Source organism: Geminicoccaceae bacterium (genome assembly GCA_020638465.1).
In the GTDB taxonomy this organism is placed as follows: Bacteria; Pseudomonadota; Alphaproteobacteria; order Geminicoccales; family Geminicoccaceae; genus JAGREO01.
The window spans coordinates 288,358-519,043 of sequence record JACKIM010000002.1 but is presented as its reverse complement, the minus strand read 5'-3'; the positions used below and the strand labels follow the sequence as shown (position 1 = coordinate 519,043).

Sequence of the window (230,686 nt, the reverse complement as noted above, 5' to 3'; positions counted from 1 at the left end):
CCGATGAACGCGTTTTTGATCCTGCAGGGGGTCGAGACGCTGCCGCTCAGGATGGAGCGGCATGTCGCCAATGCCGACAAGGTGGCGGCCTGGCTCGCCGATCACCCGCAGGTCACCTGGGTCTCCTATGCGCGGCTGCCGCAGAACCGCACGCCCCTGGTCGACAAGTATTGCCCCAACGGGCTGGGTGCCCTCTTCACCTTCGGCGTCAAGGGCGGCTACGACATGGGGGTCAAGGTGGTGAACAACTGCCAGATGATCAGCCACGTCGCCAATATCGGCGACACGCGGTCGCTGATCATCCATCCCTCCTCGACGACCCACCGTCAGCTCACCCCCGAGCAGCAGGCCGCGGCCGGTGCCGGGCCCGATGTCATCCGGCTCTCGGTCGGCATCGAGACGGTCGACGACATCATCGCCGACCTCGACCAGGCCTTGTCTTCCGCCAACTGACGACAGACATCACCGCATCGACACGACAGCCGGGGTGGGCGCCTTGCGCCTACCCCGAAACCTTTTCGAGCAAGTCGGCCATCGATTGCTCCGGACGCGCACCATATTGCGCGATCACCCGAGATGCCGCATGCGATCCCAGACGGCCACAGACATCGAGATCATGCCCCCTGCACAGGGCGTGCAGGAAGCCGGCGGCATAAAGATCACCTGCCCCGGTGGTATCGAGGACGCGCGCGGGACGGACCGGATCGATCACATGGACCTCATCGCCGCGCACGATCACCGATCCACGGGGCCCGCGCGTGAGAACCGCCAGTTCGACATCCTCCCTCACTCGGACCACGGCCTCATCGAAATCGGTGATCTGATACAGACTGAGAATTTCGCTCTCGTTGGCAAAGAGAATGTCGACCTCGTTCGACACCAGTTCGCGGAATTCGTTGCGCCAGCGATCGACGCAGAACGCATCGGACAGCGTCAGCGACAGGCGGGTGCCCGCCTCATGGCAGATATCGGCGGCCCTGCGGCAGGCGGCCTTCGCATCCGGGCGATCCCACAGATAACCTTCGAGATAGGTGACCGACGACGATCGCACGAGCTCGGGATCGACATCGCCTGGCCCCAGTTCGACGCAGGCGCCCAGATAGGTCTGCATGGTCCGCTGGGCATCGTCCGTGACAAAGACGAGGCAGCGCGCGGTAGCGGGACCATCAGCGCTCGGCCTGCTCTGGAAGGTGACGCCGGCGGCACGGATGTCATGGGCGAATACCTGCCCGAGCTGATCGTCGCGGACCCGGCCGATATAGGCTGCATGGCCACCCAGTGCCGCCACCGCCGCCACGGTGTTGCCGCAGGAGCCGCCCGAAACCTCGCGTCCGGCCGGCATGCGCCCGTACAGCTCTTCCGAGCGCCGTTCATCGACCAGCGTCATGGCACCCTTTTCAAGGCCGAGTTCAACGATCAGGCTGTCGGGTACGTTGGCAATGACATCGACGATGGCGTTGCCGATGCCCAGCACGTCGAAACGCCGATCACAGGCGGCATGTTCTGCCATGGGATATTTTTCTCCGGATATTGATAAAGGTGGCCCAGATCTCGACATGAGCCCCTATCGGAAGCCCATCGAGGACACAAGGACCCAACCGTCGGATGTCGCCACAGAACGTACACGAGCCCGCACGACCATGATCGATGACATCGTCAAGGCCGTCGAACAACTCGCCGATCGCCGCAGTCGCGGGCAAGTGCTCACGGCAATCGGTGCGGCACTGACCGTACTGATCGTTCTGGTGGTCGTCCTGTGGCAGGTCCTGCAGGTCTTCACAGCAACAGGATATGGCTGGCTTGACGGCTTCATCCAGGGTGCAGGCATCCTGGCGGCGAGTTTCATCGCATGGATCGCCTTTCCCTTCGCCGTTTCGACAACGCTGGGCTTTTTCGCCGACGACCTGTGTGATGCCGTCGAGGCGAAGCACTATCCCTCCCTGCCGCCGGCCCGGCATCAGCCGTTGAGTGAAACGCTGGTGGAAAGCCTCGGGTTTGCAGGTCTCGCCATCCTGCTGAACATCGCGGTCCTGCCCCTCTACCTGATGCCGGGACCGAACATCGTCATCTATCTCGCGTTGAACGGATGGTTGCTCGGAAGGGAATATTTCGATGTGGTCGCGATGCGTCGCGCGGCACCTGGCGAGGTCGCAAAATTACGCTCGAGGCTGCGCGCCGGAATATGGATCTCAGGAGTCGTTATCGCCTTCTCGTTGACAATCCCCATTGTCAATCTGGTCGCGCCATTACTGGGTGTGGCGTTTATGACGCATCGTTATCACCGACTCTTGACACCACCTGAAATCAACCAATAGTTGCTTTCAATCGGCCATCACTTTCACTAACATGCTCTCTAGCGTTATGGTTTGACTTGCTTGGCCCCTTGGGTCTAATTCTTTTTTCATCTTTGCCGGGTTATGCTCTCCCAATGCGAGAGCGCTCTGCGGCAGCTCTGCCCACCAGTCGTTCAACGGGAACAAACAATGTTTCGCAGGAAAGACAACGATCCGGTCAGCCCGACTGACGGAAATCAGGACGCCGCGTTCGCTCGTCCCCAGACCCAACCCGATCTGCCACGTCGGCAACCCGAGATTCCAGTGAACCCCAGCGCCAGCGCACCAACTGCCAATCCGACAGCCACAGCTTCCACTGCTCAGTCCCAGCGCACGGCGCCCGTGACCGACGCCCAGGGCAAGCGCCTGATCGTTGGCCAGGGCATCAGCCTTTCCGGTGAGATCACGGCTTGCGACCGCCTCGTCGTCGAAGGCAGCGTGCAGGTAACCCTGAACGAGACCCGCGCGATCGAAATCGCCGAGTCCGGCCGCTTTACCGAAGGCAAGGCCGAAGTCGAGGAAGCCGAGATCAGCGGCATCTACGAGGGTGAGCTGACGGTACGAAACCGCCTGTTCATCCGCAGCACAGGTCAGGTCAAGGGCACGGTTCGTTATGGCGAGCTCGAGATCGAGCGTGGCGGCAGGCTGCAGGGCAGCGTGTCGATGCTCGACCGGGGCGGCGACTGATTACTGTTTCTCCAGAGGAGTTCCAGTTCCGTGGCAAGTTGGCGAGTGCAATCGAAACTACAACCGGAGCGTTGGCTTCGTGTTTGCTCGGTCGCCATGCTCGGCACGCTGACGGGGTGTGCCGAACAGAAGGTGGATCTTTCCACCTATCTTGCACCCGGTGATACGGGCTGGGACTCCGCGTGGAACTCTTCCGCGCCTCCGGTTCTTGAAGAAAACATCCAGTTGATCGGCATGGATGCCAGCAACGTTGTCGCCCTGTTCGGCAAGCCAAGCCTGCAACAGCGTGAAAGTGAAGCGCAATATTGGCGCTACAGCTTTGGTGACTGCGTGGTTGACATCTACGTCTTCAAGGATGACCACGACAAGCGTGACGAGGTCGTCCATTACGATGTTCGCGACCACATGCGCGCACCACGTGGTATCCGTGGTGGCCAGGCCAACAGTTGCGCGTCGTTGGAAAAGCATCTTGTCCGCGCGCCGGATTTCACCGGAGACAAGCGACAACGACGGATCGAGACTCACTGACAGGTCCCGTTGGGCAGACTGCTGACGAAGGGAGACCGTTCGCTCGTTGAGCGGAGTGCCCCGCGCCTGCCTGTTCAGCTCGTTGTCTTTCCCAAACCGTCAAGAAAGTGCAGTTTGGCCGATCCCGGACGAAGTGGAGCAGGCTGGCTTTCGTGGGGCACCCAGCCGGTCATGAATACCAGCTCAATGGTGACCTTCGCCCTTCCACGATCATCGCACAATTCAGTTGAATAGATGCGCATGAAGTGTTCGAGCACCGAACGGACCACCGGTCGATGCACCGTCTCCATGAGACAACTGGTTTCCGACAGCGCCCTCAATTCGGCAACCAGTGCCAATGGGTGGGCATATGTCAGTTCGATACGATCGATATCCGCTACCGGCAGCGCGAGGCCGGCTCGCTGCAGCAACGCTCCGGCATCACGTACATCGACGAATGGCATCACCCGTGGCGCAGCTCCTCCACCTTGGGCAATCTCCGCCTGCAACATGGCATAGCGCAGCTGCCACAAGGTCTCGCCTCCGGGAAATACCGAAAGCAGCAGCCCATCCGGCTGCAATATCCGTGTCAACTGCGCCAGCGACCCCGGCAGGTCATCGACGGCGTGATGCTCCATGACACATAGCACGAGATCGAAGGCCGACGCTGCGAACGGCACATGTGTCACTCCCGCGCACAGTTTCGCAATGGAACCTTGGCCATCCCAAAGGGTGTTTCCCTCCTGCATGTGAAACAATGCCGCATCGGGGTAAAGACGCCGCAGACCGTCGAACAGGCTGCTTGCCGACGATCCGGCGACAAGAATACGTTCAAAGCGCCGCTTCACACCTTCCAGCCGCCCCAGCAGCCGGTCACCGATATCATCAAGGACTTCCCTGCGCAGGGAGGACTGTCCTCTGGCAGATGAAGCCCGGAGACGACGAAGACGGCGGTCGAACAGAAGAGGCGGCGTGCTCATACGTCCCAGATGACCGCTCGGTTCGCAGATGGCAAGCCGTTCGTTCCTCAGGTCAGCGGCGGCGGGCCAAGAAAGGCAAATTGCGCCGCCGCCTGGTGCTCGACCATTGGCCGCCCGCCGACCACGCGCGCCCCGCGGGCCGCTGATGCTGCCATGAGTTCGGTATCGCGCACGGCGATGATATCGAACAGGCGACTGTCGGGCCCGAAGCTCGAAGGATCCATCGGCAGGGGATCCTCGGCATGAAGGCCAAGCGAGGTGCACTGAACGACGAGGTCCTGCCCTTGCGCCGAGGCTTCGCCAACCCGGACATCGAACCCCGGGAATGCCCGGGCGATATCGTCCCGCAGGTCATGTGCGGCCTGTGCGCTGCGATTCCACAAGGTCAATGACCGGGCACCGGCATCGGGCATGGCAAAGGCTATGGCCCGCCCCGCACCCCCGCAACCCAGAACCAGAACGGACCGGCCGCGCGGATCCATGTCATGCGCCCTGGCACCTTCGACGAGACCGAGCCCATCGAACATATCGCCGGTGAGCGTGCCATCCGGCTCGATGCGCACCGTATTGGCCGTACCCGTCAGTGCCGCCGCCCGCTCCAGCCGCTGACACAGGCGGGCCATCGCGGGCTTGTGCGGGATGGTGACGATGAAGCCCCTCAGATTGCGCAGGCGGACGAGATCGGGAACAAAGCTCCCGATATCCGCGGGGAGAACGTGGAATGGCACGACGAACCCGTCGAGCCCGGCCGCCTCCATCATTGGATTGAGGAATTCCGGTGCCCGGACATGGGCGATCGGATCGCCCAGAATGCCATAGATATGCGTGTGTCCCGTCGGATAGCGCATGCTGCCTGTTTCTCCCATCATGGTTATCGTCAAGAGTCGGCAGAAGATCGCCGGAACAGGAAAAGATCAATGACGGCACGCAACTTCACACGTTCAGGATGTGCCGACGACTGCCGTCAAGGCATGACGGGTTCAAGACGACATGACGAATGAAGGCTGTTAGCGGGTGGCAAGATCGCCTCCCGATCAAATCGACCCGGGCGGCGAGTCGCCTCGCCGCCCGTTCCCTCCCCCAAGTCTATTGGCAATGCACAGGAACCGACGCCCAAGGAGCCATGATCCCCTGCCCGGGCATCTCGACCAACCCACTCCAGCCGAGAAGCCTCTTTGCCAACAAGGGGAATTTTGCAGACGCGAAACGTTAACGCAACGTTCACTTTCATCTATTCCACATCGCGGACAAAGCGCAACATCGTAGCCGAAACGGATCCCGCCACCTATGATCCCGCAACCGGTCCCGGTGGGCCACCGAACAACAATCGAGAACAAGAGCCTCGTCTTGACGACCGAGAACAATCGCCGAACCTCCGGGCCAGTCAGGGCCACCCTCGCCGATGTCGCACGCGCGGCAGGCGTTTCGATCAACACCGCGTCGCGGGCCTTCCGCGCACCGCAGACCGTTCGCCCGCAACTTCGCCAGGAAATCGAGGCAGCAGCCAACGCACTGTATTACCTGCCCAATCGCCTTGCCGGCGGACTGGCCGGAGCGCGCACCGACATCGTCGGTGTCATCATCCCCTCGCTATTCTATTCCGAGTTCGCCGAGACGCTGGAAGCCATGCAGACCACCCTTGAGGCGGCCGGTCTCGTCGTCATGCTCGGCAACAGCAGTTTCGACCCCGAGGAGGAACTGAGACTGGCCAGGGCGATGCTGAGCTGGCGACCCGCCGGGATCGGCCTCGTCGGCGTCGACCACCATCCCGAAGTCAAGCAACTCATCAAAAGGGAACAGTTGCCACTGGTTGAATTCTGGGATGTCTGCGAAGAGTGTCAGGACTGTGCCGTGGGCATGGACCATCGGGCCATCGGTGTCCAGCAGGCCGACCACCTCATTGACCAGGGCTGCCGCCGCATTGCCTATATCGGCTGCATTCGTTCCGGCGATCACCGTTCGCAAAAGCGTCTCGATGGCTGTTCCGCTTCGGTGCGCGAGCGTCTGGGGACGGAAATCCACCGCGCGATCGCCGCCGATGCCGCGTCACCTGCGGCGGGGAACTGTCTGGCCGGCGCCCTGCTCAGACAGCATGGGGATGTGGACGGCATCATCTGCAATGGCGACGTCGTCGCCTATGGAGTCCTCCATGCCTTGCGCGAAGCGGGCCGTGCCGTCCCCCGGCAGGTCAAGGTCATCGGTTTCGGCGACCGCAGTCCGTCCGAATATGTCCTGCCGTCGCTGTCCTCAATTCGCCCTCCACGCACCGATATCGGCATAGAGGCCGCCAGGATGCTGTTGCAGCGGATCGACACGGGTCAATCCGCCATCCGGACCTTCGAGACAAAACTGGTCGCCCGACAGAGCACGGCACAAACGGACGGTGTTTCCTGATGGGATCATATCATCGGGTGACTCAACGTCGCTTGATCAGGCCACCCAGAACACCGCGGACCAGGGTTCGGCCGAGCTGGCTGCCAACGCTGCGGGCAACCGACTTGGCCATGGCTTCGGCAACACCCTGTCGCCGACCGCCACCACCCATGAGGATCTGCGAGAAGAACCCGCCGGCACTACCTTCCGATGCCGGTGCAGCAGCAGCCCGATCCTTGCGCACCCGCGATGACGATGTCCCTTCGGCATTTCCACCGATGCGCCGGGCGGAGTGGAACTCTTCATCGACCTGATGCCGACGGGCCAGTGCCGCCTCGAATTGTGCCGCCGCAGCCTCCTCGGCATGCCCTTCAGTGCGCGCAGCCAGCGTCTCATAGGCCGACTCCCGATCAACGGCCTCATCATAGACGCCACGCACCGGACTGTAATCCATGGTCTGACGACGCTCTTCAGGCGTGATCGGCCCCATCCGTGACCGCGGTGGCCGGATTTTCGTGCGCTCGACCATCGACGGAATTCCACCCGGCATCAGGGTCGACACCAACGCCTCACCGACTGCCAACTGGGTAATGACATCTTCCGTCGAATAGGCAGGATTCGGTCGGAACGTCTCGGCAGCCACGCGCACCGCCTTCTGGTCGCGCGGGGTGAAGGCGCGCAGCGCATGCTGCACCCGATTGCCCAGCTGGCTCAGAATGTCGGGCGGGATATCGATGGGATTCTGGGTGACGAAATAGACACCCACTCCCTTGGAACGAATGAGGCGGACCACCTGTTCAACCTTGTTGATCAAGGCTTTGGGAGCATCGTCGAACAGCAGATGGGCTTCATCGAAGAAGAATACCAGTTTGGGTTTTTCGGGGTCTCCCACCTCCGGCAGTTGTTCGAACAGCTCCGACAGCAGCCACAACAGGAAGGTTGCGTATAATTGCGGGTTCTGCATGAGCCTGTCCGCGGCCAGCACATTGACGATGCCACGCCCGGAAAGATCCTGCCGCATCAGATCGTTCAGATCGAGCGCCGGCTCGCCGAAGAAATGTTCTGCCCCCTGCTGTTCGAGAACGAGCAGGCGCCGGAGGATGGCTCCGATCGAGGATTTGCTGACATTGCCATAGCTGGTGGTCAGGGCATTGGCGTTTTCGGCGATCAGGTTGAGCACCGCGCGCAGATCCTTGAGGTCGAGGATCAGCAACCCCTCATCGTCGGCCACCTGGAAGGCGATGTTGAGTACACCTTCCTGGGTGTCGTTCAGCTCCATGAGTCGCGCCAGCAGCAAAGGTCCCATTTCGGAGATCGTCGTGCGAACGGGATGGCCCTGTTCACCGAACAGGTCCCAGAAAACCACCGGAGAGGGCTCCGCACGGTAATCCGTGTCTCCCACCTCGACAGCGCGCCGGGTGAGCGAATCCCTGGCCTCGCCCGGCCGCGACAGCCCCGACAGATCACCCTTCACATCAGCGCAGAAGACAGGCACGCCCGCGCGGCTGAAGCCTTCCGCCAGGATCTGCAATGTCACGGTCTTGCCCGTACCGGTGGCACCGGCAACAAGGCCGTGCCGATTGGCCAGCCTGAGTGTGAGACTCTGCGGTGTCTCACCTTGACCGATCAATAGCGATGTTGCCTGGTCCACGCGCCCGATCCCGCTTTTCCTTCGCTGGTGAGCCAGTCATAATGGCAAACACCGCTTGTGAAAACGCTTCGATCCAGTCAGATGCACAGGGGAGCCGCTCCGCATCGGGAAACCTGATGTTGCCGATGATGGGAAATCGAGCATCTGCACCATGACGAGGAGACGCCCGGCCATGCCTGCCCCCACGCTCAATCCACAAATGGCGATCATCCTCGATCGGATGAAAGCAGCCGAACTTCCGTCCTACGCGACCATGTCGGCACCCGATGCCCGTGCGGAACAGGAAAGACGCAATGCCTACTGGAACGAGAATCCGCTGGAAATTGCACGTGTCGAGGAATTCACCGTACCGGGACCGTTCGGCGCACGAAGAATGCGCCTCTACGACAATGCCCCCTCGACTGCAACGAGACCCGCGCTTCTCTACCTGCATGGCGGCGGCTGGGTGATCGGCTCCATCGACAGTCACGACGTCATCGCACGTGAACTGGCGCGCCGTTCGGACTGCATCGTTGCAGCCTATGACTACAGCCTCGCCCCGGAGCATCCCTTTCCGCAGCCCCTTGAAGACTGCATCGCCGGTTTCGACTGGCTGATCGAAAACGGACGAAAGCTGGGAATTGACGCCGACCGGATCGCCGTGGGCGGCGATTCGGCCGGCGGCGGCCTGACCCTCGGCCTGGCCATGCACCAGCGTGACACCGGCGGCGTGAAGCCATCCTCACTGGTCCTGATCTACCCCACGGCCAGTGCGAGACTCGACCGGGAGAGCTTTTCGCGCTTCGGTGGCGGAGAATATGTCCTGTCGATGGAGCTGATGCACTGGTTCTGGAACCACCATGCTCCGGATCCGGCACAAAGGGCCGATACGCGCATCGAACTGGTGGATGCCGTCCTGAACGGATTACCGCCGATCTACATGGCCATAGCTGAATTCGACCCGCTGCGCGACGAGGGCGACCTGCTGCTCGACCGGCTCAAGGAAACCGACACACCTGTCGAATACCATATCTGGCGTGGTGTCACCCATGCCTGCCTGCCGATGATTCGCGATCTTGACCCGTGCGACACGTTCTTCCAGCAGATCGCGGATTTCCTCAGGCGCTGTCATTCACGACGCTGACAGGGTCCAACTTTGGGAAACAAGCCGATCAGGGACCCTTGCGCCTGCGGCCTGCACCCCGCCTGCGGTTTTGTGCCTCGCGGCGCTTTTCCTCACGTGTGCTGGATGGCCGCCAGGGCTTGAGGTCACCCTTGGTCGCGACCGGCTTGCCCATCAACTCGCCATCTTCCAGCCGCTTGATCTCGTCGCGCAGCCGAGCGGCTTCCTCGAACTCGAGATTGGCCGCGGCATCGCGCATCTTCTTTTCAAGTTCGCCAATATGCGCCTGCAGGTCGAGGCCAGTGAGCTGGACCGCATCCGGCCCGATATCCACGGTGACGTAATCACCATCACTTGTCGACTGTATGATGTCGTTGATCGTCTTGCGGATACTCTGCGGCGTGATCCCGTGTTCCTCGTTATAGGCCAGTTGCTTGGCACGACGCCGCTCGGTCTCGTCGATGGCGGCCTTGAGCGATCCGGTCATGGTATCGGCATACAGGATGCAACGTCCGTCGACATTGCGCGCGGCCCGGCCGATGGTCTGCACCAGTGATCGCTCCGAGCGCAGATACCCCTCCTTGTCGGCATCGAGGATCGCCACCAGTCCACATTCGGGGATATCCAATCCTTCGCGCAGAAGATTGATGCCAACCAGGACGTCGAACTTCCCCAGCCGGAGATCGCGGATGATCTCGATACGTTCCAGCGTGTCGATATCCGAATGCATGTAGCGCACCCGCACACCTTGCTCATGCAGGTATTCCGACAGGTCCTCGGCCATGCGCTTGGTCAGCGTGGTCACCAGCGTGCGCAATCCGCGCTCGCGCATGTCGCGACACTCGGCCAGCAGATCGTCGACCTGATGCTCGACCGGCCGAACGATCACCGCCGGATCCACGAGACCGGTGGGGCGGATGACCTGCTCGGCGAACACGCCGCCGGTACGCTCCAGTTCCCAATCGCCCGGCGTTGCCGAAACGTAGATGGTCTGCGGCCGCATCGCGTCCCATTCCTCGAACTTGAGCGGACGGTTGTCGCGGCATGACGGCAGACGGAAGCCGAACTCGGCCAGCGTGTTCTTGCGGGCAAAGTCGCCCTTGTACATGCCGCCCACCTGCGGCACCGCCACATGGCTCTCATCGACAAACAACAGCGCATTCTCGGGGATATATTCGAACAGGGTCGGTGGCGGCTCGCCGGGATTGCGACCCGTGAGAAAGCGCGAGTAGTTCTCGATGCCGGGACAGCTACCCGTTGTCAGCATCATCTCCAGGTCGGCGGTCGTCCGCTGTTCGATCCGCTCGGCTTCGAGAAGTTTGCCCTCCGCCTGAAAATCCGCGAGGGTGGTCTTCAGTTCGGCCTTGATGCCCTCGATCGCCTGCTGAAGCGTCGGTTTCGGCGTCACATAGTGGCTGTTGGGGTAGAGCTTGATACGTTCCAGCCGCTCGACCTTCTTGCCGGTCAGGGGATCGATGGCGTGGATGTCCTCAATATCATCGCCGAACAGGGAAAGTCTCCAGGCCGTGTCATCAAGATGGGCCGGGAAAATCTCCAGCGTGTCGCCTTTCGAGCGGAAGGTTCCACGGGAAAAATCCAGTTCATTGCGCTTGTATTGCAGTTCCACCAGCGCCCGCAGCAAGCGCTGGCGCTCGATCTTCTGCCCCTTGCGCAGGGTCATCGTCATCGATGCGTAGACTTCCGGCGATCCGATACCGTAGATGCATGACACCGATGCCACGATGACGACATCATCACGTTCGAACAAGGCACGGGTCGCCGAATGCCTCATCCGGTCGATCTGTTCATTCACCGAGGAAGTCTTCTCGATATAGGTATCCGACCGCGGTACATAGGCTTCGGGCTGGTAATAGTCGTAGTAGCTGACAAAATACTCGACCGCATTGTGCGGAAAGAAGCTTTTGAACTCGCCATAGAGCTGGGCGGCGAGGATCTTGTTGGGGGCGAGAATGATCGCCGGTCTCTGCATCTGCGCGATGACATGGGCCATGGTGAAGGTCTTGCCCGACCCGGTCACACCGAGCAGCACCTGATCGTTCTCGCCGTCCCGCAACCCTTCGATCAGCGCCGCAATGGCCGCCGGCTGGTCTCCCGACGGGCTGAACCCCGAGACCAGCTGGAAGGGCTGCCCGCCTTCCGGACGCTGGATCAGGTCCGGTGCATGGGCCACCGCGCGAAGCATGTCGAGTGCCGTGGTATTATCCTGCTGCATGGACGGAAAATGGCTTTTCCGACCGGCAGGCGCAAGAGCTTCCGGCCGCCCCCTTCCGACAAACGGACACATCGCATCCCCCGGTCTTCCATCAGGCGGGATGGCAAGCCGCATGCGGCTTGCCTCGCCGGTGGCATGATCGTACCGTCGCTGCGTCATGCCACTTTGATCTTGCTGGATACGGGGAGAGAACATGCGCAAGAACAGACTTCGCCAGTTGTGGGCCGAAGGCAAGGGGACGGTCAACGCCTGGTGCTCCACACCAAGCAGTTTCACTGCCGAGATCATGGCCCATCAGGGATGGGATTCGGTTACCGTCGACTGCCAGCACGGCCTCATCGACTATCAGGTCGCAGTGACCATGCTGCAGGCCATCTCGACCACCGAGACCGTGCCGCTGGTGCGCGTTCCGTGGCGCGAGCCGGGCATTCTCATGAAGATGCTCGATGCCGGCGCCTACGGGGTCATCTGCCCCATGGTCAATACCGTCGAGGAAGCCCGAGAACTGGTCGAGCACTGCTCCTACCCGCCGTTGGGCCAGCGCAGCTTCGGCCCGATCCGGGCAACGATCTATGGCGGTGCCGACTATGCCAAGCACGCCAATGACGAGGTACTCGTGATCGCCATGATCGAGACCAAGAAGGCGCTCGACAATGTCGACGAGATCATGGCCGTCAAGGGGCTGGACGGGCTCTATATCGGCCCCGCCGACCTTGCCAACTCGCTGGGCGTGGCGCCGGGTTTCGATCCCACCGACAAGGGCGTGCTCAAGGCGATTGCCGACATCCTCGCCGCCGCCAAGAAACACGGCAAGTTCGCCGGCATTCATTGCGGCTTCCCGGCTTTCGGCCGCCGCATGGTCGACGATGGTTTCAACTTCGTCACGTTGATGAACGACACGCGTATCATGACGCTCAAGGCGCAGGAATTCCTCGAGGAATTCCGTTCCGCACCCGCCGGCGGTCCCCAGAGCTCGACCTACTGAAACGGGGGATGCCACGCACGTGAAGAAAGTCCTGGTCGTCGGCAAGGTGTGTGAGGAAGCACTTGACCTCCTGCGCGCCCGCGCCGACATCGAGATCGCACAGGCGCCCGATGGACCGTCGGAGAGCTTTGCCGACAAGGTTCCGGGCATTTCCGCGATCCTGTTGCGCACCTCGATGTTCGGCCGGGAGCTGATCGCCAGCGCACCCGACCTCGAAGTCGTATCGCGCCATGGCGTCGGCTATGACAATGTCGATGTCGAGGCTCTGAACGAGCGTGGCATCCCTCTTGCCGTGTCGGCCACCGCCAACAACATCTCGGTGGCCGAACACGCCCTCTTCATGATGCTGGAGCTAGCCAAGGCGGGCCGCCCCCACGATGCGGCCATTCGCGCCAACAACTGGTCCATCCGCCTCCAGACCCGCGCCATCGAACTCAGCGGATCCACACTCCTGCTGGTGGGATTCGGCCGCATCGGCAAGGCGGTGGCACCACGGGCACTCGCACTGGGCATGACGGTTCTCGTCCGCGATCCGTACGTGAACGATGCCATCATCCGCGCCGCCGGCTGCGTCCCCGCGGAGGACCTCGAATCCGGGTTGCGGCAGGCCGACATCGTCAGCCTGCACCTGCCGCTCGATGCCGGTACCCGCAACATGATCGACGAGGCGGCCCTTGTTTCGATGAAGCCCGGCGCGATGCTGATCAATACCGCCCGTGGCGGCCTCGTCGACGAGCACGCCCTGGCGCGCGCCCTGCGGGCCGGGACGATCCGCTCAGCCGCCCTCGACGTGCTGCTGGAGGAACCCCCGCCAGCAGACCACCCCCTCCTCGACATCGACAACGTCCTGCTGTCGCCGCACAGTGCGGGCGTCACGCAGCAATCCATGCTGCGCATGGGAACCGAAGCCGCGCAGAACATCCTCGACATTCTCGATGGCAGGCGCGACCCCGGCGTCATCGTCAATTACGAACGGATCGGCTGAGGCGGTCAGACGGCCTCGTTGCGTTCGGCGCGCGGCGTCTTGCCGAACATCTGCCGGTAGCAGGTCGAGAAATGCGAGGCGGAGACGAAGCCACAGGCGCAGGCGATGCTCATGATCGGCAGGTCGGTCTGGTAGAGCAGGTGCCGGGCGCGTTCCAGCCGCAGTTCGAGATAGTATTGTGCCGGTGTCCTTCCCAGATGCCGGCGGAACAACCGTTCGAGCTGGCGGCGCGACAGGCCCACATATTTGGCCAGCAGTTCCTGGCTCAGCGGCTCCTCGATATTGGCCTCCATCAGTTCGATGGCCATGATGAGCTTGGGGTGATGCACCCCCAGCCGCATGCGGATCGGCATGCGCTGACGATCCTGCGGTCCACGGATGCGGTCGAGCAGGCACTGCTCGGAGACCTTGGTCGCCAGTTCCTCGCCATGCGACGTGCCGATCCGGTTGAGCATCAGATCGAGTGGTGCGGTGCCGCCCGAACAGGTGAAACGGTTTCGGTCGACCTCGAAGAGATCGGCGGCGACATCGAGGTCGGGGAACGCCTCGACAAAGCCCGGCAGATTCTCCCAATGGATGGTGCAGCGGTGATCCGATATCAGCCCGGCGCGCGCCAGGATGTGAGCGCCCGTGCACAGGGCTCCGATCATCGCGCCGTGGCGATCGACCCGTCGCAGCCATGCCATGACGTCCTTGTCGCAATAACGTTCCGCCCCCACGCCGCTGCACACGATCACCGTCGGCATGCCTTGTCCGACCTTGAACTCGAGTTGCTCCATGGCAAGGTCGACCTGGACGGCGGCACCATTGCTCGCACGCACGGGCTCGCCATCGCGCGATATCAGCAGCCAGCGATAGAGCGATCTGCCCGATACGCGGTTGGCGATGCGCAAGGGCTCGATCGCAGACGAGAAGGCGATCATCGAGAAATCGGGAACAAGCAGAAAGGCCATGACTTCGCTTTCATGCGAAGCTCCCCTGTCTGCCAACACCATGTTCGAACTTGATGCGTCCATGGTCCCCGAGGCCCGCTGCTGACTCGATCCTCACATCGTGATTGATTCAGACCTAGCACGGATTTCAGTGCAGACCTACAGAATGAGGGTACGCAAAAGCCGTTGGCAATGCTTGACGTCGTCGTGCCTTTACGTCACAAAGCGCCCGTCTCGTGGCGGGCGTAGCTCAGTTGGTTAGAGCGCCAGGTTGTGGCCCTGGAGGTCGCGCGTTCAAGTCGCGTCGCTCGCCCCACTTTTCCCATCGACCGGATATGTTCGAACGAGCCGGACCATGATAACGGTCGCATGGCGCAACTATCGCTCGACGAGCGCCCGCAGCAGGACCGATGGCTCGATCATGCCGATGACCTGCCCGTTATCATCCTCGACATGGAATGGCCCGTGACCGGCTGCACTGCATCTGACCAGGTCTTGCATGGCCGTCCGCGTTCGGCAGAACACGGCCGACGGAGGCGATCCCGGTTCGCTCATCAGCGTGTCGATGTTCACGGCATCCGTCGATGACGGCGGACCATCCGCCGGACACATCAGGGATCCCGCCGTCAGGACACGCAACGGGTTCACATTGTTGACAAAACTGCGCACGTAATCGTTTGCCGGCCGGGTGATGATCGTTTCGGGCGTACCCGACTGGACGATGCGCCCCCCTTCCATGATGGCAATACGATTGCCGAGCTTGATGGCCTCATCGAGGTCGTGGCTGACGAAGATGATGGTCTTGCCCAGCTGTCGCTGCAAATCCAGCAACTCGTCCTGCAACCGGTCGCGGATGAGCGGATCAAGCGCCGAGAACGGCTCGTCCATCAACAGGATGTCGGCGTCCGTGGCCAGCGCCCGCGCCAGCCCGACACGCTGCTGCATCCCGCCGGACAACTCGTGTGCATGCTTGTCCGCCCACTCGCCCAGATGCACCAGCTCCAGCTTCTCGCGAACGATGCGCTCGCGCCCGGCCGGATCGATACCGCGCAGCTCCAGGCCAAAGCCGACATTCTCGGCGACCGTGCGCCAGGGCAGCAGTGCGAACTGCTGGAACACCATGGCAATGCGCCGGGTGCGCAGGCGCCGCAGGGTTGCCCGGCCGCAGCGGACGACATCGGCAGGCCGTCCCTCGTCCTCGATCAGGACTTCTCCCCGCGTCACCTTGTTCAATCGGTTGACGGCCCGCAACAGGGTCGATTTGCCCGACCCTGACAATCCCATTAGGACAAATATTTCACCGCGCTCGACGGCAAGGCAGCATTGCGCGGCACCCAGCACCTGTCCCGTCTTGTCGAGAATCTCCTCGCGGCGTTTGCCTTCGTCGATGAAGGGCAATGCCCGTTCGGGTCTGTCGCCGAAGACAATGTCGACATCGCGAAATTCAACAGCAGCTACAGAACTCATCGTTCAGGCTTCCGACAGACGCGGTCGAGTACGATGGCAAGAATGACGATCGCCAGGCCCGCTTCGAACCCGTTGGCGATATTCACCGTATTGAGAGCGCGGACCACGGGTTTCCCGAGCCCGCCCGCCCCGACCAGCGCCGAAATGACGACCATCGACAGTGAAAGCATGATGCACTGCGTCAGCCCGGCCATGATGGTCGGCATGGCATGCGGCAGTTCGACCTTCCACAACAATTGCGAAGAAGTCGCTCCAAAGGCCTCGCCCGCCTCGATCAGCGGCTTCGGCACGTTCGATATCCCCAGATGAGTGAGCCGTATGGGTGCCGGCAGCGCGAAGATCACGGTCGAGATCAGCCCCGGCACAACTCCAAGCCCGAAGAGGATCAGCGTCGGAATGAGATAGACAAAGGTCGGTATCGTCTGCATCAGGTCGAGTACCGGTCGCAGACCGGCATAAAGCCATGGCCTGTGGGCCGCGGCGATCCCGACGGGCACTCCCACCAGCATGCACAGCGCGGTGGCGAATACCACCAAAGCGAGCGTTTCGATGGTCTCGTCCCAATAGCCCAGATTGACGATCAACAGCAGTCCGAGAAGAATACCAACGGAGAGTTTTACCGATCGCTGCAGGATATAGCTGCCGCCTGCCATCAAGACGACCAGCACCGGCCATGGCAACCATTGCAGGATGTCGATCAGCCCCTCGATGAGACCACCAACGACATCGGAAATGAAGTTGAACAGCCAGGCAGCATGATCGTTGAGGAAGTCGACCCCACTCTCCATCCATTTGCCGAGCGGGATCTTGTACTTCTGGATAAAATCCAACGATCAGAGCCCGAGATGCGAGGTCACGGCCGTCAGCCCCTCATTGCCGTCGACAGTGGTGACGTCATCGAGCCACGCATCGAGAACTTCGGGATGCTCCTTGAGCCATGCGGTGGCCGCATCGGCCGGTTCCTTCCCGTCATCGAGAATGCCGGACATGACCTCATTTTCCATCTTCAGGGAAAATTTCATATTCGTCAGCAACTTGCCGACATTCGGGCATTCATCGAGGTAGCCTGCCCGGACATTGGTATGCACCGTCGCGCCACCGTAATCGGGCCCGAACCAGTCATCGCCGCCTGACAGATAGGTGAGATCGAAATTGGCGTTCATCGGGTGCGGCTCCCACCCCAGGAACACGATGGGATCCTGATTGCGGGCCGCTCTTGCCACCTGTGCGAGCATCCCCTGCTCGGAACTCTCGACAACCTCGAACTGTCCCAGTCCGAAGGCGTCCTCGTCGATCATCTGCTGGATCAGGCGGTTGCCGTCATTGCCCGGCTCGATGCCGTAGATCCTGTCATCCAGCCCGTCGGCAAATTTCCCGATATCGGAAAAATCGCGCAATCCCTGCTCGGCCAGATAAGTCGGCACCGCCAGTGTATATTTCGCACCTTCGAGATTGACGCCCAGATCCTCAACCGAACCATCGTCCAGATAAGGGCGGATATCCGCTTCCATCGTCGGCATCCAGTTGCCGAGGAAGACGTCGATATCCTTGTTGCTCAGGCTCTTGTAGGTGACCGGGACGGCCAGTATCTCCGCACTCGGCTGATAGCCCAGCCCCTCAAGGACGGCGGCCGCAAGCGCGGTGGTGGCGGTAATGTCCGTCCAGCCCACATCGGAAAAGCGCACCTGATGGCAACTCTCCGGATCGGCGGCCGACACCGGTGTGATCATGGCAGGGGTAACCAGAAGGCTCAGGCCCAGGCTCAATGACAGGACAATCTTCAAGATGCCTCTCCCGACTGAGTGTTATCAGCCCCACTGTGCAGCCTGAAGGACATGCTTGCAAGTCGGCCCTCCGGCTACTGGTCTTCCTCCTCAGGCGACAAGACGGGCAAGCCGGCGGAGATCTTGCGGTGTCGTCGTCGGAAAACCGAAAAATTCCAGATAGGCCGGGATCTGTTCGAACAGCATGTCGGTCCCCACCTGGGTGGTACAGCCGCGTGCACGACAAGCCGCGAGAAAGGGTGTTTCCTCTACCGTCAACACGACCTCGCCGACAAAGGTCGACGGATCGATACGATCCACATCCAGCGGCAAGGGATCGCCGGCATTCATGCCGAGCGGCGTGGCATTGGTGACGATGTCCCATCCCGAAGGATCCCTCGTTCCGCAAACGATCTCGACATCGGGATAGTGAGCGGCAATCCGTGCAGCCAGCGCATCGACCGCCGGCGCACGCAGGTCGCACAGGCCGATGCGCGAGACCCCGGCACCGGCCAACGACGCGGCTATGGCCGAACCGGCGCCGCCGGCGCCGATCACCAGCGCGGAAGCTCCCTCGGCAGTGGGTCCCTTGCGCCCGAGGCCGCGCACGAAGCCTTCGCCATCGAACATTTCGCCCACGAGCCGACCCTCATCGTCCCGGCGCACGGCGTTGCAGGCCCCGCAGATGCGCACGGCGGTGCTCGCCTCGTCGAGAAGCTTCACCACCTCGACCTTGTGCGGCATGGTGATCAAGGCCCCCGCGAAGTTCCTCAGGCGGGCCACATGACGCATGAAGATCGGGAAATCCTCGGGCTCGCAACCCATCGGCACGACAACCGCGTTGATGCCGACATTCTCGAAATAGGGATTGTAGATCATCGGCGCACGAAAGCTGCTGGTCGGAACTCCCAGATGGGCGATTACCTGTGTGTGGCCGTTGATCTCGACCGTCATTATTCCTCCACAACGCCGAAGTCATCAATCCGGCAAAACAATCAGCCCGACAGGTTCCCCCGGACGGAACTATACGCCAATCACCTGGGCGATCCGCCGCAGCGCAAGGCCGTAGCCCTGCGTGCCGAATCCGGCGATCACCCCGTCGGCGCGCAGGGAAACGTAGGAATGGTGGCGGAATGCCTCGCGCTTGTGGACGTTGGAGATATGAACCTCGAACACGAGCCCGTCGAAGGCATTCAGCGCATCGAGAATGGCCACGGATGTATGGGTGTAGGCGCCGGGGTTAATGATGATCGCCGCGGCATCCTCGCGCGCCTCATGGACCAGGTCGATGAGGCGATGCTCGGCATTCGATTGCTCGAAGCGGATGGAAAGGCCCAATTCGCCCGCAAGTCCGGCACAGACGGCCTCGACATCTGCCAGCGTCTCGCGGCCATAGATCTCCGGCTGGCGCTTGCCGAGAAGATTGAGGTTCGGGCCATTGAGGATGTAGACGAGCTTACTCACGATTCGTGGTCTTTCATGATGTTCTCTCCCCGGACGGGTCGGCACGGCTCAAAGGCCATCCCGCCTCGCCAATCCGCTCTCAGGTGTCCAGCCAGGCCTGTTCGCGGCTGGACAGATGAATGGCTTCCACCAGTTCCTGAATGCGAAGACCGGCACGGAAGTTGAAGGGTTCCGGTTGTTCGCCGCCAATGGCGCGCGCAAAGCCGGCAACCTCGATGGCCTTGAGGTCGTTGAAGCCCAGTTGATGGCCAGGTGCAACGCAGAACTGGCCGTAGGGCTGATGCTCCGGTCCGGCCTCGATGCGGGTGAAACCGCACCGTCCCGTTCTCCCGCCCGCCGAATAGACATGCAGTTCGTTGAAGCGTTCCTGGGTGAAGAACAATCCACCCCTGCTGCCGTAGACCTCGAAATCGTGCTGCATCTTGCGACCGGTGGCCATCCAGTTGGCTTCGATCGTGCCGCTGGCGCCATTGGCGAAACGCAAAAAGGCACGGGCCATGTCGTCGACCTCGACGGCCCGCATGCCGCCCTGTACGTCGGGCCGCTCGCCGATCACGGTCGTGACGTCGCCCATCACCCGGCTGATCGGCCCGAGGAGAAACTCGGCGGTCGCAAGCGCATGGCTGCCGATATCCGCGAGCGCTCCCCCGCCTGATGGATCGTGACGGAATGTATAGGGGGATCGTGCGTCGGCCATGTAATCCTCGGCATGGATGCCGCGATAGCTGCGGATCTCTCCGAGTTCACCCGCGGCAATCATCTCGCGGGCGAGCGCGAGCATGGGATTGCAAAGATAGTTGAACCCCACCTGCGTACGCACACCAGCCGCCTCCGCCGCCTCGGCCATTTCGCGCGCGTCCGCGGCGCGCGGTGCCAGCGGTTTCTCGCAATAGACATGCTTGCCGGCGGCAATGGCCGCCAGCGCCATCTCCTTGTGAAGGGCATTGGGAGCGGTGATGTCGACCATATCGATTTCGGGATCTTCCACCATGCATCGCCAGTCGGCGGTCGAACGGCCGAAGCCCATACGGGCGGCCGCTACCCGGGCGGCCTCGTCGCTGATGTCCGCCAGTGTGTGCAGTTCGAAATCGAATGGCAGGTCGAATACCTTGCCGGCAGCCGCGAACCCGAATAGATGGGCCTTGCCCATGAAGCCCGAGCCGATCAGGCCGATGCGCAGTTTCGGTTTTGCAGCCATGTGGCGAAGCTCCCTGAAAGCCCCGGGACGTCCTATGTCAATAAACCCCGGTTGACGGCATCGGCTCCAGATAGAAATAACCGACCGCCGCACCGATAGCGGCGATCAGCAGGACCAGCAACAGGATCTTCCACATGCTGTAAGGACGTTCACCCTGCACCTCGCCGTTCTGGCCGTTGACCGACACATGGTAGGACTTTCCCCCATAGCGGAATGCACCCAACCACAACGGCAACAGGATGTGCTTGAAGGTCGTCTCGCTGTGGCGAATGTCCATCTGGCTGATCTGTTGCAGATCGCCACCGATATCCATGCGGACATCGGACGCGATCCGGTTCTTCATCTTCTCGCGCGCGACGCTGAACCCGTCGCCGAGCTCGATGCGGTAGGACTCAGCCTGAAAGCCGGTGACATAATGTGCGGAATAGGGCTTGAGACCGCCGAGATCCCACGGTTCCAGCCGGTCGGTCATCCATGTGGGCAGCGATTTCGAAGCCAGCACCAGCACATCGTCGAAATGCCGCCTGACACGTCCCCGCGCGGGATACCAGCGCACCTTCTGCACCATCTTCGTCTGGACCACATCGCGACCATTGACGCGCGTGCGGACCTGCACGGGTTCCAGGTAGATCTCGCCACGACGGCCGACATAATCGGTCTGCGTATCGCTGTCATACGTCCAGTATGGCAGATAGACACCGTGCAGCGCACCGCTCACCTGTCCCATGCGGCGAAGCCTGTTCGGCGCGAACCAAAGCCCCTGCAACCACGAACGGACCCGCTCGCGCGCACGTGCTTCGGGAACCTCGAACGGCAGTACCGCCTGCGGCTTGATCTGGCGTTGAACACCGGTGTCGGTGACGATCGACTGGCCGCAGAACGGGCACTCGCCGGCGTGCCGGTTGGCATCGAAGGTGAAACTCGCATTGCAGCTCGAACAGGTGACAAGCTGGACATCTTCCAAGGGCGCGGAATGTCCACTTCGGCGAAGTGCCGCCTCCAGATCCTGTTCAACAATCGCCACATCGACCGTCTGGATGCGGTTCACGTGGCCGCAATACTGACACTCCAGCTCTCCCCGACCGGGGGCATAGGACAGCACCGCGCCACAGCTCTCGCAGGTCAGTTGCGCTTCACGCAAGGCATGGTCACTGCCGGGCTCGACCGCAGGCTCGACTTCCCGACGTCCCCAGGGACCGATACCCATCGATCAGGGAGTGCCTCCACCGGGAATGGGCGGCGGGGTAGAGCCGAAAAGACTGGCAAGATCGCCCCGCTTCGAGGCAGCCTCCCAGCCAGCCATGCCTTCGGTCCACACCAGCGTGTCGCGGGTCAGCTCGCCACGGGCACTCATCGCTTGCAGGGTCGCGACATCGAACGGCCCCGTCGCCTGCCCGCCCTTTGCCACGTGATAGCGCGTGGCCGACGGCAGTGGCGGCGGTGCCGCCGCACCGGCTGCCGGCATACCCGAATTTCCCTGCTGCTGCATGGCATTGGCCATCTGCTGTGCCATGGCCATTCCCATGCCCATGCCGAGCCCCGCGGCAGCTCCCCCGTCTCCCGGATTGGCTGCCGCCGTGCGCATCGCCTCGGCTGCCTGGAACTGGGAATAGCGTGACAGGTCGCCGACCATGCCTATCGAGGTCCGTCGGTCCATCGCTTCCTCGACTTCCTTCGGCAGCGAGATGCTCTCGACGAGCAGCTTGGTCAGTTCGAGACCGTAATTGGCAAATTCCGGCGCAATCCGCCCCGTGACGAAATTCGACAGGTGATCGTTGTTGGCGGCTAGATCGAGCAGCGGAATGCCGGAACTGCCGAGCACGGCCGTGAAGCGCGTGACAATGACATTGCGCAGCTGGTTGCTGATCTCGCTGGTGGTGAAATGCTCGTCCGTGCCGACAATCTCGCGCAGCAGCACCGCCGGGTCCGTGATACGGATCTCGTAGGTACCGAACGCGCGAAGCCGAACCATGCCGAATTCCGGGTCGCGCACGATCACCGGATTCTTCGTTCCCCACTTGAGGTCGGGATACCGGCGCATGTTGAAGAAATAGACCTCGGCCTTGAACGGGCTCTCGAAGCCGTGACGCCAGTTCTGCAGGGTCGAGAGAATGGGCAGGTTGGCCGTCAGCAACTCATACATGCCGGGACCGAACACATCGGCCACCTCGCCCTCGTTGACGAATACCGCCATCTGACCTTCACGCACGGTCAGCTTGGCGCCATGCTTGATTTCGTTGCCATAGCGTTCGAAGCGCCAGACGAGCGTGTCCGGACTGGAATCGGTCCATTCGATGACGTCGACGAATTCGCCGAAAATCTTGTCCATGAGCGCCATGGCAAATGCTCCATGATTGAGTGAAAGCCCGACCGGCGACGGCTACCGGCAACAGCGGCAGCCGAACGCCGTTTCGGGCTTCATGTCAGGCCCGCCGCCGGCAGGGCCTCATGCCTTCGGCAGTTCCTTGCCGACTGTTTCGGCGCGTGCCGATGCCGCCTGCAGGGCCTCTTTCAGCTGATGCTCGGCCTCGGCAAGCTGGTGTTCGGCCTCGCGCCGCTTGACCTTGCCCTCGTCAGCGATGCGCAGGCTGTCCTCGATCGTGGCGATCAGCTGCTCGTTGGCCGCCCGAACCGTATCGATGTCGAAGACCCCCCTTTCGACCTGTTCGCGAACCTGCTGGTTCACCTGCCGCAGATTATCGGCATTACTCTTTAACAGATCGTTGGTGAGATCCGTCGCAGCCTTCACCGCATCGGCGGCCTGCCCGGAACGGTAGACGGTGATCGCCTGGGCAAGCTGCTGGCGCCACAGCGGCACGGTATTGGCAAGGGTCGAATTGATCTTGGTGATCAGCGACTTGTCATTCTCCTGCACCAGCCTTATCGATGGCAGGCTCTGCATGGTGACCTGCCGCGTCAGCAGCAGGTCATGCACGCGGCGTTCGAGATCATCGCGGGCCGAACGCAGGTCCCGCAGCTTTTGCGACTGGATGACATCGTCCTGGTTCCCGACAGCTTCGGCGAGCTTGGGAATGATCGTCTCGTCCAGTTCCTTCAGCTTCGCCCGTCCCGCAGCGACATAGATCTCCAATGTGCGGAAATAGTCGAGATTGGCATCGTAGAGCTTGTCGAGCTTGGTGATATCGGTGAGCAGAGTGGTCTTGTGCCGCTCCAGATCGTTGGTGATCCCGTCGATCTGCTCGCGCACCGTCTCGTACTGGTCGAGATAGTCCTGCAACTTGTTGTTGCCCATGCCCAGCATGCGCTCGAACCAGTTGGGCTTGTCGGTAGGATCGATATCCTCGAATTTCAGCTCGCGCAGCTTGCTGACCATGGTGTTGAGTGCCTGTCCGGCCGGCCCCACATCCTTGGTGCGAACCTCTTCGAGCATCGAATCCGAAATGGTCGTCAGCTGCTGCTGAGCCTTGGAACCGAAGAAGATGATCGAACTGGTATCGCCCATGTCGATTTCCTGCACGGCCTGGGCCACGGCCTTGCTGGCGTCGCCATCGAGGTCGATCTGCAGGTCATGGGCCAGCTCACGGGACAGCACCTGGATGCTGTCGGCGAGTTCGGCCGTCGCCACCGGCAACGGCGGAGGTGCGGTGCGCTGCATTTCGGGTTGTTCACTCATGGCTCACTTTCCCTCCCTCGGGTCGATTGTTCGCATTGAAATCCTGGCAATGGCCAACGTTCGCCAACGGACTGTCATCCGGCGATGCGCCGTCAATGGACACCTTCCTTCTCAAGCTGGGTGCGCAGCACGTCGATCTGTACTTCCAGATCGAGACTGTCATTGCGCTTGAGAACTTCTTCCTGTTCGCCGAACACCTTCTCGACCGTCTCCAGAACGTGACGGAAGCTCTCGGCCAAAGGCGTATTGGCGAGGTCATTCTGCTGTTCGCGATATTTGCGCACTACATCACGGGTGCCATCGAGGTAGGTGACGAAGAACCGGCGCGCCCGGCGCAGATCGCCGGGCGTCCTCTCCACCTGGGCGAGCACGGCCCGGGCCCGGGCCGCGATCCTGCCGAGACGCTCGCTGAGTTCGCGATTGTGCAGTTCGCGGGCGTTCAACTCGATCTCGCGGATCTTGTTCTCGGCCTCGCTCACCGCCTCGATCACATCCTCCGAACGCAGGCCCGCGCGCGCGGCCAGATCCTCGTCGATATCCTTGCGTCCCATCGGATCGAGGCCATAGGCCATGACGCAGCCGCCCCCGCCCAGAACGGCATAGAGTATCGACATGAAGAGGCCGGAGCCATGCGACAGCCAGGCCAGACAGAAGACCGAGGCGGCGACCAGCGCGGCGCCGAACAGCTTGCGTGGACCGGGAGGACGCGCAATCCGGCGGGCATTGTAGGAGGCTTCGGCTTCGAGCCCCTTCTGCACGAAGGTTCCGGCGACGATCAGCAGGCCGAAGCTCGCGACGGCACCGAGCGTGCGGAAGAAGCTTCCGGTCATCAGCCCCGAAATCGCCGGCAAGGCGATGAACAGCGGCAGGATCCGCAATGCCATCGGCTTGGCCACGACCGGCAGCGAACCCGGTTGCGGCGATTGCTGCGCCGGATCGACGCCCGACCCGACCCGTCTCGAAAACTGGCTCATGACGACCTCCGGCCCGTCTGCGGATGCCGGATCATCAAAATACCGATCCGAGCGAAAGAATGACGATGATCAGTGTCATCAACGCAATGCCGAGCGTATTCGATGCCTTGTTCAACTGTCCTCTCGCTCTTGCCCGACCTTCCCCTGCCGACCACGAAACGTTCAAGGGAGGAGGAAGGTCGCCGGTTGGTAACTCCAAGTATCAGGGGCATGACCGTGGAAACATGCCCGTTAGACATGGTGGCAATGTTCCCGCGACGCAATATGGATGGTGCGGCCGACCCACCATTATGCACCTCACGCCCGTGGAATACGACACCGAAAGTGTCGAATCATCACCGGGTGTGTGCAATAGGGAATGTCCCGTTCATTTCACAGCAGGAACATGCGTATTAATACGGACTCGAACCCCATGATATTCCAGGACTTGTGCACATTCCCGATACCGGGACCCTTGCCATAGCGGCAAAATACGCCGCACGCAGTGTGGCGTGGCTATCGGCAAGCTCGCGATACGCTGCTAGGATCGGCCCGCGCGTCATGATCAGCGCCCTCGGTGGCGCTTGCGAAATCTACGGGAGGTTGACTGATGAAATCCGTCCTTTGCGGCGTCGCCGCCGTCGCCCTGCTTGCCGCCACATGTCAGGCCCAGGCGGCCGACCGTGTCTATGGCGTCCTGATGAAGACCCTTTCCAATCCATTCTGGGGTGCCATGGAACAGGGCGTGAAGGATGCCTCGCAAGCCGAGGGTGTGGAATACTACCTTCAGGCCGTCGAAAGCGACCAGGCGGCCGAGCCGCAGCTCAACGTCTGCAACACCATGCTTGAGCACAACCCGACGGCGATGATCACTGCTGCCATCAACTCGACCAATCTTCTCCCCTGCCTCAAGCAGGCGACCGAGCGCAATATTCCTGTCGTGGACCTCGATGCCAATCTCGACCGTGAGATTGCCGCCGAGGCCGGTGTCGACGTCGCATTCACGATCGGATCGGACAACGAGGCGGCCGGTGCGCTGGGTGCGGACTACCTGATCTCGGAACTGGGCGGCGATGCCACCGGGGCGGTGCTGGTGATCGAGGGATTGTCCGGCAACATCACCGGACAAAAGCGTGCCCGCGGCTTCACCGACAAGCTCAAGACGGCAGCACCGGGCCTTGAGGTGGTCGCATCGCTGCCGGGCGACTGGGACCGCGGCAAGGCGGCCAACATCACCACCGACGTCCTGACCCGTTTCCCCGACCTCAAGGCCATCTTCGCCGCCAATGACGGCATGGCGCTGGGTGCCGTCGAGGCCGCCTACGCCGCCGGCAAGGGCGACGACATCGTCATCATCGGTGTCGACGGCAATGTCGATGCGGTGGAGAGCATCAAGGAAGGCCGGCTGAATGCCTCCGTCGCCCAGCTTCCCTACCTCATCGGCAAGGAAGCCGTCGAAAATGTCACGAAGCTGCTTCAGGGCGGCAGTGTCGAAACGACCATCTACGTGCCGACGCTGGTGCTGACCAGGCAGGTTCTGGAGGACAATACGGATCCACTGCTCGACTACGTGAAGTAACCGATACCCACACGCAGTCGCGGGAAACGCATTGGGCCGGCATCTCCATGCCGGCCTTCTCCATTCCACACTCCACGCGGCGACAATGCCGGCTTCAGTTCACGTAATATCGCTGGTACTTGCCATAATATTGCCCGACATCGCCATAGCCGTAATAGGCATGCTTCCTGACATTGACCTGGGTGAGCACCGAACCGGCAACGCTGGCGTTGATCTCGCGCAGATGGGCAAGTCCGTTGCGGGCTGCCTCGATCCGGGTCTTTTCCCATTGTGTCGCAAAGATCACCTTGTCGACCAGAAGCGCGACGATCTTGCTGTCGGTAACACCCAGCAGCGGTGCCGAATCGATCACGACATAGTCGTAGTGGCTGCGCAGGACACTGATGAGCCGGCGCATTCTGCGGCTGGAGAGGATATCGGTGGGGTTGGCCGTCTGGCGGCGGACCGGCAGGATATCGATGCCACTTTCCTCATCGTGGAGAATGACTTCGCTCAGCTTCCTTTCACCGGCCATCACCTCGACGAAACCGGCTTCCGGCTCGAGCGGCAGGTCGCGATGCACGCTGGGATGGCGCAGATCCAGGTCGACCAGAATCACCCTTTGCGCCGAACGGGCGGCAAAGGTGGCAAGGCTCAGCGACAGCGTGGTCTTTCCCTCCTGCGGCAGTGCCGATGTGACCATGACCACCTTGGGGGGACTGTCGACATCGGATAGCTGCATCGACGTGTAGATCGCCCGCATGGCCTCGGCATAGGCCGAGAGCGGCTTCTTGATCAGATACTGGTGGGGATATTCGCCGCGGCGGAGCCCCTTGATGCCGGGCACCAGCCCGAGCGCTGCCAGCCCCAGTTCCTCCTCAACCTGCCTCGTGCTGCGCAATCCGTTGTCGAGCCGTTCGAACAGCAGCGCCAGCATCAGCCCGATCATCACCGACGACCCGAAGCCTGCGGCAGCGAAGATCTTCGGGCCGGGCGAACTCGGCTGCTCCGGAGGGGCGGCGCGCGAAATGACCCGCACGTCGTTTTCGATGATGCCCTGCTGCTCACGGGTCTCCTTGTAGCGCTGCAGAAAACTCTCGTAGAGCTGGCGGCTCGAATCGGCCTCGCGTTCCAGTTCGCGCAGATGGACCTGCCTCGCCCTCTCGTCATCGTTGACACCGGACAGGTCGGCGAGCTGGCGCTCGGTGTCGGCGACCCGACTGGCAATGACATTCACCTCGTTGCCGAGGTTCTTGATGATCCGCTCGACCTCGGTGGCGATCTTGGCCTGAAGGTTGGCCTTCTCGGCCACGAGGTTCTGGATGCGCGGATGCTTCTCGCCGAAATAGGTGCGCAGTTCAGCTTCCTCGCGAAGCAGATCGCTTTCCTGCTGGCGCAGGTTCATGATCGTACCCGACTGAAGAACTTCAGCCACCGTGTCGAGCCCTTCCCCCCGCGCGCGCAGTTCCCGGATGAGTTCGAGCCGCGCCCGCTTGTCGGACAAGTCGGCGCGAGCCGTCATCAACGTGCGGGAAAGCTCGCTGAGTTCCTGTTCGCGAAGTCGCCCCGCCCCCGTGTCGACAAGCCCTTCGCTGGCGCGGTAGCTTTCGACCGCCGCCTCCGATTTCTCCAGTTCGTCGCGCAGGCTCCGCAAGCGGGTGGCAAGCCAGCCGGTTGCCTTGCTGGTGGCGGCGAGCCTCGCGTCGAACTCGCGCCGGACGTAGAGATCGGCCACCTCGTTGGCAATCCGTGACGCCTTCGCCGGATTGACGGAGGTGAACTCGATGGCGATCACATGGGACCGGCCATCCTGACGCACGGCCAGCTGATCGGAAAAGGTGTCTATGGCCGTTTCCACCTGAAGCTGCTGGTCGCGGTAGGCATCGTCGGCGAGTTGCTCGCGGGCAAGTCCCAGGGACAACAGCAGGCCATCCGGCAATATCGAGAGCCAGGGGCGCAGCGGACCGGCATCGGCGAGCTTGACCGTCCGTCCGGTATCCGTCAGGCGGGGATTGAACTCCGGATCCTCGAACAGATGCAGGCTGCGCATCACCGCTTCCATGTGGGAGCGCGATCCGAGCACCTTGATCTGCGTCTCGACACTGGCGGCATCCGCCCCCATTCCCTGCATCACCGCTTCGACATCGACCACCTTGCTCTCGCGCGGATCGATCATGACGAGGGCGGTTGCCGTGTAGCGCGGTGTGAGTTGCAACCCGATCAAGGTCGACAATGTGGTAAGAAGGACAATCGTCGAGACGATCGCCCAGCGTCGCCGCTTGATCACCGCGATCAGCTCCGAGGCGTCCAGCCCGTCTCCCGGGGAACTGCGGGTGACGGCCTTGACCTCGACCTGACCGGGATAATGCGGGGATTGGCTCATCCGATATTCTTCCACCTTGGAGATCGCGCTTGTCACGATTGCGGCGGATGATCGGTCGTTAAGGTTAAGAAGCCGTTTACATCAGGCGGAATTCAAGAAGGCGAGAACATCCTGATGCAGTGATTTCCCACCATCGGCAAAGTCCTCGAGGATCGTGAAATGATCATGGCCGTCGAGGATCCGGCACCTGCCGTCATTGCCGGCGGCATTCCACGCTTCCGTGAAACTGCGGCTCTGGCGGTGGAATTCTCCGGATTCCACACCTCCGACCATAGCCATCAGCCGCGTCGGCGACGGACGAACATGCAGGATCGGGCTGTTGCGACGCACCTGTGCCCAGTCGAGTTGCAGCTTCGGCTGCAGGTAGGTGTAGGGAAAAGGGTGCAGGTCGAACAGGCCGCTGATCGGCATGCCGGCCTTGACCGTATCGGCTGGCAGCGCGTACCGCCCCTCCCAGTCGGTCACGGCGGCCATGCCCACGAGATGCCCGCCTGCCGAGTGGCCCGATATCGTGATGCGGGCGGGATTGCCGCCAAGACCGGAAACGTTGCGTGCCGTCCAGGCAATGGCTGCGCGAATCTGTCGGCTTATTTCGTCAATCGTCACGTTTGGACAGAGAGCATAATCCACGATTCCGACAAGATACCCGGCTGCGGTGAAAGCCGGCGCGACGAAATCGTGGTCATTTGCCGAAAAAGCCCGCCAATACCCCCCGTGAATGAACAGGTGCACCGGAGCACCCGCGCTTGGAACCGCATCGGGACGATGCCAGTTGATGGCCTCCTCGACGGTCGGACCGAAGGGAATCCGGCGAAAGCCCTCGCGCCCCCGCACGACAGCGCTGCGAGCAGCCCAGCCGGATACCGATGCGAGCCCCCTTGGCTCGCCGAGGCTTGGATTGTATGCCTTATCCAGTGACTCCTGGTCGGTGAACTCTCGATAGAGGGTCATGGCTTCTTCGTTCGCAATCGGATCCCGGCGACAATGAACGCGCTCCTGTATCTCATCCCCATCGCGCTCGCCATGGGAGGACTGGGCCTGGCAGCCTTCCTCTGGTCCCTCAGATCCGGCCAGCTCGACGATCTCGACGGCGCCGCGGAACGCATCCTCTTCGACGATGACGACCCGCCGCCGGAAGATACCGCCCGGACCTCGTGACCCCGGGGCCAACGCCTGCAACGCAGCCGCATGTCTACAGCTGCCGCTGCTTGAGGGCCTCGCTGCTGTCCAGTTGCAGGCCTATGAAGACCTGCCAGCCGGGTGCGCTTGATACGCCGACATCGCTGACCTGCTGCTCGATGCTTTCGCGTATCGTTCGGCGTTCCCCCGGAACCAGCGGCAACGTGGTATCGATCACCGTCTTGTCGATCGGTTCGCCATCCTCGTCCACCAGCACGACAAAGTAGGAGGCCGGCCTGTCACCGGCAGCCGCTCCGGCGGCACCGTCGATGGTCAGGTCGACGGCGAAACGCAGCAGCATCCCGTCGTCTTCGAGCGAGCAGCGCCCGTTGATGTTGCCAATGGTCAGATGCGAACCATCGTCGAACGTCTGGCGGTCGAGACCATTGACAATATGGGCTGACGGGCACGAGAAGGACGCCTGCTGGCCAGACTGGCCGCTGTTGCATCCGGCGATCGCCAGCGGCGGAACGAGAACGAGCCCGATCGCGACGAGCCTGCGCGCGTTGCCGGGCATCACAGCTTCTTGTGGGCACCGTCGCACAACGGCTTGTTGCCCGAATGCTTGCAGCCGCAGAAATAGACGTCGCCATCCTTTTCCGCGGTGTATTTGAGCGGAGCGAAACCGCTTCCCTTGTGGGAGCCGTCGCAAAAGGGCTGGCTGGTGCTGCGACCGCAGGCACACCAGAAATAGGTCCTGCCCGATTCCACTGCTACCTTGTAGGGCGCCTTTTGCGCAATCGTCGGTTCACTCATCGCCGCATCCGATCCCATTGCTTGAGAAGTCAGCGGCCACGACATACCTGGATATTGTCCCGGCGCGTGCCACCGCTTCATGCTGGTAGCAGTCCACCAGCATGCCAGCAAGGGCCGAGCGCGGCATTTACGGCTTCCGTGCGAACGAGTGGCGCGCCGGCCGCATCGGCGAGATGCCCGACAGTACCCGTTCGAAACCCTTACGGCTCTTGCGCACCGGACATCGGCGTCTAGTATGCCTGTCAGCAGGGCAATCGGGCTCTTCCGCCCGTTGTCAGCCTGGATAGAACCGGTGAAAAACCGACCATGCCCTACGGGTGAACCGCGCTTTGCGGCACTCGACCTGGGAACAAACAATTGCCGGCTTCTGGTGGCCGAACCGCGTTCCGATGGCTTCGCGGTGGTCGACAGCTTCTCGCGCATCACCCGACTGGGCGAAGGGCTGGCGGCCAGTGGTTGTCTGGCGGAAACGGCCATGGCCCGCACGATCGCCGCGCTCAAGATCTGCCGGCGGATCATGCAACGCAACGATGTCATCATGGCCCGCTGCGTGGCGACCGAAGCCTGCCGCCGGGCTGCCAATGGCCCCGAATTCATCGAACGCGTACAACGTGTCACAGGCGTATCACTGGAAATTCTCGACCACGAGGAGGAGGCCCGCCTGGCCCTGCTCGGCTGTCTCCCGCTGATCGACGACGATGCCGACCAGTTGCTCATGATCGACATCGGCGGTGGAAGTACCGAGGTGATGTGGCTCGATCGCCAGCACCCCGTGCGCAATGACAGCATCGGCCGCTCGATTTCCCTGCCGATTGGGGTTGTCACCCTTTCGGAGAGCTTCGGCGACAATCACGGGGAGGCCCGGGTCTATGACCGCATGGTTGGTCATGTCCGGGAAATGCTGGCGGTGGCGGGCAGCGGCAGGAGTTCGCCACCCCGGCTCAACGGTTCACGCGTGCAGATGCTCGGCACCTCGGGTACGGTCACCACCCTGGCGGCGCTGCATCTCGGCCTCGAACGTTACGACCGCAGCAAGGTCGACGGCATGCGCCTCCCGTTTTCGGCCATATTCGAGGTCACCATGGGCCTGCGCGAGCTTGATGACGCGCATCGCGCGGCGCATCCGTGCATCGGCGCCGGCCGGGCCGATCTGGTCGTGGCCGGTTGCGCCATTCTTGACGCCATCCATGCCTGCTGGCCAGTCGGCAGCCTGAGAGTGGCCGATCGCGGCGTCCGCGAGGGCATTCTCAACGCCCTCATGGGCCGTTCGCTGCATCAGGCCCTTGCCGGCGTGACCGGAGATTTCGATTGATCCGCACCGAGAACAAGCAACGGCTGCGACGCAGCAAGAGCCGCAAGGACAGTTCGACCCGCTGGCTGCAACGCCAGCTCAACGACCCGTTCGTCCAGGAAGCGCGCAAGCAGGGCTATCGCGCCCGTTCTGTGTTCAAGCTGCAGGAGATCGACGAACGCTTCAAGCTGATCACGGGCGGCATGCGCATTCTCGACCTCGGGGCGGCACCGGGAAGCTGGAGCCAGTACGCGGCCCGCAAGGGCGCGCACGTGATTGCCATCGACCTGCTGGAGATGGAACCCATCGATGGCGTCACGGTACTCAAGGGCGATTTCCTCGACCATGCCATGCAGGACCGGTTGCGCAGGGAACTCGGGGGGCCGGCCGATCTCGTGCTGAGCGACATCGCCCCCGATGCCACCGGGCGCCGTATTGTCGACCGGCTTCGTGCGGAACAGGTGGGCGAGACCGTGCTTTCCTTTGCCGCCGAGGTATTGCGCACCGATGGCAAGGCTTTCCTCAAGCTGGTCAAGGGAGCCGAACACGCGGTGATGGAAACGGCACGCCCCGATTTTCGCAGCCTCAAGCCCCTGCGCCCCAAGGCCACACGGTCGGAAAGCTCCGAAATCTTCATAATCGCCGCAGGCTGCCGTCACGATGGGACATCCGACCATGAAGGCTGAAGGGCTTCCCCGATCTTGAAATTCCACCTCATCTCCGGACTGCCGCGTTCCGGATCGACGCTGCTGGCAGCCATTCTCCGGCAAAATCCCGGATTTCATGCGGACATGTCAGGGCCGCTCGGTCCGCTGTTCAATGCGATGCTGGCAGCCATGGGACCGAACAACGAGACAGCCCAGTTCATTGACGGCGACCAGCGCCGGCGGCTGCTGCGCTCGTTGTTCGACACGTTCTACCACGACCGGCCGCGCAATGGCGTGGTGTTCGACACCAACCGGGTGTGGACGAGCCTGCTGCCGCAAGTGGCCGAGGTCGTGCCGGACGCGAAGGTGATCTGCTGCGTGCGCTCTCTTGCGTGGGTCATGGACAGTCTCGAACGGCTCACTCGCGAGAACGCGTTGATCCCTTCAAGGCTGTTTTCTTCGGCCGAGGAACGTCTCACGGTCTTCACCCGCACCGAGGCACTTGCGAGACGCGACCGGCTGGTGGGATTCGCCTGGAGCGCACTGCAGGAAGCCTATTACGGCGACCAGTCGGACCGTCTGCTGATTCTCGAATATGACATCCTCAGCCAGCGCCCGCGCGAAACGCTGCAACTGGTTTACCGCTTTCTGGACGAACCGTGGTTCGAACACGATTTCCAGAATGTGGAATATTCCCGGGAACAGTTCGACGCCGGGCTGGGCGTACCCGGGTTGCACACGGTGCGTCCTGTGGTTCAACCCGTTGCCAGGCGGTCGATACTTCCGCCGGAGCTCTTCCGCAAATACAGTGCCCTTTCCTTCTGGCGCGAGCAGGGCAGCTCGAAAGCTGCCCGCATCACGGTTGAACAGCCCGCCGGGGCAGCCCGTGAACCCCCTCAATCCACGGGAATGCCCGGGGACGACAGCTCACGGGAAACCCTCTGACTTCCATTCACGCCGCCCCCATCGACCGAGGAAGCTTTACAGGGTCATGGTCGGCGTGGAAAAAGGCGGCCATGCGCGTATATCGAGGTTATTCCAGTCTCTTGCCGGAGCTTGAGCCGAAGTCCGGTTTCGGCGCGGCCGTGGCGATCGGCAATTTCGACGGCGTCCATCGCGGTCACCGTGCGGTCATCGATCGTGCCCGTCAGCATGCGCGGAAATTGAACGCTGCGCTGGGTGTCATCACATTCGAACCCCATCCACGCGAACTGCTGCAGGGCGCTCAGGCTCCCTCACGACTGAGTCCGTTGCGCCGCAAACTGGAACTGCTGCGTTCGATCGGTGTGGATCAGGTCCACGTCCTGCCCTTTACCCGTTCGCTCATGGAGATTTCCGCGCAATCCTTCGTCGAGGATATCCTGATCGGTCGGCTTGGCGTGCGGGCTGTCATCACCGGAGACAATTTCCGCTTCGGCTACAAGCGCCGGGGTGACGTCGACCTGATGCGAAGGATCGGCAGCGGCCTGGGTGTCATCGTCGATACCGCGCCGGCCGTCGAAGAGAACGGCCAGGTCATTTCCTCGACGCGCATTCGCGAAACGCTGCTGGCCGGGCGGGTAGCGGAGGCGGCACTCCTGCTGGGCTACGGATACGAGATCAGCGGCAGGGTGCGACCCGGCGACCGGCGCGGCCGCACACTGGGTTTCCCCACGGCCAACACCTATCCGCTGGGCCGCAGGACGGCCATGCCGGGCAAGGGCATCTATGCCGTGCGAACCGCCATCGAGGAAGACGATGACGGCCGTTGGCATCCGGCCGCCGCCAGTATCGGAACCAACCCCACCTTCGATGGTCGGGAGACACGTCTTGAGGTGCATCTTCTCGACGGAATGGACTATGATCTTTATGGACGTCGTCTGCGTGTGTCATTCATCGACTGGCTGCGTGACGAGGAACGCTACGAAACCGTCGATGCGTTGACAGCGCAGATTCGGATCGATTGCGACCGCGCCCTGGCCCTGACCCTGCCCGGCCAGACCTGAACTGACCCTTCCTGAACCCGGTAACCGAGAGCCCGATGAGCCGAGACTACAAGAGCACTGTGTTTTTGCCCCGGACCGAATTCGCCATGAAGGCGAGCCTGCCGCAGCGCGAGCCGGGCCTGCTCGAGCGCTGGGAGAAAATCGACATCTACTCCCGTCTGCGCGAGATCTCGAAGGGACGCGACAAGTTCATCCTGCATGACGGCCCGCCCTACGCCAACGGCCATCTGCACATGGGCACGACACTCAACAAGATCCTCAAGGATGTGATCAACCGCAGCCAGCAGATGCTCGGCAAGGACGCAGCCTACGTGCCCGGCTGGGATTGTCACGGCCTGCCGATCGAATGGCAGATCGAACAGGGATACCGCAAGAAGGGCCGGAACAAGGATGAGGTTCCGATTGCCGATTTTCGCAGCGAATGCCGGCAATTCGCCGAAAAATGGCTCGATATCCAGCGCGGAGAGTTCAAGCGCCTCGGCGTTTGCGGTGACTGGAAGAACCCTTACACGACGATGAGCTTTGCCGCGGAGGCGGGCATCTTCCGCGAACTGGGCAAGTTCCTGCTGAATGGGGAACTCTACCGGGGCAAGAAGTCCGTCATGTGGTCGCCAGTGGAAAAGACCGCGCTGGCCGAGGCCGAGGTCGAATATCAGGACCACACCAGCACGACGATCTGGGTCGCCTTCCCGCTCCGCAAAGCATCGACGAATGCGCTCGAGGGAGCTTCGGTGGTGATCTGGACCACCACGCCATGGACCATCCCCGCCAACCGGGCGGTCGCCTATGGCGACGACATCGACTATGTGCTCGTCGAAGCCGATGGTCGCAAGCTGGTCATGGCCGAAGCGCTGGTCGAATCGGTGATGCAGGCCGCGGGCATCGACAGCTGGACGGTGGGCGAGAGCTTCAGAGGCAGTGCTCTCGCGGGCTCGGTGGCCGCCCATCCGCTGGCAGGGTTCGAGGGAAGCTACCTTCATGACGTGCCGCTGCTGCCCGCCCCCTTCGTGACCGCCGATGACGGCACGGGTCTCGTGCATATTGCCCCCTCGCATGGTGCCGACGACTTCGACCTTGGCCAGAAGCACGACCTGGAGGTGCCCGACACCGTAGCCGAGGATGGTACCTATACCGACATGGTCGCCGGCTTTGCCGGACAGCATGTGTACAAGGCGGCAGAACCGGTCATGGAGGCACTGAGCGCTCAGGGAAGTCTTCTTGCGCATGGCAGGCTGACACACTCCTATCCGATGAGCTGGCGCTCCAAGGCACCTTTGATCTTTCGTGCAACCGCGCAGTGGTTCATCCCCATGGACGGAAACGGCCATCTGCGCGAGATCGCCCTCAAGGCCATCGACGAGACCCGCTTCGTTCCCGCCCGCGGGCAGAACCGCCTGCGCTCGATGATCGCCGAACGACCTGACTGGTGTGTCAGCCGTCAACGTGCCTGGGGTGTGCCCATCGCGGTATTCGTCGAGAAAAGGACCGGCGAGGTCCTGCGCGACCCGGATGTCGTCGAGCGGATCGCCCGGGCTTTCGAGGAAAAGGGAGCGGATGCGTGGTGGACCTGCGATCCGGCCGTTTTCCTCGGCGAAGGCCGGAACATCGACGATTACGAGAAGGTCAACGACATTCTCGATGTGTGGTTCGACTCCGGTTCGACACATGCAACCGTGCTGGAAAAGCGCCCCGAATTGAAATGGCCCGCGTCGCTTTATCTCGAAGGCTCCGACCAGCATCGCGGCTGGTTCCATTCGAGCCTGCTGGAGAGCTGTGGCACACGGGGAAGAGCGCCCTATGAGACCATCCTGACCCATGGCTTCGTGGTCGATGGCAAGGGCGAGAAGATGTCGAAGTCGAAGGGCAACGGCATTGAACTTGTCGATCTGATCAAGACCGTCGGTGCCGATATTCTCCGATTGTGGACCGCCACCAGCGATTTCAGCGAAGATATCCGCATCGGCGACGAGATTCTCAAGGGCCAGGCGGACAGCTACCGCCGTCTTCGCAACACGCTGCGCTATCTGCTGGGCAATCTCGACGGCTTCACCGAAGCCGAGCGCCTGCCGGTGGCGGAAATGCCCGAGCTGGAACGCTGGGTATTGCACCGGCTCACCGAAATTGATGCCCTGGTGCACAGCTGCAATCACAGTTTCGATTTCGCCCGTCTCTATGGCGCTATTCACCAGTTCTGCGCTGTGGATCTGTCGGCCTTCTATTTCGATGTGCGCAAGGACAGCGTTTACTGCGATGCTCCGGACAGCATCCGCCGGCGGGCAGCGCGTACGGTACTCGATACGCTGTTCGAGTGCCTCGTGCGCTGGCTGGCGCCCGTTCTGGCCTTCACCTGCGAAGAGGCGTGGCTCACCCGGCATCCCGGCGAGGATGGAAGTATCCATTTCGAGACATTCCCCGAAATCGACCCTTCCTGGCGTGATGATGCCCTCGCCGCGCGGTGGGAGCGCGTGCGCCGGGTACGCCGGGTCATCACCGGTGCGCTGGAGGTGGAGCGCCGGGAGAAACGCATTGGCGCCAGCCTGCAGGCGGCGCCGACGGTCTGGGTCTCGCTTGAGGACAAGGAGGCCATCGGCGATCTCGACATGGCGGAACTTTCGATCACCAGCGCAATCACTGTCGAAGTGGGAGTGCCACCGGAAGGCGCCTTTATCCTCGAAGATATCAAGGGCGTGGGCGTCGTCCCGGCCAAGGCCGAGGGCGAGCGCTGCGAGCGCTGCTGGCAGGTGAACGACACCGTCGACACGGACAGTGGCCTGTGCGAACGCTGTGCATCGGTCGTCAGCCTCCCGGCATCAGGCTGAGCGATCCGACATGCGGCTTCCCTTCCTCGTCTTCGCGGCCGCCCTGCTCGCCGCCGACCAGCTTACCAAGGCCCTGGCACTCAAAGGGTTGGCTGGCCAGGGAGTGGTTGCGGTCACATCGTTTTTCAACCTTGTTCTGGTGTGGAATACGGGTGTCAGCTTCGGCATGTTCAGCGGGTCGGGCGATGCGGGACGCTGGGCGCTCACGGCCATGGCCCTGCTGGTCGGAGCCGGCCTGATGGTCTGGTTCTTCCGCGAGAGGCGCAACCTGCCCCGGCTCTGCATCGCAATGATCGTCGCCGGTGCGCTGGGCAACGTCATTGATCGCCTGCGTTTCGGTGCCGTTGTCGATTTCCTGGACTTTCACGCCATGGGCTACCACTGGCCTGCCTTCAATATTGCCGATTGCGCAATCGTGGCAGGTGCGGTTCTACTTTTGGTCGACGGCTTGTTTTTTTCGCAGGACACGCCAGATGAGAAGCGAAGCGAGGTGAAATGATGCGTGCGGCCATGACATCGTTGCAAGGCCCCCTTGCCCGGATCCGTCGGTTCGGGCTCGCCTGTGCGTCAACCCTTGCCCTGATCGCTCTCGCGGCCTGCAGCGGCACGGTGCAGGAAAAGCTCGGTATCAACCAGCGCGCTCCCGACGAGTTCCAGGTGATACGCCGCGCACCGCTGGAACTTCCTCCCGACTATCATCTGCGGCCGCCGGGACAGGTCGAGGGCACGTCGAAGACGACCCCGGCCGAAGCCGCACGGGCCATCGTGACGGGGTCCCGCGAGCCTTTGCCGGAGACGGCGACACCTGGCGAGCAGGCCCTGCTCGATGCGACCAGGGTCCAGGCCGACCCGGATATTCGCACCAAGCTGCTGGAAGAGAACACCGAGCTTACCCAGGTGGACGAGAGCCAGTTCCTGTTCATGCTCAACTGGCAGAGGGAAAACATGGCATATGCCGACGCGGTGATTGATCCCGACAAGGAGGCAGCACGCCTTCTCGACGAGAAAGCCGCAAGTCGCGTCACCACGAGACGTGTCTCGCGTGAGGCCGTCAACAACGGCGGAGGTGGACAGGAGTGAGAATTGCGGGAGCCCTGATGATGGCAGCCGGTCTGACACTCGCAACCGGTAGCCCGGCAAGATCGAGCATCTTCAATCCCGAGACCTTCATGCTCGACAATGGCATGCAGGTGGTGGTGATCCCCAATCATCGCGCACCCGTGGTGGCCCACTGGGTCTGGTATCGCGTCGGCACGGCGGACAGCCCGCTGGGCAAGTCCGGCCTGCCCCATTTCCTCGAACACCTGATGTTCAAGGCCACGGACAAGATCCCGCAAGGTGAATTCTCGAAGATCATCGCCCGCAATGGCGGCAATGACAACGCCGTCACGTCCTATGACTTTACCGCCTACTATCAGATGATCGCCCGCGACCGTCTGGAACTGGTGATGGGCATGGAAGCCGACCGCATGGTCAACCTGCACCTGACCGACGAAGCGGTGCTGCCAGAGCGAGACGTGGTCATAGAGGAGCGGCGTTCGCGGGTTGACAACGAACCCTCCGCCCTGCTGGGCGAGCAGCTCAATGTCAGCCAGTATCTGCACCATCCCTATCGCCTGCCGGTGATCGGCTGGATGCACGAGATGGAAAGCTATACCCGCGAGGACGCGGTCAATTTCTACAAGACGTGGTATGCGCCGAACAACGCCATTCTCGTCGTGGCGGGCGATATCACGGCCGATGAGCTGCGCCCCCTGGCCGAGCGTACCTATGGGCAGATTCCCGCTCGTGACGTCCCCGCGCGGGTGCGCGTCACGGAACCGCCGCAGCGCGCCGAACGCCGAATCGAGATGCGTGATGCCCGCGTGCGCCAGCCGAGTTTCGTGCGCTCCTACCTTGCCCCGAGCTATGATCAGGAGGATCAGAAAACCGCCTATGCGCTTGAGGTCCTATCAGAGCTGTTCGGCGGCGGTGGGACAAGCCGGCTCTACCGTTCGGTGGTGGTGGATCAGGCGCTCGCGTCGGGCATCGCCGCCTACTATCGCGGCAGCAGCCTCGACGATACCACTTTTCGCATCTATGCCTCGCCACGTCCCAATGTCTCGCTCGATGACATCGAAAAGGCGATCAACGAGCAAATCGCCACCCTGCTGGCCGATGGCGTGACCGAGGATGAGCTCGCCCGGGTGAAGAAGCGGATGCTGGCGGATGCGGTCTATGCCCGCGATTCGCTGAGCGGTGCCGCCCGGGCGTTCGGTGCGGCACTGACCACGGGCCAGACGGTGGACGATGTCGAGGCCTGGCCCGATCGCATCAGTGCCGTGAGTATCGAGGATATCAACAACGCCGCGAAGCTGGTCTTCGACATCAGGAGATCGGTGACGGCGAAGCTGTTGCCGGAAGAAACGGAACCAACCGGATGAGGGAGCACGCGCCTACCCGATTTTCGTGGATCTCAGCATGGGGGGCCTGTGCATTGACGATTGCAACCGCCGTCAGCGGCATCCAGACAGCCAACGCCGCCAATGTCGAGGAAGTCGTTTCCCCGGGGGGTATTCATGCCTACCTGGTCAACGAGCCGTCGATCCCCTTCCTGTCCATGGCCTTCCAGTTCTCCGGTGGTTCCTCGGGCGATCCGGACGGCAAGGAAGGTCTCAGCTATATGGCGTCCGGCCTGATCGACGAAGGTTCCGGTCCGTATGACAGTCAGGCTTTCCGTGCGGAACTCGAGGACAATGCCATCCAGTTGTCCTTTGATGCCGACCGGGATTCCTTCTCCGGTTCGCTGAAGACCCTCACCGAGAATCGTGACCACGCGTTCGAGCTGTTGCGACTGGCGATCACCGAACCGCGGTTTGATGAAGAGCCTGTCGAACGTATCCGCCAGCAGATCATCTCCGATCTGACAAGGCGCGAGTCCGATCCCGAATATCTCGGCGCCCGCCGGTGGTTCGACATTGCCTTTGCGGGGCATCCCTATAGCAAGCCCACCCGTGGAACGATCGAGACGATCAAGGCCATAGGCAAGGATGACCTGCGGGAACTGGTGCGAACCCGCCTTGCCCGGAACAACCTCACCATCGGCGTTGCCGGCGACATCACGGCTGACGAACTTGGCCCTGCCCTCGACGAGGTGTTCGGCAGTCTGCCGGCAGATGCCGCGGACGTCGATCTGCCGAAGACGACACCTCAAGGCGACGGCGAGACCGTAGTGATCGACCTCGACATCCCGCAAAGCGTGGTGATCTTCGGTCATGGCGGCATCGCCCGCAACGATCCTGACTACTACGCCGCCTATGTCGCCAACTACATACTCGGAGGCGGCGGGTTCAGTTCATGGCTCACCGAGGAGGTGCGCGAGAAGCGCGGCCTTGCCTATTCGGTCTATTCCTATCTCTACGACACCGATCTCTCACCCATGTGGATGGGCGGTGTTGCCACTCGCAACGATCAGGTGATGGAATCGATCCGCATCATCAAGGAACAGGTCGCGCGCATGGCCGATGGCAACGTCGATGAAAAGAACCTCGACGATGCCAGGACCTACCTGACCGGCTCCTTCCCGCTGCGCCTGACGAGCAACGACCAGATCGCCCGCATGCTGGTCGGCATGCAGATCTATGACCTGGGTGTCGACTATCTCGACAGGCGCAACGGCTACATCGAGGCCGTGACCCTCAATGACGTCAGACGGGCGGCGAAACGACTGTTCAACGAGGACATGCTGGTGACCATCGTCGGATCGCCCTCGGGCGATGGCGACGGGACGGTTCCCCGGCTGGAAGGCATCGATGCTCCTTCCTCGGGGCCGCACGAGGACAATATCGGCGACTGAACTGAAAAGCGGGGCCGGAAGTCCATCGTGCCGGCCCGCTTCGCATCGGAATTTTATGGTGCGCCCTGGCCAGTGGGTTGTGCTGTCCGGCATATCCGCCCAATCTGCCGCGATGTCCCAACTCCAGCCTTTCATTCCGGGAGCCGGTCTTGTCCGCTGTCACCATCCGCCGCCTGCCGGAAGCGATCGTCAACAGAATTGCCGCAGGTGAGGTCGTCGAACGCCCCGCCTCCGCGGTCAAGGAACTGGTCGAAAATGCCATAGATGCCGCGGCATCGCGGGTCACGGTGAGCGTGGAAGGTGGTGGCGGCGGCCTCGTCCTCATCGAGGATGACGGTCACGGCATGTCGGCCGACATGCTTCCGCTCGCTTTGGAGCGTCACGCAACCTCCAAGCTCACCGATCATCAGCTCATCGACATTCGCACGCTGGGCTTTCGCGGCGAGGCGCTGCCGTCAATCGGTTCGGTAAGCCGCCTGCGCATCACCAGTCGCGAGGATGGCTCAGACACGGCCTGGAGCATCGCCTGCGAGGGAGGAGCCATGTCCGGCGTTCAACCGGCAGCAGGCAGCGTCGGAACGCGGGTCGAGGTTCGCGACCTCTTCTACAACGTCCCTGCCCGGCGCAAGTTTCTCAAAAGCGAACGTCGCGAAGTGGAACTCATCTCCGAGATCCTGCGACGACTTGCCATGGCCTCGCCCGCCGTTGCGTTCAGCCTGCGCGTCGACGGTCGCGATACCTTTCGCCTGGAGGCTTCGCCGGGCGACCCGTTGGCCCGCGCTATTCAGTTGATGGGCCGTGAGGTTGACGGCAACGTGCTGGAAATCGAGGCCGAGCGCGAGGGTGTGCGCCTGTGGGGTCTGGCTGGCCTTCCCACGCTGTCACGCAGGGACACAAGACACCAGTATCTTTGTGTCAATGGCCGCCCCGTACAGGACAAGCTGCTCAAGGGTGCGCTGCGCGGCGCCTACAGCGACCTGCTGTTTCACGACCGGCAGCCGGTTGTCGCCCTGTTCCTCGACCTGCCGACCGACGCCGTCGACGTCAATGTCCATCCGACCAAGGCCGAGGTACGCTTCCGCGATCCGGCCATTGTCCGCGGCCTCATCGTCGGCAGCATCAAGCGGGCCATGGCCGAGGAAGGTCATCGAACCTCGACCACGGTATCCACGGCTGCCCTGGGGCATTTCCGCCCGGGCAGCCTGCCGCTTCGTCCTGCCTCCGCCGGCGGCAGCGGATACTCCAACCCGTCACCATTCGCCGGCAGACCCACCACTGCCAGCGAATGGCCTGTCGGTCTCGGTGAGGCCGCACGGGAATTTCTCGCACCGGATCCCCCTTCCTCCGGCTCCCATACCCCGCTCGAACTGGATACCGGACCGCCCAGTGCCCGAGGTGCCGGGGATGCCATGCCCGATGCCGTGTCCGCCCATCCGTTGGGAGTGGCGCGGGCCCAGCTTCTCGAAAACTACATCGTCGCCCAGAGCGACCAGGGCATCGTCATCGTCGATCAGCATGCTGCCCATGAACGGATTGTCTACGAACGACTGAAGTCCCAGAAAGCGGAAGGCAGCATCGCCCGTCAGGCACTTCTCATCCCCGAGGTGATCGAGCTTGAGTGCGACGAATGCGCGCGGTTGCTCGACCATGCCGAAGAACTGGCCGGACTCGGACTGGTCATCGATGCCTTCGGCACCGACGCCGTGGTGGTGCGCGAGACCCCGGCCCTGCTCAAGGGCAGTCTCATTCCCCGCATCGTCAGGGATCTTGCATCGGAGCTGGGGCAGCTGGGCGGCACCCAGACCCTGTCGGATGCCATCGACAGGGTCCTTTCGACCATGGCCTGCCATGGGAGCGTGCGTTCCGGCCGCAGGCTGACGCTTGACGAAATGAATGCCTTGTTGCGCCTGATGGAGAACACCCCCCATTCGGGTCAATGCAACCACGGCCGGCCGACCTTCGTCGAACTCCATCGGGACGATATCGAAAAACTGTTCGGGCGGCGCGGCTGAACGACTGGCGTAATGCGCCAGGTTGGATTAGTTGTTCCACACAAGACAGGCTCAAGGCAATGGAGGAACAATGACCTACGTCGTCACCGAGGTCTGCATCAGGTGCAAGCTGATGGACTGCGTGGAAGTTTGCCCGGTCGATTGCTTCTACGAAGGCGAGAACATGCTCGTCATCAATCCCGACGAGTGCATCGATTGTGGCGTGTGCGAGCCCGAATGCCCGGTCGAGGCCATCCTGCCCGATACAGAATCGGAAGCGGAAAAATGGCTTGAGGTCAATCGCGAATATTCGACCGGCACGTGGCCCAACATCACCCGCAAGGGCGAGCCCCCTGCCGATTCTGATGATTATCGCGATGTGCAGAACAAATTCGAAAAGTTCTTCAGCAACAAGCCAGGTAGCGGCAGCTGATCATCCCGCAACAGTGATCGGAAACGCGAATTTCACCCGATCGCTGCATTTGCGGTGGGTTGTTGGCGCGTTTGCTGCAGCGCGAAAATAAGCCTCTGGAAAATTAGCAAAAATTGTGCTAGGTCATGGGCTGTAAAGTTTGTGAGGGTCACAACTCCACCTTTAGGTCATATCGGACATTGCTGCAATACACACGCTCTTTTGGATGGCCAATCTGGAAGGTGCGTGTTTTTTGTGTCAAAAACGAGCGCAGCGAGTCCCGCTGACACAAGGTGTTTGCGCTAGGAGAACAACTTGATGGCAAAGGATCTCGCCTACGCCGCTGGCGATTACATCGTCTATCCAAGCCACGGCGTCGGTCGGATTATCGGCATCGAGAAGCAGTTGATAGCTGGCATCGATCTCGAAATGTATGTGGTTTCCTTCGAGAATGAAAAACTCATCCTTCGGGTACCCATCGACAAGGTGCACAAGTCCGGAATGCGCAAGCTGAGCAGCCGCGAGAAGATCCAGTCGGCGATGGATGCTCTCAAGATCCGCACCCGTCCCCGCCGGAACATCATGTGGAGCCGTCGGGCCCAGGAGTACGAGGCCAAGATCAATTCGGGCGATCCCGTCTCCATCGCCGAGGTGGTGCGTGAGTTGCACCGCGCAGACGATACCGACCAGTCCTACAGTGAGCGGCAGATGTATCGGGCAGCACTTGAGCGCCTCGCCCGGGAGGTTGCGGCCATCGAGCGTGTCGATGAGACCGAAGCCACGAAGAAGCTCGAAAAGGTGTTGCTGGCTGCGGCCTGATCACACCCGTTGACCATGACAGGATCGAGCCCGGATCATGCGGATGACCCGGGCTCGGTTCTTTTGGCTTCCCGCGTTGAGCGGTTCTCTCCCGATTTATGCACTTGTGATCTTGTTTGACGGCGATAGATTTTATCGCAAGTTATAAGAATGACAATCGTGGCAAGGGAGGCCAAAACGCATGCGACGCATACATATCGACCACGAGAACCATGAACAGACGGGTCCGCGATGGTCGCGACGCCGGGTTCTCGGCACGGCAGGAACGGCATCGGTTGGTCTTGCCGCCGCGGCTGTTGGCGGTCGCGCCCGGGCAGCCGATCCCGTCGCCCCGCCCAGCACAATCAGCGATCCGCCTCGCCAGTGGGGACCGGATGCCGAGCCCAATGTGTATTTCTGGGATGCCGATGTCATCGCCGTGGATCCGTCATTCAACGGTCTGGCCCAGCCCAATGCGCCGATCCAGCGGCTATGGACCGGCGCACTCTGGGCCGAGGGTCCAGCCTGGAACAGCGTCGGCAAGTTCCTTGTCTTCTCCGATATCCCCAACAACCGGCAGATGCGTTACATTGAGGATGATGGCCGCGTGACGGTCTTTCGCGTGCCATCCAACAATTCCAACGGCAATACCTTCGACTTCCAGGGGCGCCAGATCTCCTGCGAGCATCTGACCCGCCGTGTCGTCCGCTACGAGCTCGACGGATCGATCACGCTCATCGCGGACAACTTCGAAGGCAAGCGGCTGAATTCGCCCAATGATGCCGTTCCCCATCCCGATGGCAGTATCTGGTTCACCGATCCGCCCTATGGCGGCCAGCTCTATGAGGGCACGCCCGATGCCGCCGGTGGCCCGACCAACCCGCAGGGGCTCGTCAACAACAGGGTCGGTCAGCCGCTCGGCGTCAGTGACGACAAGCGCGAGCTGCCCACGCAAGTCTACCGCTACGGTGCCGACGGCACGCTCACCGCGGTCGTGAAGGACGACGCCGTTCCCGATCCCAACGGTCTCGCCTTCAGTCCCGATTACAAGCGGCTCTATATTGCCTCCACCGGCAAGGGTCCCGGCGACCAGGGCGATGGCGGCAAGGGCGAGGTCATCGTTCTCGACGTCAACGACGACGGCACGCTGAGCAACCAGCGCGTCTTCAGTGACTGCATGGTCGATGGTGTGAAATGCGGCCCCGACGGCATCCGTTGCGATGTCTACGGCAATGTCTGGGTGTCGTCGAACGCCGGCCGTGCCGTCGGCTACAATGGCGTCACCTGCTGGAACCCCGACGGCAAGCTGCTCGGTCGCATCCGCCTGCCGGAAGTCTGCGGCAATGTCTGTTTCGGCGGTCCCAAGCGCAACCGCCTGTTCATGTGCGGCAGCCAGTCCATCTATGCGGTCTATACCGCTACGCAGGGTGCGGCCCCCGGCTGACACGGTGACCCGGCCGGGTACTCGCCAAGGTACCCGGCCATTCTCCATGGGAGACTGTGGCCTTCCAGGACAGGAGCCGGATGATTGGATGATCCCGGGTCACCCGGCAGGATATCGAGCCCCTCCCGTCACGCGGAGACCTGCTCCATGAAGCGGTGGCGGATGACGACGGGAGGCAGGTCGATGACCGGAACGGGGATATTGCCGGACTGGCACTTGCTGACGATGACGGTCATCCGTCCACTGTCGAGGGCTGTTTGCAGTGCGGCGGCGGTATCCTCCGCTTGACACTGGATGACAGTATCGCAACCGCACGCCTCGGCGACCTTCTTCAGGTCGGTCTTGCGTCCGGCATAGGTGGGCTGGTCGCCCGTGGAACCGTAGGAGCCGTTGTCGATGATCAGCAGGACGAAGTTGTCCGCCGTGTTGTTGCCGATAGTCGAGAGGGTGCCAAGATTGGTCAGCACCGAGCCGTCGCCATCGATGGCAATCACGGGCTTGGGTTGCGAGAGGGCAAGACCGAGGCCGATGGAGGAGCACAGGCCCATGGTGCCGAGCATGTAGAAGTTCGAAGGCTGATCGCCCTGCATGAACAGTTCCTGCGAAGGCAAGCCGATATTGCAGACGACGAGTTGGCCCCTGATGACCGGCAGGATCGACCTGATGACGTCACTTCTGATCATGCGGCGGAACTCCAGAAACGGGCATCGGTGAGGATCGCCACGGGTTTTTTCGACATCTGCGCATATTTGAGAATGCCATCGAGTTGATCGACTTCGCTAGCATGCGAGAAGTGGTAGGTGGGGATCTTCAATTCGCCGAGCAGGGCCTTGGTATGCAGGGCCATCTCCACCTGGCAGGCGATGCGCTCGCCAAGTTCGCCGCGATAGCTGATGAGCATGGGCAACGGGATCTGGTAGAACTGGATCAGTGTGGCCAGCGTGTTGACAGTGACGCCGATGGCGGTGTTCTGCATGATGATGCAGGGGCGCCGGCCACCCATATAGGCACCGGCGCACAGGCCCATGCCTTCGTCTTCCTTGTTGCAGGGCACGTGCAGGACACGTTCGTCGCGCTCGACAGCATCGATCACGCCGCCCAACTGCTTGCAGGGAACGCTCGTGACGAACGCGATCTCGTTTTGCACCATCGTCTCGACGATGCGGGCATTGATATCCAACGGCCAGTTCCTCCCGATCTGCCTCTCAGCATGAGGTATAGGATCGTGCAGGACGGAGGGCAAGAGAACCGGAACAATGGCAGCCAACCGCCGACCCATGCGCCGACGAATTGTATGGAAGAGACCTTTTTGCCCGAACGGGTTTAAGCGTTCGATGCCGGCCGACCTCCTTTGGCACGGCGAAGCCGGAAACCCGGGCATGATGGCTGGCTGGCAAAAGGGCGGGATACCCGAATCCCCCTGAAGGGTCCGGGCATCCCCCGTCTGCGGACCGTCAGTCCAGTTCGGCGTCGACCATCAGCTCGCAGTCGGAGATGGCCGATGACAAACGGTTCAGCCACTCGTCGCCATATTGCTCGGCAAACCAGTCCCTCATGCCCGTCGTTGCATCCTGGAACTGCTTCTTTTCCTCGGCCGTCGGGACATAGATCTCGCCGCCGGCATCGCGGAAGGCCTGGTAGGCGGCGATCGCGTTGCGCATCGGAGCTGCCCGGGTCACGTCCTTGAGTGCCTGGAAGGCATCATAGACGATACGTTTCTCCTCGTGGGTCAACCCTTCCCAGAAGTCGTTGTTGAGCCACCACAGGGCGGCCATGTAGGCGTGGCCATCGAGCGTGATGTATTTCAGGTGGTCCTGAAAATTCATCGAAACGATGTCGGTGATACCGTTTTTGGTCCCCTCGACCACGCCGGTGGCCAGCGAGGTGTAGACCTCGGGCCAGGCGATCGGTGTCGGGTTGCCGCCCAGCATCTTGACCATTTCGATCTGGATGTCGGCCGGAATGGTGCGGATCTTCAGCCCGGCTACATCGGCGGGCGTCCGGATCTGCTTGCTGACGGTGGCAAAATTACGCCAGCCCCCCGTATTGCCGATGGCCATCAGCCGCAGGCTCGGGATCTCGTGCAGGACGGCCTCGCGCAGTTCGCGGGTGAACGGCCCGTCGAACACGCACTCGGCGATGCGATCGTCACGGAACATGTAGGGAATGTCGAGCACCTGCCCGGCGGGAAAGATGTTGCCGAAGCCGCCGATCGTCGAGATTGTCACCTCCAGCGTACCCGCCTGTACACCCTCGATGCATTCGCGAAAATTGCCGCAGAACTGTGCGGAGGGATAGATCTCGACGGCAATGGCACCGTTGGTGTGGCTCTCGACATAGTCCTTGAAGACGATCGAACCTTCCCAATCCTCGTCGGTCTCCGAGCCGAGGAAACCGATCTTGATCGTCTTGTCCTGGGCCTGGGCCATGCCCGACACCGCCGTGACCACGGCCATGGCGGTCAGACAGGCCCACCGTTTCCAGCTACTCATGTTGAATGCCTCCCGTTGGCGTTATTCTTCTTTGGTAAATGCCAGTCCTGTCCGTGGCGGGCAACCCCGCGTGACCGGCCGCAACAGGAGGGGAGAAGTCGGCGTGCGCCAGTCCTCAGACCGTTGCCGCCCGACGGTCGCGGATCGCATCTTCGAGAAATTCGCCGATCCAGCGGGAGACATTGTCGGCATCCCGGGCCCGGCCCCCGTCTGGGCCGAGTCTCGCCAACCCGGCATCGGCGACTGGTCCGGGCACGACTGAACCGCGACGCCCCTCGATCAGGGCATGCTCGTAACTGTTGTCGAATTCGGGATGTCCCTGAAACGACAGACCGTTATCGCCGAAAGCGAGCGCGGCGACGGGGCAGAACGGCGAGCTGGCGATCACGCGGCTATCCGCCGGTGCATCGAGCACCTGATCCTGATGCATGACATTGATCTCGATCACAGCCTTGTCCAGCCAGCCGGGAGCTTCCAGGAGCTGGTATTCGTGCGGTCCGACACCCCAGCCGGCCGCTGCCTTCTCGACGCGTCCGCCCAATGCCTTCGCCATGATCTGGTGGCCGAAGCAGATCCCCACCATCGGCACCCGTTGCGCAAAGCCATCGCGGATGAAGCCCTCAAGCCTGCGGATCCACGGGATGTCGTCATAGGCACCGAAACGCGAACCGGTAATCACCCAGCCGTCGCAACTGTCGGAAGATTGCGGGAAGTTGCCATCGATCACCGGGAAGATCTCGTAGGCGAAGTCCTTGCCGCTGCGTGCCACCATATCGCGCACCATCACGCCATAACTTTCGAACCGGTCAGCCAGTTCAACCGGCGTATGCCCCGTCTGAAGGATACCGATACGCTTCATTGTCGCTTTCCAACTCGCTGAAATGTCGGCGATGAACGGTTGTCCACGGCGAAGCCCCGTGCGCTGCTGTCTATAGCGCCGGGCGCGGTCGTTTGGAATGGCGATGATGATCCCGACAACCGGCTTGTGGCCGCCATCCCGCCGGTGATACGACAGGGGCGACGTCAACAATCCGCCGCCGGTTCCTGCCCTTTCATGCTTCCGACATGAGTGACCGACAGAAAACCGCCCTCATCGATGCCCGTGGGCTTTCCTGCCCCATCCCGCTGCTCAAGGCACGCCAGGCGCTGATGCTGATCGCCTCCGGCGAGCGTATCACCGTAATCGCCACCGACCCCGCCGCCCCGGCCGATTTCGAGGCGTTCTGCGAGGAGAGCGGCCATGAGCTGATCGAAACAGCCGAAGCTGCCGGCCTTTACCGCATCACCGTCCAGAAGAAGGTATAGCGGACCGGCGATTCGCTCGACGGCCTCGGGCAGGACCGACAAATGCATCCTGCATCAAAACGGTTTCGTTTTGATGGCTAAGCGAATCGATATCCACATCGCAAGATGCGTGAACCGGTGAGTTCTTTCCAATTTCTGCGTGAATACAAGTAAATACACCATTTTTATGTACACTGGGGTTCCAATATTATCCATTAATAGGAATGTTGTAACATTTTATACAATAATGGTTGATAAGCCTTTAGTCATAGGACTATATTTTTCTGGATGACAGTACTTCCGACTGAAGTTCATATTGTGAGGTTGTCACACATGAGTTGGCAATGTCGTCCGGTGAAGCTTCGAAGCCTCCTGTTCGCCACAATTTGCCATTTCATGCTTTTCCCGGTCCCAACCTGTCTTGCCGACGGGGAACCGACTGCGATGCCGTCTTTCGACGGATGGCTCGAACTGGGCGGATACAAGAGTTTCGGGGAAGACTCACGAGGAGAGATCGTCGGATTTGTGCCGCTCGCCAGAAGCGAAACTACGCTCGCCTTCGGTGAAATCCGTGGAAAGCTGTTCGAAGGCTCGGTGACGGAAGGGAATTTCGCCTTCGGGCGGCGAGAGATGCTGCGCAACGGCTGGAACCCCGGCGGATGGCTCGGGCTCGACGTTCGCGAAGCGAGCGTCGGAGGATATCATACCCAGATATCGGCCGGATTTGAAATGCTCGGCGATTCGTTCGACTTCCGCGTGAACGGTTACAAGCCCTTGCAGTCGCGGCAGAACAGCAACGATTCCCTCATGCACACGACAACGACCGTGACCGGTTCGACGATCGCACCGACAATTGTGACCGATGGCAACGATCTCGCCATCGGCAGCGGCGGCTTCGTCACGACGACAGTCCGCAAGGACCGGGTGAAGCAGAGCGAACTGGCCCTGTACGGCTTCGATGCCGAAGTGGGCTGGCGAATTCCCATCGAGAAACTTTTCGCCCCCGTCAATCGGGGGCGTCATGAGTTACGGGGATTTGCGGGTGCCTACTGGTTTGACCATGAAGATATCGACAAGCCGATGACCGGCCCCAGAGCCCGTCTCGAATGGCGGATCCATGACATCTTCCCGGCGATGGCAGGAGCCAGCGTGAGCCTCGAAGGCGAGTGGTATCATGACCGATATCGTCATTCCGTGTTCGAAGCGGGGGGACGGTTGCGGATTCCCCTGAGTTACGCCAATTCATCCGCCACGAACGGCGGACGGGAACACGATGCACGCTTCTACCAGGCGCGGCGTATGACCGAGGCGCTCGAGCGCGACACGGACATCGTGAACCGTAACTCGACCAAGACTGTCTCCCGCTCGGTCGCGGCAAGCCAGACCGGTGTACCCTACGTGGAAGAGCTCGTACTCGATGATGAGACCTTCTCGGATCTCGCGCACATTGTCTTCGTCGATGGAACGGGAGACCTGCAGGCGGCGGTCAATGCATCGGGCAGCAATACGCTCTACGTCGTTCAGGGCGGCCGGGGCGATCTCGCGGGCGCGACATTACCCGATGACGTGACGATTATCGGCGGCGGTACGACAATCCAACTCCGAGGCGCTTCAAGCGGTATCGTTCTCAACTATACGGCACCCGGCACGGTCGCACGCATCGTTGAAAGCGGCTCGGGCACCGCCCTCACCCTGGGAGGGCACAATCATGTGAGAGGGCTTGAAATCGCAGGCGGTGGCGGGCGGTCGCTCGACATTGCCGGAAACAACGGCATCATGACGATACCGGATGCCGACGGGGTGGCGATAATCTCCAATACGCTCTCCGGCTTCGGTGGCAGCGCCATCGAAGTTGGCGCGCGCTCGAATTCCGCCAAGGTCAGTGACAACATAATTTCCGACGTTTTTGCCAACGGTATCGAAATCGGCCCTCAGGCCTTTTTTGCCGAGATCACCGGAAACATCATTTCCAATGCGGGGCAGGGAGTGATGACGGGCACTCAATCCGATTTTACCCTCGTTGCGAACAATACCATCAGAGACACGGATATCGGGATATTGAACGTCAACAGCAAGCTGTCGACGACAATCGAAAGCAATACGATCCGCGATGCCAGCGAAGCCGGCCTGAAATTTGCCATCGCCACCAACGGCGGGACAGCCGTCACAGACAATCTCTTCGGTGGAAGCATGCCTGTCGGAGTCCTGTTCGCGGATGGTGTGCATCGAATCAGTTTCGGAAACGGCAATGCGACCGAGCCCGGATCATCTGTCGCCGACGCATGCTCGCTCACCCCTGCCGTCGGTACACCGGGGAACATATCGATCGGCGACTCAATCGAAATCGACGGTTCCAGCTACAACAACAGCGATTGCTGAGAAGCAGCATTCCGTTGCCTGACCGCGTGAAACGGGCGTCCCGTGCCGACAGGCCGGCCATACCCGACCAGACCTTGTTCCGGTACGGGACGCTGTGTTGTTGGCGTCAGGCGACGCGAACAGCCTGCAGGTTCTCGTCGGTGGCGGGCACGGCCTCATTGTACCATGCCCCGTCATCGACAAAGACAACGCTCGATTTGCCCATGCCGTTGAAATCGGTACCCAGCGAGTTCGAATAGGCGCCCGTCATGCCGATCTCGACCCAGTCACCCTCGATGACATCCTCGGGCAGCCAGTGCGGCCCCGGCATGCTGTCGATGCTGTCGCAGGTCGGACCGTAAAGGTCGAAGGAACCGGCGCCGCGGCGGGGCTCCTGCCCTGGACGGATGAGACGGGCCGGGAATTGCGGACCGATCCACTTGAGCTCGGCCAGGTTGCCGTACACGCCATCGTTGATGAACAGGCTGCGCCCGCGCCGCATTTCGACACGTGCCAGCACCGACGCACCATCCGCCACGAGCAACCGGCCAGGCTCGCATTGCAGGTTGCAGACAAGCCCGGTTTCCGCCACCGCATCCTCGATCGCAGTCACGAAACGGTCGAATTCCGGTTCGTCGCCGATGTATCGGGCAGGGAAACCGCCCCCCACGTCCAGGTGATCGAGACCTCCCGCACGCTCCGCAACCTCGGCGGCGCGACGGATGGCATGGACGAAGGCGACCGGTGACAACGACTGCGACCCGACGTGAAAGGTGATGCCCGCCGAGCGGGCTACGGCCCGTGCGCGGCGCAACAGCGACACGGCTTCGTCCTGGGTCGCCCCGAACTTGCCTTCGAGACTGAGGACAGCCCCATCGCCGCAGACCGCGAGACGCACGAAGACTTCAAGGTCTTCCCCACCGTCGCAGATGTCGAACAGCTTTTCCAGTTCGCTCACGTGATCGACGACAAAACGCCGGACACCATGCTCGTGATAGGCTTCGCTGATGGCCCGGCGGGACTTGACCGGATGCATGAAATGACACTGCGCATCGGGCAGCAGTTCCCGCACCAACCGGATTTCGGCAATGGATGCCGTATCGAAGTGCCGTACGCCGCCCTCGTAGAGGGCTTCGAGCACGGCCGGATGGGCATTGCATTTCACGGCATAAAGGACGTCGCCCGGAAAACTCCGGACAACTTCGCGCGCGCGCTGGATCAGAATGTGCCGACGCAGGGCGAGAACAGGTGCGTCGACCTGCAAGGCAGAGATCAGCGCCGCAGCGCCGCCGAAGGACTGGATCATGCCGACCCCCCAACCCGTTAGAGTCAAGTAGATCAGAATGCCGCCGCCGCGCGTGCCGCAGTGCATAGGCTTACTGATGACGAGGTCGCGCTTATGGAGGAACAAAAACCAAATGTCCAGTCCTTGATTCCCCCGAAAGCGCATATGAGGTATGCCACACAAACTGTTAACGAATGACAAACCTTGCGCCGATGTTCGATGCGGAGTTGAACCTTTGGCGCATGCCGGCAATGGGGAGAAATTGACTTGATCGACCTGTACACATGGACGACGCCCAACGGGCGCAAGGTCTCGATCATGCTGGAGGAGTGCGGGCTGCCGTATGAAGTCCACGAGATCGACATCGGCAAGGACCAGCAGTTTGACCCGGATTTTCTGGCGATCAGTCCGAACAACAAGATTCCGGCCATTGTCGACCGCGACAACGGCCAGAGCGTATTCGAATCGGGCGCCATCCTCATCTATCTGGCCGAAAAGACGGGCAGGTTCATGCCGGGCGACCCGGCCCACCGGATCGCGACGCTCGAATGGCTGATGTTCCAGATGGGCGGCATCGGGCCGATGCTGGGTCAGGTGCATCATTTCAGCCGCTTCAATCCCGGCAAGGCTCCCTATGCCCAGGAACGCTACCGGAAGGAGGCCGGGAGGCTTTATGGCGTCATGGACAGGCGCCTGGCGACAAGCGGATATCTCGCGGGCAACGAACCGACGATCGCCGACATTGCGACATGGCCATGGATTTCGCGCTTCGAGTGGCAGGAGATCGACATGAACGAATTTCCCCATGTGAAGAGATGGTACGAAGCGCTCGCGGCGCGGCCGGGCTTCCAGCGTGGCTATGACGTGCCGCGGCGCGACCAGTCGATCCCGATGCCCGCATGAGCCTGCTGGAACGGGACACCGTGCGCCGGGTGCGCGACGCGCTGGAGGCGGCAGGAAGCGGTGCGAGGGTGATCGAGCTGGATGAAACGGCGCGAACGGCCGAAGATGCCGCACGGGCGTGCGGCGTCGAGGTCGGCGCCATCGTCAAGTCGCTGGTGTTCGATCATGAGGGGCAGGCGGTCATGGCGCTGATCGCCGGCGACCGGCGCTGCGATACCGGGGCCCTGCGACGGACCCTGGGCCTGCCCGGGAAGCTCGGGCGGGCCGATCCGGACCTGGTCAAGCGGGCCACGGGTTTCACCATCGGTGGCGTGGCGCCGGTGGGGCACCCCCGCCCCCTGCCCACGGCCATCGATGGCGCCCTTGCCGGACATGGGCGGATCTTTGCGGCCGCGGGCCACCCGCACTGCGTGTTCGGGACTGATTTCGACGAGCTCGTGCGGCTCACCGGCGCGGTTCTCCTGCAGCCTTCATGACGACATGAATCCGGCAAGGGTCAGTCAGGGGCGACCACCAGCACGATCTTGCCTGAATGGGTACTGCTCTCCATGAGGGCGTGAGCCCGGGCCGCGTCATTTAACGCGAATGTTTCGTGAATGACCGGCCGCACCCTGCCGGCCTCGATGAGCGGCCAGACCCGGGCCTCGACCTCCTTGGCGATATCCCCCTTGTCGGCAATGCTGCGCGAACGCAGGGTGCTGCCGGTCCAGGTCAGGCGCTTGAGCATCAGGCTGCCGAAATTCGCCGAAATCTTGGGTGACTTCAGCCAGGCGATCTGCACAAGTCGCCCTTCGGGGGCCAGTGCCTTGAGGTTGCGTTCGACATAGTCGCCACCGACCATGTCGAGGATGACATCGACGCCTTTCCCGCCATTTTCCTTTTTCGCCACGTCGACAAAGTCCTCGTTGCGATAATTGACCGCAACGTCGGCGCCGAGCTCCGTACAGAACTTCGCCTTCTCGTCACTTCCGACTGTCGTCAGAACTCTCGCGCCAAGGCATTTCGCAATCTGGATGGCCGTCGTGCCGATACCGGATGAACCGCCATGCACGAGGAAAGACTCCCCTTCGGCCAGATGTCCGCGCTGAAAGACATTCGTCCATACCGTAAAGACCGTCTCGGGCAGTGCTGCGGCCTCGACCATGGAAAGCCCGTCCGGCACCGGTAGAACCTGCACCTCGGGAGCCGTGCAATATTCGGCGTAGCCACCGCCGGTGAGCAAGGCGCAGACCTTGTCGCCTCCGCGATAGCGCGATGCGCCCGCACCGGACGCGACCACCTCGCCCGACACCTCGAGCCCGGGAATGTCGCTCGCACCGGGCGGCGGCGGATAGTTGCCGGCACGCTGGAACACATCGGGCCGGTTGATGCCGGCGGCAACAACCCTGATGAGTACCTCGCCCTCGCGAGGCTGAGGCACGGCTCCCCGCTCGGGAACCAGGACATCCGGACCGCCCGGCTCGCGAATTCCGATATAGTTCATCTCGCTCGGCAGGCTCATGCGTTCTTCCTCCAGGACTGGCTCTGTCATGGCGCGGATAAAGCAGAAGTGCGAATGGCTGGCCAGCCTTGCCGCATCGCCCGATTGAGGGCAACACTTCCAGCAGCAACGGTTGAAGGTGCCATGGAGGAACGACAAGGCATGAACGGGGATCTCGAAGGACTATTGGTCGTTTCCGTGGAACAGGCCGTGGCGGCTCCCTATGCCGCGTGCAAGCTCGCCGATGCGGGAGCGCGGGTGATCAAGGTCGAGCGGCCCGAAGGAGACTTTGCCCGGCGCTATGACAATCTCGCAGCAGGGAACAGTGCCTATTTCGTATGGCTCAATCGAGGCAAGGAATCGATCTGTCTCGATCTGAAGAATGATGGCGACCGGGAGTTGCTCAGGCGGATGATCGCCCGCGCCGACGTCTTCATCCAGAACCTTGCGCCGGGTGCGACGGAGCGCCTGGGACTGGGCGCTGAAAGCCTGCACAGTCAGTTTCCCCAGTTGGTGATTTGTGGAATTTCGGGTTATGGCACGGAGGGACCGGGCAAGGACCTCAAGGCCTACGACCTGCTCGTGCAGGCCGAAAGTGGACTCGCGCAGATCAACGGAACGGCCGAGGGGCCTGCACGGGTCGGGGTCTCGGTCTGCGACATTGCGGCAGGCATGACCGCCTTCCAGGCCATTCTGCAGGCCCTGTTCGCCCGCGAACGAAGCGGGGCGGGGCGGATCATCGAGGTGTCCCTGTTCCATGCCATGGCCGACTGGATGAATGTGCCCTATCTGCAACACAGATATGGCGGCCATACACCGCCACGCATGGGCCTCAATCACCCGACCATTGCCCCGTATGGAGTTTATCCCTGTGGCGATGGTCGCGAAGTGCTGATCTCCATCCAGAACGAGCGGGAATGGGCCAAGCTGTGCAGCGACATTCTCGGCGATGGGACAATCGCCACCGATCCCAGATTCGGCGACAACAGCGCCCGCGTCGCCAACCGCCCTGCCCTCGATGAGGTCATCCGCAAATCCTTCGGCCTTCGAAGCCGCGACCAACTGGTCGAGGAACTCAAGACGGCCGGTATCGCATTCGGCCGCCTGAGTTCGCTGGACGACCTTGAACACCATCCGCAGGCGCGATTCCTCGCGGTTCGAACCGAAGGGCAGGAACTGCAGCTGCTCTCGCCGGGTGCCGTCGTGCGCGGCGAGGCGATGAGCGTCGGTCCCGTGCCGCGGCTGGGCGAGCACGGTGACAAGGTGCGCTCCGAATTCTCCTGAATGCAGGCGATATGGAAATCCTCCATATCGCTCAACGGTCCTCGCCAAGATCCCGATAGAGTTCTATCGTCATTCAGGTCAGGGAGAGGTCGCGCATGAATTACGAGGTCTTCATCACCGCTGCCCTTACCGGTGCGGGAGATACCACAGACAAGAGCGACAAGGTGCCGGTGACGCCTGGGGAAATCGCCCGCGATGCGATCGAAGCGGCACGGGCCGGGGCAGCCATCGCCCATTGTCACGTGCGGGATCCGGAGACCGGAAAGCCATCCCGACGGGTGGAACTCTACCGCGAGGTCGTCGATCGGGTGCGCTCCGCCGATGTCGATGTCGTCCTCAATCTCACCGCCGGGATGGGGGGCGACCTGATGCTGGGCGGGGTCGACCACCCCCTGCCGCTCAACGCCGAAGGTACGGACATGGCGGGGGCAGAGGAACGCCTGGAGCATGTCAGCGAGTTGCTGCCCGAGATCTGCACGCTCGACTGCGGCACGATGAACTTCGCCGAGGGCGACTACGTCATGACCAATACGCCCGCCATGTTGCGGGCGATGGCCGCACGCATCCAGAAGGCCGGCGTCCGGCCGGAGGTCGAGGTGTTCGACACCGGCCATCTGGTCATGGCCAGACAATTGCTCAAGGAAGGATTGATCGACGAGCCGTTCCTCGTCCAGCTATGCACCGGCATCCCCTACGGCGCGCCCGACGATCCCGGCACATTGCTGGCAATGGTCAACCAGCTTCCCCCGGGTACGGTGTTCTCCGCCTTTTCCATCGGCCGGATGCAGCTTCCCTTCGTTGCCATGGCCGCCCTTGCGGGAGGCAATGTCCGTGTCGGCCTTGAGGACAACATCTACCTTTCGCGCGGCATCCTGGCTACCAACGCCCAGCTGGTCGAGCGGGCGGCGACGATCCTGACCGCCATGGGCGCGCGGATTGTCGGCCCTTCCGAGGTCAGGGAGAAACTCCGCTTGAGGAAATTCGCATGACCAGGATCGGCCTCATCGGTGGCGGAGTGATCGGTGGCGGCTGGGCGGCGCGCTTCTCGCTGCACGGACATGACGTGAAGCTGTTCGATCCTGCGGCGAATGCCCGATCCATGATCGACAGACAGCTGGCCAATGCGCGAGGGGCCTACGGGCAATTGGGCTGGCTCGACCGCGAAGCCGGAAAGGTCGACCTCGTCGACAACATCGCCGCTGCCGTCGGTAATGCCGGTTTCATCCAGGAATCGGTGCCCGAGCGGCTGGAGCTCAAGCAGGAGATACTGGCTGAAATATCGCGGCATGCTCCGGCTGACACCGTGATCGCATCATCGACCTCCGGCCTTCGTCCCAGTGATTTGCAAAAAGATATGGTTCACCCCGGGCGGTTCGTTGTCGGCCATCCGTTCGTGCCTCCCTACCTGGTGCCACTGGTCGAGGTCTGCGGCGGAGCGGCAACCTCGAACGAGGCAAAGGAGAAGGCCATCGCGCTCTATCGCAGCGTCGCCATGCGGCCGCTGCACGTGCGCAACGAGGTCGACGGGTTCATTGCCGACCGCCTGATGGAGGCGATGTGGCGCGAAGCGCTCTGGCTCGTGCATGACGGGGTCGCTACCGCGGAAGAGATCGACGACGCGATCCGCTTCGGGCCGGGTCTGCGCTGGGCGTTCTTCGGACCCTTCCTCACCTACCGGGTCGGCGGTGGCGAAGCGGGCATGCGGCATTTCATGGAACAGTTCGGGCCGAGCCTGAAATGGCCATGGACGAAGCTGATGGATACTCCGGAACTCGATGATGCGTTGCTCGACCGCATCTGCGAACAATCGGATGCCCAGGCCGGCGGCCTGCCGGTGAGCCACTTCGAGACGATGCGGGACAACTGCCTGGTCGAGATCATGAAGGGTCTCGCCACCCGGGACTTCGGCGCCGGCGAGGTCCTGAATGCCCGGGCGGGACGTCCATGAACCTTGCACTCACCGATGAACAGGAGCTGATCGTCGATACGGTGCGTAACTTCGTCGAACGGGAACTTTATCCACTCGAAGCCGAAGTCGAGCGCACCGGAAAAGTACCGGTCGAGATCGGTCGCGATATCCAGCGCAAAGTCCGGGAACTGGGCTTCTACGCACCCAACATCCCCGAAGCGTTCGGCGGCGGCGGGCTGGACAACCTGGCATTCACGCTGCTCGAACGCGAACTCGGGCGTGCGTCCTATGCCCTGTCCGTGTTCTGGGGGCGTCCTTCGGGGATCCTCTGCGCCTGCGACGACGTTCAGCGCGAACGCTACCTTGCGCCCTGCGTGCGGGGCGAGAAGATCGACTGCCTGGCCATGACGGAACCCGATGCAGGCTCCGATGTACGCGGCATGCGCTGTTCAGCGAAACCCGACGGGTCGGACTGGATCATCAATGGCACAAAACACTTCATCAGCCATGCCGATATCGCCGATTTCGTGATCCTGTTTGCCGCAACCGGCGAGGACGACTCGCCACGCGGCCCCAGGAAGCGCATCACCTGTTTTCTCGTGGACAAGGGAACTCCCGGATTCGAGATTCTCCCCGGCTACAACTCGGTTTCGCATCGCGGTTATCACAACTGCGTACTGTCCTTCGATAACTGCCGTGTGCCGGCCGGAGCCATTCTCGGAGAGGAAGGCCGCGGCTTCGATCTGGCCAATGAGTGGCTGTTCGCGACCCGCATCACCGTGGCGGCCATGAGCGTGGGTCGGGCACGGCGGGTCTTCGACCAGGCCCTGCACTGGGCAGCCGGGCGCCGGCAATTCGGGCAGCCCATCGGCAGGTTCCAGGGCACCTCTTTCAAGCTTGCCGACATGATCACCGAAATCGACGCTGCCGATCTCCTCACGTTGATGGCGGCATGGCGTCTCGATCAGGGGCTCGAATCCAATCGCGAGATTGCCTCGGCCAAGCTCTACGCCACTGAAATGCTGGCACGCGTCACCGATCACACCCTGCAGATATTCGGCGGAATGGGGCTCATGGCCGAAACCGGCATCGAGCGCTTCTGGCGCGATGCGCGGGTCGAGCGGATCTGGGAAGGAACCTCGGAGATCCAGCGGCACATCATCAGCCGGGATCTCCTTCGCCCTCTGGGGGCATGAAATGGACAGACCATCGCTCGACCGGCTGCTGCATCCCCGATCGATCGCGGTAATCGGCGGCGCGATCGCGGCGTCCGTCATCCGCACCCTGCGCCGGAGCGGCTATGGTGGCCAGATCCGCGCCGTCCACCCCGACCATGACGAGATCGAGGGCATTGCTGCAGTCCCCGGTATCACCGATCTCGACATCTCGCCTGATGCTGCCTTTGTTGCCGTCAACCGCAAGGCCAGCATCGACATCATGGCCGAACTTCGCGTGAAGCGTGCCGGCGGCGCAATCGCCTACGCATCCGGCTATCGCGAGACAGGTACGATCGGTGCGGTGCTCGAACGCAACCTGGTCGAAGCCGCCGGCAGAATGCCGGTCATCGGTCCGAATGCTTACGGCTTCATCAACTATCTCGACGGTGCAGCCCTGTGGCTGGACCATCACGGCGGCAAGCCTTGCCGACGCGGCGTCGCCATCATCGGCCAGTCGAGCAACATTCTCATCAACATGACCATGCAACGGCGTGGACTGCCGATCGCCTTTGTCATCGCACTGGGCAATCAGGCCAGCGTCGATGCGGCCGATCTTGTCGAAGCCCTGCTCGACGACGACCGGATAACGGCCATTGGCCTGCATCTCGAAGGGATATCCCGGGCGACCGCCCTAGCCGGTGCCGTGGAACACGCGCGATCGGAGAATCGCCCCGTGGTAGTCCTCAAATCGGGGCGCAGCGAAGCCGGAGCGCGGCAGGTGGTGAGTCATACCGCAACGATCACCGGCAGCGACGACGTGCTCGACGCCTGGTTGCGGCGTATCGGTGCGGCCCGTGTCGACTCGATCGGCGCCTTCCTCGAAACACTCAAGCTCCTGCATGTACATGGTGCCCTGCCCGGCCGCAGCCTGGTATCTTTGAGCTGTTCCGGTGGCGAGGCGGCGCTGGTGGCCGATGCCGCATCATCGCGGGACATCGACCTCAGTCCCTTCGACGATGACGATGTCGAGCGTATTGCAGCGACGACCAATCCGCTCGTGACGATCGGCAATCCCTTCGACTATCATACCTTCGACTGGCTCAGGCCGGAGCGTCTCGAACGAACCTTCGAGGCGACAATGCGAGGTGGCCACGCCCTCGCAGCACTCGTGCTCGACATGCCGCGCACAGACCGTTGTCCCGATCAAGAATGGCGTGCGGTGCTCGATGCGTGGATCAGGGCCGGCGACGCGGCCGGCAAGCGCATTGCCGTGGTCTCCAGCCTGCCGGAAGCCATGCCCGAAATGTTGGCGGAAAGCCTCGTCGAGCGCGGTATCGTCCCGCTTTGCGGCATCGAGGACAGTCTCGACGCGGTGGCGGCGGCGGCATTCATCGGCAGCCATGCCGGATCGCCGGTCATCAATCGCGATGACGGGAACGAATGCGATGGGCCGCCATCCCCGGCTGATGAAGGACGTCCCGTGCGCAGCTTCGACGAGGCCGAGGCCAAGCGGCTGATCGCGGCTTACGGGATCGCGATTCCGGTCGGCCGCCCCGTCGCCTCGCCGCAGGACGCCATCGATGCCGCCGCCGATATCGGAGGTGCGGTCGTCCTCAAGGCCCTGAGCGCCGAGATCGCCCACAAGAGCGCGAGAGGTGGCGTGCATCTCGACCTGCGCGACCCCGGAAGCATCGACCTCGCCACGCGCGCACTCCTGGAAATCTCGGCGCGCGTCCTCGTCGAACGGATGATCCGTGGAACCGTCGGTGAACTGCTGGTCGGGATTCGCCACGATCCGGCCCTGGGGTTATACCTCGTGATCGGTTCGGGCGGCACATTGGTCGAGTGGTTCAATGATCGACAGGTGCTGATCATCCCCGAAACGGAAGAAAGTATCCGCAAGGCCATCGGCCGGCTGCGCGTGGCACGTCGCCTCGCGGGCGACGGTCCGGGTCGTGCGGGCGATATCGATGCGACGGTCGAAGCAATCCTGGCGCTGCAGCGCTTCGCCCTCGCCCATGAACGGCAACTCGTTGAACTGGAGATCAACCCGCTCATCGTGACGGCCAGCAAGGCCGTGGCGGCCGATGCCATCTTGCGGATGTACCCTGCGGAGAAATCATGACCGTTCGTACCGAACAACGCGACAGGACCCTCATCGTCACCCTCGACCGGCCCAAGGCCAATGCCATTGATGCGGCCACCAGTCGCGAGCTCGGACGGGTCTTTGCGTCCTTTCGCGACGATACCGGCCTTCGGGTCGCCATCGTCACCGGCGGGGGCGAAAAGTTCTTTTCGGCCGGATGGGACCTCAAGGCCGTGGCTGCCGGCGATGAGCGCCCGGATCAGGATTATGGCGTCGGTGGATTTGGCGGGCTTCAGGAGCTTCCCGGCCTGAACAAGCCGGTGATCGCCGCCCTCAACGGCATGACCGTCGGCGGCGGGTTCGAACTGGCACTGGCCTGCGACCTGATCATCGCCGCCGAGCACGTCCGCCTGGCCCTTCCGGAGATCCGGGCCGGCACGCTGGCCGATGCCGCCACCATCAAGCTGCCGCGACGCCTCCCGTTCCATGTGGCCATGGACATGCTGTTTACCGGTCGATGGATGGATGCCGGAGAAGCCCACCACTTCGGACTGGTCAACGAGGTCGTGCCGGCCGGGAAGTTGCTCGAACGCGCACTGGAAATCGCGGGGCTGCTCGCCGGAGGCCCGCCTTTGGTCTTTGCCGCCATCAAGGAAACGCTGCGGGAAACCGGCCATCTGCCGTTTCAGCAGGCCATGGACATGGTGACCGGCAAACGGATCGCCACCGTCCGGCAGCTCTACGAAAGCGAGGACCAGCTTGAGGGCGCGAAGGCATTCGCCGAAAAGCGGGAGCCTGTCTGGCGTGGAAAATAATTCTACCTATAGTAGAATTTGTGGTTTTTCAGACACTGTTGATGATATAAATCGGCTCGGCGATCAGGACATCCGGCCGTCGGGTCTTAACCAAAGATTCATACGATTGTGAGATGAATGATCCCGAGGACGAAACCGTAATGCTCTTGCGGCAATCGTTCCTCAAGAATTCATGTTCGACAAGTGGATGGCATAGCGTGCAGTTGACAATCGACCATGGCGGCAAGACCCACGGCCGTTCAGGGCCGCCCCGCTCGGACTGGCTCTCGCCGCAGGTGGTCGTCGGGCTGGTGCGGCTGGCCGACGCCATCGTGATCGTCCTTGCCGGATTCCTGTCGCACTACATGCGGTTCAGCGGCAATGCGCCCGTCGCCTTCACCTATTACTCGTTGGCGCTTAGCGTCGTTCTCGCCATCAATTCCTTCCAGCTCGCCGGCATCTACAACTTCAAGCACCTTCCCTCGCTCTACGAGCAGGCCAAGCGGCTCATCATGGTCTGGCCGCTGGTCGTCGCCCTCATGCTCGCGCTGGGCTTCATGGCGCAGATCCTGGACGAGGTCTCTCGCGCCTGGGTGGCCCTGTGGCTGGTGACAGGCTTCATCATGCTGATCGGCCTGCGGATCGGCCTGCGGCTGCAGCTCAGGGCCTGGTACAATACCGGCCGCCTTCACCGCAACGTCGTCGTGATTGGCGCGGGCGAGCATGGGAGACGCTTCGTCGAGAACCTTCAAAAGGCCGATCCCGGCGTCAATCTCATCGGCCTGTTCGATGACCGCAAGGATCGCGTTCCCGACTATGTCGCCGGTTATCCCGTTTTGGGGACACTCGATGACCTGTTGATGTTCGCCCGCGAGCACCGGGTCGACCAGGTGGTTGTCGCCCTGCCCTGGAGTGCGGAGGGCCGGCTCTTCAACTGGATGCGCAAGCTCCGGAACCTGCCGGTCGACATCCGCCTCTGTCCCGACGTCATCGGCCTTGATATCCCCAACATGGAAATGTCCCAGCTGGGCGGCGTTCCCGTCATCAATGTCTCGGAGAAGCCGCTCGCCGGATGGGACTGGATCGTCAAGGCCGTGGAGGACCGCATCCTCGCCACCGTTATCCTGTTCCTGATCTCGCCGGTCATGATCGCCGTGGCGCTGGCCGTGAAGCTCACCTCCAAGGGCCCGATCCTGTTCAAGCAGAAGCGCTACGGCTTCAATAACGAGATCATCGAGGTCTATAAATTCCGCTCGATGTATGTGGAAACCTGCGAGGATGGTGCCATCGTCCGCCAGGCGAAGAAGGATGACGACCGTATCACTCGTGTGGGACGCTTCATCCGCCGCACCAGTCTCGACGAACTTCCCCAGTTCCTCAATGTCCTCCTCGGAGACATGTCGATCGTCGGTCCGCGTCCGCACGCCGTCGCCCACAACGAACAATATGCCCGCCTGATCGACGAATATCTCGCCCGTCACAAGGTCAAGCCCGGCATTACCGGCTGGGCCCAGGTCAATGGCCTGCGCGGCGAGACCGACACACTGGAAAAGATGGAGCGCCGCGTCCAGTACGATCTCTTCTATATCGAACGCTGGTCGCTGGCCTTCGACCTGCGAATCATCCTGCTGACCATCTTCGTCGGCTTCGCCCACCCCAACGCCTACTGAACCCGAAAATTTCGAAACCGCGAACGCGGAAGAAGGTCATTCGAGAAAACTCCTATGTCAGTCTGGCAGTTGCCCAGGACCATGCCGTAGCGACTATTTTTTCCAAGGCACTGTCGAATACAATTTCCAGATCGTTCTTTGCCAACGATATATCGGCGACAAGAAAAGGAGGATCTCCAGATCTCCGGGATTCAACGGTGTGAGGTACGTTCCTTCCCGATATCTTCTCGATACAATTTATGACCTGATGAACCGAGTGACCACACCCCGAACCGAGATTCACGACCAGGGGCTCTCCGCCTCGCAATAAATGGTCGAGGGCCCGCACATGTGCGGAGGCCAGTTCGCTTACATGAACATAGTCACGAATTGCGGTACCGTCTTCCGTGGGATAATCGTCGCCAAAGATCCGAAGCGGCGGACGGCGCCCCAGGACAGCGTCGATCGCCAGGGGAATCAGGTGCGTTTCGACGATACGACACTCGCCGATCTCGCCGTCGGGATCGGCACCGGCCGCATTGAAATAGCGAAGGGCAGCATACCGCAGGCCATAGGCCATCGCATGGTCGGCGAGGATCCGTTCGACCATCAGCTTTGACGCACCATAGGGATTGACAGGAACGGTGGGCGTATCCTCCCTGATCGGCAGGGCTGCGGCATTGCCATATACGGCACAAGTACTGGAAAAAACAAAATGTCGGCAATCTGCCGCCCTGCATGCATCGAGGAGATTGAGTGTGCCGACGATGTTATTGCGGTAATAGCGGGACGGGTGCCGCATCGACTCGCCAACCAGCGCATCTGCTGCGAAATGCAGGACACCGATCGGTGCATATCTCCTGAAGACATCCGATAATTGCTCGGGACGATGCATGTCGGCGAGTTCCAAGGGCCCCCACTTCACCGCCCACCGATTCCCTGTCGAAAGATTGTCGACAACGACAGGCCTGTAGCCCGCCTTGGCGAGGGCCTTGCAGGCGTGACTGCCCACGTAGCCGGCACCACCCACGACGACGACATTGCGTTCCATCGGATCGACCATTCTGCTGATCAGCTGACGGGCATTTCAGTCAGATGCCTGGCGAAAAATTCAATCGTCCGGTCAAGTCCTTCGGCCAGCGCCACCGTCGGCGCCCACCCCAGCAACATCTTCGCACGGTCGATTTTCGGCTGGCGCTGGCGCGGATCATCCTGGGGAAGAGGCAATTCGATGATATCGGAGGTCGACCCCGTCTTCGCAACGACGAGCTCAGCGAGTTCGCGGATGGAAAACTCCGTCGGATTGCCAAGATTCACGGGTCCGGTGATATCGTCGGGAGACTCCATCAGCCTGATCAGGCCATCCACGAGATCGCTCACATAACAGAACGACCTCGTCTGACTACGGGCCTGTCAGGAATTTCGTGTACGGGCGATGATGATGGAAAGAGAGGAACCATCACATGCCAGCACGCAAGAAGCCTACGCAACGTGAGCGACTGATCGACCAGTTGCTTGTTGGGCAAGATCCCTCGACGCTGTTCGACAAGGGAGGATTGCTTGATGAGCTCAAACGGCAATTGGCCGAGCGGGCGTTGAACGCCGAGATGGATCATCACCTGGCTGGCGAAGCGAGCGAGGGGAAATCCAACAGCCGCAATGGCTACAGCTCCAAGACGGTGATCACGGACAGTGGCAAGTTCGGGATTGCGGTGCCACGTGACCGGTTATCGACCTTTGATCCGCAGCTCATCGCGAAATATCGCCGGCGACTGCCGGGCTTCGACGAAAAGATCATCTCGATGTACGCCCGCGGCATGACGGTCAGGGAGATCCGCGGTCATCTGGACGAGATTTATGGCGTTGACGTCTCCCCCGAGCTGATCAGTGCCGTGACCGACGACATCCTGGACGAGGTTGCCGAATGGCAGAACCGGCCGCTGGAAAGCCTTTATCCGCTGGTCTTTTTCGATGCCTTGAGGGTCAAGATCCGCGACGAGGGGATGGTCCGCAACAAGGCGGTCTATGTCGCGCTCGGCGTTCGGCTCGACGGCCAGAAGGAGATCCTCGGGCTCTGGATCGAACAGACAGAGGGCGCGAAATTCTGGCTGCGGGTGATGAACGAGCTGAAAAACCGGGGCATCGAGGATATCCTGATCGCGATCGTCGATGGCCTGAAGGGGTTTCCGGAGGCGATCACGGCCGTGTTCCCGCAGACCCAGGTCCAGACCTGCATCGTTCATCTGATCCGCAACTCATTGGATTTCGTCAGCTACAAGGACCGCCGGGCCGTCGCCGCCGAGCTGAAGACCGTCTACCGGGCCAAGGACGCCGACGCCGGAATGGCGGCGCTGGAGGCGTTCGATGCTGGAATTTGGGGGCAAAAATACCCGGCCATTGCCATGTCCTGGCGTCGCAACTGGCAGGCCGTCATTCCGTTCTTCGCCTTTGCCGACGACGTTCGCCGGATCATCTACACCACCAACGCGATCGAAGCCCTGAACAGCAAACTGCGACGCGCGGTGCGAACCCGTGGTCATTTCCCGAATGACGAGAGCGCCATGAAGCTGCTCTTCCTGGTCTTGAACCTGGCCGAAAAGGAGTGGAGAATGCCGCCACGCGAATGGGCCATGGCCAAGGCACAGTTCGCCATTCTCTTCGAAGACCGCCTCCGGGCCGCCTGAAAATCATGATCAATTCATCGCCCGTACACGAAATTCCTGACAGGCCCTCTGACTACCGTTTCCATAGATCGAGATCGATTGCCCGGAAAGGGCCTGTACGACGAAATTGGACACGACACGGCCATCGTTGGGATGCATGCGCGGACCATAGGTGTTGAAGATTCGGGCAACCTTGATTTTTACCCCATGCTGCCGATGATAATCGAAGAAAAGTGTTTCAGCACAGCGCTTGCCTTCGTCATAACATGCACGCGGACCGATCGGATTCACATTGCCCCAGTATCCTTCCGGCTGCGGATGAACACTCGGATCGCCATAGATTTCCGAAGTGCTCGCCTGCAGGATTTTGGCCTTTGTCCGCTTCGCCAACCCCAACATGTTGATTGCGCCATGCACACTCGTCTTGGTCGTCTGCACGGGATCGAACTGGTAGTGCACCGGAGAGGCGGGGCAGGCGAGGTTGTAGATCTCGTCGACTTCGACGTAGAGGGGGAAAGTCACGTCATGACGCAGAATTTCAAAGTTCGCCTTTCCCAACAGGTGTATGATGTTGGACCGGCGCCCCGTGTAGTAATTGTCGACGACCAGAACCTCACATCCCTGATCGACGAGACGCTCGCACAAAAAGCTGCCGATAAAGCCAGCCCCTCCGGTCACGAGCACCCTTTTTTGGGAAAATTTTGACATCGACGTTCCTCTTAAACATTAAGCAAGGCCGCCGATCTATCCGGGGCGGCCGCTAACCCGTCGCGATCACCGCTTCGGCCCGACTGATTTCCTTGAGATTTACTTTTTCACCGATGACTATCATGCGCAACGTCAGAAACACAATACGAGTATCCACGAATGGCGATGCGTTATGGATGTAGAACAGATCCAGCGCATTTTTCTGCGATGCGGTCAACATCTGCCCACCATTGACCTGTGCCCATCCCGTAAGGCCGGGGCGTACCGACAGGCGTTCGACCGACAAACTCCGGCCGACCTTGGGTTGATCCTCCTCCAGCAATGGACGAGGGCCAATCAGGGACATGTCTCCTTTCAGGACATTGAAAAGCTGCGGCAATTCATCAAGGCGCGTACGTCGAAGAAACGAACCTACCTTGGACAATCGCAGATCATCGGGAATGAGCTTCCCATCCTTCCCCGCCGGGTCGCGCATCGTGCGGAACTTGTGCAACAGGAAACGACGGCCATGCAGCCCGACCCGCAGTTGGGTGAAAACCGCAGGCTCCCCCAAGGCAAGCCGAACGACTGCCACGATGGCCAGCATCAACGGCGACAGGCAAATCAACACAACGCTGCTCACGGCCAGATCAACCAGCCGCTTTACACGAAAATAGCCGGGAGATACGTCCCTATCCACACTCATTGATGTAATCGTACCTTGCGCATCCTGCTGGGAATGGTTTTTGAACCTCAACAGATCCGGCAACTGATCGACAATCAATCCAGCTCCGACTGCACGCCTGATCAGTTGATCGAGGGCTTCGGGGTCGAAATCCGAGTGCGGCCGCGTCACGATCATGCGGCTTGGAGCGACCCCGGCGACCCTCAATCGCGTGAGGTTTTGCCTGAAATCGTCAAGTCGGCCGAGTATCGGAACGCCCCCCAGCGTACGTCCGGGAGTGGCCGCATCATCCAGGATGCCGACAACCAACAGGCGGCTTGAGGAATCGGACTGGCGTTCGCACAGATGGATGAAAAGCTCTGCCGAATCGCCGCTGCCAACGAGCAATATGGGCATCACCGTGCCCGGCGGACCGTTGCGCGTACCGATGGTCGCCATGGAAGTGCGAGCAAAAAAGCGGGAATAGACAGCACGAGAACCGCACAATCCGACAATAGCCAGCAACCACATGATGATCAGCACGGAGCGAGGCACATTTGAAAGACGATCGAGGAAAAACATCGCCGGCACGAAGACCAAGGTTATCAACGTTACAAATTTTCCCGCTGCAAGCAAATCTGCCAAAGTCGCATAACGCCACATTCCTCGATGAAGAGCCAATATACTGTAGGTAACAATCGTAATGGCCAACAGCGTTACAGTCCCCAATATCATCGCGTCGAACGTTTCAGGGCGCATAAGAGGCCATTCGCGCAAAATGATGGCAAACGGAAAGGCCAGCGTTACCATGGAAATGTCGTACATAACGATAAGAGCTCGTCGCCACGACAACCGCCGCCACCCGAATAACAGGTAGTTCACGTTTGCATTCGACTGTAACTGCATCGATAAAATCCCCCTATTACAACAAGAACATTTCGATATATGCCTATAGAGGTAAAATTAGCCATCAATTGACATAGTACTTGTTATATTTACTATAATATGCATCAATACCTCCATACCCGTATTGTGCATGCCGTTCTATGTCGACCTGAGTGATTACGGCACCCACGATGTCGGCACCGCATGATCGCATTTCCTTGACAGCGTCACCTGCCGTATCCAGCGTGGTCTTTTCCCAGCGGATAACATAGAGGACGGAATCGACCAGTTCCATGATGACCTTGCTGTCGCTGACCCCCAGCACCGGCGGTCCATCGACAACGATGAAATCGTACACCTCGCGCAGATGCTCCAGCAGATCCCTCATCCGTTTCGATCCCAACAATCGACTAGGGTTCGGCGGAGTTCGCCTGACATCGATGACATCGAACTGACCGGCATCATCATGCTTGAGCGCTTCATCGAGTTCGCAATCGCCTGTCAGATACGAAACGAGGCAACCCCGTCCGGCTGTCTCGATCTCGCGCCGAACGCTCGGGTGCCGGAGATCACAATCGAGCAGCAGCACTTTCTTGCCGTCCAGAGCCAGTGCTGCCGCCAGGCTGACGACCAGGCTGGTCTTGCCCTCCGCGGGGACCGATGAGCTGACCTGGATGACCTTGGGGGGATTATCGACATTGTTCAACCTCAGGGCTGTATACAGCGACCGCAAGGTTTCCGTGTAGGTCGACAAGGGTTTGCTGACCAGATATTCATGCAGCTTCTTCCCGTTGCGTTGCCGGCTCGACAGATAGGGAACCAGTCCGAGACAGGGGATGCCCAGGGTCGCCTCGACCTCCTTCCCGCTGCGGATACCATTGTCGAACCTTTCCCGGACGAAGCCCAGCAACACTCCTAGCATGCCGGAAATGACAAAACCGGCCCCGACAAAGAACAGCGGACTGCGGGAACTTGGCGACGATGGAACGATGGCGGGCGCTATCACACGTCCATTCGCTTCCACGACCGCTTGTTGTTCACGGGTTTCCTTGTAGCGCTGCAGGAAGGTTTCATAGAGGCTGCGACTGGCCTGCGCCTCCCGGTCCAGCCTTCGCAACTCGATCGCGCTTTTTCCCGCTTCTCCGGACTTGGCGATGAGCGCATCCATATCCGACTTGATGGATGCCTCCCTTTCCTTGATAACGGTCAGTTCATTTTCGAGATTGGCGACGATGCGCTTGATCTCGACCTGTACACGCTCCTGAACCTTCTTTTCCTCGGCCACGATATTCTGAATGGCGGGATGCTTGTCGCCATAGACACCACGCAGTTCGGCCTCCTGGCGACGAAGGTTGGATTCATCCTGCCATAATGAAACGATATAGGGCGACTGCAAGACCTCACTGAGACTTTCGAGACTTTCGCCACGTGATTGCAGATCACGGATATAGCGCAATCTGGCCTCGCGTTCCTTGCGCGCAGCCCGGGCATCGACCTGCATGTTGGTCAATTCGGTCATCTGCTGGGAGTTGACCTCGATTCCCGCCCCTTCGATCAAGTCCGACTTTTCGGCGTAATTCTGTACGGCCTCCTCGGAATCGCGAACCTCTTTTTCCAGCTCGACAAGTCGTTGCTCAAGGAATTCGGTCGCACGACCGGTCGCCGTTTTCTTGCGATTCACCTGGTCGTCGATATAAAGATTGACAATTCCATTGGCGACACGCGCCGCCTCGATGGGGTTCGTGGACGTGTAATTGACGGATATCACATACGAATTACGGATTTGATCAACCCTTAGGCGAGAAGCCATCTCTCCTGCCCGATGGTTGCGAATGACCTGCCGTTTTTCTTCATCGGACATCCGGACCGGTTCCGTCGCAACGCCGGTCGCGACAACCCAATCCTCCGGGAGCATTTCTTCGAACGTGGTCCAAAGGCTGCCCACGACGGTTTGCGATTCATCGCGCAGCGAATCGAGGTCCATGCGCTCCGGCGCGTCCTCTATTTCCCTGGCGTACAACCTTTCAGCGACCTGATCGAGGAACCCCCGCGACGTCAGGACACTCATCTCCGTTGCGACCGCCGCCGACCCCGTCACGTCCCCCCCCACGGCACTGCCGAGATCGACCACCTGGTTCCCGGATGCGATCATGAGCAGGGCTTCAGAGGTATAGGACGGCTTTACGTTATATCCCAGGATTGCAGCCACAACCGTGCCAATGGCGGTCACGCTCAGGATGATCGCCTTCCTGCGCCGAAGGAAACGAAAAATCCCGGGCAGATCGAGGTTGATCTCGTCATCATCCACGCCCTGGGGATATGCCGCCCCGTAAGGACTCACATCGGTCACGACTTCGCGCCTCCTCTCAGCGGTAGCAAGCTCACACAGGAAAACACCGCACATACGTCCAACGAGCCAGGGTCAATTCGTAGGATTGTAATCTATAAAATATGCTCATCATAAAACTCCGGAACCCTTATCATAAGTCACCTTGGAGTCTACCGCATTTTGCGCGAATGTTTATTGGAATATTCAACCGATTGGTCACTTTTATATTGGCAGAATACCGGTATGCGCTTTAGGGCTCAGCTTCAGTCGATCGATGAGCGATATCCGAACACCCGACACCCAATATGGCCGCGAACGTCACGGCCACCGCCGGAATCGCCAGGCCGAAGTCAAAGATCGAATGCACGCCTGCAACGGTGCCGGCAGCTACCCCCGTCAATGCTATCGCCCGACCATCCCCGCGACTGACCAGTGCTCCTCGACCGACAAACATCACCAGGATCCCCAGTGCCGCAATCAGTGCGCCGGCGCCCACAAGCCCAAGCTCCGCTATCAACTCAAGGTAATCATTGTGTGCATGATCGAAGACCGTCTTGAACCTGAGATCATTGTTCATCATGAACAGATCGAGATAGCTTCCATTGCCATATCCCAGCCAGGGACGTTGCTCGACAAGCTCGATTGTTCTCTTCCAAGCTGACAGCCTGGCACCGGTTGTCAAGTCGGTGGCATTACCGATATCGTTGAACCGCTCCAGCAATGGACCTCCGATAAAGTACATCACGACGATCATCAGCGCGAAAGAACCGATCAGCACCTGGGTGGCCCGCCGCAGCGAAAGGCGTGTCCCGGCAATGCCGACGAAAACGACGACAATGATCGCCGCGAATAACGACAGGAACCCTCCCCGCGAAAATGTTCCGATGAGTGCGGCCATGATTACCCCGGCGGCGGCAGTCACGCGCGGGCGTCGTTCGAAGGGTTCGACAACGGCTCTGATCAACACCGCGCGCAACGGCAGCCTTTCGCTCTGGGCCTGGAACAGCGGCATCAATACCCAGGTCAGCGCGATACAGAGACCAAGGTTGGCGAACATCGCATAGTGATTTCTGTTAACAAACGTGGAAGAGATTTCCTTCGATGTCTTCAGTTCAGCGAACGGTACCCATCCGGTCAGATTGAACAGGATGCCTGCCAGGGCATATCCGACGGAGATCACCAGGATCGACCCGAGTATGAAATTGGCCCTGTGTTTCCTTGCAGCGAGAACATAGGCGAGCGCAAAGGCCGCGACCGGTATCCCCAGTCCGAAAATCGCCCCGTAGGGAGAATAGGCATTTATGGAAATCCGGCCGGACACCTCTCCATCGTCAAGACCGTCGAAAATCTTCCATATGGCATGGTGCCACGCTTGCGGCGTCCAGGACTGGGCTTGAATCCATGACCATGCGACAACCACGCCGACAAGCCAAGCTGCCACGACAATTTGTCCGGGAAGCCGTACTTCCGGCTTTCGATAGAGAGCAAAGACAACCCAGACAAAAAGCAAAACCGCCAGGTAAACACCTGCGAATGCTTCCGGCAAGGGCCTGTTCGCTCCAAGGGGAAATGGAATCCACGCCAATAACAGGACAAACAGCCATGTAATGACATCAAAGCTGGAATAATTATGACGTTTTCTATGCCCCTTGCTTGTCATCTTCATGATATCGGGAAAACGATACCGCCAATCATTCTTTATGACATGAGTAAATTTCACTCAACACCTGCAATCCGACACCGCCAATGGTCATTTCCTGCTTATATGCATCGAAATCGATTACGCTTTTTCGGGCATCCTCGATTGCCTGGTCAATTTTCTCCTTGAACCCTTCGACCACGAGTGCAGGAGCATCTGGCGGGACGCAAAACAATGTCTGCCCGAGATTTTCTCTCAGGGCATCATCAAATACACCAAGAGCATCCATCACGCCCCACACATAGACCACGTTCAAAGCAGGATCGATGTTCTCCATCTTCCCTTCTTCAACGCGCAGATATTCGTCGACAGTCATGGAGGCATGCCCGGCGGACGAGAGACATGCAGCCACAACTGCCCCGATGACGATGGTCTTTCTCATTAGAAGGTCGTCTCCATCAAACGCCGGACCGTATCGATATATGTGGTTATCACGTCGAAACCGACATCGGAAACACGTAGAATGGCCAGAACCTCGTCGGGTCGACCGACGGCCAAAGCCGTCGATGCCAGAGCCCTCACATTCTCGGTAGCAAGCATCGTCACTTCCGCGGCAACCAGCTCAACGGTCTGAATGTCGAGATCATCTATCAACTGCAACGAAACGGAAAGCCTGGTCGCCGCATTGCCGAAGTCGAATGGTACAATTCTGTAAGAACGCGCCAACGCTGCCGTGGCTTGGTCGACATCACCAAGGACGATTGCGGACTGTGCACGCAAGTACCAGGCATAGCCATCGGCTGGCACCTGATGCAGGCTCCTCGATACATATTCTTTTGCCCTGGTCGCATTGACTGAAGCATCATCGCCTTCCGCCAGGTCGACGAATGACCAGGACAGGTAGGCCAAGCCGAGCTCCCGAGACGTCACGGGGTCATCCATCAACCGCAAGGCCCTTGAGTGCGATCGGATGATCCTGTCGAAACCCGCGTCCGTGGGAAATTCGCCGGAGAGAACAAGCGACAGAGGCTGTCTCGAAACCACCTTTGACAGCTCCGCACGCAACCGCGGCACACCCTGCGCAAGCAACATGCCCATCACCGCCAACATGATGATGACGGTCATATTTCTCGCACATAAGAAAGGAGGCTTGGCAACCACATCGGGCATTGCTCAAGCCTCCTCTGTTCAAAATCCGTTAGCTGGCAGGATGGGCCATGCAGTCGAAGCCCGCGACAACCATGTCAAATCAGGAAGGGCTTGCCATGTTCTGGCGGCGGACGATGAAAGTCGAGTCGACGACGGTACGAGTCCCGCCCTTGACGAACAACTGGTTATCCACCGTGAAACGGAACGCATATTCACCACTCGCTTCCCGATACTGCTCGACGGAAACACCATTCTCGGTCAGCGTACTTCCCATCAGCGCCTTGAGAACATCCTCGACACTGCCGGTCAAACCATATCTGGCGGCAAGGGTCTTGGCACTGATGCTGAAGAAGGGATCGCTGGTGAACTTCTTGGTATCGATCCACTTGCTTTTCCGGCCATTAATGTACAGACGGAAACCGGTCTTGCGAACCTGATCGAAGTAGAACAACGTGTCGTCGAACTGTCCCATCCGGGCCCGACTGGCGCTGATCTGATAGTTGCCCCCCACCTTGCTCCAGTTGTTGCCGAACTCGCGATCGACAACGCGGTCAAGGTTGCCGGTAATACCGAACACCCGCCTCAGGTCGGACTTCGAAACGGTAAACGTCGACGACTCGACGGCGGCAAGGTCAAAGCTTCGGGATTTGATCCCATTGATGTAGAGATCGAACGACCGGTCGGTCACACGCTGGAAATCGAACACGGGCCGGGGTATGCGGTCAGGGCTGTTGCTCGCCCTCGTCATGCCCAGAGCGAATTCGTTGCTGAAGTCGAACAGGATGGAATCACGATTTTTGCTGTCCTGCCCGAGATAGGCATTGTTCTGCAGATCGCGATTGAAAACCTGCTTCGAAGGATTGCAGGCGTCGGCAACGCCGAATTTCTCCTTCATCGAGCGACAGCTGATTCCCGCACTGATGATGGTGTTCTTGCGAAAGTCGAGCCACTTCGACTTGATGCCGTTCACGTACATCCGGTACTGGCCGTCGCGGACCTTCTGGAACGTGAAAACCTGCTTCGCTTCCACCACGACAGGTGACTGGATGATCGCAAATCCGATCAATAAAATCAGTAGTTTGGAAGAAAACCATCTCATTGTCGTCTCCGACCGAATAGACGTTAACACGTTGTAATGTGAACGGCCCGTCTTACCGAGTCAACCTCGGTGTCGGGAGTTCGGGACAAGCTCCCTCAAGATAGTTCCAGGATGTTGATGACTCCTGAATATCTGGAGAAGCAGCCGATCTCGATAACCATCAGTTTCATGCCCTCGCACGGGCCTCGCGGGCCGGTCGGGCAGTTGACTTCGGGTGTCCATCGAACATTTCAAGAAGTTCGGTCACCTTGCGGCTGATCGACGCTGCATCCAGCCCCGCTTCGGCATATTGCCCCGCAGGCGTGCCATGTTCCTGGAATTCATCCGGCAGAATCAGCGATCGCAGGCGCGCATGCCCTCCATCCAGCAATCCATCGTCGAGCATGAACTGCTGGACCTGCGATCCGAAACCACCGATCGAACCTTCCTCGACCGTCAGCAACAGCTCGTGCCGTCTGGCAAGGTCGCGGATCAGGTCGCGGTCGATCGGCTTCGCGAAACGGGCATCCGCGACGGTGACTGAAATTCCACGAGCAAGGAGTTCATCGGCCGATGCAAGACACTCCTGAAGGCGTGCCCCCAGGGACAGGATGGCAACCCGCTTCCCGTTGCGGACAATCCGGCCCTTGCCGATCTCGATCGGCACACCGCGCTCCGGCAGGTCGATCCCCACCCCTTCGCCTCGCGGGTAGCGGAATGCTATCGGCCCGCCATCGTAGGCCGCGGCGGTCGCCACCATATGCACGAGTTCGGCCTCATCTGCCGCCGCCATGACCACCATGCCCGGCAGACACGCCAGATAGGCGATGTCAAACGAGCCGGCGTGCGTCGCGCCATCGGCCCCGACGAGGCCGGCCCGGTCGATGGCGAAACGCACCGGCAGTCCCTGGATCGCGACATCGTGCACGACCTGGTCGAAACCGCGCTGCAGGAATGTCGAATAGATCGCACAGAACGGCTTGTATCCCTCGCTGGCCATTCCGGCCGCGAACGTCACCGCATGCTGCTCGGCGATGCCGACATCGAATACCCGCTTCGGGAAGACGGCCGCGACCTTGTCCAGGCCGGTGCCGCTATCCATGGCCGCAGTGACCGCGACGATGCGCTCGTCATTCTGCGCCTCCCTGATCAGGGCCTCCGCGAACACGCCGGTATAGCTTGGCGCGTTGCTCTTGCCCTTGTGCTGGGCTCCGGTGGCGACGTCGAAACGCGCCACGCCGTGATACTTGTCGGCCGCAGCCTCCGCGGGAGGATAGCCCTTGCCCTTCTGGGTGACGACGTGGATCAGCACCGGACCCGCATCCGCGCTGTCGCGAACATTCTGGAGCACGGGCAACAGATGGTCGAAATTGTGCCCGTCGAGCGGGCCGATATAATAGAAACCCAGTTCCTCGAACAGCGTTCCACCGGTTGCGAGGCCGCGCGCATATTCCTCCGCACGTTCGGCGGCGGCGCGCAGGCGGCGGGGAAAGTACGCCGCCAGCTGCTTGCCGACATGACGGAAGCTCCTGTAGGTGTGGGAAGATACCACCCTGGAAAGATATGCGCTCATTGCACCGACGGGCGGGGCAATCGACATGTCGTTGTCGTTGAGCACGACGATCAGGCGTGCACGCCGGGCCCCGGCATTGTTCATGGCCTCGTAGGCCATGCCGGCACTCATCGCCCCGTCGCCGATCACCGCAATCACGTTGCGCTGGCTGCCGTCGAGTTCGGAGGCCACCGCCATCCCCAGCCCGGCCGAAATCGAGGTGGAACTGTGCGCGGCACCGAACGGGTCGTATTCGCTTTCACTGCGCCGGGTAAAGCCGGACAAGCCGCCCGGCTGCCTCAGGGTGCGGATCCGGTCACGCCTCCCCGTGAGAATCTTGTGGGGATAGCACTGGTGCCCGACGTCGAAGATCAGCCGGTCATAGGGAGTGTTGAAGACATGATGCAGGGCCACCGTCAGTTCGACAACCCCCAGTCCCGCTCCCAGATGCCCCCCCGTCACCGATACGGCATCGATCGTCTCGCGGCGAAGCTCGTCCGCGAGCTGTACGAGACGCTCCGGGTTCAATCGGCGAAGGCCGGCCGGATCGCGAACCTGGTCAAGCAGCGGTGTTTCGGACATCACGAAAGCTCTCTGGTGGAGAATTTCTACAACTTTCGATTGATAACATAATCGAACAGATCTCGCAGCACTTTGCTGCGGTCGCCGAACCTGTCAAGTTCGGCACACCCCCTGTCGCGCAGCTCGACCAACGCCGCCATCGCGCATTCCTCGCCCATCAGCGATGGAAATGTGGCCTTCCGGCTCTTTTCATCGCGTCCCAGGTCCTTGCCGACGACCAGGGGATCGCCGCTGATGTCGAGAAGGTCGTCCCTGATCTGGAAGGCCAGGCCGATGTCCGAGGCATAGGCCGCCAGCGCCGCACGGTCCTCCGGTCCCGCCCTGCCCTGCGATGCCGCCAGCATATGGGCCGCGTCGAGGGAAAACGCGATGAGGGCTCCCGTCTTCAACTGCTGCAACCGGGTGATCGCCGCAAGATCGACATCCTGCCCTTCCGCCTCAAGGTCGATCTGCTGACCGCCGCACATCCCGGCAGCACCGGCCGCCCGGGCAAGACCCGCGACCAGGTCCGCGCGCACTCCGGCGGCAGCCGGCCAGTCGCCGCGAGCCAGGACCTCGAATGCGAGTGCCTGCAACGCGTCGCCGGCAAGGATGGCCGTCGCCTCGTCGAATGCCCTGTGGCACGCGGGTCGGCCACGCCGCAGTTCGGCGTTGTCCATGGCCGGCAGGTCGTCATGGATGAGAGAGTAGGTGTGGACCATCTCGATCGCGACGCCGGCACGCAGCCAAAGGACATCGTCGACGCCGAACAGGCCCGCTGCCGCGTGGGTGAGAAAAGGACGCAGACGCTTGCCGCCGCCGAGGGCGGAATGGCGCATGGCCCGGTAAAGGCGTGCTTCCGCCGCCCCGTCCGGCCCGGGCAGCAGGGCATCCAGTTCGGCCTCGACCCGGGCCGCCACCCTGTCCATTCGCGCTGCCAGCTCTTCCCCGGTCATGACGGGTCGAAAGGCTCGCTGCCGGCCGGCTGGCCTTCCCTGTCGAATGTCAGCTTCTCGACCCGCAGCCGCGCCTCGCCAAGCTTCACTTCGCAGCGCCGGCGCAGCTCCGTGCCCCGCTCATAGGCGGCAATCGACGATTCGAGATCGAGTTGGCCGCGCTCAAGCTTCTGCACGATTGCTTCGAGCTCCTGCAATGCTTGCTCGAAGGTGGGTTCCTCGCCCGCCGGCGCACCATCCCCGCCTTCGACCGTCTTCCTGCCTGCTGCCATGCCTGCTTCCTTCCTCGCGCTTCTGTCCGGATCCGATCGCCGGGAGTCGTCCCGCGGGCTCCCGGTCAGGCGGAGCCGCCAGCCAGCCCCTCCAGATGGGCGATCACGCTGCGCCCCAGTGCAGGTGGGTGGTACCCGCCTTCGAGGACCGACACAACCGCACCGTCCGAATGACGTTGCGCCAGTTCGACACTCCGCTCGGCGGCCCAGCGGAAATCGTCCTCGACAAGCTCCATCTGTGCGAGGGGATCGAGTTCGTGGGCATCGAAGCCGGCCGACAGCATCACGAGCCCCGGCGCAAAGCCGTCGATTGCAGTCAGGATCTCGTTCTCGACAACCTGCCGCCATGCCTTCGAGCCCGTGCCCGGCGGACACGGGCGATTGACGATCGTGCGATGCGATCCCGTTTCGGACCGTGCCCCCGTTCCGGGATAAAGCGGCATCTGGTGCGTCGACAGGTAAAGGGTATCGGGATCGTCGAAGAAGATCGCCTGGGTGCCATTTCCATGATGGACATCGAAATCGAAGATCGCGATACGCTGCACACCGTGAACGGCCCGCGCATGCAGTGCTGCGATGGCGATGCTGTTGAACAGGCAGAATCCCATCGCCTCTTCGGGCTCGGCATGATGACCGGGCGGACGCATCAGCGAGAAGGCCCGACGGGTCGCGTTGGAGAACACGGCATCGACCGCAGCACAGGCGCCGCCCGCGGCCCGCAGCGCCGCATCTCCCGAGGCCGGCGACATGACGGTATCGCCGTCGAGGCGGGCATATCCCGTTGAGGGAACGTTATCGAGAATGTGATCGATGTAGCGATCCGGATGGGCAAGCCGCAGCTGGTCACGACTGGCGCGAGGAGCTTCGAGACGGACGATTCCCCTTGGCGAGGCTTCAGCCAGCGCGGCTTCGATCGCCTGGATGCGAACCGGCCCCTCGGGATGCCCCGGCCCGGGATCGTGGGCGGCGGCGGAAGCGTGACTGAAGACATGGATCGACATCGGACTCCTCCACAATGCGGCCCGAAGAAGCGAGCGGCGACGGACCTTCCGCAGGAATTGCATCGCACCGGGACAGATGCCTCGCGGCATCGGGCCGGAACGCGGGATCCCCTTTAGCAGCCCTGCCCCGGCTTGCCGATAGCACTGCCCCGGGTCTGTCAGGAATTTTGCATGAATAAGAAAATATTCCTTGACTCTCGCACTGCCCTTGCATCATAACCTCCCCCCATGTCCCACACTTCTCCCACACCCCCCATATTGCCGCGCAAACTCGCCGGGCGGGTCTTTCGCTGGGGCGCGCCTCGTTTCCTGAAGGTGTGCTGGCTGGTGGCGACCGGGCGGCGCGGGGTGCTGGCCGGGCCGGCGGTCCGGCTCGATGTGGCAGAGGTCGACGGGCTGGAACATCTGCCGCATGTGGCGGGTGTCCTGTCGGCGATGCGGGCGGGACTGTCCCCACATGGCGGTCATGGCCTCCGGGCGATCCTCCACCGCCTGCTGCTGTTCCACTCCCGCGACTGGTTCCGCCGGTTGCAGGACAACTCCCTGGCGCAATCCGTCGCATCGGCGGATGGTGCCGAAAGGGCATGGCTGGATCGTGCCGGACGCAGGGGAATGGGGAATGTCATCACCTCGCTGCTGAAGTCGGTGGCCAGAGGGATCGACGTGCCGGATGTCTGCCCGGTGCCATGGTCGCTCACGGAGAACACTCCCGGGGCGGCGAAACCCGCAAGGACGAGGAAATCCCGCAGCGAGGAGGAAAGGCTCCGCGCAAGGGGACGGTCCCGTCTGTTGAAAAGTCTCCACGAGCATATCCTCGACGCGATGATGACGACCCCGCAGGCGGGTGCGTTTGCCATCTTCGCGCCGGACGAACTGCGCCTCATCCGCGCGCTTCCGCCTGGCGATTTCCCCGACCTGCCGCCGCCGCCCGTGCGGCCCGTGTCGGCGAGGCGGCCGCTGCCGGTCTGCAAACCCCACCCCGTGTTCGGAAAATCGCTCTCCGGCATCCCCTGACGCCTTCGTTCGAGTCGATTCTACAGTGGAAATGGTGAGGTTGGAGAGACTTTCGCCCTTCCCTTCCCCTTTTCCTTTCCAAAACCATTCCGTATTGCTGGATCGGCGGTGGCGGTAAACACATCCTTTATCGGGGAGCGGGCGCATGGGCGATGGGGCGCTGGTGGCGGTTGACTGGGGAACCACGAGTTTTCGTGCTGCGGTCATGGATCGGCACGGCGAGGTCATCCGGTCGGTCGATGCGAAGGCGGGCATCATGCAGGTGCATGATGGTGCGTTCGAGGAGGTGCTGGCGCGCGAACTGTCGCGACTGGAGGCGCCGCGTGGCGTCCCGGTGATGGCTTCGGGCATGATCACCAGCCGCCAAGGTTGGGTCGAGGTGCCCTATGCGCCCTGTCCCGCCGGCGGTGCGGAAATTGCGGCCGGCGTGGTGACACGGACCATCGCGTCGGGCCATGATGTCCACTTCATTTCCGGCCTGATCGACATGAGCGATCCTGCGCGGCCGGATGTCATGCGTGGCGAGGAAACGCAGATCGTCGGTGCCATGCCGGTGGCCGCCGATGCGGCCATGGCCGTGTTGCCGGGTACGCACAGCAAGTGGGCCCTGGTGGCGGATGGGCGGATCGAGCGCTTTTCGACCTTCATGACGGGCGAGGTGTTCGCCGTGCTGGGCGAGCATTCGATCCTCGGCCGGTTGATGGAGGCGGGTCCGGATGACGAGGCTGGATTCGACAAGGGGGTGGAAGCGGGAGTGGCCGAAGGTTCCGCCCTGCTGCACGACCTGTTCTCCGCACGCACCCTGCCGCTGACCGGCGGGCTGGCGGGGAAGGCCGTGGCCTCCTACCTGTCCGGCCTGCTGATCGGCTCGGAAATCGGTGGCGCGCGGGCGATTTTCGGCAGTCCCGCGACCCGTCGGGCCTGCCTCATCGGGTCGAGCGGTCTGGTGGCGCGCTATCGCAGGGCGCTTGGCATCGCGGGCATCGACTGTTCGGTCGCCGCTCCCGATGCCGCCGCGAGGGGCATGGTCGAGATCGCCCGGGCCAGGGGGCTTCTGCCGACAGTATCGGAGAACAGGACATGACACTTCGCGAAGCGACAACAACCCGCGCGCGCGCCTGCATGGATGAACTGCCGCTGGTGGCGATCCTGCGCGGACTGCGGCCGGAGGAGGCACTGGAGGTCGGCGGGGCGCTGGTCGATGCGGGATTCACCATCATCGAGGTGCCGCTGAACTCGCCGGACCCGTTCGCGAGCATCCGCATCCTCACCGATGCGTTCGGCGAGCGTGCACTGATCGGCGCCGGCACGGTGCTGGCGGCATCCGAGGTCGGCCGGATCGCCGATGCCGGCGGCAGGCTGGCGGTGATGCCATGCTTCGATCCGGCGGTGATCGGCGCGGCGCGGCTGCGTGGGCTGGTGACGGCTCCCGGCGTGGCGACGCCCAGCGAGGCATTCGCCGCCCTTCGCGCCGGTGCGGACATCCTCAAGATATTTCCCGCAGAGGGCATTCCGCCGGAAGTGGTGAAAGCGTGGCGCGCTGTCCTTCCCCCGGATGTTGACCTTCTGCCTGTGGGAGGCATCACGCCCGAGCGCATGTCTCCCTATGTGCAGGCCGGTGCGACGGGCTTCGGCCTTGGATCCGCGCTCTACAAGGCGGGCATGGCGGCTGACGAGGTCGGCCGGCGCGCGACCGCGTTCGTCGAGGCATGGCGCAGTTTGTGAGTGCCCGATGCCGACCGCGATGACCCGGCAGGAAAATGGGAAGATGCCGTCAGGCCCGGATATCGACGGGCTGCTGCGGCCCCTCGATGCGGATGCGGTCCGAAAGCCGGTCGTCATAGGCCCGCATGGCCCGGTCGATACCGGGTCCGGTGCCCGGGCTCGGTATCCCGCCGGCGAGATCGGGAAGCGGGAGACCGTTGGCATGGATCGAGAGTGGCACCCCGATCCGGACGATGCCGCCCCGGTCGGAGGAACCGGCATCCCAGGGGCCGAAAGCCGCCGACGGTTCGCGGGCGGCGATGCCGTCGATGGCCCGGAGAAACGACGCGGTTGTGGATTGTCCGCCCTGCATGCCGCCCATGCGCAGCCATTCGGCGAACAGCCGGGTGACATGATCAATCGAGGGGGAAGTGCGTCCAATCCACATGCGGGCAATCCTGGCAGATCATGGTTAACGAAACCTTGATGCCGGGCAACGACGACTTGCCAAACGGGACCGGTCCGGCCACGAAGGCTGCTCAGGGGCAAGCCCGATGAACGCGACCAAGGAGCACCCGATGATCGACCTGTATTACTGGCCGACTCCCAATGGCCACAAGATCACCATGTTTCTCGAAGAAAGTGGCCTCGACTACACGATTTATCCCGTCAATATCGGCACAGGCGAGCAGTTCGAGCCCGACTTCCTCAAGATCGCGCCCAACAACCGCATGCCGGCCATCGTCGACCACGAGCCGGCCGATCGCGGCGCGCCCCTGTCGCTGTTCGAATCGGGCGCGATCCTGCTCTATCTTGCGGAAAAATCGGGACAGTTCATCCCCGCGGGCATCCGCGGACGCAGCGAGGTTCTCCAGTGGCTGTTCTGGCAAATGGGCGGCCTCGGACCGATGGCGGGCCAGAACCACCACTTCGTCACCTACGCCCCCGAGCGCATTCCCTATGCCATGGACCGTTATGTCAACGAGACCAACCGGCTCTACGGCGTGCTCGACCGCCGCCTCGCCGACCGTCCCTTCGTGGCTGGCGACGACTATTCGATTGCCGACATGGCGAGCTATCCCTGGATCGTCCCCCATGAACGGCAGAAACAGGACCTGAACGACTTTCCCCACCTCCGGCGCTGGTTCGAGGGTATTCGCGAGCGTCCGGCGACCCGGCGTGCCTACGACGTGGCCGAGCGCTACCGCAAGCCGGGAGAACAGGTCGTGAACGACGAGTCGCGCAAGATCCTCTTCGGCCAGACCTCGGCCTCGACCGGCAAGCGCTGAGCCGCGGACATGCGCGTCATCTCATTGTGGACGTCGATCGCCGATGCCGGGCGCGAGTTGCTTCGCGGGCGGAGCAGCCCGAGGCGCGCGCGCCCGGAGACGCTCGCCGCCGACCTCCTTTCGACCCGCGGGGACGCCGTGGGCACGGCCCTTGCACGCGAACTGGTCGAACAACTCAAGTCAGTCACACCTGAAGAAAAGGTCGCATTTTTACTCCATCTCGCAAACGAGATGGCTGTCGACAGTCAAAAGGTGATCTCGGCAGCGGAAACCTATCGCACGCAACCGGGACCGGAGGCCCTGCAGGGCCTCCGGCGTGTGGCAGAAGGGCCACGCATGGAGTTGTTCCGGCGCATCAACATGGCCCCTGACGGCATCCGCGCCCTGGTCTCGCTTCGCGAGCTGTTACTTCGTCATATCAGGGAAAATCCCCAACTGGCACCAGTCGACTCCGACCTGCAGGAGCTGCTGACCGGCTGGTTCAATCCGGGTTTCCTCAGCCTCGTCCAGATCGACTGGAACAGTCCGGCATCGCTGCTCGAAAAGCTGATGCGCTACGAGAAGGTGCACAAGATCCCCAACCTGGAGGCGCTACGCCGCAGGCTGGCCCCGGACCGGCGCTGTTTTGCATTCTTTCACCCGGCCCTGCCCGACGAACCGCTGATCTTCGTGCAGGTGGCGCTGGTCCGGGACATGGCGGCAAAGGTGCAATCGCTGATCGAAACGGCGAGCCAGCCGGACAATCCGGCGGAAGCCGATACCGCCATCTTCTATTCGATCAGCAATTGTCAGGATGGCCTGCGCGGCGTCTCGCTCGGCAATTTCCTCATCAAGGCCGTGGTCAGCGAATTGACGAAGGAGCTGCCGTCACTGCGCAGCTTCGCCACGCTGTCCCCGGTCCCGGGCTTTCTCGCATGGTTCCGGGATGCACTGGCAGCGGGCATCCTCACGGCGGCGGACGAACAATTGTACAGCCGGCTGCAACAGCCCGGCTGGATCGACGACGAGGCCTTCGCGGCAAGTGCAAAGCCGCGGCTCGAAGCCCTCTGTGCGCACTATCTGGTGATGGAAAAACGCAAGTCCCGCCCGCGCGACCCGGTGGCCCGCTTCCACCTGAACAATGGCGCACGCCTCGAACGCATCAACTGGATGGGCGACATCTCGGCCAAGGGACTGGACGAATCGGCAGGCATTCTCGTCAATTACCGTTATCATCCCGCACATATCGAACGCAACCACGAGGCCTATGCCAATGACGGAGCGGTGGTGGCATCCACATCGGTGCGCGGGATGATCCGTCCGCTAACCGAAAGGCAGGGGTGAGGCGACCGGCAGCACCGCTCGCTGGCCCGCCCGCCTCCTATTCCACACCAGTGACCGCGGAAAGACCCGGCCTGAAATGACCGGGTCCGCCGTCCTATTCGGCCTTCTTCTCTGCCGGCTGCTCGTCTGTCGCTTCGGCCGGTGCCTGTTCGCTGCCGTCGATATTGAAACGGGTCACTTCCGCGCCCTTGCGAACGTCCTCAAGTACCTCGCCGACAGCCTGGGAGGCCAGTTCCTGACGCAGCTGCGGTTCGGTCTCCTCGAAGGTCGGCACGTTCTGCCGCTTGTCCTCGACGAGGATGACATGCCAGCCGAACTGGGTCTCCACCGGGACCTTGGAATAACTTCCCGGTTCCATGGCGAAGGCCGCCTCGCCGAACTCGGGGACCATGGCCCCTCTCTCGAAATATCCCAGATCGCCGCCATTGGGGCCCGATGGCCCGGTGGATTTCTCCTTGGCCAACTCGGCGAAATCGGCCCCACCATCAAGCTCCTTGATGATCTCCTTGGCCTCGTCCTCGGTCTTGAGCAGGATGTGACGGGCCTTGACCTCGTCCTTGGCGAAGTCCGGTTCGGCCTTTTTGGCCTCGTAGGCTTCCTGCAGCTTCTCGTCGGTGACCTTCTCGTCGATGGCCCGTTCGAGATAGGACTGCCGCAACACATCGTCGCGCGCCCGCTGGAGAGCAGCCTGGATATCCTTGTCTTCCTCCAGATGCGCGGTCTCGGCCGCCTGCAACAGCAGCTCGCCGTCAACCAGACGCTGCAGCAGCGGGTCATAGACCGATTCGAGCGGCATCTGCCGGTACTGCTCGGGCAGGACCGCATAGGAGGCCTCGAGGTCGCCCCGGGTCAGTTGCTTGCCATTGACGACAGCGACGACCGTATCATTCTCGGCATCCTGGGCAGCAGCCATGAGACCGAAGGCACTGGTTGCGGCCAGTGTTGCGGCCATGAAAACAGCAAAACGCATGGACTATCCAATCGCTGGAAGGCCGGACCTGCTCCCAGATCCGGGACAGGTCTCGGCAAAAAGACGGCGGCCGCATCAAGCCACAAACCTTCTTTGGACACAACAGGCCTGTCATTTGCCGTTCGGCGCGCCTGCCGTGCGGCGCGCCGAACGGCCTTTCCCGCAGGGCACGGTCCGGGTTCCCGGACACGACGGCATCACGACTTGTCCCAGCCGCGTTGACACGGTCATACCGACTGCCTATCTCACAGCTTAACTGCTTATGCCTGCTCCCCAATGAAGGCTCATCCTGACCATGTTCGGCGCCATCGCTCGGCGGATCTTCGGCTCGGCCAATGACCGCACCATCAAGTCACTGCAAAAGTCAGTGGACCAGATCAACGCCCTCGAAGGCGATCTGGAGAAGCTCAGCGACGAGGAGCTGAAGGCCCGGACCGCATGGCTGCGGGATCGACTGGAAAAGGGTGAGACACTCGACGACATTCTTCCGGATGCCTTCGCCACGGTTCGCGAGGCCGCCAAGCGCACCCTCGGCCAGCGTCACTACGACGTCCAGCTGATCGGCGGCATGGTTCTCCATCAGGGGAACATTGCCGAGATGAAGACAGGTGAAGGCAAGACGCTCGTTTCCACGCTGGCGGTCTATCTCAACGCCCTGCCCGGCAGGGGCGCGCATGTCGTGACGGTGAACGACTACCTCGCCCGCCGCGACGCCAACTGGATGGGCCAGATCTATCGCTTCCTCGGCATGACCGTGGGTTGCGTGGTTCCGGGCATTCCCGAGGACGAGCGCCGCGAAGCCTATGCCTGCGACATCACCTACGGCACCAACAACGAGTTCGGCTTCGACTATCTGCGCGACAACATGAAGCTGGCGCTGGAACAGATGGTCCAGCGTGAGCACTTTTTCGCGGTTGTTGATGAAGTCGATTCGATCCTTGTCGACGAGGCGCGCACACCGCTGATCATATCGGGTCCGGCAGAGGACAGCTCGGAACTCTACATCGCCATCGACAAGCTCATTCCACAGCTCGGCGACGACGATTTCGAGAAGGACGAGAAGCAGAAATCGGTCTCGCTCACGGAGACCGGCACGGAGCGCATGCAGGAGCTGCTTCAGGCGGCGGATCTGTTGAAATCGGGAGAACTCTACGATCCCGAGAACATCTCGCTCGTCCACCATGTGCAGGAGGCCCTGCGCGCCCACAAGCTGTTCACGCGCGACGTCGATTACCTGGTCCACCAGGGCCGCGTGGTGATCGTCGACGAATTCACCGGCCGCATGATGGAGGGCCGCCGCTATTCGGGCGGATTGCACCAGGCCCTCGAAGCCAAGGAAAAAGTGCGTATCCAGGCCGAGAACCAGACGCTCGCCTCGATCACCTTCCAGAACTATTTCCGCCTTTACCAGAAACTCTCGGGCATGACCGGGACGGCGGCGACGGAAGCTGCCGAGTTCGCCGAGATCTACAATCTTGAGGTCGTGGAAATCCCCACCCACCGCGACGTCGTCCGCAAGGACGAGGACGACGAGGTCTATCGCACGGGCCGCGAGAAGGACGAGGCGATCATCAAGGAGATCATCGAGGCCCACGGCCGGGGGCAGCCGGTTCTGGTCGGCACGGTTTCCATCGAGAAATCCGAGGATCTCGCCCGGCAACTGGCCGGGCACAAGATCCCGCATCACGTGCTGAACGCCCGCTATCATGAGCAGGAAGCGTTCATCATCGCCCAGGCCGGCCGCTCGGGTGCGGTGACCATCGCCACCAACATGGCCGGCCGCGGCACCGACATCCAGCTCGGCGGCAACGCCGAAATGCGCATTTTCGAGGAGCTCGGGGAAAATCCCGATCCTGTCCGGGCCAGCGCCATCGAGGCGGAGATCGGTGCCGAGGGCCGGAAGGTCAAGGAGGCTGGCGGTCTCTACGTGATCGGCACCGAACGCCACGAGAGCCGGCGCATCGACAACCAGCTGCGCGGCCGGTCCGGCCGCCAGGGAGACCCGGGCCGCTCGAAATTCTTCCTATCGCTCGAAGACGACCTGATGCGCATCTTCGGCTCGGGCAACATGGGCGGCATGCTGCAGAAACTGGGCCTTGAGGAGGGAGAGGCGATCGTCCATCCCTGGATCAACAAGGCCCTGCAGAAGGCACAGCAGAAGGTCGAGGCGCGCAATTTCGACATCCGCAAGAACCTGCTCAAGTTCGACGATGTGATGAACGACCAGCGCAAGGTGGTGTTCGAGCAGCGGCTGGAGATGATGAAGGCCGAGCACCTCGCCGACACGGTCCATGACATGCGGCTGGAGGCGATTGAACAGATCGTCGCCCGCCACATTCCCGCCCGCAGCTATGCCGAGCAGTGGAATGCCGAGGGGCTGCAAGAGGATGTCAGGCGTTTCCTGGCACTCGACGTTCCGGTTACCGAGTGGGTCAAGGAGGAAGGCATCGACGAGGAAGGTATCCGCACTCGCCTTGAGGAGGAAAGCACGAGGAAGATGGAGCAGAAGGTTGCCACATATGGCGAATCGACCGTTCGCATGGTCGAGAAGAACCTGCTCCTGCAGATACTTGACCATCTGTGGAAGGATCATCTGCTGCACCTCGATCACCTGCGGCAGGGTATTCATCTGCGCGGATATGGCCAGCGGGACCCGCTCAACGAATACAAGCGCGAGGCCTTCGACCTGTTCGAGAGCATGCTGGACAAGTTGCGCGAAACGGTGACCCAGGTGCTGTCACATCTCGAAATACGCATGCAGCAGGCACCGGAGATGGCCATGGCGGGCCCGAATATCGGTGGCGGCGATGGGGCGCGTGAGCAGGCCGCCATCCGCGAAAGCGGACCGGGCGACGACCAGCAGGCGCCGGCCAGCGGTCAGCCTCCGAGCCCCTATGGCAAGGTCGCACGAAACGCGCCCTGTCCCTGCGGCTCGGGTCGCAAGTTCAAGCACTGTCACGGTAAATTTGCCTGACGGAGCAAATCTCCGGATGCGTTGAATTTTTGTTCGCCCGGGTCAGACGATCCGGGGAGCAATGGCTCCCTTGTGCATGACGACATGCCCGGCCAGGGCATGCCCGTCGGCCAGGGCCTGCTCAAGGGATTCGCCTTCGAGCCGGGCTGCCAGATAGGCCGCATTGAACGAATCGCCGGCGCCCGTGGTGTCCACGGGATCGACAGTCCGCAGGGGTGCAAGACTGGTTTGCGCCGCATCTGTCCAGACATGCGCGGCATCACCACCACATTTGACGACGATCTCCCCTACCCCGCTGTCGCGCAGGCGGGCGATGGTTCCGGCCGGATCGTCATCGCCCCACAGGGCCTGCTCATCGTCGAACGTCGGCAGCACCACATCGCAATGGGCATATATCGCCTTCTGCCAATAGCGGGCGCGCTCGCGATCGGGCCACAGGCGCGGGCGGAAATTGGGGTCATGCGCCACCCGGACACCGTTGCGCCGGCGCAAAGCCAGGTCTTCGACCAGCTTCTCCCTCGATTCCTCGTCGAGGATGGCAAGCGTGATGCCTGAAAAATAGAACAGCCCGGCAGACCGGCTGGCATCGAGCAGGGGTGCGAGCGAAACGTCGCTGAACAGATCGCGTACAGGTGCGCGATCGCGCCAGTAGTAGAAGCTGCGATCCCCCCGCTCGTCGGTCCGGACCGCATGAAGTCCCGGAAGCCGGTCACCCAAACGTCCGACCATCGAACAGTCGAGTCCTTCGGCCTGCCAGGCGTCGACCATTTCATCGGAAAACGGATCGTCACCGAGAACGGTCAGGTAACTGACGTCGTATCGGGCCGGATCGAGCGATCGGCGAAGATAGACAGCCGTATTGAGCGTATCACCGCCAAAGGAGCGCCGCATGAGCCCGTCTCCGAGCTCGACCAGCTCGATCATGCATTCACCGGCGCTGACGACACCGATCCGGCCACTGGTCATGGGCGTTGTTCGAAAATCCGGTCACCCAGCTGGTCGATGATCTGCTGGGCCTTGGTGACCGAAAAGCTGCGGGCCTCGTCGAGGCTTGAATGGGTATCCGCGCGAACGAACTCATGGACCCGCTCGCCATCCGGATGTGCCTTGGTGATCCGGCCGGCAGTCAGATACTGGCCGCCATGCCGCCTGGGCGCGGGCTCGATCGAGAACCCCTGGTACTCGACGATCTCGCCGGCGGTGGAACCGCCACCGCCATCACCGCCGAATACCTTCTTCAGAAGACCACCAAGACCCATTGTCACTTTCCCCCATTGGCGACACTTCCAGTCGGCTGGAATATCTCCATTGTTCCCTCTCGCCGCAATCCCGTACCCAAGGGACAGACCCGCCCGGTGCCCCGGAACCGCCGCCTGCACGCCGGAGGACGGGCCTCAGTAGGTGATGGCCGGCGGGAGCTGCTTGGCCTGTTCGACCCATCCGGCAACCATTTTCTCCGCCGGTACCGCTCTGGTCAATTTCTTCTGCTCGTTGACCTCCGCCATTTTCGCCGCGAGGTTCTCGGCATTGCGGGTGCGCAGCTCCTTGACCGTATCGACCCCAGCGGCTTCCAGCAGTTCGGAGAACTGCTTGCCGATCCCCTTGATGCGCATCAGATCGGCCATGTTGGCCCATTTCAGCAACCGCCCCTCATCGAGCCCGGTCTCGCCGGCCAGTGCCTTGCGTCCCTTCCTGTCCGCGCAGGCCTTCAGCAGGGCACGGGTGGTGGTAATACCGGCAGCACGCAATCTGGCACCATAACTCTCGCCGATACCTTCGATGTGCTCGATTTTTTGGGACATCCTGCACTCCTGAGTGAGCAATCAGCCAGATATCGAGTGCGACGAATCTCTGCCATTCGCCAGCCTTCCCGATTCAACGAATACCGGTTCTGCGGACTATCAGGAAGCGATGCAAGCGGTTTCAGCAACCATAACGCGTAAAATACAGCGCATCTTGCGTCAAAGGAGACACTCAACTCCCGAAGAGACGCCGCCACCACGATCTCCGTCCAATCTCCGGCAATTCGGGTTCGAGCACGGCAGGTATCTCGCGGACGGGCTCATCGGCGACCCTGCGAAGGGGCTCGGGAAAACGCTTGAGCAAGGGAGGATCGGGAGCATGGTCGAGCAGTTCGGATACGGCCGCTTCCAGTACCATGATATCCGCATGGGCGGCACTATCCGGTGCATAGCTGCCCACCCACCGACGAGCCTCGAACGCCTCGGCCAGTGTCGCGCGTTCGCGGATTGCCGGACCGATGCGCTCATGCAGCCCGGCCAGACGTGATGGCAGCCGGTTCCGGTGCAAGGTGAGCTGGTCGACACGCGTGGGCACGAGCATCACCTTGGGCATCGCGGCCGGGCGTTCCTCGCGGGCCATGCGGACATGCCTGAGGACCCGTTCCGTCCCGTCGATATCGATGGCCGATGGCGTCACCGGGATCAGGATGACATGCGCCAGCAGGAAGGCCGATGCCACGGCCGGCGTCACCACGGCCGGCAGGTCGACGATGACGATGTCATATTCGTCGACGAGACGGCGGGCCTTGAGCATCCAGCCCTCCACCGAGCTGATCCGCTCGACCGGCATGCGCTCCGCGGCGATGGCGTGCTCTCCCTTGGCCAGCCAGCGAAAGCTGGTCTCCTGCGGATCGCAATCGACGACGCAGACCGACCGGCCGTAGGAAGCCATGGCACAGGCAAGGTTGACGGCCGTCGTGCTCTTGCCGGTCCCCCCCTTGAGGTTTCCGACGGCGATGATCTTGCCGACGGCCCGTTCTTCCGCGAAGTCAACCGCCGATGGCCGCTGCGGCACCGTTCGGACCATCGAGATGGCCAATACTCTCCTCCCGAATGCAGTTGCCCTCTTATAGCCTTCGCGAGCCGGACTGACAGCCGCTGAATAGGCGAAAGAGTTGAGGGCGTGACTCCACCTGTGCGCCCATAGGCACACCAACCCCTTCACCAGTCGAGATTTTCAGGTGCAGACACCCGACTGCGCCAACCGTCATGCCGGATCGTCTGGAAATGGCATGGCGTACCGCCATCACGCCGGACGGCCCGGCATTTCCAACCCGGTCCGGTCCGGGACATGGCCCGGCCGCAGCTTGCGCATTGCGAGAGCCGTGAACGGCTCCAGCCACAGCCGGAGCAAGGTCGCGGCGCTCTGCCGGGAAAGCCAGTCGCCGATCATCGCATCGGCATGTTGCGGCAGGGCCTCGAATCCGTCCTTGTAGATGATGTCGCGGATCGCTGCGTTTTCCAGGCGCCCGCGTGCCTGCATGACGAGCCGGTTGAAATGCCGTTCGAGATCCTTGCGGCGAAAGGGCGACAACGGTCGATGATGCCATGTCGGCTCGGTGACCACCGCCACACGCTGCTTGTCCCAACGGTTCCGGCGCGCGTCGAAATCGTGCATGGCCATCGCACCGATCAGCCCGTCGCCGCGATAGAGGCCGAATGGCTGGCGAATGCCGCGGTGCACGATGCCGTCGACGAATTCGCGCCGGAGAACATGAAGGGTCCCGTGCAGGCCACCATGTTCGATGGAGTTGCCCGCAACCAGGCTGGCGCTGCGGCCGGTGGTGGGAACCGAGGTCGCGGCATGGGCCTGCGGATGGCGCTCAAGTGCCGCGGCCAGCCGGCGAAAGGCGTCCGGCTCGACACGGGCATAGGCATCGACGAAGAAGTACAGATCGGCGTCGGGTTTCAGATCGTGGACGAAACTGTTCCAGGCATTGGCCTTGCTGGCAAGGCTGCTCCGGAAGGCACGCATGTCCGGCCGCCTGCCATCACGATAGCGGCAGACGCGTTCGAAGGTCCGGTCGGTCGACCCGTTGACGATCACCGTGACAACGGACGGGCTGCCTGCCAGCGCGGCATCGACGGCTGCAAGACAGGAAGAGACGGAATCCTCTTCATTCTTCGCAAAAACGGAAACACTCCAGCGAGCCACGCACCGCTCCCAACAATTTTCACCGGATGGCTGGCAAGTTGACGGACTCTTGTTCCCCCTTGGACCCGCAGCTCCGGCACCAAACTCTACACAGATGGGGATTATGCGGTCGATCGGGAAGTTTTACACTCGCTTCCTGTATTTGAGCATACGTCGATAGGCAGGAAAGGAAACGATAAAGTCGCTTGGCGCGGTGGCGCTGACTGGGTTATAGAGCCCCTGTCGCGCGCGTAGCTCAGCTGGATAGAGCGCATGCCTCCGGAGCATGAGGTCGCAGGTTCGAGTCCTGCCGTGCGCACCATCATCAATCCGGATTGCATCGATCCGGATTGCAACCTCGTCCAAGGGTCGACTGGCGGGGGATGAGGTGGATGGGTTCGCGGCGTTCGCAGGGCGGATGCTGGTTGTGGACCAGCCAGCGGAGCATGGCCCGTGCCGCATGTTCGCCGAAACGGGCGATATCGCAGCGCACGGAGCTGAGTTGCGGGTACACCAGCGAGCATTCCTCGATATCGTCGAAACCGACAAGGCGAAAATCCTCGCCCAGGACCACACCGGCTTCGGCAAATCCCGAATGCATGCCCAGGGCCACGAGATCACTGAAACAGACAGCGGCATCAATGCCGGGGCACTCCCGCGCAAGCCCGTGGGCCATCCGGCGGCCGATCATCCGTGACGGACGGCCGGGGAAATGCCTTGGCTCCAGACCTTCCGCAATCATGACCCGCTCATAGCCGGTCATGCGCTCACGGGTGATGGGCCGGTCGGCGAGCCCGCCGATGAATGCGATATTGCGGCATCCGAGCTCGATCAGGTGCCGTGTCGCCAGCTCTCCACCCGCCGTATAGTCGAGGGATGCAAAGGGGAACAGGTCGGTTCGATCGTCAATCCTGCGCAGGACCTGCATGGTCGGAATGCCCGCCCGTTCGATCTTGTCGAAGGTCGTCCTGTCGTCATCATAGGCAGGCGAAATGACGAAGGCCGAAACGCCATGCTCGATCATCGAATCGACGACCTGCGCCTGGATCGCCGGATCCTCGTCGGTATTGGCGATCGCGGTGGCATAACCCTCGCGGGAAAACGCCATCTGCGCGCTTGCGGCGAATTCCGTGAAGAACGGATTGCGCAGGTCGTTGATGATCAGGCCGACCAGCCCCGACCCCGTGCCGCGCAGATTGGCGGCAGAGCGGTTGTAGACGTAGCCCAGAGCCGCCATGGACCTTTCCACGTCGAGACGGGTGGAGTTCCTGACCAGCGGGCTGTTGCGCAATACGAGCGATACGGTCGACTTGGATACTCCCGCATGACGCGCCACATCGAGGATCGTCGGTCGCCGCTTCATGTTCGCACGCCCCCGCAGGGCACTCCGGTCGAGCCGGACGGGACTACCGGCATCATGGTCGAAGGAGTCCGGGACGGACGGTCTTGAAGGACCCGATCGAAGCTCCGCTGCCACACTTCAGACGCCATTGTCCTCACGGATCATGTCTGCGGCCTTCTCGCCGATCATGATCGCCGCGGCATTGGTATTGGAGGAAACCACTTGGGGCATGATCGAGGCATCGGCGACGCGAAGACCGTCTATTCCATTGAAACGCAACCGGATATCGACCACGGCTTCGGCATCGGAACCCATCCGGCAGGTTCCGGATGCATGATGCGACGTCTTGGAATGCTCGCAGATGAAGTTGAAATAGTCTTCGTCGGTCTTCACATCCGGTCCGGGCAGGCGTTCGGCCTTTATGAACGGCCTCAGCGGCGCCTGCGCCATGATCCTCTGGGTAAGTCTGAGCCCCTCGATCGAGAGCTCGCGGTCACGCGGATCTTCGAGATAGTTCGGGTCGATCAGGGGTGCTGCCGCGGGATCCCGGCTCTGCAGCCGGACCGAACCGCGGGAACGCGGACGCAGATAGCACGAGTTGAGGGTCACTCCGCCATCCGGCATGGACGCTACTCCCGACTCGATACCGGTCCCCAGCCCGAGATGAAACTGGATGTCGGGCGAGCGGGCATCCGGATCGGCATACCAGAAGCCGCCGGTCTCGAAGAGACTGGAGGCGACCGGACCGCGGCGGGTGAAAAGATATTGCAGCGCGGCAACAGCCGACCAGTGAAGTCTGGCATAACGGTCATAGGTGTGCGGACCGGAGACTTCGCAGATGCAGTAAAGGTCGAGATGGTCCTGGAGGTTGGAGCCGACACCGGGCTGGTCATGAACGACCGCGATTCCAAGGCCTTCGAGGTGGCTCGCGGGACCGATCCCGGAGAGCTGCAAGAGCCGTGGCGAGCCGATCGCCCCCGAAGACAGGATGACCTCGATGGAGGCGGTCAGCTTGCGTCCGTCGAGCAATTCCACACCCGTGGCCCGACCTTTCTCCACGACGATCCTGTGTACCTGGGCGCCGGTCTCGACGGTCAGGTTGGGCCGCTTGCGGTTGGGAGCCAGATAGGCCATGGCGGCCGAAGACCGCCGGGCATTGCGCTGGGTGAGCTGGTAATAGGCGACACCGTCCTGGCGTTCGCCTGTCACGTCGTCGTTGAACGGAATGCCCAGTTCGGCGGCAGCCTCGAAATAGGCCTCGCAGATCGGCAGCGGCGCCCGGGGCTTCGAGACGCCGAGGGGACCGCCCTTGCCATGGTAACGATTGGCGAAAGTATCGTTGTCCTCGGCCTTCCTGAAGTAGGGAAGAACATCCTCGTAGGACCATCCCTCGCAGCCCTTCTGTCGCCACTCGTCATAATCCAGCGGATTGCCGCGGGTGTAGATCTGGGCATTGATCGTCGACCCGCCGCCTATCACCTTTGCCTGGGTATAGCGGAAGACCCGGCCCTGCATGTGGCGCTGGGGGACACTCGACCAGCCCCAGCTGCCGATGCCCTTGGTCATCTTCGCGAAGCCGGCCGGCAGGTGGTAGAACGGGTGCCGGTCGCCGCCACCGGCTTCCAGCAACAACACCCGCGTCGCCGGGTTTTCCGACAGGCGGGCCGCCAGCACGCAACCGGCGGAACCACCGCCGATGATGATGAAGTCGTATCCGTTGCGCATGGAGACAGTCCTCAAATATGGCGGATCGACGCCGGATGGATCACGTGGTGAGTTCCTGGCGGATCGTGCCGGCAGCACGAAGGGCGATGGCGGCCACCGTGAGCGCCGGATTGACCGCCGCGGAGGTTGGCAGCGCTCCCGCATCCGTGACAAACAGGTTGGGATGATCCCATGAACGACATTGCGGATCGAGGACGGATGTCGCCGGGTCGCTTCCCATCCGGACAGTGCCGCACTGGTGAGAGGGCACACGGCCATCGAACAGGCGCGAAAGCACGATCGGGAAGCCGGCAGCCCTGAACGTCTCCTTTGTTCTCGCGACCAGCTTGCGGTGCGCGGTCATGTTCGAACGTCGCCACAGCAGCTGGACGTCATCGCCACGGAGCACGACCCGACTTTCGGTGTCCGGCAGATCCTCGGAGATGACATAGAGATCGATGGCATGCCGGGAGATCCAGCGCGCCACCGGCATCGGCAGGCTCGGCACCTGGATTTTGAGGATGTCGGGCACGACGCGGCCGAGGAGCTGGAGATTGCCCAGCGGCCTGCCATCGGCACCATCCGTCAGGTACCAGTCATTGATACCAAAGGTCTTCTGGTAAATGGAATCATTCCTGAAGCGGGGATCGATGGCAATCAGGGCGCTTGCATTGTGGTTCATGAAGCAGCGCCCGACCTGATCCGATGCGTTGGCGACGCCCGATCGCAGGAGCAGTGCCGCAGACTGCACCGCCCCGGCACAGACGGCAACGATCCGCGGTGTCATGCGGCGCTGCTCGCCCCCCTTCTCGTAGACGATCCCGGAGATGCGGCTGCCACGGGTTTCAAGCCGGATGACCCGCGCCCCTGTCACCATCTCGACATTGGGATGGGCAAGCGCCGCGGAGAGACCGCAGGTCTCCGCATCCATCTTCCCGCAATGCAGGTCGGGATAGCCGTCCCACCCCGTTCGCCCCGCCCGCAACCATCGCTCGATATCCACCCCCAGCGGCAGCGTGAACGGTTTCACACCGACCTTCGCCAGCCGCTCGCGTACCAGAGCCACGGCCGGCTCATCGGGTACGGGAGGATAGGGATAGGGACCGCGATGCAACGGTTCGGTCGGATCGGACGCCACATCCCCGCGCACCCGATAGAGCCGCTCCGCCTCATCGTACCACGGCGCCAGTTCGTCATAGGGAAAGGGCCAGGCCGGAGACATTCCGTCGAAATGCTCCAGTTCGCCAAAGTCTTCAGCACGGTAGCGAATCAGCACCGCACCGTAGAACTTCGAATTGCCGCCGACATTGTAGTAATTTCCCGGTTCGAACGGCCGGCCGGCCTCGTCCAGCCAGGTCTCGTTCGAACGGAATGCGCTGTTCGTGTAGATCCTGTTCGGATCACGCACCGGGGCATCTGCCGGAATCGGCCGGCCCCGCTCAAGGATGACGATCCTTGCACCGCATGGCGCCAGACCGGCAGCGAGTGTGGCACCGCCCATGCCACTGCCGACGATGACGATGTCGGGTGCATCCCGCATGGTTCAGGCGACCCGTTTTTCGCTTTTGGGATCGAAGGCCACCGCCTTGTCCATGTTGACGGCAAAGGGAAAGCGGTCCCCGGCCCTGACCGCGACGTCGGCGCGGAAACGGCCTGTCACATCCTTGCCGCCCATCTGGCTGACGACGAAGGTGTCGGACCCGGCAGGCTCCGTCAGCTCGACCCGGGCCTCCACGACATGCACATTGCGTGAATTGCGGTCGGCTCCGTCGCGATCCGTGATCGCCTCCGGCCGGATGCCGAGAATGATGTCCCGGCGATCGGAGGCAGCGATCCGCCTTTCACCCGGGAACGGCAGGATGGCACTTGAGCCGTCGGCCAGGCGGACCTCCGCAGCCGGCCCGCCATCGTGATGGACAAGGCTTGCCGGAAACAGGTTCATCGACGGCGATCCCATGAAGCCGGCGACGAACATGTTGGCCGGATTGTCGTAGATCTCCCTGGGTGTACCAAGCTGCTGGACGTAGCCACCGTACATCACCGCGATCCGGGTCGAGAGCGTCAGCGCCTCGATCTGGTCATGCGTGACGTAGACGATGGTCGTACCCAGTTTCTGGTGCAGCTTCTTTATCTCCGTGCGCATGTCCACCCGCAGCTTGGCATCCAGGTTGGACAATGGCTCGTCGAACAGGAACACGTCGGGATCGCGCACGAGGGCGCGGCCCATCGCCACGCGCTGACGTTGACCGCCCGAGAGCTGGCCGGGCTTGCGATTCAGGAGGTGGGCGATCTGGAGCAGTTCTGCGGCCTCGGCGATGCGCCTTTCCCGCTCCGCCTTCGCGACTCCGTGCATTTCCATGCCAAAGGAAATATTCCCCTTGACGGTCATGTTCGGATAGAGCGCGTAGGACTGGAACACCATGGCGATGTTGCGATCCGCGGGCTTGACCCCGTTCATGCTGCGGCCCTTGATCACGATGTCGCCCGAAGTGACCTCCTCGAGACCGGCGATCATGTTCAGCAATGTGGACTTGCCACAGCCCGATGGCCCGACGAGGACAAGGAATTCACCTTCCTCGACGGAGATGTCGGTCTCATGCAGGATCTTGACCGAACCGTAAGACTTCGTTGCGTTGTTGATATCAAGGAAGCCCATGGATCTATCCTTTCACTGAGCCGGCCATCAATCCGCGGACGAAATAGCGTCCGGCGACGATGTAGACGAAGAGTGTCGGCAAGGCCGCCATGATGGCACCGGCGAAATGGACATTGTATTCCTTCACGCCCGTCGACGACTGGACGAGATTGTTCAGGGCCACCGTCATCGGCTGACTGTCGAAGTCGGAGAACGAGGCACCGAACAGGAAATCGTTCCAGATGTTGGTGAACTGCCAGATGATGCAGACGACCGCGATGGGTCCCGATGACGGCAGCATGATCCGCCGGAAGATGGTGAAGAACTCCGCTCCGTCGATCTGGGCCGCTCGCACCAGCTCATTGGGAAATGCCGCATAGTAGTTGCGGAAATAGAGAGTCGAGAAACCGATGCCGTAGACCAGATGGACGAAGATCAGGCCGGGTACCGTGCCGGCCAGTCCCATCAGGCCGAGCATCCGCGCCATCGGAATCAACACCATCTGGAACGGGATGAAGCAACCGAAGAGCATCAGCCCGAAGATCACGGTAGCACCCCTGAAGGTCCACTTGGTCAGGACATAACCGTTGAGCGCGCCCAGGACCGTGGAGAGGGCCACCGCGGGAATGACCATCAGGAACGAATTGATGAAATAGGGCCGAAGGCCGGTGGCATCGACGCCGACCTGGGCCGTCGACCAGGCGCTCGTCCATGGAGCGATCGTCCATTCATGCGGCAACGACATCATGCCGCCGGAAGTGATTTCCGCCAGTGGTTTGAGCGAATTCACCACCATGACATAGAGCGGCAGGAGATAATAGAGGCAAAAGAGGATGAGTACCGCGTAGAGAAGATATCGTGCCCGGTTCATGGAACCGGAGGAAGAGGAAGCCGTGTGCGCCGTCATCACTTTTTCTCCCGCAACTCGGACCACAGATAGGGCACGATGATGGCCGCGATCGTCATCATCATGATGACGGCCGACGCGGCACCGATACCCATCTGGTTGCGCGAGAACGTGTAGGAGTACATGAAGGTCGCCGGCACCTCGGTGGCCGTGCCGGGACCACCGCCCGTGAGCGCGATGACCAGGTCGTAGGACTTGATCGCCATGTGCGCGAGAACCACGAAGGCCGACATGAACGCGGGCCGGAGCTGCGGTATGACGATCCGGCGATAGAGAGCCAGCGTCGAGGCGCCGTCGATCTGCGCCGCCTTCAGCATCTCGCCGTCAATGCCGCGAAGTCCGGCAAGGAACATCGCCATGACGAAACCGCTGGTCTGCCATACCGCGGCGATGACGATGGTGTAGATGGCCATCTCGCCATCCTTGATCCAGTTGAACATGAAGCTCTCCCAGCCCCAGCTGCGCATCACGGCCTCCAGCCCGATACCGGGATCGAGGAACCACTTCCATGCGACACCGGTGACGATGAAGCTCAGGGCCATGGGATAGAGGTAGATGGTCCGGATGAACCCTTCGGCACGGATCTTCTGATCGAGCAGGATCGCCAGCAGGAGCCCGAGGGCGCAGCAGATGACGATATAGAGCACGCCGAAGATGACGAGGTTGGTGACGGCGATGTTCCACGCACGGATCCGGAAGAGATTTTCGAAATTCTTCCAGCCGACCCAGCCATAGCTGGGAAGGATCCTGCTGTCGGTAAAGGAGAGATAGAAGGTGAAGAGGATGAACCCGTAGACGAATATCGCGACGATGGCGACACTCGGACTCAAGACGAGCCTGGGCAGGGCGTCGCGCAACCGGTCGCCCGGACCTTCGCGGACCGCCGTTTCGGTCAAGGACATTTTCGGATACCTCCCCGGCTTCCGGGAAGCGGGAAATCGGCCGCCCCCCGGATCCGCGATTTTCGCTATTGGGCGATCTCGACCGCCGAGACGAGTTCCTGGACAGCCGTCTCGCTGTCGTACTCGCCATTGAATTGCGCCGTGATCACATCGTACATCGCGTTCTTGACCGAGGCCGGGTTCGCATGGCCATGCGCCATCGAACCGAACAGGTTGCCACTGCCCGCCGCGGCCTTGTATTCCCCGTAGCCCTGCTGGCCGCAGGCATCGAGTTCGCCCACATCCAGATCGGTGCGGGCAGGCACCGAGCCCTTGACCTTGTTGAACGCGATCTGGAAGCCGGGAGACAGGATGGCGGTGGCAAGGGCAGCCTGCTCGGGCGATACCTCATCGCCCTGCTTGAACATGGCGAACTGGTCGGAATTGAAGGTCACCTGCTGCTGGGTGCCGGGGAAGCGGTAGCACAGGAAGTCCTCACCGGGCTTCTTTCCCGCGTTGAGGAATTCCCCCTTGGCCCAGTCACCCATCATCTGGAAGCCGGCCTCGCCATTGATCACCATGGCGGTGGCGAGATTCCAGTCGCGGCCGGAGAAATTGTCATCAACGAAACCGCGCAGGGTCGTCATGCGGTCGAAGACCTCCTTCATGGTGTCCGAACCGAGCGTGCCGGTATCGAGGTCGATGAAGGCCTTCTGGTAGAATTCGGGTCCGCCGGTGGACATCGCCACCGCATCGAAGAGAGTCGCATCCTGCCACGCCTGGCCACCATGGGCCAAAGCCACATGTCCCGAATCCTTGACCTTCTGCAGGGCGGCGACGAAGTCGTCCCAGGTCTGCGGCTGCTCGATGCCCAGCTCGTCCATCAGCGCCTTGTTGGACCAGACCCAGTTGGTCGAGTGGACATTGACCGGTGCCGCGACCCACTTTCCGTCATAGGTCGAGAATTTCTGCAAGGCGGCAGGGACGACATCATTCCAGCCATTGGCCTCGGCGATCGGGTTGAGATTGGCCAACGCCCCCTCCTTCGCCCAGTCGATGATGTCGAACCCCAGCATCTGCACGGCGGTCGGAGGGTTGCCGCTGGTGACGCGAGCCCGCAATACGGTCATCGCCTGCGTGCCGCCGCCGCCGGCAACCGGCATGTCCTCCCAGCCGATACCCTGCTGTTGGAGATCATCCTTGAGCACGTTCAGTGCCGCGGCCTCTCCGCCGGACGTCCACCAGTGCAAGACCTCGACATCATTGGCCCGGGCCACCCCCGTACCTGCCACAAGTGCGGCAACCGCCGTCATCGTCTTCAACAGATTTCGCATGAAACAGCTCCCTTCTCAAACGGGACCCCTTGTCGGGCCCCGGCTTGCGGCCGCATCTCCAATCACGATACCCGCGCGCGACCGTTACGCATGGTCACCGTCTTGACGCCTCAATCGCCCCTGGTCATTCACCAGTGAAAACCGGCTGGCGCTTGCCCTTGAAGGCGGCCACCCCCTCGGCCATGTCGGCCGTGGATGCCACAAGTCCGCCGCCCAGCGTTTCGACCATGGCCGCGCGATCCTCGCCGACAGCGGCATGGATCATGTATTTCGCCGCCTCCGTGGCCCGCGGCGAGGTTGCCGCAAGCCTGTGGGCCATCTGCCGGGCCACATCGCGCGCATCATCGGCGACTTCCGCGACAAAGCCCAGGGCATGGGCGCGCGCGGCCGGAATCCGTCGGCCGAAGAGGGCCATTTCCTTGACGACGGGTTCGGGCAGGAGCCGGGTCAGCCGCTGGGTGCCGGACCAGCCCGGCACGATGCCGACGCCTGTCTCCGGCAGGCCCAGCGTCGCCAGTGGCGCCATCACGCGGATGTCGCAGGTGGCCGCGAATTCCAGACCGCCTCCGAACGCATGGCCCTGTATCGCCGCGATGGTCGGCCGGCAGAGTCGGGCGAGACGGTCGAAGATGCGGTGGCCATCACGAATCCAGTGCCGGGCGAACTCGGCACCGCTCAGGCTCGACCATTCGCGGATGTCTGCCCCGGCGCAGAATGCCCGGTCACCCTCGGCGGTGACGATCACCGCACGGATGTACGGATCGCGCTCGATGGCCGCGCAATGCGCTTCGAGTGCGTCCAGCATCGCCATGGTGAACGCATTCAACCTGGCGGGATTGTCCAGCCGCAATTCGGCAATCGGGCCATCCCTGAGCAGATGCAGCGCGCTCAAAGGTCCAGCTCCAGCGCCCGGGTCGAAAGCAGGGCCACCGGCATGGTCACCGCATTTTCGGCAATCCTCACCCTGCCCTTCGACGCCTCGGCGATATCGCGGGCAGCATCGATGCCCGGCATGATCTCGGTCGCAACAAGCCCGTCGCGTTCGAGGCGGATCACGCAACGCTCGGTGACATAGAGGATTTCCTGCCCCTGCTCGCGTGCACGCCTGCCGGAGAAGGTCACATGCTCGACCTCGTCGACCATCTTGGTGAACCTGCCCGGCTTCCTGACCGTGAGCGCGTTCTCGCCGAGATCGAGATCGGCACCGGCCTCGAACAGTCCCGAAAAGACAATCTTCCTCGCATGGGCAGTAATGTCCACGAACCCCCCGCAACCGGCAGTCAGATAGGGCTTCTTGCCAAGTTTCGACACATTCACATTGCCCTCGGTGTCGATTTCGAGAAACGACAGGAACGAGACGTCGAATCCGGCGCCCTGGAAATAGATGAACTGCTGCGGCGACGGCATGTAGGCGTCGGCATTGGATGCGCAACCGAAGGCAAAATCCGTCAACGGCATGCCACCGGTGGCACCCTGTTCGATCGCCCAGGTGACGGCCTGCGGATGCCCGGCTTCCAGCAGGATGCGCGGGACCATGGCCGAGACGCCGAAACCGAGATTGGCCGTCTGGCCACGACGCAGTTCCATGGCCGCCCGACGCGCCACGACCTTCTCGATACCGTGCGGAGCAAGCCTGAAGCTCGACCATGGGCGCATGATCTGGCCTGAAATCGCAGGGTCGTAGTCGGTCTCCGTGGTCTGTCTCTGACCGGGATCGACCACCACGAGATCGACCAGATGGCTGGGCACCCGGACATCGTGGGGACGCAGTGACCCCGCTGCCGTGACACGCTTGACCTGGGCTATGACCAGACCACCGTGATTGCGCACCGCGATCGCCTGTTCGAGCCCTCCCAGATAGGCCCCCTCGTGCTCGTAGGTGAGGTTGCCGCTCTCATCGGCAGTGGTCGCGCGAATGATCGCCACATCCGCAACGATATTGGGAAAATGCAGCCAAATATCGCCGTTGAATTCGACCCGCGACACGATCGGCCTTGCTGCGGCACGGTCATTCATCGCGCAACCCTGACGGAGAGGATCGACAAAAGTGTCCAGACCGACCTTCGTCAGCACCCCCGGTCGCCTTGCCGCCGTTTCACGATGCATGTCGAAAAGGATACCGGATGGCACATTATACGCCGCGACCCTGTTCTCCACCAGCATCCGCCAGATCTCCGGCATCGGCAGCAATGACGGACCGCTCGGATAGGACCCGGCGATGACCGTCTCCAGCAGTCCGTCCCGGGCGATATGATCCACACCCTTGATACCGTACATGTCACCGGCAGCGATCGGATGCAGGGTGGTCAGGTTCCGTGGATGCCCCTCCTTCTCGAAGCGCTCGCCGATGGCCGCCAGCACATGATCGGGGCAACCGAGCCCCGATGACGAGGAGACGGTGACCGTGCTGCGGTCGGCGATGCGGGCTACTGCTTCGGCGGCCGTCACGACCTTGGTCATGGTTCTCGAAGTCGCAGCAATGGAAACCACCTGTCAGATTCCTCCATAGTCGATGGTCGTGGCCCTGCCGCTGCCGGCGGCAGCCCTGACGGCCAGCGCCACCGCCAGAGACTTGACCCCGTCCACGCCATCGGCCGCAGGTTTGCCGTGCCCCCTGACGGCTTTGGTGAATTCACCGAGCGAACGATGATAAAGATCGTGATCGGAGAACGGTATCGGATGACGACCTGTGCCATCGACGAGCCAGATCTCGCCCACCGGCCTCTGCGTCATCACCTCGCGGCCGAAGATCGACCCCTTCGTTCCATGCACCTCGATACCGGTTCCCGCAAAGGGATGGGTGAAACTCTCGTGCGCCTGCACCATTGCTCCCGAGGGCATGGACCAGAGCGACATCGCACTGTCCTCCACGCCCTGCCCCATTCCGGATGCCACGGACCGCGCCACCACCTCGACCGGGTCCTCGTCGAGATAAAAACGCACCGTATCGGCATCGTGCACGGTGATATCGGGGATCACCCCGCCTCCCGCAGCGGCGTCGCTGATCCGCCAGCCCTGCAGTTCGGCAGGAAGGTGCACGGCGTGGAAGATCCGCACACTGAGAACATCACCAATACGCCCCTCGCGGATCAGCTGCCGGATCGCCATGTGCGAACCGGCATTGCGCAGATGATGATTGGTGGCGAGAACGACGCCCTTGTCCGCCGCTGCACGAACCATCCCGACCGCTTCGGCCACCGTCATCGCCAGCGGCTTCTCACACAACACATGCTTGCCCGCGTCGATCGCCGCAATGGCCTGCGGATGATGCTTCTCGTTGGTCGTCGAGATATAGACGGCCCCGATCTCCGGATCCGACAGGATTTCATCCAATGCCGTCGTGCTCCGTGGAATACCGCGCTCGCGCGCATATTCCCTGCCGCGACCCGCATCCGAACTGAGAACGCTGACAATCTCCTGCCCATCCTGGGCACGGATGGCGTCGATGACATGGTTCGCGGCAATCCTGCTGGCTCCAACCAACCCCCAGCGCATGCGCCTCCCCCGTTTTCATGGACCCGGTTTGGACAGGTCCGTTTTAGATCGTTCCAAACGATATGTGACGGATACTGGAACGTTCCAATCTTGTCAAATCTTTCCGCTCCCCGCCACACCGTCACCTTGCGATCCAAGACCACAACCGACAAATTTCCACCCCATGGAGTGTCGCCCGGCCGATATTTACATTGGCAACATGTTGTTTGCCTGCTTTAGCCAACATACTTGGAAAATGCGCAGGAACGGAATGCAACATGCTCAAGGAATTCAAGGAATTCGCCCTCAAGGGCAATGTGCTCGACATGGCGGTCGGTATCATCATCGGGGCCGCCTTCACCACGATCGTGACATCGCTGGTCGATGATATTCTCATGCCGCCGATTGGTGTCCTCATGGGCGGCATCGATTTTTCCAGCTACTTCATAAATCTGTCGGGGCAGGACGTCGCGTCGCTGGCCGCCGCCAGGAATGAGGGCCTGCCGGTCATCGCCTACGGCAATTTCATCAATGCGGTCATCAAGTTCGTGATCGTCGCCTTTGCGCTGTTCCTTGTCATCAAGAACGTCAACAAGCTCAAGTCGATGATGGAGCGGGAGGAAGAAAAGGCGACCGAGATCGCTCCGCCGCCGCGCAACGAAATCCTGCTTGAGGAAATCCGCGACGCCATCCGCGCACGCAACTGACGCCATGCGCCAGGAGGAAGGCCCGGTCATGCCGGGTCTTTCTCCCGTATCGCACGCCGCCCGGAAGCCGGACGACGCACCTCGCCATCTCACGCCATCGATCAGACCCAGCCGCCATCGGCGACGTAGGTCTGGTTGGTCATGCAACCGCTGTCATCCGATGCGAAGAACAGAACCACACGGGCAATATCTTCAGGTGTCAGGTGCCGCTTCAGGCACTGCCGCCGCATCAGTTCTGCCTCGCTTTCGGGATTGAGCCACAGATCCTTCTGCCGCTGGGTCATGATCCAGCCAGGCGCAACCGAATTGACGCGGATGTTGTCTTCGCCGAAATCGCGGGCCATTCCCCGGGTGAGACCAACCACACCGGACTTGCTGGCGGTGTAGCCGTGCATGCCGCCCTGCCCGACCATCCAACTGGTCGACCCCATGTTGACGATCGCCCCGCCGCCGGCCGCCTTCATCATCGGATGGACAGCCTGGGCGGCGAAGAACTGATGCTTGAGGTTGAGCGCGATACGCTCGTCCCAGTATTCAGGGGTAACCTCGTCGAACTTGTGACGATCATCCCGGGCAGCGTTGTTGATCAGGACGGTGATAGGACCGTGGGCGCCGGCAGCCTCCTTCACGCTCGAACGCAAGGCCTCGATGTCGCGAAGATCCGCTTCGAGGAACAAGGGCCTGTTGTCGAATTTCGCCGCCACGGCGTCGACCGTTGCCTTCGAGGCGCCGGCGTCGAAATCGATGAAGGCGACCTTGCTGCCCTGTTCGCAGAAGCACTCGACAATCGATGCACCGATGCCGGAACCGCCGCCGGTGACGAGAACCGAGCGCCCCTTGAGGCTCGGATAGGACGCATAGACGGACATGACATTTCCCTCCCCGTTTCGATGAAATCCTGCCCCGTTCATCGCTCGCGGGCAGGTCATCGTCAAGCGACGCTGTTCGGACTTCTCATGACGGGCATTTCGGTTATCTAGGTGCAACGGTGTTGGAGAAAGGAGCACGCCAGTGGATGAGCGGGTCAGGCTGCGCATCGACCTGTCGAGGCGGGAGATCGAGATCGAGGGGTCGCGGACTTTCGTCGAACGCTATGCCGCGCGGCTCGAAGAGATGATGGACAGTCTGCTCCACGGCACAGCGGGCGACCCCGTCGCCGATCCTGTCGGATCGCCGGTTGCCGAATCCCCGGAGCAACCGCGCCTGGACCTGGGACCGTTCGGCGCCTTCCTGCACCACCTGCCCAACAGTGCCACCGAAGTCGACAAGATGCTCGCGGCAGGTTTCTACCTCGAACAGAAGAGTGCGGATGGCACCTTTACCACTGCCGAAGCCAACAAGCGGCTGGCGGAGCATGGCATCAAGATCGGCAATGCCTCGCAATGCGTGCGCCAGTCGCTGATGGCCAAACGGGTCTTCACCTTTGCCCGCGGCCGTTACAAGGTCTCGCAGGACGGCCGGCGCTATCTTGAGCGACTCACCGGCGGAGCCATCCACGGCTGATCGACCGGCAACGGTCAGGCTTCCCCGTCGTTGTCATCGCCACTTTCGACCGCCGCAACGGCGTAACTGCCATCCAGCCATTTCGCGAGATCGACATCGCGGCACCGGGCCGAACAGAACGGGCGGAAGGCCTCGTCGCGGGGCCTGCCGCAAAGCGGACAGCGCAACACCTTGCCATTGCGCACCTGGATGGCGGCTGGCTTCGGCTTCGTCATCGTGCAATCCTGCCGCTTCCGGAACAGGCAGGACAGACGGCCGTACGCCGATCGAGCGGGCTTCCGCCGCGACGTGCACGGCTGAGCTGGACAATCCCCAGGGGAGACATGGGGAAGATCTGCACCGGCGACGGATCACCGCGCACGGACCGGCGCAGGGCTTCATCCAGCCGCTGACGCTGGGGCTTCGTGGGCAGGTCGACAAAGTCGACGATGATGGTGCCGCCGAGATTGCGCAGGCGAAGCTGCCTGCCGATCTCTCCCGCCGCTTCGATGTCCACGTCGAGAGCAGCCCGCCCGCCGCCATCGACGTCGATGGCAACGCAGGCCGCCGTCTGCTCGATGATCAGGCGCCCACCTCCCGCAAGGGGCAATTCACTGGCGAACGCCTGTTCTATCTCCGCATTCACGCCGGTCTGAGCGAAGGCCGGACGATCGGCTGCGAGCCGGACGAGTTCCGGCTGTTCCCCCTCCGGCAGCAACTCGACGATCTTGCGACAGCGCGTGAACAGGCCGTCATCGGCGATCCCGATCTCGGCAAAGCGGTGATCGAGCAGGTGCCAGAACAATATTTCGAACTCGTCGAAAGGCTCGGCAATCCCGCCGGTGGATGCACCCTTGGCCAGTGCCCCCGCTTCCGCCTTCGTCCAGAAGGATGACAATTGCTGAACTTCGCCGGCAAGTTCATCGTCGCTGGCATCCACGGCCAGCCGGCGAACGATCAACCCGCCATCGCTGTGGAACCGGGCACAGCGTTCGCTCATCTCATCACGCTGACGTCCCCTGATCCGCGGACTGAGGGTGAGTTCCCGCCCATGCGGCTGGTAGACGAGATACCGCCCCCTGACCTGAATGGCCGCCGTCACGCGCGGTCCCTTGTCGCCGTCGGCCTCGCGCCGTCCCTGGACGATGAGCCGCTGTCCCTCCTGCAACGCTGCCGAAGACGGGCCGCGTCCTTTCTGCCCCTCCGCGGACCGCTTGCGCCCCTCGCGTCCACTGCCCAGATAGCGGGCATCGCGGGCCAGGATGAACGCTTCCGGCCAGGCCGATCCGATATCGACGAACGCGCCTGCGAGATGCCGGTCGAGACGGCTCACGCGTGCGGCAAATAGCCGCTCCCCAACCTCATCCGCGGACGGGCTCCGCTGGAGGTCGACCAATCGATCGTCCTCGACGATCGCCGCATCGACGCCACCATCCTGGCGTCTTTCCAGCACCAGCCGCAATTCGCTCACGGGACAACTCCTGCCCAGCGCAACAATCCCGCCGTTTCGAACAGTGGCAGCCCGACAACATTGCTGTAGGACCCGTTGATCCTCGGAACGAAGGCCGCGGCGGCTCCCTGAATGGCATAGCCGCCGGCCTTGCCCTGCCAGTCCCCCGCTTCGATGTAACGGTCGATGTCGCCCCGATCCAGTCGGCGCACATGGACGATGGTCTGTACCAGCTTCGTACGCTCCCCACCATTGACGCCGATCAGGGCGACACCGCCGAAGACCCGGTGACGCCGGCCGGACAAGCGTTCCAGACACTGGCGGGCGGTCGGGGCATCGTCGGCCTTTGGCAGGATGCGCCTGCCCATGGCCACCACCGTATCCGCAGCGAGAACGGCCGACGGCGGTCCGTCACGATCCCTGCGGGCTGACACGACCGCCCTCGCCTTTTCCAGCGCCAGCCGCAAGGCATGGTCTCGGGGGAGCTCCCGCACACCGGGTGTTTCGTCGATATCCGGCGAAACGACTTCGGCAGGTACCACGCCGATCTGCCGCAGCAGGTCCAGCCGCCTTGGCGAGGAGGAGGCCAGGACGAGAGGAGTGTTGGCAGTCAAGCCTATTTGAAACGATAGGTGATCCGACCGCGTGTCAGATCATAGGGCGTCATCTCGACCGTCACCCGGTCGCCGGTGAGAACACGGATACGGTTCTTGCGCATCCTGCCCGAAGTATGGGCCAGGATTTCGTGTTCGTTCTCGAGCTTCACCCGAAACATGGCGTTGGGCAGCACCTCCGTGACCGTGCCGTTGAACTCGATGAGATCCTCTTTCGCCAAACTCTTCTCCAATTGAACTCGATCGCCGGGGCGGTCCACGCCACCCGTTTGTGGCTATGTCAATGACCATCGTCCGCAGGTCAAGCATCAACCACGAACGATAATCCCTTTTCGGCACGGAAATCCGCGAGCTTACGCACACTGACAGCTAGAATCCCATCCCGACCCCGAGCGAAATGCGATCGCCGAACCAGCCGAATCCGTAGCTGTCGACATAGTCATCGGGAAACAGGCGGGCCGAAGCCTGCCAAAGCTCGCGCTCGGTGACCGGGCCGGCATCCGGGCCGGACGCGACGACGGCGACCGACCGCTCTCCGTGACACAGCGCGAGCCGGAAACCACGGCCATGGGCACTGGCCGACCTGCCGCATGCGGGTCCGCCGCCGGTGCCCGCGATATAGGCAACATAGACAGCATCGGCCCACTCGTCGCCCGCATCGTCCGTCACCGGCAGCAGCCGGACGGTGACACCGCGGATCCCCGACTCAATGGCGTCGGCAATATGGTCGAGGGACATGCCGCCCGGTTCGTCGAGGACGATCAGCGTCACCGGGCCGGAATTCGCCGCTTCGGTCAGCAGCCTGCGCGCCTCGATCGTGTCGGAACCGTCGACGACCGCCGGTGCCGGTGTCGAACTGCAGCCCGCAACGAGCACGGCAACCATTAGGGAAAAGAGGTAACCTGAATTTGGCGGGCTATGGTACATCAACAACTCCGGTGTCGAGACGCTCATGACGGGGATGTTAACACCTCCATAAAGGGTTCATAGTAGGATACTTGCAGGTGAGCCGCATCGGGTTGACGCAGCCCGAACGAGAACGGATCTGAAACAGAATTACCGGGTGACTGGACCATGCAGAGTTCTGGAGTTGTACGTATCGGCGTGATTGGAACGGGCTTCGTGTCCCGGCATTTCACCATGGAATTGCATCACCGCAAGGAATATGCCCTTTCGCGGGTCCTCACCCGGCGGCCGGTCGAAAGCTGCGCCGACTTTCCCTTCAGGGATGCGCTGACGGGATCGCTGAACGAACTCATCGACAACAGCGACATCATCTTCGAATGCACCGGGGACGTCCTGCATGCGACAGAGACCGTCGAAGCCGCCCTGGCAGCGGGCAAGCCCGTCCTGACACTCAATCCCGAATTCCATGTCACCACCGGCTCCTATTTCGTCAACAGGGGTTTCCTTACCGAAGCGGATGGAGACCAGCCCGGCTGCCAGGCGTCCCTGTTCGAGGAAGCGGCCGCCATGGGCTTCGAACCGATCGTGCTCGGCAACATGAAGGGCTTCCTCAATCGCCATCCCACGCCCGAGGACATGAAGTTCTGGGCCGGCAAGCAGGGCATCAGCATGCCCATGGTGACCTCTTTCACCGATGGCACCAAAATGCAGGTGGAACAGGCCCTCGTCGGCAATTTCTTTGGCTTCGACATCGCCCGCAACGAGCTCATCGGCCCGGAAACCGACGATCTCAAGGAGGTTTCGCAGATCCTCGGCGACGCCGCCGCCGAACTCGGCCGTCCGATCACCGACTACGTCGTGTCCCGCAAGCTGCCCCACGGCGTGTTCATCGTCGCCCGGCACAAGGATGAGCAAATCGACGCACTTCGCTATCTCAAGATGGGTGACGGACCGTACTATACGCTCATCCGCAACAACATCTTCGTCCATCTGGAGGTCTTCAGGACGCTCGAACGCATGATCAAACTGAAGACTCCCCTATTGCACAATCATGCGACCCCCTCTATTTCCGTTGCGGCCGTCGCGAAGAGAGATCTTCAGCCCGGGGAGCGGGTGGATCGCGGTTGTGGAAGTTTCGAGATGCGGGGCATCTGCGTGCGCATGCGGGAGAACCGGGGACATCTCCCGATCGGTCTGGCCGAGCAGCTCACGATGAAGCGGCGCATTGAAAAGGATCAGATCATCGGCCTCGACGATGTCGAGCTGCCGGAGACCCGGGCCCTTGAGGTTTGGAAAGAGATCGAGAACGGTGCATTGGCCGAGCCCAAGGCGGCTTGACATCAATAGCCGAGTTCTCGTGGCGCGCCGGTCCGTCCTCCCCGTGGACCGGCGCGCACCTAGATGCTCCTTTTGTCAAATTCGGCCATCATAGGCATTTTCGTCGATCTCGCAGGCAATGAGAGTGAAACGATCGGCATTCAGCGCCTGACGCAGCGCCGCCTCCAGACCCGGACGGTCGCGTACCGTCACTCCATGTCCACCGAAACCGCGGGCAATCGCCTCGTAGTCGAAACGCCCCAGATCGACCCCCAGTTTCCGCAACTGGCTTTCGCGCTGCTTCTTCTCGATCAACGCCAGGGAACGATCGACAAAGACCACGAAGATCACCGGCAGGCCGAGTTCGCTGCAGGTCGCAAGTTCACCGGTGAACATCAGCAGGCCGCCATCGCCGAAGAAGGCGACGGCCGGCCGGCCGGGTTCGGCGATCCTGGCGCCGATGGCCAGCGGCATCGCACCACCCATCGTGCAAAGGCCGTTGGACTGGAGGAGCGTGCGAGGCTGCGGGCATCGCCAGACCTGGTTGAAGAGGATGCGGTGCGCTCCGGCATCGACGGTCGCGATGGTCTCCGGTGGCAGCACCTTCCGTGCGACGTCGGTGATCGCCGCCGGCCCCCACTCTTCATCGATGCGAAACGGTTCGAGCACGGCGCTGCGAAGCCCGGCGATCTCCTCGTCGCTCCATTGCCCACTTGGCTCGGCACCGCCGCCTGCCAGTGCCCGCAGGCCGGCACCGGTGTCGCAGACGAAGAACAGGCCGGCCTGATGCATGTAGTGGTCGTTCGCGGTCGCTGAAAATTCGACAACCCTCTTGGTTGTCTCATCCCAGGGATTTTGCCAGCTCGGCCGCATTTCCACTGCGTCATATCCTGCCAGAATGATCAGGTCGGCGCACTCGATCACCGGTTTCAGCCGCGCGTCCGCGACCGGCGACAAGGCGGCCGGAGCGAGCGCCATCGGATGATCCTCGTCGAGGATGCCCTTGGCCTTGTAGGTCTGGATCACCGGCACCCGGAACCGCTCGACGAAATCCCGTATCGCCGGGCCGGCGTCATCGATCACGGCATCGAAGCCGGCAATCATCAGGGGACGACGGCTTTGCGCCAACCACGAACGCGCACGCGCCAGAGCGTCTCCCTCGGCAGGGCCGCTCGCACCCACGGGCGGCCGCCGCAGTTTTCTGCCGGCGCCCTCGACAGACATTGCAGCGACACGAATCGGCACATCAATCAGGACAGGGCCCGGCCGCGGGTCGCCGGCCAGCGCCAGGGCGCGCTCAGCGACCAGGTCGGGACGGACGGCATTCAGCTCGAAACTGCCCTTGACGGCCGGCTCGACCAGCCGTGCGTGATCGATCACCTGATGGGTGTAGGACAACCGGTCATCGGCATCGACGGCCCCGGCGATGACGATCAGCGGAACGCGATCGAGGCGGGCGTTGGCGATCACGTTGATGGCATTGCTCAATCCCGGCCCGACAGTGGCGACGAGGATTCCCGGAGCTCCCGTACGATGCCAGCAGGCTTCGGCCATGAAGCCCGCTGCCGTTTCGTGCTTGGCAAGATGGAAGGTGATTCCCGCCGCTTCGAGCGCATCGATGATGGCGAGAACCTCACCGCCGGGAATGCCGAAGGCATGCCGGCACCCCGCCTCCGCCAACCGCCTCGCCAGATGATCCGCCGCCCTCATCATCCCCCCCCTTCAACGATACGCCTGTCGGGTGGGACATTTCCACGTTCCACTCCGGCTATCAAGCCCGCTCCAGCCGACATGGGGGGAAGGGAAAGACGGTGCCCGGCTTTCGGCCAAGGGGATCGCCTTACGGGCACGATCCCCGGCGACACCGGCGGACCTTCGGATTTGCGACCTTTTGTTGCAGCGCAACACAAATCGCCTATGGTGGGGCCACCGCGTGGAAATACCGGCCAGAACCCGACTGAGGTGCGCATGGATCAAGTGATCGAACGGACAAAGCAGGAAACCTCCATGATCGAGACATGGCGAGAGCATCTTGAGGTTCACCGCTCCCGAATCGACGACGATCCCCTGGCCAATCCGATCAAGCTGCTGTCACGCGAGATCCTTCAGGCGATGCAGGACGGCACCATCGATTCAGGCGGAATCGAGGCGCTCGTCCAGCAGCTCTCCATGACCGCCTTCGACGAACGGGCGCAGCGTGTCCGCCGCTACATGGGCGAAGTCGATCCGCAGGCCAATCTTCTCAAGGTCGCCGAACTCGTCCGCCAAAGGGCCATGGCCGGCGACGAACCCCTGCCCTTCGCCGAATTCAGGACACTTGTCGAGCGTTGCCATTTCGGGATTGTCTTCACGGCCCACCCAACCTTCAGCCTGGCACAGGCGCTGCAACAGGATCTCGTGACACTTGCGCTGCAACGCAATATCGACGGCGATCCCCTGGCGGCCGAGGAACGTGCCGAGGTCGTTGCCCGGGCATCGCTGGCCAGGCACCGTCCCGAGCCTCAGCTCGACCTGGACGAGGAACACCGTCAGTCGCTCCATGCCATCGGCAACATCCGCACCGCCCTTGCCGACATGTACAGGGTCATCGGCGATGTCGCCCGCGAACTTTATCCCGACATGTGGATCACGCTCTGCCCCTCGCTCGTGAACGTCGCCACATGGGTGGGTTATGATACCGACGGCCGCTCCGACATCGGCTGGTCGGTGACCCTGTCCAAGCGCATCCGCACCCAGCTCGACCAGCTCGGCTATTATCGCGACCGCATCGCCGGCCTGCGCCGGAGCGCGCCGCCTTCCGCCGTGCTCGAAGCCAACCTGGAACTGATCGACGCCCGGCTGGCGCTGTCGGAAAAGGCCCTCACGGACGAACTTGCCGTGCTGGAAGCTTTTGACGCACGCGAACCTTCGACAGTGGGAGAAATCGCCACCATCTCACGCGAAATGGTCGCGGACCGCTCCCGGCTTGCCGATTCGCGACAGCTCGCAGGTTTGGTCGAACGGACGATGGACCTGGCCGAAGACGCCGATACGCGTCGTGAACTGTGGGTGCTGCGTGCCGAGATTGCCAACCAGGGATTGACCGCCGCGCGCACTCATGTACGCATCAACTCCGTGCAGCTGCACAATGCCGTGCGCAAGAGCATCGGCATGGACCATCCGGCCGACGATCCCGGCCATCGCGCCAGCTATCTCGAAGCGGTCGAGGAGCTCATCCGCAATGTCGAGCCGGTAAGCATCAATTTCGGCTCGGTGATGCATGAAAAGGCCACCGCCAAGCGGGTGTTCATGCTGATCCGGCAGATGCTGCGTCACTACGATGCCAGCGAACCGGTACGTTTCCTCATCGCCGAGTGCGAAACGCCGCTGACGCTGCTGACCGCGCTCTATTACGCAAGATTGTTCGGCGTGGACGAGCGTGTCGACATCTCGCCGCTGTTCGAAACCGCCAAGGCCCTAGACCGGGGCATCGACCTCATCCGCGGCACGCTGGAGGTCGAGGCTTATCGCGACTATCTCAGGAAACGCGGGCGTATCTGCATCCAGACCGGGTTTTCCGATGCCGGCCGCTACATGGGCCAGATCGCGGCCTCCCATGCGGTCGAACGCATCCGCATCGCCCTGCATGACCTGCTGGTGGAAACCGGGCTAGAAAATCTCGAAGTGGTGATCTTCGACACTCATGGAGAGAGTATCGGCCGCGGTGCTCATCCCGGGTGCCTCAGCGAGCGCTTTCGCTATTACGGCACATCGCACAGCCGCAAGCTCTTCACCGATGCCGGCATTCACATGCTTCAGGAAACGAGCTTCCAGGGCGGTGACGGTTACACCTACTTCCTGCGGACCGAGAGTTCGCTCGCCGTCCTCACCCGCATCCTCGAACATTGCTTCGGCGACTGCGACGAGGGTCCCGATCCCTTTTATGACCTGACCCATCGGACCGAGGAGTTCTTTGCCGCGATCAAGCAGTACAACAGTCAGGTCATCGACGATCCCTGCTATGCGGCCTTCCTTGGCGCCTATGGCGTCAACATGCTCTATCCCACGGGCAGCCGCGCGCTGAAGCGCCAGCATGATCGTGGGGTCGGCGCTGCCGACCTGGAACACCCCTCGCAGTTGCGCGCCATCCCGCACAACTCGATCCTTCAACAACTGGGGATCCTCGCCAATACGATCGGAGGCGTCGGCCAGGCGGTCGACAAGGATCCCGACTGGTTCCATCGCCTCTACCGCGAGAGTCCGCGCTTCCGCCGCCTGATGAACATGGTCGAGCATGCCTTCATGTTCACGGATCTGGACGTGGTGAAAGCCTATATCGACCTGTTCGACCCCGAGGCGTGGTTGCGCCGTGCCCAGCTGGAGAAGGACGACCAGCACGAGGAGGAACTCTCCCGCGTCGCCGACTTCCTCGAACAGATGCGCCAGCACTACCGGCTTGCCCGCATCTTCCGCACCTTCCACAAGGACTATAACGGTCTGGCCCGCGCCCTGCGCGATCACCGGCGGATGACGCGCGACGCCGGCGACGAGCCCATCGCCATCGCCCCGGCCATTCGCGACAATCTCCACATGCTGCATGCCCTGCGGCTGGCCATCATCCAGATGCTGATGCTGCGCGCCGTGCATGTACCCGACTTCAGCGACCGTCATGCGACCACACATGACGAACTGGTGGCCGGGCTGCTCCGGCTCGACGTCGAGCCGGCACTGGCGCTGCTGGGCGAAGTGTTCCCGCTGACGGAAACCGACCAGAAGCTCCATTTCGGCGAACAGGCATCCTATCAGGGCGATGACACGCAATCCTACGGTCACGAGCACCAGAAGATCTTCACGCCCATCGCCCGGTATCACGACCTGATCCGTCGCATCAGCAGCGGCATCATCCACCACCTGGGAGCCATTGGCTGACAGATCGGTAATTCTGTCGAAGAGAGGAGAACGAGTCGGTCAGCGCTCCAGCAACGACTGATCGCGGCGGGCGGTGGCCGCCTCGGCCTCCTCGCGACGTTGCAGGGAACGTTCGGCCGCCTCGGCCTCCTCGCGCTCCTTGGCCAGTCGTTCCTGGCGCTCCTGCGCCCTTGCCCGCTTGCGCAGGGCGCGCCACTCGCCGCGCATGGGCGACATCGACAGCCAGAGGGTAAAACCGCCCAATATGGTGCCGAGCATGACACCGAACAGCAGAATGCCGTAGACGGGCAGAGTGATGCCCGGCAAGGGCAGCGGAAAGAAACTCACTTCGACGTCGCCGCGATTGACCACGGAAAACGACACGATCACCACTGTGCCGAAGACGGCAAGCAGAAGGCGCAGGAGCCGTATCATGGAGACCACGCCCCCGCCGCGCCCGGACAAACGAAAATGGTCAGTTCATGTCGTTCAGGCGCTCGCGCAGTTCCTTGCCGGTCTTGAAATAGGGCACGGCCTTGTCGGGAACATCCACCTCGCTGCCGGTTCGCGGATTGCGGCCGACCCGGGCACCGCGGGACCGGACCGAAAAAGCCCCGAAACCACGCAACTCGACGCGATCGCCACGTTCGAGGGCCTGCGTCATTTCTTCGAACACCGTGGCAACGATACGTTCGATATCCCGCAGGTACAAATGCGGATTCGCTTCTGCCAGGCGCTTGGTCAAATCGGACTTTGTCATTCGAGGCGTTTTTTCCGATAGAGCGGTCAGACCGCTGTAGATCTCGACCGGGCAAGGCTGCCAGCATGACCGTTCACAGTCAAGCCGCTGAACCGTAAAGCCAGGGCTGGCTGGACTTCTGTGCCCCCTCGAACGAGTCGATTTCCCGGCTCTTCTGCATGGTCAGCCCGACATCGTCGAGACCGTTGAGCAGGCAGTGACGACGGAACGGGTCGACATCGAAGGCCACCGGTGCATTGCCCGTCGGACGGACGATTTCCTGCTTCTCGAGATCGATGACGAACGGGCGGCCATCGGCCTCCTCGGCCTCCTTCATCAGCAGTTCGACGGTTTCCTGCGGCAGGACGATCGGCAGCACGCCGTTCTTGAAACAGTTGTTGAAGAAGATGTCGGCAAAGGACGGGGCGATGACGCAACGTATGCCGAAATCGAGCAGCGCCCAGGGAGCGTGCTCGCGGCTCGACCCGCAGCCGAAATTCTCCCCGGCGATGAGAACGCCGGCATGCCGGTAGGGTTCCCTGTTGAGCACGAAATCGGCGATCTCCCTGCCATCGAGATCGTAGCGCATCTCGTCGAACAGGTTGACGCCAAGGCCGGTGCGCTTGATCGTCTTGAGGAACTGCTTGGGAATGATCATGTCGGTATCGACGTTGATCATCGGTAACGGGGCGGCAATGCCCTCGACCCTCGTAAACGGTTCCATGTCGCTTTCCACTTTCTCGGCGTCTTCGGCCCGATGCCCTGTCGGCACGGCGATCATTCTCCACCCCATATAAGGCAAGGCAAGGCGCGGCGTCCATGCCGCTTTGCACATCGGCCGCCGTACCCCGGCCTTTCAGAACATGCCGCGTCCCCTGAGTTGCACCCCCGTCACCAGGGTCACGAGATGGGCGAGCGCCAGCACGACTCCCAGCACGGAAACCATCAGCAGGATCGTCGAGGGGAACATCCCCACGTCGCCCAGTTCTCGCGGCCGCCGCTCGTACCACAGGCAGTAGCCACCCAGTCCCAGCCCGGCCAGGAGCAGGATCAGCGTCGGCATCATCCCCATGGCGCCATTCCCCTCGTCGCAACATTCCCCTCAGGCGAACAGGTCGAGCTGACCGTCGCGCCCGGGCTGACGGAACAGGTCGCAGCGCGATGGCATGCGCTCCCGATTGAGCCCCAGCCTCTCGCAGGCCCGGCGGAAACGTCGCTGGATGAGATCGGCATAGACACCCGTCCCCCGCATTCTCGTGTTGAAGGCGGGATCGTTGAGCTTCCCGCCACGCATCTGACCGAGAAGTGAGAGCACATGGCGCCGGCGCAAGGGGTAATGCTGCTCCAGCCACTCATGGAAGAGCTCCTTGACGTCGTGCGGCAGCCGCAGCAGCACATAACCCGCGCCCTTCGCGCCGGCATCGCGCGCGGCCTCGAGCAGGCTCTCGATCTCGTGATCGTTCAGTCCCGGGATCACCGGTGCCGTCATCACGCCGGCCGGAATGCCCGCTCCATCCAGCATCCCGATGGTCTCCAGCCGCCGGTGCGGTGCCGTGGCCCGCGGCTCCAGCCGCCGGGCCAGCGTGCGATCCAGGGTGGTCACCGACAGATAGACCCGTACCAGCCCGTTGCGCGCCATGTCGCCCAGGATGTCAAGATCGCGCAGCACGAGCGACGACTTGGTGACGATCCCCACCGGATGCCGGCAGTCGCGCAGCACTTCGAGAATGGAGCGGGTCAGCGACAATTGCCGCTCGATCGGCTGGTAGGGATCGGTATTGGTGCCGAGCGCCAGTGGCCGGCAGCGGTAGGAGGGCTTCGCCAGTTCGGCGCGCAGCAGGGCCGCCACGTCATGCTTGGCCAGGATCTTCGTCTCGAAGTCGATGCCCGACGACATTCCGAGATAATTGTGGGTCGGCCGCGCATAGCAGTAGATGCAGCCATGCTCGCAGCCGCGATAGGGATTGACCGACTGGTCGAAGGGGATGTCCGGGCTGTCGTTGCGGGCAATCACCGTACGGGTGGCATCGGCAAGGATCTCGGTCACCGGCGGCAGCGCACCCATCACCTCCTCCAGCGACGACCAGCCGTCATCGACCGGCTCCCCGCTCAGGCTGTCGAAACGGCTGGCCGGATTGCTCGCCGCACCGCGGCCCTTGAGTACGGTCGCCCTTGTCATTTCCCACTCTCCCCATCCAGGAACATTTCACGAACAATCTAGACCGGAACCATCCTCCCTGTCCAGCCGGCGACATCGCGGGCCGGCCCCTCATGGCCTCCTGTTCCAGGCATTTCCACTCCATGGACGAAGTCATCCCACCCGCCGCGAACCCCGCCGTCATGCGTAGTTCCCCCAATGGCGACGAACCTCTTTTCCCAGCGTCCATATGGCCTTATCAACGATCCCCAGTTGTTTTCATGCTTGCAAAGGCCGTGTTTCATGACCCTCAGGTTTGCCTGTGCCGCTCCCGTTCTGCTTGCGGTCCCACTCCTGGCCATTCCTCCTTCGGCGTGTGCGGCCGATGTCGAGGGAACCTCGCGGATCGACGCCGTGACCGTCTACGCCGACCGGGCCCAGGTCACGCGGGTGGTGCGCGCGCAGGTACCCTCCGGAAGCAACCGGGTGATCCTCTCTGACCTGCCGGTGGCCGTCATGCGAGCGAGCCTGCGCAGCCGCGGCGGCGGCGAAGACTGGCAGCTGGGCCGGGTAGCGCTGACCGAGCGGGAGAAGGCCGAGCTGGTGGAGGAGCGCGAGCGCGAACTGACCCAGGAGATCGAGGCCCTGCAAAGCCAGCAGCGCATCCGCGAGGACCGGATCAAGGCGCAGCGGATCAAGCTCGACTTCATCGGCAGGCTGGGCGAAAGCACCGCCGCGCAGATCAATGACAGGGTCGACACCGGCGCGATCGACCCCGACACGTGGGAAAGGGGCTGGGCCAAGCTGGTGTCGGGCTCCGGCGAGGCCCTCGATGCCATCCGCCTGGCCGAGGAGGACCTTGCCCAGCTGGCCAGACGGGCCGACCGCGCCCGGCGCGAACTGCATCAGCTCGCCACCGGGGCCCGCGCCGTGCTGGAGGCGGCTGTCGATGTCCAGGCCGACCGGGCCACGGAAGTGACCTTCGAGCTGACCTATCAGGTGACGGGGGCCTCATGGCAGCCGCAATACGATGCGCGGCTGGCGAGCGAAGGCCGCACGGTGACCGTGACCCAGTACGGTTCGGTGTCACAGGGGACCGGCGAGGCGTGGGACAATGTCCTGCTGGCCTTCTCGACCACCGCGCCAGGGCGCGGCGAACTGGCCGAACTGCAACCCTGGCGGGTGGATATTGCACGCCCGGTTCAGCCGTCGGTCGTCATGAGCCGTAGCCAGTTCGGCAAGTCGGAAGCCCAGGACATGGCCGGCAATCTCGCGATGTCCGATGACGTCACGGCCGGAAGCGCGCCTGCACCGGTGATGGCCACCGCGGAGGTTTCCGAGTTCGCGGCCAGCTACAACGTCGAGGGTCGGGTGAGCGTGCCGTCCGACCGGTCGCAGCACGAGATGGTCATCGGCCGCGGCGAGGTTCCGGTCGAGCTTCGCGCCGAGGCGGTGCCGAAGTTCGACCGGCATGCCTATCTGGTGGCCCGCCTGACACAGCCGGGCGGGGCGCCGTGGCCGGCCGGCATGATCACCCTGTTCCGCGACGACGCGCTGGTGGGCACGGGCCGGCTCGATGCGATGCAGCCGGGCGAAACCCGGGACCTGTCCTTCGGGCTCGACGACGCCATTGCCATCGACTACCGGCTCGATACCGGCGCGCGTTCGAGCGAGGGCATCATCAACAGCTATCAGCGCGAGGAACGGCGCTACCTCATCGATGCCACCAACCATCACCGGACGGCGATCGAACTGACGATCCTCGACCAGATGCCGGTGCCCCAGGACGAGGATATCACGGTCGAGATGCTCGACGACACCACTCCGCCCACCACCGTCGACCGGGACCGCAAGCGCGGCGTGATGGCCTGGACGGAAACGCTCCAGCCGGGGGCATCCATGGATCTGCGCTTCGGCTATGCGATCACCTGGCCGAAGGGCGAACGGCTGGAAGGCTTCTGACAAGGAATTATTTCCTTGACTTTTCGATAGGGTTCATGGCAGGTACGGGAGCATGACACGATGTGCCCCGAGCCCCGTTCCTGCCGGAAATCCCGTGCGCCCGCCGCTGTCGGCGGGGCGGGAGATCCTGTTGCTGTGCCTGGGGCGGCTCCTGCTGCTGGGCTGGCTGCTGGTGTCGCGGCGCAGGGCACATGGCGGGGTCCGCGAGGTGGCCCTGCCCGGCTTCCTGCGGATACCGGCGGGTTCGTTCTGCTACGCCACGCTCAGGGGCGGCGATCTCGCCCGGCAGTTGCGTTTTGCCATCATGGCGGCCGGGTATTACCGCGATTTCTGGCGGATGATGTACCTGGACGAGGTTGAAGGCCCGCGGACGGTTGACGCCGAACTGGCCCATCGCACCCATCGGCGCGAGGCGTGGCAGCGGATGCGGCCTGCCCTCATCGCGGCCGCTCCCGCCGCACCTGTAGCCCTTCGCTACATGCGCGTTGCGGTTGTGGCTCCGGCCGATGCCCGGCCACTGCGGGCGGCGGGCCATGCATCCCGGAGCGCCATCCCTCCCCCCGTGGAGACCTTCCCCACCGCAAGAGCCATCACACGCGCGCACCGGATTCGCCCCGATCGATAAAATTCTACGAAAATTGGAGGCAGGACCGGCACCTTCCTATTCCGCGAACAGGTCGCGGGCGTAGCTATCGATCGGCGGGACATCCTTTACGAGCCCCTGGTCGGCGAGGAACCGGGCAAAGCGGATATAGCGATGATGGTCGAGTGCGGCCGGTGCCAGCGAGAATCGCGGCAGGGTATCGCGCCATGCCCGGGCGTTGAGTTCGTCATCCAGCTCCTCGCCCGTGGCCCTGAAGATGTCGAAGGCTTCATCGGGATGGTTGACGAGCCAGTGGGTGGCCTGTTCGACAGCGGCGAGAAAGCGGCGCAGTTCCGGCCGGTCGAGATTGCCGGCATGGGCGACGTAGATCAGTTCGTCATAGGCCGGCACTCCCTCCTCTTCCGGATAGAAGGCCCGGCCGGGGCGGTCGACAAGGTCCATCTGGTTGAGCTCGAAATTGCGGAAGGCGCCGATGACACCGTCCACCTGACCGGAAATGACGGAGGGCGACAGGGAAAAATTGACATTGACGAGTTCGACGTCATCGAGGGACAGGCCGTGCGCACCGAGCATCGCACCGAGGATGGCTTCCTCGAAACCGCCGACCGAAAAGCCGATCTTGCGGTCCCTGAGGTCGCCGATCGAGGCGATGGGACCGTCGGCGAGAACGACCAGGCTGTTGAGCGGCGTGGCGATGGCGGTACCGATGCGCGCCAGCGGCAGGCCCGCATCGACCTGGAGGTGAAGCTGCGGCTGGTAGGTCAGTGCGATGTCCGCGTCGCCGGCGGCAACCAGCTTGGGCGGATCGTTCGGGTCGGCAGGAGCGATCAGTTCGACGTCGAGATCCTGGGCCGCGAAGAAGCCCTTCTCGCGGGCGACCACCAGCGGGCCGTGGTCGGGATTGATGAACCAGTCGAGCATGACCGTAAGCTTGTCGGCGGCCTGCGACGGTGCTGCGACAGCGACGACAGCCAGGGCCGCGGCGGCTGCCAGGACGGGAAGGACACGCATCAGGAAATTCCCATATTGTTGTCGAGATCGGTTTCGAGCTGCCAGGGGGCCATGAGCCGGGCGGTACGGTCGACGGCGAGGTAGAGGGCCAGCGCCATGGCGGCCAGCACCAGAAGGCTCGCGAACATCAGGTCGATCTGCATGCGGGCGTTGGCGTGCAGCATGAGGAAGCCAAGGCCGCCGGACGACCCCACCCATTCGCCCACCACGGCACCGATGGGAGCCACCGAGGCAGCGACCCGCAGCCCCGAGCCCAGGGCCGGCAGGGCGGCGGGGATGCGGATGAGCCGCAGGGTGTCGAGGCGGGTGGCGCCGAGCAGGCGGGCCAGGTCGAGGATCTCGCGATCGCAGCGGCGCAGGCCGTCATGGAGCGCGGCGGTGACCGGGAAATAGATGATGAGCACGGCCATGGCGATCTTCGAGCCCATGCCGTACCCCAGCCACAGCACCAGCACCGGGGCGAGCGCGAAGACCGGAAGGGCCTGGCTCATGACCAGCACCGGCAGCAGCCAGCGGCGTGCGCCATCGAAGCTCGCGAGCAGCAGCCCCGAGGCGATGCCCACCGCGACGCCAATCGCGAAGCCGAGCAGGATCTCCGACGCAGTGATCCAGGCGTGCGAGAGGATGAGCGGGGCGCGGGTGACGAGCGTGTGCAGAACGCCTGCCGGACCGGGCAGGATGTAGGGTGGCGCGCCGCTGACGACGACCACCGCCTGCCACAGGGCCAGCAGGCCCAGGGCGGTGACGATGGCGCGCTGCCATCCCTTCTCAGCCCCGCACGCCAACCGGCCGGGCTCCCGGGAAGGCTCTGGATCGCCCGTTCACGCAAGGATCCGGCCGCATGGGGATGCGGCAATGGCGGAGGTTCATGGCGCGTCGCCTCCCGTTCCTGGCCACAAGCGGTGGAAGTGGTGCACCGGACCGTGCCCCTTGCCGATGTCGAGCCTGTCGGCGGCGCGAATGGCCGCGCCGATGTAGGCCTTGGCCGCGGCAACGGCCTCGGGCAGGCTCCGGCCGAGCGCGAGATTCGCGGCGATCGCCGAGGAAAGGGTGCAGCCGGTGCCATGGGTATTGCGCGTGTCGTGACGGGCCGTCTCGAACCAGTGTTCGTCACGCCCGTCGAACAACAAGTCGGGACATTCCCGACCTGGCAAATGTCCCCCTTTCAGCAGGACAGCGGAAGCGCCGAGATCGACCAGCCCGCGAGCAGCCTTGACCATCGACAACCGGTCGTCCACCTCGCGCGCGTCCAGCAGAACAGCCGCCTCCGGCAGGTTCGGTGTGATCACCGACGCGAGCGGCAACAGTTCGCAACGCAGGGCCTCGACCGCATCATCGCGCAGCAATTTATCTCCACTTTTGGCAACCATCACCGGATCGACAACAACCCAGCGTGGCTTCCAGTGCCGCAGGCGGCGGGCCACCACCTCGATCACCTCGGCCTGGCCGAGCATGCCGATCTTCACGGCATCCGCGCCGATATCCATCATCACCGCGTCGATCTGCGCCGCAACGAAATCCGGTTCGACGTCGAAGATCCCGGTGACCGCCACCGTGTTCTGCGCCGTCAGTGCGGCGATGGCCGACATGCCATATACACCCAGAGCGGAGAATGTCTTCAGATCGGCCTGGATGCCCGCGCCGCCGCCACTGTCCGAACCGGCGATGGTGAGCGCCCTCGCGACCGTCATGACAGCGCGTCCTCGACGATACGGCGCAACCGCCGCGCTGACGCTTCCACATCGTCAGCCATGAAGATGTCCGAAATGACCGAGACCCCGCCCGCACCGGCCTCGATCACTCCGGCAGCATTCCCATGGGTGATGCCACCGATACCGCAACAGGGCACGCCGCGCAGATGGGTCAGTCGCTCCCGCAACCCCTGCGGCCCGATCGCCGGGTCGGCATCATCCTTGCTCCGGGTGGCATAGACCGGTCCGATACCGGCATAGTCCACCTCGCCGTTCGCTGCCTCGCGCGCATCGTCGGCACAGTCCACCGTGAGACCAATGAGCGCGTCCGGGCCGAGCAGTCGCCGCGCGTCCCCGACCCGCATGTCGCTCTGTCCGACATGCACGCCCTCCACCCCGGCCGCCAGCGCCACATCGACCCGGTCGTTGATGAGCAGTGGCACACCTGCCGGCCCGCACACATCATGCAGCGCCCGCGCCATGTCGACGAAATCGCGCGTGCCGGCATGCTTGTCGCGCAGTTGCAGCAGGGTGATGCCGCCGGCCAGCGCCGCCCGGACCAGTTCGACCGGATCCCTGTTCCGGGTCCGCGCCGGGTCGATAATGCCATACAGCCTGAGGTCGAGTGCCGGTTTCACGTTATCCTCGCCCGTCGTGCAATGGTGGGACCATCGAGGTGATAGATCGCATCGATCAGATGCGGCTGGAAGGTGCCGGGTCCACCGGCCTTCCCGGCCGCAATGTCGCCGGCGATGGCGAACACCAGCAGGGCGCTGGCCGTGGCCGTGAACGGATCCGGGTCAACCGCGAGGAAGGCGCCGTTGAGCGCGGAAAGCGCACAACCCATGGCGGTAATCCGGGCCATCAACGGACTGCCGTTGTGAATGTCGATCCGCCGGGTTCCGTCGGTGACATGATCGACCTCGCCGGTCTCGGCGATGACCAGGCCGGCCGCCCCTTCGAGGGTCCCGACCTCGCCACGATTGCAGCGCAGGACGGTCGGCCGCAGATCCATCAGCAGGGTCGCAAAGGCGAGCCTGCGGCCCGAACGGTCGACCTTGACCGGATCAAGCAGCCACGGGCGCCCCAGCTTGTTGGCGACGGCAATGGCCATGGGCACGCTGATCTTGCGCCACGGGTCGAGCTGGCCGAGATTGACCACCAGCGAGCGTGCCGAACCGACGAACTCCTCGATCACCGTTTCGTCGATGGTCATGGACGGTATGGCCCCGGCCGCGAGCAGCACATTCGCCGAAACGTTCATGGCGACGAAATTGGTGAGCACATGCACCCGCGGCCTCTCGCTGCGGATGAGCTCGAGATTCTCCGTGGCCTTGGCGTACAATTCTTCGGGCGTCATGCCTTCCTCCCTCTGTCCGGATCCTCGAAACGGCAATCTAGCCGCTCATGACCGGTATGGGAGTACGGACGATCCCGCAAATCCGTGGCGGGCATCCCAAATCCCTACGCCGGTATGATCCGGATCAGGTTCCACGGGTTGGCGGCACCGCCTCTCAGTCCGCCGCGACGCGGACACCCCATTGAGACACCCCACGAACTAGGCGCAATTCCTGCGACTGGCAAGAGCCTCGTACGCTCGGGGGAAGGCAGGAATGATGTCGGTCGGATTTGCGATATCAGACGACGATGCCGCTTTGATCCACGGTGTTCTCGACGACCAGCGTCGCCCCGTTGAAGGAATAGGACGTGTAGTCAGCGTGGCTCGTATCCACCGTGGCGCCGCCGAAGTGGCCGGAAACCGCGTCACCGCCGGAGCCCGTGATGGTGAGGACATTGCCGGTGGCGGAGATGTTCAGGACCTCGCCGGCATCGAGCACCAGCCTGTTGCCCCCGCCGGCAAGGTCGATTTCCTCGATCCCCTGGATCCGGGCATCATCGACGAGGTTGAGATCGAGCGTCATGCCCGAGCCGTCGAGCCGCAACGTATCGTGACCCTCGCCGCCGAAAATATGGGTCTGCGAATTCGTATCGAGAATGCCGGCAAGATCATCGACGATGAGATCGTCGCCTTCATTGCCGACAAGATAGTCATGTCCGGCTCCGCCGACGATGATGTCGTCGCCGCCACCGCCATGGACCCGGTCATCGCCCGACTGCCCCCAGAGCTGATCGTCACCGGAGCCGCCCTTGATGTAGTCGTCGCCCGCGCCGCCATAAATCCTGTCGCTGTCGTAGGAGCCGCGAATGACATCGTGGCCATCGCCGCCGGTCTCGGCCCAGGGACCTCCGGTCGCGTCCTGCAGGCGGATCGTGAAGGACCCCTGGTCCGAACCGCCCTTGCCATCGCGGACGGTGTAGTACAACTCGAATTCCGAGCCCGCGGAACCCGGTGCCGGGTCGATCTGCAAGGAGAGATATTCCTGCTCGGTAAGAATCTGCCCCGACTTGACCTGCGTGCCGTCGCTTCCGAGCGTGATGGTAGCAATGGACTGGTCGGGAATGTCACCAAGCTGGTAGGTCAGCGTGTCACCATCCACATCGGTGGCGGAATGGGTATTCATCGTTATGGCGTCGACATGATCCGGCAGGATGATGAACTTGTGCGGTTCCGCAACGGGAGGGTGGTTGTTCGGGCCACTGCCGCCACCATCACCACCGCCGGACCCGGTCTCCCCGCCGCCATCACCACCACCCGACCCGGTTTCTCCCGCACCGTGGCTGCCCGTGTCCGTCGACAGCGATGCGTGCCTCGCCTCCGACGCACGCGCTCCGTGCAGGTCCGGGAATGTCACCGATCGTCCGAGCTGGGTCGGATCGAGGACGCCGGTCACGCCCAGCCCGGCACCGATCGACCCGGCGGCATAGGCCGAAAAATCGGCACCGCCACCGTCGCTGACCGGCAGGGCGGTTTCATCACCGGCTGCAGGCTCGATGGCCGCCGGGTCGGCGGAAGACGGGTCGAATCCCGCGAGGACTTCGCCCACGGGCATGGCCGGGAAACCGAAGGCCGAAATCAGGAGGGGTGGACTGGCCACGGCCGACGAGGCAAACTCCTCGATGAACACCGCACCGCCGCCGACCGGCTCGATCAGCAGACCCCCGTTGACAACGGTGTATGCGGCCCCCTCGAAGCCACTCCTTGCCAGCTCCACGGTCATCCCGGGCTCTACGACATAGGCCACGCTGGCACCGTCGACCGGAAGGGTGACGTGCAGGACGGGATCGACGACCTGTCCCTGGGCGATCCGAACTTCAGCATCCTGGGATTTGATGTCGCCGAGAGCCTGCGCCCTGGCAGCCTCGCCCGGTGTGGAAACGATGCAGACATCGGCCCGCTCCGGAAGTTCGATGATTGATGCAGCGTTCGAGCCGGTATCGGCCATTGTCGGTTCCCCCAAAATTCGATTGAGCCGTCGCGGCGTTGCGAAAGCGGCTCGCTTCTCATTCGTGCTGGCAGGCCCGCGATCGGACCTGCCGGGTCCTTACCGACGTGGTGAATGCTCTCTTGCGGCATCTCTGTCCTTGAGGATGCCTTGCCTTGAGGATGCCTTGATTGATCGAAGCCTACCAAAGTCCGGCGACAGTCAAAAATTTTTCACGCGGATGCGTTACCGGAGTATTTTTTCGCATTAACCTTCAAGGACGATGCAGGCGACAGGGACCGCTCATCCGGCGTTCCAAGCCTCGACAACGCCTCTCCATCGAGGCGTTCAACCACCTGCCCGCGACCTGTTTGGCCTTTCGATCGACAGGATCTGGCTCTATAGGTCCTTGCCAATTCCAGCTCTCGGAAAACCGGAGAAACGATCATGGCACACCAGTACGAGGCTGTGGCACGTGAAGCGCTGACGTTCGACGATGTCCTGCTTGAACCCGGTTATTCCGAAATCCTTCCGGCCGGCGCCCGTGTCCAGACGCGCATTGCCGACGGTCTCGAATTGCGGATCCCCCTCCTCTCGGCAGCCATGGACACCGTCACCGAAGCGCCCATGGCCATTGCCATGGCCCAGCATGGCGGCATGGGAATCATCCACAAGAACCTCGGCATCGACCAGCAGGCCGCGCATGTCCGGCAGGTAAAGACCTTCGAGGCCGGCATGGTGGTCAATCCGCGCGCGGTCGAGCCTTCCACCACCCTGGTCGAGGCTCTCGCCATCATGGAACATCACCGGATCTCCGGATTGCCGGTCGTGGACCCGGCAACCGGCCGTCTTGTAGGGATCCTGACCAACCGTGACGTGCGTTTCGTCGACAGCGACCACACGCCCGTCCATGAACTGATGACCTCGGAGAACCTCGTCACCGTCAGCGAAAGCGTGACCCGGGCGGAAGCCCGCCACCTGCTCCACAAGCACAGGATCGAGAAACTCCTGGTCGTCGACGATGCCTATCGACTCAAGGGGCTGATCACGGTCAAGGATATCGAGAAGGCCCAGCGCTTTCCCGATGCCGCCAAGGACCAGCACGGCAGGCTTCGGGTGGGCGCGGCAACGGGCACCGGCGACGATGGCTACGAGCGGGCGATGACACTCATCGATGCGGGCGTGGATCTCATCGTCGTCGATACGGCGCATGGACACTCGAAGGGCGTGCTCGACGCGGTTTCGCGCATCCGCAGGGATTCCAATGCGGCCAGGATCATGGCCGGGAATGTCGCCACCGCCGATGCCGCCAGTGCGCTGGTCGATGCCGGCTGCAACGCGATCAAGGTCGGCATCGGCCCCGGCTCGATCTGCACGACCCGGATCGTCGCCGGCGTCGGCGTGCCGCAGCTCAGCGCGGTGATGGATGTCGCGCGGCGTTGCCGCGACCGGGGCATTCCGGTGATCGCCGACGGTGGCATCCGCGCCTCGGGCGACCTCGCCAAGGCCATTGCCGCCGGGGCGGACTGCGCCATGCTCGGGTCGATGCTGGCGGGTACCGATGAAGCCCCGGGCGAAGTGTTCCTCTATCAGGGTCGTTCCTACAAGGCCTATCGCGGCATGGGGTCGCTCGGGGCCATGGCCCGCGGCTCGGCCGACCGGTATTTCCAGGCCGAAGTCTCCGATCAGCTGAAGCTGGTTCCCGAGGGCATCGAGGGGCAGGTGCCCTATCGCGGTCCGGTAGCCAATATCGTCCACCAGCTCGTGGGGGGGCTGAAGGCGGCGATGGGCTACACCGGCAATGCCGACCTGGCCGCCATGCAGCAGAACTGCCGCTTCCTGCGGGTCACCCCGGCAGGCGTGCGTGAAAGCCATGTGCATGACGTCGACATCACCCGGGAAGCCCCAAACTATCGACGCTGAACGGAGCGTCTTGCGGTTGGATCTTGATGGGCCGGGGAATCGGGGCGATCGGCCCGAGGCTCCAGCCCGTTGTTTCGCCGCACTCCCTGTCGTCCATGCGTTCCACCTGAACGGGAACGACCCTGGCGCTCAGACGCATTCACTTCGTTCATTCACCCGAGCACCAGTTCCTTGTTTTTGCATCAATTTATCCAGACAGATCAGTATGATCTGTCTGGATCGATGCACTAGATCCAGCGGCGGACACGTTGGCAATAGGCAGTGTAGGCATCGCCGAATGTCTCTCGAAGGCGATCTTCCTCGGGTCGGATAAATCGCCACGTGACGACGATCATGAAGACCGGAAGCCCAATCCAGGGTGAAAGACTTCCAAGGTGGAGCGCCCAGCCTTCCAGCAACAGGAGATCGGTGACATAGATGGGGTTGCGCGACAGGGCGAAGATGCCACCGGTCACGAGCGCGCTGGGCTGGTGATGCGGATGGATCGTCGTTCGCGCACGCCACATGCGCCAGGCGGCGAGGATCGCCGGAACCAGCCCCGCCAGTGCGATGACCGATCCCGCAACCGACAGGGCGTCGCCATTCGAGAACCGTACCAGCGGCACTGCTGAATCGAGCAGGCTCATGCCTGCCCCGACCAACAGCAGATAGACCGGCGGCAGGTCCAGATGGCGCAGGATGCGCATCGCCGCCCCCTCAGCCGCCGACCGGCAGGACCGCCCGGAAACGCAGGCGGACATAGTCGGCGATCCAGTTTCCCGCACTGTCGCACAGGGCCGGACGAAGAATATCGACGGCCCGGGTCAATGCCGCCGCGTGGCGATCTTCGGGTATGTGCCGCAGGAAGGGGGATGCGAATGTCTCAAGCCAGCCCGCCATGCCCGTGGGCAGCGGCGTCGGCCTCGGGATCAGGTCGATCTGCTCGACCGTGAAGCCCGCCGCTTCCAGCAGCCCGCGATATTCCGCCGGGCTCGGAAAGTACCAGGGCCGGACGTCCAACCCGTCCGCCCCCTGCTCGCCGATGGCCACCCGAAGGGCCGTGCAGATGGCCGCCACATTGGAAAATCCGCCCATTTCGCCGATGAACCGCCCGCCCGGACGCAGGGCCCTTGCGACACCGGCGATCACCCGTTCGGGCTGCTTCATCCAGTGCAGCGCCGCATTGCTGAACACGGCATCGAATTCCCGGTCGAAGGCAAGCTCGTGGCCGTCGACCAGCACGACCTCCAGCCCCCGCGCGCGAGCTGCCTCGACAAGATCGGGCGAGGCATCCGCACCGACCACCTCGGGACCCAATGCGGCGATCTTCTCGCTCAACGCCCCGTCGCCACAACCCAGGTCGAGCACACGTTCGCCAAGGCTCGGCGCCAGCAACTCGACCACCGGCATGCCCAGATCGGCCACGAAGCGCGCATGGCGCGCATATCCATCAGCCGACCATCGCTGCCCCGCAGCCTGTCCATCCGTCACCCCATCCGTCAACCGCCCTCTCCCTCTCGCTCTCACCGTCGCTGGCCACCCGATTGTGACCGCCACGAACCCGCCTGACAACACGCGTCCTGCCGATGGCAGCCGGCGCGTGGCATTCACGCAATGTTTACCGGGCCGTGCGAGACTGGTCCAAGGCGAGGACAGTGGACGGTACATGCCCGACCGATGAGCGATGAACCCACGAGCGATCCGAAGGCGATACGGGCGATGCTGCCCGTGGCCCCGCTGCTCGCGGTCATCGTTCCCACCTACCGCGAGCGCGACAATGTCGGGCCACTGGTCGATGCCATCGCGAATGCCCTTGACGGAACGGCCTTCGAGATCATCATCGTCGACGACGATTCACCGGACGGCACGGCGGCCCGCGCCCGGTCGATGGCGCAGGGCGATCCCCGCATCCGTGTGATCCAGCGGCTCTACCGCCGTGGTCTCGCCACCGCCTGCACCGAGGGCATGCTGGCGACATCTGCCCCCTTCATGGCGGTGATCGATGCCGACAGGCAGCATGACGAAAGACTGTTGCCGCTGATGCTCGAACGACTGCGGGACGGCCGGCACGACGTGGTCATCGGCAGCCGCTACATGGACGGCGGCGGCACCGGCGACTGGGCGCGCGAACGCCTGCGCATCAGCCGGATCGGCACGTTCATCGTGCGAGCCGTGTTGCGGCAACCGGTCAGCGATCCGCTCAGCGGCTTCTTCATGCTGCGCCGTACCTTCTTCGACCGCACCGCCCGGCGCCTGTCGAGCAACGGTTTCAAGATTCTCGTCGACCTGCTGCTGTCGGCCGAACGCCCGCCGCGCATACTGGAGCTGCCCTATACCATGCGCAGTCGCGAACTCGGCACGAGCAAGCTCGACCTCACCGTGGCCATCGACCTGCTCGTCCTGCTCGCGCACAAGAGCATGCGCCGGATGCTTCCGCCCCAATTCCTGCGTTTTCTGGCATCCGGCGTCATTGGCGCCATCGTTCACATGCTGGCCCTCGCCCTGCTCCACCTGGGCAGCGGCGTATCCTTTGCAATCGCCCAGGCCAGCGCGACCGGTGCCGCCATGACCATCAACTTCGCGGTCAACAACCGACTGACCTATCGCGCACGGCGCCTGCACGGCCTGGGCGAGGTCGCCGGCCTCCTGCGGTTTTACATGATCAGCGGTGTGGGAATGCTGGCCAATCTCGCGGTCGCCGACTTCCTCTACCAGTTCGGCGCGAGCTGGTGGGTGGCCGGTCTCTTCGGCACGGCCATCGGCTCGCCGCTGAATTTCGCCATGAGTTCGCTGTTCGTCTGGTCCCGGCCGCGGCACCCCGCACCCGATCCGCCGGCACCACTCGAACCCGGCATCCTGCAGGAGCACATGAATTGACCCTTCTCTCATCGTCCGCCCGGGCCATCCATGATCCGGGAAACGTCGGCTGTGGCTTCGAGGACCGGGTACCGCAGGGATACTACGATCGCGCGACCCGCCGGCCGGGCATCCAGTCGAGCTGGCACAGGCAGAAATTCGAGCGTGTACGCGAAGCCATGGGCGATTTCGACAGCCATCTCGACATCGCCTGCGGCCCCGGCACGTTCATCGGGATGTTCGGCGACGGCCGGTCCGTCGGCGTCGACCTCGCCACCCGGCAACTCGCCTATGCGAAGGCGACCCATGGCGGCACGGGCTGGGTCGCCTGCACCGCCGATGCCCTGCCCTTCGCACCGGCCAGCTTTGATGTCGTCACCTCGGTCGAACTCATCGAACACATTCCGCGCGAAGCCGCCCTGACCATGCTGCGCACGGTCCACGGGATCCTGCGCAAGGGCGGAAGGCTGGTGCTGACCACACCGAATTACCGCAGCCCGTGGCGGCTGCTGGAGCCGCTGGTATCGATGCTGGGCGAGGTCGATTACAGGATAGAGCACATCACCCGCTACGACCGCGACAGCCTGCGCCACCTCATCGAATGCGCGGGCTTCGAGGATGTGCGGATCCGATCCTTCCAGCTCTCGGGGCCCTTTCTCGCACCGATCGGCCGGAGGGCCAGCGATGCCGCCGCACGCTCGCGCTCGCTGGGCCTGGAAGACCGCATGGGCTGCCTGCTGCTGGCCGAAGCGCAGGCATGACCGCCATGCCATGCGCCGGTCCCGCGTCTTCGGCAGGGGTCGTCGAGCCTTCCCGCGAGCGCGGGCTTTGCGGTGTCATCCTCGGCCTGTCGATGCTGGTGATGATCGCTCATCTGGCCATGACCTGGCGTAACGGGCCGTCATCAAGCGATTTTTTCGTCTTCTGGTCGACCGCCCGGATCCTGGCGGGCAGTCTGCTCGAAACGGTCGCCGACCTGTACGACCCTCAGGCGCTGACTGCGCTTCAACAGCACTATCGCTGGCATACGGGCGAATTCCACCCGTTCGTCTATCCGCCCACCATGCTGCCCGTCATCCGCCCGCTGGCGATGTTCGACTACCCAAGCGCGGAGTTCCTCTGGCTTGCGGTCTCGCTCGGCATCCTCGGCTGGGCCGTCGAAGGCCACCGCAAGCCGGTGCGGCTGCTGGTCATCGCCGCAGCACCGGCAAGCCTCGTCAACATCGCGTTCGGCCAGACCGGGTTCTGGACGGCGGCGCTGCTCGCCGGCGGGCTGCTGCGCCTCGACCGCGCGCCGGTTTGCGCCGGTATTCTCATCGGCCTTGCCACCATAAAACCACAACTGGGCCTCATGATACCACTGGTCCTCATCCTGGCCCGTGCCTGGACCGTACTGGTCGCAGCCACCCTCACCACCGGTATGATGGTGGCCCTGTCGGCCCTGTTCCACGGTTTCGACCTATGGTTGAGCTGGCTGGCGGCGGTGAAGATGTTTTCCGGACAGATGACCGTCAATCTCGACCACCTGCTGCCCTGGCTCGGATCCCTGGCCGCGACATTGATGTCCTGGGGATTGTCCCCGCCAGTGGCACAACTCGGCCAGCTTGCCCTGATTCTCGCTCTGGCCGCCATGCTCGCCGGCATCGCCCGCCGAACGGACAGGCCGGCCCTCATCGCCGCCGGGCTCGCCGCGACCTTCGCGGCGACACCCTTCTGCTATGCCTATGACAGCGTGCTGCTGGTACCGGCCGTGATGCTGGCAGCCGAACGGATGCTCCTCCGGAGCCCCTCAGGGCCGCATCTGCGCCTCACGCTGGTTGCCGTGTGGTTCGCACCCTTCCTGTCCATCGGGCTGATGCCCCACGGCCTGCCGGTCCTGCCGCTGGCCGCAACGGCACTGGTCGGCTGCCTCCGGGCAGAGGAGCGCTCCCGCGCTGGCGGCCAGCCGGCAACGGAAGGACGCACCCTGCCCGTCACGGTCAGCCGCCTCAGCCCAGCCGCTCGGACAGGGCCTTGATGCGCAGGCGCAAGGCGTTGAGCTTGATGAAGCCCTCGGCGTCGCGCTGGTCGTAGACCGTATCCGCCTCGAAGGTCGCGTATTCCTCGCTGTAGAGGCTGCGCGGCGCCTTGCGGCCGACAACGCTGACATTGCCCTTGTAGAGCTTGAGACGCACCGTGCCGGTCACGTTCTCCTGGCTCCTGTCGATCAGTGCCTGCAGCATTTCACGCTCGGGCGCGAACCAGAAACCGTTGTAGATCATCTCCGCATAGCGCGGCATGATCTCGTCCTTGAGGTGAGCGGCACCGCGATCGAGCGTGATGCTCTCCATCGCCCTGTGCGCCGCCAGCAGCACGGTGCCGCCCGGCGTCTCGTACACGCCACGCGACTTCATGCCGACAAAACGGTTTTCCACGAGGTCGAGCCGGCCAATGCCATTGGCTCCGCCCAGATCGTTCAGCCGGATGAGCAGCTTCGCCGGCGACAATCCTTCACCATCGACGCTGACGGCATCGCCACGCTCGAAACCGATCTCGACATAGGTCGGCGTTTCGGGTGCCATCTCCGGCGAAACCGAACGGGTGAACATCTCGTCCGACGGTTCGGTCCACGGATTTTCCAGCGCCTGCCCCTCATAGGAGATGTGCAGCAGGTTGGCATCGGTGGAATAGGGCGGCTCGCCGCGCTTGCCGCGGGGGATCGGGATCTGCCGGCTCTCGGCATAGGCGATCAGCTTCTCGCGGCTGTTGAGATCCCACTCGCGCCACGGTGCGATCACCTTGATCGAGGGATCAAGGGCATAGCAGCCGAGTTCGAAGCGCACCTGGTCGTTGCCCTTGCCGGTCGCACCGTGGGCCACGGCATCGGCTCCCGTCTCATGCGCAATCTCGATCAGGCGCTTGGCGATCAATGGCCGGGCAATCGACGTCCCGAGCAGGTAGGTGCCCTCGTAGAGGGTGTTGGCGCGAAACATCGGGAAGACGAAGTCGCGAACGAACTCCTCCTGGAGGTCGTCGATGTAAATCTCCTTGACCCCCATCATCTCGGCCTTGGAGCGCGCGGGTTCCAGCTCCTCGCCCTGACCGAGATCGGCCGTGAAGGTCACGACCTCGCATCCATAGACATCCTGCAGCCATCGCAGGATGACCGATGTGTCCAACCCGCCCGAATAGGCAAGCACGACCTTCCTGACGTCGCTCGACATCCCCTACCCCTTCAACACTTGCTCGTCATGATTTGTTTGGCCGTCCAGGCCGGCGGCATCCCCGATCCGGGCCGTCAGGCCGACGTATCGACCGTGCCGCCGCCCTGGGGCGCCTGTCCGGGCATCCCCTGAGGCGCTGCCTTGGCGACGCCGACCAGAGCCGGCCGCAGGAGCCGTTCGGCGAGCACATAGCCCGGCTGGATGACATCGGCAACGGATCCGGCCGGCAAATCGTTGGTCGGCACCTCGAACATCGCCTGATGGCGGTTGTGATCGAAGCGCTCCCCGCGATTGGGAACGACCTGCTGGATCTTGTGCTTCTCGAAGGTCCCCAGCAAGGTGCGCTGGGTCATCTCGACCCCGGTGACCAGCGTGTCGAGGAAGCTGTTCCGGCCCCGCTCGTCCGGCGGCACGGCCTGCAGAGCCCGGCCGAGATTGTCGACCACCTCGAGCAGGTCGCGGGCAAAGCCGGTCATCGCATATTTGCGCGCATCGTCCATTTCCCGGTCATGCCGCTTGCGCAGGTTCTCCATGTCGGCCATCAGCCGCAGGGCCTGATCCTTGAGTTCGCGAACCTGTTCGTCGGTCCATGAACGGATGGAAATGGCCGGGGCTTCGACGGTCTCGCCCACCGGCGGGTCGAGCGCCTCGCCCGCCATGCCGGCATCAGCGCCGTAGGGCGGGTTTTCATGGTTGATCTGCGCATCGTCGAACGTCGCGGCTTCGTCATGCGGCTGCTCGGCGGACGCAGGTTTCTTCCTGATATCGGTCATGGATCCTTCTCGCCATTATCGGGACTGCCGAGCATCTGACTGATCACCCTTGCGGTGTAGTCGACCATCGGCACGATGCGTGAGTAGTTCATCCGGGTCGGGCCGACCACGCCGATGGCACCCACAACGGAACGGTCACGATCCTCGCCCGAACGATAGGGAGCGATGATCGCCGCATAGCCTGAAAGCGCGAACAGCTCGTTCTCGGCACCGATGAAGACCTGCACTCCATCGCCCTGCTGGGTCATCTCGATGAGGTTGAGAAAGCTGCGCTTGGTTTCCAGCGCCTCGAACAGATTGCGGATGTGTTCGAGGTCGACAAGATTGTTGATGTCCTCCAGGAGTTTAGCCTGCCCGCGGACAAGGAGGAGGCCGTCCTTCTCGCTACCGTCGGACCAGGTCGCCAGCCCCGCCTCGACGACCTTGCGGGTCAGTTCGTCGAGCTGGCCCTGCTGGGTCCGTATCTCGTCCTGGATCCGTCGCCGCGCCTCGGAAAGAGTGCAGCCGCCCAGTCTCGTCGTGAGGAAATTCCCCGCCTCGACGAGCGTGGAGGCGGACATGCCCAGCGGCACCTCGATCACCCTGTTCTCGACCAGCCCGTTGTCGGCGACCGTCACCACGAGGGCCCGGCCGGGGCCGAGCGGCACGAACTCGACGTGACGATATCCCCGCTCGGTTGTCGGCGCCATGACGATGCCGGCATAGTGGGTAAGGCCGGAAAGCGTTTCCAGCGCATCCGAGAGCACGCTTTCGACGCTGCGGCCGACACCGGCGCAATGGCTGGAAATGCGCTCGCGCTCCTCGTCGCTGACGCCGCCGACTTCGAGCAGGCCATCGACGTAGAGGCGCAGGCCCGCCTCGGTCGGCAGGCGGCCGGCCGAGGTGTGAGGCGCGAACAACAGGCCCAGGTCCTCAAGATCGGCCATCACGTTGCGGATGGTGGCCGGCGAGAGCTGCTCCTGCAGGCGACGGGAGATCGTGCGCGAACCGACAGGCACACCCGACGCCATGTAGGAGTCGACGATGTGCTTGAAGACCTCTCGGGAACGAGCGTTGAGCTGGACGATCATGCGGTGGGACTACAAGCGATGCTGTCGTGAACCATGCTCTATGTATGGACCCGGCCCCGCCGTATCAATGGCCGGATGACACACACAGGGCACGAACATGACGACACCCCTTCCAGCGAACGGCCACCATCGCACCGGGCACCGGCAAATGCCGGTCACCCGACGCCTGTCACGATCGCGGAAAAGACTCAGCCCGCAACGCCGGCCTCAGTAGTCACGACCGCCACGGCCACCGCCGTAGCCGCCGCCACCGCCGAAACCACCGCCGCCAAAGCCGCCACCGCCGAAGCGTGGACCACCCGGGCCACGGCGAGGACGACCGCCACCACCGCCCGGACCACCAGGACCGCGACGCTCTTCGGCAACACGAACTGCCAGAGCCCGACCACCGACATCATGCCCATTGAGGGCCTCGATGGCCTGGGATGCCTCTTCGGCACTGCCCATTTCGATGAAACCGAAACCACGGGACCGACCGGTATCCCGATCCGTGGCGATCTTGGCGGATACGACCGATCCATGTTGACTGAACAGATCGGTCAGTTCCTCCACCGTGGCGGAGAACGGAAAGTTGGCGACAAAAATCTTGTTGCTCATAGAGCAGCTCCAGCAGACGACAAGGTGCACGACCCGCCCTCCAAGAGCCCACGACTGCCGCCGTCATTTCAATATACCACCGTCTCCAGCCGTTCCCGCGCCATGCGCCTGTCATCGCCGCTGACCTCGTACCCGCGCCGGGTACCGTTCGTGGCTTTCGACTTCGAGATGATTGCATGAAAAAACGTGCGACGATGACCTTGAGCTATGGACGACTACATCAGTATAAGGCCATCTTTGTCGCTAGGCGAGAAGAAATGCGCGTTCATTTTTCATTCACGCGTTAAAACCGTCAGTAGAGAGAATATTTCCGATGGTGGTTATCCGACTTCTTCATGTTCAATTCGCCATGTTTCCTCGTGAGCATGCTCTGACCATTCGCGCATTGGCTTAAGATTGACGATTTTATCAGCATAAACTGCGCCAAGTGGACCCAATTCGAGGGCGTATGTGCGAAAGCGCATGACCACCGGCGCAAACATCGCATCCAGTGCGCAGAAGTTCCCCAACAGCATCGGTCCCTTCGATTTTTCCATGCAGTCTTCGAAAATACCGCGCACCCGCTCGATATCGCGTGCTGCTGCGGCACCGGGCTCGATCCTGCGTCCGCCTGCGCGGATGTTCATGGGGAATTCCTCACGCAACCCCATGAAGCCCGAATGCATTTCGGCCGCAAGCGAGCGCGCGCGGGCACGGTCGCGGCGATCGGCCGGCCATGCGGATGGGTGGGATTCGGCAAGGTATTCCATGATCGCCAGCGAGTCCCAGACATGCAGGTCGCCGTCGATGAGCACGGGCACCCGGCCCGCGGGAGTGTATCGGGCAATGGTCTTTCGGGTATCCGCCTGATCGAGGGGAATGACGATCTCCTCGAAATCGATGTCCAGCATCCGCATGAGCAGCCATGGCCGCAATGACCATGACGAATAGTTGCGGTTGCCCAGAACGAGCGTCAAACGACTCATGGTATTTCTCCACTTGGAAGTATTCCCGAATTGTCGATAGTCGGAAACGCTGAATTTTCATGCCTGCGGCAAGCAGACCTGATCGTGTCGGGCTGCCCGGAGACCATTGTCACCATCCGGGTGACCAGTCCAGCCGTCCGCACGGCACAATATCGGCCAGATAGATACAGATAGGGAAATATACAATATATAGGTATATTTACTTATTTTTACAAGAATGCCAAGATGCTTCATTGGCGCTGGCACACGACAGCGCCGCAATCGGGTAAAAGCCGCGTGACGACGGCTTTCGCCCATCCCTTCCGGCAGGACGAGAACAGGGCAGCGCAGACATGGCTACATCGAACCGCGCCATCACCGGGCTCGACCATGTGCTGGTCGGCGTCCGCGACCTCGACGCGGCGCGCAGCGGCTTTGCCCGTCTGGGCTTCAACTCCTCACCCAAAGGCAAACATATCGGCTGGGGGACAGCCAACTACTGCATCATGCTGGACGATGATTATATCGAGCTTCTGGGCATCGTCGATGCGGAGAAATTCACCAACGGCCTGGACCGCTTCCTGGAGAAGCGGCAGGGCATGATGGGACTGGCACTGGGCTCCGGCGATCCTCACATCACCCGCGATGTGTGGCGGGAGGCGGGACTTGCCAGCGCGGAATTCCGCCCGCTCCGACGGCTGCTCGAAAGTCCCGACGGCGATATCGACGTGGCCTTCGAGAATGTCATGCTGGACCGGGCCGATTGCGCCGGCGTGCCCCTCTTCGCATGTCATCACCTTACCCCGGAATTGCTGCGCCGCCCGGGATGGACCAGCCATCCCAACGGGGCCCGCAGGTTGAGAAGCGTCACGGTTCTGGTTCCCGGCGTCGAACAGGTGGCCGATACCTTTACCCGCCTGCTCGGCAGATCGGCCCTCACCCGCACCGATGACGTCGTCACCGCCCATGCCGGCACCACCACCATCCTGCTCACCTCGCCCGGCGACGCCGCCCTGCTCCATCCGGCCTTCGACTGGCCCGACGAGGTGGATGAACCGATTCTGGCAGTGCTCGAAATCGAAACCGGCAATTCCGCGAAAGCGCGCCGGTTTCTCGATGTGCAGGGCGTACCTTATGGCGTCGAAACCGATGGCGGCCTGACCGTACAGCCCGATGAGGCCTTCGGTGTGGCCCTCGAATTCACGCCGGGCGAGACACTTCGATGAGGTTGCCGTCGGGATCGCGAAAGTAGATCGAGAGAATCGGCCCGACAGCACCGGTACGCGTGACCGGGCCGTCGATCACACGATGCCCCACCCCCTCCATGCGCCGGGAAACATCCTCAAGCGGCTCGTCACAAAGAAAGCACAGATCGGCCGAACCAGGGGTCGGCCGTTCGGCCTTCGGCTCGAATGTCCGCTCCACATGATGAAGGTTGATCTTCTGGGTCCCGAAGGCGAGCGCATGGCGATTGTCGCCGAACGTGGTCCAGATCATGCCGAGGCCGTCACAGTAGAAGGCCCTCGTCGCCGCCTCGTCACGGACGGTGAGCACGAGATGATCGAGCGAGATGACCGGCATCGGCGGCCTATCGCCGAACCTGCCGAAGGAGGCCGGCAAGTGCTGCCGGCTCGGGTCCGCCCGTGGCCCAGTCGAGCAGCTCGACCGTGTGCACTATGGGAAGCGACGTCCCCCCGGCGATCTGGGCCATGCAGCCGATGTTGCCCGCAGCGATGATGTCCGCGCCGGTACGCCCGATATTGGCGACCTTGCGATCCCTGAGCTGGCGGGCGATATCGGGCTGGGTAATGTTGTAGGTTCCCGCCGATCCGCAGCACAGGTGGCCTTCCGGCACGTCCCTGACGGTGAAACCCGCACGGGTGAGCAGGTCCTTTGGCAGTATCGTGATCTTCTGGCCATGTTGCATCGAGCAGGCCGAATGGTAGGCGACGGCAAGATCGCGACCATGGACCGGCGGGCGAAGTTCGACACGGGCCATCAGTTCGGTGATGTCACATGTCAACGCCGCGATCCTTGCCGCCTTTTCGCCATAGGCCGGATCCTTGCGCAGCATGTGGCCATAGTCCTTGACCGTGGTACCGCAGCCCGAGGCATTGATGACCACCGCATCGAGACCGCCCTCGTCGAGCACGCGGGTCCAGGCATCGACATTGGCACGAGCGGCGACCAGGGCCTGTTCCTCCTGCCCCATATGGTGGGTCAGTGCGCCGCAGCAGCCCATGCCGTCGGCAATCACCACCTCGACACCGTGGCGGGTCAGCAGGCGGATCGTCGCCTCGTTGATCTCCGGTGCCAGCACCTGCTGGGCACAACCGCTGAGCAGCGCCACCCGCATGCGACGGCCGCCCACGGCCGCATGCGTTCCGGGCAGATCGACAGGACTGGGCGGCCGGGGCCCGCTGCGGGGAGCGAGCGCGAGCATCGCTCCCCACGAACCCGGCAGGAAGCGGGCGAACGGCCGGAGGATGGCGGCACCGATCAGCGACAGGCGGAACAGTCCCGGGTTCGGCAGCACGCGCGCCAGGATACGGCGCAGCAGGCGCTGTTCGAGCGGCCGTTCATAGGTCTCCTCGACATGCTTTCGCGCATGGTCGACCAGATGCATGTAGTGCACACCCGATGGGCAGGTCGTCATGCAGGAAAGACAGGACAGGCACCGGTCGATATGCTTGACTACTTCTTCGGTCGCCGGCCGGTCTTCCTCCAGCATCTGCTTCATCAGGTAGATGCGGCCGCGGGGACTGTCGAGTTCGTCGCCGAGCAGGACATAGGTCGGACAGGTGGCCGTGCAGAAACCGCAATGGACACAGCTGCGCAGTATGGCATTGGCCTCGCCGATGTCGGGATCGCGAAGCTGCGCTTCGGTAAAGAATGTCTGCATGGGTCAAATCCCCTCGTACATCCGGCCAGCATTGAGGACATGTCTCGGATCGAAGCTGTTCTTCACGCGCTGACTGAGCCGGTGCAGGGCATCGGGTTGCGGCTGGAACGGCGGGATGCGCAGGCGAAGATCCCCGCTGCCACGCACCAGCATCGCATGCCCGCCTGCGGCGATTGCCCGTTGGCGCACCACGCCGTCCTCATCGCCCGCCAGCCAGATCACCCCGCCTGAACCGTCGAAGATGCGGGCACCCGTCGATCCGGCGGCGTCCAGAGCCGCCGTCGGTGCCACCGACACCCGCCATAGCGGTCCGTCCGTCGGAAGCAGGCGGACATCGCGAATTTCCTTCCAGATTGCCGACCCGCTCGCATGGTCGAGCAGACCGAATTCGACAATGTTGCCGGCAAGCAGTTTTTTCAACTCGTCGACGCGATAATCGACCGATGGCGATGGTCCCTCAACGCGGACAAGAGCGAGAGACTGGCCGGCCGCCGCCACCTCGCCGACGGCCGATCGCGCTGCGGCGGAGGCCGGCAGCATCGCGGCACCGGACACGTCGAAGGGTGAGCCCATGGCTGCCCGAAGACATTGCAGCAACACTGTCTCATCATTGCCACATAACACCAACGTACCCGAGGTTTCGGCTGCCGGCAGAACCTTGAAGGTCACATGGCTCATCACAGCAAGCGTGCCCATCGAACCGCTGAGCAACTTGCACAGATCGTAGCCCGTCACGTTCTTCACCACCCGGCCGCCGGTCTTGATGATCTGGCCATGCCCCGTGACGAGTTGCAGGCCGAGCAGGTGATCGCGGGCGGCACCGGAGCGGATCCGTCCCGGCCCGGAAAGATTGGCGGCGAAAACCCCGCCGATGGTCTGGCACCCCGCCGGACCGCCCAGAATGAGGCCGTAGTCGGCCGGTTCGAAGGCGAGGACCTGCCCCTTTTCGGCCAATGCAGCCTCGATGTCGGCGAGCGGCGTCCCGGCACCGGCCGACATCACCAGCTCGTCGGGCTCGTACATGTCGATACCGGCAAGGCCGCTCGTATCCAGGCAACCTGCCGCCTCCGTCGGACGTCCCAGACCGGCCTTGCTGCCATGCCCGCGAACGTCCAGCGACATTCCTTCGGCGACCGCATGGGCCACCACCTGCTGCAACTGCCCGATGTTTGCGGGCCTGAAGCGATGGCTCGAAGTCAAAGCCCCTCCTCCCCCTGTTTACATACGATCTTGTCCGAAGCGATCGTCTGCCCGACACTCCATAGCAAGCTTTTGCCAGAACCGACATCGAGGAGCAGCCATGAATGACCGGTCGAAGGGGCTGCTCTACGGATTTGCCGGTGTCGCGATCTACAGCCTGTCTCTGCCAGGCACCCGCCTGGCGGTGATCGACCTGCCGCCGGTCTTCGTTACCGGCGTGCGGCTGGCGGGATCCGGGCTGATATCGCTCGCCTATCTGGCCGCCGTCCGCGCATCCCTCCCGCGACGTGCCGAGTTCACGCGGCTGATGATCGTCGTCCTCGGCGTGGTCTTCGGCTTCCCCTTGTTCTCGGCGTTCGCCATGCTCACCGTCGACTCCTCGCATGGTGGCGTGGTGCTCGCGCTGATGCCGTTCATGACCGCGATCGCCGCCATCCCGCTGGGAGGGGAACGACCGGGCTGGCCCTTCTTCCTCTTCGCCGCACTGGGGACCGCAACGGTGTTCGCCTATGTTCTCGAACACAGTTCGGGAACAGTGACAGTCGGAGATTTCTACCTGGTCATTGCGGCCGCCTGCGCCGGAATCGGTCACGCTGCCGGCGGAGCGCTCGCCCGCAGGCGGGCGGGGCTGGAGGTGATCGCCTGGGCGCTGGTCCTCGCCCTGCCGATAACATTGCCACTGGTCGTTTTCGGCGCACCCGGGAACTTCGCCTTCGTGCGAGCTCCCTCCTGGGCCGGCCTCCTGTACATCACCATCTTTGCTCAATTCGTCGGCTTTTTCTTCTTCTACAGAGGTATGGCACTGGGCGGCATTGCCGAGGTCGGGCAAGTCCAGCTGTTGCAGGTCTACATGACGATCGCCGCAGGAGCGGTTTTCCTGCATGAGCCACTCGATGCCGGATTGCTGACAGCCGCAGCGCTCACCATCCTCTTCGTCTGGCTCGGACGGCGGTCGCAGCGCCGCTGAGGCAACATGCCCGATCCCGCCCGGTCAGAACCGTTCGAGCTCGGGAAACGGTATCTCGCCCTTGTGGACGTGCATGCGGCCGAGTTCGGCACAGCGATGCAACCGCGGAAACATCTTTCCCGGGTTGAGGATCTGTGACGGATCGAAAGCGCATTTCACGCGCGCCTGCTGGTCAAGATCGTCCTCGGTGAACATTTCGGGCATCAGGTCGCGCTTTTCCACACCAACGCCATGTTCTCCGGTAAGCACACCTCCCACTTCGACACACAGCTTCAGAATGTCGGCACCGAACGCCTCGGCCTTGTCCAGCTCGCCGGGTATGTTTGCATCGAAGAGTATCAACGGGTGGAGATTTCCGTCACCGGCATGAAACACATTGGCCACCCGCAATCCGTACTTTGCGCCCATCTGCTGCATACGCCGCAACACATGGGCAAGCTGGCTTCGCGGGATGGTCCCGTCCATGCAGATGTAGTCAGGCGAGATCCTTCCCACCGCAGGGAAAGCGTTCTTCCGTCCCGCCCAGAAACCGAGACGCTCCTCCTCGCTCTGCGACACTTTGAGATAGGTGGCACCAAGATCCGTTGCGATCGCGGTGACCGTCCCGATCAGGTGATCGACTTCAGCCTGGGGTCCATCCAGCTCGCAGATCAGCAACGCCTGGGCATCGCGCGGATAGCCGACATGGCAGAAGTCTTCGGCTGCATTGATTGCCGGATGGTCCATCATCTCCAGACCGCCGGGAATGATCCCTCTGGCGATGATCGCCGCAACGCAATCGCCCCCCGCCTCGACACTGGGGAAACCCATGAGAACGGCGCGCAGGGTCTGCGGCTTGTGCAGGATCCGCACCGTCACCTCGGTCACCACCCCGAGAAGACCTTCGGAGCCTGTCATCAGGCCCATGAGGTCATATCCCTCCGAATCGAGATGCTTGCCGCCCAGGCGAATGATGTCGCCATTGGGCAGCACCATCTCCAGCCCCAGCACATTGTTCGTCGTCAGGCCGTATTTGAGGCAGTGCACCCCGCCCGAATTCTCGCCGATATTCCCGCCGATGGTGCAGGCAATCTGCGACGAGGGATCCGGCGCATAGTAGAACCCGGCATGTTCCACCGCCCGGGTGATGCCGAGATTGGTGACGCCGGGCTGGGTCACCACGCAGCGATTTTCGAAATCGATCTCCAGGATGCGGTTGAACTTGCCCATCGCCAGCACGATACCGTCGGTGACCGGCAGCGCTCCGCCGGAAAGCGAGGTCCCGGCTCCGCGCGGCACGACCTTGACGCCCTCGCGATCGCACAAGCGGAGCACCTGCGAAACCTGCTCGACGGTGGCGGGCAGCACCACCGCCAGCGGAATCTGGCGATAGGCCGACAGCGCATCGCATTCATAAGCGCGCAGTTCCTCACGTGTCGAAATGACCCCTTCGCCGGGAACAATCTCGCGCAGGGCCGCTACAATCCTGTCCCTGTCGGCGAGGATCGCCCGATCCGGTTCGGGCATCGCGATGCCACTCATCCTGCTTCTCCCCTTCCCGCGTTACCGTGCCGGCCCAGATCCCGCACCATGAGCACGGCCGGGATGTCGCTGTCGTCTTCGGGTCCGCTACATGTCGTCCGCCCGGCCTCGACAAAACCATGCCGTTGATAGAATGCAATAGCGGACGATCCCTGAATGTCGACTTCCAGGGAAAGCCGGAGAACCGAATGATCGAGCCGGTCGATGATTTCCTCCAGCAACGTCGTTCCGATACCCTGCCGATGCCTGTCGGGGTCGACATAGAGCCGCTGCAACCGGACTCCCGTCGCTCCGGCCGTCTGTGCAAAGGCATGTCCGACCACCCGTCCATCGATTTCCGCCAGAAGGAAGACCGCACTCTCATCGCCGATATCGGCCAGCAACCTTTCATCATTGTGCCAGCGCCGGATGATGGCCTCGACCTTCCGCGCACCGTGCCGGGGTATGTAGGTCATTCTCCATGTCCGCAGCAGCAGGTCCCGGACAGCCGCCAGATCCGCCGTGGAAGCCGTGCGGATCGCCGGCGCATCAGTCATCGCCGGTATCCTCGATGAGGATCGCGCGGAAATCGTTGACGTTGGTGAGCGTCGGGCCCGTGACAAGCTGATCGCCGAGCGCTTCGAAGAAGCCATGGCCATCATTGTTCGCCAGTGCCGTCCTGGCATTGATCCCCAGTCCTTCGGCCCGCCCCAGCGTATCCGGGCCGATGACGGCACCGGCCACATCGGCCGCACCGTCGATTCCATCGGTATCGGCGGCAAGGGCATGGACTCCGGGAACCCCGTCCAGCTCGATGGCCAACGCATTGAGAAATTCGACATTGCGTCCGCCACGTCCCGTTCCCCGCACCGTCACCGTACATTCACCGCCCGACAGCAGCACGCAGGGTGCCGCAAACGGCTGGCCGCGCTTTCGGACCTGCTTGACGATGCCTGCCATGACCTTGGCCACGTCACGCGCCTCGCCCTCGATGGAATCGCCCAGAATATGGGTGCTGTAGCCATTGGCCCCGGCAACGGCCGCAGCGGCTTCCAGCGATGCCTGAGGTGTCGCAATCATCCTGTTGTCGACAAGCGAAAATACCTCGTCACCGGGTTTCGGCGTTTCGCAATCGTCATTCTCAAGATGGGCCCGGAGATGCGGTGCGATCGCAATGCCGTACCTGTCGAGGATGGCCAGCGCCTCATGCCGGGTGGTCGGGTCGGGAACCGTCGGTCCCGAGGCGATCACCGCCGGATCGTCGCCCGGCACGTCGGAAATCATCAGGGTCACGAGCCGGGCCGGTGCGATCGCCGCCGCGAGCTTCCCGCCCTTGATCGCCGAGAGGTGTTTGCGAACGCAGTTCATCTCGCCGATATTGGCCCCCGAGCGCAGCAATGCGCGGTTCACCTCCTGCTTGTCGGCAAGGGTGAGGCCCGGTGCCGGAAGGGCCGAGAGTGACGAGCCTCCACCGGAGATCAGTGCAATCACCAGATCGTCCGGGCCGAGGTCGCTCACCAGCCGCATCATCCGTTCGGCAGCAGCCCGGCCGGCTTCATCCGGAACCGGATGGGCGGCCTCGACGATCTCGATGCGGTCACAGGCCACGGCATGATCGTAGCGGGTGATCACCAGCCCTTCGAGCGGCCCGTCCCAGGCCTGTTCAAGGGCTCGCGCCATCGCCGCACTCGCCTTTCCCATGCCAATCACCAGAACCCTTCCTGCGGGACGAGCGGGCAGGTTCGCCGCCACCACCTTCGACGGCAGGGCCGCATCAATGGCGGCATCGAGCATGGCCTTGAGCAAGGAGCCGGGCAGCATCAGCATGTTCCTCCCTGAACGCGATGGAGCGGCCGCCGCCGCGGTCGTTCCCGACGCGTCACCCCACCGCAATGTCGTCCCATGATTCCAGCCGGCCCCTCATTTGACAACCGCATCGGACCGTGCGGTGTCGACGGTCGGTCGCCCCCGGAATGTCGCGGCGATGGCGTCAGGCACCGAGCGCGAGATGGCTGCCCGGTGGAACACCTCCCAGTTCGCGGGTAATCTCCATCGCGACGGATGACACGAGACGCCCCAGAGCCGGGAAATTCGTGTCGAGGATACGGGCGGACGGACCGGATACCGAAACGGCGGCCAGTGGCCGTCCATGCTCGTCGAAGATTGGCGATGCGACGCATCGCAGGCCGACGGCGTGCTCGTCATCGTCGATGGAAAAGCCCCGCTCACGGATTTCCGCCAGATCCCGGCACAAGAGGGTCCGGTCGGTGATCGTGCGATTGGTGAAGCGCGGCAGTCCGTGCTTTTCGACGATGCTATCGAGTTCCTCGGGATCGAGATAGGCGAGGATGGCCTTGCCCGAACCCGAACAGTGCATCTTCACCCGTCCGCCGGGCCGCGAGATCGCCCGCATCAGCTGGCGGCTTTCCACCTGGCCGAGACAGACGGCTTCACCCCCCTCATGGACGTAGAGATTGGCCGTCTCGCCACTCTCCTCCATCAGCCGGCGTATGAAGCGGCGAGAGAGCCGGGCGATATCGCGGCTGCGCAGGAAGGCATTGCCGCTGATAAAGGCCTGCACCCCCACCTGCCAGAAATGATCCCCCGCCTCGAAGCGCACGAAGCGTTCGCTTTCCAGCGTGGTGAGAAGACGATGCGCCGTTGACGGTGGCAGCTTGACTGCCTGCGCCAGTTCGGTGAGTGTCATCCCCTCGGCATGGGTGGCCAGGGCATTCAGCAGGCTGAGTGCGCGCTTGAGCGACTGCACCTGACCACTGCTTCCCGATTTCTTGCCTGGCACGGCATCCTCGACGGCCTTGACCAACGCTCCTGAATCCTTCCCCAAAGGTCCGGGCCCGAACCATCACCGCACCGATCTTGCGACAACTGCACGCCGGTCCCGCCAAGCCACACGACGCGACTATATCGCGGCAATCGGGTGGATGACACAAGATGCACTGTAGTGGATTCCACGGACGCGAGAGATACCGGATCACTCCTGCGTGACCGGCATCGCGCCTGACAGGATGTCCGGCGGACGCACGATACATCGCAACGGACCAGATCAACGAACCGGGATCATCGCCCCTCGGAAATGGTCCCCCTTTCGACATCCCACCGCCACATCACTTCTTCCTGGCGATTTTCGCTTGCCGACGCTCCACGGCCATTTCCGAGTTGGCCAGCAAGCGGGCAGCCATCTTTTTGCCGCGAAGTGCTGCATGGTTGCTGCCCGTAAGCTGGGCGACGGCAATGGCCCCCTCATGCAGAAGGTTGATCTCCTCCGCAATCACGCTGGGCCGGGCATAGCGTCCGAAACGGGCGAGGTCCTCGAAATACGCCACCATCTGGCTCTTGTGCCGCACGGCCTCAAGGTAGATGGGATTGTCCCGGTCGCGGATATTTCCCATGATATTGATGAACGGGCATCCGAAGAAATGCAGGTCATCAAACCATTCAATCAGATGATCGAAAGTTGCCAGAAGCTTCTCTTCATTGGGACATGGGGTTTCATCGACCTGGGCCCGCATCGCACGGCGAAAGGCGGTGTCCTCTTCGCGCAGGATCCAGATGTAGAAGTCTTCGGGCGCTGAAAACCGGGGCAGGATCGTATCCGGGTCGATGCCGGCCTCATTGCAGACATCTTCGATTCCGACGTCGGTCAGGCAAGCGCGCAGCAGGACACTGTTGAGGGCCTCCAGCAGCCGCTGGTGAACTGTGACCGCGTTGATCGGACCCAGAGTTGCGTGCGAAGCGTATGCGGTACTCATCACGACACCATCTCCCCAGTTCGTATCGAGCAACCTTACGCCATTCCGCTTCCTGCCACGAGAAGGAAATGAGCCGCCCTTCTCATCGCGACAACCGGATGGGCGACATTACCCGCAGGGAGCAATCAACCTCACCCGCAACACGAGAAAGCCGCCGCATGGAATGCGCCGGCTCGCTCGCAAGATCTCCGGTCGCAGCGATCAGGCCACGACGATCCGTACCTCAGCCCTGACGAGCCTTGAAACGCGGATCCTTCTTGTTGATGATGTAGACACGCCCCTTGCGACGCACCATCCGGCAATCCTTGTGGCGCAGCTTGGCGGTCTTGAGCGAGTTGCGGACCTTCATGCTCTCTCTTCCAAACAGGTGGCTCCGTCGCCTATTTCTTGCGACGGAAGCTCTGGAAACGACGATTGAACTTTTCGACCTGCCCACGCTCGCGAATCTGCATCGCACCACCTGTCCAGGCGGGATGCGACTTCGGATCGACGTCGAGCGTGAGGGTGTCTCCCTCGCTGCCCATCGTGGAACGGGTCTTGAATGTCGTACCGTCGGTCATCACCACATTGATCTCGTGGTAATCCGGGTGGATGTCCTTTTTCACGAAACTTTCCTCCTCGTGAGGTGGGCGGTATATAGCGGCGCATAAGCGAAAGCTCAAGGGCGCAAACGACCCTTGGCGGGATTGACTTTTCCGCTTGTCGTTCTCCATGGTTTCGAGCCGGTCACCCTGCCGACTTTCGACGCCGGGTCAGTCCTTGGCAACCATCGGCAAGAAGGAGGAAGCGACCATGGAAGGAGCGGGGCGACAGCTGGGCCGGAACGGCGATGATCGCGGCGGCAGCAGGAACATCCGCCAGCTCCGGGAGCTGGCGCGTTACCTGCGACCCTATTCCGGTCGCGTCGTGCTGACATTGGTGGCGCTGGTGTTCGCCGCAGGGGCAGTGCTGTCGCTGGGCATCGGCCTGCGCTACCTGGTGGATGGCGGCATCGCCGCAGGCCACAGCGAGGCGCTGGCCCATGCTCTCGAAGCCGTCCTCATCGTCATTGCGGTTCTGGCAGTCGCCACCTTTACCCGCTCCTATCTGGTGAGCTGGCTCGGCGAACGGGTTGTCGCCGACATGCGCCGTGACGTCTATCGCCACATCATCCGGATGCCGCCGGGCTTTTTCGAGGTGACCCGGACGGGCGAGGTCCTCTCCCGGATCACCACCGACACCACGGTCATCCAGACCGTCATCGGCGCCAGCGTCACGCAGGCGCTGCGCAACGTCCTGCTGGTCGTCGGCGGCGTGACCCTGCTCGTCTGGTCCAACCCCAAGCTCTCCGGCATCGTGTTGCTGGCGGTGCCACTCGTCGTGGTGCCGATCGTCCTGTTCGGCCGGCAGGTCAGGGCCTTGTCGCGTGTTTCACAGGACAAGATCGCCGAAGTCAGCAGCCAGGCCGAGGAAACGATCAACGCCGTGCGTACGGTGCAGGCCTTCGCGCAGGAAGAGCGGGAGACCACCACCTTCGAACGCTCCAGCGAGGACGCGTTCCGGGCAGCGGCGGCCCGTGCATGGGCCCGGGCCATGATGGCTGCCATCGTCATCACCCTTGTCTTCGGTGCCGTCGTCGGTGTCTTGTGGATCGGCGGACTCGATGTCCTTGCCGGGCGCATTTCGGCCGGACAGCTGTCATCCTTCGTTTTCTATGCAACCATCGTGGCCAGCGCCTTCGGCGGGTTGAGCGACATCTTCGGCGATCTTCAGCGTGCGGCCGGTGCCACCGAGCGCCTGTTCGAGCTGCTTCAGGCGCAGTCCGCAATCAGGGCTCCGGCCGACCCCGTGCGGGTACCGGACCGGCCCAAGGGCACCGTGCGCATCGAGAATGTCGACTTCGCCTATCCTTCCCATCCCGATCGCGCCATTCTCGAAAACATCGATCTGGCCATCGAGCCGGGAGAGACAGTGGCACTGGTGGGCCCGTCCGGTGCGGGCAAGACCAGCATCTTCCAGCTTCTGATGCGTTTCTACGATCCGCAAAGGGGACGCATCCTGTTCGACGGAATTCCCGTCGAACACTTCGACCCGAGCGCCTATCGAAGCCGCATAGGGCTCGTACCACAGGAACCCGTCATATTTTCCGCCAACGCCCTGGACAATATTCGCTACGGACGCCCGCAGGCCAGCGATGCCGAAGTCAGGGATGCGGCGCGAGCTGCGGCGGCCCTCGATTTCCTCGAAGCGCTTCCCGACGGCCTGGACAGCTTCCTCGGCGAGAAGGGCGTGCGCCTTTCCGGCGGGCAGCGTCAGCGTATTGCCATCGCCCGGGCCCTCCTGCGCGATCCCGCCCTCTTGCTGCTCGACGAGGCGACCAGCGCTCTCGATGCCGAGAACGAGCGCCAGGTGCAGGATGCCCTCGAAAGGCTCATGGCCGGCCGCACCAGCATCATCATCGCGCATCGGCTGGCGACAGTACAACGGGCGGACCGGATCATCGTCATGGACCAAGGGCGCATCGTCGAGACCGGCCGGCACAGCGAGCTCGAAGCCCGTGGCGGTCTCTACGCCCGGCTGGCACGCCTCCAGTTCCGCGACATCCGGGCTGCCTGAAGACATTGCCGTTCAGGCAGGGATACCCGAACGGCAAACTCCTTCACTCTCCAGACAGCAGCATGCGGCGATCTCAGCGCGCGGTAAGCCTGATCTCGATACGCCTGTTCTTCGCACGGGCTTCCGCGCTGTTTCCGGCAGCAATCGGCTGGGTATCCGCGAAGCCGGCGGCAATAATGCGATCAGCCGGAATTCCCCAGTCGATGAGATAGCGCACCACCGATGCCGCCCTGGCAGCCGACAACTCCCAGTTCGAGCGATAACGGCCACGACCACTCAGCGGCTGGTTGTCGGTATGGCCATCGACACGGATCGCCCATGGAAGATCCTGGGGCAGTTGGTCGGCGATCTTCTTGAGTTCAGGCGCTATCCTGTTGAGTTCGGCACGTCCCGCGTCGCTCAGATCAGCCTGCCCGGACGCGAAAAGAACGCTCGAATCCAGCGCGAGCTTGCCGCCCGCCGCAAGATTGACATCATCCGAACCGGAAATGTTCCCGAGTATCTCCGTGAGCACGGCCCCGTCACGGGCTACCGCCGCATCGGCAGAAGCCTCGGCACCCTCGACCGGAGCCTGGCTTTGCGCCAGTTGCGACTGGATGCGTTCAACGGTAGCTTCCTGATCCTCAAGGGTCGCAATCTGGGCACGAGCTTCCTCAAGTGAAGCGTTCGCCTCATCGAGTTGACCCCGGGTCGCTTCGGCTGCCGACATGGAATTGGCAAGTTCACCCTGCAGGCGGCTGACTTCGGCCGTCGCCTCATCCCTGGCCAGGGCCTGTTGGGCGATTACGGACTGGGCCTGCGACAGGCGTTCCTCCAGATCGGCCACCTTCTGTGCAGCGCCTTCCAATTCACTGACGCGCTGGCTTGCCTGCTCGTCATTCGCCCTGGCATCGGCCAACGCCAAGCGGGCCTCGGCGAGCTCGCTTTCGGCCGACTGCCTTGCGGCTTCCGCAGCTGCGGCAGCTTTGCTCCCCGCCTCGTCCACAGCCTTTTCAAGCTCGCTGACACGTCCCTGCGCCTGCTCGAGCTCAGCCTGCAACGCAGCGGTCTTGTCCTGCTGCTCCGCTTCGAGGCCGGCGATCTGCTTCTTCAAATCGGCAACGGAAGCGGCCGCTTCCTCCCCCTGCGCGCGCAATTCGTCCGCGACCGCTTGGCTTTGCGCAAGCTCTTCCGCTCTGGTGGCGAGTTGCGCAGTCAGTTCATCGACCCTGCCGCGCAGTTGATCGTCATCGGCAAGCTTGCTCCGGGCTTCCTCCAGCTTGCCATTGAGGACGTCTACCTGCTCCCGGAATTCGTCAGTCTGGGAACTTTGCTGCGCGAGACTGTTCCCGGCAGCCTGAACATCCTCGCGCAACCGGACATTGGCCTGTTCCGCCTCGACGAGCTGCTGTTTCAGGCCATCGACAGTGGCCGCCGCCTCGCCCGCCTCCTGCTCCGCGCCCTGCATGCGTCCTTCCAGCGCGGCCACCTTGGAGCCGGCCAGCGCCAGCGCATTCGTAAGCTTCTCGACAATCCCCCTGGCCTCGGTCCTGTCGGCTGCACTCACCTCGCTCGCCTTGGCCAGTTGCCCTTCCAGCTTCGCGACCTTTGTCACCGAAAGAGCCAGGTCATCGGTGAGCCTTTCCACGTCGGCGCGTGCCGCGGTCAGCTCGTCACCGGCACCAGCTTCCACCACCGCTGCGGACTCATGGGCCCTGGCCAGTTCCTGCTCCAGCGCGGCCACCCTGGAACCGGCCACGGAAAGCTGCGAGATCAGGTTCGCGATCCGGTTCTGCGCCTCGCTGCCTTCGGCCTCCATGCCGGCCTTCAACGCTGTCACCTGCTCCTCCAGCTGATCGCGCTGCGCGGTCAGATCCTGAAGAGCGGCCTGAGCCTCGGACGCGGCGGCGACCTGTTCGCCGATCCGGGCTTCAGCATCACCCTGGACCTGTTCGAGCTCCCTTGCGCGGGCGTCGGCCGCCGCGACGCGGGAACCGGCCACGGCCAGTTCGGAGGTCAAACGCTGGATGGTTGCATTCGCGTCATCTACGGCAGCAGTGCTGGCTTCCGTACGCTTGTTGATCTCTTCCTGGCTCAAACCGTAGTCACGCTGAAGTTCCTCAAGCTGTGACCTGGCCTGTTCGAGTTCGCCCGTGCGCGCTTCGACTTCGGTCCGGGCACTCTGGAGCGTCTCCCGGAGCTCCCGCAGCTCAAGATCGGCGGATGCCTGCTTCGATCCGGCAAGTGCCAGCGCCGAGGTCAGCTTCCCGATGGTCGCCTGGGCTTCACCTTGATCCGAAACCGTCTGCCGGACTTCGCCTTCGAGCTCACCGTTGCGGGTATTGGCCTGGTCAAGCGCATTGCCGAGCAGCGCCACCGCTGCATTTTTCTCCTCTTCGCGCGCAACCACCTGCCTTTCCAGCTCATCGGAACGCGCCGTCGCCTTTTCGAGCGCGTCACCGAGAAGCTGGACCGCGGCATCCTTCTCCTGTTCGCGGGCAGCAACCTGCTCCGTCAACCCGGCAATGCGCTGTTCGGCATCGCTGCGCAGGCGATCGAGCGCCTGCGCAGCCTCGTCGCGCGCCGCGGCGGTCCCTTCCAGCTGGGCCTGCGCTTCATCCCGCGCCGCCGCCAGACTTTCGATCCTGCCCTGAAGATCGGCACGTGTCCTTTCGGCTTCGCCGCGAAGCGCATCGGCATCGGCGCTGGCCGCCTCCTGCGCCGATTGCGCCTGTGCCAGCGCTTCATCGCGAGCCCGGGCCAGATCGGCGATCTGACTTTCGAAACTGGCGCGGGCCTCGTCGAACGACGCCTGCGATCCACGCAACTGGTGGAGTTCGTTGCTGACCTGGGTGAACGCGCCGAGCTTGTCCCGCATGGAGCCATCGCCGGTCGCATCTGCCGGCACCTGCAAGGTCATCAGCGCATCGTCCAGACCGGTCTCGACGGTTTCCACCCGATTGTAGGCATACCAGGAAAGCCCCAGTGCCGCGGCAACCGGAGCCAGCGTCACAAGCGCCGTACGCTTGCGGTTCTTGGATTCCCATTGCCGCAGATGATGTTCCAGTTCGCTCACTCTGTTCGCCATCGTTTCCAGCCTAGCCCACGCTCTTGTCGGAAGAATACAATCTATGAAGAAGACCGCCGAACTGATCCTTTTCTTGCGTTGTAGGCGATCGCCCCCGGGTGAGTTCATGCCATTCGTCGGAAAGGATCTGCAGACCCTCCATCCGCTCGTCGCGTTCCAGCGCCTCACGGTAAGGAAAGATCGCGACAAAGAAGGTCATGATCCCGGTGATCAGGCCGACCATCCACGGCAAGGTACCGTTCCAGCCCATGACGATGAAGGCCACGCCTGCCAGCAGGAGCAGGATCCCGTAGGCGACCATGCCACGCCCGTTGCGGCGATGGACGGCGATCAGCCTGTCGAACGGCGGTGAATCGTCCCTTGCGCCCGACGGTGTCGCCAATCTCGAATCGGAGTTCATTCCCCGGCTGTCAACATTCGCCACCCTTCATTCCCCGTCTCAGCGTGCCAGTCCCGGATGCCCTCGGCGAACAGCCGGAACATCGAATTGAATTTCGTGCCAACCGGTCACGAAGTCCCGTGCGACACCCTTACTTTGCCGCAACCCGGCGGAATTGCAAATGCCCCCATCGCCATGCAACCGGCGAGCGTCGAAAATTATCCCGCCATCACCACCTCAAGGGCTGGTGAGCTTGATTTCGATCCTGCGATTGCGCCGGTAGGCGTCCTCGGTTTCGCCATCGTCCAGCGGCTGGAACTCCGCAAGTCCCCGGGCCGCGACGTGGTCCGAGGGAATCCCCTGCGAGATGAGGAAGCGGGCGACCGAAATGGCCCGCGCCGTAGAGAGTTCCCAGTTCGACGGAAAGCGCGATGTGTTGATGGGCCGCTTGTCGGTATGGCCGTCCACCTGCAGGACCCAGGGGATATCGGGGGGAATCCGGGCCGCGAGCTCCTTGAGGGTCCGGGCAAGCTTTGCAAGCTGTTCGCGGCCTCGCGGTCCGATTTCGGCCTCGCCCGAAGCGAACAGCACCTCGGACTGGAAGACGAAACGGTCGCCGACGATCCGCACATCTTCCCGCGATCCGAGAACCCCCCGCAGCTTGCCGAAGAAATCGGAGCGAAACTGCGAAAGTTCCTGCACCTTGTCGGCCAGGGCTTCGTTGAGCCTCTCTCCCATCTCGCTGATGGTTGCCGATTGCTGCTCGATTTCCTGCTGCTTTTGATCGAGGGTCTGACCGACGCTGGCAAGTTCGACCGAAAGCCCGTTGATGCGCCGGGTCAGTTCCATGACCTGCGCCAGCGCTTCGGCCTTTTCGCGTTCGCTGTCGGCCAGCGCGGTCTGGAGATCGCTTTCGGCAGCCTGCCGCTGGGCCAGTTCTCCGGCAGATGCATCGATCTGTCGCTGCAATTCCGCATGAACCGCCGTGAGATCGGCAATTTCCTCGCGCAACCGGTCCATTTCCGCGAGTTGCATCTCGATCTTGTCGCGTTCGGCCTGAATCTGGTCCCTGTTGCCACTGAGCTCTTCCTCGAGCGCGGCAATCCTCGCCGTCCTCTCCTGTTCGGTATCCCTGCGTTGCCGCAGATCCTCCTGCAGCAACGATTGCTCGGAAAGCACCGTCGCCAGACGCTCGCTCAGCGAGTTGCGCTCGCCCTGGGACTCATCGAGCCGGCGGGCGAGATCCTCCCCTTCCGCCTTCGAGGAACTCAGATCCGCCGAGAGGCGGCTGACACTGCGTCGCAGATCCCGGCTCATCTCGCGTTCGAGCTCGAGATCGCGGGTCAGGTCGGCGACCGTTCCCTGCAGGTCGTCGACCGCCTTGTCGCGCCCCTGGAGCTGCTGGCTCATGAAGAACTGGCCGAGCATGAATACGGCCAGAAGGAAGATGATGACCATGAGCAGGGTCGACAGGGCATCGACAAAACCCGGCCATATGTCGATCTGATCGCGCCGCGAACGGGTACGGGCCACGGCGTCAGCCCCGGATCGACTGGGGCTCGCCGGCAGCGATCGCGATCGTTCGCGATACCAGCTTGATCTCGTTGCGCAGTTCGCGCACGGATTCCTCGCGACCGAAGGCGAGATCATCGACCAGTCGGGTAAGCTTCATGTCAATATTGCGCATGTGCTCCATCGTCGCTTCGGCAACGCCAGGGTCAGCGCCATGCGGGGTACCCTCGCCGCCGCGCGATCGCGCCTCGTGCTCGCGCTGGAGCCGGTGATTGAGCTCCCCCAGTCGCTCGCTGAGATTGTAGAGGACGTTGTTGAGCTGGCCGCGGGTCTCCTCGCTACGGATCACCGTCTCGCGCAGGTTTTCGAGGTTTTCCGCCGTCTGTTGCATCATGGCCTGCAGATGCAGGGTTGGTATCGGACCGTCGTCATTGTCGTGGCCAAAGCCGAAATCATGGCCGGACAATCGCGTCAGGCCCGAAAGCCACTCCTCCATCTCGTTGTAGAAATTGTTCTGCGCCTGCGATGCCTGCAGGTCGATGAAGCCGAGCACCAGCGAACCGGCCAGGCCGAACAGCGAGGAGCTGAAGGCCGTTCCCATGCCGCTGAGCGGAGCAGCCAGGCCAGCCTTGAGTTCATCGAACATGCCCACCATGTCGTCGCCACCACCGACCGACAGGTCGGAAATCACCAGCGAGACCGAACTGATGGTCTCAAGCAGTCCCCAGAAGGTGCCGAGGAGACCCAGAAAGATCAGGAGCCCCGTCTGGTAGCGGGTGATGTCCCGGCTTTCATCCAGGCGCGCGCTGATGCTGTCGAGCAGATAGCGCATCGACAGCGCCGAAAGCGATGCCCTCCCCCGGCGCTCGCGCTCGCCCAGCGCACCGGCCACGGGCGCCAGCAGCTTCGGCGGACTCTCGACGGCAAAGCCTGCGCCCGATGTCTGGAACGCCTCGATCCAGCGAACCTCCGGCTTGAGCTGCAGGATCCGGCGGACAGCATACAATATGCCCAGCAGCAACACGCCCATGATGAGCCCGTTGAGCGCCGGATTGTGCATGAAGGCCCGCCAGACGATCTCGTGGATGGCACCGACGACGATCGCGGCCAGAACAAGGAAGAGGAGCACACGGTTGATATACCGTTGTGGATTGGTCATCTGGCCAGTTCTCGCAGATCCATGGTCACCGTTCAATTGGCGAATAGATAACGTAAAGCGCTAATTTCGCCAGTAACAATTCGCGCATTGGCGATAATCCATTTGAAATCATGTCGCATCGGTACGTCAAGGAGGCAGAACAGGTTCTTCCCGCACCCCGGACAAGCCCTTTTTCCCCTCGCCGGCAGCCACGAAACCTGTTCGGCACGCCATGAGGAGACCAGGCAACAGTCGCTGCGGACAATGTCCAGCGGTGACAGGACAACCTCACCTCTTGATCGATCCGTATTGTAGCCTAGACTTCATTAACAAATACGCCTCGAATCGGACTGGAGGACCAGGGTGAACCGACGGCATCACGACATGGGCGGCCTCGATGCCGGAGCCATCTCGATCGACGAGCATGACCATGCTCCATGGGAAAAGAAGGTCGACGCCATCTTGCGACTGGTATCGGCCAAGGGAATCATGACCGTTGACGAATTGCGCCGCGGGATCGAGGAAATCGGCCCGGGGGCCTATGACGAGATGAGCTATTACGAGCGCTGGATCACATCGATCACCAACAACCTTCTCGAAAAGCGCATCATCGGCGTCAGCGAACTCGGTGAGGCGATAGAGGTTGCGAGGCAGCGGCATGACCGGGCCGCGCGCCTTTGACAAGGGGGCAATAACAAGAGGGATGACGTCACATGTCCGACAAGCCACGTTTCGACCCGGGGGCAACCGTCCGTGTCAAGCCGCTCACGCCGCCCGGCCATGTCCGCACACCGTGGTTCACCCGCGGCAAATCGGGCAGGGTGGTGCAGGTCCTGGGCACTTTCGGCAATCCGGAGAGCCTGGCCTATGGAGGCGACGGCGAACCGCTGCAGCCGCTTTACCGCATCAGTTTCCGCCAGTCCGAACTCTGGGCCGACTATGACGGCAAGGAGGACGACACGCTGGTTGCCGATATCTATGAGCACTGGCTGGAGCCGATTGCATGAGCCATGGTCACGTTCATGGTGCCGGCAACGACCATCCGCATCCCCGCCAGCCGGACATCGAGGATGCCCCGCTGACCTATCACATGGCCCTCACCGAAGCCGTGGCTGCCCTGTTGCAGAACAAGGGCATCATCTCCGGTGACGAATTGCGACGGACCGTCGAGGACATCGACAGCCGCTCACCGGCTGCCGGCGCGAGGGTGGTCGCCCGCGCATGGGTCGATCCGGCTTTCAGGTCTCGCCTGCTGGATGATGTCAATGCGGCAGCCCGCGAACTGGACATCGACACCGGCGGCATTCCCATCAGGGCCGTCGAGAGCACCGACAAGGTCCATCAGCTCGTCGTCTGCACATTGTGCTCATGCTACCCGCGGATGCTCATCGGCCTGCCGCCGGACTGGTACAAGGCAAGGGACTACCGTTCGAGAGCCGTGCGCGAACCCCGGGCGGTCCTGCGCGAATTCGGCCTTGAGATTGCCGATGACATCGAGGTTCGTGTTCATGACAGCACGGCGGACATGCGCTATCTCGTCCTGCCCCGCCGCCCCTCGGGTACCGACGGATGGAGCGAGGAGGAACTGGCGGCCATCGTCACCCGCGACTGCATGGTGGGTACTGCCGTTCCCGAGGTGACCGGGAATTGAATCCGGCCCACGTCAATCAGATGGACAATCCGTCGTGCGGCTGGTGTCCCGTGGGACGATCGGCGAAAGGCCGATCAGCGCATCGCTTTCGGCGGGACGAATCCTGTCATCGCCGGTAATGCCGGCCAACAGCCACCCGAGGTCGCCCTCGGCCGAAAACCGGTGCCGGATCCGCTGCGGCTCGATCTCCAGGACCTCGCCATCCGCGATCCTGCCAATGTCGAAGTCGAAAACATATCCGGTTGGCAACCCCATGCGCAGGTCGGCCAGATGCACATCGTCACCTTCGACGTCGGTCATGAAGTAGCCTTTCGAAAAGGCTTCCAGCTTGCGGGCGGCATCGTTCCCCGTCAGGCAATCAGTGTCGATGGCCAGACGCCGGTGTTCGTAGATCATGCCGCCATCGTCACTGTCCAGAAGAGGCAGATAGATATTGAAGTAGCGCTCGCCGTCGATTCCGATCACGCGCCAGTAGAGCGTGTTGAAAGGCGTTGGTGTCGCCAGTGCCATCCGGACGCGGATGCCTGCCTGGTCGAACTGGCGAAGCGCCCGGGCATGGGCCACGTTCTGGGCCATCAGGCTCCACCCCAGATAGGCCGTACTCACCGCCAGCGCTCCCAGCGTTGCGCGGCGCAAGGTGGCCGAGAACGTTCTTCGCATGAGCGCCAGCACCGAGGCCGCGAGGAGCGGCAGCGTATAAAGCGGGTCGATGATGAAAATCGAGCCCGTTCCATAGGGGTGACGCGATACGGGCCAGAAAAGCTGGGTTCCATAGATCGTCAGGGCATCGAGCAATGCATGGGTCGACAGGACAAGGAATACAACCAGATAAAGACGCCATGCCGACACCGACTTGATGAACCACAACCGGAGGGGTTCGACCAGAATCGGCGTGATCATCAGATGCATGATGAGGGAGTGGGTCACGCTGCGGTGCAACACGAAACGATCCACAGCGTCGTGCAACGGCACCAGCACGTCCAGATCCGGCAGTGTGCCCAGCACCGCCCCGAAGATGACCGAGCGCCTCGGTCCCAGCTTGTCGCCGATCACGGCCAGCGTCAGGGATGACCCGAGAACCGCCTGAGAAACAGAGTCCATGTGACCGCCCGAAGAACCGGTGAACCGTGACCCCGTCACGCCCGACCGTCTTCACCCCTTTTGTTCCGACAGGAATTTGACAGATCGGACGATCTCTATCCGATGCGGGATGTAAATCCAGCAAATCCGGTGAAGAACGGTACGCCGGCAGGCGTTTCTCCCGACGGTGCGCCTCAACCGCTACAACAGGCCGAAATCGCCACGGCTGGAACAAGACAAACCGGAGACGTCTTCTAGGCGGCGACCTTCCGGCACCTCCATGGAGAGAACGCGGTCCCGTTCAGTCCTTGGCGCGTTCGACGTAGGAAGCATCCTCGGTCATGATGACAACGCGCGTGCCGACCTGGATGTGCGGCGGAACCATCGTGCGAACGCCGTTGGAGAGCATGGCCGGCTTGTAGGACGACGATGCCGTCTGCCCCTTGACCACCGGCTCGGTCTCGGTGATCTCGAGCACGACGCGCTGCGGCAACTGGAGCGCGATGGCATTCCCCTCATGCAGGCTGATCTGGACCTCGGCGCCATCGGTCAGGAACGGAGCACCATCGCCTATGACATCTTCGGGAACGGTTACCTGCTCGTAACTCTCCGGGTTCATGAAATGGTACCCGTCACCGTCAGCATACAGGAAGTTGTGCGTCTTCTCCTCGACGAAGGCCCGTTCCACCTGCTCGGTCGTCCTGTACCGCTCGGAGATCTTGACGCCATCCGCAATCCGGCGCAGGTCGAGCTGCGTCACGGGTGTACCCTTGCCGGGATGGATGTTGTTGGCGACCAGCACGACATAGAGCTTGCCCTCGATATCGACAACATTGCCCTTGCGCAGTGCGCTGGCGATCACTTTGGCCATATAAGCTTGCTTTCTTCAGGTCTTGCGTGAACGGGGGAGCCCGACGGATGGCGCTTCCTTTAGCCCCTGCCGGCGCGGGGGTCCAGTCCAAGCGCATGCCGATGCCCTCACGCGCGGGAGAATGACGACAAGATGACCCGACCGAGTCCCTGGTGGCATTCCCATCGCCACGCCGATCGCCGGCCATTCCTGATCGACCGGCAGTCGATCCTGCGCACATTGCGTGATTATTTCGAGGGTGAAGGTTTCATCGAGGTGGAAACACCCATCCTGCAGATTTCACCCGGCAACGAAATTCATCTTCACGCCTTTCGTACCGAACTGCTGGATACTGCCGGGCGCGGTCGGGGGCATCTCTACCTGCACACATCGCCGGAATTCGCCATGAAGAAACTTCTGGCGGCCGGTGAGCAACGCCTGTTCACCTTCGCCCGCTGCTTTCGGAACCGCGAGCTGGGCAGTCGCCACCATCCGGAATTCACCATGCTGGAATGGTATCGCGCGCGGGAAAGCCATGATGTCCTGATGACCGATTGCGAGGAGATACTCTGCCGTTCGGCACAAGCGCTGGGCCGCAACCAGCTCCAGGTGGCAGGAATCGACATCCCGCTCATACGTCCCTTCGAACGGCTGAGTGTCGCCGATGCCCTGATGAAATTCGCCGGCATCGATCTTTTCGCCGTCAGCGATATTCCCGCTTTCCGAAAAGCTGCCCGTTGCTGCAACGTCCGTACGGGCGATGACGATAGCTGGTCGGATATCTTCAGTCGTGTCCTGGTGGAGCGGATCGAGCCGAACCTGGGCCATGATCGCCCCACCTTCCTCATCGACTACCCTCTGAGCGAAGCCGCCCTCGCCCGGGCGAAAGCGGACGACCCGCGCCTTGCCGAACGCTTCGAACTCTATGCGGCGGGAATGGAACTCGCCAACGGCTTCGGCGAGCTCACCGACCCGGTGGAGCAGCGCCGGCGGTTTGCCGCCGACATGGATGAGAAGGAGAAACTCTACGGCGAGCGATATCCCATCGATGAGGACTTCATCGAAGCACTGGCGACCATGCCGGAAGCCAGCGGCATCGCCCTCGGTTTCGACCGGCTGGTGATGGCCGTCACGGGCGCACGCCAGATCGAACAGGTCATCTGGGCACCAACCCCGTTCGGTGGACTTTCATCGACCTGAAGAAAACAGGCCCATCGGGAATATCAGCGCTCAGCGATGGCCGCCCGCCGGATCTTCCCCGTACGGACCGCCCTGCACCGGCGAGAACGGTCTGACCGTGATCGTTGCTCAGGCCGCCTCGCCACGTTCGGGCAGGACCCAGTCAGCCCGCGGGAAATGACATGTGTAGCCAGCGGGATAGCGCAGCAGGTAGTCCTGATGCTCCGCCTCCGCCTCCCAGAAATCGCCGACCGGCACAACCTCGGTGACCACCCGTCCGGGCCAGAGGCCGGATGCCTCGACGTCGGCGATGGTTTCTTCCGCCACCCGCCTTTGTTCCTCGCTCGTGTAGTAGATTGCCGAGCGATAGGAGAGACCGATATCGTTGCCCTGGCGATTCAAGGTTGTCGGATCGTGGATCTGGAAGAAATATTCCAGCAACCGCCGGTAATCCATTCGCGCGGGATCGAAGATGATCTCGATGCCCTCGGCATGGGTTCCATGGTTGCGGTAGGTGGCATTCTCCACATCACCGCCGGTATAGCCGACACGGGTGCGTTCGACTCCATCGAGTCGGCGGACCAGGTCCTGCATTCCCCAGAAGCAGCCCCCGGCGAGAACGGCGCGTTCAGGCATGGTCGATATTCCCCAGCTGGTCGAGATAGGCCCCATAGCCTTCAGCCTGCATGTCATCGTGGTGGATGAAACGCAAGGATGCGGAATTGATGCAGTAGCGCAAGCCGCCACGGTCCATCGGCCCGTCGGGGAAGACATGCCCGAGATGGCTGTCGCCATGCATCGAGCGAACCTCGGTGCGAATCATGCCATGCGTGGTATCGCGCCTTTCATTGATATTCGCCGGTTCGACCGGTCTTGTGAAACTCGGCCATCCACAACCCGATTCATATTTGTCAGAGGACAGGAACAAGGGCTCGCCGGAGACGATATCCACGTAGATGCCCGGCTCCTTGTTGTGCAGATATTCACCCGTTCCCGGTCGTTCGGTGCCGTTCTGCTGGGTCACGCGATACTGCTCGGGTGTCAGCGCGCGCACCGCCTCGTCGGTTCTGGCATAAACCTTCATGGATATCCGTTCCCCCGGTTCGTATGGGTCATGACTTCCTGGATGGCGACAAACGGTGCGTTTTCCATGTGCAACCACGATTGTGGTACCAACAGGTCATACATCAAACTCACTTTGCCGCGACCGACCGGTCATCGCCCTCCGCGAGCCGCTCGACAATCCGCCGCATCATCACGGCCCCCTTGTCGACGGCGATACGCAGGGGACGCCTGTCGGGCAACCTCTCCTCCTCACGCTGGATCGCCTCAAGCACGGCCTTGTCCTCGGCGAATGCCATGCGCAGCTGCTCCTTGAGCGCCTCGTTCCGGTCGGGCGACGTCGCCTTGTAGTTCTTCACCACAAGCCAGTGGTCGACTGCCTCGTTATGATCGACGGGTGTCAGAAAGTGACACGCGAACATCCAGACACAATCGTCGCGATTACCCTCGGGTGCGCCGGTCCCCGCATCCGCTCCACCGAAGTCGATGACCGACGTGTTGGGCGCATCGAAGATATAGATCTGCCAGCGGTCGATGTTCCCTTTGAATCGATCGAGTTTCCTGAACAACGGTATCGGTTCGGCATCCAGTGTCCAGCGGGTGGTGACGACGCGATCACCTTCGATCTCCACCTCGATCGGCACATCCTCGTGAGCCTTGTTGCCAAGCGTGGACTGATGGACGAAGGCGACATGCGCCGGATCGCAGAGATTCTCGGCCAGCGCCAGATAGTCCGCCCGCACATGCAGCGCCTCCCCGTGCACGACTTCCCAATCGGGATCGTCATATTGCGGCAGATCGAACAGGGGGGTGCATCCGGCAAGGTCCGGATCGCCCGGCCATATCCACACCAGCCCCATATGATCGCGTACCGGGTAGGAGCGAACCCTAGCCGACGGCGGCACCGTGTCCTGGCCCGGTACGCGCACACAGCGGCCGTCACGGCCGAAGGTCATGCCATGGTAGCCGCAGACGACATGATCGCCGCTACGCTGCCCCATCGACAGGGGCAGGAACCGGTGCGGACATCTGTCCTCCAGCGCTACGGGATCGCCGGCCGCGGTACGATACAGGACCACGGGCTCGCCCATGATCCGCCGCGCGACCAGACTTCCCTCCACCTCGCGCGTCCAGGCAATCGCATACCAGCTGTTGCGAACATATGTCATTTCGTCGACCTCCCACACCAGTATGGCTCACCAGTCACGATCCATCTTATTCAATCTGGCCGGCAGCGCCACAACAGCAAGGAACCACGAACGCCCGAAGCGACGGGAATGGGACATGCAAGTGGATATATCTTGATATTATTCAACTAATAATTTAGTTTATCCGAGTTATATTCGCGTTTTACGAGAGGTATCGGCAATGTCGGAAGGCCGCGGATTGTTGCAGGGCGTCATCGAACAGATGCTCGACCGTCTCGCCTCGGAGACCATCGGCCTGACATTGCTGCGCGACGCCACTGTCTTCACGGCAGTCTGCGATCGCTTTGCAATACGGCGCACGTTCCCCTTGCCACCGGTCAACCGGCGCAACGGCCGCAACCAGTTCTGGCTGCGGTTCGAGCGGTCGGACGGTGGCGGCATTGCGGCGGTTGCCGTCACCCGGCTCCCTTCGGATGACCTCTTCGAGGATATTCGCCGAGGTGACTTATGGTATTCCGGCGGATTTCCATCCTTTTGCGGACTGGAGTCGATTGCCTGCATGCCGCCATCGCGACTGGTCGGCGGACAGGTCAGCATGATCGACATCCATCTTGCGGGCGAGGCGGGCGCGGAAGACACGATCATCGAAACGATCAGCCACCTGACCCAGGCCCTCGCGTTCAGGCATCACGAATGCCGGTTCACGGCGATGGTCCCCGACCCCGGAGTACAGACCCATGCGGTGGAGGTGCTGGCAAGGACGTTCAACCGATGCGATCCATGCATCGACGGGTTGATGCCATTCGCCGAACACGACGTATCTTCACCCCTGATGCATACGTCGCATCAGGAATTTCTAACCTATGCCACCAATCTCCGGATCGACGAGATCCGGAGCGAGACGGCGAACGAACCCGCCGAATCCGCTGCCGACAATCACCGGACGCCCGTCGGGTGAATGACCCGATCCGCCCTTGTCAGTGCAGCCGCGGGCGTCGCAGCAGATCTTCCCGGTTGGCCGTCTCCAGCTTCATTCGCCGTCGCTGCCCTTCCCGAAGGATGGTGAGTTCGACCAGCACTCCGGCATCCCCGCGTGACCAGAGCTGCCGGTAGAAATCGGCAAGGTCGCCGACAGGAACATCGTCGACGGCGACGATGATGTCGCCCTGTTCGATACCCGCCCTTTCCGCCGGGCCATGCGGAGCGATGTTGTTCGCCCGCACTCCCGTCTCGCCCTCGGTGGCATAGATACCGACCCAGGGGCGCGGCGGCTTCACCGTGCGTCCCCTGCCGACAAGGTCATCCAGGATCGGTGTGAGAAGATCGATGGGCACGACCATGTTGCTGTCCTCCGTCGAGGACTCGTCCTGCCCCACCTGCACGAGCAGCGATCCGATGCCGACGAGATCGCCCTCGGGGCCGATGACGGCCGCCCCGCCCCAGGCCGGATGGGCAGGCATCACGAAGAATGCCTCATCAAGGAGATATTCCCAGTATCCGGCAAACTCGCGCTTGCCGATCAGCCGCGTGCGCATGGCCCGCTCGATACCGACACCGGCGGCGATGACCAATTCGCTGCCTATTCCCGTCATCGCCGAGGAACCGAGCGGCATCACCGGGCAACCGAGATTGCCCAGCGCCTGGACGATCCCGAAGCCCGTGACAAAATCATAGGCGAGGGCGTGACCCGGAACGACGAGCCCGGTATGCGTGGTGAGCCAGATCTGTTCCGCTTCATTGATCAGATAGCCGATGGTGAGGACGATCCCGCGATCGCCGATCAATATGCCCGTACCTTCACGTTCGGTGCCCAGGGCAGCCGCGGTGAAGGCGTCAGGCGGGATCTGCGAATGCAGCCTCAGCACGCTGCCCAGCCGTGCTTCGAGATCGTATCCATATGTCTTCAGATCGGGTTGCAACATTCGCGGGATCAAGGGACGGGCTTTCCGATCGGGTGAACTCAAAACTCTGGAGACGTGATCGTCGAGGCATGGCGAGGAATGACGGGCAACCGCTTTCCCTTACCCCGTAAACGCCTGGATACCGGTTTGCGCACGACCAAGGATGAGCGCGTGAACATCGTGGGTTCCTTCATAGGTGTTCACGGCCTCAAGATTCAGGACGTGGCGAATGACGTGATACTCATCGGAAATGCCATTACCCCCGTGCATGTCGCGAGCCGTGCGGGCGATGTCCAGGGCCTTGCCGCAATTGTTGCGCTTGATCAGCGAAATGGTCTCGGGCGCCGCCTGCCCTTCGTCGAGCATCCGGCCGACGCGCAGCGCCGCATTGAGACCCAGCGCGATCTCCGTTTGCATATCGGCGAGTTTCTTCTGAATGAGCTGGTTGGCGGCAAGCGGCCGGCCGAACTGCCTGCGATCCAGTGTGTATTGCCTCGCAGCGTGCCAGCAGAACTCGGCCGCTCCCATCGAACCCCACGCGATGCCGAAACGCGCACGGTTCAGGCAGCCGAACGGCCCCTTCAGCCCGCGCACGGCAGGCAACAGGTTTTCATCGGGCACGAACACATCGTCCATCATGATCATGCCGGTGATCGATGCCCGCAACGAGAACTTGCCCTCGATCTTGGGGGTCACCAGTCCTTCCATGCCCCGTTCGAGCACGAAGCCGCGAATGACGCCTTCCTCATCCTTGGCCCACACCACGAGAACATCGGCGATCGGCGCGTTGGTGATCCAGTTCTTGGCCCCGGACAGGCGATAGCCGCCGTCGACCTTGCGTGCCCGGGTCCGCATGCCGCCCGCATCCGAACCGTGATCCGGCTCGGTGAGGCCGAAACAGCCCACGAGCTCCCCCTTTGCCAGACCGGGTAGCCAGCGCCTGCGCTGCTCCTCGCTGCCATAGGCATGGATGGGGTACATCACCAGCGACGACTGCACGCTCATGGCCGAGCGGTAACCGGAGTCGACCCGCTCGATCTCCCGGGCGACCAGGCCGTAGGTCACGTAGGAGGCACCGGCACCGCCATACTCCTCCGGGATGGTCACACCGATGAACCCGAGTTCACCGAAGGCATTGAAGATCGAACGGTCGAAGGTCTCGTTGCGGTGAGCTTCGAGGATCTTCGGCATGAGCTGGTTCTGGCAATAATCCTGCGCCGCCTGCTGAACGAGACGTTCCTCTTCCGTCAGCTCCTGCGTCAACAGGAACGGGTCCGACCAGTCGAACGCGGACAGTTTGGCGGAAGCGGCACCATCGGCCATCTGGGCAACGGCATTCATGCCTATTGTCACTCCTTTCGGACTCGCCGGCCGCAACAGGGTCTCACGGACCCGGCGAGTGGATGAAACATGCGGTTCAGGTCAGGATCATAACCGGTTCAGTTCGAAGAAACAGCCCTCAACTCGGCCACCTGTTCGGCAGAAAGCGCGCGGATCGGCCGACCGTGTAGCAGAAGGTAGAGTTTGGCCGTTTCCTCGAGCTCCTCCATGGCGAATGCCGCATTGTCGAGTGAACTGCCGGCGACCACGGGTCCATGATTGGCAAGCAGTACCGCATGATGCTTGCCGGCCAGCTTCTCAACAGCCGGCCCCAGGGCCGGGTCCCCGGGCCGATAATAGGGCACCAGGGGCAGTGTCCCGACACGCATGACATAATACGCCGTGATGGGTGGGATGACATCGCGGGCATCGATATCAGCGAGGCAACTGACGGCAACCGAATGAGTCGAATGCAGATGCACCACGGCTCGGGCATCTTCGCGATGTCGATACATTCCCAGATGGAGAAACGTTTCCTTGGTCGGCTTGTCGCCGCTGATATGGCGTCCTTCGAGATCCAGCCTGGCGATACGGGAAGGGTCCAGGTTTCCCAGCGTGGCGCCAGTGGGCGTCATCAGCCAGCCATCGTCAATACGTACGGAGATATTGCCGGAGCTCCCCATGGTGAGACCGCGATCGAAGATCGAACGGCCGATACGCGCAATCTCGTCCCTCGCTTTCGTTTCGTTCATGGCATCACCGCAAAGGCTCGGGTGAGAAAATCGGATCCGCCGAAATTTCCCGATTTCAGCGCAACCGCCAAGGTGCGGTCGCCCGTGGTAACGCAGGCCGGAACACCGGGATCGATCTGCGGCCCGATGCGCAGACCGGTGATGCCGAGCGCCTGGATGACGGCCCCCGACGTCTCGCCCCCTGCCACCACGAGACGGCCGACCCCGTGGTCGACGCCAATGCGCGCGATGGCCGCCAGTGCATCCTCGACCAGTTGTCCGGCCCGCTCGCGGCCGAACCTCTCCTGAGCACGCGCGACCTCGCCGCTTTCGGCACTGGCATAGATCAGCACCGGCCCGTCGGACATCCGCTCGAGCGCCCATTTCGCAGCTTCTTCGGGATCATAGCCGCTGGCGAGTTGATCCGGCGTCAGTTGCAACGCAGGGCGAGACCGGCGCATGTCTTCGATCTGGGCCAACGTGGCAGCCGAGCAGGAGCCGGCAAGAACCAGTTCGCGTCCCGCGACCGGCGGCAAGGCGGCTGCCTCGCCCCCCTCGCCGATCAGCCCCGCCCTTCGATAGTTGCGCGGCAGCCCCATGGCGATGCCGGAGCCGCCGGTGATGAGCACCCGATCGGCCAGCGCCTCGCCAAGCACCATGAGGTCATCGTCGGCGATGGCATCGAGGATGGCATGGCGATATCCATCCGTCTCCATGGCGGCCAGCCGGTCTCGCACCGCCGCCGGTCCCTGCGCGACCACCCGATGCGGAACCAGACCGACCTTTCCGGATGTCTGCGACTGCAGCACGCGCACCAGGCTGGAGTCGGTCATCGGCGTGAGTGGATGGTGGCGCATATGCGTCTCGGAAAGCAGGGCCTCACCGATGAACAGGTAACCGTTGTAGATTGTCCGGCCGGTCTCCGGAAAGGCAGGACAGGCCACCGTCATGCCCGAACCCGGTTCATCGGCCAGTGTCTCAAGCAATGCATCGGCAACCGGACCGATATTCCCCTTGTCGGTGCTATCGAAGGTCGAGCAGTACTTGAACAGGATCTGGCGGGCTCCCCGTGACCTCAGCCATGAGAGTGCGGCAAGCGACTGGGCGACCGCGTCCCCGGCCGGTACGGTGCGGGATTTCAGCGCAATGGTCACCGCATCAGCATCGGGAACCTCCGTCCCCTCGTCCGGAACACCGATCAACTGAACCGTACGCATACCCTGACGCACGAGAGTATTGCAGAGATCGGTGGCCCCCGTGAAATCGTCGGCGATACTGCCGAGCACCACTGCCATGATCGCGCTTCCCCGCCGATTGAACCCTGCGCATGATCCTGAACTACGGAAGATATCCAGTCAAACGCTCACCGCTAACGGCGGGCCGGCATTTTCGCACGGGATTGCTGGCAGGTCTTCCTGAGGTCAGCGCTGGAAGGCAATCCTTCGGTCGATCTTCGATGTGTCGGGAGCACCCGACACATCGGCAGCCCTTTCGCCCGGGCGGGCGCGCCTTTCCTGCTGAACGGCATTGCGGACGAAGATGCCGCGCTTTCCTTCGACGGCCTTCAGTTCGCTGGTAACACCGAGAACGGATTCCGTCCCTCCCAGAACCACGAATCCCGGATCGCGCAACATGGCTGCGACATCGTTGAGAATTCGGCGCTTGGTGTCCATGTCGAAATAGATCAGGACATTGCGAATGAAGATGATGTCGAACAGCCCCAGAGAGCGATTGTTCCCGACAAGATTGTGACGGCGGAACTCGATCCGCTTCCTGAGCGAATCCTTGATGCGCCATCGCGCACCATTCTGGTCGAAATACTTGACCAGCATCTGCACGGGCAGACCGCGCTGAACCTCGAATTGCGAATAGATGCCCTCGCGTGCCCGATCCAGCGCCTCACCCGAAATGTCGGTGGCGAGGATTTCGACACGCCAGGTCCGGTACTCCGATCCGGCTTCCTCGACACACATGCTCAAGGAGTACGGTTCCTGGCCGGTCGACGCTGCTGCCGACCAGATGCGAAGCTGCCGTTCGCCACCACGGGCCTTTTTCAGCTCGGGCAGCATGAAGTCGCCGAACCGGTCGAACGGATGCTGATCGCGGAAGAAGAACGACTCGTTGGTCGTCATGGCTTCGATGATGGCCTCAATGATCGCGGGATCACCGGACCCGCGCACCCTTTGCACCAGATCACTGATCGTTGCATACCCGAACTGGCGTGCGATCGGCAGCAGCCTGCTCTCGAACAGGTAGGCCTTGTCGGCCGAAACCTGAATGCCCGACTGCTGCTTGACGAGATCGGCCAGGTAGAGAAGTTCATTATGATGCACGACGGCGCTCTTTTGACTTGGGGCCAAGCAATTGGATGAGTTGCCCGGGTATGGTGTCAAGCGGAAGAACCGCATCGGCCAGTCCCTGCCTGGCGACTGCACCGGGCATTCCCCAGACCACGCTGGTCTCCGCATCCTGGGCGACGACGACACCTCCGGCCCCATGAACAGACCGGCAGCCGTCCAGGCCATCGTGCCCCATACCGGTGAGTATGACCGCACAGAGCCTCGCACCATAAGCGACAACGAGGCTCTCGAGCATGGGATCGACCGCGGGCCGGCAGAAATTCCGGGGTGGACCGTCATCGAGCCGGATACGAACCTCATCCGGCGACTTTCTCTCGATCAGCATGTGCCGGTCACCCGGAGCGACATAGATCGTGTCCGGCTTGACCAGTTCCCCATCGATCCCTTCATGGCAATCGCGTGCGGCCACCCGCGACAACTGTTCGGACAGGATCGTGGTGAAGGTCGGCGGCATGTGCTGGGTGAGGAAGATCGGCAACCGTAGCGAAAGCGTTTCTCCGCGAAAGATCGACATCAGGGCCTGAGGTCCACCGGTCGAGCAGCCTATCGCCAGAGCCTGGATATCCGGCCGCGCCCGCAGCCCCGGGGTATCCACCGGCTGCTTGTCCGGCATCCTGGCAAGCGACGCTCGCGCACCTTGAGCAGACCCGGCCGCACCCGACGATGGCGCGCTGCCTGAAGCAACGGGCCGAACCGTCGACGCAGCTGTTTTCGGGTTCAGAACTTCGGAGGCGGCACGCCTGGCGAGACGTCCCCAGCAATGAACCTTTTCTATCAGTTCCGACTGGAACTGTTCGCCATACAACCCCTCCTGCGATGTGGGCTTGCAAAGATAGTCACTGGCTCCAAGCGTAATGGCCTGCATGCTCACCGCAGCGCCACGACGGGTCAGTACCGATGACATGATCACCCTTGGCGCAGGGGCAACCTCGAGAATCCTGGGCAATGCCGCCAAACCATCCATGACCGGCATCTCGATGTCGAGCAGCACGATTTCGACAGGCGTCCCCTTCATCGCCATGCGGGCGACCGTGCGCAGTGCATGCTGCCCGTCAACGGCAATATCGAGCGTCGACGCCAGCCCGGCCCTTTCCATGACCTGACGCATGGCACTGCGGGCCACCATGGAGTCGTCGACAATCAGGATCCGGTACCGCTGACTGGCCTCGGCGATGCCGGTCATGCTTCGAGGAAGCCCGTCTGGTGCAGTTTTGCGCGTATGATGGCTTCGTCGAACGGTTTCATGATGTATTCGTCCGCACCGGCATCGAGGGCCTCCTCGATATGCGGCAGGTCGTTGACCGTCGTGCAGAAAATGACCTTGGGTTGCTGACCGGCAGGCAACCTTCGAAGATGCTTGAGAAAGGTGAGGCCATCCATGACCGGCATGTTCCAGTCCAGCAGGATCAGATCCGGCATTCTCTTCCTGCAGGCATCCAGGGCCCGCTGGCCATCTTCCGCCTCCTCGACTTCGAGCCCCATCGAGTCGAGCATTCGACGGACGACATGCCGGACGGTAGCCGAATCATCGACGATGATACAATTGGACATTGACTGGTTCACCCATGAAGATCAGCGGTCGAATTGCAGAACGCGACCGACGTCCAGCAACACGAGCAACTGGTTGTCGAGGCGGAAAATTCCGGTCGCAACGTCGCGCCAGGCGGGAGACAGGGAAACGACATCGCGTTCGAAGCGGTCGGCAGGTGGCGTGAGCACTTCGCCGACCTGGTCGATGAGCAGGCTGTAGAGTTCGCCCTCATGCGCGACGACGACACTCATCCCGGAGGTCTGGCCATCCGCAGGATCGGGAATCTTGAGCCTGCGGCGCAGGTTGATCGCGGTGACGATGCGGCCTCGCAGGTTCAGGACACCGGCGACCTCCCGGGCCGCCATCGGTACGGGCGTGATGCGCTGGGCGCCGAGAATATCCTGCACGGTGTCGACGGGTATGCCGACGAGCTGGCCCGCCACGATCATCGAAACGAGTTCGCCCTTGAGGATAGGGTCATCCGGCGAACGGGTTTTGTCCTGCAGCTGGATCGTCATCCCATGTTCCCAACAAAACTGCGGCAATTGGCAAGAGCGTGAAGCAGTGCGTCGCGATCGAGCTTGCCGACATAGTCCGTGAAGCCGACATTCCGCCCGCGCTCGATATCCTGCGGCGTCGTATGCGATGACAGCGCGATGATCGGGGTATCCTGCCATGGACCGCCGTCGCGGCAGGCCTCGGCAAATTCGAAACCGTTCATTTCCGGCATCTCGATATCGGAGAGAATGTAGTCGAACTTCTCCCCCATCTGGCGCATGGCCAGGGCCTCGGTCGCCAGAGTCGCCGTCGTGACGTCGTAACCGCTGGATTCGAGTAGCGGAGCGAGCATGTTGCGGAAAAAGGCACTGTCATCGACCATGAGAAGCCGTTTTTTCGAGGACTTCTTCACCGATGCTCCCTGATCCTCGAAGGCATCGGTCTCCTCGGTCATGAACCAGCCGCCGAAGATCCTGTTGACAAAATAGGCGACATCGAGAAGGTCGGTGGCCTTGCCGGCAATGACGGCCGTACCGAGGACCTGGGGATCCTTGCTCTGGATCTCCAGTTGAATCGCCGTCTCGGCGATATCGATGATCTCGTCGACCACCAGCCCCATGTTGCGGCCGACGTCAGTGAACACCAGAACGGGCTTGAACCCCCCGTCGATGAACACCGGCATGCCATCGACATCGGTGAGCGGCATGAGCGCACCGCGATACTGCATGACCGTCTGATGACCGGATCGCTCGATATTGGCGGCCTCGATTTCCTCAAGGCGGGTGACCAGACTGAGAGGCACGGCCTTGAGGGCACCTTCGCCGGCCTTGAATACCAGATAGGAGGCACGATCGTTGTCACGTGACGATGGGGCCGCCGACTGGGTGGCATTGGTGGCGGCACTGGTCGTTGCAAGGGCGCTCGTGATGCCGTTGAGATCGATGATCATGACGACGTTTCCGTCACCGAGAATGGTGTTGCCGGAGAAGACTCCCACATTGCGCAGAATGGGTGCCACGGGCTTCACCACGATTTCCTCGGTATCGTAGACCTGATCGACAATCAGCCCGAACAGACAGGTACCGACCTGCGAAACAACGACATAAGCATCCTGGGTGATGTCCGCTTCCTTGCGCGAGCTTTGGAGACCGAGAAGCTTTGCGAGCGACATCAAGGGAAGGAGTCGGTCACGCAACCGCAGGATGGGTGCACCGTCAATGACCTCGATCCTGTGCTCGGATTTGGCTCCCGCACGCACGAGTTCGACCACTCCGATCTGCGGCATGGCGAAACGTTCGCCACCAGCCTGCACAATGAGTGCCGATACGATGGCGAGCGTCAGCGGGATCTTGATGGTGAAGGTCGACCCCCTGCCCAGTTCCGATGCCAGTTCGATCGAGCCGCCGATCTTCTCGATATTGGTGCGCACCACATCCATTCCGACCCCTCGGCCGGAAACGCTGGTGACCTGTTCCGCGGTCGAGAAACCGGGCTTGAAAATAAACTGCATGATCTGCTGGGGCGACAGCGAAGCGAGATCGGCTTCGCTGGCCAACCCGTTGCTGACGATCTTCTGGGAGATCCTGTCAACATCGAGACCTTTGCCATCATCGGAAATCTTGATGATGATATGTCCGCCCTCGTGGAACGCATTGAGCGTTATCGTTCCCTGCTCGGGCTTGCCAGCCGCCGCTCGCTGCTCCGGTTTCTCAAGACCGTGATCAGCGGAATTGCGGACCATGTGGGTCAGCGGATCCTTGATCAGTTCGAGAACCTGGCGGTCCAGTTCGGTTTCCGCACCGATCATGTTCAACTCGATCTGCTTTCCCAGATCGATGGCCAGGTCGCGAACAATGCGGGGCAGCTTGCTCCAGGCGTTGCCGATCGGCTGCATGCGGGTCTTCATGACCCCTTCCTGCAGTTCCGACGTAATGTGGCTGAGTCGCTGCAGCGGGGCCTTGAAGGCGTTGTCCGAGGTATTGCGCACCATCTGGAGGAGCTGGTTGCGGGTCAGCACCAGTTCGCTCACGAGGGTCATCAATGTTTCGAGAAGATCGACGGGAACCCGCAGTGTCTGCGCGGTCATTGCCGCCGACTTGCTGGCTCCTCCCTCGCCATCGGTTGCCTTTGACGATGGAGCTGCGGCAGCCCGTGCGGGAGCTGGCCTCGCCGAAGCGGCATCGGTCACCTTCACTGCCGAGGGGACATCATCGACGTCCTCGTCAACATCGGCGGGGGCAGGATTGTTTCCAGTCGAAATTTCGGCTTTTTTTCCTGATTGCTTTGCCACCGCTTCTGCCGGAGCCCTTGCGATCACAGCAGGTGCCGGGACCACTTCACTCCCCGACAGAACCTGATCGAGCATGGCGATCAGGTCGGAATCATCGCCCTCGGGTTCGGCCTGCGTATCCGCGAGGGCATCGAGGATTTCCTTGATGCGATCGAGCGCCGCGAGAATGACCGTCACCGCTGCCGGTGTAACAGGCATCTCACCGTCGCGAAACTTTCCGAGCACGTTTTCCGAGGCATGCGCGACATGCTCAAGGCGTGGAAGACCCAGAAAACCACAAGTTCCCTTGATCGTATGAACAATACGGAAAATACTGCCGATCAGGTCCAGATCGTTGGGGTTCTGTTCGAGCCTGACAAGCTCGACATCGAGAACGGTCATGTTCTCGATACACTCGGTCAAGAACTCGGAAAGAAGTTCATCCATCCTGGCACGATCCTCGGCGCATGAATGTTGCGATAGGTCGAACGCGGCAATTCGCGATGATCCCCTACCCCAGTTATCCGACCGAATAGTTAACCCGCGGTGAATTCCTCCCAATTTTATTGCAGCGACCGCCTCATCCGGCCTCGCAGCAGAGCTGGCCCGTCCCCATTCTCCAATCTGTTTTCCACAATCGGGGAAAGCCGCGCATTCGCAGCCTGATGCGCAGGATGCCGGGCCGATTGGCTGGCGTCGCGTCAGGAGACATGGCCGAGCAAGTCCCCCCGGAACGAGGAAGAAACGTCAATGGGCGCCGACGATGTGGGCGACGACTTCCTGCATGTTGGTCCGCGCGGTTTCCTCTTCGGCAATCACCTGCCCCTGCCGCAGGGCGACGATACGGTCCGAGACCGCAAAGACATCGGTCAGCCGGTGACTGATGAGAATGACCGAGATACCCTGCTCCCTGAGGCCGCGGATGAGGTCCAGCACATGCTCGACCTCGCGCACGGCAAGGGCCGCCGTCGGCTCGTCCATGATGACGAGCTTGGGATCGAAGGTCAGCGCTCGCGCAATCGCCACCGACTGCTGCTGGCCGCCCGAGAGATAGCCGACATCGACATGGATCGATGGAATTCTTGCACCGAGGCGCTCAACCATCCGCCTCGCCTCTTCGTCGATCCGGCCCCGGTCGATCATGGGCAGGAAGCCCAGCCACTTGCGCACCGGTTCCCGACCGAGGAAGATGTTGGCAGCGACATTCTGCTGCCGGGCCAGCGCCAGATCCTGATAGATCATCTCGATCCCGCGCTCGCGGATCTCGCCCGGCAAGGTTCTGGTAATATCCTGACCATCGAAGCGGATGGTCCCCTCGTCGGCACTGTAGATACCCGAGATGGTCTTCATCAGCGTCGACTTGCCCGCACCATTGTCCCCGACAAGGGCCAGCACCTCGCCGCGGGCAACCGAGAAGCTGATACCGGACAGGGCCTGGATACTGCCGAAGCGCTTTTGCACGTTGGTGAGTTCGAGCAGTGCACTCATGCGTCGCGCCTCCGCCTGCCCGTCTGGTCGAGCCAGACCGCGAAGATGAGCACCGCACCGATCGATATCTGCTGATAATAGGATTGTACGGCGAGCAGGTTGAGTCCGTTCTGCAGGACACCCATGATGAGCGCGCCGATGAAGGTGCCAAGGATCGAGCCGCGACCGCCGAACAGATTGGTCCCGCCGATGATGGCGGCGGTGATCGCGGTGAGTTCGTAACCGACACCCGCCGTCGGATCGCCGGCATTCACCCTGCTCATGAACAGCAGGCCACCGACGCCGGCCATGAGGCCGGACACCGTATAGAGCTTCAACTTGTGGGTTTCGACCTGCACCCCCATGGCGCGTGCGGCCATCTCGTTGTCGCCGATGACCAGCGTGTATCGACCGAAGCGCGTGTAGGCGAGGATGTAATGCATCACCAGCGCAACACCGATGAAGATGAATACCGGCATGGGCACGCCCCACGGTCGTCCCTGTCCCAGAAAGACGATTTCCGGGGCCAGGCCATAGATGGTCTGGCCATTGGCGATCACCAGAGCCACCCCGCGCGCGATCCCCAACATGCCGAGAGTGACGATGAAGGCTGGTATGCGACCGCGGGTGATCAACAGACCGTTGATGAAACCGGCCAGAGCACCTGCACCGAGACAGCCGATGATACCGAAGATCCAGGGCAGTTCCGCACGGTCGATCAACCAGGCGCCGACCACGGCCGAGACCCCCAGCACCGACCCCAGGGACAAGTCCAGACCGGCCGCGCTGATGACGTAGGTCGCACCGATCGCGAGGACACCGATAGTGGCCGTAGCCAGGAGAATATTGAGAATGTTGGAGACCGAAAGAAAATATGGCGACATCCAGGCCATCGCCGCAGAGAGCAGCAGCAGTACCCCCAGGCTTTCGATTCGAAAGGAAAGCCTCGCCAAAAGGGGAGGTCCTGCCGCCCCGATGCCTGCGTTCATGTTCTTTCTTGCTCCCCGACAGCTTCGACCAGGCCCAACCGGTCACCTGACATGCCATGGTGATAAACAGTCGGTCCGCGGGTTGGCAAGAGCACCTTCCTTGCAACAGGCTGCCTGCACGGGCAAGCTGGCCGCAAGGTCGGTCATGGGAGGTACCCGGTGAGGCAAGCTGGCGGAACTATCGGTGTCGATGTGGGTGGGACCTTTACCGACCTTGTCGCAATCGCGGGATCCCCGACACGGGACGGAAGCTCCCGCCTGCTGGTCGCCAAGGTCCCGAGCACACCTCAAAACCAGGCGCTCGGAGTACTCGATGCGATATCCCGGGCGGCTCTCGACCTCGCCACGATCGAGACCATCGTCCACGGGACGACGACCACGACCAATGCCCTGCTCGAACGCGGGATCGCCCGTACCGGCCTGATCACCACCCGCGGGTTTCGCGATATCCTCGAACTGGGGCGACGTACCCGTCCACAACCCTATGGCATGACCGGTGTATTCGAACCGCTGATCCCCCGCGAATTGCGACGGGAGGTCGAAGAGCGTACCGATGCCGAGGGACGCGTGGTGACACCGCTTGACGAGGACGGAGTCCGGCAGGCCGCGGAAGCCTTGATCGAGGCAGGTTGCGAATCCGTCGTGATCCACTTCCTCCACGCCTATGCCCGCCCCGGGCACGAGATCCGTGCTGGCGAGATCGTCCGCTCGCTCTGGCCGAATGCGCATGTCACAGTCGGCCACGAGGTGCTCTCGGAGTTCCGCGAGTTCGAACGAGGCACGACCGCCACGGTCAATGCCGTGGTGCAGCCCGTACTTGCACGTTATGTGGCGCATCTGCGCGACGAGCTGAAACGGCGGGGCTTCGCGCGCGACCTTCTCGTGATGCAGGGCAATGGCGGCACGGTGGCTGCCGAACTCGTAGCGGAGGAAGCTGCCAAGACGGTCATGTCGGGTCCGGCTTCGGGAGTGATGGCAGCCGCATTCATCGGTCAGCTTGCCGGATTTCCCGATCTCATCACCTACGACATGGGGGGAACGAGTTCCGACGTGGCCCTCATACAAGCCGGCGTTCCGGCGGTGAGCGACGAACTCGAACTCGAACACGGCATGCCGATCCATGTGCCCATGGTCGATGTTCATACCATCGGGGCCGGTGGCGGTTCGATAGCATTCATCAACGATGGCGGGATGTTGCAGGTTGGTCCGCGCAGTGCAGGTGCCGTGCCCGGCCCCATCGCGTTCGGCCGCGGCGGCAGCGAGCCCACCATCACCGATGCCAACCTGGTACTGGGCCGACTCAATCCGGAGGGGCTGCTGTCGGTCGATGGCCGGGCGCCGCTCGAACGGGTCGAGCGCGCCATCGAGGAGAAAATCGGCCATCCCCTCGGCCTCGACGCAAGGTCGGCCGCAGCCGCCATCCTGCGTATCGCCAACGACCGGATGGCCGGGGCCATCCGCATGGTCTCGCTCGCCCGCGGCCACGATCCCCGCGACTACGCGCTGTTCGCCTTTGGCGGCGCCGGTCCGCTGCATGCAAGCGCCATCGCCCGAGAATTGGGCATACCGCGGGTCCTGATCCCGGTGCGCCCCGGCATCACCAACGCCATCGGTTGCGTTGTCGCCGACATCCGTCACGATCTGACACTGACCATCAATCGCACTCTCGACAATGTCGGGGATGGTGAAATTGCGAACATCCTGGACGATCTCGAATCGCGTGGAAGGATCGCGCTGGGTCGCGAACATGTCGCCATCGACAGCGTGCAGGTGAATTTCTCACTCGACATGCAGTTTCGCGGGCAGACCCATGTCCTCAATGTTCCCGCGAGACCCGGAACTCTCGACCGCACATCGATCCGCTCGGCTTTCGATGCCGCCTACCTCGATCGCTTCGGCATAGAGTTGCCTGAAATGACACCGGTGATTGTCGCCCTCAAGGCCAGCGTCGTTGCCAAGCGCAGCGGCGTCCACGCCGACCTGCTTCGCGATGACGGCGATCGCCGGCGTGACGTTGCCGATGCCCGTATCGGAACACGCCGGGTCCGGTTCGGCAAGGACTGGATGGAGACACCTGTCTACAACCGTCGAAGCCTGCCGCTGGAAGCTGTTATCGCCGGCCCGGCGATCATCGAACAACTCGACACCACCATCGTCGTCGAGCCGGGCGACAGAGTGGAATCCGACCGTTTCGGCAATCTGGTCATCTCGGTGGCGCGACCGCGACCATTGGCTTGACAAGCCGGCCCGATGCGTGGAGTATGTATAATAGTTCAAACAGCGAAAAAATGTTCATGGGTGGCGATGAACGACAGGCGCATGAACTGGGGATGGCGACGCGAGCCGCATGGCTCTCGTATATTGGCGGCATGACACAAGAGGATATCGCAACCAGACTTGGAGTTTCCCGGGTCAAGGTCAATCGCCTGATCGCGATGGCCCACAAGGAAGGTCTGGTCCGGGTGACCATCGAAGGGTCGGCCGCCCATTGCATCGAGCTTGAGGAAACGCTCAGCAACGGTTATGGCCTTGAGTTCTGCGTGGTTGCCCCGGATATCGGCGAGACCGACCTTCCGCTGCGTACGCTGGCGGCCGCCGGTTCGCATTTCCTGCTGACCACGCTGGAGCAGCGTCCACGCAACATCGTCGGGCTCGGACACGGGCGCACACTTGGCGCCGTGATCGACCGCCTGCCGCGCATGCCGCAATGCGACAGCAAATTCGTGTCGCTGCTGGGCAGCCTTACCCGTCATGCGGCAGCCAACCCCTATGATGTCATTCACCGGCTGGCGGAACGGGTTCCGGGCGAGACGTTCTTCATGCCGGTGCCGATGATGGCCAATACCATCGACGACAAGGCCGTGCTGATGGCACAGCACAGCGTTTCGCAGGTTTTCGAGACCGCGAGACAGGCGGAACTGATGATCGTCGGCATCGGCAGCGTGAGCCGCACGCCGCATCTGCTCGAGACCGGCATGATCACATCCGGGGAATTCGCCGCACTGGAACAGCTGGGCGCACGGGGGGAAATGCTGGGCCGGTTCTTCGGCGAAGACGGCAAGGTCATCGAGAGCGAGATCGCCGATCGCGCCATGTCGCTCGATCTGGCCGACCTTCGGGGTAAGGAGGTCGTGGCGATTGCCGGCGGCCAGGGCAAGGCGCACGCCATCCGAGCAGTCCTCAAGAGCGGTATCCTGTCGGGCCTCATCACCGATGAGAGTACGGCCCATCGAATGGTCGAGCTGGGGCAGAGGAGCCCGGCACGACCTGCAGTTCAAACGTCGTGACTAGCCAAGGGAGGCATTGATGCACGAAAAAGCCAAGGATCTGGCCCAAGCCGTCATCCGCAAGGAAATCGGACGCCGTGACTTCCTGCGCCGGACCGGGAGCATGGGGCTTACGGCAGCGGCCAGTGTCCACATCCTCAACATGATGCAGACCCGCGCTCTTGCCGCTGACTTCGACTGGAAGCAGCACCAGGGGAAGACGGTCAACCTTCTCATGAACAAGCATCCCTACATGGATGCGATGATCGACAATCTCGACAATTTCCGCGAACTGACGGGAATGGACGTCAAGTATGATGTCTTTCCCGAAGACGTCTACTTCGACAAGGTCACCGCCGCGCTGTCGTCGGGCTCGACCCAGTACGATGCGTTCATGACCGGCGCCTATCAGACCTGGCAGTACGGTCCCGCGGGCTGGCTCGTCGACCTGTCGGAATACATCAACGACCCCGCGCGCACCAACCCGAACTACAATTGGGACGATGTGCTGCCGAACCTGCGCGCCTCGACCGCATGGTCGGGCATTCCCGGTGCCGAGCTCGGTGGCGAGGGTGCCAAGCAATGGTGCATTCCATGGGGATTCGAGCTCAATTCGGTCACCTACAACAAGCGCATCTTCGATCAGCTTTCCATGACTCCGCCGGAGAACATGGACGACATGATGGAAAAGGCGGCCAAGATCACCAGCGATGTCGACGGCGTGTACGGGATCGGCGTCCGCGGCTCGCGCAGCTGGGCAACGATCCATCCGGGATTCCTCTCGGCCTACTCCAATTTCGGCCAGAAGGATTTCACCCTGGAGGACGGCAAGCTGATGGCCGCAATGGGCACGGCCGAATCCAAGGCGTTCCATGCCAAGTGGGTCAAGATGATCCAGGACAGCGGGCCCAAGGACTGGTCGACCTATACATGGTATCAGGTCGGAACGGATCTCGGTGCCGGTGCTTCGGGCATGATCTTCGACGCCGATATCCTGGGCTATTTCATGAACGGAGGCGGCAATGCCGAGGCCGGCAATCTGGCCTACAGCGCCTTTGCTGCCAATCCCGAGGCCGGCGCGCCCACACCCAATGTCTGGATCTGGTCCCTTGGCCTCAGCCAGTTCTCCAGCCAGAAGGACGCCGCCTGGTTGTGGATGCAGTGGGCCAGCGGTACCGAGCACGGCGTGTTCGGCGCGACCCAGAAGGATTTCGTCAATCCCGTGCGCCAGTCGGTATGGGATGACCAGAACTTCCAGGATCGTATCGCCAAGAGCTACCCGGGCTATCTGGAGCAGTACAAGGCTTCGGCACCGGGCTCGAAGATCTACTTCACGCCGCAGCCGCTGTTCTTCAACCTGACGACCGAGTGGGCTGCCAGCCTGCAGAAGATGGTCGCCGGCGAGGTTGGCGTCGATGAGGGGCTCGACCAGCTCGTCGACAGCGTCAATCGACAGCTTCGCTCGGTCGGTCTCTGATCGAAGCCTGCCTCTATGATGGGCCGCACCGGATCTTGATGGATCCGGTGCGGCCTGGAACGAATGATCGGGGAGAATGCCTTGAATTCGGCAGCCAAGCGACCGTTCATACAGGTTGCCTTGCCATATATTCTGAGTTTGCCCGCGCTGCTGGTCTGCATCGGCATTCTCATTCCGTTCGGCACTGCGGTGTATTATTCGCTGCAACGCTACAATCTGGCGTTCCCGATGACCCGCGGGTTCATCTGGTTCGACAATTACTATGCGTTCTTGAGCGATCCGGCATTCTGGAACACGATCAGGATTTCCCTGCTCTATACCTTCGTGACTGTCGTCATCGAGCTGCTTCTGGGTCTCGGCGTCGCCCTCCTCCTGCAACGCCGGTCGCTGCTCAACAATGCCTTGAGCATCATGCTCATGCTTCCCCTCATGATAGCACCGGCCATTGCCGCGTTGATGTGGAAGCTGATGACCAATCCGAATTTCGGCATTCTCTCCTACCTGATAGGCCTTGTCGGCCTGGATGATTTCAAGTGGGCGAGTGATCCGAGCACGGCCCTCTTCACGGTCACTCTCGTCGATGTCTGGGTCTACACGCCGTTCATGATGATCCTGCTGCTGGCGGGTCTGCGGGCCCTGCCGCGCCAGCCGTTCGAGGCGGCAGAACTCGACGGCGTCCCGGCATCCTTCGTCTTCTTCCGCATCACCCTGCCGATGCTGACCCCCTACATCATCACCGCGGTGCTGTTCCGCATGCTGGAAAGTATCCAGCAGTTCGATATCATCTACGCAATGACACAAGGCGGGCCGGGCGACACGCTGATGGTGTTTCAGGTGCAGGCCTATCTCGAGCGCTACCAGTACACCAATGTCGGCGGTTCGGCGGCCCTGCTGATGGTGCTCTGGGCAATCACCTTCACACTCTCCAACGTCTTCGTCAAACAGTGGCTGCGGCTGCGCGAACGCAGCAGGGGAGCTTGATCCATGGGCAGCAATAGCGGATGGAAGAAATGGCTGCGTGGAACACTTCTCACGCTCGTCACCCTTTTCTTCCTGTTTCCTATCTTCTGGGTATTCCTCATGTCGTTTCAGACGAATGAAACGATCTTGAGAATTCCGCCTTCGATCATCTTCGAGCCTACGCTACAGAACTATGTGGCGTTGATATCCGGCAAGCTGGAAAGCCAGGCAGGTGTGCTCGAAATCGCATTCATGAAGAACCTGGGGAACAGCCTCATCCTGAGTACGGTGTCGGTGGCGCTTTCCCTTCTTCTGGGCATCCCTGCCGCCTATGCCTTCGCCCGTTTCAAGTTCCGTCTTGGCGAAGATATCGCGTTCACGCTGTTGTCGTTCCGCTTTGCACCGCCGCTTCTCGTCCTTCTTCCGCTGGCACTCTATTTCCAAAGCATGGGACTCATCGATACCTATTTCGGCCTCATCTGGGTCTACCAGCTCATCACCCTGCCGCTCATCCTGTGGATTGTCCGCGGCTACTTCGAGGACATCAGCGAGGATATCGAGCATGCCTATCGGGTCGACGGCAACAGCTGGCTGAAGACCTTCCTGCGGATCTCGATTCCGCTGGCACGTCCGGGCATCGCCGCCGCCATGCTGCTGGCGTTTATCTTCGCATGGAACAATTTCGTCTTTGCCCTCATTCTCGCTTCGGCGGACAAGCAGCCGGTGACCGTCGGCGCGCTCGCCTTCGTCACGGCATCGGGTATCCAGTATGGCCAGATCGCCGCCTCGATCGTGCTGTCCGTGACCCCCACCCTGCTCTTGGCGCTCTATGCCCAGCGCTATCTCGTCGAGGGCCTGTCGCTTGGAGCTGTCAAGGGATGAGCTATCTGCAACTTTCAGGCGTTACCAAACGCTTCAAAAGGGAAACCGTGCTCGAACGGCTCGATCTGGGCGTCGAACAGGGCGAGCGATTGGTCGTGTTCGGTCCTTCCGGCTCTGGCAAGACGGTCATGTTGCGCCTGATTGCGGGGCTGAACGAGCCCGACGAGGGAACGATCTCGATCGGCAACCGCGACGTGACCTATCTGGCTCCCGAGGACCGCGGCATCGGAATGGCCTTCCAGAACTTCGCGCTCTATCCTCACATGTCGGCCTTTGACAACATCGCCAGTCCACTGCGCGCCCGCGGCGAGAGTGATTCGGCCGTGCGGTCACGAGTCAACGAGGTCGCCGAACTCCTGCGCATCGGACATGTGCTCGGCCACCTGCCCAAGGCGCTGTCCAACGGCCAAAAGCAGCGCACCTCGCTCGCACGGGCACTGGCACCCAAGCCTCCTCTCCTGCTGCTCGACGATCCGCTGCGCAATGTCGATGCCAAGCTGCGCTACGAAATGCGTCTCGAACTGCCGCGCGTGCTCCGGCAGGCATCGGCAACGGTGATCTACGTCACGCAGGACTACAAGGAGGCCATGGCCCTGGGCGATCGGGTGGCGGTCCTCGACTCGACCCGCATCAGCCAGATCGGACCACCTTCGTCGATCTATGCCGCACCGGGAACACCGCAGATCGCCCGCCTGTTCGGAGATCCGACCATCAACATCATCGAACGCCAGTTCAGCAATGGCCACTTCGAGTTGTTCGGTCGCCAGATCACCTCTCCGGTCAACGGCAACGGCCGGAGGCTTGTCGGTATCCGTCCGGAGCATATCGCCGTGTCGATGGAACCCGGTGAGCAGACCATTCCCATGGTGCTCGATGCGGTGACGCCGCTGAATGTCCGCGCCGTCCTGCTGCTCAAGGCGGCCGACGGCAGCGAATTGCTGGCGAGTTGTTCGGAAGAGGAAGCCGCAGAGTTTCCGCGAGGACACAAGGACGTCCATGTGAGCATCGATTTCGCAAGACTGCATGTGTTCGATCCGGCGAGCGGCCAGCGCATCGACCCCGACCGTACGGGTGCCAGCGGAGGTGTCGCACATGGCTGAACTGGTCCTCGATACGGTCTGCAAGACCTACGATCCCAGGAGCCGTCACCCGGTCATGGCTGTCGATCATGTCGACATGCCGATCAAGGATGGTGAAATTGTCGGCCTGCTGGGTTCTTCCGGTTGCGGCAAGACCAGCACCTTGAGGATGATCGCAGGGTTCGAAAGCGTGACATCCGGTGAAATCCGCCTCGGCGAACGGGTCATCAATACGCTGCCGCCGGCCAGTCGCAACGTCGCCATGGCGTTCGAGGGCTATGCCCTCTACCCGCCCCTGCGCATCAAGGACAATATCGGCTTTGCCCTCCTGCGCGACCGCCGGCCGAAAGCCGAAGTCGCGGCCAAGGTTGACGAGGTGGCGGACCTGCTGGAGATCGACGATATCCTCGATCGCTTCCCTCCCACCATATCCGCCGGGCAACAGCAGCGGACCTCGCTCGCGAGGGCACTGATCCGCGATGCCGACGCCTACCTGCTCGATGAGCCGATGTCGCAGCTGGAGCCGCAGTTGCGGGCCATCCTGCGCGCACGCATCAAGGACTGGCTGATCACCCGCAAGATGACGACGGTATTCGTCACTCACGACCAGACCGAGGCCATCGCCCTCGCCGACCGGATCGCGGTCATGGAAAAGGGGGTTCTCCAACAGTTCGCCACGCCATCGCAGCTCAAGGAGCGGCCGGCCAATCTCTTCGTCGCGTCCTTCATAGGCGAGCCGCCCATGAACATTTACGAGGCGAAGGTGCGCAAGGATGGCGAACTCCTGCAACTGGTGGCCATCGACCAGGGTAGCGAAGCCTTCCGCGTCCCCCTTCCCGCGAGGGATCAGGCGCCGGAAGCCCATTCCGGCCTGCACGACGGTCAGGAGGTCTACCTTGGCGTGCGACCGCACAAGGTCCAGTTGGGCGGACAGGATGGCCTGCAGGGCAAGGTCGTCTCGCATCACTGGCTGGGAGACCAGACCCATATCGGCATCGAGTTCGGCCGCTCGCTGTTGATCGCCGTTGCCCACGGAATGTTCGAAGCGCCGGCGGGCAGCTCGATCGGTGTCGAACTGCCGGCATCGGCCCTGCACGTTTTCGACCGGAACAGCGAAGCGGCACTGTTCCACGGGATGATGCCTGCGGATCGGACTCCATGACCGCCGATATCATCATCGGCATCGATGCCGGCACCTCGGTGATCAAGGCCGTCGCCTTCGACCTCGAAGGCCGGCAACTGGCCATGACGGCCAGGCCGAACCATTACACCGAACCCGGTGGCGGTGCGGTCGAGCAGGACATGACCCGGACATGGTCCGATGCGGCGGCCGTACTGCGCGAGATGGGCGAGCGCATCGACGGGCTGCCGCAAAGGGTTGCGGCGATCGGCATCACCGGCCAGGGCGACGGGACATGGCTCGTCGACGCCGACGGTGAGCCGGTGTCACCGGCCTGGTTGTGGCTCGACAGCCGGTCGGCATCCATAGTCGAGGAACTGGAACGCTCCGGTGTCCGCAGGAGCATGTATGCCTATACCGGCTGCGGTCTGAATGCCTGCAACCAGAGCGCGCACCTGTTGTGGCTCCAGCGTCATGCGCCCCAGTTGCTGGAACGCACGCGAACAGCGATGCACTGCAAGGACTGGATCTATTTCCGCATGACGGGCCGGCGGGTCACGGACAGCGCCGAGGGAACGTTTACCTTCGGCGATTTTCGCACGCGCGCCTATGAACCGGAGATTCTCAAGGCTCTGGGCATCGGTCACCTCGCCCGTCTCCTGCCGGAGATGATCGACGGTTCGCGAACCTGTCATCCGCTGTCGGTGGAAGCCGCAGCCGCCACAGGGCTGCGCGAGGGAACCCCGGTCAGCCTCGGCTTCCTCGACGTCATCTGCACCGGTCTCGGTGGCGGGCTCTATGCGCCCGGCAAGGATGTCGGCTGTTCGATCATCGGGACGACCAGCATGCACATGCGGCTCGTCGACCATCCGGACAAGGTTGTCCTCGATGCCGAACCGTCCGGCTACACGATGACCTTCCCCGTCGAGGATCACCTCACGCGCATGCAGTCGAACATGGCGGCGACCATCAATATCGACTGGATCACCGATCGCATCCGGGAAGGTGCGGCGCTACTCGGGACCGCGGTGTCGCGCAGGGAAGCCCTTGCAGCACTGGATCCGAAGGTTCTGGATGCCAGACCGGCCGCAGCGCTCTATCATCCCTATATTCACGAGGCGGGCGAGCGCGGGCCGTTTGTCGATGTGAATGCCCGCGCCCAGTTCATGGGACTTTCGACCCGGGTGACCACCATGGACCTGATGCGATCCGTCTATGAGGGACTGTCGCTGGCGGGACGGGACTGTTACGAAGCCATGGGAGAAATTCCCCAGGAGGTGAGAATCACCGGCGGGGCTGCCCGTTCCCTCGCGCTGAAGACCATCTTCGCCAGCGTTCTTGACAGGCCCGTGCGTGTCATCGAGCGCGAGGAGGCCGGTGCTGCGGGTACCGCGATGATGGCGGCGGTGGCGATCGGAGCCTATGGCGACATGGCCTCCTGTGCCCGGCAGTGGGTCGAACCGCTCATCGGTTCGATGGTCGAACCCGATCCGCAACTTGGCGAAATCTACGACCGGCAGTTCGAAATCTATGTCTCGGCCCGCAAGGCCACCCAACCCATCTGGCGGCAATTGAACTCATGACCACACGCACCGTCATCATCGGCGATCATTTCATGCGCCCGGACTATTTCGAGGCCGAATTGCGCAAGATCGATGGCCTGGAGTTCCGTTCATTCACCCTCGACTGGCCGGACAAGCCTTTCATCTTCAGCCGCGATCATGGTGAACTGGCTGGATTACGCGAATTTCTCGGGGAACCTGATGGCATTGTCGAGATGATCGGCAATGCCGAGGTCCTCGTGACACATCTGGCACCCATCTCGGATTCGATCCTGAAGCGTTGCCCGGATCTCAAACTCATCGCCGTCAGCCGTGGCGGGCCGGTGAACATCGACATGGATGCGTGTCGGGTCCACGGGGTCAAGGTTGCCAATGCACCCGGCCGCAATGCTACCGCTGTCGCGGAATTCACCATCGGTGCCATCTTGATGGAAACCCGTCTCATGCGGCTCGGTCACGAAACCCTGCGCGCAGGGGTCTGGCGGGGCGACCTGTATCGGGCCGACATCACCGGACCGGAGCTGAGCGAGCTCACGGTGGGGCTCATCGGCTACGGGCATATCGGATCGAAGGTCACCAGGCTGCTCAGGCCGTTCGGTTGCCGCATTCTTGTCAACGATCCCTATGTCGGGATTGATGACGAAGACCGCACCAACGGTGTCGAGCAGGTGGATCTCGATACACTTCTGGAACAGTCGCATGTGGTGAGCCTCCACGCCCGGGTCACCGACGAGACCCGCGGTTTTCTCGCACGCGAGCAATTCGCGAAGATGCGCAAGGGAGCATGGTTCATCAATACCGCCCGTGGGCCGATGGTGAATTATGAGGATCTTCGCGACGCGTTGAAGAGTGGCCATCTGCGCGGAGCCATGCTGGAGACATTCTGGCAGGAGCCACCACCGGCCGACGCGGAAATTCTCCGTTTGCCGAATGTCACGTTAACACCACATATCGCCGGTGCGTCGACAACGACGATCCGCACCGCCGCCGTCATGGTGGCTGACGAGATTCGCCGCTGGCGTGCGGGCGAGCCGCTGAAAAATCCCTGCTGATGATGTTCGACCTCCTCGTCGTCGGTGGCGGAATCAACGGTGCGGGCATTGCCCGCGATGCGGCGGGCCGTGGCCTGTCGGTATTGCTCTGCGAGAAGGACGATCTCGCGCAGGGGACCTCGTCCCGTTCGGGAAAGCTGGTTCATGGTGGCCTTCGCTATCTTGAATATTACGAGTTCCGGCTGGTCCGCGAGGCACTGATCGAGCGCGAGGTGCTGCTGGCCGCGGCGCCGCACATCATCTGGCCGATGCGCTTCGTCCTGCCGCACAGCGCCGGGCAGCGCCCGGCATGGCTCATTCGCCTTGGCCTGTTCCTCTACGACCACCTGGGCGGTCGCAAGAAGTTGCCACCGACCCGGGCCATCGACCTGAGGCACGACCCGGAGGGAGTACCCATCCGGGATGATTTCACAAGGGCATTCGAATATTCCGACTGCTGGGTGGACGATGCCCGACTGGTGGTTCTCAATGCCATTGCGGCAAGAGAGGCGGGAGCCACCGTTCTCACAAGGACAGCCTTTCGTTCGGCCCGGCGCGATCACGATCACTGGACCGTCGAACTCGATGACCGCACGGTCCGATGTCGTTGCATCGTCAATGCCGCCGGTCCCTGGGTCGAACAGGTGATCGGCCGCAGCGGCATCAATGGCAAGCGCAGGGTGAGACTGGTCAAGGGCAGCCATATCATCACGAGGAAGTTCTGGGACGGTCCGCAGGCCTACCTGCTGCAGAATACCGACAAGCGGGTCATTTTCGTCAATCCCTACGAAAAGGACCTGACGCTGATCGGCACCACGGACATCCCCTATCAGGGACCGGCCGAAGAGGTGTCGATTGCCGCCCATGAGATCGACTACCTGCTCTCGGTTCTCAACCGCTATTTCAAGCGCTCGCTCAACCGCGAAGACGTCCTGCACAGCTTTTCCGGTGTTCGCCCCCTCTATGACGACGATGCGGAAAACCCGTCTGCGGTCACCCGCGACTATGTATTCGACATCGACGACAGTGCGGGGCCGCCGATCCTGTCGGTCTTCGGCGGCAAGATCACCACCTACCGCAAGCTGGCCGAACACGCGCTCGACAAGCTCAGGCCATTCTTCGCCGGGATGAAACCGGCCTGGACCTCGAATGTTCCCCTGCCGGGAGGCGATATCGACGATGCCGACTTCGAGCGCTTCGAGGCGGATTTCAGGCGTCGCCATGAGTGGTTGCCGGCGGAGATCGCCAGCCATCTTGCCCGGCTGTATGGCACCCGCGCCGAGGGGATCATCGCGGGCTGCTCGACGCCGGAGGACCTTGGCCATCATTTCGGCAGTACGCTGTACGAGTGCGAGTTGCGTCATCTCATCGACGGGGAATGGGCGAAAACCGCCGACGACGTCCTGCTGCGACGCACCAAGCACGGCCTGCACATGACCCGCGAACAAATTGCCGACCTTGGGGGCTGGTTCGAGAAACAGGCCCGTCATGGCTGATCGGCACTTCCTCGGCATCGATTGCGGCACTTCGGGGATGCGCGCGGTCGTCATCGACGATGATGGACGGATTGTCTTCGATGCGAAGGAAAATATTCCCGCGTCACGCCTGCATGACGATGCCCGCGTCACCCAGGATCCGCACGACTGGGAAAGGGCCCTCCTGCGACTGCTTGATGCTTTGCCGGCCGTGGATGCGCTGGCCGTCGACGGAACCTCCGGCACGCTGCTGCTGACCGACGAGGCCGGCGAGCCGCTCGGTCCGGCCCGCATGTACGACGATCGCGGCTCCGCAGCTCATGCCGGCCGGATCGGCAAGGTGGCGCCACCCGAATGCGGTGCGCATGGCGCCGCATCGCCGCTGGCACGCCTGCTCGATGCCCAACGGGAATATCCGCGGGCCGCGCGGGCGATGTTCCAGGCTGACTGGCTTGCCATGAAGCTCGGTGCACCACCCGGCATTTCGGATGAGAACAACGTCCTCAAGCTGGGTTACGATCCGGTTCGCCGCGAGTGGCCATCATGGATGGACGATCTCGGTGTCCGCCGCGATCTGCTTCCCCGGGTCGCGGCACCCGGAGCGGCGATTTCATCCGGACCCGGCAAGCCCATGATCCTGGCCGGCACCACGGACGGCTGTGCTTCGTTCCTGGCCACCGGAGCGGACCAGGTCGGCGATGCCGTCACGGCCCTCGGATCGACGCTGACACTCAAGCTGATGTCCGACAAACCGGTATTCGCGCCGGAACTGGGCGTCTACAGCCATCGGATGGGGGACCGCTGGCTGGCTGGCGGAGCGTCAAACAGCGGCGGAAAGGCGCTGTTGCGTTTTTTCACGGCGCCCGAAATGGAAAAACTCAGCGGGCAGCTGCATCCCGGGCGGCCGACAGGGATGCGCTGGCACCCGCTTGCGGGCACGGGCGAGCGTTTTCCCGTTCAGGATGACGCCCTGACCTTCGAACCTGCCGACCGCCCCGCCGACGACGCCATGTTCCTTCAGGCCCTGTTCGAGGGTATCGCCGATGTCGAGGCGCGCGGCTATGAGGCCCTGCGGTCGCACGGCGCACCCGCACTGCGCTCGCTGCGTACCGTCGGTGGCGGCGCCGGCAACCGGGCCTGGCAGACCATTCGCGAGAACCGGCTGGGAATCGGCATGACCGAGGCCCTGAGCGTCGAAGCAGCCTACGGGACCGCCCGCCTCGCAAGACAGGGATATCACGATGCCACACGCTGAATTCGGGCCCCTTCGCCGCCTGTCGGCCCGGCTGGGCCGCGATATCGAGCAGGTCCAGGCTTCTGGCGGCAATACCTCGATCAAGTCGGGCGATGTCATGTGGGTCAAGGCTTCCGGGCTTTGGCTCGCCGACGCTGACGACGATGATGTCTTCGTACCCGTGGACCGTGGAAAGGTGCTGGCTGCCATCGATGCGACAAGCGAGCAGGCCGTACTGGCATCCGTGATTGCGGGACAGAACGCGCGCGGCCTGCGCCCGTCGATCGAAACGAGCATGCATGCCCTGCTCGATCACGAGATCGTCATCCACACCCATTCGGTGCGGACCATCGCACTGGCCATCCGTGCGGATGCGAAACAACAGCTCGGCCAGCGCCTCGACGGAGAGGACTGGGCCTTCATCCCCTATTACAAGCCGGGAATGGACCTCACCCGGGGCATCGCCTCGGTTCTCGGCCATCATCCTTCCGGACGCAGGGCGACGATCCTCGTTCTGGGCAATCATGGTCTTGTCGTGGGAGCATCGACCGCCGAGGAAGCGGGCTCGATCATCGACAGGGTGGAACGCAAGCTGGATGCTCCGCTTCTCGCCGGCGAAAGCGATGTGCCCGACCGCGCACCGCCGGGCAGCACGCCGGTGGCCGACAGGCTGGCGCAGAGTCTTGCCGTCGTACCCGGATTGCGGAAGCTCGCGCTTGGCGGGTCCTATTATCCCGATCATGTGGTCTTTCTCGGGCCGGCGGCGGCAACGGAGCCGGGCGGCCCCTCGAAGCTGTTGCTGACTGCCGATGGAGCGTTCCTGCCGGATGATGCATCGGGCAGCGCACAAGCGATGGCCTCCTGTCTGGCCCATGTGCTCGCCCGCCTGCCCGGGCATGCCGAACTGCGTCGCCTGAGCATCGATGAGGAACTCGCACTCATGGACTGGGACGCGGAGAAATATCGCCAGCAGCTCGAACGCTGAAAGTCCCGACTGGCGCCTTGACGCGCGCTCGTTGCCGTCGTTCCATCCCGTTCGATATCAACGGGGAGGCAGCGCATGGCGCGCATTGAACGGATCGAGCTCAAGCTCGTCGATCTGAAACCCAAGGTTGTTCGTACGGACGCCATACAGTCTTTTGTCAGCCAGGAAACACCGATCGTCATCATCCATGATGCCGATGGCGCAACCGGCACGGGGTACAGCTATACCATAGGAACAGGCGGAAGCGCGGTCATGGGGTTGCTGCGCGACACGCTTGCGCCTTCCCTCATCGGCCGCGATGCCGCCATGGTCGAGCATCTCTGGCGCGACCTCAAGTTCAGGACCCACGCCACCCAACCCGGTGCGATCACGGCTCTGGCGCTTGCCGCCCTCGACACCGCCCTTTGGGATCTGCGCTGCCGCAAGGCCGGCCTGCCGCTGCATGTCATGGCGGGCGGTGCGAAGGATCGCATCACGGTCTATTCCACCGAAGGCGGCTGGCTTCATATCGGGACCGGCGATCTGGTGAAGGATGCGCTGGAGGTCCGCTCACGTGGCTTTGGCGGGTGCAAGATCAAGGTCGGGAAGCCACACGCCGCCGAGGACGTGGAGCGTTTGCTGGCCGTGCGCGAAGCCGTCGGTCCGGCCTTCGAGATCCTGACCGACGCCAACCAGGCCTTCAGCGTGGATGAAGCCATCCGCCGCGCCGGGCGCTACGAGGAGGCCGACATCGGCTGGTTCGAGGAACCGATGCCATCCGACGACATCAACGGGCATGTGCGACTGTGCCAGTCGACATCCATCCCGGTGGCGGTGGGCGAATCGATCTATTCGATCCGGCATTTCGCCGACTACATGCAGCGCAATGCCTGCTCGGTCGTACAGGTCGACGTCGCCCGCATCGGCGGCATCACCCCGTGGCTCAAGGTGGCCCACATGGCCGATGCGATGAACCTTCCGGTCTGCCCGCATTTCCTCATGGAGCTGCATGTGGGGTTGTGCTGTGCCGTGCCGAATTCCCGGTGGGTCGAATACATCCCGCAGCTGGATTCGCTCACAAAGACACAGATGACCATCGAGGACGGTCACGCCCTGCCATCGTCTGGCGCCGGGCTGGGTATCGACTGGGACCACGAAGCCCTCGACCGTCTGGCGGAACCCGGCAGTGCCGTCACCATCGACGAGGGGACCGGATCATGAGCGATCTGGGTCGGCGGCTCGAAGCCTGCTACAGCGCCATCGTTCACGACATCATGCGCGCTCAGGGGCACACCAACTTCCTGCTCCCGTCGAACATACGGCTGGTCCAGCCCGAGCGGCGGCTCGCAGGGCCGGTCTGGACCGTCGAGGGGCATGTCGACGAGGGTGCCGATGCGCACGAGACCCTGCTCGAATGGACAGGTGTCCTGGCCAAGGCCAGACCGGGGCATGTCGCCGTCTGTCAGCCTCATACCCACGACATCGCTCTCATGGGGGAACTTTCCTCCGAGACGCTGAAGTTCCGCGGTGTGTCGGGTTATGTCGTCGATGGCCCCGCGCGCGATGTGGCACAGACCATGCAGCAGCAATTTCCCCTTGCCTGCACCCATTTCACCCCGAAGGACATCGTCGGACGGTGGCTTCCCCATGCCTTCGACGAACCTGTCCAGATCGGCGATGTGCGCATTCATGCTGGCGACTATCTCCTGGCCGACATGGATGGCATCTGCATCCTGCCCCGTGCGCAGGCGGAGACCATCGTCAAGGCGGCCGAAGAGGCGATCGGCACCGAGAACAAGGTGAGGACCGCCATCCTCGAAGGAATGGATCCGCAGGAAGCCTATCGCAAATATGGAAAATTCTGATGAAACGACCACCTGTCATCCTGCTCGCCGAGGCCGACAACGTTCTTGTCGCCTGCCGCAACATCGAGGCCGGCGAGATGGTCCCGATCGACGGCGTGCCGACGAGGATCGAGGCGGCGCTGCCGCTCGGCTTCAAGATCGCCCGCCGGGCCATAGGCCGGGGCGAGAAGGTCCTCAAGCTCGGCATGAGCATAGGGTCGGCAACCACCGATATCGACCGTGGCCAGCGGGTTCACACCGAGAACCTGAAGAGTGACTACACGCCTTCATTCACCGCCGATCATGGCGACCGCTTTCGGCAGGGGGAGACACTCTGATGCAGGGATGGCTGCGCAGCGATGGCCGCAAGGGCATCCGCAACACGATCATCGTCACCTATCTCGTCGAATGCGCGCATCATGTGGCACGCGAGATCGTGCGGCCGTTCGAGGATGAGGACGTCCATCTGATCGGCTTTCCGGGTTGTTTTGCCAATCTCTATGCGTTCGACATGATGGAGAGGCTGGCGACACACCCCAATGTCGCGGGCGTGCTGCTCGTTTCGCTCGGCTGCGAGGGGTTCGACCGCAGCGGCCTGGCGCGACGGATCGAGGCGACGGGACGCCCGGTGCGCACGCTCGTCATCCAACGGGAAGGCGGGACGCGCAAGACGGTGGATGCCGGGCGCGCCTGGGTCCGTGCTACCTGCGACAGGAATGCGGCTCTGCCAAGGGTCGAAATGGGCATCGACGAGCTCGTGGTCGGCACCATCTGCGGCGGATCGGACGGTACGAGCGGGCTCACGGCCAATCCCGCCATGGGCAACGCCTTCGACCGTCTGGTCGAAAAGGGTGCGGCCTGCATCTTCGAGGAAACCGGCGAACTGATCGGCTGCGAGCATCACATGGCCGGTCGCGCGGTGACGCCCGAGCTCGGCGCGGAAATCATCAAGGCGATCGACAAGGCGGCGCGCTATTACGGCCTGCTCGGTCAGGGAAGCTTTGCTCCCGGAAACGCCGAGGGCGGTCTGACCACGATCGAGGAGAAGAGCCTTGGCGCCTATGCCAAGGCCGGAACAGTGCCGATCGACGGCATGATCAAGCCGGGCACCCGGCCACCTTCGGGCGGGCTCTATCTGATGGATGTGGTTCCGGACGGCGAGCTTCGCTTCGGCTATCCCAATATCAACGACAATGCCGAAATCGTCGAGCTGATCGCCTCCGGCTGCCACATCATCCTCTTTTCCACCGGGCGCGGTTCGGTGGTCGGCTCGGCAATCTCGCCGGTCATCAAGGTCTGCGCCAATCCGCTCACCTACAGGCGGATGGCGGACGATATGGACGTGAATGCCGGCCGCATCCTCGAAGAACAGGCCGGCATCGAGGATGTGGGCGCGGAAATCGTGCAACTGGTCGAGCGGGTCGCCGATGGCGAACGAACGATGTCCGAGGCGCTCGGCCATCGCGAGTTCATCCTGAATTACAAGACTTTCGAACCGGTCGGCCCGGCCTGTCTGCCCATGAACCGCCTGGCGACGACCGTTCCATTCACGCAGCAGGGCGGCGAAAGCGCCCCCTCAGCAACCGGGCAATGAGGCCGTCCTGATGATCGGGATTGTTGAGTTGCTCGCGTGACTGAAGATTGGACAGCGCCAGCACGGGCGGTCGTGCCGCAAGCTCCAGTTGCTGTACGACCGCTTGTCCCAGATTGAGGATCGCGACATGGGCCGGCGAGGCCATTGCATGGGTTCCCACCCATTGATGCGCCTCGAAGGCATCGGCAAAGTCACGATCGACAGGAACGGATGGCGCCAGCCGGATGCGGTACTGCGAGGCGATGGCCGTGATCTGGCGGAGTGCTGCGGAACCTCCCTCAACTTTGTTCGGTGCCAGCATGATCGTCGCAGGAGCATTGCGCCGTTCCTCACCGACCCTGTGCAGGAAACGGACGGCTCGACGCGTACCGGCCAGTTCGACACCGGAGCCCGAGGTCGGCACGAGGACGACATGCGCGGTCAGGCAGGCTGCTGCCGTGATCGGGCCGATGGCGCCGGGCAGATCGACCACGACGACATCGTGGTTGCGGCAGAACTCGCCGGCCTCGGCGATCCACTCGCCGACGGCCCAGGATTTCACGTCGCGCTTGAGCGCCGTGACGCCCACATGCGGCATGGACGAAAGCCATTCATGGCTTGACGACTGCGGATCACAATCGACCAGACATACCGAACGTCCCTCGGCAGCCAGTGCCGATGCGAGATTGACGGCAAGCGTGCTCTTGCCGGTCCCGCCCTTGAGATTGGCAATTGCAAGGATGCGTCCGTCATACGCGCCGTGCGTTTGAGGTGAAGATCCACCCATGGTCCCGATCCTGGATCTTGTCGATGCCTAGCCTTGCCTATGCCAGCAAAGTTTCTGCCGCAGGGCGATGACTGGCCACGTGTGACTGATGGTACGGCTGGATCGTCGAGAAATGTGGAATTTCAACCGCAACACTTCATCACGAAAAGGCGATATCTATCATACATTTACAGCCTCATCCCGGACGGCATACCGCCCGGGATCGACCGTGTACGCGCGATTCAGTTGCCGCCCGCGAGCCGGTCGGCCATGCTCACGAGGGCTTCCGCCTGACGGATGGAGGCAATGTCGATCAGCTTTCCATCAAGGGCCACGGCCCCCTTGCCCTCCCTGGTCGCCTGTTCCATGGCGGCGAGGATGCGTCGGGCCTTTTCGACTTCGCTGGCCTTCGGCCCCATCACCTCATTGGCAAGGGCGATCTGCCTGGGATGGATCGCCCACTTCCCCTCGCAGCCAAGGACGGCGGCACGATTGGCATGCGCCCGAAACCCCTCCGGATCGGAGAAATCCCCGAACGGACCATCGATCGGCCGCAAGCCGTTGGCGCGGGCCACGACAACCATGCGGGCAATCGCATAATGCCACATATCGCCCCAATGATAGGCTCGCTCGCTGTCATCCGGCCCGCCGGTGAGAACGCCATAATCCGGGTTGGGGCCGCCGATCATGGTCGTGCGCGCCCGGATCGAGGCCGCATAGTCGGCCACCCCGAAATGCAACGACTCGTTGCGCGGGCTGGCGGCGGCGATATCCTCCATGTTCTGCATCCCAAGCGCGGTCTCGATGATATGCTCGAAACCGATCCGCTTTCTGCGGCCCTTTGCCACCTCGATCTGCGTCACCAGCATGTCGACCGCATAGACGTCGGCTGCCGTGCCGACCTTGGGAATCATGATGAGATCGAGCCTGTCGGAACAGTTTTCCAGCAGATCGACGACATCACGATACATGTAGGGCGTATCCAGACCGTTGATCCGCACCGACAGGGTCTTGTCGCCCCAGTCGACGTCGCCGACGGCCTCGATGATATTTCGGCGAGCCTCCTCCTTTTTGTCCGGAGCGACGGCATCCTCAAGATCGAGGAAGATGACATCGGCATCGGAACGCGCCGCCTTCTCGAACATGTGCGGACTGGAGCCCGGCACGGCAAGTTCACAGCGGTTGAGTCGCGACGAGGTGGGCTTGACGACCTTGAAACTCATGAGTTTTCCTTGTGTTGCGAATGAGATGCCTGCTCTTTCGCCAGTGGATGATGGGCGTCCACCACCGCGGCGAGGCGCTCGGCCTGCACGTGGGTATAGATCTGTGTCGTGGCGATGTCGGCGTGACCAAGCATCACCTGTACGGCACGAAGGTCGGCACCATGGTCGAGCAGATGGGTCGCGAAGGCATGGCGCAACACGTGGGGCGAGATCCGGCCGGGGTCCATGCCGGCCCTGACCGCAAGGCCGTTGAGCAATTGCGTGAACCGCTGGCGTGTCAGATGTCCGAGCTTGCCGCGCGAAGGAAAGAGGAAACGCGCTTCCAGCGGCCGCCTGACCCGACTGTCGCGGATCGCCAGCCATCGTTGCAGGGCTTCCCTCGCCTGCCGCCCGACGGGTATCACACGCTCCTTGCTCCCCTTGCCGAGCACGCGCAGGCTCGCACGATCGTGGGCCACACCGGAAAGGGGCATGCCGATGAGTTCGGAGACCCGCAGACCGCTGCCATACATCAGTTCCAGCAGCACCTGCATGCGTACGGCGTCCTCGCCCTCCTCCCCGTAGGCCGTGCGCATCAGCAGGTCGATTTCGGCCTCGCTCAGCACCCTTGGCAGCGAGCGGCCCTGCTTCGGATTGTCGATGGTGACCGTTGGATCGTCACCGCGGTGATCCTCCATGAACAGGAAGCGGTAGAGTTGCCGCATCGCCGCGAGCCGACGGGCTGCCGTCGAGGATGACATCCCCTGGTCGCTGAGGTGGGCGACATAGCCTCGCAGGTCATCCGCCGTCGCCTCGACCAACCCTGCTCCGCGCCGTTCGAGGAACCTGCACAGGTCGGTCAGGTCCCGCCTGTAGGCGTCAAGCGTGTTGCGGCTGGCACCGCGCTCGACCACCATCATTTCGAGAAAGGCGTTCAGCAGCATCGATACCACCCCGGCAACGCAATCACTGCGGCAATTGTTCGCTCGGAACCTCGAATTCGAGGGTCTGGGTCGGTGGCGGCGTGTCCCACGTCGCCAGGAAGATCACTCCGCCGAGGACCAGCATGAGGGCGAATAGCATAAACCAGCGGCGCACTGTCGACATGGAGACCTCTTGGGTGATGCCAGATGCTTTTTCGAGCGAACGATGGGCGCTTGCAGACACATATCCATATCGCCTAGATCCTCGAACGAGCACACGGCCAGTCCAAACCGACCGCATGACACTCCGGTCTGCGCCAAAAATCACCACTGGCGTCGGCAGGAGTACCGTCTGGTGAAGGCGGGCGCTTCCGGTCGGTACTGAAACGCTCTATCGTCAAGGCCAATGCTTATAGATATTCGTCCGAGGAGTTTCAACGCTGGGTCATGTCGGAGTCCGCAGAACAACAACCGCCAGATAATGCGGGTCCACTGATACCGCTCACGCCCGTCAAGACCATTGTACTTGTCGGTCTCATGGGCGCTGGCAAGACGGCCATAGGCAAGCGGCTTGCCGCCTCGCTGGGCGTGCGTTTCGCCGATGCCGACGCTGCGATCATCGAGGCCGCCGGAATGGGTATTCCGGATATCTTCGAATTGTATGGCGAGGAGACATTCCGGGATCTCGAACGCCGTGTCATCCTGCGCATGCTGGAGGAGGAACCATTCATCCTGGCTCTGGGCGGCGGCGCCTTCATCAATGACGAGACCCGGGCAGCCATAAAACGCAGCTGCCTCTCCATCTGGCTCAAGGCCGACCTCGATACGCTGGTCGACCGGGTCAACCGGAAGAAGGGGACGCGACCACTCCTGGCATCGGGGAATCCCCGTGACATCCTGGAAAACCTGATGACCACGCGCTACCCGATCTACGCCCATGCCGACCGGGTGTTCGAAAGCAACCAGGCTCCACCTGAAAAGCTGGTCGAGCGCATCCGCAATTCACTCATCGAGGAAGGCATGGTCAATGTCTGAGGCTACCCGGCACGAGGTCAAGGTCTCGCTGGGCGAACGGAGTTATTCCATTCTCATCGGCCGCGGCCTGCTTCAGCAGGCGGGTTCCATCCTGGGCCGCCTGCTGCGCCAGCCGCGCGTCATTCTCGTCATCGATGCGAATCTCGTGGCGACGGACCATGACGTCATGCTGCGCAGATCCCTGCACGAGGCCGGGATCACGGTTCACCCCGTCGAAGTGGCTGCCGGCGAGGCCAGCAAGAGCCATGCAACCTATGCGTGGCTGATGGATGAAATCCTGGCGCTCGGCGTCGATCGCAAGGTCACCGTCATCGCCTTCGGTGGTGGTGTCATCGGCGATCTGGCAGGTTTCGTCGCTGCTTCATTGCTGCGTGGCGTCGATTTCGTGCAGATCCCGACAACGCTGCTTTCCCAGGTCGACAGCTCGGTAGGCGGCAAGACCGGAATCAACAGCCGCCACGGCAAGAATCTCATCGGCGCCTTTCACCAGCCCGGGATCGTGTTGATCGACACGGCGGTCCTCGATTCGCTGCCCGAGCGCGAACTTCGTTCGGGCTATGCCGAAATCATCAAATATGGCTGCATCATTGATGCGGACTTCTTCGATTGGCTGCTGTCCCATGGTGCGGACATGCTCGATGGCGATCCCGAACTGCGGGCCCGGGCGATCCGCCGCTCGGTGGAGATCAAGGCCGCCATCGTCGCCGACGACGAGCGCGAGACCTCGGGCGTCCGGGCGCTCCTGAACTTCGGTCATACCTTCGCCCATGCCTACGAGGCCCTGGCCGGATACAACGGGACCCTGCTGCACGGCGAGGCGGTCAGCATCGGCATGGTCAAGGCAACCCGCCTGTCGGCCGATCTCGGTCTCGCGAGCCGGGACGATGCAGTTCGGTTGCATGACCATCTCGCCACACTGAACCTGCCAACCTCGCCTCGGCAACTGCGGAATGACGGATTTGCCGTCGACGGGCTGCTGAATGCGATGCAGCGCGACAAGAAGGCCGAGGATGGAAAGATGCAATTCGTATTGTGGCGTGGTATCGGCAACGCATTCGTGGCGCGCGGCGTTCCCCTGAACGTGCTCCGCGACCGGCTTCACGAGGACGGCTGACAAGCGAAAATGTTGTGGTCCATATTGTGGATCGTGCTGCTTCTGGCAGCCAATGCGTTCTTCGTCGCGGCGGAGTTCGCACTCGTGCGTGTCCGCGACTACCGTATCAACCAGATGGCCGAGACCGGTCATGTCCGCGCTCGCATGACCCTGAACGTCATCAGGCACATGGAAGCCTACCTGGCGGCCTGCCAGCTCGGCATCACCATGGCATCGCTGGGTCTGGGATGGGTCGGCGAGCCGGCCGTCGCGGCCCTGCTGGAGCCGGTCCTGCATTTCGCCGGACTGAGCGATGCCGCCCTGCACAGCCTGTCGTTCCTGCTGGGTTTCCTGATCTTCTCATCCCTGCACATCGTCATCGGCGAACAGGTTCCCAAGACACTTGCCATTCGCGAGGCCGAGGCGACTTCGCTCTGGACCGTCTATCCGCTGCAGGCGTTCTTCATCCTCTGCTATCCGCTGAACTGGCTGCTGAACCGGTCCTCGCGGGCCATCCTGTCGGCACTCGGTGTCGCGGAAGCCGGGCATGCGGAGGTCTACACGGGCGACGAACTGCGCAGCCTCATCGGCCAGTCGCACCTGCACGGCGCGATGCGCAAGCATGAGCATGACATGCTTGGCGGCATTCTCGATCTGTCGAAGGTCGAGGTCAGCGAGATCATGACCCACCGGAAAAACATGGTGACGATCGACGGTGATCGGCCGTTCGGGGAAATCGTCGCCCTGGTAAGGGAAAGCTCGTTCACCCGCTTTCCTTTGTGGCGCGGTGACCACGACACGGTGATCGGTACACTGCACGCCAAGGACATGCTGTCCCTGGCCCTGGAACCGGATGGTCCCGACCGGCGAAGCATCGACGAAATCGCGAGCCCGCCCTGGTTCATACCCGAGACGACCACGCTGCAGGCCCAGCTCATGGCTTTCCGCCAGCGCCGCGAGCATCTGGCGATCGTCGTGGATGAATATGGTGATATTCAGGGATTGGTGACGCTTGAAGACATTCTCGAAGAGATCGTGGGTGAGATTGCCGACGAAAAGGATATCGAAGTACCGGGGATCAAGATCCAGACCGATGGCAGCGTTCTCGTCGAGGGGAAGGTAACCGTACGCGATCTCAACCGCCAGCTCAGCTGGAACCTGTCGGACGATGAGGCTTCGACAGTAGCCGGCCTGGTCATCCATCTGGCCGAGCGAATCCCGGAGGTCGGCCAGAGTTTCGACTTCGATGGGCTGAGGTTTGATGTCCTGAGACGCACAGGGCATCAGCTGTCGCTCCTGCGTATCAGGCGAATTGCCAGAGCGGAACACGTTGACCAACCATGAGCCGCCGGCGGAGCGGCTGGACCCGGGCGTCCCCCTACCCTCCTACCGGATTGATTCCCTCATCGACGAAGAAGGCGGCTGGAGGATCTTCCGGGCATGGGACTTGAAGCGCGAGTGCGGTGCTCTTGTTCTGGTACCCGGTATCGACAAGAGATTTGATCGCCCCCTGATCGCCGGCCATCTTGCCCGTGCCGAAGCGATCATGAAGCTGCGACATCCCGGCATCGTCGCCATTCACGATCTCGGGACAATCGACACCCCCTTTATTGCCGAAGAGATCGTCGATGGTCCCAGCCTGAAGAATGTCCTCGATGACCAGGGCTGGCTTGAACCACGCGATGCGCTGGCGATCATTGCGCAGATTGCCCGCGCCCTCGATTTCGCGCATGCCCGCAAACAACACCACGGTCTTCTCGGCATCAACGACATCGTCATCGATGAACGCTCCGGACGGGTAAAGCTGAAGGGCTTCGTCTCCGTGGGCGACACCAACGAGCTTCATCTGATCCGTTCCCCCGAATATCTCATGGGCAACGACATCGACGGCCGTTCCGACCTGTTCATGCTGGGCGCGATCCTCTACCGCCTGCTGGCCGCACGTTTTCCATTCAGCGGACGCGACCCGAAGACCGTGGCAAGGCTGATCATCGAATCCGAGCCTCGACCGCTCGGCGAGCTTCGCCCGGCCCTCCCTCCGGGCGTCATCCGGATCGTCGACCGCCTGCTGGCGAAGGACCGCCGCGAGCGGTTCCAGACCGGCAATGCGGTGGCCGAGGCCATTGAACGGATGCTGCCGTCGCTCGGATTGCTTCGGGACGAACCGCCGCAGATCGTCCCCGAGGCCGTCACTCCGCGTCGCCCGCTCTCCCGCCCCCACCCTGCAGGCGCCCTGGTAGCGGTGAGCATTGCCGCCATCATCGCGGGTATCACCTATTATGCCTATAACAAGGATGATCCGCCAAACGGCGAGGTACGTGCCGGGAGAACACTTCCTGCCCCGCCCACCTCCGCCATTCCGAGCATCCCCGAAATCGTTTCCCTTCCGCGTGGCGATGCGACCGGCAGTCCGGAATCCGTTCCCGACGACCGGGCCATGCTTCCTACACCCGCCCCGGTTGACGACCAATGGCTTTCCGTAACCGACAAGATCAACCGTCTCGGCTGCACACGCGTCGAGAGCGAGCCGGGCTGGTTCGATCGGCAGATCATCGCATATTCGGGTAGCAGCGTCACTGCGGGCACCGTGGCGGAACATCTTGGCGGACTGAATGATACCAGCGAGGTACGGATCGATTCGACACCGCTGAACTCGACCTTCTGTTCCGTTCTGGACGTGCTGGCTGCGAAAACCGTGGTGGCCGATCGACGATTGCTGGAACTGCTACCCGCAAACCCGACCTATGATTTCAATGACGGCGAAATCCTCTCGCTCGGGATCCATGCTCCCGATTTTTCCAGTCACGTGGTCGTCGACTATATCGGTGCGGACGGGATGGCCCAGCGATTGTGGCCTTCTGACGAAGATCGCATTCTTTCGGCCGGTGACGAACTGCGCCTCGGGGATGGCGATGAGCCGTTCAGTCTCGAAGTGACACCACCTTTTGGCGATGAACTCCTGGTTCTGCTCGCATCGACCAAGCCGATTCTCCCGCTGGCCAATATCCCGACCATGAGTGCCGGGCGCTATCTCGCGGAACTGGAATCCGCCCTCGACAAGCTGTCCCATGACGCCGAAGTCATCTCATCGGTCATCATCCTCCACACTCATAAAACGGACGGGGACCGCTAGAGCTGTCTGTGTCGACGCATTTCGTGATCGTTCAGGCTATTCCGCCTGAACGGGAAACTCTAGGTCTTCAACCAGGCGACATCAGTTCGCATGCGCGGTTATCGAACCGGATCGAAGTTTTATCAGTCGGACGACATGCCCCGGAAGCAGGGATTCCGCGGTGGCCCAGCCGTTGGCGCGCTGCAGCCAACCCGCCAGCATCGAGGGATTGCTGTCGAGAAGGCGCAACATCTCCAGTTTCAGATCATCCCGCCCCGCTTGCGATAAACCACGGCCGAGGGCAAGGGCGAGCTGTACCCGATTGGCGTCGAGATAGGGCAGGAATCCCGATGCGACATGGGATGCGTGAAGCGCTGCTGACGCCAGTCGATTCTCTCCGAGCATCGCTGCGGCATGCGCGAGATGATACCAGGAGACGGCTTCCGCCGGTGCCAGAACAACGGCCCTGCGTGCCTGTAACAGCGCCTCTTGCGTTTCCTCCTCGGCGTGTTTCGAATCGGCATGCATGTTTGCATAGGCCATGGAAAGGGCTGTCAACGCCAGATCGGCATGCCGATCGCCCGCATCGAGATATTCAAGGGCGGCCATTCGGCTTTCGATGGCCCGTCCGATTCCGGGCGCTGCAACCCTGTGCCCCTCCCGCAACAGACTCATTGCCTCATTGCCGGAAAGGGCAGCTTGCGCCGAAAGGAAATGCGGTATCGCCAGAAACGTCAGTGCCATGCCCGCAAGCAAGCTCACTACCCGTTGGCCACAAAGAACTCTCAGGCCCATCCCGTCACCCATGCCCCATCCGTGATATTCCCGTTTTGAAGATACGACCCGTCCAGTCAATTCTCGCTGAGGTTTTTCGGCCTTCCCGGAGTATAGGGAACCGAGCTCATCATCTGTCGGGCGGAGAGGGAAAAACTCACAGGGTCACCGGATCCGGTCGCATAGGACGACGACTGGCCATCAACTGCATCCCATTGTCCAGCGACCATGGTGACACCGGAGAAGCCGTTCGCCTGGGCGGCGGCTATCACGTTCTGCATGTGGATCGGGTCGATGGCCGGTGACTGCACCGCGGCGGTAAACGCCCGGTTGAGAACATCGCCATCCCGCATCAATCCGCTATTGGTCACCTTGCTCATCGCGACGTTCATCAGGGCATCGATATAGCCCGGATCGGACTGACCGACCGCGACCGCCGCCTCGGCACAGATGTCGGCAGCCTGTTGTTCGAAATATCCGGGCAGTTTTCCGTCGCGCGCGAGAACCCGACCCTGGTCGACGACATCCATGGCCATGCTTGCCCGCATGCGGTCGCTCGAACCGACCCTGTAGGCGGCACTGGCAATCCTGGTCGCAAGGTCGGGCAGAGCTTCGCCGGCACGGATGCCCAGCATGAACTCATTGCCGATCATCGTGCGGATTTCCCGGTTGCCCAGCGCCAGATATTTGAGCAACGCCTCGTCGAAGGTTGCTCCGCCTTGCGAAACCAGCGCGGCACGGCCATCGGCGGGATGCTGGAAAGGAGGAACGTCCGCTGGGGCAACGGGTGGCAGATGGCGAATTTCGTTACCCTGCGCGGCGACTGCGGATGAACTCAGCACCAGGACCATGAAGGTCAGGGCAATCGTGATGGTCATCTTCATGTGGGAACTTCCCTCATTCCGGTCACTTGTAGCCAATTGCCATCATGACCGGGCATACTGCTGCCAGTCATGATCGGACAAATTTAATTGGGGGAGATTCATAGTGAGTAAATATTAACGAACTTTGAAAATTCTTATTTTGTCCTCATCCTGCAATCGGCGCCTGTACCCACATGGCGGACGCACGGAACGGCCCGGCCAATGTTGCGCATTGTCTTTGCGTGAAAGGCTGGTGCGCTTCCTGAAACGATTGCCCTGTCGCGGCAAACTCCTTGTGGTGAATCGTGCCGTAGCTGTTTATGCTCCAATCCGGAAGTGTCGGACAAGATCAGGGAGCAGCCATGCCGATCCGCCGCGAAGATCGCAAGACCGAAGTCATCGACGGCCTGCATGTCATGATCACGGAGAAGCTCGACAGTTCCGAGGCCGGCCGGGCCATCGACTTCATCGATCATTACTATCGCGACGTGGCTCCTGAGGACATCCTCTCGCGCGAGCCCCTGGATCTTTACGGCACCGCGCTCTCCCAGCTGCGTTTCGCCGAACAGCGGCAGCCCGGCAAGGCATCCGTGCGGGTGTTCAATCCCCGCATGGGACAGCACGGCTGGCAATCGACCCACACGATTGTCGAGATTGTCAATGATGACATGCCCTTTCTGGTCGACAGCGTCAGCAATGAGCTCAATCAGCGCGGTCTGGGCATCCACCTGATCATCCACCCGATCTTCCGCAGCCGCCGGGACGAACAGGGCAGGCTGCTGGACATCGGCACGCCCGACACGATGCGGGACGAGGGTTCCATCAACGAGAGCTTCATGCATTTCGAGGTGGACCGGCAAAGCGATCAGGCGCTGCTCGATGAGGTCGAGGCCGCCATCCACCATGTACTGAGGGATGTTCGCTGCTCGGTCGAGGACTGGCGGACGATGCGTTCCAAGGTCTCCGATGCCATCGTCCAGATGGCCCCTGCCCGCACGCTGATGCCTGAAGCCGATTTCGAGGAATATTCGGCATTCCTCGAATGGCTCGCCGACGATCACTTCACCTTCCTTGGCTATTCGTCCTACTCGATCGAAGGCGAAGGGGACGACATCCAGCTGCGCCGGATCAAGGGCAGCGGCCTTGGTATCTTTCGCGGCAAGGATGATGGCGCGCTGTCGCAAAGCTTCATGGCGATGCCCGCCCATGCCCGGCGACGGGCACGCGATCCCTACCCGCCCGTCGCGGTGGCCAAGGCCCACACCAAGAGCACGGTCCATCGCCTGACCTACCTCGACTTCGTTGGTGTGCGGACCTACGACGATTCCGGGAAGGTCACCGGCGAAAGCCGGTTCCTCGGCCTGTTCACATCAGCCGCCTACAACCGCAGTCCCACGGTCATCCCGCTGTTGCGCCAGAAGCTCGAACGCATCGTCGAGCGTGCGGTGACGAGCCGCCAGGGTCACGCCGGAAAGGCGTTGATGAACATTCTCGAAACCTATCCGCGCGACGAGCTGTTCCAGACGCCCGAGGACGACCTGCTGCGGATCACCACCCAGATCCTGCATCTGCAGGATCGCCAGCATATCCGCCTGTTCATCCGTCGAGACCAGTACGAGCGCTTCGTCTCCTGCCTGGTCTACGTGCCGCGCGAACGCTACAACACCGCCTTGCGGTTCCGCTTCCAGGCGATCCTTGAGCGTGCGCTGGACAGCGACGAGACCGAGTTTCAGGCACAGCTTTCGGAATCGGTTCTCGCGCGCATCCTGTTCATCGTCCGCACACCCCACGGCATTCCGGAAAATCTCGATGTCGACGAGATCGAACGCCAGCTCGGCGAGGTGGCGTTCAGCTGGAACGACAAGCTCAAGGTCGCATTGATCGAAGCTGAGGGCGAGGAAGAGGGCAATCGCCTGTTCCGCAAGTATGGCCAGGCCTTCCCCAGCTCCTACGAGGAATTCACGGCCGCGCGCGCGGCCGTGCCCGACATTCTCTCGATCGACATGCTGGCCGACAGCGACGGCACATCGCTGGCGATGTCACTCTACCGGCGGATCGAGGACCGCGGCGACATCCTCCGCTTCAAGCTGATCCGCGCCAACCAGCCCGTGCACCTGGCCGATGCCCTTCCAATCCTCGAGAACATGGGTCTGCGCGTTCTCTATGAGGCCCCGCACCGGGTAACGGCCCGCGGTGGGCAGATATTCTCGATCCATGACTTCGGCATGGAGCCGACCATCGGCAAGGGCCCGACGGATGTCGATGCCATCCGCAAGCAGTTCGAGGACACGTTCCGGCAGGTCTGGAGCAACAATCTTGAAAATGATGGCTTCAACCGCCTGGTCCTTGCCGCTGGCCTGTCGCCCCGCCAGATCATCGTCCTGCGCGCCTACTGCAAATATGTCATGCAACTGGGCAGCCCGTTCTCGCAGGCCTATATCGAGAGCACGTTCACCTCGAATCCGGATATTGCCCGCAGCCTCGCCGAACTGTTCGACGCCCGTTTCGACCCCGACTGCGAAGGAGACCGCAAGGCACGCGTCGCGGAAATCGAACGGCGCATTCGCGACAGCCTGGAGAATGTTGCCATCCTGGATGAAGACCGCATCCTGCGGCGCTATCTGGGACTCATCAACGCCACTCTGCGGACGAACGCCTTCCAGCGCGACACAGCCGGGAACACCAAACCCTACCTGTCCTTGAAGCTGAACCCCGGCAATGTCCCGGGAATGCCGCTTCCCAAGCCGGCCTTCGAGATCTTCGTCTATGCTCCCCATGTCGAGGGCGTGCACCTGCGCGGCGGCAAGGTCGCGCGCGGCGGTTTGCGCTGGTCGGACCGGCGCGAGGATTTCCGTACCGAAGTCCTTGGCCTGATGAAGGCCCAGATGGTCAAGAACAGTGTGATTGTCCCGGTTGGCGCAAAGGGCGGCTTTGTCGTGAAGCAACCTCCACAAAGCGGCGATCGACAGGCTTTTCTCGATGAGGGCATCCGCTGCTACAAGACGTTCCTGAGCGGTCTGCTCGACATCACCGACAATCGCGTTACCGACGGCATCAAGGCCCCCGAACGGGTCGTGCGCTACGACGAGGACGATCCCTATCTGGTCGTAGCGGCCGACAAGGGAACGGCCACCTTTTCCGACATCGCCAACAGCGTCAGCCGCGACTACGGCTTCTGGCTCGACGATGCTTTCGCATCGGGCGGTTCGGCCGGCTACGATCACAAGGGGATGGGCATCACCGCCAAGGGTGCGTGGGAATCGGTCAAGCGGCATTTCCGCGAGATGGGGATCGACACCCAGACCGACCCGTTCACCGCGATCGGCATCGGAGACATGTCGGGTGATGTCTTCGGCAATGGAATGCTGCTGTCGGAGCAGACTCGACTGGTGGCAGCTTTCGATCACCGCCACATTTTCCTTGATCCGGACCCCGATCCGGCAGTGAGCTTCGCCGAACGCCGGAGGCTGTTCAACCTGCCGCGTTCAAGCTGGGATGATTACGACCGTTCGAAGATCAGTGCCGGTGGTGGAATTTTCCCGCGAACCGCGAAGTCGATCCACCTCTCCCCCGAGGTCCGAGCCATCCTGCACATCGAGGACGCCGAACTGGCGCCGATGGAACTGATGAACGCAATTCTCAAGGCGCCGGTCGACCTTTGGTGGAACGGTGGCATCGGCACTTACGTGAAGGGATCGAAGGAAAGCCATGCCGAGGCGCAGGACCGGGCCAATGACGGGTTGCGTATCGATGGCTGCGACTTGCGGGCCCGGGTCGTCGGCGAAGGCGGCAATCTCGGGATCACCCAGCGCGGGCGGATCGAGATCGCCGGCAATGGCGGCCGGATCAACACCGATTTCATTGACAATTCCGCCGGCGTCGACTGCTCCGACCACGAGGTCAACATCAAGATCCTGCTGGGAGACGTCGTCGCTGCCGGCGACATGACCATGAAGCAGCGTGACGTCCTGCTGGCCGAGATGACCGATGAAGTCGGGGAACTCTGCCTGCGCGACAACATCTTGCAGAATCTCGCTCTCAGCATGACCGGCGCGCGCGCGCCCCAGATGCTCGACGCCCAGCAACGCATGATGCGCAAGCTGGAACGTGCGGGACGCCTCAATCGGGAGATCGAGCTCCTTCCGACCGATGTCGAGCTGGGTGAGCGTCATCAGGCGGATCGCGGCCTGACCCGTCCCGAAGCGGCGGTCCTGCTCGCCTACGCCAAGACCACACTGTACGACGATCTGCTCCGTACAGGATTACCCGACCGGGAATATTTCCTCGTCGACATCATGAAGTACTTTCCGCGACCGTTGCGCCGGCAGTACCGGGACCGTATCGCCGGTCACCGCCTGCGCCGCGAGATCGTCGCGACCTGGCTTGCCAATAGCATCGTCAATCGCGGCCTCGATGTTTTCATGAGCGAACTCGAGGATGAGACGGGGTCATCGCTCGACGAGATCGCAATGGCCTATGTCGTCACCCGCGACAGCTTTGCACTGCTGGGGTTGTGGTCCGCAGTCGAGAGTCTCGGCATGGATGTCCCCTCCGATATACAGATCGCCATGCTGAATGAGGCCCGCAACACGCTGGTACGCGGCACGCGGTGGTTCGTCGCCCATGGCGCGGGTGCCATCAGCCTGCGCGAGACGGTCGCCCGTTTCCGTCCGGCAATCGCGACCATCATGGGCGATCTCGAACAGCTGCTGGCCAGGGAACAGGCCATCAACCTCGATGGTACGGTCGCCGGCTATGTCGAGGCCGGCACGGAACGGGACCTGGCACGTTCGGTGGCCGGCCTGCCGCACCTGCTGTCGGCATGCGATATCGTCACGGTCGCTCAGTCGCTCGGCCGAAACGACGATTCGAGCATGCTTCGGGTGGCGCGGGTCTATTTCGCGCTGGACGCCCGTCTCAATCTCGCATGGCTGCGCAGCCAGATCCAGCGTGCGCCCATCACTTCGCGCTGGGACCGCATGGCCCTGAGCGCACTGGAGGATGACCTCGCCGAAGCTCTCCGGGAACTGACGGCGGCGGCACTTGCGGCCGGCATCGACAGCAACGATACGGAGAGCGCCGGCGAGCAGGTGGCCCAGTGGTCACACCGGAGCCTGACGAACGTGGATCGCTACAGGGCATTGCTGGAGGAAATCGAAATGGCCGAAAGGCCGGATCTGGCCATGCTCAACGTCGCCGTCGGTGTGGTTGGAAAGCTGCTGCCGCGCACTGTTGTTGCGAAGGTTTGACAAATTTATGCGTGCGCGTCTTGCGCTCCGGCCTTGTCTTTGCCAATTAACGACCGTCGTGATGAGTTGGCCACATTGCCATAACCAAATCATGCATCCTTGTGCCGGGCGCTGGACACTCATCAAGGTAATCCAAGTGAATGACAGAATCGGTACCTGAATGCGGCTGAAATGACGCAGGTACCCGGGAACGGCGCAAGTTGGAGGATGATCGATATGCAGCAAGGCAGCTTGATACGCGAGGGCGAGGTTTTTTTCCGCCAGTGGCTGCGGTCACCGAAGTCCATGGGCTCGGTTTTCCCCTCGTCGCGTGTCCTGGCGCGTGCCATCGCCAACGAGGTTGCCTGGCAGCCCGGCCAGTTTGTGGTCGAGCTCGGAGGCGGTACGGGTGCCATCACCCAGGGCCTGATCGAGCGCGGCATCCCGCGCGAGAACCTGATCGTGGTCGAGCTCGAAACCCATCTCTTCGAATATCTGCGTGACCGTTTCCCCGGTTCGAAGGTCATTCAGGGCGATGCCACTCGCCTGGATGAAATCCTTGCACATCATGACATCCAGGATATCGGGACGGTCATATCCGGTCTGCCCATGGTCGGAATGCCGATCGAATTCCAAAAGGCGATCATCGAACAGGCCATGGCCGCGATGGGTGGCAAGGGCTTCATGCTTCAGTACAGCTACTCGCCGATTTCGCCAATTCCTGCCGCACAGTTCAAGGTCACGGCAAAATTGGCCAAGTTCGTCCTGTGGAACTTCCCACCGGCGAATGTCTGGAAGTACGAACGCTGATTCCAGCCTGATTCTCTGACCAGTTCCAACACACCTGTTCCACCGCCCGCCCATTTCACATCATCCTGGGTGGGTATCTGCCAGCGCATGGTACGCGATGAACTTGCGCCTCATCGCGTGCGCATCCTGGTTGCACTGGCGGCCTCAGCCATCGGTGGCGGAGCCACGGCCGTGCAGGCGTGGCTGGTCCAGCCCGCGCTCGACAAGGTCTTTCTTGAGCGCGATCCGGTCATGCTGCTCGTCGTGCCCCTTTCGATTCTGGCCGCGGTACTGATCAGGGCCGGTGCAGGATACATCGAGGATATCCAGCTCAGCCGGATCGGTCAGGATGTTGTCGGCGACCTTCAAAAGCGCCTCTTTGCCCGGCTCGTTCGCGACGAGTTCGCCTATATTCGCGATCGCGGCACCGGCGCGCTCCTGTCGCACCTGACCTATGACGTCACCTTGTTGCGCCAGACCGTTTCCAACGTATTCACAGGTTTCATCCGTGATTCACTCACGCTGGTCTGCCTCGTTGTCCTGATGCTGTTCCAGGATGCCATGCTCGCACTGCTGGCTGCCATGGCGTTCCCCGTCGCTACCGTACCGCTGATGCGCATGGGCGGGAAGGTTCGCCAACTGACATTGGCGGCACAGGAACAGATGGGTCGGCTGACGGCCCGGCTGGAACGCAGCTTCGAGGCGATCCGTCAGGTCAAGGCCGATGGACAGGAGGCCCGGGAAAGTGCCGCCGTCGCGGCGATGATCGACCGCTTCAAGGAAGTCCAGCTGGCAGCGGCACGTTATCGGGCACTGGCTTCTCCCAGTGTGGAGATCGTCACCGGACTGATGATAGGTCTGGTCATCCTCTATGGGGGCTGGCAGGTATTGTCCGACCATACCACTCCAGGCCGCTTCTTCTCGTTCCTGACCGCGATGCTCATGGCCTATCAACCGATGAAGCGTCTCGCAAAATTGCATACCATGATGCATGAGGGGCTTTCGGCAGCCAGCCGCATCTATGCCCTGCTCGACCGCCCCCATGCACAATGCGAAATGAAGACCTTGCCTGCCGCGAGAATTGCTCGCGGAGGAATCCAGTTCCGCAAGGTTTCCTTCTCCTATGGCAGCCATCGAGTCTTTCACGATTTCGATCTCGAGATCGAACCGGGTTCGCACTGGGTGGTCACTGGTCCGTCCGGTTGTGGCAAGTCGACCCTGCTCGACCTGTTGCTGCGCTTCCACGAAGTGGAATGCGGTTCCATCTTCATTGATGGATTTGACCTGCGCGACATCGACCAGGTACAACTGCGTCGCTCCTTCGCCTTTGTCGGTCAGGACACCTGGCTGTTCGATGACACGATCGCCGCCAATATCGCCTATGCCTGTCCGACAGCCAGCGAAGACACCATCCGCGCCGCAGCGCGCCATGCGAGGATCGACGAGGTCATCGAGCGCCTGCCGGACGGCTATGCAACAAGGCTCGGCGCGGGGGGCATTCATCTCAGCGGGGGGCAGCGTCAGCGGTTGAGTCTGGCCCGGGCGATGCTCAAGGACAGCCCGGTGATGCTGCTCGACGAGGCAACCTCCGCACTCGATGCGACCACGGAAGCCCAAGTGATCGAGCAGATCCAGACGATCAGGCATTCGCGCACAACGATATTTGCGACCCATCGCGCGGCCATCAGTTTTCCCAACGGTAATCATCTCCGACTGACAATCTAATTCTACTTATAGGATAACAAAAAACACGCTCTAAGCTTATTAGATGTGAAAGATCCTTGCTGTTTTCTCGATTTGCTTCTGTTCTTTTCAACGGGAAGATGATATGAACTCTTCCGTTGTTCCGGATGAACGAGGAACTTCGCAATCAACAGGCAGGAGTCGGATGCGTTGCCCTACGGCCGGCGATTTCAGCAATCGATAATGGGTGAGAGTGTGGTTCAGTTTATCGGCCATCTTAAACGCACACTCCTTATCCGGTTTCAAGCGATTACCGAAAACTCGAACCTGACCTTTCTTTTTTTCATGAGCTTCATTACCGTTCTTGCCGGATCGGTGATCTTGGTCACTATGGGATACTTGATCAGTAGTATCATTGAATTATCCGAATATGACCGCATCATGATGCTCATCATATTTCCTCTTATTGCCACGATGCCGGTACTGGTTGCAGGTCTGTTCATCATATCGCTCCTGATGGAAAATTCCCGTCGACTGCAGGTCGAAATCGACCGGAAGACCCAGGCCGAACACCGCTTCAGCAGACTTGCCAATACCGATGAGCTTACGGGACTGGGCAATCGCCGCTGTTTCATAGAGCGCGCGCGCGACGCGACGGCCCTGGCACGGCGCTTTGCTCAACCGCTGGCTTTGCTGTTCATCGACGTCGATGGGCTGAAGACGCTCAACGACAATGACGGTCATGCACGCGGCGATCTCGCCCTGCGTCAGCTTGCCCGTGTCCTCAAGCAGGGCCTGCGGCAAACCGACTACGCCGCACGTTATGGCGGCGACGAATTTGTCGTGCTGATGCCCAATACCGATATGCGGGCCGCCACACTGGCTGCCGAGCGGCTGCGGGGCATGATCGAACAGAGCAGCGACGTCTTGTCGCTCACCGTCAGTGTCGGGCTGGCCTCGACGCAAGGCGGTCAGGTGAGCGTCGAGGAGCTCGTTGCCCGTGCCGACGATGCGCTCTACGTGGCCAAGCGATCCGGTCGCAATCAGGTCTGTACCACCTTCCCCGATGGTAATCGCCAGCTGATTCCCCGGCGCGGTGCCGTCGACAATCGCGCCCGCTCCGCCTGATCGTCCCCTTTTCTTCCGCCAGTCACCGCCTTCCCGATGCCGTCAGGCAGCCGGGAGACGGGGCAGATCCGGACCGCCTCGACCGCCGCCGTTTCCTGCAACGAGGATCGCGCGCGCGAACAGCCTCCAATCACGGACTGTTGACGCTCGTCATTCAACCCGTCATCAAGAACACAATCGATAGCGCGTCAAAAACCAGGGAGGCGTGCGACGAACGTGTCATGGCACAAAAGCGGCATGGACTGCCGCCAACCTGATCGCTGGCGATCTGCATGGCGCTTGGGACGGGAGACAGCCGGATGAGGCTGCCTTCGCTTGCCGAGCTCGATACATTCCCCAAGCTTCTCCTGCACAATGCGGCCAACTGGTCCGATGAAGTCGCCATGCGCGAGAAGGACCTCGGAATCTGGAATGTCTACAGTTGGGGACAATGCCGGGACCGGGTCCGTGACATCTTCTTCGGCCTCAAGGCTCTGGGGCTGGAGCGCGGCGGTGTCCTGGCAATCATCGGCCGTAACCGGCCCAACTGGGTCTGGAGCGCACTCGCCGGACACTCCGCGGGGGCGATGAGTCTTGGCATCTACGAGGACGTGCTGCCGGACGAGGCCACCTATCTGCTCGATTATGCCCGGGCACCGATCGTCATGGCGGAGGACGAGGAACAGGTCGACAAGATGCTCGACGTGGCGGACCGGGTCGGGTCGATCCGCTGGATTGTCTACCACGATGACCGGGGCATGCGGAAATATGACGATCCACGTCTGGTGAGCTGGACCGAGCTGGTCGAGCGCGGCTCAACATTACACAAAAACCAATCCTCCCTGTTCGAGGATGAAATCGGCAAGGGGTCCGGTGACGATGTGGGAATCCTCTGCACCACCTCCGGCACCACGTCGAACCCCAAGCTGGCCATGCTCGGCCACAAGGCATTCCTCACCCATCTGTCCCGATACCTCGAAGCCGATCCACGAGAACCCACCGATGAATATGTCTGCATGCTGCCGCTGCCATGGATCATGGAGCAGGTTTATGTGATCGGGATGCCGTTACTCTCGCGCATTCGGATCAACTTTCCCGAAAACTCCGAAACGGCCATGCATGACCTGCGCGAGATCGGACCGACCCATCTGCTGCTTGCCCCCCGCGTATGGGAGCAGACCGCTGCCGACATACGTTCGCGCATTCTCGATTCGGGTCCGCTGACCCGCTGGATTTTCGACACGTGCGTCCGCCTCGGGGTAACGGCCATAGAAAGAGGTCGACGCAGCTGGATCGCCGAACTGATCCTGATGAGCGCCCTGCGCGACCGGCTGGGCTTCGGCAAGGTCCGGTCGGCCGCCACCGGCGGTGCCGCGACGGGCCCGGATACCTTCAAGTTCTTTCTCGCCATGGGCGTACCGCTGCGCCAGCTCTATGGCCAGACCGAGCTGTCGGGCGCCTACACCCTGCAGACCGGCAGGGAGATCGACTTCGACACCTCGGGTATCCCCTTCACCGACTGCAAGGTGCGAATTGCCGATCCGGATACCCGGGGCGTGGGCGAGATCCAGACCAGGACACCCGGCATGTTCAAGGGCTTCTATCTCGACGAGAAGGCCACGGCCGAGACCCTGACTCCGGACGGCTGGATGCGGACGGGCGATGCCGGCTTTTTTGACGATAAGGGACGTTTGACGATCATAGATCGTATCAGCGATATCGCGACAACCGGCAACGGTGACCGGTTCAGCCCGCAATTCATTGAAAACAAGCTCAAATTCTCGCCTTATATCGGCGAGGCGGTGGTGCTCGGGAATGGGCGGCCGTTTCTGGCAGCCATCATCTGCATTCGCTATTCGATGGTCGGCAAGTGGGCCGAGACCAGCCGGATCGGCTTCACAAACTACCAGAACCTCGCCGGCAATCCCCGTGTCTGCCAGTTGATCGCGAACGCCGTGGAGGGCGTGAACGCGACACTGCCCGAAGCCCAGCGCATCCGGACGTTCCTGCTGCTGTACAAGGAACTCGATCCCGACGATGGCGAACTGACCCGGACCCGCAAGGTGCGCCGCAACATCATCGACGCGCGCTACACCCAGCTGATCGACGCCCTCTATGGGGACCGGGAGAGCATTCTCGTGGAGACCGAGATCACCTTCGAGGACGGACGAAAGGGACAAATCCGCGCCGATCTCGCGATTCATCGCATGACGGGCACCAGTTCCAACCGCGAGAAGGTTGCATGACCGAAGAAAGTGTCGGCAGCGTCTCGTCAACCGGCCGCAAGCGCCGGATCGGCGAAATCCTCCTGCAGGTGGAAGACATCACCCTTCGCTTCGGCGGAGTAGTCGCCCTCTCCAACATCAGTTTCGACATCAGGAAGGGAGAGATCAGGGCGATCATCGGCCCGAACGGTGCGGGCAAGTCATCCATGCTCAACGTCATCAATGGCTTCTACCATCCACAGGAGGGAAGAATCACCTGGAAGGGACAGACCCGCAAGCGGATGCGAACCCATCATGCAGCGGCCACCGGCATCGCCCGCACCTTCCAGAACATCGCCCTGTTCCGCGGCATGAGCACACTCGACAACATCATGACCGGGCGCGTCCTCAAGATGAAGGCGGGCTTCCTTGCCCAGGCGATCTACTGGGGTGGCGCACAGGAGGAAGAGCTGGAGCACAGGGCCTTCGTCGAACACATCATCGATTTCCTCGAGATTCAGGCCATTCGCAACGTGCCTGTGGGCAAGCTGCCCTACGGCCTGCAAAAGCGCGTCGAGCTGGCCAGAGCGCTCGCTGCCGAACCTGAACTGCTACTGCTCGACGAGCCCATGGCCGGCATGAACCTCGAGGAAAAGGAGGACATGTGCCGCTTCATCCTCGACGTGAACGAGGAATTCGGCACCACGGTCGCCCTCATCGAGCATGACATGGGTGTGGTCATGGACATCTCCGACCGCGTCGTCGTACTCGACTATGGCCGCAAGCTCGCCGACGGACCGCCCGACGAGGTCCGCAGCGATCCGGAGGTGATCGATGCCTATCTCGGGATAAGTCATGAATGAGATCATCCAGACCTTTCTCCTCGGCCCGATCAAGGCCATGGCCGACTATCCGCCAGCCGTGGTCGAAACGGTAATCGCCGGGCTCGGCAACGGCTTTCTCTACGCGCTGGTGGCCATCGGTTTTGTCATCATCTTCAAGTCATCCGGCGTCTTCAATTATGCACAGGGGGCCATGGTATTCTTTGCGGCCCTCAATTTCGCCGGACTGATCGACATCGGTGTTCCCTGGTACCTTGCCGGGCTGTTGTCTCTCCTGCTGATGCTGGTCTTCGCGGCAGCAGTCGAGCGGGTGGTCCTGCGTCCGCTGGTCGGACAGGAGGCGCTCACCCTGTTCATGGCCACCATCGGCATCGGCTTTTTCCTTGAGGGCATGGCGGAAGCCGTCTGGGGCGGCAATCCGCGATTGCTCAAGATCGGCCTGCCGGAAGGTTCGGTCTTCCTCATCGACTACGCATGGGCGCAGGATCTCGGGCTCGATGTCATCATCCAACAAAGCGATATCATTGCCATAGGTACCGGCATCGTCATGGTTCTGGGCCTCTACCTGTTCTTTCAGTTCAGCCGCATCGGTCGTGCCCTTCGGGCAGTGGCCGACGACCATACCGCGTCGATGTCGATCGGTATCCCGCTCGACCGGATGTGGGTGGTGGTATGGGCCCTTTCGGGAGGCACCGCATTCGTCGCCGCCGTCGTCTGGGGTTCGAAGATCCAGATCGAACCGACCATGATCGGCCTTGCCCTGAAGGCCCTGCCCGTCCTTATCCTGGGCGGTCTCACCTCGATTCCGGGGGCCGTCATCGGCGGCTGCATCATCGGTGTCAGCGAACAGCTCTTCGAGGTCTACTGGGGCCAGCCGCTGCTCGGCGGCGCCACGACCGAATGGTTCGCCTTCATGCTGGGGGTGGTGTTCCTGCTGTTCCGGCCGCAGGGCCTGTTCGGCGAACGCATCATCGAGAGGGTATAAAAGCCGATGATCTACCGTGAAACCGGCGTATTCAAGACAAGCTACGCGCAGGACCAGGCCATCCTTCGCGTCCCCCTCGACCAGTACGGCCTGATCTTCTGGATCGTCCTGGCATTCGTGATCATTCCCATGACCGCATCGGACTATGCCCTCTCCGACCTGGCGACACCGTTTCTCATCATGTCGCTGGCGGCACTCGGCCTCAACGTGCTCACCGGCTATTGCGGCCAGATGAGCCTCGGCACGGGAGCGTTCATGGCCACGGGCGGGTTCATGACCTACAAGCTGATCACCGCCTTCCCGCCTCCGGCCTTCCTGACACAATTCTCGATTCTCGGATTTGCCCCACTCGACATCCATTTCCCGGTCATGCTGGTGCTGGCCGGCCTGATCACCGCAGCGACCGGCCTCCTGTTCGGGCTGCCCAGCCTCAAGATCAAGGGCCTTTACCTGGCGATCACCACACTCGCCGCACAGTTCTTCCTGATCTGGCTGTTCATCAAGGTTCCATGGTTCACCAATTATTCGCCGGCGGGCATCGCCCCGGCGCCGCCCCAGACCATCTTCGGCATCGAGGTGACGGGCGCCGCAAGTCCGGTCATCAACCGCTATCTCTTCGTGCTCACCATCACCGTCCTTGCGGCCCTCATGGTCAAGAACGTCACCCGCTGCCGCCACGGCCGTTCCTGGATGGCCATTCGCGACATGGATATCGCCGCCGAGATCATCGGCATCAGCCCGACCTTCGCCAAGTTGTCGGCCTTTGCCTTCAGCTCCTTTCTCATCGGTGTCGCCGGCGCCTTGTGGGCATTCGTCAAGATCAACTCGGTCCAGACCGACGCCTACACGATCCTCGTCAGCTTCCAGGTGCTGTTCATGGTGATCATAGGTGGACTGGGCACAGTGCTCGGCTCCTTCCTCGGTGCCGCCTTCGTCATCACCGTCCCGATCCTGCTCAATATCGGTCTCACCGCCCTCAACCCCGGCTTGCAGGCGCTCGGTTTCGGCGGGTTCGAGGTGGCCATGATCAAGCATATCGAGTTCATGATCTTCGGAGCGCTGATCATCTACTTTCTCATCGTGGAACCGCACGGTTTTGCAAGACTGTGGCAAATCGCCAAGCAGAAGATGCGAACCTGGCCGTTTCCGTACTAGACTACCAAGATAAACCCGATGATTGGGAGGCTGTCATGAAGAAGTTGCTTGCATTCGGCGTGCTTGCCGTCTCGTTGTCTGTCGCCACCACGTCACTTGCGGCCGAAGAACAGTATTTCCCGTTGTTGACCTATCGCACGGGTCCCTATGCTGCCAATGGCACCCAACTCGCCAACGGCATGATCGACTACCTGGCATTGATGAACGCCAGGGGCGGCGTCAATGGCGTGACGCTGACATGGGAAGAATGCGAGACGGGCTACAAGACCGATGTCGGCGTCGAGTGCTACGAGCGCCTCAAGGGCAATGGGAAGGTTGCTGCCGTTGCGCCATTCTCCACAGGCATCACCTATGCACTTCTGGAGAAGGTTGCCGCCGACAACATCGTCCTGTTCTCGATGGGGTATGGACGCACATCGGCGGCCGATGGCCGGGTGTTCCCCTGGGTGTTCAACTTTCCGGCCACGTACTGGTCGCAGGCCACCTCCATCATGGAATATATCGCCGAACAGGAAGGCGGCATGGACAAGCTGGCCGGGAAGAAGATCGGCCTGATCCACCTCGATCACCCTTACGGTCGCGAGCCCATCCCCACTTTGGAAAAGATGGCCACCGACAATGGTTTCGAGCTGGTCCTCTACCCGGTTCCGACAAGTTCCATGACCGATCAGAAATCGATCTGGCTCGATGTGCGCCGCGCGCGCCCCGACTGGATGGTGATGTGGGGCTGGGGCGCCATGAACCCGACCGCGATCAAGGAAGCCACCCTGATCCGCTACCCGCTCGACCATTTCATCGGCAACTGGTGGGCGGCGGCTGAGGTCGATGTCCGCGGCTCCGGCGTGGATGCCGAGGGCTATATCGGTGCAACCTTCCACGATGCCGGCGACAGCGCCCCGGTCTTCGCCGAGATCCGCGATACCCTCTATGCGCAGGGCAAGGGGGCCAGCCCGGAAAGCGAGGTCGGTGAAGTCCTCTATAACCGCGGCCTCGTCAATTCGGCCTATATCGTCGAGGCCATGATCACGGCACAAGGGGAGTTCGGCGACAGGGCGTTGTCAGGCGAGGAGATGCGCTGGGGTTTCGAACATCTCGATATCGGCGAGGAGCGTATCGCCGAACTGGGACTGACGGGTATCATGCCGCCAACCAGGGTCACCTGTGAAAACCATGAAGGCTCACCCGCCATCAAGCTGCAGCAGTGGCAAGGCGGCAAATGGGTACCGATCACCGGCTGGCTTCCCGGTCTGACCGACATCACCCGTCCCTTGATCGAGGCTGACGCGGCGCAATATGCCGCGGAAAACGGGATCACCCCCCGCACCTGCGAGTAGTCCGATGACGGCACCCGCATCAGGAATCGTCAGGGAGGCTTCCGCCTCCCTGCTTGCGGTCAACAATGTCGAAGTCGTCTACGATCATGTGGTGCTGGCGCTCAAGGGAGTCTCGCTTGAAGTTCCACAAGGTGGTATCGTTGCCCTGCTTGGTGCCAATGGTGCCGGCAAGACGACGACGCTGAAGGCTGTTTCCAACCTTCTGAGGGCCGAGCGCGGCGAAGTGACCAAGGGCAGCATCCGGCTGAAGGGGGATGCGATCCAGCACCTCTCCCCCAACGAACTGGTGCGACGCGGTGTCGTCCAGGTGATGGAAGGACGTCATTGCTTTGGCCATCTGACGGTTGAGGAAAATCTGCTGACCGGGGCCTTTACCCGCAATGAGAATACCGGTGCTACCTGCAATGATCTCGAAATGGTCTATGCCTACTTTCCGCGATTGAAGGAACGCCGCAGGTCGCAGGCGGGCTACACGTCGGGAGGCGAGCAGCAGATGTGCGCGATCGGTCGCGCGTTGATGGCGCGCCCGAACATGATCCTGCTTGACGAGCCCTCCATGGGGCTCGCACCTCAATTGGTGGAGGAAATCTTCTCCATCGTCTCGCAGTTGAATTCGCGAGAAGGTGTTACCTTTCTCCTTGCGGAACAAAACGCGAACATAGCCTTGCGCCACGCCAAATACGGGTATATTCTTGAAAATGGTCGCGTTGTACTTGACGGAAATGCGGAATCCCTGCGAAGTAATGAAGACGTCAAGGAGTTCTATCTCGGAGTCAGTTCAACCGGGCGGAAGAGCTTTCGTGACCTGAAAAGTTATAAACGTCGCAAGCGGTGGATGTAGTTGAATCAAAACCAAAAATCAGATGGAGGATCTTCGTTTCGCACCGCATCGGCGACAAGGCTGGTTACCGGTCTCCAGAACCGGGCCCGCGAGCAGATCGGATCGGCGGCGTTCGGGGTCGATGGGCGGCTGGTGGATTGGCGGCATTCTCTTCTGCCGGTCTTTGCGACCAGCGAATACGAAAGCCTGCTGTCACTGGTCGACGCAAGCCGACGGCGACAGCCGGAAAACGGGGCTGCAATCGCGCTCAATTCCTTCCTGCAATGGCAAAGACAACCAGAAGGTCTGAATCTGGCGGGTTTGCACGGATTCGACAAACTGACCTTCGATGCGCGCTGCCCCACCGGTGTCCGGGGAACCCCGCCGCATATGGACATGATCGCAGCCAAGGGATCCAGTATCGTCGCCGTCACCGCGCGCGGCGCGGACTACGTCCTGCGCAAGTCCAGCGTGCTTGCCGCGGCCTACGACTCCGTCGAGGTTTCGCCGAACATGCGCCTGTGGTTCGATCTCCTGCCTGCCCTGAGGCAGAACCACGACGGCTATCGCTATGTCGACGTTGCCGGCATGCTCAAGTTCGCGCTTGGCCTCGCACGCACGTTCCCCAACCACGACCTTACCCTGCTGTACCTCTACTGGGAACCTGTCGACGCAGCCGAACACGAGATCTTCACCCAGCATCGAAGCGAATTGTCCCGGCTGTCCCGCCAGGTCGAGGGATCGGCCGTCCGCTTCGTTTCACAGAGCTTCGACGGGTTGTGGAGCAGCTGGATTGAACACGGGGATGAGCCCTGGCTGCGGGAACTGGTCGCACAATTGCGCGGCCGCTATGACTTGGCCATTCGCAGCCTGCATGTTTTATGATCCTCGCAGTGATGCTGCGGGCATGGGTCCTGCGGGCATCGGGAACAGAGGAACGGAACCCGGACGATGGCCGCTGGTGGCAGTCTGTACTATGACCGGCAGGAAGTACGCGACCCGCAGGAGCGCGAGACCTCGATCTTTCATGCCGTCCCGGGCCTGCTTCGTCATGCCATCGACAATACCGGCTTCTACGGTCGCCTGCTTGGCGGCATCGAACCCGATGATGTCCTGAGCAGGACGGCGCTGGCTGCCCTGCCCGTCACCCGAAAATCCGATCTTCTCGGCCATCAGCGGGAAACGCCCCCCTTCGGTGGCCTGACGGCAACGCCGGCTACCAGGCTTGCGCGCATATTCGCGTCACCCGGTCCGATATTCGACCCCGAGGGTTCGCGTCCCGATTACTGGCGCTTTGCCCGCGCCATGTTCGCGGCGGGTTTCAATGCCGGAGAACTGGTGTACAATACGTTTTCATACCATCTGACACCTGCCGGTTTCATGGTCGATTCAGGTGCGCGGGCACTCGGTTGTCCGGTCGTACCGGGAGGCACGGGACAGACGGAGCTTCAGATCCAGATCATTCGTGAACTGGCACCTTCCGCCTATACGGGAACACCGTCTTTCCTGCGCATCCTGCTGGAAAGGGCCCGCGCGGATGGAGAGCCGATCGCCTGTTTCTCGCGGGCACTGGTCGCTGGTGAAGCCTGCCCCCCTGAACTGAAGGACGAGTTCCGGCGCGACCACGGCATCGAGGTATTCGAAGCCTACGGTACGGCCGATCTGGGGATGGTCGCCTATGAGAGCAATGCCCGTTCCGGCCTGATCGCCGATGAGGCGCTCATTCTCGAAATCGTCCGCCCGGGAACCGGAGACCCTGTCGCATCGGGCGACGTGGGCGAATTGCTCGTGACAGTGTTCAATCCGGATTACCCGCTCATCCGCTTTGCCACGGGTGATCTGACCCGCATGGTCGACGGCCCGAGCCGCTGCGGGCGGACCAACATGCGCATTGCCGGCTGGATGGGCCGGGCGGACCAGAGCACCAAGGTTCGCGGCCAGTTCGTCCACCCTGGGCAGGTCGCCGAGATCCTGCGACGGCATGCCGGCGTCGACAAGGCGCGACTGGTCATCACCAGCGAGGCGGGAGGACAGGATCTGATGATCCTGCGCTGTGAAATGGCTGGTAATGACATGGATGGGGTCCCGATGCGGATCGGCGAAAGCGTGCGGGCCGTGACCGGCCTTCGCGGAACGGTGGAAATGGTGGCTCCGGGTACCCTTCCCAATGACGGGGTCGTCATCGAAGACCAGCGCAGTCACTGAAATGGCCATGCTCGAGGCTCGTGGTCTGGCACTTGAGCGGGGCGGGCGCTGTCTTTTCGAGAATCTGGAATTCGACCTTGAGCCGGGAGATACGCTCCTCCTGACAGGCCCCAACGGCAGCGGAAAATCCAGTCTCCTGCGGCTGCTTGGCGGCTTTACCCGGGCCGGAGCCGGCCAGGTGCGCTGGAATGGCGTTGCAACCGATCTTCGCACATCCGAATATCGCTGCCAGTTGCACTATGTCGGACACAGTAACGCCACCAAGAGTCGTCTTACGGTTGGCGAAAACCTTGAGTTCATGACGATCCTGACGGGTGGAAAATCGGCCGGGAACAGTGCCGACCCTTTTTCCATCGCCGGACTGGCAAATCGCCTTGGGCGTTATCTCTCCGCCGGGCAGAAACGCCGCCTCGCCCTGACGAGACTGGCTGCGTCGTTTCGTCCGATCTGGCTGCTCGATGAACCCGGTGTCGGTCTCGACCGGTCCAGCCGGCAGCGGTTGCAGCAACTCATTGGCGAGCACCGGGACAAGGGCGGTATCTGCATCGTCGCCAGCCATGGCGATGTTGCCCTTGCCGACCCTCTCGTTCTGGAACTGGGACGTTGAAGTCGGCCTGGGCGCTGGCCCGGCGCGACCTGCACATTGCCTTTCGCCGTAGTGGCGACAGTCTCCTTGGCGTCATATTTTTCCTGGTGGCCCTTTCGCTCTTCCCGCTGGGTGTGGGCGCATCACCCGACGTGCTTTCACGCATCGGCGCCGGCGTCATCTGGGTACTCGCCCTGCTGGCGGTTCTGCTGACTCTCGACCGGCTCTACGAGGCCGATCTGGAAGATGGATCGCTGGAACTCGTGGCGTTGTCGGAGCTGCCGCTGGAACTCGTGGTGGTCATCAAGTGTGCCGTACAATGGCTGACCAGCGGTCTCCTGCTGGCTGCCGTGTCGCCAGTCATGGCATTGCTCATGTCCCTGCCCGACGGTGCCTACTGGGCGCTGCCGGCCGCTCTCCTCCTGGGGACACCGACCCTCACGCTCATCGGCTCGATCGGCTCCGCCCTGCTGCTGGGCAGCCGACAGGGGAGCGTCCTGACAGCACTCCTCGTCCTGCCCCTCTATATTCCAGTTCTGATCTTCGGTGTATCCGCAGTGGATGGCGTCACTCTCGGCATCGGTGCGCGCGCGCCGTTCCTCATCCTCGCCGCCATGCAGCTGGCCGCTCTGGCCCTCGCCCCATTCGCGACGGCAGCGGCCCTCCGCATTGCCATGGAATAGGCAACAGCCCGGAACCGCGGAAGCGTCACCCGCTTCTCCGGTCGAGACCGCCACCGAACAGGGAACAGCCCCGACCCCATCCCGATTTCACACGACCAGACGGTAATCCAGCGTTTCACCACGGGTATGGATCGTGCTCTTTACCCAGCGTCCCTTCTCATCATACCAGATGTCGCCGCTGCGGCCGCTGGATGAAGTGATGCGGAAATGCCGGGTGGAGACGCGGCGTCCGCCGATATCGACCGACTCGCCACCAATGAACTTGACGTCGATGGGCGCAAGATCCCCACGGTCAGACTCGATCAGTTGGGAAAGTTCGACAATGCCCGAATTCCAGAAACAGGTATCCGTCATCAATCCGAGCGGAACGTCGATCAGCCCTTTGGGACCGTCGACCAGCAACTTGCCGTCTTCCTTCTCGGCATGCAGCTTCGAGACCTCGCCATCGTCATCGGTGTGCACGGTGCTGCGGACCAGAACACCATCGCGCCAGTGGTCGCGAGTCTGCTGTTCGAAGGAATAGGCGGTGACGAAGGCCACCTTCACCTTGAGATCGACTTCGACGCGGGAAATCAGCTCGCCCTTGACCTTCTCGAAAAGGACGCGATGACTGCCGATGTCCTCGCCCTTGCGAAAGACCCGGAACGAAACACTTCCACCCTCGTTGTAGGCTGACGCAAGCGCCGTGTTCCTGCCGGCGAAGAAGAAACCGCCGGCAGCACCGGCTGCCACGACAAAACCGCGCCGACTCAACCCTTTGGCAGGCCGATCGAACGAGCAGGTTGAAAAGCTCGACATCGCGTTACACCGTCCTCTCGATCCGGAAATCCGTTCTCAATGGCATTTCGGCTGGCTGCCGGTCAACCTGGTCCACTCGCGCCAGACGCGGTCCCGATCCGGCAGCAGCGACCATGTCCTTAACCGAAACCTCATCTCCGGCAACCAAGGCTTCGACCGCACCGTCCTCTCGATTTCGCACCCAGCCGCACAGACCCATCGCCATGGCCCGTTCACGGAACCATGCCCGATAACCGACGCCCTGTACGCGTCCCTGAATACGAAGGAATTGTGAAATTGCAGTCAATGAACTGAAGCCCGATGGCCCGTCTTGCGGAAGATAGCGATCCACCGACGATCCGACAAATGTCAATACACCAGCAGCATACTCGCAGACAGCATCTGCTTAACGATGTTGCATCATTCCCATAGAATAACACCGAAATTCTGCAAAATCAAATTTTCGGCAGTCCGACCCGCGGCCGCAACCACGCTCCCAGGATGTTTCCGGCAAACCCGCTCACCAGCCAGAACCAGCCATGAAGGCTGCCGGAGGCGATTCCGGAAAAGAAGGCGCCGATATTGCAGCCGAAGGCAAGTCGTGCACCGTATCCCAGAAGGAGCCCGCCGATGACGGCAGTGACAATGTCGACAGCCGAGAGCCGAAAGGATGGATTGAACTTCCCGGCGAGACCGGAAGCGAGAAAAGCCCCGGCAATGATGCCGAAATTCATGACCGACGTCACATCGGCCATCACGCTGCCTTCGATGGCGGCCCGACCGTTTCGCCAGTAATCCCATCCGGTCACGTCGATGCCGGCCATCGTGAACCACTTTGCACCCCACAGGGCAAATCCGGAGGTGATACCCCAGGGACGATGGGCAAGGTAGAGCGTGACGAAATTGAGCAAAGCGAGGGCTACGGCACCGGCCATGACCGGCCATGGCCCCAGCAGCCAGTCCGTGGCTGCCGGCTGCTGCGGCGCAACACCGCGCCGGCGCTCCACTGCGACGGTCAGAATGCAGATGCCGGCGAATGCCGCCAGATTGAGCAACAGGGCCGGCCACAGCCCCAGCAGCCGGATGAACGAGACGCCCCCCAGCGACGGCTGGTCGAGCCACCATCCCAGATGGGCCGTACCCAGCACCGAACCGATCACGAAGAAGACCAGCGTCACCACCATGCGCACGGACCCGCCACCGACAGTGAACAACGTTCCCGATGCGCACCCTCCCCCGAGCTGCATGCCGACGCCGAAGATGAACGCGCCTGCCAGCACGCTGACCCCCGCCGGCATGACAAATCCGCTCACCCTTTCGCCCAGCAGCTCGCCGGTCGACAGGGCCGGGAAGAACAATACGACCGCAATGGCAAGCATGACCATCTGTGCACGCAGGCCACGCCCTTCTCCCGTCACGATGAACCGTCGCCACGCAGCCGTGAAGCCGAAGCTTGCGTGATAGAGGACGACACCCAGCGCCGCCCCCAGCGGCACGAGCAGCGCGTGCCGCCCACCACGCTCGAGAAAAGCCATCACGGCCAGCGCGATCAGGATCGCTCCGGCTGCCGCAACCACGCGCAGGTCGGGATGACGGCTCGTTGCGGGCATATTTCCGGACTGGATCATCCACATTCACCCTGGCGTCGTCCGGCCGAAACGGCCGCGATACGTCTGCTGATAACACGGATCACGGATCCAACGGACAGTGACAGGGACCGACTGCCGGCACCTTCCTGTGACAACATCGTCGAAAAGCCCTCGCCCGGCATAGATGCGGCCCTTTCGAGGAGAAACTCCATCAACCCCTGATATGGTTCATGTCGAATGGAGTGGTCTGGTACATTTCGTTGACCCAGTTGCCGAAGAGCAGGTGGGCGTAGGCGCGCCAACAGTTGCGCGGCGCCTTTTCCGGGTCGTCGTCGGGGAAATAGTTGACCGGCAGGGCGATGTCGGAGCGGGTCTCGCAATCGCGGCGGTATTCGTCGTTGAGCGTGTAGGTGTCGTATTCGAGGTGGTTGAACATGAAGGTCTCGCGGTTGGCCGGATCGTGCATGAGGCACAGGCCGGCAGCGTTCGACTGCGCGAGGATCTCAAGGCCGGAAGCGTCGGGGATGTCATCGCGGCGCACCTCCGTGTGGCGTGAGACCGGAACGAGGAAATAGTCGTCGAAACCGCGCAGCAGCGACGGGCGGGCGGAGTCGCGTCGTTCGATGACATAGTGTGTGTAGACGCCGAAGCGCTTGGCCGGGAGCGTGTGCTTGGGTACGCCGTGGAAGTGGTAGAGGGCCGCCTGTGCGCCCCAGCAGATGTGGAAGCTGGAATGTACGTGGGTGCGCGACCAGTCGAAGATGGCCTGCAGCTCGCGCCAGTATTTCACCTCCTCGAAGGGCATCAGCTCCACCGGCGCGCCGGTGACGATCAGCCCGTCGAATGTCCTCGATTTGACATCGTCCCATGTCTTGTAAAACGCCTGAAGGTGCGATTGCGGGACATTGCCGGGGCTGTAGGTGGAGGTGGTGAGCAGGGTCAACTCGACCTGCAGCGGGGTGGCGCCGAGCAGGCGGGCAAGCTGGGTCTCGGTCTTGGGCTTTTCAGGCATGAGGTTGAGCAGGGCGATCTGCATCGGCCGGACGTCCTGGCGCAGGGCCTCGTTCTCGCCGATCAGGCGCACGCCCTCGGCGGCAAGCTTCGTTGCTGCCGGCAGGTCGTTGGGAATCTTGATGGGCATAATCGCTCCTCTCCGACGCCCCGCCCTGCTCCGGCGGGCGACGCTCCATCGCCATGCCGACCGCATCATGCACGCCAACCGCGAAGGGCCGTCCTGTTTTCGAGGAACTCGACCTTTTAGCGGTTTGTTTAAC

Annotated in this window: 212 protein-coding genes, 2 tRNA genes, 2 pseudogenes and 2 riboswitches (2 of these 218 running past the window's edge); of the genes and pseudogenes, 95 read left to right on the top strand and 121 right to left on the bottom strand. The window is 62.2% G+C overall.

Features of this window, described 5'->3' with window-relative positions; translation table 11 throughout:
- Window positions 1-453 carry the end of an O-acetylhomoserine aminocarboxypropyltransferase gene (locus H6851_12835; GenBank protein MCB9944490.1) on the top strand. The gene continues 831 nt to the left of window position 1, outside the view, so only the last 453 of its 1,284 coding nucleotides appear in the window; the start codon falls outside the window, past its left edge; its stop codon occupies window positions 451-453.
- Window positions 454-502: 49 nt separating this feature from the next.
- Here the strand turns inward: H6851_12835 and H6851_12830 are convergent, their stop codons facing one another.
- Window positions 503-1,510 (bottom strand): adenosine kinase, encoded by a 1,008-nt coding sequence (locus tag H6851_12830; GenBank protein MCB9944489.1) that lies wholly within the window; start codon window positions 1,508-1,510, stop codon window positions 503-505.
- Window positions 1,511-1,556: 46 nt separating this feature from the next.
- On the opposite strand from H6851_12830, the gene H6851_12825 reads away from it, so the two are divergent.
- From H6851_12825 to H6851_12815, 3 genes are all read left to right on the top strand, one after another.
- On the top strand, window positions 1,557-2,315 hold the full coding sequence (locus H6851_12825) for an EI24 domain-containing protein (GenBank protein ID MCB9944488.1): 759 nt from the start codon (window positions 1,557-1,559) through the stop codon (window positions 2,313-2,315).
- Between the two features lie 168 nt (window positions 2,316-2,483).
- Window positions 2,484-3,020, top strand: a complete 537-nt coding sequence (locus H6851_12820) for a polymer-forming cytoskeletal protein (protein ID MCB9944487.1) — start codon at window positions 2,484-2,486, stop codon at window positions 3,018-3,020.
- Between the two features lie 30 nt (window positions 3,021-3,050).
- Entirely contained in the window at window positions 3,051-3,548 is a 498-nt protein-coding gene (locus tag H6851_12815) for a hypothetical protein (protein ID MCB9944486.1), read from the top strand.
- A gap of 74 nt (window positions 3,549-3,622) precedes the next feature.
- Here H6851_12815 and H6851_12810 read toward each other — a convergent pair whose 3' ends face one another.
- Together H6851_12810 and H6851_12805 are read right to left on the bottom strand one after the other, a co-directional pair.
- Window positions 3,623-4,507 carry a methyltransferase domain-containing protein gene (locus H6851_12810; GenBank protein MCB9944485.1) on the bottom strand — a complete coding sequence of 295 codons (885 nt, stop codon included), beginning with the start codon at window positions 4,505-4,507 and terminating at the stop codon, window positions 3,623-3,625.
- 47 nt (window positions 4,508-4,554) lie between these two features.
- Window positions 4,555-5,355 (bottom strand): shikimate dehydrogenase, encoded by an 801-nt coding sequence (locus H6851_12805; protein MCB9944484.1) that lies wholly within the window; start codon window positions 5,353-5,355, stop codon window positions 4,555-4,557.
- Window positions 5,356-5,854: 499 nt separating this feature from the next.
- Between H6851_12805 and H6851_12800 the strand changes: the two genes are divergently transcribed.
- Window positions 5,855-6,901 (top strand): LacI family DNA-binding transcriptional regulator, encoded by a 1,047-nt coding sequence (locus tag H6851_12800; GenBank protein MCB9944483.1) that lies wholly within the window; start codon window positions 5,855-5,857, stop codon window positions 6,899-6,901.
- 22 nt (window positions 6,902-6,923) lie between these two features.
- Here H6851_12800 and H6851_12795 read toward each other — a convergent pair whose 3' ends face one another.
- Window positions 6,924-8,531: a DUF853 domain-containing protein gene (locus H6851_12795; protein ID MCB9944482.1), complete on the bottom strand. Its 1,608-nt coding sequence runs from the start codon at window positions 8,529-8,531 to the stop codon at window positions 6,924-6,926.
- Between the two features lie 172 nt (window positions 8,532-8,703).
- On the opposite strand from H6851_12795, the gene H6851_12790 reads away from it, so the two are divergent.
- On the top strand, window positions 8,704-9,654 hold the full coding sequence (locus tag H6851_12790) for an alpha/beta hydrolase (protein MCB9944481.1): 951 nt from the start codon (window positions 8,704-8,706) through the stop codon (window positions 9,652-9,654).
- Between the two features lie 28 nt (window positions 9,655-9,682).
- Here H6851_12790 and uvrB read toward each other — a convergent pair whose 3' ends face one another.
- Entirely contained in the window at window positions 9,683-11,836 is a 2,154-nt protein-coding gene (gene uvrB, locus H6851_12785; protein ID MCB9944480.1) for an excinuclease ABC subunit UvrB, read from the bottom strand.
- 223 nt (window positions 11,837-12,059) lie between these two features.
- On the opposite strand from uvrB, the gene H6851_12780 reads away from it, so the two are divergent.
- Both H6851_12780 and H6851_12775 read left to right on the top strand, forming a co-directional pair.
- Window positions 12,060-12,851 (top strand): 2,4-dihydroxyhept-2-ene-1,7-dioic acid aldolase, encoded by a 792-nt coding sequence (locus H6851_12780; GenBank protein ID MCB9944479.1) that lies wholly within the window; start codon window positions 12,060-12,062, stop codon window positions 12,849-12,851.
- 19 nt (window positions 12,852-12,870) lie between these two features.
- The gene (locus H6851_12775) at window positions 12,871-13,836 is read left to right on the top strand and encodes a hydroxyacid dehydrogenase (protein MCB9944478.1); all 966 of its coding nucleotides are present in this window, start codon (window positions 12,871-12,873) and stop codon (window positions 13,834-13,836) included.
- Window positions 13,837-13,841: 5 nt separating this feature from the next.
- Here H6851_12775 and H6851_12770 read toward each other — a convergent pair whose 3' ends face one another.
- On the bottom strand, window positions 13,842-14,789 hold the full coding sequence (locus H6851_12770; GenBank protein MCB9944477.1) for a GlxA family transcriptional regulator: 948 nt from the start codon (window positions 14,787-14,789) through the stop codon (window positions 13,842-13,844).
- A gap of 218 nt (window positions 14,790-15,007) precedes the next feature.
- Between H6851_12770 and H6851_12765 the strand changes: the two genes are divergently transcribed.
- Window positions 15,008-15,084 (top strand) — tRNA-His (locus H6851_12765).
- A 62-nt stretch (window positions 15,085-15,146) separates the two neighbouring features.
- On the opposite strand, the gene choV is transcribed toward H6851_12765, so the two are convergent.
- From choV to H6851_12715, 10 genes are all read right to left on the bottom strand, one after another.
- Complete coding sequence (gene choV / locus H6851_12760) at window positions 15,147-16,235, bottom strand: choline ABC transporter ATP-binding protein (GenBank protein ID MCB9944476.1); 1,089 nt, start codon at window positions 16,233-16,235, stop codon at window positions 15,147-15,149.
- Complete coding sequence (gene choW, locus H6851_12755; protein ID MCB9944475.1) at window positions 16,232-17,065, bottom strand: choline ABC transporter permease subunit; 834 nt, start codon at window positions 17,063-17,065, stop codon at window positions 16,232-16,234. Before choW ends, choV begins: the two co-directional genes overlap by 4 nt.
- 3 nt (window positions 17,066-17,068) lie before the next feature.
- Complete coding sequence (locus H6851_12750; GenBank protein ID MCB9944474.1) at window positions 17,069-17,965, bottom strand: choline ABC transporter substrate-binding protein; 897 nt, start codon at window positions 17,963-17,965, stop codon at window positions 17,069-17,071.
- A 144-nt stretch (window positions 17,966-18,109) separates the two neighbouring features.
- On the bottom strand, window positions 18,110-18,952 hold the full coding sequence (locus H6851_12745; GenBank protein ID MCB9944473.1) for a shikimate dehydrogenase: 843 nt from the start codon (window positions 18,950-18,952) through the stop codon (window positions 18,110-18,112).
- A gap of 69 nt (window positions 18,953-19,021) precedes the next feature.
- Window positions 19,022-19,462 carry a type II 3-dehydroquinate dehydratase gene (gene aroQ / locus H6851_12740; GenBank protein ID MCB9944472.1) on the bottom strand — a complete coding sequence of 147 codons (441 nt, stop codon included), beginning with the start codon at window positions 19,460-19,462 and terminating at the stop codon, window positions 19,022-19,024.
- A gap of 79 nt (window positions 19,463-19,541) precedes the next feature.
- Window positions 19,542-20,660, bottom strand: coding sequence for a Gfo/Idh/MocA family oxidoreductase (locus tag H6851_12735; protein MCB9944471.1), 1,119 nt, complete (start codon window positions 20,658-20,660; stop codon window positions 19,542-19,544).
- Between the two features lie 37 nt (window positions 20,661-20,697).
- A complete protein-coding gene (locus tag H6851_12730) occupies window positions 20,698-21,801 on the bottom strand; it encodes a primosomal protein N' (replication factor Y) - superfamily II helicase (GenBank protein MCB9944470.1) in 1,104 nt (367 codons plus the stop codon).
- 69 nt (window positions 21,802-21,870) lie between these two features.
- Window positions 21,871-22,998, bottom strand: a complete 1,128-nt coding sequence (locus H6851_12725; protein MCB9944469.1) for an SPFH domain-containing protein — start codon at window positions 22,996-22,998, stop codon at window positions 21,871-21,873.
- A 108-nt stretch (window positions 22,999-23,106) separates the two neighbouring features.
- Window positions 23,107-24,294 (bottom strand): toxic anion resistance protein, encoded by a 1,188-nt coding sequence (locus H6851_12720; GenBank protein ID MCB9944468.1) that lies wholly within the window; start codon window positions 24,292-24,294, stop codon window positions 23,107-23,109.
- Window positions 24,295-24,386: 92 nt separating this feature from the next.
- Entirely contained in the window at window positions 24,387-25,268 is an 882-nt protein-coding gene (locus H6851_12715; protein MCB9944467.1) for a 5-bromo-4-chloroindolyl phosphate hydrolysis family protein, read from the bottom strand.
- Between the two features lie 589 nt (window positions 25,269-25,857).
- On the opposite strand from H6851_12715, the gene H6851_12710 reads away from it, so the two are divergent.
- The gene (locus H6851_12710) at window positions 25,858-26,826 is read left to right on the top strand and encodes a substrate-binding domain-containing protein (protein ID MCB9944466.1); all 969 of its coding nucleotides are present in this window, start codon (window positions 25,858-25,860) and stop codon (window positions 26,824-26,826) included.
- Between the two features lie 94 nt (window positions 26,827-26,920).
- On the opposite strand, the gene H6851_12705 is transcribed toward H6851_12710, so the two are convergent.
- Both H6851_12705 and H6851_12700 read right to left on the bottom strand, forming a co-directional pair.
- Window positions 26,921-29,188, bottom strand: coding sequence for a polysaccharide biosynthesis tyrosine autokinase (locus tag H6851_12705; GenBank protein ID MCB9944465.1), 2,268 nt, complete (start codon window positions 29,186-29,188; stop codon window positions 26,921-26,923).
- Between the two features lie 81 nt (window positions 29,189-29,269).
- Entirely contained in the window at window positions 29,270-30,139 is an 870-nt protein-coding gene (locus tag H6851_12700) for an alpha/beta hydrolase (GenBank protein MCB9944464.1), read from the bottom strand.
- A gap of 33 nt (window positions 30,140-30,172) precedes the next feature.
- On the opposite strand from H6851_12700, the gene ccoS reads away from it, so the two are divergent.
- Window positions 30,173-30,346, top strand: coding sequence for a cbb3-type cytochrome oxidase assembly protein CcoS (gene ccoS, locus H6851_12695; GenBank protein MCB9944463.1), 174 nt, complete (start codon window positions 30,173-30,175; stop codon window positions 30,344-30,346).
- Between the two features lie 34 nt (window positions 30,347-30,380).
- On the opposite strand, the gene H6851_12690 is transcribed toward ccoS, so the two are convergent.
- Window positions 30,381-30,884, bottom strand: coding sequence for a hypothetical protein (locus tag H6851_12690; GenBank protein ID MCB9944462.1), 504 nt, complete (start codon window positions 30,882-30,884; stop codon window positions 30,381-30,383).
- Window positions 30,884-31,123, bottom strand: a complete 240-nt coding sequence (locus tag H6851_12685) for a CDGSH iron-sulfur domain-containing protein (GenBank protein MCB9944461.1) — start codon at window positions 31,121-31,123, stop codon at window positions 30,884-30,886. The genes H6851_12690 and H6851_12685 overlap by 1 nt, the downstream gene beginning before the upstream one ends.
- A 235-nt stretch (window positions 31,124-31,358) precedes the next feature.
- Between H6851_12685 and H6851_12680 the strand changes: the two genes are divergently transcribed.
- From H6851_12680 to H6851_12620, 13 genes are all read left to right on the top strand, one after another.
- Window positions 31,359-32,435 (top strand): Ppx/GppA family phosphatase, encoded by a 1,077-nt coding sequence (locus H6851_12680; GenBank protein ID MCB9944460.1) that lies wholly within the window; start codon window positions 31,359-31,361, stop codon window positions 32,433-32,435.
- Window positions 32,432-33,100, top strand: coding sequence for an RlmE family RNA methyltransferase (locus H6851_12675; GenBank protein ID MCB9944459.1), 669 nt, complete (start codon window positions 32,432-32,434; stop codon window positions 33,098-33,100). The genes H6851_12680 and H6851_12675 overlap by 4 nt, the downstream gene beginning before the upstream one ends.
- 12 nt (window positions 33,101-33,112) lie before the next feature.
- Window positions 33,113-34,006, top strand: a complete 894-nt coding sequence (locus H6851_12670; GenBank protein ID MCB9944458.1) for a sulfotransferase — start codon at window positions 33,113-33,115, stop codon at window positions 34,004-34,006.
- 71 nt (window positions 34,007-34,077) lie between these two features.
- Window positions 34,078-35,046, top strand: coding sequence for a bifunctional riboflavin kinase/FAD synthetase (locus tag H6851_12665; GenBank protein ID MCB9944457.1), 969 nt, complete (start codon window positions 34,078-34,080; stop codon window positions 35,044-35,046).
- A 35-nt stretch (window positions 35,047-35,081) separates the two neighbouring features.
- Window positions 35,082-37,865: an isoleucine--tRNA ligase gene (locus H6851_12660; GenBank protein MCB9944456.1), complete on the top strand. Its 2,784-nt coding sequence runs from the start codon at window positions 35,082-35,084 to the stop codon at window positions 37,863-37,865.
- A gap of 10 nt (window positions 37,866-37,875) precedes the next feature.
- Window positions 37,876-38,364: a signal peptidase II gene (gene lspA, locus H6851_12655; GenBank protein ID MCB9944455.1), complete on the top strand. Its 489-nt coding sequence runs from the start codon at window positions 37,876-37,878 to the stop codon at window positions 38,362-38,364.
- Between the two features lie 11 nt (window positions 38,365-38,375).
- On the top strand, window positions 38,376-38,945 hold the full coding sequence (locus H6851_12650) for a DUF3035 domain-containing protein (protein ID MCB9944454.1): 570 nt from the start codon (window positions 38,376-38,378) through the stop codon (window positions 38,943-38,945).
- Between the two features lie 20 nt (window positions 38,946-38,965).
- The gene (locus H6851_12645) at window positions 38,966-40,288 is read left to right on the top strand and encodes an insulinase family protein (protein ID MCB9944453.1); all 1,323 of its coding nucleotides are present in this window, start codon (window positions 38,966-38,968) and stop codon (window positions 40,286-40,288) included.
- A complete protein-coding gene (locus tag H6851_12640; protein ID MCB9944452.1) occupies window positions 40,285-41,700 on the top strand; it encodes an insulinase family protein in 1,416 nt (471 codons plus the stop codon). The genes H6851_12645 and H6851_12640 overlap by 4 nt, the downstream gene beginning before the upstream one ends.
- Before the next feature lie 149 nt (window positions 41,701-41,849).
- On the top strand, window positions 41,850-43,712 hold the full coding sequence (gene mutL / locus H6851_12635) for a DNA mismatch repair endonuclease MutL (GenBank protein ID MCB9944451.1): 1,863 nt from the start codon (window positions 41,850-41,852) through the stop codon (window positions 43,710-43,712).
- 70 nt (window positions 43,713-43,782) lie between these two features.
- Window positions 43,783-44,124, top strand: a complete 342-nt coding sequence (locus H6851_12630) for a ferredoxin family protein (GenBank protein MCB9944450.1) — start codon at window positions 43,783-43,785, stop codon at window positions 44,122-44,124.
- 297 nt (window positions 44,125-44,421) lie between these two features.
- Window positions 44,422-44,922 carry a CarD family transcriptional regulator gene (locus H6851_12625; GenBank protein MCB9944449.1) on the top strand — a complete coding sequence of 167 codons (501 nt, stop codon included), beginning with the start codon at window positions 44,422-44,424 and terminating at the stop codon, window positions 44,920-44,922.
- 181 nt (window positions 44,923-45,103) lie between these two features.
- Window positions 45,104-46,345 carry an SMP-30/gluconolactonase/LRE family protein gene (locus tag H6851_12620; GenBank protein MCB9944448.1) on the top strand — a complete coding sequence of 414 codons (1,242 nt, stop codon included), beginning with the start codon at window positions 45,104-45,106 and terminating at the stop codon, window positions 46,343-46,345.
- A gap of 128 nt (window positions 46,346-46,473) precedes the next feature.
- Here H6851_12620 and comE read toward each other — a convergent pair whose 3' ends face one another.
- The 4 genes from comE to H6851_12600 form a co-directional block, all read right to left on the bottom strand.
- A complete protein-coding gene (comE, locus tag H6851_12615; protein ID MCB9944447.1) occupies window positions 46,474-47,028 on the bottom strand; it encodes a sulfopyruvate decarboxylase subunit beta in 555 nt (184 codons plus the stop codon).
- Window positions 47,025-47,525: a sulfopyruvate decarboxylase subunit alpha gene (gene comD / locus H6851_12610; protein ID MCB9944446.1), complete on the bottom strand. Its 501-nt coding sequence runs from the start codon at window positions 47,523-47,525 to the stop codon at window positions 47,025-47,027. Before comD ends, comE begins: the two co-directional genes overlap by 4 nt.
- Before the next feature lie 274 nt (window positions 47,526-47,799).
- A complete protein-coding gene (gene dctP, locus H6851_12605) occupies window positions 47,800-48,801 on the bottom strand; it encodes a TRAP transporter substrate-binding protein DctP (GenBank protein MCB9944445.1) in 1,002 nt (333 codons plus the stop codon).
- A gap of 151 nt (window positions 48,802-48,952) precedes the next feature.
- Window positions 48,953-49,867, bottom strand: coding sequence for a gamma-glutamyl-gamma-aminobutyrate hydrolase family protein (locus H6851_12600; protein ID MCB9944444.1), 915 nt, complete (start codon window positions 49,865-49,867; stop codon window positions 48,953-48,955).
- 35 nt (window positions 49,868-49,902) lie between these two features.
- On the opposite strand from H6851_12600, the gene H6851_12595 reads away from it, so the two are divergent.
- Complete coding sequence (locus tag H6851_12595) at window positions 49,903-50,142, top strand: sulfurtransferase TusA family protein (GenBank protein ID MCB9944443.1); 240 nt, start codon at window positions 49,903-49,905, stop codon at window positions 50,140-50,142.
- A gap of 423 nt (window positions 50,143-50,565) precedes the next feature.
- Window positions 50,566-52,500 carry a right-handed parallel beta-helix repeat-containing protein gene (locus H6851_12590; protein ID MCB9944442.1) on the top strand — a complete coding sequence of 645 codons (1,935 nt, stop codon included), beginning with the start codon at window positions 50,566-50,568 and terminating at the stop codon, window positions 52,498-52,500.
- Between the two features lie 106 nt (window positions 52,501-52,606).
- On the opposite strand, the gene H6851_12585 is transcribed toward H6851_12590, so the two are convergent.
- Window positions 52,607-53,785 carry a type III PLP-dependent enzyme gene (locus H6851_12585; protein MCB9944441.1) on the bottom strand — a complete coding sequence of 393 codons (1,179 nt, stop codon included), beginning with the start codon at window positions 53,783-53,785 and terminating at the stop codon, window positions 52,607-52,609.
- Between the two features lie 246 nt (window positions 53,786-54,031).
- On the opposite strand from H6851_12585, the gene H6851_12580 reads away from it, so the two are divergent.
- Both H6851_12580 and H6851_12575 read left to right on the top strand, forming a co-directional pair.
- The gene (locus tag H6851_12580) at window positions 54,032-54,667 is read left to right on the top strand and encodes a glutathione S-transferase N-terminal domain-containing protein (GenBank protein ID MCB9944440.1); all 636 of its coding nucleotides are present in this window, start codon (window positions 54,032-54,034) and stop codon (window positions 54,665-54,667) included.
- Window positions 54,664-55,143 carry a YbaK/EbsC family protein gene (locus H6851_12575; GenBank protein ID MCB9944439.1) on the top strand — a complete coding sequence of 160 codons (480 nt, stop codon included), beginning with the start codon at window positions 54,664-54,666 and terminating at the stop codon, window positions 55,141-55,143. Before H6851_12580 ends, H6851_12575 begins: the two co-directional genes overlap by 4 nt.
- Window positions 55,144-55,163: 20 nt before the next feature.
- On the opposite strand, the gene H6851_12570 is transcribed toward H6851_12575, so the two are convergent.
- Window positions 55,164-56,168 carry an NAD(P)H-quinone oxidoreductase gene (locus tag H6851_12570; protein MCB9944438.1) on the bottom strand — a complete coding sequence of 335 codons (1,005 nt, stop codon included), beginning with the start codon at window positions 56,166-56,168 and terminating at the stop codon, window positions 55,164-55,166.
- A 141-nt stretch (window positions 56,169-56,309) separates the two neighbouring features.
- Between H6851_12570 and H6851_12565 the strand changes: the two genes are divergently transcribed.
- The 7 genes from H6851_12565 to H6851_12535 all read left to right on the top strand — a co-directional run bounded on the left by H6851_12565 (window position 56,310) and on the right by H6851_12535 (window position 65,047).
- Entirely contained in the window at window positions 56,310-57,431 is a 1,122-nt protein-coding gene (locus H6851_12565; GenBank protein ID MCB9944437.1) for a CoA transferase, read from the top strand.
- A gap of 95 nt (window positions 57,432-57,526) precedes the next feature.
- Window positions 57,527-58,420, top strand: a complete 894-nt coding sequence (locus H6851_12560; GenBank protein MCB9944436.1) for a 3-keto-5-aminohexanoate cleavage protein — start codon at window positions 57,527-57,529, stop codon at window positions 58,418-58,420.
- The gene (locus tag H6851_12555; GenBank protein MCB9944435.1) at window positions 58,417-59,379 is read left to right on the top strand and encodes an L-carnitine dehydrogenase; all 963 of its coding nucleotides are present in this window, start codon (window positions 58,417-58,419) and stop codon (window positions 59,377-59,379) included. The genes H6851_12560 and H6851_12555 overlap by 4 nt, the downstream gene beginning before the upstream one ends.
- Window positions 59,376-60,536: an acyl-CoA dehydrogenase family protein gene (locus tag H6851_12550; protein MCB9944434.1), complete on the top strand. Its 1,161-nt coding sequence runs from the start codon at window positions 59,376-59,378 to the stop codon at window positions 60,534-60,536. Before H6851_12555 ends, H6851_12550 begins: the two co-directional genes overlap by 4 nt.
- A 1-nt stretch (window position 60,537) precedes the next feature.
- On the top strand, window positions 60,538-62,622 hold the full coding sequence (locus H6851_12545) for an acetate--CoA ligase family protein (GenBank protein MCB9944433.1): 2,085 nt from the start codon (window positions 60,538-60,540) through the stop codon (window positions 62,620-62,622).
- Entirely contained in the window at window positions 62,619-63,398 is a 780-nt protein-coding gene (gene caiD, locus H6851_12540; protein MCB9944432.1) for a crotonobetainyl-CoA hydratase, read from the top strand. Before H6851_12545 ends, caiD begins: the two co-directional genes overlap by 4 nt.
- Before the next feature lie 197 nt (window positions 63,399-63,595).
- On the top strand, window positions 63,596-65,047 hold the full coding sequence (locus H6851_12535; protein MCB9944431.1) for an undecaprenyl-phosphate glucose phosphotransferase: 1,452 nt from the start codon (window positions 63,596-63,598) through the stop codon (window positions 65,045-65,047).
- A 52-nt stretch (window positions 65,048-65,099) separates the two neighbouring features.
- Here the strand turns inward: H6851_12535 and galE are convergent, their stop codons facing one another.
- The gene (gene galE, locus H6851_12530; protein ID MCB9944430.1) at window positions 65,100-66,077 is read right to left on the bottom strand and encodes a UDP-glucose 4-epimerase GalE; all 978 of its coding nucleotides are present in this window, start codon (window positions 66,075-66,077) and stop codon (window positions 65,100-65,102) included.
- Window positions 66,078-66,097: 20 nt separating this feature from the next.
- Window positions 66,098-66,406: a hypothetical protein gene (locus H6851_12525; GenBank protein MCB9944429.1), complete on the bottom strand. Its 309-nt coding sequence runs from the start codon at window positions 66,404-66,406 to the stop codon at window positions 66,098-66,100.
- A gap of 83 nt (window positions 66,407-66,489) precedes the next feature.
- Between H6851_12525 and H6851_12520 the strand changes: the two genes are divergently transcribed.
- Entirely contained in the window at window positions 66,490-67,710 is a 1,221-nt protein-coding gene (locus H6851_12520; protein ID MCB9944428.1) for an IS256 family transposase, read from the top strand.
- 54 nt (window positions 67,711-67,764) lie between these two features.
- On the opposite strand, the pseudogene H6851_12515 reads toward H6851_12520, so the two are convergent.
- From H6851_12515 to H6851_12465, 11 genes and pseudogenes are all read right to left on the bottom strand, one after another.
- Window positions 67,765-68,397: pseudogene (locus H6851_12515) on the bottom strand (GDP-mannose 4,6-dehydratase).
- Window positions 68,398-68,449: 52 nt separating this feature from the next.
- Window positions 68,450-69,082 (bottom strand): sugar transferase, encoded by a 633-nt coding sequence (locus tag H6851_12510; protein MCB9944427.1) that lies wholly within the window; start codon window positions 69,080-69,082, stop codon window positions 68,450-68,452.
- 928 nt (window positions 69,083-70,010) lie between these two features.
- Window positions 70,011-72,275, bottom strand: coding sequence for a polysaccharide biosynthesis tyrosine autokinase (locus H6851_12505; GenBank protein ID MCB9944426.1), 2,265 nt, complete (start codon window positions 72,273-72,275; stop codon window positions 70,011-70,013).
- 229 nt (window positions 72,276-72,504) lie between these two features.
- Entirely contained in the window at window positions 72,505-73,974 is a 1,470-nt protein-coding gene (locus tag H6851_12500) for an O-antigen ligase family protein (protein MCB9944425.1), read from the bottom strand.
- The gene (locus H6851_12495; GenBank protein ID MCB9944424.1) at window positions 73,946-74,335 is read right to left on the bottom strand and encodes a hypothetical protein; all 390 of its coding nucleotides are present in this window, start codon (window positions 74,333-74,335) and stop codon (window positions 73,946-73,948) included. The genes H6851_12500 and H6851_12495 overlap by 29 nt, the downstream gene beginning before the upstream one ends.
- Window positions 74,335-75,018 (bottom strand): hypothetical protein, encoded by a 684-nt coding sequence (locus tag H6851_12490; protein ID MCB9944423.1) that lies wholly within the window; start codon window positions 75,016-75,018, stop codon window positions 74,335-74,337. Before H6851_12490 ends, H6851_12495 begins: the two co-directional genes overlap by 1 nt.
- 124 nt (window positions 75,019-75,142) lie before the next feature.
- Entirely contained in the window at window positions 75,143-76,141 is a 999-nt protein-coding gene (locus tag H6851_12485) for a hypothetical protein (GenBank protein ID MCB9944422.1), read from the bottom strand.
- A 166-nt stretch (window positions 76,142-76,307) separates the two neighbouring features.
- Window positions 76,308-78,254 (bottom strand): 1-deoxy-D-xylulose-5-phosphate synthase, encoded by a 1,947-nt coding sequence (locus tag H6851_12480; protein ID MCB9944421.1) that lies wholly within the window; start codon window positions 78,252-78,254, stop codon window positions 76,308-76,310.
- 26 nt (window positions 78,255-78,280) lie between these two features.
- Window positions 78,281-79,189 (bottom strand): polyprenyl synthetase family protein, encoded by a 909-nt coding sequence (locus tag H6851_12475; GenBank protein MCB9944420.1) that lies wholly within the window; start codon window positions 79,187-79,189, stop codon window positions 78,281-78,283.
- Window positions 79,186-79,461, bottom strand: a complete 276-nt coding sequence (locus tag H6851_12470; protein ID MCB9944419.1) for an exodeoxyribonuclease VII small subunit — start codon at window positions 79,459-79,461, stop codon at window positions 79,186-79,188. Before H6851_12470 ends, H6851_12475 begins: the two co-directional genes overlap by 4 nt.
- A 65-nt stretch (window positions 79,462-79,526) precedes the next feature.
- A complete protein-coding gene (locus H6851_12465) occupies window positions 79,527-80,462 on the bottom strand; it encodes a histone deacetylase family protein (GenBank protein ID MCB9944418.1) in 936 nt (311 codons plus the stop codon).
- 228 nt (window positions 80,463-80,690) lie between these two features.
- Between H6851_12465 and H6851_12460 the strand changes: the two genes are divergently transcribed.
- The 3 genes from H6851_12460 to H6851_12450 all read left to right on the top strand — a co-directional run bounded on the left by H6851_12460 (window position 80,691) and on the right by H6851_12450 (window position 83,201).
- Entirely contained in the window at window positions 80,691-81,476 is a 786-nt protein-coding gene (locus H6851_12460) for a hypothetical protein (GenBank protein MCB9944417.1), read from the top strand.
- Window positions 81,477-81,621: 145 nt separating this feature from the next.
- Entirely contained in the window at window positions 81,622-82,560 is a 939-nt protein-coding gene (locus H6851_12455) for a 2-dehydro-3-deoxygalactonokinase (protein ID MCB9944416.1), read from the top strand.
- A complete protein-coding gene (locus H6851_12450) occupies window positions 82,557-83,201 on the top strand; it encodes a 2-dehydro-3-deoxy-6-phosphogalactonate aldolase (protein ID MCB9944415.1) in 645 nt (214 codons plus the stop codon). Before H6851_12455 ends, H6851_12450 begins: the two co-directional genes overlap by 4 nt.
- Window positions 83,202-83,250: 49 nt before the next feature.
- Here H6851_12450 and H6851_12445 read toward each other — a convergent pair whose 3' ends face one another.
- A complete protein-coding gene (locus H6851_12445; protein ID MCB9944414.1) occupies window positions 83,251-83,628 on the bottom strand; it encodes a hypothetical protein in 378 nt (125 codons plus the stop codon).
- Between the two features lie 130 nt (window positions 83,629-83,758).
- Here H6851_12445 and H6851_12440 point away from each other — a divergent pair, with 130 nt between their 5' ends.
- Together H6851_12440 and H6851_12435 are read left to right on the top strand one after the other, a co-directional pair.
- Window positions 83,759-84,469 (top strand): glutathione S-transferase N-terminal domain-containing protein, encoded by a 711-nt coding sequence (locus H6851_12440; protein ID MCB9944413.1) that lies wholly within the window; start codon window positions 83,759-83,761, stop codon window positions 84,467-84,469.
- 9 nt (window positions 84,470-84,478) lie between these two features.
- Entirely contained in the window at window positions 84,479-85,792 is a 1,314-nt protein-coding gene (locus tag H6851_12435) for a malonyl-CoA decarboxylase (GenBank protein MCB9944412.1), read from the top strand.
- A 94-nt stretch (window positions 85,793-85,886) separates the two neighbouring features.
- On the opposite strand, the gene H6851_12430 is transcribed toward H6851_12435, so the two are convergent.
- Window positions 85,887-86,762, bottom strand: coding sequence for a peptidylprolyl isomerase (locus H6851_12430; protein ID MCB9944411.1), 876 nt, complete (start codon window positions 86,760-86,762; stop codon window positions 85,887-85,889).
- A 295-nt stretch (window positions 86,763-87,057) separates the two neighbouring features.
- On the opposite strand from H6851_12430, the gene secA reads away from it, so the two are divergent.
- Complete coding sequence (gene secA, locus H6851_12425; protein ID MCB9944410.1) at window positions 87,058-89,736, top strand: preprotein translocase subunit SecA; 2,679 nt, start codon at window positions 87,058-87,060, stop codon at window positions 89,734-89,736.
- 42 nt (window positions 89,737-89,778) lie between these two features.
- On the opposite strand, the gene H6851_12420 is transcribed toward secA, so the two are convergent.
- The 5 genes from H6851_12420 to H6851_12400 all read right to left on the bottom strand — a co-directional run bounded on the left by H6851_12420 (window position 89,779) and on the right by H6851_12400 (window position 93,693).
- The gene (locus H6851_12420; protein MCB9944409.1) at window positions 89,779-90,702 is read right to left on the bottom strand and encodes a sugar kinase; all 924 of its coding nucleotides are present in this window, start codon (window positions 90,700-90,702) and stop codon (window positions 89,779-89,781) included.
- Complete coding sequence (locus H6851_12415) at window positions 90,699-90,995, bottom strand: hypothetical protein (GenBank protein ID MCB9944408.1); 297 nt, start codon at window positions 90,993-90,995, stop codon at window positions 90,699-90,701. Before H6851_12415 ends, H6851_12420 begins: the two co-directional genes overlap by 4 nt.
- 135 nt (window positions 90,996-91,130) lie before the next feature.
- Window positions 91,131-91,538 (bottom strand): DUF4332 domain-containing protein, encoded by a 408-nt coding sequence (locus H6851_12410; GenBank protein MCB9944407.1) that lies wholly within the window; start codon window positions 91,536-91,538, stop codon window positions 91,131-91,133.
- 172 nt (window positions 91,539-91,710) lie between these two features.
- Entirely contained in the window at window positions 91,711-92,577 is an 867-nt protein-coding gene (locus tag H6851_12405) for a ParA family protein (GenBank protein MCB9944406.1), read from the bottom strand.
- Between the two features lie 207 nt (window positions 92,578-92,784).
- The gene (locus H6851_12400; protein ID MCB9944405.1) at window positions 92,785-93,693 is read right to left on the bottom strand and encodes a glycosyltransferase family 2 protein; all 909 of its coding nucleotides are present in this window, start codon (window positions 93,691-93,693) and stop codon (window positions 92,785-92,787) included.
- Window positions 93,694-93,917: 224 nt separating this feature from the next.
- On the opposite strand from H6851_12400, the gene H6851_12395 reads away from it, so the two are divergent.
- Window positions 93,918-93,994, top strand: a tRNA-Arg gene (locus H6851_12395).
- A 3-nt stretch (window positions 93,995-93,997) separates the two neighbouring features.
- On the opposite strand, the gene H6851_12390 is transcribed toward H6851_12395, so the two are convergent.
- The 10 genes from H6851_12390 to H6851_12345 all read right to left on the bottom strand — a co-directional run bounded on the left by H6851_12390 (window position 93,998) and on the right by H6851_12345 (window position 105,970).
- Window positions 93,998-95,035 carry a LacI family DNA-binding transcriptional regulator gene (locus tag H6851_12390; GenBank protein ID MCB9944404.1) on the bottom strand — a complete coding sequence of 346 codons (1,038 nt, stop codon included), beginning with the start codon at window positions 95,033-95,035 and terminating at the stop codon, window positions 93,998-94,000.
- 117 nt (window positions 95,036-95,152) lie between these two features.
- The gene (locus H6851_12385; protein MCB9944403.1) at window positions 95,153-96,739 is read right to left on the bottom strand and encodes a GMC family oxidoreductase N-terminal domain-containing protein; all 1,587 of its coding nucleotides are present in this window, start codon (window positions 96,737-96,739) and stop codon (window positions 95,153-95,155) included.
- Window positions 96,740-96,779: 40 nt separating this feature from the next.
- Window positions 96,780-98,258, bottom strand: coding sequence for a GMC family oxidoreductase (locus H6851_12380; protein ID MCB9944402.1), 1,479 nt, complete (start codon window positions 98,256-98,258; stop codon window positions 96,780-96,782).
- A 3-nt stretch (window positions 98,259-98,261) separates the two neighbouring features.
- Window positions 98,262-99,374 carry a sn-glycerol-3-phosphate ABC transporter ATP-binding protein UgpC gene (gene ugpC / locus H6851_12375; GenBank protein MCB9944401.1) on the bottom strand — a complete coding sequence of 371 codons (1,113 nt, stop codon included), beginning with the start codon at window positions 99,372-99,374 and terminating at the stop codon, window positions 98,262-98,264.
- 4 nt (window positions 99,375-99,378) lie between these two features.
- Window positions 99,379-100,260 (bottom strand): carbohydrate ABC transporter permease, encoded by an 882-nt coding sequence (locus tag H6851_12370; GenBank protein ID MCB9944400.1) that lies wholly within the window; start codon window positions 100,258-100,260, stop codon window positions 99,379-99,381.
- Window positions 100,260-101,162 (bottom strand): sugar ABC transporter permease, encoded by a 903-nt coding sequence (locus H6851_12365; GenBank protein ID MCB9944399.1) that lies wholly within the window; start codon window positions 101,160-101,162, stop codon window positions 100,260-100,262. The genes H6851_12370 and H6851_12365 overlap by 1 nt, the downstream gene beginning before the upstream one ends.
- A gap of 65 nt (window positions 101,163-101,227) precedes the next feature.
- On the bottom strand, window positions 101,228-102,475 hold the full coding sequence (locus H6851_12360; GenBank protein ID MCB9944398.1) for a carbohydrate ABC transporter substrate-binding protein: 1,248 nt from the start codon (window positions 102,473-102,475) through the stop codon (window positions 101,228-101,230).
- A gap of 124 nt (window positions 102,476-102,599) precedes the next feature.
- Complete coding sequence (locus H6851_12355; GenBank protein MCB9944397.1) at window positions 102,600-103,367, bottom strand: enoyl-CoA hydratase/isomerase family protein; 768 nt, start codon at window positions 103,365-103,367, stop codon at window positions 102,600-102,602.
- Entirely contained in the window at window positions 103,364-104,935 is a 1,572-nt protein-coding gene (locus H6851_12350) for an acyl CoA:acetate/3-ketoacid CoA transferase (protein MCB9944396.1), read from the bottom strand. Before H6851_12350 ends, H6851_12355 begins: the two co-directional genes overlap by 4 nt.
- A gap of 33 nt (window positions 104,936-104,968) precedes the next feature.
- The gene (locus H6851_12345) at window positions 104,969-105,970 is read right to left on the bottom strand and encodes a Gfo/Idh/MocA family oxidoreductase (GenBank protein ID MCB9944395.1); all 1,002 of its coding nucleotides are present in this window, start codon (window positions 105,968-105,970) and stop codon (window positions 104,969-104,971) included.
- 257 nt (window positions 105,971-106,227) lie between these two features.
- Here H6851_12345 and mscL point away from each other — a divergent pair, with 257 nt between their 5' ends.
- Complete coding sequence (gene mscL, locus H6851_12340) at window positions 106,228-106,656, top strand: large conductance mechanosensitive channel protein MscL (GenBank protein ID MCB9944394.1); 429 nt, start codon at window positions 106,228-106,230, stop codon at window positions 106,654-106,656.
- Window positions 106,657-106,757: 101 nt separating this feature from the next.
- Here the strand turns inward: mscL and H6851_12335 are convergent, their stop codons facing one another.
- The gene (locus H6851_12335; protein ID MCB9944393.1) at window positions 106,758-107,525 is read right to left on the bottom strand and encodes an SDR family oxidoreductase; all 768 of its coding nucleotides are present in this window, start codon (window positions 107,523-107,525) and stop codon (window positions 106,758-106,760) included.
- A 142-nt stretch (window positions 107,526-107,667) separates the two neighbouring features.
- On the opposite strand from H6851_12335, the gene H6851_12330 reads away from it, so the two are divergent.
- On the top strand, window positions 107,668-108,159 hold the full coding sequence (locus tag H6851_12330) for a hypothetical protein (protein MCB9944392.1): 492 nt from the start codon (window positions 107,668-107,670) through the stop codon (window positions 108,157-108,159).
- Between the two features lie 14 nt (window positions 108,160-108,173).
- Here H6851_12330 and yacG read toward each other — a convergent pair whose 3' ends face one another.
- The 5 genes from yacG to H6851_12305 form a co-directional block, all read right to left on the bottom strand.
- Entirely contained in the window at window positions 108,174-108,374 is a 201-nt protein-coding gene (gene yacG / locus H6851_12325) for a DNA gyrase inhibitor YacG (GenBank protein MCB9944391.1), read from the bottom strand.
- Window positions 108,371-109,609, bottom strand: a complete 1,239-nt coding sequence (locus tag H6851_12320) for a ribonuclease E/G (protein MCB9944390.1) — start codon at window positions 109,607-109,609, stop codon at window positions 108,371-108,373. Before H6851_12320 ends, yacG begins: the two co-directional genes overlap by 4 nt.
- Complete coding sequence (gene maf, locus H6851_12315) at window positions 109,606-110,202, bottom strand: septum formation protein Maf (GenBank protein ID MCB9944389.1); 597 nt, start codon at window positions 110,200-110,202, stop codon at window positions 109,606-109,608. The genes H6851_12320 and maf overlap by 4 nt, the downstream gene beginning before the upstream one ends.
- A gap of 2 nt (window positions 110,203-110,204) precedes the next feature.
- On the bottom strand, window positions 110,205-110,423 hold the full coding sequence (gene infA / locus H6851_12310) for a translation initiation factor IF-1 (GenBank protein ID MCB9944388.1): 219 nt from the start codon (window positions 110,421-110,423) through the stop codon (window positions 110,205-110,207).
- 148 nt (window positions 110,424-110,571) lie between these two features.
- A complete protein-coding gene (locus tag H6851_12305) occupies window positions 110,572-111,129 on the bottom strand; it encodes a hypothetical protein (protein MCB9944387.1) in 558 nt (185 codons plus the stop codon).
- A 147-nt stretch (window positions 111,130-111,276) separates the two neighbouring features.
- Here H6851_12305 and H6851_12300 point away from each other — a divergent pair, with 147 nt between their 5' ends.
- On the top strand, window positions 111,277-112,446 hold the full coding sequence (locus H6851_12300; GenBank protein ID MCB9944386.1) for an NAD(P)-dependent oxidoreductase: 1,170 nt from the start codon (window positions 111,277-111,279) through the stop codon (window positions 112,444-112,446).
- 75 nt (window positions 112,447-112,521) lie between these two features.
- Here H6851_12300 and H6851_12295 read toward each other — a convergent pair whose 3' ends face one another.
- Window positions 112,522-114,138 carry a thiamine pyrophosphate-binding protein gene (locus tag H6851_12295; GenBank protein ID MCB9944385.1) on the bottom strand — a complete coding sequence of 539 codons (1,617 nt, stop codon included), beginning with the start codon at window positions 114,136-114,138 and terminating at the stop codon, window positions 112,522-112,524.
- Between the two features lie 255 nt (window positions 114,139-114,393).
- Here H6851_12295 and H6851_12290 point away from each other — a divergent pair, with 255 nt between their 5' ends.
- Entirely contained in the window at window positions 114,394-117,333 is a 2,940-nt protein-coding gene (locus H6851_12290) for a phosphoenolpyruvate carboxylase (protein ID MCB9944384.1), read from the top strand.
- Window positions 117,334-117,372: 39 nt separating this feature from the next.
- Here H6851_12290 and H6851_12285 read toward each other — a convergent pair whose 3' ends face one another.
- The 5 genes from H6851_12285 to H6851_12265 form a co-directional block, all read right to left on the bottom strand.
- A complete protein-coding gene (locus H6851_12285) occupies window positions 117,373-117,747 on the bottom strand; it encodes a LapA family protein (GenBank protein MCB9944383.1) in 375 nt (124 codons plus the stop codon).
- A gap of 40 nt (window positions 117,748-117,787) precedes the next feature.
- Window positions 117,788-118,072 carry an integration host factor subunit beta gene (locus tag H6851_12280; protein ID MCB9944382.1) on the bottom strand — a complete coding sequence of 95 codons (285 nt, stop codon included), beginning with the start codon at window positions 118,070-118,072 and terminating at the stop codon, window positions 117,788-117,790.
- Window positions 118,073-118,151: 79 nt separating this feature from the next.
- Window positions 118,152-118,775 carry a 3-isopropylmalate dehydratase small subunit gene (leuD, locus tag H6851_12275; GenBank protein MCB9944381.1) on the bottom strand — a complete coding sequence of 208 codons (624 nt, stop codon included), beginning with the start codon at window positions 118,773-118,775 and terminating at the stop codon, window positions 118,152-118,154.
- A 132-nt stretch (window positions 118,776-118,907) separates the two neighbouring features.
- The gene (locus H6851_12270; GenBank protein ID MCB9944380.1) at window positions 118,908-119,123 is read right to left on the bottom strand and encodes a hypothetical protein; all 216 of its coding nucleotides are present in this window, start codon (window positions 119,121-119,123) and stop codon (window positions 118,908-118,910) included.
- 30 nt (window positions 119,124-119,153) lie between these two features.
- A complete protein-coding gene (locus tag H6851_12265; protein ID MCB9944379.1) occupies window positions 119,154-120,230 on the bottom strand; it encodes a PA0069 family radical SAM protein in 1,077 nt (358 codons plus the stop codon).
- 261 nt (window positions 120,231-120,491) lie between these two features.
- Here H6851_12265 and H6851_12260 point away from each other — a divergent pair, with 261 nt between their 5' ends.
- Window positions 120,492-122,150: a mucoidy inhibitor MuiA family protein gene (locus H6851_12260; protein MCB9944378.1), complete on the top strand. Its 1,659-nt coding sequence runs from the start codon at window positions 120,492-120,494 to the stop codon at window positions 122,148-122,150.
- 52 nt (window positions 122,151-122,202) lie between these two features.
- A complete protein-coding gene (locus tag H6851_12255) occupies window positions 122,203-122,775 on the top strand; it encodes a hypothetical protein (protein MCB9944377.1) in 573 nt (190 codons plus the stop codon).
- Between the two features lie 36 nt (window positions 122,776-122,811).
- On the opposite strand, the gene H6851_12250 is transcribed toward H6851_12255, so the two are convergent.
- From H6851_12250 to H6851_12225, 6 genes are all read right to left on the bottom strand, one after another.
- A complete protein-coding gene (locus H6851_12250; GenBank protein ID MCB9944376.1) occupies window positions 122,812-123,765 on the bottom strand; it encodes an ABC transporter substrate-binding protein in 954 nt (317 codons plus the stop codon).
- Complete coding sequence (locus H6851_12245; protein ID MCB9944375.1) at window positions 123,765-124,550, bottom strand: ABC transporter permease; 786 nt, start codon at window positions 124,548-124,550, stop codon at window positions 123,765-123,767. The genes H6851_12250 and H6851_12245 overlap by 1 nt, the downstream gene beginning before the upstream one ends.
- An 81-nt stretch (window positions 124,551-124,631) precedes the next feature.
- Window positions 124,632-125,456: a bifunctional hydroxymethylpyrimidine kinase/phosphomethylpyrimidine kinase gene (gene thiD, locus H6851_12240; GenBank protein MCB9944374.1), complete on the bottom strand. Its 825-nt coding sequence runs from the start codon at window positions 125,454-125,456 to the stop codon at window positions 124,632-124,634.
- On the bottom strand, window positions 125,453-126,094 hold the full coding sequence (gene thiE, locus H6851_12235) for a thiamine phosphate synthase (protein ID MCB9944373.1): 642 nt from the start codon (window positions 126,092-126,094) through the stop codon (window positions 125,453-125,455). Before thiE ends, thiD begins: the two co-directional genes overlap by 4 nt.
- Window positions 126,091-126,816, bottom strand: a complete 726-nt coding sequence (locus H6851_12230; GenBank protein ID MCB9944372.1) for a hydroxyethylthiazole kinase — start codon at window positions 126,814-126,816, stop codon at window positions 126,091-126,093. Before H6851_12230 ends, thiE begins: the two co-directional genes overlap by 4 nt.
- A gap of 83 nt (window positions 126,817-126,899) precedes the next feature.
- Window positions 126,900-127,007: riboswitch (TPP riboswitch) on the bottom strand.
- A gap of 86 nt (window positions 127,008-127,093) precedes the next feature.
- Window positions 127,094-128,800, bottom strand: coding sequence for a hypothetical protein (locus H6851_12225; GenBank protein MCB9944371.1), 1,707 nt, complete (start codon window positions 128,798-128,800; stop codon window positions 127,094-127,096).
- Window positions 128,801-129,226: 426 nt separating this feature from the next.
- Here H6851_12225 and guaB point away from each other — a divergent pair, with 426 nt between their 5' ends.
- The gene (gene guaB, locus H6851_12220; protein ID MCB9944370.1) at window positions 129,227-130,702 is read left to right on the top strand and encodes an IMP dehydrogenase; all 1,476 of its coding nucleotides are present in this window, start codon (window positions 129,227-129,229) and stop codon (window positions 130,700-130,702) included.
- A 227-nt stretch (window positions 130,703-130,929) separates the two neighbouring features.
- Here guaB and H6851_12215 read toward each other — a convergent pair whose 3' ends face one another.
- Together H6851_12215 and H6851_12210 are read right to left on the bottom strand one after the other, a co-directional pair.
- Window positions 130,930-131,388 carry an isoprenylcysteine carboxylmethyltransferase family protein gene (locus H6851_12215; protein ID MCB9944369.1) on the bottom strand — a complete coding sequence of 153 codons (459 nt, stop codon included), beginning with the start codon at window positions 131,386-131,388 and terminating at the stop codon, window positions 130,930-130,932.
- Window positions 131,389-131,398: 10 nt separating this feature from the next.
- Window positions 131,399-132,091, bottom strand: coding sequence for a methyltransferase domain-containing protein (locus H6851_12210; protein ID MCB9944368.1), 693 nt, complete (start codon window positions 132,089-132,091; stop codon window positions 131,399-131,401).
- Between the two features lie 267 nt (window positions 132,092-132,358).
- Here H6851_12210 and H6851_12205 point away from each other — a divergent pair, with 267 nt between their 5' ends.
- The 3 genes from H6851_12205 to H6851_12195 are packed head-to-tail and all read left to right on the top strand — an operon-like array spanning window position 132,359 to window position 135,554.
- Entirely contained in the window at window positions 132,359-133,558 is a 1,200-nt protein-coding gene (locus tag H6851_12205; protein MCB9944367.1) for a glycosyltransferase family 2 protein, read from the top strand.
- The gene (locus H6851_12200) at window positions 133,555-134,298 is read left to right on the top strand and encodes a class I SAM-dependent methyltransferase (GenBank protein ID MCB9944366.1); all 744 of its coding nucleotides are present in this window, start codon (window positions 133,555-133,557) and stop codon (window positions 134,296-134,298) included. The genes H6851_12205 and H6851_12200 overlap by 4 nt, the downstream gene beginning before the upstream one ends.
- Window positions 134,295-135,554 carry a DUF2029 domain-containing protein gene (locus tag H6851_12195; GenBank protein ID MCB9944365.1) on the top strand — a complete coding sequence of 420 codons (1,260 nt, stop codon included), beginning with the start codon at window positions 134,295-134,297 and terminating at the stop codon, window positions 135,552-135,554. The genes H6851_12200 and H6851_12195 overlap by 4 nt, the downstream gene beginning before the upstream one ends.
- Here H6851_12195 and H6851_12190 read toward each other — a convergent pair.
- The 5 genes from H6851_12190 to H6851_12170 form a co-directional block, all read right to left on the bottom strand.
- Window positions 135,526-136,740 (bottom strand): argininosuccinate synthase, encoded by a 1,215-nt coding sequence (locus H6851_12190; protein ID MCB9944364.1) that lies wholly within the window; start codon window positions 136,738-136,740, stop codon window positions 135,526-135,528. The genes H6851_12195 and H6851_12190 overlap by 29 nt on opposite strands.
- A gap of 74 nt (window positions 136,741-136,814) precedes the next feature.
- Entirely contained in the window at window positions 136,815-137,399 is a 585-nt protein-coding gene (gene grpE, locus H6851_12185; GenBank protein MCB9944363.1) for a nucleotide exchange factor GrpE, read from the bottom strand.
- A gap of 110 nt (window positions 137,400-137,509) precedes the next feature.
- Entirely contained in the window at window positions 137,510-138,583 is a 1,074-nt protein-coding gene (gene hrcA, locus H6851_12180) for a heat-inducible transcriptional repressor HrcA (protein MCB9944362.1), read from the bottom strand.
- 207 nt (window positions 138,584-138,790) lie between these two features.
- Window positions 138,791-139,180 (bottom strand): RNA-binding protein, encoded by a 390-nt coding sequence (locus H6851_12175; GenBank protein MCB9944361.1) that lies wholly within the window; start codon window positions 139,178-139,180, stop codon window positions 138,791-138,793.
- Between the two features lie 320 nt (window positions 139,181-139,500).
- Entirely contained in the window at window positions 139,501-140,145 is a 645-nt protein-coding gene (locus tag H6851_12170) for a glutathione S-transferase family protein (GenBank protein ID MCB9944360.1), read from the bottom strand.
- Between the two features lie 332 nt (window positions 140,146-140,477).
- Between H6851_12170 and H6851_12165 the strand changes: the two genes are divergently transcribed.
- Entirely contained in the window at window positions 140,478-141,350 is an 873-nt protein-coding gene (locus H6851_12165; protein ID MCB9944359.1) for a VOC family protein, read from the top strand.
- Here the strand turns inward: H6851_12165 and H6851_12160 are convergent.
- From H6851_12160 to H6851_12150, 3 genes are read right to left on the bottom strand one after another with little or no spacing between them, the layout of a single operon-like run.
- Window positions 141,325-141,705 carry a VOC family protein gene (locus tag H6851_12160; GenBank protein ID MCB9944358.1) on the bottom strand — a complete coding sequence of 127 codons (381 nt, stop codon included), beginning with the start codon at window positions 141,703-141,705 and terminating at the stop codon, window positions 141,325-141,327. The genes H6851_12165 and H6851_12160 overlap by 26 nt on opposite strands.
- Before the next feature lie 7 nt (window positions 141,706-141,712).
- A complete protein-coding gene (gene glcF / locus H6851_12155) occupies window positions 141,713-143,026 on the bottom strand; it encodes a glycolate oxidase subunit GlcF (GenBank protein MCB9944357.1) in 1,314 nt (437 codons plus the stop codon).
- Window positions 143,027-143,029: 3 nt separating this feature from the next.
- Complete coding sequence (locus H6851_12150; protein ID MCB9944356.1) at window positions 143,030-144,226, bottom strand: FAD-binding protein; 1,197 nt, start codon at window positions 144,224-144,226, stop codon at window positions 143,030-143,032.
- A gap of 100 nt (window positions 144,227-144,326) precedes the next feature.
- Between H6851_12150 and H6851_12145 the strand changes: the two genes are divergently transcribed.
- A complete protein-coding gene (locus H6851_12145) occupies window positions 144,327-145,193 on the top strand; it encodes a DMT family transporter (protein MCB9944355.1) in 867 nt (288 codons plus the stop codon).
- Window positions 145,194-145,217: 24 nt separating this feature from the next.
- Here the strand turns inward: H6851_12145 and H6851_12140 are convergent, their stop codons facing one another.
- The 7 genes and pseudogenes from H6851_12140 to rpmE form a co-directional block, all read right to left on the bottom strand.
- Entirely contained in the window at window positions 145,218-146,714 is a 1,497-nt protein-coding gene (locus H6851_12140; protein MCB9944354.1) for an FAD-binding protein, read from the bottom strand.
- Window positions 146,711-147,250, bottom strand: coding sequence for a GNAT family N-acetyltransferase (locus H6851_12135; protein ID MCB9944353.1), 540 nt, complete (start codon window positions 147,248-147,250; stop codon window positions 146,711-146,713). Before H6851_12135 ends, H6851_12140 begins: the two co-directional genes overlap by 4 nt.
- Window positions 147,243-148,520 carry a glycerate kinase gene (locus H6851_12130; GenBank protein ID MCB9944352.1) on the bottom strand — a complete coding sequence of 426 codons (1,278 nt, stop codon included), beginning with the start codon at window positions 148,518-148,520 and terminating at the stop codon, window positions 147,243-147,245. The genes H6851_12135 and H6851_12130 overlap by 8 nt, the downstream gene beginning before the upstream one ends.
- Window positions 148,521-148,683: 163 nt before the next feature.
- A pseudogene (locus H6851_12125) lies at window positions 148,684-149,472 on the bottom strand (helix-turn-helix domain-containing protein).
- Window positions 149,473-149,818: 346 nt separating this feature from the next.
- Window positions 149,819-150,466, bottom strand: coding sequence for a TetR/AcrR family transcriptional regulator (locus H6851_12120; GenBank protein MCB9944351.1), 648 nt, complete (start codon window positions 150,464-150,466; stop codon window positions 149,819-149,821).
- Between the two features lie 220 nt (window positions 150,467-150,686).
- The gene (gene rpmJ / locus H6851_12115; GenBank protein MCB9944350.1) at window positions 150,687-150,812 is read right to left on the bottom strand and encodes a 50S ribosomal protein L36; all 126 of its coding nucleotides are present in this window, start codon (window positions 150,810-150,812) and stop codon (window positions 150,687-150,689) included.
- Window positions 150,813-150,843: 31 nt separating this feature from the next.
- Entirely contained in the window at window positions 150,844-151,068 is a 225-nt protein-coding gene (gene rpmE, locus H6851_12110; protein MCB9944349.1) for a 50S ribosomal protein L31, read from the bottom strand.
- Window positions 151,069-151,255: 187 nt separating this feature from the next.
- Between rpmE and H6851_12105 the strand changes: the two genes are divergently transcribed.
- Entirely contained in the window at window positions 151,256-153,058 is a 1,803-nt protein-coding gene (locus H6851_12105) for an ATP-binding cassette domain-containing protein (GenBank protein MCB9944348.1), read from the top strand.
- 73 nt (window positions 153,059-153,131) lie between these two features.
- On the opposite strand, the gene H6851_12100 is transcribed toward H6851_12105, so the two are convergent.
- The 4 genes from H6851_12100 to H6851_12085 form a co-directional block, all read right to left on the bottom strand.
- Entirely contained in the window at window positions 153,132-156,113 is a 2,982-nt protein-coding gene (locus H6851_12100; GenBank protein MCB9944347.1) for an OmpA family protein, read from the bottom strand.
- Window positions 156,114-156,135: 22 nt separating this feature from the next.
- Window positions 156,136-156,549: a hypothetical protein gene (locus tag H6851_12095; GenBank protein MCB9944346.1), complete on the bottom strand. Its 414-nt coding sequence runs from the start codon at window positions 156,547-156,549 to the stop codon at window positions 156,136-156,138.
- A gap of 192 nt (window positions 156,550-156,741) precedes the next feature.
- A complete protein-coding gene (locus H6851_12090; GenBank protein ID MCB9944345.1) occupies window positions 156,742-158,037 on the bottom strand; it encodes a peptidoglycan -binding protein in 1,296 nt (431 codons plus the stop codon).
- Between the two features lie 4 nt (window positions 158,038-158,041).
- A complete protein-coding gene (locus H6851_12085) occupies window positions 158,042-159,175 on the bottom strand; it encodes a flagellar motor protein MotA (protein MCB9944344.1) in 1,134 nt (377 codons plus the stop codon).
- 363 nt (window positions 159,176-159,538) lie between these two features.
- Here H6851_12085 and H6851_12080 point away from each other — a divergent pair, with 363 nt between their 5' ends.
- From H6851_12080 to H6851_12070, 3 genes are read left to right on the top strand one after another with little or no spacing between them, the layout of a single operon-like run.
- Window positions 159,539-159,835 carry a nitrile hydratase subunit beta gene (locus H6851_12080; GenBank protein MCB9944343.1) on the top strand — a complete coding sequence of 99 codons (297 nt, stop codon included), beginning with the start codon at window positions 159,539-159,541 and terminating at the stop codon, window positions 159,833-159,835.
- A gap of 32 nt (window positions 159,836-159,867) precedes the next feature.
- Window positions 159,868-160,161, top strand: coding sequence for a nitrile hydratase subunit beta (locus H6851_12075; protein MCB9944342.1), 294 nt, complete (start codon window positions 159,868-159,870; stop codon window positions 160,159-160,161).
- Window positions 160,158-160,805, top strand: coding sequence for a nitrile hydratase subunit alpha (locus H6851_12070; protein MCB9944341.1), 648 nt, complete (start codon window positions 160,158-160,160; stop codon window positions 160,803-160,805). Before H6851_12075 ends, H6851_12070 begins: the two co-directional genes overlap by 4 nt.
- 12 nt (window positions 160,806-160,817) lie before the next feature.
- Here the strand turns inward: H6851_12070 and H6851_12065 are convergent, their stop codons facing one another.
- Together H6851_12065 and efp are read right to left on the bottom strand one after the other, a co-directional pair.
- The gene (locus H6851_12065; protein ID MCB9944340.1) at window positions 160,818-161,906 is read right to left on the bottom strand and encodes a metal-dependent hydrolase; all 1,089 of its coding nucleotides are present in this window, start codon (window positions 161,904-161,906) and stop codon (window positions 160,818-160,820) included.
- A 280-nt stretch (window positions 161,907-162,186) separates the two neighbouring features.
- Window positions 162,187-162,756, bottom strand: coding sequence for an elongation factor P (gene efp, locus H6851_12060; GenBank protein MCB9944339.1), 570 nt, complete (start codon window positions 162,754-162,756; stop codon window positions 162,187-162,189).
- Between the two features lie 132 nt (window positions 162,757-162,888).
- Here efp and genX point away from each other — a divergent pair, with 132 nt between their 5' ends.
- Window positions 162,889-163,935 (top strand): EF-P lysine aminoacylase GenX, encoded by a 1,047-nt coding sequence (gene genX, locus H6851_12055; protein ID MCB9944338.1) that lies wholly within the window; start codon window positions 162,889-162,891, stop codon window positions 163,933-163,935.
- Window positions 163,936-164,043: 108 nt separating this feature from the next.
- Here the strand turns inward: genX and msrA are convergent, their stop codons facing one another.
- The 3 genes from msrA to H6851_12040 all read right to left on the bottom strand — a co-directional run bounded on the left by msrA (window position 164,044) and on the right by H6851_12040 (window position 166,145).
- A complete protein-coding gene (gene msrA / locus H6851_12050; protein MCB9944337.1) occupies window positions 164,044-164,550 on the bottom strand; it encodes a peptide-methionine (S)-S-oxide reductase MsrA in 507 nt (168 codons plus the stop codon).
- Entirely contained in the window at window positions 164,543-164,998 is a 456-nt protein-coding gene (gene msrB, locus H6851_12045; protein ID MCB9944336.1) for a peptide-methionine (R)-S-oxide reductase MsrB, read from the bottom strand. Before msrB ends, msrA begins: the two co-directional genes overlap by 8 nt.
- Window positions 164,999-165,107: 109 nt before the next feature.
- On the bottom strand, window positions 165,108-166,145 hold the full coding sequence (locus H6851_12040; GenBank protein MCB9944335.1) for an aromatic ring-hydroxylating dioxygenase subunit alpha: 1,038 nt from the start codon (window positions 166,143-166,145) through the stop codon (window positions 165,108-165,110).
- 199 nt (window positions 166,146-166,344) lie between these two features.
- Here H6851_12040 and H6851_12035 point away from each other — a divergent pair, with 199 nt between their 5' ends.
- Window positions 166,345-167,082, top strand: coding sequence for a hypothetical protein (locus tag H6851_12035; GenBank protein ID MCB9944334.1), 738 nt, complete (start codon window positions 166,345-166,347; stop codon window positions 167,080-167,082).
- Window positions 167,083-167,101: 19 nt separating this feature from the next.
- Here the strand turns inward: H6851_12035 and H6851_12030 are convergent, their stop codons facing one another.
- The 11 genes from H6851_12030 to H6851_11980 all read right to left on the bottom strand — a co-directional run bounded on the left by H6851_12030 (window position 167,102) and on the right by H6851_11980 (window position 179,190).
- On the bottom strand, window positions 167,102-168,046 hold the full coding sequence (locus tag H6851_12030; protein ID MCB9944333.1) for a serine protease: 945 nt from the start codon (window positions 168,044-168,046) through the stop codon (window positions 167,102-167,104).
- Window positions 168,047-168,145: 99 nt separating this feature from the next.
- Window positions 168,146-169,348: an acyl-CoA dehydrogenase gene (locus H6851_12025; protein ID MCB9944332.1), complete on the bottom strand. Its 1,203-nt coding sequence runs from the start codon at window positions 169,346-169,348 to the stop codon at window positions 168,146-168,148.
- A gap of 116 nt (window positions 169,349-169,464) precedes the next feature.
- Window positions 169,465-170,097, bottom strand: a complete 633-nt coding sequence (locus H6851_12020; protein ID MCB9944331.1) for an aldolase — start codon at window positions 170,095-170,097, stop codon at window positions 169,465-169,467.
- A complete protein-coding gene (locus H6851_12015) occupies window positions 170,094-171,371 on the bottom strand; it encodes a four-carbon acid sugar kinase family protein (GenBank protein ID MCB9944330.1) in 1,278 nt (425 codons plus the stop codon). The genes H6851_12020 and H6851_12015 overlap by 4 nt, the downstream gene beginning before the upstream one ends.
- A gap of 126 nt (window positions 171,372-171,497) precedes the next feature.
- Window positions 171,498-172,409 (bottom strand): protein-glutamate O-methyltransferase CheR, encoded by a 912-nt coding sequence (locus H6851_12010; GenBank protein ID MCB9944329.1) that lies wholly within the window; start codon window positions 172,407-172,409, stop codon window positions 171,498-171,500.
- Window positions 172,399-173,619, bottom strand: coding sequence for a chemotaxis-specific protein-glutamate methyltransferase CheB (gene cheB / locus H6851_12005; GenBank protein MCB9944328.1), 1,221 nt, complete (start codon window positions 173,617-173,619; stop codon window positions 172,399-172,401). Before cheB ends, H6851_12010 begins: the two co-directional genes overlap by 11 nt.
- On the bottom strand, window positions 173,616-173,987 hold the full coding sequence (locus H6851_12000) for a response regulator (GenBank protein MCB9944327.1): 372 nt from the start codon (window positions 173,985-173,987) through the stop codon (window positions 173,616-173,618). The genes cheB and H6851_12000 overlap by 4 nt, the downstream gene beginning before the upstream one ends.
- A gap of 21 nt (window positions 173,988-174,008) precedes the next feature.
- Entirely contained in the window at window positions 174,009-174,485 is a 477-nt protein-coding gene (locus H6851_11995) for a chemotaxis protein CheW (GenBank protein ID MCB9944326.1), read from the bottom strand.
- Window positions 174,482-177,181 (bottom strand): hybrid sensor histidine kinase/response regulator, encoded by a 2,700-nt coding sequence (locus H6851_11990; GenBank protein MCB9944325.1) that lies wholly within the window; start codon window positions 177,179-177,181, stop codon window positions 174,482-174,484. Before H6851_11990 ends, H6851_11995 begins: the two co-directional genes overlap by 4 nt.
- Before the next feature lie 300 nt (window positions 177,182-177,481).
- Window positions 177,482-178,222, bottom strand: a complete 741-nt coding sequence (locus tag H6851_11985; GenBank protein ID MCB9944324.1) for a sugar ABC transporter ATP-binding protein — start codon at window positions 178,220-178,222, stop codon at window positions 177,482-177,484.
- Window positions 178,219-179,190, bottom strand: coding sequence for an ABC transporter permease (locus tag H6851_11980; GenBank protein MCB9944323.1), 972 nt, complete (start codon window positions 179,188-179,190; stop codon window positions 178,219-178,221). Before H6851_11980 ends, H6851_11985 begins: the two co-directional genes overlap by 4 nt.
- Before the next feature lie 159 nt (window positions 179,191-179,349).
- Here H6851_11980 and H6851_11975 point away from each other — a divergent pair, with 159 nt between their 5' ends.
- From H6851_11975 to H6851_11900, 16 genes are all read left to right on the top strand, one after another.
- Entirely contained in the window at window positions 179,350-181,428 is a 2,079-nt protein-coding gene (locus H6851_11975; GenBank protein ID MCB9944322.1) for a hydantoinase/oxoprolinase family protein, read from the top strand.
- Window positions 181,429-181,478: 50 nt separating this feature from the next.
- The gene (locus H6851_11970; GenBank protein ID MCB9944321.1) at window positions 181,479-182,477 is read left to right on the top strand and encodes a sugar-binding transcriptional regulator; all 999 of its coding nucleotides are present in this window, start codon (window positions 181,479-181,481) and stop codon (window positions 182,475-182,477) included.
- A 19-nt stretch (window positions 182,478-182,496) separates the two neighbouring features.
- Complete coding sequence (locus H6851_11965) at window positions 182,497-183,933, top strand: extracellular solute-binding protein (protein ID MCB9944320.1); 1,437 nt, start codon at window positions 182,497-182,499, stop codon at window positions 183,931-183,933.
- Window positions 183,934-183,996: 63 nt separating this feature from the next.
- Window positions 183,997-184,914, top strand: a complete 918-nt coding sequence (locus H6851_11960) for a sugar ABC transporter permease (protein ID MCB9944319.1) — start codon at window positions 183,997-183,999, stop codon at window positions 184,912-184,914.
- A gap of 3 nt (window positions 184,915-184,917) precedes the next feature.
- Window positions 184,918-185,775: a carbohydrate ABC transporter permease gene (locus tag H6851_11955; GenBank protein ID MCB9944318.1), complete on the top strand. Its 858-nt coding sequence runs from the start codon at window positions 184,918-184,920 to the stop codon at window positions 185,773-185,775.
- Window positions 185,772-186,875 carry an ABC transporter ATP-binding protein gene (locus H6851_11950; GenBank protein MCB9944317.1) on the top strand — a complete coding sequence of 368 codons (1,104 nt, stop codon included), beginning with the start codon at window positions 185,772-185,774 and terminating at the stop codon, window positions 186,873-186,875. The genes H6851_11955 and H6851_11950 overlap by 4 nt, the downstream gene beginning before the upstream one ends.
- Window positions 186,868-188,016 (top strand): ABC transporter ATP-binding protein, encoded by a 1,149-nt coding sequence (locus H6851_11945; protein MCB9944316.1) that lies wholly within the window; start codon window positions 186,868-186,870, stop codon window positions 188,014-188,016. The genes H6851_11950 and H6851_11945 overlap by 8 nt, the downstream gene beginning before the upstream one ends.
- The gene (locus tag H6851_11940) at window positions 188,013-189,557 is read left to right on the top strand and encodes a carbohydrate kinase (protein MCB9944315.1); all 1,545 of its coding nucleotides are present in this window, start codon (window positions 188,013-188,015) and stop codon (window positions 189,555-189,557) included. Before H6851_11945 ends, H6851_11940 begins: the two co-directional genes overlap by 4 nt.
- Window positions 189,554-190,588, top strand: a complete 1,035-nt coding sequence (locus H6851_11935) for a 2-hydroxyacid dehydrogenase (protein MCB9944314.1) — start codon at window positions 189,554-189,556, stop codon at window positions 190,586-190,588. The genes H6851_11940 and H6851_11935 overlap by 4 nt, the downstream gene beginning before the upstream one ends.
- Window positions 190,588-192,063, top strand: a complete 1,476-nt coding sequence (locus tag H6851_11930) for a glycerol-3-phosphate dehydrogenase (protein MCB9944313.1) — start codon at window positions 190,588-190,590, stop codon at window positions 192,061-192,063. The genes H6851_11935 and H6851_11930 overlap by 1 nt, the downstream gene beginning before the upstream one ends.
- Window positions 192,056-193,297: an FGGY-family carbohydrate kinase gene (locus tag H6851_11925; GenBank protein MCB9944312.1), complete on the top strand. Its 1,242-nt coding sequence runs from the start codon at window positions 192,056-192,058 to the stop codon at window positions 193,295-193,297. Before H6851_11930 ends, H6851_11925 begins: the two co-directional genes overlap by 8 nt.
- Window positions 193,284-194,261: a class II aldolase gene (locus H6851_11920; protein MCB9944311.1), complete on the top strand. Its 978-nt coding sequence runs from the start codon at window positions 193,284-193,286 to the stop codon at window positions 194,259-194,261. The genes H6851_11925 and H6851_11920 overlap by 14 nt, the downstream gene beginning before the upstream one ends.
- A gap of 75 nt (window positions 194,262-194,336) precedes the next feature.
- The gene (locus H6851_11915; protein ID MCB9944310.1) at window positions 194,337-195,461 is read left to right on the top strand and encodes a mandelate racemase/muconate lactonizing enzyme family protein; all 1,125 of its coding nucleotides are present in this window, start codon (window positions 194,337-194,339) and stop codon (window positions 195,459-195,461) included.
- Entirely contained in the window at window positions 195,458-196,105 is a 648-nt protein-coding gene (locus tag H6851_11910; GenBank protein MCB9944309.1) for an RraA family protein, read from the top strand. Before H6851_11915 ends, H6851_11910 begins: the two co-directional genes overlap by 4 nt.
- On the top strand, window positions 196,105-196,422 hold the full coding sequence (locus H6851_11905; GenBank protein MCB9944308.1) for a UxaA family hydrolase: 318 nt from the start codon (window positions 196,105-196,107) through the stop codon (window positions 196,420-196,422). Before H6851_11910 ends, H6851_11905 begins: the two co-directional genes overlap by 1 nt.
- Window positions 196,422-197,678 carry a UxaA family hydrolase gene (locus H6851_11900; GenBank protein MCB9944307.1) on the top strand — a complete coding sequence of 419 codons (1,257 nt, stop codon included), beginning with the start codon at window positions 196,422-196,424 and terminating at the stop codon, window positions 197,676-197,678. The genes H6851_11905 and H6851_11900 overlap by 1 nt, the downstream gene beginning before the upstream one ends.
- Here H6851_11900 and H6851_11895 read toward each other — a convergent pair.
- The 4 genes from H6851_11895 to H6851_11880 all read right to left on the bottom strand — a co-directional run bounded on the left by H6851_11895 (window position 197,632) and on the right by H6851_11880 (window position 200,732).
- A complete protein-coding gene (locus H6851_11895; protein MCB9944306.1) occupies window positions 197,632-198,444 on the bottom strand; it encodes a ParA family protein in 813 nt (270 codons plus the stop codon). The genes H6851_11900 and H6851_11895 overlap by 47 nt on opposite strands.
- A 221-nt stretch (window positions 198,445-198,665) precedes the next feature.
- Window positions 198,666-199,646 carry a CoA ester lyase gene (locus H6851_11890; protein MCB9944305.1) on the bottom strand — a complete coding sequence of 327 codons (981 nt, stop codon included), beginning with the start codon at window positions 199,644-199,646 and terminating at the stop codon, window positions 198,666-198,668.
- Complete coding sequence (gene xerD, locus H6851_11885) at window positions 199,643-200,569, bottom strand: site-specific tyrosine recombinase XerD (protein MCB9944304.1); 927 nt, start codon at window positions 200,567-200,569, stop codon at window positions 199,643-199,645. The genes H6851_11890 and xerD overlap by 4 nt, the downstream gene beginning before the upstream one ends.
- A 22-nt stretch (window positions 200,570-200,591) precedes the next feature.
- Window positions 200,592-200,732 (bottom strand): hypothetical protein, encoded by a 141-nt coding sequence (locus H6851_11880; GenBank protein ID MCB9944303.1) that lies wholly within the window; start codon window positions 200,730-200,732, stop codon window positions 200,592-200,594.
- 263 nt (window positions 200,733-200,995) lie between these two features.
- On the opposite strand from H6851_11880, the gene H6851_11875 reads away from it, so the two are divergent.
- From H6851_11875 to H6851_11860, 4 genes are read left to right on the top strand one after another with little or no spacing between them, the layout of a single operon-like run.
- Window positions 200,996-201,583, top strand: a complete 588-nt coding sequence (locus H6851_11875; protein ID MCB9944302.1) for a shikimate kinase — start codon at window positions 200,996-200,998, stop codon at window positions 201,581-201,583.
- The gene (locus H6851_11870) at window positions 201,576-202,697 is read left to right on the top strand and encodes a 3-dehydroquinate synthase (protein MCB9944301.1); all 1,122 of its coding nucleotides are present in this window, start codon (window positions 201,576-201,578) and stop codon (window positions 202,695-202,697) included. The genes H6851_11875 and H6851_11870 overlap by 8 nt, the downstream gene beginning before the upstream one ends.
- Window positions 202,698-202,706: 9 nt before the next feature.
- On the top strand, window positions 202,707-204,020 hold the full coding sequence (locus tag H6851_11865; protein ID MCB9944300.1) for an HlyC/CorC family transporter: 1,314 nt from the start codon (window positions 202,707-202,709) through the stop codon (window positions 204,018-204,020).
- Window positions 204,007-205,809, top strand: a complete 1,803-nt coding sequence (locus tag H6851_11860) for a DUF4384 domain-containing protein (protein ID MCB9944299.1) — start codon at window positions 204,007-204,009, stop codon at window positions 205,807-205,809. Before H6851_11865 ends, H6851_11860 begins: the two co-directional genes overlap by 14 nt.
- A gap of 81 nt (window positions 205,810-205,890) precedes the next feature.
- Here the strand turns inward: H6851_11860 and H6851_11855 are convergent, their stop codons facing one another.
- Window positions 205,891-206,595, bottom strand: a complete 705-nt coding sequence (locus H6851_11855) for a hypothetical protein (protein MCB9944298.1) — start codon at window positions 206,593-206,595, stop codon at window positions 205,891-205,893.
- A 44-nt stretch (window positions 206,596-206,639) separates the two neighbouring features.
- Complete coding sequence (locus tag H6851_11850) at window positions 206,640-207,446, bottom strand: hypothetical protein (GenBank protein MCB9944297.1); 807 nt, start codon at window positions 207,444-207,446, stop codon at window positions 206,640-206,642.
- A 341-nt stretch (window positions 207,447-207,787) separates the two neighbouring features.
- Here H6851_11850 and H6851_11845 point away from each other — a divergent pair, with 341 nt between their 5' ends.
- The 14 genes from H6851_11845 (at window position 207,788) to ccmB (ending at window position 227,046) form a co-directional block, all read left to right on the top strand.
- Complete coding sequence (locus tag H6851_11845; protein MCB9944296.1) at window positions 207,788-212,674, top strand: NAD-glutamate dehydrogenase; 4,887 nt, start codon at window positions 207,788-207,790, stop codon at window positions 212,672-212,674.
- A 216-nt stretch (window positions 212,675-212,890) separates the two neighbouring features.
- Window positions 212,891-213,463, top strand: coding sequence for a phosphoethanolamine methyltransferase (locus H6851_11840; GenBank protein MCB9944295.1), 573 nt, complete (start codon window positions 212,891-212,893; stop codon window positions 213,461-213,463).
- Between the two features lie 87 nt (window positions 213,464-213,550).
- Entirely contained in the window at window positions 213,551-215,167 is a 1,617-nt protein-coding gene (locus H6851_11835) for an ABC transporter ATP-binding protein (GenBank protein ID MCB9944294.1), read from the top strand.
- Between the two features lie 399 nt (window positions 215,168-215,566).
- A complete protein-coding gene (locus H6851_11830) occupies window positions 215,567-216,253 on the top strand; it encodes a GGDEF domain-containing protein (protein MCB9944293.1) in 687 nt (228 codons plus the stop codon).
- A 299-nt stretch (window positions 216,254-216,552) separates the two neighbouring features.
- The gene (locus tag H6851_11825; protein MCB9944292.1) at window positions 216,553-218,478 is read left to right on the top strand and encodes an AMP-binding protein; all 1,926 of its coding nucleotides are present in this window, start codon (window positions 216,553-216,555) and stop codon (window positions 218,476-218,478) included.
- On the top strand, window positions 218,475-219,299 hold the full coding sequence (locus H6851_11820; protein ID MCB9944291.1) for an ABC transporter ATP-binding protein: 825 nt from the start codon (window positions 218,475-218,477) through the stop codon (window positions 219,297-219,299). Before H6851_11825 ends, H6851_11820 begins: the two co-directional genes overlap by 4 nt.
- A complete protein-coding gene (locus H6851_11815) occupies window positions 219,292-220,263 on the top strand; it encodes a branched-chain amino acid ABC transporter permease (GenBank protein MCB9944290.1) in 972 nt (323 codons plus the stop codon). The genes H6851_11820 and H6851_11815 overlap by 8 nt, the downstream gene beginning before the upstream one ends.
- Window positions 220,264-220,269: 6 nt before the next feature.
- Window positions 220,270-221,418 carry a branched-chain amino acid ABC transporter permease gene (locus tag H6851_11810; GenBank protein ID MCB9944289.1) on the top strand — a complete coding sequence of 383 codons (1,149 nt, stop codon included), beginning with the start codon at window positions 220,270-220,272 and terminating at the stop codon, window positions 221,416-221,418.
- 35 nt (window positions 221,419-221,453) lie between these two features.
- Window positions 221,454-222,752, top strand: a complete 1,299-nt coding sequence (locus H6851_11805; GenBank protein MCB9944288.1) for an ABC transporter substrate-binding protein — start codon at window positions 221,454-221,456, stop codon at window positions 222,750-222,752.
- Between the two features lie 4 nt (window positions 222,753-222,756).
- On the top strand, window positions 222,757-223,593 hold the full coding sequence (locus tag H6851_11800) for an ABC transporter ATP-binding protein (GenBank protein MCB9944287.1): 837 nt from the start codon (window positions 222,757-222,759) through the stop codon (window positions 223,591-223,593).
- The gene (locus H6851_11795) at window positions 223,594-224,457 is read left to right on the top strand and encodes a hypothetical protein (protein MCB9944286.1); all 864 of its coding nucleotides are present in this window, start codon (window positions 223,594-223,596) and stop codon (window positions 224,455-224,457) included.
- 66 nt (window positions 224,458-224,523) lie between these two features.
- Entirely contained in the window at window positions 224,524-225,777 is a 1,254-nt protein-coding gene (locus tag H6851_11790) for an AMP-binding protein (GenBank protein ID MCB9944285.1), read from the top strand.
- 7 nt (window positions 225,778-225,784) lie between these two features.
- Complete coding sequence (gene ccmA / locus H6851_11785) at window positions 225,785-226,384, top strand: heme ABC exporter ATP-binding protein CcmA (protein ID MCB9944284.1); 600 nt, start codon at window positions 225,785-225,787, stop codon at window positions 226,382-226,384.
- A complete protein-coding gene (ccmB, locus tag H6851_11780; GenBank protein ID MCB9944283.1) occupies window positions 226,381-227,046 on the top strand; it encodes a heme exporter protein CcmB in 666 nt (221 codons plus the stop codon). The genes ccmA and ccmB overlap by 4 nt, the downstream gene beginning before the upstream one ends.
- 87 nt (window positions 227,047-227,133) lie before the next feature.
- Here the strand turns inward: ccmB and H6851_11775 are convergent, their stop codons facing one another.
- The 4 genes from H6851_11775 to H6851_11760 all read right to left on the bottom strand — a co-directional run bounded on the left by H6851_11775 (window position 227,134) and on the right by H6851_11760 (window position 230,553).
- Window positions 227,134-227,844, bottom strand: a complete 711-nt coding sequence (locus H6851_11775; GenBank protein ID MCB9944282.1) for a hypothetical protein — start codon at window positions 227,842-227,844, stop codon at window positions 227,134-227,136.
- A gap of 4 nt (window positions 227,845-227,848) precedes the next feature.
- Window positions 227,849-228,130 (bottom strand): acylphosphatase, encoded by a 282-nt coding sequence (locus H6851_11770; protein MCB9944281.1) that lies wholly within the window; start codon window positions 228,128-228,130, stop codon window positions 227,849-227,851.
- Between the two features lie 148 nt (window positions 228,131-228,278).
- Window positions 228,279-229,433, bottom strand: a complete 1,155-nt coding sequence (locus H6851_11765) for a YeeE/YedE family protein (GenBank protein MCB9944280.1) — start codon at window positions 229,431-229,433, stop codon at window positions 228,279-228,281.
- 190 nt (window positions 229,434-229,623) lie between these two features.
- The gene (locus H6851_11760) at window positions 229,624-230,553 is read right to left on the bottom strand and encodes a homoserine O-succinyltransferase (GenBank protein ID MCB9944279.1); all 930 of its coding nucleotides are present in this window, start codon (window positions 230,551-230,553) and stop codon (window positions 229,624-229,626) included.
- Window positions 230,554-230,649: 96 nt separating this feature from the next.
- A riboswitch (SAM riboswitch) is annotated at window positions 230,650-230,686 on the bottom strand (it continues 42 nt past the right edge of the window).

Bases quoted from the DNA above. Each gene is read 5' to 3' on its own strand.
- H6851_12830 (MCB9944489.1), bottom strand. From the start codon at position 1,510: ATGGCAGAACATGCCGCCTGTGATCGGCGTTTCGACGTGCTGGGCATC.
- H6851_12825 (MCB9944488.1), top strand. From the start codon at position 1,557: ATGAGCCCCTATCGGAAGCCCATCGAGGACACAAGGACCCAACCGTCG.
- H6851_12820 (MCB9944487.1), top strand. From the start codon at position 2,484: ATGTTTCGCAGGAAAGACAACGATCCGGTCAGCCCGACTGACGGAAAT.
- H6851_12810 (MCB9944485.1), bottom strand. From the start codon at position 4,507: ATGAGCACGCCGCCTCTTCTGTTCGACCGCCGTCTTCGTCGTCTCCGG.
- H6851_12805 (MCB9944484.1), bottom strand. From the start codon at position 5,355: ATGCGCTATCCGACGGGACACACGCATATCTATGGCATTCTGGGCGAT.
- H6851_12790 (MCB9944481.1), top strand. From the start codon at position 8,704: ATGCCTGCCCCCACGCTCAATCCACAAATGGCGATCATCCTCGATCGG.
- uvrB (MCB9944480.1), bottom strand. From the start codon at position 11,836: ATGCTTCGCGCGGTGGCCCATGCACCGGACCTGATCCAGCGTCCGGAA.
- H6851_12780 (MCB9944479.1), top strand. From the start codon at position 12,060: ATGCGCAAGAACAGACTTCGCCAGTTGTGGGCCGAAGGCAAGGGGACG.
- H6851_12770 (MCB9944477.1), bottom strand. From the start codon at position 14,789: ATGGCCTTTCTGCTTGTTCCCGATTTCTCGATGATCGCCTTCTCGTCT.
- choV (MCB9944476.1), bottom strand. From the start codon at position 16,235: ATGAGTTCTGTAGCTGCTGTTGAATTTCGCGATGTCGACATTGTCTTC.
- H6851_12750 (MCB9944474.1), bottom strand. From the start codon at position 17,965: ATGATCACACCGGTGTCGGCCGCCGATCCGGAGAGTTGCCATCAGGTG.
- H6851_12745 (MCB9944473.1), bottom strand. From the start codon at position 18,952: ATGACGGTCGAGATCAACGGCCACACACAGGTAATCGCCCATCTGGGA.
- H6851_12735 (MCB9944471.1), bottom strand. From the start codon at position 20,660: ATGGCTGCAAAACCGAAACTGCGCATCGGCCTGATCGGCTCGGGCTTC.
- H6851_12725 (MCB9944469.1), bottom strand. From the start codon at position 22,998: ATGGCGCTCATGGACAAGATTTTCGGCGAATTCGTCGACGTCATCGAA.
- H6851_12720 (MCB9944468.1), bottom strand. From the start codon at position 24,294: ATGAGTGAACAACCCGAAATGCAGCGCACCGCACCTCCGCCGTTGCCG.
- H6851_12715 (MCB9944467.1), bottom strand. From the start codon at position 25,268: ATGAGCCAGTTTTCGAGACGGGTCGGGTCGGGCGTCGATCCGGCGCAG.
- H6851_12710 (MCB9944466.1), top strand. From the start codon at position 25,858: ATGAAATCCGTCCTTTGCGGCGTCGCCGCCGTCGCCCTGCTTGCCGCC.
- H6851_12705 (MCB9944465.1), bottom strand. From the start codon at position 29,188: ATGAGCCAATCCCCGCATTATCCCGGTCAGGTCGAGGTCAAGGCCGTC.
- H6851_12700 (MCB9944464.1), bottom strand. From the start codon at position 30,139: ATGACCCTCTATCGAGAGTTCACCGACCAGGAGTCACTGGATAAGGCA.
- ccoS (MCB9944463.1), top strand. From the start codon at position 30,173: ATGAACGCGCTCCTGTATCTCATCCCCATCGCGCTCGCCATGGGAGGA.
- H6851_12690 (MCB9944462.1), bottom strand. From the start codon at position 30,884: ATGCCCGGCAACGCGCGCAGGCTCGTCGCGATCGGGCTCGTTCTCGTT.
- H6851_12685 (MCB9944461.1), bottom strand. From the start codon at position 31,123: ATGAGTGAACCGACGATTGCGCAAAAGGCGCCCTACAAGGTAGCAGTG.
- H6851_12680 (MCB9944460.1), top strand. From the start codon at position 31,359: ATGCCTGTCAGCAGGGCAATCGGGCTCTTCCGCCCGTTGTCAGCCTGG.
- H6851_12665 (MCB9944457.1), top strand. From the start codon at position 34,078: ATGCGCGTATATCGAGGTTATTCCAGTCTCTTGCCGGAGCTTGAGCCG.
- H6851_12660 (MCB9944456.1), top strand. From the start codon at position 35,082: ATGAGCCGAGACTACAAGAGCACTGTGTTTTTGCCCCGGACCGAATTC.
- lspA (MCB9944455.1), top strand. From the start codon at position 37,876: ATGCGGCTTCCCTTCCTCGTCTTCGCGGCCGCCCTGCTCGCCGCCGAC.
- H6851_12650 (MCB9944454.1), top strand. From the start codon at position 38,376: ATGACATCGTTGCAAGGCCCCCTTGCCCGGATCCGTCGGTTCGGGCTC.
- H6851_12645 (MCB9944453.1), top strand. From the start codon at position 38,966: ATGGCAGCCGGTCTGACACTCGCAACCGGTAGCCCGGCAAGATCGAGC.
- H6851_12640 (MCB9944452.1), top strand. From the start codon at position 40,285: ATGAGGGAGCACGCGCCTACCCGATTTTCGTGGATCTCAGCATGGGGG.
- H6851_12630 (MCB9944450.1), top strand. From the start codon at position 43,783: ATGACCTACGTCGTCACCGAGGTCTGCATCAGGTGCAAGCTGATGGAC.
- H6851_12625 (MCB9944449.1), top strand. From the start codon at position 44,422: ATGGCAAAGGATCTCGCCTACGCCGCTGGCGATTACATCGTCTATCCA.
- H6851_12620 (MCB9944448.1), top strand. From the start codon at position 45,104: ATGCGACGCATACATATCGACCACGAGAACCATGAACAGACGGGTCCG.
- comE (MCB9944447.1), bottom strand. From the start codon at position 47,028: ATGATCAGAAGTGACGTCATCAGGTCGATCCTGCCGGTCATCAGGGGC.
- dctP (MCB9944445.1), bottom strand. From the start codon at position 48,801: ATGGCCGTGGTCACGGCGGTGTCGGGCATGGCCCAGGCCCAGGACAAG.
- H6851_12595 (MCB9944443.1), top strand. From the start codon at position 49,903: ATGAGTGACCGACAGAAAACCGCCCTCATCGATGCCCGTGGGCTTTCC.
- H6851_12590 (MCB9944442.1), top strand. From the start codon at position 50,566: ATGCCGTCTTTCGACGGATGGCTCGAACTGGGCGGATACAAGAGTTTC.
- H6851_12585 (MCB9944441.1), bottom strand. From the start codon at position 53,785: ATGATCCAGTCCTTCGGCGGCGCTGCGGCGCTGATCTCTGCCTTGCAG.
- H6851_12575 (MCB9944439.1), top strand. From the start codon at position 54,664: ATGAGCCTGCTGGAACGGGACACCGTGCGCCGGGTGCGCGACGCGCTG.
- H6851_12570 (MCB9944438.1), bottom strand. From the start codon at position 56,168: ATGAGCCTGCCGAGCGAGATGAACTATATCGGAATTCGCGAGCCGGGC.
- H6851_12565 (MCB9944437.1), top strand. From the start codon at position 56,310: ATGAACGGGGATCTCGAAGGACTATTGGTCGTTTCCGTGGAACAGGCC.
- H6851_12560 (MCB9944436.1), top strand. From the start codon at position 57,527: ATGAATTACGAGGTCTTCATCACCGCTGCCCTTACCGGTGCGGGAGAT.
- H6851_12555 (MCB9944435.1), top strand. From the start codon at position 58,417: ATGACCAGGATCGGCCTCATCGGTGGCGGAGTGATCGGTGGCGGCTGG.
- H6851_12550 (MCB9944434.1), top strand. From the start codon at position 59,376: ATGAACCTTGCACTCACCGATGAACAGGAGCTGATCGTCGATACGGTG.
- H6851_12545 (MCB9944433.1), top strand. From the start codon at position 60,538: ATGGACAGACCATCGCTCGACCGGCTGCTGCATCCCCGATCGATCGCG.
- caiD (MCB9944432.1), top strand. From the start codon at position 62,619: ATGACCGTTCGTACCGAACAACGCGACAGGACCCTCATCGTCACCCTC.
- galE (MCB9944430.1), bottom strand. From the start codon at position 66,077: ATGGAACGCAATGTCGTCGTCGTGGGTGGTGCCGGCTACGTGGGCAGT.
- H6851_12520 (MCB9944428.1), top strand. From the start codon at position 66,490: ATGCCAGCACGCAAGAAGCCTACGCAACGTGAGCGACTGATCGACCAG.
- H6851_12510 (MCB9944427.1), bottom strand. From the start codon at position 69,082: ATGAGTGTGGATAGGGACGTATCTCCCGGCTATTTTCGTGTAAAGCGG.
- H6851_12495 (MCB9944424.1), bottom strand. From the start codon at position 74,335: ATGAGAAAGACCATCGTCATCGGGGCAGTTGTGGCTGCATGTCTCTCG.
- H6851_12490 (MCB9944423.1), bottom strand. From the start codon at position 75,018: ATGACCGTCATCATCATGTTGGCGGTGATGGGCATGTTGCTTGCGCAG.
- H6851_12485 (MCB9944422.1), bottom strand. From the start codon at position 76,141: ATGAGATGGTTTTCTTCCAAACTACTGATTTTATTGATCGGATTTGCG.
- H6851_12480 (MCB9944421.1), bottom strand. From the start codon at position 78,254: ATGTCCGAAACACCGCTGCTTGACCAGGTTCGCGATCCGGCCGGCCTT.
- H6851_12475 (MCB9944420.1), bottom strand. From the start codon at position 79,189: ATGACCGGGGAAGAGCTGGCAGCGCGAATGGACAGGGTGGCGGCCCGG.
- H6851_12470 (MCB9944419.1), bottom strand. From the start codon at position 79,461: ATGGCAGCAGGCAGGAAGACGGTCGAAGGCGGGGATGGTGCGCCGGCG.
- H6851_12465 (MCB9944418.1), bottom strand. From the start codon at position 80,462: ATGTCGATCCATGTCTTCAGTCACGCTTCCGCCGCCGCCCACGATCCC.
- H6851_12460 (MCB9944417.1), top strand. From the start codon at position 80,691: ATGTCCCACACTTCTCCCACACCCCCCATATTGCCGCGCAAACTCGCC.
- H6851_12455 (MCB9944416.1), top strand. From the start codon at position 81,622: ATGGGCGATGGGGCGCTGGTGGCGGTTGACTGGGGAACCACGAGTTTT.
- H6851_12450 (MCB9944415.1), top strand. From the start codon at position 82,557: ATGACACTTCGCGAAGCGACAACAACCCGCGCGCGCGCCTGCATGGAT.
- H6851_12445 (MCB9944414.1), bottom strand. From the start codon at position 83,628: ATGTGGATTGGACGCACTTCCCCCTCGATTGATCATGTCACCCGGCTG.
- H6851_12440 (MCB9944413.1), top strand. From the start codon at position 83,759: ATGATCGACCTGTATTACTGGCCGACTCCCAATGGCCACAAGATCACC.
- H6851_12435 (MCB9944412.1), top strand. From the start codon at position 84,479: ATGCGCGTCATCTCATTGTGGACGTCGATCGCCGATGCCGGGCGCGAG.
- H6851_12430 (MCB9944411.1), bottom strand. From the start codon at position 86,762: ATGCGTTTTGCTGTTTTCATGGCCGCAACACTGGCCGCAACCAGTGCC.
- secA (MCB9944410.1), top strand. From the start codon at position 87,058: ATGTTCGGCGCCATCGCTCGGCGGATCTTCGGCTCGGCCAATGACCGC.
- H6851_12420 (MCB9944409.1), bottom strand. From the start codon at position 90,702: ATGACCAGTGGCCGGATCGGTGTCGTCAGCGCCGGTGAATGCATGATC.
- H6851_12415 (MCB9944408.1), bottom strand. From the start codon at position 90,995: ATGGGTCTTGGTGGTCTTCTGAAGAAGGTATTCGGCGGTGATGGCGGT.
- H6851_12410 (MCB9944407.1), bottom strand. From the start codon at position 91,538: ATGTCCCAAAAAATCGAGCACATCGAAGGTATCGGCGAGAGTTATGGT.
- H6851_12390 (MCB9944404.1), bottom strand. From the start codon at position 95,035: ATGAAGCGGCGACCGACGATCCTCGATGTGGCGCGTCATGCGGGAGTA.
- H6851_12385 (MCB9944403.1), bottom strand. From the start codon at position 96,739: ATGCGCAACGGATACGACTTCATCATCATCGGCGGTGGTTCCGCCGGT.
- H6851_12380 (MCB9944402.1), bottom strand. From the start codon at position 98,258: ATGCGGGATGCACCCGACATCGTCATCGTCGGCAGTGGCATGGGCGGT.
- ugpC (MCB9944401.1), bottom strand. From the start codon at position 99,374: ATGGGCTTCCTTGATATCAACAACGCAACGAAGTCTTACGGTTCGGTC.
- H6851_12370 (MCB9944400.1), bottom strand. From the start codon at position 100,260: ATGACGGCGCACACGGCTTCCTCTTCCTCCGGTTCCATGAACCGGGCA.
- H6851_12365 (MCB9944399.1), bottom strand. From the start codon at position 101,162: ATGTCCTTGACCGAAACGGCGGTCCGCGAAGGTCCGGGCGACCGGTTG.
- H6851_12360 (MCB9944398.1), bottom strand. From the start codon at position 102,475: ATGCGAAATCTGTTGAAGACGATGACGGCGGTTGCCGCACTTGTGGCA.
- H6851_12350 (MCB9944396.1), bottom strand. From the start codon at position 104,935: ATGACCAAGGTCGTGACGGCCGCCGAAGCAGTAGCCCGCATCGCCGAC.
- H6851_12345 (MCB9944395.1), bottom strand. From the start codon at position 105,970: ATGCGCTGGGGGTTGGTTGGAGCCAGCAGGATTGCCGCGAACCATGTC.
- mscL (MCB9944394.1), top strand. From the start codon at position 106,228: ATGCTCAAGGAATTCAAGGAATTCGCCCTCAAGGGCAATGTGCTCGAC.
- H6851_12335 (MCB9944393.1), bottom strand. From the start codon at position 107,525: ATGTCCGTCTATGCGTCCTATCCGAGCCTCAAGGGGCGCTCGGTTCTC.
- yacG (MCB9944391.1), bottom strand. From the start codon at position 108,374: ATGACGAAGCCGAAGCCAGCCGCCATCCAGGTGCGCAATGGCAAGGTG.
- H6851_12305 (MCB9944387.1), bottom strand. From the start codon at position 111,129: ATGTACCATAGCCCGCCAAATTCAGGTTACCTCTTTTCCCTAATGGTT.
- H6851_12300 (MCB9944386.1), top strand. From the start codon at position 111,277: ATGCAGAGTTCTGGAGTTGTACGTATCGGCGTGATTGGAACGGGCTTC.
- H6851_12295 (MCB9944385.1), bottom strand. From the start codon at position 114,138: ATGATGAGGGCGGCGGATCATCTGGCGAGGCGGTTGGCGGAGGCGGGG.
- H6851_12290 (MCB9944384.1), top strand. From the start codon at position 114,394: ATGGATCAAGTGATCGAACGGACAAAGCAGGAAACCTCCATGATCGAG.
- H6851_12285 (MCB9944383.1), bottom strand. From the start codon at position 117,747: ATGATACGGCTCCTGCGCCTTCTGCTTGCCGTCTTCGGCACAGTGGTG.
- H6851_12280 (MCB9944382.1), bottom strand. From the start codon at position 118,072: ATGACAAAGTCCGATTTGACCAAGCGCCTGGCAGAAGCGAATCCGCAT.
- leuD (MCB9944381.1), bottom strand. From the start codon at position 118,775: ATGGAACCGTTTACGAGGGTCGAGGGCATTGCCGCCCCGTTACCGATG.
- H6851_12270 (MCB9944380.1), bottom strand. From the start codon at position 119,123: ATGGGGATGATGCCGACGCTGATCCTGCTCCTGGCCGGGCTGGGACTG.
- H6851_12265 (MCB9944379.1), bottom strand. From the start codon at position 120,230: ATGACAAGGGCGACCGTACTCAAGGGCCGCGGTGCGGCGAGCAATCCG.
- H6851_12260 (MCB9944378.1), top strand. From the start codon at position 120,492: ATGACCCTCAGGTTTGCCTGTGCCGCTCCCGTTCTGCTTGCGGTCCCA.
- H6851_12255 (MCB9944377.1), top strand. From the start codon at position 122,203: ATGACACGATGTGCCCCGAGCCCCGTTCCTGCCGGAAATCCCGTGCGC.
- H6851_12250 (MCB9944376.1), bottom strand. From the start codon at position 123,765: ATGCGTGTCCTTCCCGTCCTGGCAGCCGCCGCGGCCCTGGCTGTCGTC.
- thiD (MCB9944374.1), bottom strand. From the start codon at position 125,456: ATGACGGTCGCGAGGGCGCTCACCATCGCCGGTTCGGACAGTGGCGGC.
- H6851_12230 (MCB9944372.1), bottom strand. From the start codon at position 126,816: ATGACGCCCGAAGAATTGTACGCCAAGGCCACGGAGAATCTCGAGCTC.
- H6851_12225 (MCB9944371.1), bottom strand. From the start codon at position 128,800: ATGGCCGATACCGGCTCGAACGCTGCATCAATCATCGAACTTCCGGAG.
- guaB (MCB9944370.1), top strand. From the start codon at position 129,227: ATGGCACACCAGTACGAGGCTGTGGCACGTGAAGCGCTGACGTTCGAC.
- H6851_12215 (MCB9944369.1), bottom strand. From the start codon at position 131,388: ATGCGCATCCTGCGCCATCTGGACCTGCCGCCGGTCTATCTGCTGTTG.
- H6851_12210 (MCB9944368.1), bottom strand. From the start codon at position 132,091: ATGCCGGTGGTCGAGTTGCTGGCGCCGAGCCTTGGCGAACGTGTGCTC.
- H6851_12205 (MCB9944367.1), top strand. From the start codon at position 132,359: ATGAGCGATGAACCCACGAGCGATCCGAAGGCGATACGGGCGATGCTG.
- H6851_12195 (MCB9944365.1), top strand. From the start codon at position 134,295: ATGACCGCCATGCCATGCGCCGGTCCCGCGTCTTCGGCAGGGGTCGTC.
- H6851_12190 (MCB9944364.1), bottom strand. From the start codon at position 136,740: ATGTCGAGCGACGTCAGGAAGGTCGTGCTTGCCTATTCGGGCGGGTTG.
- grpE (MCB9944363.1), bottom strand. From the start codon at position 137,399: ATGGCGGGCGAGGCGCTCGACCCGCCGGTGGGCGAGACCGTCGAAGCC.
- hrcA (MCB9944362.1), bottom strand. From the start codon at position 138,583: ATGATCGTCCAGCTCAACGCTCGTTCCCGAGAGGTCTTCAAGCACATC.
- H6851_12175 (MCB9944361.1), bottom strand. From the start codon at position 139,180: ATGAGCAACAAGATTTTTGTCGCCAACTTTCCGTTCTCCGCCACGGTG.
- H6851_12170 (MCB9944360.1), bottom strand. From the start codon at position 140,145: ATGAGTCGTTTGACGCTCGTTCTGGGCAACCGCAACTATTCGTCATGG.
- H6851_12165 (MCB9944359.1), top strand. From the start codon at position 140,478: ATGGCTACATCGAACCGCGCCATCACCGGGCTCGACCATGTGCTGGTC.
- H6851_12160 (MCB9944358.1), bottom strand. From the start codon at position 141,705: ATGCCGGTCATCTCGCTCGATCATCTCGTGCTCACCGTCCGTGACGAG.
- glcF (MCB9944357.1), bottom strand. From the start codon at position 143,026: ATGCAGACATTCTTTACCGAAGCGCAGCTTCGCGATCCCGACATCGGC.
- H6851_12145 (MCB9944355.1), top strand. From the start codon at position 144,327: ATGAATGACCGGTCGAAGGGGCTGCTCTACGGATTTGCCGGTGTCGCG.
- H6851_12140 (MCB9944354.1), bottom strand. From the start codon at position 146,714: ATGAGTGGCATCGCGATGCCCGAACCGGATCGGGCGATCCTCGCCGAC.
- H6851_12135 (MCB9944353.1), bottom strand. From the start codon at position 147,250: ATGACTGATGCGCCGGCGATCCGCACGGCTTCCACGGCGGATCTGGCG.
- H6851_12130 (MCB9944352.1), bottom strand. From the start codon at position 148,520: ATGCTGATGCTGCCCGGCTCCTTGCTCAAGGCCATGCTCGATGCCGCC.
- rpmJ (MCB9944350.1), bottom strand. From the start codon at position 150,812: ATGAAGGTCCGCAACTCGCTCAAGACCGCCAAGCTGCGCCACAAGGAT.
- H6851_12105 (MCB9944348.1), top strand. From the start codon at position 151,256: ATGGAAGGAGCGGGGCGACAGCTGGGCCGGAACGGCGATGATCGCGGC.
- H6851_12085 (MCB9944344.1), bottom strand. From the start codon at position 159,175: ATGACCAATCCACAACGGTATATCAACCGTGTGCTCCTCTTCCTTGTT.
- H6851_12080 (MCB9944343.1), top strand. From the start codon at position 159,539: ATGGGCGGCCTCGATGCCGGAGCCATCTCGATCGACGAGCATGACCAT.
- H6851_12075 (MCB9944342.1), top strand. From the start codon at position 159,868: ATGTCCGACAAGCCACGTTTCGACCCGGGGGCAACCGTCCGTGTCAAG.
- H6851_12070 (MCB9944341.1), top strand. From the start codon at position 160,158: ATGAGCCATGGTCACGTTCATGGTGCCGGCAACGACCATCCGCATCCC.
- H6851_12065 (MCB9944340.1), bottom strand. From the start codon at position 161,906: ATGGACTCTGTTTCTCAGGCGGTTCTCGGGTCATCCCTGACGCTGGCC.
- efp (MCB9944339.1), bottom strand. From the start codon at position 162,756: ATGGCCAAAGTGATCGCCAGCGCACTGCGCAAGGGCAATGTTGTCGAT.
- genX (MCB9944338.1), top strand. From the start codon at position 162,889: ATGACCCGACCGAGTCCCTGGTGGCATTCCCATCGCCACGCCGATCGC.
- msrA (MCB9944337.1), bottom strand. From the start codon at position 164,550: ATGCCTGAACGCGCCGTTCTCGCCGGGGGCTGCTTCTGGGGAATGCAG.
- msrB (MCB9944336.1), bottom strand. From the start codon at position 164,998: ATGAAGGTTTATGCCAGAACCGACGAGGCGGTGCGCGCGCTGACACCC.
- H6851_12040 (MCB9944335.1), bottom strand. From the start codon at position 166,145: ATGACATATGTTCGCAACAGCTGGTATGCGATTGCCTGGACGCGCGAG.
- H6851_12035 (MCB9944334.1), top strand. From the start codon at position 166,345: ATGTCGGAAGGCCGCGGATTGTTGCAGGGCGTCATCGAACAGATGCTC.
- H6851_12030 (MCB9944333.1), bottom strand. From the start codon at position 168,046: ATGTTGCAACCCGATCTGAAGACATATGGATACGATCTCGAAGCACGG.
- H6851_12025 (MCB9944332.1), bottom strand. From the start codon at position 169,348: ATGGCCGATGGTGCCGCTTCCGCCAAACTGTCCGCGTTCGACTGGTCG.
- H6851_12020 (MCB9944331.1), bottom strand. From the start codon at position 170,097: ATGAACGAAACGAAAGCGAGGGACGAGATTGCGCGTATCGGCCGTTCG.
- H6851_12015 (MCB9944330.1), bottom strand. From the start codon at position 171,371: ATGGCAGTGGTGCTCGGCAGTATCGCCGACGATTTCACGGGGGCCACC.
- cheB (MCB9944328.1), bottom strand. From the start codon at position 173,619: ATGACCGGCATCGCCGAGGCCAGTCAGCGGTACCGGATCCTGATTGTC.
- H6851_12000 (MCB9944327.1), bottom strand. From the start codon at position 173,987: ATGTCCAATTGTATCATCGTCGATGATTCGGCTACCGTCCGGCATGTC.
- H6851_11995 (MCB9944326.1), bottom strand. From the start codon at position 174,485: ATGACGATCCAGCTGCAGGACAAAACCCGTTCGCCGGATGACCCTATC.
- H6851_11990 (MCB9944325.1), bottom strand. From the start codon at position 177,181: ATGGATGAACTTCTTTCCGAGTTCTTGACCGAGTGTATCGAGAACATG.
- H6851_11985 (MCB9944324.1), bottom strand. From the start codon at position 178,222: ATGAGTGCACTGCTCGAACTCACCAACGTGCAAAAGCGCTTCGGCAGT.
- H6851_11980 (MCB9944323.1), bottom strand. From the start codon at position 179,190: ATGAACGCAGGCATCGGGGCGGCAGGACCTCCCCTTTTGGCGAGGCTT.
- H6851_11970 (MCB9944321.1), top strand. From the start codon at position 181,479: ATGTTCATGGGTGGCGATGAACGACAGGCGCATGAACTGGGGATGGCG.
- H6851_11965 (MCB9944320.1), top strand. From the start codon at position 182,497: ATGCACGAAAAAGCCAAGGATCTGGCCCAAGCCGTCATCCGCAAGGAA.
- H6851_11960 (MCB9944319.1), top strand. From the start codon at position 183,997: ATGATCGGGGAGAATGCCTTGAATTCGGCAGCCAAGCGACCGTTCATA.
- H6851_11955 (MCB9944318.1), top strand. From the start codon at position 184,918: ATGGGCAGCAATAGCGGATGGAAGAAATGGCTGCGTGGAACACTTCTC.
- H6851_11950 (MCB9944317.1), top strand. From the start codon at position 185,772: ATGAGCTATCTGCAACTTTCAGGCGTTACCAAACGCTTCAAAAGGGAA.
- H6851_11945 (MCB9944316.1), top strand. From the start codon at position 186,868: ATGGCTGAACTGGTCCTCGATACGGTCTGCAAGACCTACGATCCCAGG.
- H6851_11940 (MCB9944315.1), top strand. From the start codon at position 188,013: ATGACCGCCGATATCATCATCGGCATCGATGCCGGCACCTCGGTGATC.
- H6851_11935 (MCB9944314.1), top strand. From the start codon at position 189,554: ATGACCACACGCACCGTCATCATCGGCGATCATTTCATGCGCCCGGAC.
- H6851_11930 (MCB9944313.1), top strand. From the start codon at position 190,588: ATGATGTTCGACCTCCTCGTCGTCGGTGGCGGAATCAACGGTGCGGGC.
- H6851_11925 (MCB9944312.1), top strand. From the start codon at position 192,056: ATGGCTGATCGGCACTTCCTCGGCATCGATTGCGGCACTTCGGGGATG.
- H6851_11920 (MCB9944311.1), top strand. From the start codon at position 193,284: ATGCCACACGCTGAATTCGGGCCCCTTCGCCGCCTGTCGGCCCGGCTG.
- H6851_11915 (MCB9944310.1), top strand. From the start codon at position 194,337: ATGGCGCGCATTGAACGGATCGAGCTCAAGCTCGTCGATCTGAAACCC.
- H6851_11910 (MCB9944309.1), top strand. From the start codon at position 195,458: ATGAGCGATCTGGGTCGGCGGCTCGAAGCCTGCTACAGCGCCATCGTT.
- H6851_11905 (MCB9944308.1), top strand. From the start codon at position 196,105: ATGAAACGACCACCTGTCATCCTGCTCGCCGAGGCCGACAACGTTCTT.
- H6851_11900 (MCB9944307.1), top strand. From the start codon at position 196,422: ATGCAGGGATGGCTGCGCAGCGATGGCCGCAAGGGCATCCGCAACACG.
- H6851_11895 (MCB9944306.1), bottom strand. From the start codon at position 198,444: ATGGGTGGATCTTCACCTCAAACGCACGGCGCGTATGACGGACGCATC.
- H6851_11890 (MCB9944305.1), bottom strand. From the start codon at position 199,646: ATGAGTTTCAAGGTCGTCAAGCCCACCTCGTCGCGACTCAACCGCTGT.
- xerD (MCB9944304.1), bottom strand. From the start codon at position 200,569: ATGCTGCTGAACGCCTTTCTCGAAATGATGGTGGTCGAGCGCGGTGCC.
- H6851_11880 (MCB9944303.1), bottom strand. From the start codon at position 200,732: ATGTCGACAGTGCGCCGCTGGTTTATGCTATTCGCCCTCATGCTGGTC.
- H6851_11875 (MCB9944302.1), top strand. From the start codon at position 200,996: ATGTCGGAGTCCGCAGAACAACAACCGCCAGATAATGCGGGTCCACTG.
- H6851_11870 (MCB9944301.1), top strand. From the start codon at position 201,576: ATGTCTGAGGCTACCCGGCACGAGGTCAAGGTCTCGCTGGGCGAACGG.
- H6851_11865 (MCB9944300.1), top strand. From the start codon at position 202,707: ATGTTGTGGTCCATATTGTGGATCGTGCTGCTTCTGGCAGCCAATGCG.
- H6851_11855 (MCB9944298.1), bottom strand. From the start codon at position 206,595: ATGGGTGACGGGATGGGCCTGAGAGTTCTTTGTGGCCAACGGGTAGTG.
- H6851_11850 (MCB9944297.1), bottom strand. From the start codon at position 207,446: ATGAAGATGACCATCACGATTGCCCTGACCTTCATGGTCCTGGTGCTG.
- H6851_11845 (MCB9944296.1), top strand. From the start codon at position 207,788: ATGCCGATCCGCCGCGAAGATCGCAAGACCGAAGTCATCGACGGCCTG.
- H6851_11840 (MCB9944295.1), top strand. From the start codon at position 212,891: ATGCAGCAAGGCAGCTTGATACGCGAGGGCGAGGTTTTTTTCCGCCAG.
- H6851_11835 (MCB9944294.1), top strand. From the start codon at position 213,551: ATGGTACGCGATGAACTTGCGCCTCATCGCGTGCGCATCCTGGTTGCA.
- H6851_11830 (MCB9944293.1), top strand. From the start codon at position 215,567: ATGATGCTCATCATATTTCCTCTTATTGCCACGATGCCGGTACTGGTT.
- H6851_11825 (MCB9944292.1), top strand. From the start codon at position 216,553: ATGAGGCTGCCTTCGCTTGCCGAGCTCGATACATTCCCCAAGCTTCTC.
- H6851_11820 (MCB9944291.1), top strand. From the start codon at position 218,475: ATGACCGAAGAAAGTGTCGGCAGCGTCTCGTCAACCGGCCGCAAGCGC.
- H6851_11815 (MCB9944290.1), top strand. From the start codon at position 219,292: ATGAATGAGATCATCCAGACCTTTCTCCTCGGCCCGATCAAGGCCATG.
- H6851_11810 (MCB9944289.1), top strand. From the start codon at position 220,270: ATGATCTACCGTGAAACCGGCGTATTCAAGACAAGCTACGCGCAGGAC.
- H6851_11805 (MCB9944288.1), top strand. From the start codon at position 221,454: ATGAAGAAGTTGCTTGCATTCGGCGTGCTTGCCGTCTCGTTGTCTGTC.
- H6851_11800 (MCB9944287.1), top strand. From the start codon at position 222,757: ATGACGGCACCCGCATCAGGAATCGTCAGGGAGGCTTCCGCCTCCCTG.
- H6851_11790 (MCB9944285.1), top strand. From the start codon at position 224,524: ATGGCCGCTGGTGGCAGTCTGTACTATGACCGGCAGGAAGTACGCGAC.
- ccmA (MCB9944284.1), top strand. From the start codon at position 225,785: ATGCTCGAGGCTCGTGGTCTGGCACTTGAGCGGGGCGGGCGCTGTCTT.
- H6851_11775 (MCB9944282.1), bottom strand. From the start codon at position 227,844: ATGTCGAGCTTTTCAACCTGCTCGTTCGATCGGCCTGCCAAAGGGTTG.
- H6851_11765 (MCB9944280.1), bottom strand. From the start codon at position 229,433: ATGCCCGCAACGAGCCGTCATCCCGACCTGCGCGTGGTTGCGGCAGCC.
- H6851_11760 (MCB9944279.1), bottom strand. From the start codon at position 230,553: ATGCCCATCAAGATTCCCAACGACCTGCCGGCAGCAACGAAGCTTGCC.